This window comes from Bacillus sp. PK6-025 (assembly GCF_056530265.1).
Genome location: NZ_CP096509.1, coordinates 1,180,831 through 1,411,516 on the forward strand (window position 1 = coordinate 1,180,831; position 230,686 = coordinate 1,411,516).

At 47.5% G+C, this 230,686-nt stretch carries 233 protein-coding genes, 1 tRNA gene, 3 pseudogenes, 3 riboswitches and 1 other annotated feature (2 of these 241 running past the window's edge); of the genes and pseudogenes, 159 read left to right on the top strand and 78 right to left on the bottom strand.

Annotated features, from left to right (window positions below; genetic code table 11):
• The 6 genes from modA to sbcC all read left to right on the top strand — a co-directional run.
• Positions 1–537 carry the 3' portion of a molybdate ABC transporter substrate-binding protein gene (gene modA / locus M1D67_RS05980; protein ID WP_448155747.1) on the top strand. Its footprint begins 222 nt before the window's first position, so the window shows 537 of its 759 coding nt (coding positions 223–759); its start codon lies beyond the left edge, outside the window; its stop codon occupies positions 535–537.
• An 8-nt stretch (positions 538–545) separates the two neighbouring features.
• On the top strand, positions 546–1,202 hold the full coding sequence (gene modB / locus M1D67_RS05985; RefSeq protein WP_003180426.1) for a molybdate ABC transporter permease subunit: 657 nt from the start codon (positions 546–548) through the stop codon (positions 1,200–1,202).
• A 109-nt stretch (positions 1,203–1,311) separates the two neighbouring features.
• Positions 1,312–4,812, top strand: a complete 3,501-nt coding sequence (gene addB, locus M1D67_RS05990; protein WP_479831666.1) for a helicase-exonuclease AddAB subunit AddB — start codon at positions 1,312–1,314, stop codon at positions 4,810–4,812.
• Positions 4,799–8,491 carry a helicase-exonuclease AddAB subunit AddA gene (gene addA, locus M1D67_RS05995; RefSeq protein ID WP_145624381.1) on the top strand — a complete coding sequence of 1,231 codons (3,693 nt, stop codon included), beginning with the start codon at positions 4,799–4,801 and terminating at the stop codon, positions 8,489–8,491. The genes addB and addA overlap by 14 nt, the downstream gene beginning before the upstream one ends.
• Before the next feature lie 65 nt (positions 8,492–8,556).
• Positions 8,557–9,738 (top strand): exonuclease subunit SbcD, encoded by a 1,182-nt coding sequence (gene sbcD, locus M1D67_RS06000; protein WP_039072651.1) that lies wholly within the window; start codon positions 8,557–8,559, stop codon positions 9,736–9,738.
• On the top strand, positions 9,735–13,127 hold the full coding sequence (sbcC, locus tag M1D67_RS06005; RefSeq protein WP_145624383.1) for an exonuclease subunit SbcC: 3,393 nt from the start codon (positions 9,735–9,737) through the stop codon (positions 13,125–13,127). The genes sbcD and sbcC overlap by 4 nt, the downstream gene beginning before the upstream one ends.
• A 44-nt stretch (positions 13,128–13,171) precedes the next feature.
• Here sbcC and M1D67_RS06010 read toward each other — a convergent pair whose 3' ends face one another.
• The 6 genes from M1D67_RS06010 to M1D67_RS06035 are packed head-to-tail and all read right to left on the bottom strand — an operon-like array spanning position 13,172 to position 15,111.
• Positions 13,172–13,390 carry a spore germination protein gene (locus M1D67_RS06010; protein ID WP_016885923.1) on the bottom strand — a complete coding sequence of 73 codons (219 nt, stop codon included), beginning with the start codon at positions 13,388–13,390 and terminating at the stop codon, positions 13,172–13,174.
• Between the two features lie 55 nt (positions 13,391–13,445).
• Positions 13,446–13,829, bottom strand: a complete 384-nt coding sequence (locus M1D67_RS06015; protein ID WP_105979079.1) for a spore germination protein GerPE — start codon at positions 13,827–13,829, stop codon at positions 13,446–13,448.
• Entirely contained in the window at positions 13,826–14,008 is a 183-nt protein-coding gene (locus M1D67_RS06020) for a spore gernimation protein GerPD (protein ID WP_105979078.1), read from the bottom strand. The genes M1D67_RS06015 and M1D67_RS06020 overlap by 4 nt, the downstream gene beginning before the upstream one ends.
• Complete coding sequence (gerPC, locus tag M1D67_RS06025) at positions 14,005–14,610, bottom strand: spore germination protein GerPC (protein ID WP_039072655.1); 606 nt, start codon at positions 14,608–14,610, stop codon at positions 14,005–14,007. The genes M1D67_RS06020 and gerPC overlap by 4 nt, the downstream gene beginning before the upstream one ends.
• 21 nt (positions 14,611–14,631) lie before the next feature.
• Positions 14,632–14,877 carry a spore germination protein GerPB gene (locus tag M1D67_RS06030; RefSeq protein WP_039072656.1) on the bottom strand — a complete coding sequence of 82 codons (246 nt, stop codon included), beginning with the start codon at positions 14,875–14,877 and terminating at the stop codon, positions 14,632–14,634.
• A gap of 12 nt (positions 14,878–14,889) precedes the next feature.
• Positions 14,890–15,111: a spore germination protein gene (locus tag M1D67_RS06035; protein WP_458117875.1), complete on the bottom strand. Its 222-nt coding sequence runs from the start codon at positions 15,109–15,111 to the stop codon at positions 14,890–14,892.
• Between the two features lie 186 nt (positions 15,112–15,297).
• On the opposite strand from M1D67_RS06035, the gene M1D67_RS06040 reads away from it, so the two are divergent.
• Positions 15,298–15,591, top strand: a complete 294-nt coding sequence (locus M1D67_RS06040) for a DUF3784 domain-containing protein (RefSeq protein ID WP_105979077.1) — start codon at positions 15,298–15,300, stop codon at positions 15,589–15,591.
• 82 nt (positions 15,592–15,673) lie between these two features.
• Here M1D67_RS06040 and M1D67_RS06045 read toward each other — a convergent pair whose 3' ends face one another.
• Together M1D67_RS06045 and M1D67_RS06050 are read right to left on the bottom strand one after the other, a co-directional pair.
• Positions 15,674–15,856, bottom strand: a complete 183-nt coding sequence (locus M1D67_RS06045; RefSeq protein WP_020450876.1) for an aspartyl-phosphate phosphatase Spo0E family protein — start codon at positions 15,854–15,856, stop codon at positions 15,674–15,676.
• Between the two features lie 162 nt (positions 15,857–16,018).
• A complete protein-coding gene (locus M1D67_RS06050; RefSeq protein ID WP_025811689.1) occupies positions 16,019–17,104 on the bottom strand; it encodes a CotH kinase family protein in 1,086 nt (361 codons plus the stop codon).
• A 165-nt stretch (positions 17,105–17,269) separates the two neighbouring features.
• Between M1D67_RS06050 and M1D67_RS06055 the strand changes: the two genes are divergently transcribed.
• The 5 genes from M1D67_RS06055 to M1D67_RS06075 all read left to right on the top strand — a co-directional run bounded on the left by M1D67_RS06055 (position 17,270) and on the right by M1D67_RS06075 (position 21,219).
• Positions 17,270–17,827, top strand: coding sequence for a CotG/ExsB N-terminal domain-containing protein (locus M1D67_RS06055; RefSeq protein WP_224066916.1), 558 nt, complete (start codon positions 17,270–17,272; stop codon positions 17,825–17,827).
• A gap of 152 nt (positions 17,828–17,979) precedes the next feature.
• Positions 17,980–18,885, top strand: coding sequence for a fumarylacetoacetate hydrolase family protein (locus M1D67_RS06060; protein WP_020450879.1), 906 nt, complete (start codon positions 17,980–17,982; stop codon positions 18,883–18,885).
• A gap of 139 nt (positions 18,886–19,024) precedes the next feature.
• The gene (locus M1D67_RS06065) at positions 19,025–19,234 is read left to right on the top strand and encodes a hypothetical protein (RefSeq protein ID WP_023856615.1); all 210 of its coding nucleotides are present in this window, start codon (positions 19,025–19,027) and stop codon (positions 19,232–19,234) included.
• 441 nt (positions 19,235–19,675) lie between these two features.
• Positions 19,676–20,728, top strand: coding sequence for a ribosome small subunit-dependent GTPase A (gene rsgA, locus M1D67_RS06070; RefSeq protein WP_020450882.1), 1,053 nt, complete (start codon positions 19,676–19,678; stop codon positions 20,726–20,728).
• A gap of 134 nt (positions 20,729–20,862) precedes the next feature.
• Positions 20,863–21,219, top strand: coding sequence for a YisL family protein (locus M1D67_RS06075; protein ID WP_011197750.1), 357 nt, complete (start codon positions 20,863–20,865; stop codon positions 21,217–21,219).
• 38 nt (positions 21,220–21,257) lie between these two features.
• Here the strand turns inward: M1D67_RS06075 and M1D67_RS06080 are convergent, their stop codons facing one another.
• The gene (locus M1D67_RS06080) at positions 21,258–21,824 is read right to left on the bottom strand and encodes a DUF2777 domain-containing protein (protein ID WP_020450883.1); all 567 of its coding nucleotides are present in this window, start codon (positions 21,822–21,824) and stop codon (positions 21,258–21,260) included.
• Positions 21,825–21,988: 164 nt separating this feature from the next.
• On the opposite strand from M1D67_RS06080, the gene asnB reads away from it, so the two are divergent.
• Complete coding sequence (gene asnB / locus M1D67_RS06085; protein WP_479831667.1) at positions 21,989–23,830, top strand: asparagine synthase (glutamine-hydrolyzing); 1,842 nt, start codon at positions 21,989–21,991, stop codon at positions 23,828–23,830.
• Positions 23,831–23,940: 110 nt separating this feature from the next.
• On the opposite strand, the gene M1D67_RS06090 is transcribed toward asnB, so the two are convergent.
• The 3 genes from M1D67_RS06090 to M1D67_RS06100 all read right to left on the bottom strand — a co-directional run bounded on the left by M1D67_RS06090 (position 23,941) and on the right by M1D67_RS06100 (position 27,261).
• Positions 23,941–25,320: an ammonium transporter gene (locus M1D67_RS06090; RefSeq protein WP_145624391.1), complete on the bottom strand. Its 1,380-nt coding sequence runs from the start codon at positions 25,318–25,320 to the stop codon at positions 23,941–23,943.
• Positions 25,321–25,376: 56 nt separating this feature from the next.
• Positions 25,377–25,718 carry a P-II family nitrogen regulator gene (locus M1D67_RS06095; protein ID WP_020450886.1) on the bottom strand — a complete coding sequence of 114 codons (342 nt, stop codon included), beginning with the start codon at positions 25,716–25,718 and terminating at the stop codon, positions 25,377–25,379.
• Positions 25,719–25,920: 202 nt separating this feature from the next.
• The gene (locus tag M1D67_RS06100) at positions 25,921–27,261 is read right to left on the bottom strand and encodes an MATE family efflux transporter (protein WP_145608622.1); all 1,341 of its coding nucleotides are present in this window, start codon (positions 27,259–27,261) and stop codon (positions 25,921–25,923) included.
• A gap of 121 nt (positions 27,262–27,382) precedes the next feature.
• On the opposite strand from M1D67_RS06100, the gene M1D67_RS06105 reads away from it, so the two are divergent.
• The 4 genes from M1D67_RS06105 to iolX all read left to right on the top strand — a co-directional run bounded on the left by M1D67_RS06105 (position 27,383) and on the right by iolX (position 31,128).
• Entirely contained in the window at positions 27,383–28,246 is an 864-nt protein-coding gene (locus M1D67_RS06105; RefSeq protein ID WP_145624396.1) for a helix-turn-helix transcriptional regulator, read from the top strand.
• 28 nt (positions 28,247–28,274) lie between these two features.
• The gene (locus tag M1D67_RS06110; RefSeq protein ID WP_020450889.1) at positions 28,275–28,832 is read left to right on the top strand and encodes a GNAT family N-acetyltransferase; all 558 of its coding nucleotides are present in this window, start codon (positions 28,275–28,277) and stop codon (positions 28,830–28,832) included.
• 56 nt (positions 28,833–28,888) lie between these two features.
• Positions 28,889–29,932, top strand: coding sequence for a LacI family DNA-binding transcriptional regulator (locus tag M1D67_RS06115; protein WP_479831668.1), 1,044 nt, complete (start codon positions 28,889–28,891; stop codon positions 29,930–29,932).
• A 167-nt stretch (positions 29,933–30,099) separates the two neighbouring features.
• Positions 30,100–31,128 carry a scyllo-inositol 2-dehydrogenase gene (gene iolX, locus M1D67_RS06120; protein WP_023856622.1) on the top strand — a complete coding sequence of 343 codons (1,029 nt, stop codon included), beginning with the start codon at positions 30,100–30,102 and terminating at the stop codon, positions 31,126–31,128.
• Between the two features lie 150 nt (positions 31,129–31,278).
• Here iolX and M1D67_RS06125 read toward each other — a convergent pair whose 3' ends face one another.
• From M1D67_RS06125 to M1D67_RS06140, 4 genes are all read right to left on the bottom strand, one after another.
• Positions 31,279–32,367 carry a Ger(x)C family spore germination protein gene (locus M1D67_RS06125; RefSeq protein WP_144497767.1) on the bottom strand — a complete coding sequence of 363 codons (1,089 nt, stop codon included), beginning with the start codon at positions 32,365–32,367 and terminating at the stop codon, positions 31,279–31,281.
• Positions 32,364–33,482 carry a GerAB/ArcD/ProY family transporter gene (locus tag M1D67_RS06130; RefSeq protein ID WP_026579920.1) on the bottom strand — a complete coding sequence of 373 codons (1,119 nt, stop codon included), beginning with the start codon at positions 33,480–33,482 and terminating at the stop codon, positions 32,364–32,366. Before M1D67_RS06130 ends, M1D67_RS06125 begins: the two co-directional genes overlap by 4 nt.
• Before the next feature lie 6 nt (positions 33,483–33,488).
• Positions 33,489–34,958, bottom strand: coding sequence for a spore germination protein (locus M1D67_RS06135; protein ID WP_023856625.1), 1,470 nt, complete (start codon positions 34,956–34,958; stop codon positions 33,489–33,491).
• Between the two features lie 104 nt (positions 34,959–35,062).
• Positions 35,063–35,668, bottom strand: a complete 606-nt coding sequence (locus tag M1D67_RS06140; RefSeq protein WP_224066925.1) for a LysE/ArgO family amino acid transporter — start codon at positions 35,666–35,668, stop codon at positions 35,063–35,065.
• 98 nt (positions 35,669–35,766) lie between these two features.
• Here M1D67_RS06140 and M1D67_RS06145 point away from each other — a divergent pair, with 98 nt between their 5' ends.
• The 7 genes from M1D67_RS06145 (at position 35,767) to M1D67_RS06175 (ending at position 45,826) form a co-directional block, all read left to right on the top strand.
• Positions 35,767–37,239, top strand: coding sequence for an aminotransferase-like domain-containing protein (locus tag M1D67_RS06145; protein ID WP_101561220.1), 1,473 nt, complete (start codon positions 35,767–35,769; stop codon positions 37,237–37,239).
• Between the two features lie 285 nt (positions 37,240–37,524).
• On the top strand, positions 37,525–38,871 hold the full coding sequence (locus tag M1D67_RS06150; protein WP_035338991.1) for an aspartate aminotransferase family protein: 1,347 nt from the start codon (positions 37,525–37,527) through the stop codon (positions 38,869–38,871).
• On the top strand, positions 38,855–40,366 hold the full coding sequence (locus tag M1D67_RS06155) for a pyridoxal phosphate-dependent decarboxylase family protein (protein WP_479831669.1): 1,512 nt from the start codon (positions 38,855–38,857) through the stop codon (positions 40,364–40,366). The genes M1D67_RS06150 and M1D67_RS06155 overlap by 17 nt, the downstream gene beginning before the upstream one ends.
• Positions 40,363–42,126: an IucA/IucC family protein gene (locus M1D67_RS06160; RefSeq protein ID WP_144497770.1), complete on the top strand. Its 1,764-nt coding sequence runs from the start codon at positions 40,363–40,365 to the stop codon at positions 42,124–42,126. Before M1D67_RS06155 ends, M1D67_RS06160 begins: the two co-directional genes overlap by 4 nt.
• Positions 42,123–42,677: a GNAT family N-acetyltransferase gene (locus M1D67_RS06165; protein WP_144497771.1), complete on the top strand. Its 555-nt coding sequence runs from the start codon at positions 42,123–42,125 to the stop codon at positions 42,675–42,677. The genes M1D67_RS06160 and M1D67_RS06165 overlap by 4 nt, the downstream gene beginning before the upstream one ends.
• On the top strand, positions 42,652–43,995 hold the full coding sequence (locus M1D67_RS06170; RefSeq protein ID WP_020450901.1) for a lysine N(6)-hydroxylase/L-ornithine N(5)-oxygenase family protein: 1,344 nt from the start codon (positions 42,652–42,654) through the stop codon (positions 43,993–43,995). Before M1D67_RS06165 ends, M1D67_RS06170 begins: the two co-directional genes overlap by 26 nt.
• Positions 43,996–44,011: 16 nt before the next feature.
• Positions 44,012–45,826: an IucA/IucC family protein gene (locus M1D67_RS06175; RefSeq protein ID WP_479831670.1), complete on the top strand. Its 1,815-nt coding sequence runs from the start codon at positions 44,012–44,014 to the stop codon at positions 45,824–45,826.
• A gap of 41 nt (positions 45,827–45,867) precedes the next feature.
• Here the strand turns inward: M1D67_RS06175 and M1D67_RS06180 are convergent, their stop codons facing one another.
• Together M1D67_RS06180 and M1D67_RS06185 are read right to left on the bottom strand one after the other, a co-directional pair.
• The gene (locus M1D67_RS06180; RefSeq protein ID WP_479831671.1) at positions 45,868–46,308 is read right to left on the bottom strand and encodes a GNAT family N-acetyltransferase; all 441 of its coding nucleotides are present in this window, start codon (positions 46,306–46,308) and stop codon (positions 45,868–45,870) included.
• Between the two features lie 175 nt (positions 46,309–46,483).
• Positions 46,484–47,317, bottom strand: coding sequence for a dehydrogenase/reductase SDR family member 1 (locus M1D67_RS06185; protein ID WP_197407243.1), 834 nt, complete (start codon positions 47,315–47,317; stop codon positions 46,484–46,486).
• A 112-nt stretch (positions 47,318–47,429) separates the two neighbouring features.
• On the opposite strand from M1D67_RS06185, the gene M1D67_RS06190 reads away from it, so the two are divergent.
• A complete protein-coding gene (locus M1D67_RS06190) occupies positions 47,430–48,392 on the top strand; it encodes a helix-turn-helix transcriptional regulator (RefSeq protein ID WP_479831672.1) in 963 nt (320 codons plus the stop codon).
• 72 nt (positions 48,393–48,464) lie between these two features.
• Here the strand turns inward: M1D67_RS06190 and metH are convergent, their stop codons facing one another.
• The 3 genes from metH to M1D67_RS06205 form a co-directional block, all read right to left on the bottom strand.
• A complete protein-coding gene (gene metH / locus M1D67_RS06195) occupies positions 48,465–51,881 on the bottom strand; it encodes a methionine synthase (RefSeq protein WP_479831673.1) in 3,417 nt (1,138 codons plus the stop codon).
• Positions 51,874–53,703: a bifunctional homocysteine S-methyltransferase/methylenetetrahydrofolate reductase gene (locus M1D67_RS06200; protein WP_224145940.1), complete on the bottom strand. Its 1,830-nt coding sequence runs from the start codon at positions 53,701–53,703 to the stop codon at positions 51,874–51,876. Before M1D67_RS06200 ends, metH begins: the two co-directional genes overlap by 8 nt.
• A gap of 78 nt (positions 53,704–53,781) precedes the next feature.
• Positions 53,782–53,893: riboswitch (SAM riboswitch) on the bottom strand.
• Between the two features lie 77 nt (positions 53,894–53,970).
• Complete coding sequence (locus M1D67_RS06205) at positions 53,971–54,462, bottom strand: YajQ family cyclic di-GMP-binding protein (protein WP_003180528.1); 492 nt, start codon at positions 54,460–54,462, stop codon at positions 53,971–53,973.
• Between the two features lie 140 nt (positions 54,463–54,602).
• Here M1D67_RS06205 and M1D67_RS06210 point away from each other — a divergent pair.
• Positions 54,603–55,471 (top strand): annotated as a pseudogene (locus tag M1D67_RS06210) (CvfB family protein).
• A gap of 37 nt (positions 55,472–55,508) precedes the next feature.
• Here the strand turns inward: M1D67_RS06210 and M1D67_RS06215 are convergent.
• A complete protein-coding gene (locus tag M1D67_RS06215; RefSeq protein WP_023856637.1) occupies positions 55,509–55,631 on the bottom strand; it encodes a DUF3941 domain-containing protein in 123 nt (40 codons plus the stop codon).
• Positions 55,632–55,786: 155 nt separating this feature from the next.
• On the opposite strand from M1D67_RS06215, the gene M1D67_RS06220 reads away from it, so the two are divergent.
• Complete coding sequence (locus M1D67_RS06220; protein ID WP_020450910.1) at positions 55,787–55,993, top strand: spore germination protein; 207 nt, start codon at positions 55,787–55,789, stop codon at positions 55,991–55,993.
• A gap of 41 nt (positions 55,994–56,034) precedes the next feature.
• Here M1D67_RS06220 and M1D67_RS06225 read toward each other — a convergent pair whose 3' ends face one another.
• The gene (locus M1D67_RS06225; RefSeq protein WP_101560710.1) at positions 56,035–56,895 is read right to left on the bottom strand and encodes a DegV family protein; all 861 of its coding nucleotides are present in this window, start codon (positions 56,893–56,895) and stop codon (positions 56,035–56,037) included.
• A 163-nt stretch (positions 56,896–57,058) separates the two neighbouring features.
• Between M1D67_RS06225 and M1D67_RS06230 the strand changes: the two genes are divergently transcribed.
• The gene (locus M1D67_RS06230) at positions 57,059–57,901 is read left to right on the top strand and encodes a YitT family protein (RefSeq protein ID WP_020450912.1); all 843 of its coding nucleotides are present in this window, start codon (positions 57,059–57,061) and stop codon (positions 57,899–57,901) included.
• 15 nt (positions 57,902–57,916) lie between these two features.
• A complete protein-coding gene (locus tag M1D67_RS06235) occupies positions 57,917–58,369 on the top strand; it encodes a BsuPI-related putative proteinase inhibitor (RefSeq protein ID WP_479831674.1) in 453 nt (150 codons plus the stop codon).
• Positions 58,370–58,458: 89 nt separating this feature from the next.
• Here the strand turns inward: M1D67_RS06235 and guaC are convergent, their stop codons facing one another.
• From guaC to M1D67_RS06255, 4 genes are all read right to left on the bottom strand, one after another.
• Positions 58,459–59,439 (bottom strand): GMP reductase, encoded by a 981-nt coding sequence (gene guaC, locus M1D67_RS06240; RefSeq protein ID WP_479831675.1) that lies wholly within the window; start codon positions 59,437–59,439, stop codon positions 58,459–58,461.
• 176 nt (positions 59,440–59,615) lie between these two features.
• Entirely contained in the window at positions 59,616–59,804 is a 189-nt protein-coding gene (locus M1D67_RS06245; RefSeq protein WP_020450915.1) for a DUF3813 domain-containing protein, read from the bottom strand.
• 1 nt (position 59,805) lies between these two features.
• Positions 59,806–59,946 carry a hypothetical protein gene (locus M1D67_RS06250; protein WP_003180548.1) on the bottom strand — a complete coding sequence of 47 codons (141 nt, stop codon included), beginning with the start codon at positions 59,944–59,946 and terminating at the stop codon, positions 59,806–59,808.
• 98 nt (positions 59,947–60,044) lie between these two features.
• Positions 60,045–60,857, bottom strand: a complete 813-nt coding sequence (locus M1D67_RS06255) for a Cof-type HAD-IIB family hydrolase (RefSeq protein WP_020450916.1) — start codon at positions 60,855–60,857, stop codon at positions 60,045–60,047.
• Between the two features lie 122 nt (positions 60,858–60,979).
• Between M1D67_RS06255 and M1D67_RS06260 the strand changes: the two genes are divergently transcribed.
• The 9 genes from M1D67_RS06260 (at position 60,980) to argF (ending at position 71,848) form a co-directional block, all read left to right on the top strand.
• Positions 60,980–61,747 (top strand): prolyl oligopeptidase family serine peptidase, encoded by a 768-nt coding sequence (locus M1D67_RS06260; protein ID WP_003180551.1) that lies wholly within the window; start codon positions 60,980–60,982, stop codon positions 61,745–61,747.
• Between the two features lie 62 nt (positions 61,748–61,809).
• Entirely contained in the window at positions 61,810–62,118 is a 309-nt protein-coding gene (locus M1D67_RS06265; protein WP_003180552.1) for a metal-sulfur cluster assembly factor, read from the top strand.
• A gap of 355 nt (positions 62,119–62,473) precedes the next feature.
• The gene (gene argC, locus M1D67_RS06270) at positions 62,474–63,511 is read left to right on the top strand and encodes an N-acetyl-gamma-glutamyl-phosphate reductase (protein ID WP_479831676.1); all 1,038 of its coding nucleotides are present in this window, start codon (positions 62,474–62,476) and stop codon (positions 63,509–63,511) included.
• 19 nt (positions 63,512–63,530) lie between these two features.
• The gene (argJ, locus tag M1D67_RS06275; RefSeq protein WP_050820921.1) at positions 63,531–64,751 is read left to right on the top strand and encodes a bifunctional ornithine acetyltransferase/N-acetylglutamate synthase; all 1,221 of its coding nucleotides are present in this window, start codon (positions 63,531–63,533) and stop codon (positions 64,749–64,751) included.
• Between the two features lie 13 nt (positions 64,752–64,764).
• A complete protein-coding gene (gene argB / locus M1D67_RS06280) occupies positions 64,765–65,541 on the top strand; it encodes an acetylglutamate kinase (protein ID WP_020450920.1) in 777 nt (258 codons plus the stop codon).
• Positions 65,538–66,695 carry an acetylornithine transaminase gene (locus M1D67_RS06285; protein ID WP_020450921.1) on the top strand — a complete coding sequence of 386 codons (1,158 nt, stop codon included), beginning with the start codon at positions 65,538–65,540 and terminating at the stop codon, positions 66,693–66,695. Before argB ends, M1D67_RS06285 begins: the two co-directional genes overlap by 4 nt.
• Before the next feature lie 68 nt (positions 66,696–66,763).
• Positions 66,764–67,828: a carbamoyl phosphate synthase small subunit gene (locus M1D67_RS06290; RefSeq protein WP_283931634.1), complete on the top strand. Its 1,065-nt coding sequence runs from the start codon at positions 66,764–66,766 to the stop codon at positions 67,826–67,828.
• The gene (locus M1D67_RS06295; protein WP_479831677.1) at positions 67,821–70,910 is read left to right on the top strand and encodes a carbamoyl phosphate synthase large subunit; all 3,090 of its coding nucleotides are present in this window, start codon (positions 67,821–67,823) and stop codon (positions 70,908–70,910) included. Before M1D67_RS06290 ends, M1D67_RS06295 begins: the two co-directional genes overlap by 8 nt.
• Positions 70,898–71,848 (top strand): ornithine carbamoyltransferase, encoded by a 951-nt coding sequence (gene argF / locus M1D67_RS06300; protein ID WP_035338970.1) that lies wholly within the window; start codon positions 70,898–70,900, stop codon positions 71,846–71,848. Before M1D67_RS06295 ends, argF begins: the two co-directional genes overlap by 13 nt.
• A gap of 37 nt (positions 71,849–71,885) precedes the next feature.
• Here the strand turns inward: argF and M1D67_RS06305 are convergent, their stop codons facing one another.
• Positions 71,886–72,698: an undecaprenyl-diphosphate phosphatase gene (locus tag M1D67_RS06305; RefSeq protein WP_065643386.1), complete on the bottom strand. Its 813-nt coding sequence runs from the start codon at positions 72,696–72,698 to the stop codon at positions 71,886–71,888.
• Between the two features lie 181 nt (positions 72,699–72,879).
• Between M1D67_RS06305 and M1D67_RS06310 the strand changes: the two genes are divergently transcribed.
• Positions 72,880–73,059, top strand: a complete 180-nt coding sequence (locus M1D67_RS06310; protein ID WP_003180573.1) for a YjzC family protein — start codon at positions 72,880–72,882, stop codon at positions 73,057–73,059.
• Between the two features lie 63 nt (positions 73,060–73,122).
• Here M1D67_RS06310 and M1D67_RS06315 read toward each other — a convergent pair whose 3' ends face one another.
• Positions 73,123–73,317 carry a YjzD family protein gene (locus M1D67_RS06315; protein ID WP_009328851.1) on the bottom strand — a complete coding sequence of 65 codons (195 nt, stop codon included), beginning with the start codon at positions 73,315–73,317 and terminating at the stop codon, positions 73,123–73,125.
• A 231-nt stretch (positions 73,318–73,548) separates the two neighbouring features.
• Here M1D67_RS06315 and M1D67_RS06320 point away from each other — a divergent pair, with 231 nt between their 5' ends.
• The 4 genes from M1D67_RS06320 to M1D67_RS06335 all read left to right on the top strand — a co-directional run bounded on the left by M1D67_RS06320 (position 73,549) and on the right by M1D67_RS06335 (position 76,179).
• The gene (locus M1D67_RS06320; RefSeq protein ID WP_328031202.1) at positions 73,549–74,283 is read left to right on the top strand and encodes a hypothetical protein; all 735 of its coding nucleotides are present in this window, start codon (positions 73,549–73,551) and stop codon (positions 74,281–74,283) included.
• 85 nt (positions 74,284–74,368) lie between these two features.
• A complete protein-coding gene (locus tag M1D67_RS06325) occupies positions 74,369–74,944 on the top strand; it encodes a hypothetical protein (protein ID WP_003180580.1) in 576 nt (191 codons plus the stop codon).
• Between the two features lie 85 nt (positions 74,945–75,029).
• A complete protein-coding gene (locus M1D67_RS06330) occupies positions 75,030–75,983 on the top strand; it encodes a BMP family ABC transporter substrate-binding protein (RefSeq protein WP_020450927.1) in 954 nt (317 codons plus the stop codon).
• A gap of 10 nt (positions 75,984–75,993) precedes the next feature.
• Entirely contained in the window at positions 75,994–76,179 is a 186-nt protein-coding gene (locus M1D67_RS06335) for a ComZ family protein (RefSeq protein WP_219192765.1), read from the top strand.
• A gap of 52 nt (positions 76,180–76,231) precedes the next feature.
• Here M1D67_RS06335 and M1D67_RS06340 read toward each other — a convergent pair whose 3' ends face one another.
• Positions 76,232–76,474 (bottom strand): hypothetical protein, encoded by a 243-nt coding sequence (locus tag M1D67_RS06340; RefSeq protein WP_003180586.1) that lies wholly within the window; start codon positions 76,472–76,474, stop codon positions 76,232–76,234.
• Positions 76,475–76,642: 168 nt separating this feature from the next.
• On the opposite strand from M1D67_RS06340, the gene M1D67_RS06345 reads away from it, so the two are divergent.
• From M1D67_RS06345 to M1D67_RS06400, 12 genes are all read left to right on the top strand, one after another.
• Positions 76,643–77,581, top strand: a complete 939-nt coding sequence (locus M1D67_RS06345; RefSeq protein WP_003180588.1) for a beta-ketoacyl-ACP synthase III — start codon at positions 76,643–76,645, stop codon at positions 77,579–77,581.
• 21 nt (positions 77,582–77,602) lie between these two features.
• Positions 77,603–78,841: a beta-ketoacyl-ACP synthase II gene (gene fabF, locus M1D67_RS06350; RefSeq protein ID WP_003180590.1), complete on the top strand. Its 1,239-nt coding sequence runs from the start codon at positions 77,603–77,605 to the stop codon at positions 78,839–78,841.
• Positions 78,842–78,926: 85 nt separating this feature from the next.
• The gene (locus M1D67_RS06355) at positions 78,927–79,715 is read left to right on the top strand and encodes a DUF2268 domain-containing putative Zn-dependent protease (protein WP_219192763.1); all 789 of its coding nucleotides are present in this window, start codon (positions 78,927–78,929) and stop codon (positions 79,713–79,715) included.
• 191 nt (positions 79,716–79,906) lie between these two features.
• On the top strand, positions 79,907–80,881 hold the full coding sequence (locus M1D67_RS06360) for an ABC transporter ATP-binding protein (protein ID WP_003180594.1): 975 nt from the start codon (positions 79,907–79,909) through the stop codon (positions 80,879–80,881).
• Positions 80,882–80,923: 42 nt separating this feature from the next.
• On the top strand, positions 80,924–81,907 hold the full coding sequence (locus tag M1D67_RS06365) for an ABC transporter ATP-binding protein (protein WP_171866277.1): 984 nt from the start codon (positions 80,924–80,926) through the stop codon (positions 81,905–81,907).
• A gap of 112 nt (positions 81,908–82,019) precedes the next feature.
• Positions 82,020–83,651, top strand: coding sequence for a peptide-binding protein (locus M1D67_RS06370; RefSeq protein ID WP_023856647.1), 1,632 nt, complete (start codon positions 82,020–82,022; stop codon positions 83,649–83,651).
• A 75-nt stretch (positions 83,652–83,726) separates the two neighbouring features.
• Positions 83,727–84,677 carry an ABC transporter permease gene (locus M1D67_RS06375; protein WP_023856648.1) on the top strand — a complete coding sequence of 317 codons (951 nt, stop codon included), beginning with the start codon at positions 83,727–83,729 and terminating at the stop codon, positions 84,675–84,677.
• Between the two features lie 18 nt (positions 84,678–84,695).
• Positions 84,696–85,610 carry an oligopeptide ABC transporter permease gene (opp4C, locus tag M1D67_RS06380; protein ID WP_023856649.1) on the top strand — a complete coding sequence of 305 codons (915 nt, stop codon included), beginning with the start codon at positions 84,696–84,698 and terminating at the stop codon, positions 85,608–85,610.
• A 520-nt stretch (positions 85,611–86,130) separates the two neighbouring features.
• A complete protein-coding gene (locus tag M1D67_RS06385) occupies positions 86,131–87,441 on the top strand; it encodes a radical SAM/SPASM domain-containing protein (protein ID WP_327806931.1) in 1,311 nt (436 codons plus the stop codon).
• 35 nt (positions 87,442–87,476) lie between these two features.
• Positions 87,477–88,034, top strand: a complete 558-nt coding sequence (locus M1D67_RS06390) for a flavoprotein (RefSeq protein ID WP_009328837.1) — start codon at positions 87,477–87,479, stop codon at positions 88,032–88,034.
• 32 nt (positions 88,035–88,066) lie between these two features.
• Positions 88,067–89,332 (top strand): MFS transporter, encoded by a 1,266-nt coding sequence (locus M1D67_RS06395; protein WP_219192761.1) that lies wholly within the window; start codon positions 88,067–88,069, stop codon positions 89,330–89,332.
• 213 nt (positions 89,333–89,545) lie between these two features.
• Positions 89,546–90,298, top strand: a complete 753-nt coding sequence (locus M1D67_RS06400; protein ID WP_003180605.1) for a YjbA family protein — start codon at positions 89,546–89,548, stop codon at positions 90,296–90,298.
• 244 nt (positions 90,299–90,542) lie between these two features.
• On the opposite strand, the gene trpS is transcribed toward M1D67_RS06400, so the two are convergent.
• The gene (trpS, locus tag M1D67_RS06405; RefSeq protein ID WP_011197767.1) at positions 90,543–91,535 is read right to left on the bottom strand and encodes a tryptophan--tRNA ligase; all 993 of its coding nucleotides are present in this window, start codon (positions 91,533–91,535) and stop codon (positions 90,543–90,545) included.
• A gap of 52 nt (positions 91,536–91,587) precedes the next feature.
• Positions 91,588–91,809, bottom strand: a binding site (T-box leader).
• A 461-nt stretch (positions 91,810–92,270) separates the two neighbouring features.
• On the opposite strand from trpS, the gene M1D67_RS06410 reads away from it, so the two are divergent.
• From M1D67_RS06410 to spxA, 7 genes are all read left to right on the top strand, one after another.
• Positions 92,271–93,896, top strand: a complete 1,626-nt coding sequence (locus M1D67_RS06410; RefSeq protein WP_020450931.1) for a peptide ABC transporter substrate-binding protein — start codon at positions 92,271–92,273, stop codon at positions 93,894–93,896.
• Between the two features lie 95 nt (positions 93,897–93,991).
• Positions 93,992–94,927 carry an ABC transporter permease gene (locus M1D67_RS06415; RefSeq protein ID WP_020450932.1) on the top strand — a complete coding sequence of 312 codons (936 nt, stop codon included), beginning with the start codon at positions 93,992–93,994 and terminating at the stop codon, positions 94,925–94,927.
• A 4-nt stretch (positions 94,928–94,931) separates the two neighbouring features.
• Positions 94,932–95,849 (top strand): ABC transporter permease, encoded by a 918-nt coding sequence (locus M1D67_RS06420; RefSeq protein WP_023856653.1) that lies wholly within the window; start codon positions 94,932–94,934, stop codon positions 95,847–95,849.
• A gap of 13 nt (positions 95,850–95,862) precedes the next feature.
• Positions 95,863–96,930: an ABC transporter ATP-binding protein gene (locus M1D67_RS06425; protein WP_020450934.1), complete on the top strand. Its 1,068-nt coding sequence runs from the start codon at positions 95,863–95,865 to the stop codon at positions 96,928–96,930.
• Position 96,931: 1 nt separating this feature from the next.
• The gene (locus tag M1D67_RS06430; RefSeq protein WP_023856654.1) at positions 96,932–97,855 is read left to right on the top strand and encodes an ABC transporter ATP-binding protein; all 924 of its coding nucleotides are present in this window, start codon (positions 96,932–96,934) and stop codon (positions 97,853–97,855) included.
• A 230-nt stretch (positions 97,856–98,085) separates the two neighbouring features.
• Complete coding sequence (locus M1D67_RS06435) at positions 98,086–98,664, top strand: GNAT family N-acetyltransferase (RefSeq protein ID WP_003180619.1); 579 nt, start codon at positions 98,086–98,088, stop codon at positions 98,662–98,664.
• Positions 98,665–98,841: 177 nt separating this feature from the next.
• The gene (gene spxA, locus M1D67_RS06440) at positions 98,842–99,237 is read left to right on the top strand and encodes a transcriptional regulator SpxA (protein WP_003180621.1); all 396 of its coding nucleotides are present in this window, start codon (positions 98,842–98,844) and stop codon (positions 99,235–99,237) included.
• A 30-nt stretch (positions 99,238–99,267) separates the two neighbouring features.
• On the opposite strand, the gene M1D67_RS06445 is transcribed toward spxA, so the two are convergent.
• Complete coding sequence (locus tag M1D67_RS06445; protein ID WP_020450936.1) at positions 99,268–99,930, bottom strand: TerC family protein; 663 nt, start codon at positions 99,928–99,930, stop codon at positions 99,268–99,270.
• A gap of 178 nt (positions 99,931–100,108) precedes the next feature.
• Here M1D67_RS06445 and M1D67_RS06450 point away from each other — a divergent pair.
• From M1D67_RS06450 to M1D67_RS06475, 6 genes and pseudogenes are all read left to right on the top strand, one after another.
• Positions 100,109–100,234: pseudogene (locus M1D67_RS06450) on the top strand (hypothetical protein).
• Entirely contained in the window at positions 100,216–100,854 is a 639-nt protein-coding gene (gene mecA / locus M1D67_RS06455; RefSeq protein WP_003180627.1) for an adaptor protein MecA, read from the top strand. Before M1D67_RS06450 ends, mecA begins: the two are co-directional and overlap by 19 nt.
• A gap of 237 nt (positions 100,855–101,091) precedes the next feature.
• Positions 101,092–102,396 carry a family 8 glycosyl hydrolase gene (locus M1D67_RS06460; RefSeq protein ID WP_095290031.1) on the top strand — a complete coding sequence of 435 codons (1,305 nt, stop codon included), beginning with the start codon at positions 101,092–101,094 and terminating at the stop codon, positions 102,394–102,396.
• A 222-nt stretch (positions 102,397–102,618) separates the two neighbouring features.
• Entirely contained in the window at positions 102,619–103,635 is a 1,017-nt protein-coding gene (locus M1D67_RS06465; protein WP_023856657.1) for a tripartite tricarboxylate transporter substrate binding protein, read from the top strand.
• 100 nt (positions 103,636–103,735) lie between these two features.
• The gene (locus tag M1D67_RS06470; RefSeq protein ID WP_105979048.1) at positions 103,736–104,191 is read left to right on the top strand and encodes a tripartite tricarboxylate transporter TctB family protein; all 456 of its coding nucleotides are present in this window, start codon (positions 103,736–103,738) and stop codon (positions 104,189–104,191) included.
• A gap of 22 nt (positions 104,192–104,213) precedes the next feature.
• Positions 104,214–105,719, top strand: coding sequence for a tripartite tricarboxylate transporter permease (locus M1D67_RS06475; protein ID WP_003180636.1), 1,506 nt, complete (start codon positions 104,214–104,216; stop codon positions 105,717–105,719).
• A gap of 19 nt (positions 105,720–105,738) precedes the next feature.
• On the opposite strand, the gene M1D67_RS06480 is transcribed toward M1D67_RS06475, so the two are convergent.
• Together M1D67_RS06480 and M1D67_RS06485 are read right to left on the bottom strand one after the other, a co-directional pair.
• Positions 105,739–106,458, bottom strand: a complete 720-nt coding sequence (locus M1D67_RS06480; RefSeq protein ID WP_003180638.1) for a response regulator — start codon at positions 106,456–106,458, stop codon at positions 105,739–105,741.
• 22 nt (positions 106,459–106,480) lie between these two features.
• A complete protein-coding gene (locus tag M1D67_RS06485) occupies positions 106,481–108,025 on the bottom strand; it encodes an ATP-binding protein (protein ID WP_479831678.1) in 1,545 nt (514 codons plus the stop codon).
• Between the two features lie 170 nt (positions 108,026–108,195).
• On the opposite strand from M1D67_RS06485, the gene M1D67_RS06490 reads away from it, so the two are divergent.
• Both M1D67_RS06490 and pepF read left to right on the top strand, forming a co-directional pair.
• Positions 108,196–109,344 carry a competence protein CoiA family protein gene (locus tag M1D67_RS06490; protein WP_479831679.1) on the top strand — a complete coding sequence of 383 codons (1,149 nt, stop codon included), beginning with the start codon at positions 108,196–108,198 and terminating at the stop codon, positions 109,342–109,344.
• Between the two features lie 212 nt (positions 109,345–109,556).
• Entirely contained in the window at positions 109,557–111,386 is a 1,830-nt protein-coding gene (gene pepF, locus M1D67_RS06495) for an oligoendopeptidase F (RefSeq protein WP_023856662.1), read from the top strand.
• Positions 111,387–111,443: 57 nt separating this feature from the next.
• Here the strand turns inward: pepF and M1D67_RS06500 are convergent, their stop codons facing one another.
• From M1D67_RS06500 to M1D67_RS06520, 5 genes are all read right to left on the bottom strand, one after another.
• Entirely contained in the window at positions 111,444–111,611 is a 168-nt protein-coding gene (locus M1D67_RS06500; protein WP_023856663.1) for a hypothetical protein, read from the bottom strand.
• Positions 111,612–112,022: 411 nt separating this feature from the next.
• Positions 112,023–112,925: a protease adaptor protein SpxH gene (spxH, locus tag M1D67_RS06505; protein WP_003180650.1), complete on the bottom strand. Its 903-nt coding sequence runs from the start codon at positions 112,923–112,925 to the stop codon at positions 112,023–112,025.
• Positions 112,922–113,320 (bottom strand): globin domain-containing protein, encoded by a 399-nt coding sequence (locus tag M1D67_RS06510; protein WP_123032292.1) that lies wholly within the window; start codon positions 113,318–113,320, stop codon positions 112,922–112,924. Before M1D67_RS06510 ends, spxH begins: the two co-directional genes overlap by 4 nt.
• 283 nt (positions 113,321–113,603) lie before the next feature.
• Positions 113,604–114,257 carry a lytic transglycosylase domain-containing protein gene (locus M1D67_RS06515; protein ID WP_479831680.1) on the bottom strand — a complete coding sequence of 218 codons (654 nt, stop codon included), beginning with the start codon at positions 114,255–114,257 and terminating at the stop codon, positions 113,604–113,606.
• 12 nt (positions 114,258–114,269) lie between these two features.
• Positions 114,270–114,842 (bottom strand): CYTH domain-containing protein, encoded by a 573-nt coding sequence (locus M1D67_RS06520; RefSeq protein ID WP_479831681.1) that lies wholly within the window; start codon positions 114,840–114,842, stop codon positions 114,270–114,272.
• A 130-nt stretch (positions 114,843–114,972) separates the two neighbouring features.
• Between M1D67_RS06520 and M1D67_RS06525 the strand changes: the two genes are divergently transcribed.
• The 4 genes from M1D67_RS06525 to M1D67_RS06540 are packed head-to-tail and all read left to right on the top strand — an operon-like array spanning position 114,973 to position 117,726.
• Positions 114,973–115,338 (top strand): UPF0738 family protein, encoded by a 366-nt coding sequence (locus M1D67_RS06525; RefSeq protein WP_003180659.1) that lies wholly within the window; start codon positions 114,973–114,975, stop codon positions 115,336–115,338.
• Between the two features lie 31 nt (positions 115,339–115,369).
• Entirely contained in the window at positions 115,370–116,005 is a 636-nt protein-coding gene (gene yjbM / locus M1D67_RS06530; RefSeq protein ID WP_003180661.1) for a GTP diphosphokinase, read from the top strand.
• A gap of 18 nt (positions 116,006–116,023) precedes the next feature.
• The gene (locus M1D67_RS06535; protein ID WP_023856668.1) at positions 116,024–116,824 is read left to right on the top strand and encodes an NAD kinase; all 801 of its coding nucleotides are present in this window, start codon (positions 116,024–116,026) and stop codon (positions 116,822–116,824) included.
• Positions 116,825–116,835: 11 nt separating this feature from the next.
• Complete coding sequence (locus M1D67_RS06540; RefSeq protein WP_479831682.1) at positions 116,836–117,726, top strand: RluA family pseudouridine synthase; 891 nt, start codon at positions 116,836–116,838, stop codon at positions 117,724–117,726.
• Positions 117,727–117,742: 16 nt separating this feature from the next.
• Here the strand turns inward: M1D67_RS06540 and prpE are convergent, their stop codons facing one another.
• A complete protein-coding gene (gene prpE, locus M1D67_RS06545; protein ID WP_219192223.1) occupies positions 117,743–118,483 on the bottom strand; it encodes a bis(5'-nucleosyl)-tetraphosphatase PrpE in 741 nt (246 codons plus the stop codon).
• 264 nt (positions 118,484–118,747) lie between these two features.
• On the opposite strand from prpE, the gene M1D67_RS06550 reads away from it, so the two are divergent.
• The 10 genes from M1D67_RS06550 to M1D67_RS06595 all read left to right on the top strand — a co-directional run bounded on the left by M1D67_RS06550 (position 118,748) and on the right by M1D67_RS06595 (position 127,561).
• Positions 118,748–120,592 (top strand): monovalent cation:proton antiporter family protein, encoded by a 1,845-nt coding sequence (locus M1D67_RS06550; RefSeq protein WP_020450952.1) that lies wholly within the window; start codon positions 118,748–118,750, stop codon positions 120,590–120,592.
• A gap of 59 nt (positions 120,593–120,651) precedes the next feature.
• Positions 120,652–120,760: riboswitch (TPP riboswitch) on the top strand.
• Between the two features lie 83 nt (positions 120,761–120,843).
• A complete protein-coding gene (gene tenA / locus M1D67_RS06555; protein ID WP_020450953.1) occupies positions 120,844–121,545 on the top strand; it encodes a thiaminase II in 702 nt (233 codons plus the stop codon).
• Positions 121,520–122,131, top strand: coding sequence for a thiazole tautomerase TenI (tenI, locus tag M1D67_RS06560; RefSeq protein ID WP_479831683.1), 612 nt, complete (start codon positions 121,520–121,522; stop codon positions 122,129–122,131). The genes tenA and tenI overlap by 26 nt, the downstream gene beginning before the upstream one ends.
• The gene (thiO, locus tag M1D67_RS06565; RefSeq protein WP_020450955.1) at positions 122,115–123,224 is read left to right on the top strand and encodes a glycine oxidase ThiO; all 1,110 of its coding nucleotides are present in this window, start codon (positions 122,115–122,117) and stop codon (positions 123,222–123,224) included. Before tenI ends, thiO begins: the two co-directional genes overlap by 17 nt.
• On the top strand, positions 123,221–123,424 hold the full coding sequence (thiS, locus tag M1D67_RS06570) for a sulfur carrier protein ThiS (RefSeq protein WP_020450956.1): 204 nt from the start codon (positions 123,221–123,223) through the stop codon (positions 123,422–123,424). The genes thiO and thiS overlap by 4 nt, the downstream gene beginning before the upstream one ends.
• Positions 123,425–123,430: 6 nt before the next feature.
• Positions 123,431–124,198, top strand: a complete 768-nt coding sequence (locus tag M1D67_RS06575; protein ID WP_020450957.1) for a thiazole synthase — start codon at positions 123,431–123,433, stop codon at positions 124,196–124,198.
• Positions 124,195–125,205, top strand: a complete 1,011-nt coding sequence (locus M1D67_RS06580; RefSeq protein ID WP_268461411.1) for a thiazole biosynthesis adenylyltransferase ThiF — start codon at positions 124,195–124,197, stop codon at positions 125,203–125,205. The genes M1D67_RS06575 and M1D67_RS06580 overlap by 4 nt, the downstream gene beginning before the upstream one ends.
• Before the next feature lie 23 nt (positions 125,206–125,228).
• Positions 125,229–126,047, top strand: a complete 819-nt coding sequence (thiD, locus tag M1D67_RS06585; RefSeq protein WP_025811630.1) for a bifunctional hydroxymethylpyrimidine kinase/phosphomethylpyrimidine kinase — start codon at positions 125,229–125,231, stop codon at positions 126,045–126,047.
• A gap of 155 nt (positions 126,048–126,202) precedes the next feature.
• Positions 126,203–126,979 (top strand): enoyl-ACP reductase FabI, encoded by a 777-nt coding sequence (gene fabI, locus M1D67_RS06590; protein ID WP_003180687.1) that lies wholly within the window; start codon positions 126,203–126,205, stop codon positions 126,977–126,979.
• A gap of 102 nt (positions 126,980–127,081) precedes the next feature.
• The gene (locus tag M1D67_RS06595) at positions 127,082–127,561 is read left to right on the top strand and encodes a CotO family spore coat protein (protein WP_479831684.1); all 480 of its coding nucleotides are present in this window, start codon (positions 127,082–127,084) and stop codon (positions 127,559–127,561) included.
• Positions 127,562–127,597: 36 nt separating this feature from the next.
• Here M1D67_RS06595 and M1D67_RS06600 read toward each other — a convergent pair whose 3' ends face one another.
• From M1D67_RS06600 to M1D67_RS06620, 5 genes are all read right to left on the bottom strand, one after another.
• Complete coding sequence (locus M1D67_RS06600; protein ID WP_023856676.1) at positions 127,598–128,047, bottom strand: CotY/CotZ family spore coat protein; 450 nt, start codon at positions 128,045–128,047, stop codon at positions 127,598–127,600.
• Between the two features lie 150 nt (positions 128,048–128,197).
• Positions 128,198–128,680, bottom strand: a complete 483-nt coding sequence (locus M1D67_RS06605; RefSeq protein WP_003180694.1) for a CotY/CotZ family spore coat protein — start codon at positions 128,678–128,680, stop codon at positions 128,198–128,200.
• 132 nt (positions 128,681–128,812) lie between these two features.
• A complete protein-coding gene (locus M1D67_RS06610) occupies positions 128,813–129,319 on the bottom strand; it encodes a spore coat protein (protein ID WP_003180696.1) in 507 nt (168 codons plus the stop codon).
• A gap of 67 nt (positions 129,320–129,386) precedes the next feature.
• Positions 129,387–129,740: a hypothetical protein gene (locus tag M1D67_RS06615; protein WP_003180698.1), complete on the bottom strand. Its 354-nt coding sequence runs from the start codon at positions 129,738–129,740 to the stop codon at positions 129,387–129,389.
• Between the two features lie 48 nt (positions 129,741–129,788).
• Positions 129,789–130,175 (bottom strand): spore coat protein, encoded by a 387-nt coding sequence (locus M1D67_RS06620; protein ID WP_020450962.1) that lies wholly within the window; start codon positions 130,173–130,175, stop codon positions 129,789–129,791.
• Positions 130,176–130,322: 147 nt separating this feature from the next.
• On the opposite strand from M1D67_RS06620, the gene M1D67_RS06625 reads away from it, so the two are divergent.
• The 5 genes from M1D67_RS06625 to spoVIF all read left to right on the top strand — a co-directional run bounded on the left by M1D67_RS06625 (position 130,323) and on the right by spoVIF (position 131,770).
• Positions 130,323–130,679 (top strand): DUF1360 domain-containing protein, encoded by a 357-nt coding sequence (locus M1D67_RS06625; protein ID WP_003180704.1) that lies wholly within the window; start codon positions 130,323–130,325, stop codon positions 130,677–130,679.
• A gap of 77 nt (positions 130,680–130,756) precedes the next feature.
• Positions 130,757–130,882, top strand: a complete 126-nt coding sequence (locus tag M1D67_RS06630; protein WP_254926386.1) for a hypothetical protein — start codon at positions 130,757–130,759, stop codon at positions 130,880–130,882.
• 83 nt (positions 130,883–130,965) lie between these two features.
• The gene (locus tag M1D67_RS06635) at positions 130,966–131,175 is read left to right on the top strand and encodes a hypothetical protein (protein WP_020450964.1); all 210 of its coding nucleotides are present in this window, start codon (positions 130,966–130,968) and stop codon (positions 131,173–131,175) included.
• A gap of 79 nt (positions 131,176–131,254) precedes the next feature.
• Complete coding sequence (locus M1D67_RS06640) at positions 131,255–131,386, top strand: YjcZ family sporulation protein (protein ID WP_020450965.1); 132 nt, start codon at positions 131,255–131,257, stop codon at positions 131,384–131,386.
• Between the two features lie 126 nt (positions 131,387–131,512).
• Positions 131,513–131,770, top strand: coding sequence for a sporulation-specific transcription regulator SpoVIF (gene spoVIF, locus M1D67_RS06645; RefSeq protein WP_020450966.1), 258 nt, complete (start codon positions 131,513–131,515; stop codon positions 131,768–131,770).
• A 38-nt stretch (positions 131,771–131,808) separates the two neighbouring features.
• Here spoVIF and M1D67_RS06650 read toward each other — a convergent pair whose 3' ends face one another.
• A complete protein-coding gene (locus M1D67_RS06650; RefSeq protein WP_479831685.1) occupies positions 131,809–134,088 on the bottom strand; it encodes an ATP-dependent helicase in 2,280 nt (759 codons plus the stop codon).
• Positions 134,089–134,209: 121 nt separating this feature from the next.
• Between M1D67_RS06650 and M1D67_RS06655 the strand changes: the two genes are divergently transcribed.
• Positions 134,210–134,467 (top strand): hypothetical protein, encoded by a 258-nt coding sequence (locus M1D67_RS06655; RefSeq protein WP_003180714.1) that lies wholly within the window; start codon positions 134,210–134,212, stop codon positions 134,465–134,467.
• A gap of 39 nt (positions 134,468–134,506) precedes the next feature.
• On the opposite strand, the gene uptA is transcribed toward M1D67_RS06655, so the two are convergent.
• The 10 genes from uptA to M1D67_RS06705 form a co-directional block, all read right to left on the bottom strand.
• Positions 134,507–135,094 carry an undecaprenyl phosphate transporter UptA gene (gene uptA, locus M1D67_RS06660; RefSeq protein WP_020450968.1) on the bottom strand — a complete coding sequence of 196 codons (588 nt, stop codon included), beginning with the start codon at positions 135,092–135,094 and terminating at the stop codon, positions 134,507–134,509.
• Positions 135,095–135,189: 95 nt separating this feature from the next.
• Positions 135,190–136,176, bottom strand: coding sequence for a UDP-glucose 4-epimerase GalE (gene galE / locus M1D67_RS06665; protein WP_224145949.1), 987 nt, complete (start codon positions 136,174–136,176; stop codon positions 135,190–135,192).
• The gene (galU, locus tag M1D67_RS06670) at positions 136,173–137,069 is read right to left on the bottom strand and encodes a UTP--glucose-1-phosphate uridylyltransferase GalU (protein WP_165395377.1); all 897 of its coding nucleotides are present in this window, start codon (positions 137,067–137,069) and stop codon (positions 136,173–136,175) included. The genes galE and galU overlap by 4 nt, the downstream gene beginning before the upstream one ends.
• A 16-nt stretch (positions 137,070–137,085) precedes the next feature.
• On the bottom strand, positions 137,086–137,481 hold the full coding sequence (locus tag M1D67_RS06675) for a GtrA family protein (protein WP_020450971.1): 396 nt from the start codon (positions 137,479–137,481) through the stop codon (positions 137,086–137,088).
• A 165-nt stretch (positions 137,482–137,646) separates the two neighbouring features.
• Complete coding sequence (locus tag M1D67_RS06680) at positions 137,647–138,066, bottom strand: GNAT family N-acetyltransferase (protein ID WP_003180726.1); 420 nt, start codon at positions 138,064–138,066, stop codon at positions 137,647–137,649.
• A 9-nt stretch (positions 138,067–138,075) separates the two neighbouring features.
• Complete coding sequence (locus tag M1D67_RS06685) at positions 138,076–138,585, bottom strand: YjcG family protein (protein WP_003180728.1); 510 nt, start codon at positions 138,583–138,585, stop codon at positions 138,076–138,078.
• 64 nt (positions 138,586–138,649) lie between these two features.
• On the bottom strand, positions 138,650–139,372 hold the full coding sequence (locus M1D67_RS06690) for an esterase family protein (RefSeq protein WP_479831686.1): 723 nt from the start codon (positions 139,370–139,372) through the stop codon (positions 138,650–138,652).
• A 111-nt stretch (positions 139,373–139,483) separates the two neighbouring features.
• Positions 139,484–139,939, bottom strand: coding sequence for a helix-hairpin-helix domain-containing protein (locus M1D67_RS06695; RefSeq protein ID WP_003180732.1), 456 nt, complete (start codon positions 139,937–139,939; stop codon positions 139,484–139,486).
• Positions 139,940–139,950: 11 nt separating this feature from the next.
• On the bottom strand, positions 139,951–140,439 hold the full coding sequence (locus M1D67_RS06700; protein WP_003180734.1) for a DinB family protein: 489 nt from the start codon (positions 140,437–140,439) through the stop codon (positions 139,951–139,953).
• 80 nt (positions 140,440–140,519) lie between these two features.
• Positions 140,520–141,467, bottom strand: coding sequence for a helix-turn-helix transcriptional regulator (locus M1D67_RS06705; protein ID WP_105979035.1), 948 nt, complete (start codon positions 141,465–141,467; stop codon positions 140,520–140,522).
• Positions 141,468–141,594: 127 nt separating this feature from the next.
• A riboswitch (SAM riboswitch) is annotated at positions 141,595–141,711 on the top strand.
• Between the two features lie 65 nt (positions 141,712–141,776).
• Here M1D67_RS06705 and M1D67_RS06710 point away from each other — a divergent pair.
• Together M1D67_RS06710 and metC are read left to right on the top strand one after the other, a co-directional pair.
• Entirely contained in the window at positions 141,777–142,901 is a 1,125-nt protein-coding gene (locus tag M1D67_RS06710) for a methionine biosynthesis PLP-dependent protein (protein WP_003180736.1), read from the top strand.
• Positions 142,891–144,066, top strand: coding sequence for a cystathionine beta-lyase (gene metC, locus M1D67_RS06715; RefSeq protein WP_479831687.1), 1,176 nt, complete (start codon positions 142,891–142,893; stop codon positions 144,064–144,066). The genes M1D67_RS06710 and metC overlap by 11 nt, the downstream gene beginning before the upstream one ends.
• Positions 144,067–144,110: 44 nt before the next feature.
• Here metC and M1D67_RS06720 read toward each other — a convergent pair whose 3' ends face one another.
• Entirely contained in the window at positions 144,111–145,301 is a 1,191-nt protein-coding gene (locus M1D67_RS06720) for a DUF819 family protein (protein WP_035338952.1), read from the bottom strand.
• A 171-nt stretch (positions 145,302–145,472) separates the two neighbouring features.
• Here M1D67_RS06720 and M1D67_RS06725 point away from each other — a divergent pair, with 171 nt between their 5' ends.
• The 4 genes and pseudogenes from M1D67_RS06725 to M1D67_RS06740 all read left to right on the top strand — a co-directional run bounded on the left by M1D67_RS06725 (position 145,473) and on the right by M1D67_RS06740 (position 148,392).
• Entirely contained in the window at positions 145,473–146,042 is a 570-nt protein-coding gene (locus M1D67_RS06725) for a MarR family winged helix-turn-helix transcriptional regulator (RefSeq protein WP_328066513.1), read from the top strand.
• Positions 146,032–146,316, top strand: a complete 285-nt coding sequence (locus M1D67_RS06730) for a hypothetical protein (RefSeq protein WP_479831688.1) — start codon at positions 146,032–146,034, stop codon at positions 146,314–146,316. The genes M1D67_RS06725 and M1D67_RS06730 overlap by 11 nt, the downstream gene beginning before the upstream one ends.
• A gap of 177 nt (positions 146,317–146,493) precedes the next feature.
• Positions 146,494–147,867: a serine hydrolase gene (locus tag M1D67_RS06735; RefSeq protein WP_479831689.1), complete on the top strand. Its 1,374-nt coding sequence runs from the start codon at positions 146,494–146,496 to the stop codon at positions 147,865–147,867.
• A 94-nt stretch (positions 147,868–147,961) separates the two neighbouring features.
• Positions 147,962–148,392 (top strand): annotated as a pseudogene (locus M1D67_RS06740) (SMI1/KNR4 family protein).
• Between the two features lie 87 nt (positions 148,393–148,479).
• Here M1D67_RS06740 and abnA read toward each other — a convergent pair.
• The 3 genes from abnA to M1D67_RS06755 form a co-directional block, all read right to left on the bottom strand.
• Positions 148,480–149,430 carry an arabinan endo-1,5-alpha-L-arabinosidase AbnA gene (gene abnA / locus M1D67_RS06745; protein WP_065643371.1) on the bottom strand — a complete coding sequence of 317 codons (951 nt, stop codon included), beginning with the start codon at positions 149,428–149,430 and terminating at the stop codon, positions 148,480–148,482.
• Between the two features lie 618 nt (positions 149,431–150,048).
• Positions 150,049–150,132 (bottom strand): putative holin-like toxin, encoded by an 84-nt coding sequence (locus M1D67_RS06750; RefSeq protein WP_033155145.1) that lies wholly within the window; start codon positions 150,130–150,132, stop codon positions 150,049–150,051.
• Positions 150,133–150,341: 209 nt separating this feature from the next.
• Positions 150,342–150,414, bottom strand: a tRNA-Val gene (locus tag M1D67_RS06755).
• 173 nt (positions 150,415–150,587) lie between these two features.
• Here M1D67_RS06755 and M1D67_RS06760 point away from each other — a divergent pair.
• The gene (locus tag M1D67_RS06760) at positions 150,588–150,767 is read left to right on the top strand and encodes a hypothetical protein (RefSeq protein WP_011197793.1); all 180 of its coding nucleotides are present in this window, start codon (positions 150,588–150,590) and stop codon (positions 150,765–150,767) included.
• Positions 150,768–150,804: 37 nt separating this feature from the next.
• The gene (locus tag M1D67_RS06765; protein ID WP_479831690.1) at positions 150,805–151,383 is read left to right on the top strand and encodes a maltose acetyltransferase domain-containing protein; all 579 of its coding nucleotides are present in this window, start codon (positions 150,805–150,807) and stop codon (positions 151,381–151,383) included.
• Positions 151,384–151,465: 82 nt separating this feature from the next.
• On the opposite strand, the gene M1D67_RS06770 is transcribed toward M1D67_RS06765, so the two are convergent.
• Together M1D67_RS06770 and M1D67_RS06775 are read right to left on the bottom strand one after the other, a co-directional pair.
• Positions 151,466–151,825, bottom strand: a complete 360-nt coding sequence (locus M1D67_RS06770; RefSeq protein WP_023856697.1) for a hypothetical protein — start codon at positions 151,823–151,825, stop codon at positions 151,466–151,468.
• A gap of 136 nt (positions 151,826–151,961) precedes the next feature.
• Positions 151,962–152,852 carry a LysR family transcriptional regulator gene (locus M1D67_RS06775; RefSeq protein ID WP_020450991.1) on the bottom strand — a complete coding sequence of 297 codons (891 nt, stop codon included), beginning with the start codon at positions 152,850–152,852 and terminating at the stop codon, positions 151,962–151,964.
• 317 nt (positions 152,853–153,169) lie between these two features.
• Here M1D67_RS06775 and M1D67_RS06780 point away from each other — a divergent pair, with 317 nt between their 5' ends.
• Positions 153,170–154,999, top strand: a complete 1,830-nt coding sequence (locus M1D67_RS06780; RefSeq protein ID WP_023856698.1) for an assimilatory sulfite reductase (NADPH) flavoprotein subunit — start codon at positions 153,170–153,172, stop codon at positions 154,997–154,999.
• 27 nt (positions 155,000–155,026) lie between these two features.
• A complete protein-coding gene (cysI, locus tag M1D67_RS06785) occupies positions 155,027–156,745 on the top strand; it encodes an assimilatory sulfite reductase (NADPH) hemoprotein subunit (RefSeq protein WP_144498449.1) in 1,719 nt (572 codons plus the stop codon).
• 56 nt (positions 156,746–156,801) lie between these two features.
• Here the strand turns inward: cysI and M1D67_RS06790 are convergent, their stop codons facing one another.
• Positions 156,802–157,689: a LysR family transcriptional regulator gene (locus M1D67_RS06790; RefSeq protein WP_101560734.1), complete on the bottom strand. Its 888-nt coding sequence runs from the start codon at positions 157,687–157,689 to the stop codon at positions 156,802–156,804.
• 91 nt (positions 157,690–157,780) lie between these two features.
• On the opposite strand from M1D67_RS06790, the gene M1D67_RS06795 reads away from it, so the two are divergent.
• Together M1D67_RS06795 and M1D67_RS06800 are read left to right on the top strand one after the other, a co-directional pair.
• Positions 157,781–158,653, top strand: coding sequence for a DMT family transporter (locus M1D67_RS06795; protein WP_020450995.1), 873 nt, complete (start codon positions 157,781–157,783; stop codon positions 158,651–158,653).
• A gap of 48 nt (positions 158,654–158,701) precedes the next feature.
• Positions 158,702–159,079, top strand: a complete 378-nt coding sequence (locus M1D67_RS06800) for a VOC family protein (RefSeq protein WP_023856701.1) — start codon at positions 158,702–158,704, stop codon at positions 159,077–159,079.
• 44 nt (positions 159,080–159,123) lie between these two features.
• On the opposite strand, the gene M1D67_RS06805 is transcribed toward M1D67_RS06800, so the two are convergent.
• On the bottom strand, positions 159,124–159,672 hold the full coding sequence (locus M1D67_RS06805; protein WP_023856702.1) for an IseA DL-endopeptidase inhibitor family protein: 549 nt from the start codon (positions 159,670–159,672) through the stop codon (positions 159,124–159,126).
• A 450-nt stretch (positions 159,673–160,122) separates the two neighbouring features.
• On the opposite strand from M1D67_RS06805, the gene M1D67_RS06810 reads away from it, so the two are divergent.
• The gene (locus M1D67_RS06810) at positions 160,123–160,863 is read left to right on the top strand and encodes a 3D domain-containing protein (protein WP_025811608.1); all 741 of its coding nucleotides are present in this window, start codon (positions 160,123–160,125) and stop codon (positions 160,861–160,863) included.
• Positions 160,864–160,920: 57 nt separating this feature from the next.
• On the opposite strand, the gene M1D67_RS06815 is transcribed toward M1D67_RS06810, so the two are convergent.
• From M1D67_RS06815 to M1D67_RS06830, 4 genes are all read right to left on the bottom strand, one after another.
• On the bottom strand, positions 160,921–162,345 hold the full coding sequence (locus tag M1D67_RS06815) for a DHA2 family efflux MFS transporter permease subunit (RefSeq protein ID WP_026579875.1): 1,425 nt from the start codon (positions 162,343–162,345) through the stop codon (positions 160,921–160,923).
• A gap of 16 nt (positions 162,346–162,361) precedes the next feature.
• Positions 162,362–162,940 carry a TetR/AcrR family transcriptional regulator gene (locus M1D67_RS06820; RefSeq protein WP_026579874.1) on the bottom strand — a complete coding sequence of 193 codons (579 nt, stop codon included), beginning with the start codon at positions 162,938–162,940 and terminating at the stop codon, positions 162,362–162,364.
• A 110-nt stretch (positions 162,941–163,050) separates the two neighbouring features.
• Complete coding sequence (locus tag M1D67_RS06825) at positions 163,051–163,287, bottom strand: hypothetical protein (RefSeq protein WP_020451001.1); 237 nt, start codon at positions 163,285–163,287, stop codon at positions 163,051–163,053.
• A gap of 28 nt (positions 163,288–163,315) precedes the next feature.
• Positions 163,316–163,729, bottom strand: coding sequence for a regulatory YrvL family protein (locus tag M1D67_RS06830; RefSeq protein WP_023856707.1), 414 nt, complete (start codon positions 163,727–163,729; stop codon positions 163,316–163,318).
• A gap of 467 nt (positions 163,730–164,196) precedes the next feature.
• Here M1D67_RS06830 and M1D67_RS06835 point away from each other — a divergent pair, with 467 nt between their 5' ends.
• Complete coding sequence (locus tag M1D67_RS06835; protein ID WP_020451003.1) at positions 164,197–164,844, top strand: poly-gamma-glutamate hydrolase family protein; 648 nt, start codon at positions 164,197–164,199, stop codon at positions 164,842–164,844.
• Positions 164,845–164,856: 12 nt separating this feature from the next.
• Here M1D67_RS06835 and M1D67_RS06840 read toward each other — a convergent pair whose 3' ends face one another.
• Both M1D67_RS06840 and xre read right to left on the bottom strand, forming a co-directional pair.
• Positions 164,857–165,513: an ImmA/IrrE family metallo-endopeptidase gene (locus M1D67_RS06840; protein WP_020451004.1), complete on the bottom strand. Its 657-nt coding sequence runs from the start codon at positions 165,511–165,513 to the stop codon at positions 164,857–164,859.
• A gap of 188 nt (positions 165,514–165,701) precedes the next feature.
• Positions 165,702–166,055 carry an HTH-type transcriptional regulator Xre gene (gene xre, locus M1D67_RS06845; protein ID WP_020451005.1) on the bottom strand — a complete coding sequence of 118 codons (354 nt, stop codon included), beginning with the start codon at positions 166,053–166,055 and terminating at the stop codon, positions 165,702–165,704.
• Positions 166,056–166,227: 172 nt separating this feature from the next.
• Here xre and M1D67_RS06850 point away from each other — a divergent pair, with 172 nt between their 5' ends.
• The 18 genes from M1D67_RS06850 to M1D67_RS06935 all read left to right on the top strand — a co-directional run bounded on the left by M1D67_RS06850 (position 166,228) and on the right by M1D67_RS06935 (position 178,416).
• On the top strand, positions 166,228–166,488 hold the full coding sequence (locus M1D67_RS06850) for a helix-turn-helix transcriptional regulator (RefSeq protein ID WP_095323648.1): 261 nt from the start codon (positions 166,228–166,230) through the stop codon (positions 166,486–166,488).
• Entirely contained in the window at positions 166,478–166,774 is a 297-nt protein-coding gene (locus M1D67_RS06855) for a hypothetical protein (protein WP_033155144.1), read from the top strand. Before M1D67_RS06850 ends, M1D67_RS06855 begins: the two co-directional genes overlap by 11 nt.
• Positions 166,775–167,599, top strand: a complete 825-nt coding sequence (locus M1D67_RS06860; protein WP_095323647.1) for a helix-turn-helix domain-containing protein — start codon at positions 166,775–166,777, stop codon at positions 167,597–167,599.
• Positions 167,499–168,299 carry an ATP-binding protein gene (locus M1D67_RS06865; RefSeq protein ID WP_095323646.1) on the top strand — a complete coding sequence of 267 codons (801 nt, stop codon included), beginning with the start codon at positions 167,499–167,501 and terminating at the stop codon, positions 168,297–168,299. The genes M1D67_RS06860 and M1D67_RS06865 overlap by 101 nt, the downstream gene beginning before the upstream one ends.
• Entirely contained in the window at positions 168,299–168,469 is a 171-nt protein-coding gene (locus M1D67_RS06870; RefSeq protein ID WP_165768809.1) for a hypothetical protein, read from the top strand. The genes M1D67_RS06865 and M1D67_RS06870 overlap by 1 nt, the downstream gene beginning before the upstream one ends.
• A 99-nt stretch (positions 168,470–168,568) precedes the next feature.
• A complete protein-coding gene (locus M1D67_RS06875; protein ID WP_023856714.1) occupies positions 168,569–168,910 on the top strand; it encodes a hypothetical protein in 342 nt (113 codons plus the stop codon).
• The gene (locus M1D67_RS06880; protein ID WP_020451011.1) at positions 168,907–169,110 is read left to right on the top strand and encodes an XtrA/YqaO family protein; all 204 of its coding nucleotides are present in this window, start codon (positions 168,907–168,909) and stop codon (positions 169,108–169,110) included. Before M1D67_RS06875 ends, M1D67_RS06880 begins: the two co-directional genes overlap by 4 nt.
• A gap of 117 nt (positions 169,111–169,227) precedes the next feature.
• Positions 169,228–169,731, top strand: coding sequence for a sigma-70 family RNA polymerase sigma factor (locus M1D67_RS06885; protein WP_020451012.1), 504 nt, complete (start codon positions 169,228–169,230; stop codon positions 169,729–169,731).
• Between the two features lie 455 nt (positions 169,732–170,186).
• The gene (locus M1D67_RS06890) at positions 170,187–170,534 is read left to right on the top strand and encodes a hypothetical protein (protein ID WP_479831691.1); all 348 of its coding nucleotides are present in this window, start codon (positions 170,187–170,189) and stop codon (positions 170,532–170,534) included.
• A 100-nt stretch (positions 170,535–170,634) separates the two neighbouring features.
• Positions 170,635–170,904, top strand: a complete 270-nt coding sequence (locus tag M1D67_RS06895) for a hemolysin XhlA family protein (RefSeq protein WP_479831692.1) — start codon at positions 170,635–170,637, stop codon at positions 170,902–170,904.
• Between the two features lie 14 nt (positions 170,905–170,918).
• Positions 170,919–171,182, top strand: a complete 264-nt coding sequence (locus M1D67_RS06900; protein WP_026579849.1) for a phage holin — start codon at positions 170,919–170,921, stop codon at positions 171,180–171,182.
• A 52-nt stretch (positions 171,183–171,234) separates the two neighbouring features.
• Complete coding sequence (locus M1D67_RS06905; RefSeq protein WP_479831693.1) at positions 171,235–172,299, top strand: peptidoglycan recognition protein family protein; 1,065 nt, start codon at positions 171,235–171,237, stop codon at positions 172,297–172,299.
• 97 nt (positions 172,300–172,396) lie between these two features.
• Positions 172,397–173,083 carry a GntR family transcriptional regulator gene (locus tag M1D67_RS06910; protein ID WP_023856728.1) on the top strand — a complete coding sequence of 229 codons (687 nt, stop codon included), beginning with the start codon at positions 172,397–172,399 and terminating at the stop codon, positions 173,081–173,083.
• 12 nt (positions 173,084–173,095) lie between these two features.
• Entirely contained in the window at positions 173,096–174,112 is a 1,017-nt protein-coding gene (locus tag M1D67_RS06915; protein WP_479831694.1) for a zinc-binding alcohol dehydrogenase family protein, read from the top strand.
• Between the two features lie 20 nt (positions 174,113–174,132).
• Entirely contained in the window at positions 174,133–175,230 is a 1,098-nt protein-coding gene (gene uxuA, locus M1D67_RS06920) for a mannonate dehydratase (RefSeq protein WP_035338920.1), read from the top strand.
• On the top strand, positions 175,206–176,054 hold the full coding sequence (locus M1D67_RS06925; protein ID WP_195257763.1) for an SDR family oxidoreductase: 849 nt from the start codon (positions 175,206–175,208) through the stop codon (positions 176,052–176,054). Before uxuA ends, M1D67_RS06925 begins: the two co-directional genes overlap by 25 nt.
• A gap of 25 nt (positions 176,055–176,079) precedes the next feature.
• Entirely contained in the window at positions 176,080–177,093 is a 1,014-nt protein-coding gene (locus M1D67_RS06930; RefSeq protein WP_479831695.1) for a zinc-binding alcohol dehydrogenase family protein, read from the top strand.
• 51 nt (positions 177,094–177,144) lie between these two features.
• On the top strand, positions 177,145–178,416 hold the full coding sequence (locus M1D67_RS06935) for an MFS transporter (RefSeq protein WP_479831696.1): 1,272 nt from the start codon (positions 177,145–177,147) through the stop codon (positions 178,414–178,416).
• A gap of 66 nt (positions 178,417–178,482) precedes the next feature.
• Here M1D67_RS06935 and M1D67_RS06940 read toward each other — a convergent pair whose 3' ends face one another.
• From M1D67_RS06940 to M1D67_RS06960, 5 genes are all read right to left on the bottom strand, one after another.
• The gene (locus M1D67_RS06940) at positions 178,483–178,614 is read right to left on the bottom strand and encodes a hypothetical protein (protein WP_023856733.1); all 132 of its coding nucleotides are present in this window, start codon (positions 178,612–178,614) and stop codon (positions 178,483–178,485) included.
• A 93-nt stretch (positions 178,615–178,707) separates the two neighbouring features.
• Entirely contained in the window at positions 178,708–178,881 is a 174-nt protein-coding gene (locus tag M1D67_RS06945) for a type II toxin-antitoxin system SpoIISB family antitoxin (RefSeq protein ID WP_023856734.1), read from the bottom strand.
• Positions 178,881–179,627: a type II toxin-antitoxin system SpoIISA family toxin gene (locus tag M1D67_RS06950; RefSeq protein ID WP_023856735.1), complete on the bottom strand. Its 747-nt coding sequence runs from the start codon at positions 179,625–179,627 to the stop codon at positions 178,881–178,883. The genes M1D67_RS06945 and M1D67_RS06950 overlap by 1 nt, the downstream gene beginning before the upstream one ends.
• A gap of 109 nt (positions 179,628–179,736) precedes the next feature.
• On the bottom strand, positions 179,737–180,735 hold the full coding sequence (locus M1D67_RS06955) for an inorganic phosphate transporter (protein WP_075212749.1): 999 nt from the start codon (positions 180,733–180,735) through the stop codon (positions 179,737–179,739).
• A gap of 12 nt (positions 180,736–180,747) precedes the next feature.
• Positions 180,748–181,365, bottom strand: coding sequence for a DUF47 domain-containing protein (locus M1D67_RS06960; protein WP_023856737.1), 618 nt, complete (start codon positions 181,363–181,365; stop codon positions 180,748–180,750).
• A gap of 332 nt (positions 181,366–181,697) precedes the next feature.
• Between M1D67_RS06960 and ggt the strand changes: the two genes are divergently transcribed.
• From ggt to M1D67_RS07070, 22 genes are all read left to right on the top strand, one after another.
• A complete protein-coding gene (gene ggt, locus M1D67_RS06965; RefSeq protein ID WP_025811589.1) occupies positions 181,698–183,455 on the top strand; it encodes a gamma-glutamyltransferase in 1,758 nt (585 codons plus the stop codon).
• Between the two features lie 134 nt (positions 183,456–183,589).
• Positions 183,590–184,234: a YesL family protein gene (locus M1D67_RS06970; RefSeq protein ID WP_479831697.1), complete on the top strand. Its 645-nt coding sequence runs from the start codon at positions 183,590–183,592 to the stop codon at positions 184,232–184,234.
• A 13-nt stretch (positions 184,235–184,247) separates the two neighbouring features.
• A complete protein-coding gene (locus tag M1D67_RS06975) occupies positions 184,248–185,984 on the top strand; it encodes a sensor histidine kinase (RefSeq protein ID WP_479831698.1) in 1,737 nt (578 codons plus the stop codon).
• Between the two features lie 2 nt (positions 185,985–185,986).
• A complete protein-coding gene (locus M1D67_RS06980; protein ID WP_186439853.1) occupies positions 185,987–187,153 on the top strand; it encodes a response regulator transcription factor in 1,167 nt (388 codons plus the stop codon).
• Positions 187,154–187,298: 145 nt separating this feature from the next.
• A complete protein-coding gene (locus M1D67_RS06985) occupies positions 187,299–188,594 on the top strand; it encodes an ABC transporter substrate-binding protein (protein ID WP_026579841.1) in 1,296 nt (431 codons plus the stop codon).
• Positions 188,595–188,628: 34 nt separating this feature from the next.
• Positions 188,629–189,546 carry a carbohydrate ABC transporter permease gene (locus M1D67_RS06990; RefSeq protein WP_031305097.1) on the top strand — a complete coding sequence of 306 codons (918 nt, stop codon included), beginning with the start codon at positions 188,629–188,631 and terminating at the stop codon, positions 189,544–189,546.
• 87 nt (positions 189,547–189,633) lie between these two features.
• On the top strand, positions 189,634–190,443 hold the full coding sequence (locus tag M1D67_RS06995) for a carbohydrate ABC transporter permease (protein ID WP_243941130.1): 810 nt from the start codon (positions 189,634–189,636) through the stop codon (positions 190,441–190,443).
• A gap of 18 nt (positions 190,444–190,461) precedes the next feature.
• The gene (locus M1D67_RS07000) at positions 190,462–191,496 is read left to right on the top strand and encodes a glycoside hydrolase family 88/105 protein (protein WP_479831699.1); all 1,035 of its coding nucleotides are present in this window, start codon (positions 190,462–190,464) and stop codon (positions 191,494–191,496) included.
• Between the two features lie 45 nt (positions 191,497–191,541).
• Positions 191,542–193,827 (top strand): helix-turn-helix domain-containing protein, encoded by a 2,286-nt coding sequence (locus tag M1D67_RS07005; protein WP_149169410.1) that lies wholly within the window; start codon positions 191,542–191,544, stop codon positions 193,825–193,827.
• A gap of 13 nt (positions 193,828–193,840) precedes the next feature.
• On the top strand, positions 193,841–194,557 hold the full coding sequence (locus M1D67_RS07010; RefSeq protein WP_023856747.1) for a rhamnogalacturonan acetylesterase: 717 nt from the start codon (positions 193,841–193,843) through the stop codon (positions 194,555–194,557).
• The gene (locus tag M1D67_RS07015; RefSeq protein ID WP_023856748.1) at positions 194,544–195,236 is read left to right on the top strand and encodes a YesU family protein; all 693 of its coding nucleotides are present in this window, start codon (positions 194,544–194,546) and stop codon (positions 195,234–195,236) included. Before M1D67_RS07010 ends, M1D67_RS07015 begins: the two co-directional genes overlap by 14 nt.
• A gap of 14 nt (positions 195,237–195,250) precedes the next feature.
• A complete protein-coding gene (locus tag M1D67_RS07020; RefSeq protein WP_095290130.1) occupies positions 195,251–195,862 on the top strand; it encodes a YesL family protein in 612 nt (203 codons plus the stop codon).
• 181 nt (positions 195,863–196,043) lie between these two features.
• Positions 196,044–197,912: a rhamnogalacturonan lyase gene (locus M1D67_RS07025; protein WP_106070999.1), complete on the top strand. Its 1,869-nt coding sequence runs from the start codon at positions 196,044–196,046 to the stop codon at positions 197,910–197,912.
• A gap of 20 nt (positions 197,913–197,932) precedes the next feature.
• A complete protein-coding gene (locus M1D67_RS07030) occupies positions 197,933–199,564 on the top strand; it encodes a rhamnogalacturonan acetylesterase (RefSeq protein WP_223254841.1) in 1,632 nt (543 codons plus the stop codon).
• Between the two features lie 67 nt (positions 199,565–199,631).
• Positions 199,632–201,518, top strand: a complete 1,887-nt coding sequence (locus M1D67_RS07035) for a rhamnogalacturonan lyase (protein WP_479831700.1) — start codon at positions 199,632–199,634, stop codon at positions 201,516–201,518.
• Between the two features lie 122 nt (positions 201,519–201,640).
• Complete coding sequence (gene mgrA, locus M1D67_RS07040; protein WP_023856751.1) at positions 201,641–202,699, top strand: L-glyceraldehyde 3-phosphate reductase; 1,059 nt, start codon at positions 201,641–201,643, stop codon at positions 202,697–202,699.
• Positions 202,650–203,294, top strand: a complete 645-nt coding sequence (locus M1D67_RS07045; RefSeq protein WP_479831701.1) for a rhamnogalacturonan acetylesterase — start codon at positions 202,650–202,652, stop codon at positions 203,292–203,294. Before mgrA ends, M1D67_RS07045 begins: the two co-directional genes overlap by 50 nt.
• Complete coding sequence (locus tag M1D67_RS07050) at positions 203,291–205,288, top strand: beta-galactosidase (protein WP_479831702.1); 1,998 nt, start codon at positions 203,291–203,293, stop codon at positions 205,286–205,288. The genes M1D67_RS07045 and M1D67_RS07050 overlap by 4 nt, the downstream gene beginning before the upstream one ends.
• Before the next feature lie 177 nt (positions 205,289–205,465).
• On the top strand, positions 205,466–208,057 hold the full coding sequence (locus M1D67_RS07055; protein ID WP_479831703.1) for an exo-rhamnogalacturonan lyase family protein: 2,592 nt from the start codon (positions 205,466–205,468) through the stop codon (positions 208,055–208,057).
• An 86-nt stretch (positions 208,058–208,143) separates the two neighbouring features.
• On the top strand, positions 208,144–209,667 hold the full coding sequence (locus M1D67_RS07060; protein ID WP_020451070.1) for an extracellular solute-binding protein: 1,524 nt from the start codon (positions 208,144–208,146) through the stop codon (positions 209,665–209,667).
• 41 nt (positions 209,668–209,708) lie between these two features.
• The gene (locus M1D67_RS07065; RefSeq protein WP_020451071.1) at positions 209,709–210,662 is read left to right on the top strand and encodes an ABC transporter permease; all 954 of its coding nucleotides are present in this window, start codon (positions 209,709–209,711) and stop codon (positions 210,660–210,662) included.
• An 18-nt stretch (positions 210,663–210,680) separates the two neighbouring features.
• Positions 210,681–211,565, top strand: coding sequence for a carbohydrate ABC transporter permease (locus tag M1D67_RS07070; RefSeq protein WP_023856757.1), 885 nt, complete (start codon positions 210,681–210,683; stop codon positions 211,563–211,565).
• 36 nt (positions 211,566–211,601) lie between these two features.
• Here M1D67_RS07070 and M1D67_RS07075 read toward each other — a convergent pair whose 3' ends face one another.
• Positions 211,602–212,930, bottom strand: a complete 1,329-nt coding sequence (locus tag M1D67_RS07075) for an APC family permease (protein WP_095323651.1) — start codon at positions 212,928–212,930, stop codon at positions 211,602–211,604.
• Positions 212,931–213,248: 318 nt separating this feature from the next.
• Between M1D67_RS07075 and M1D67_RS07080 the strand changes: the two genes are divergently transcribed.
• Complete coding sequence (locus tag M1D67_RS07080; RefSeq protein WP_026579835.1) at positions 213,249–214,202, top strand: ring-cleaving dioxygenase; 954 nt, start codon at positions 213,249–213,251, stop codon at positions 214,200–214,202.
• A gap of 82 nt (positions 214,203–214,284) precedes the next feature.
• Here M1D67_RS07080 and M1D67_RS07085 read toward each other — a convergent pair whose 3' ends face one another.
• The gene (locus M1D67_RS07085; RefSeq protein WP_025812040.1) at positions 214,285–215,589 is read right to left on the bottom strand and encodes a S1C family serine protease; all 1,305 of its coding nucleotides are present in this window, start codon (positions 215,587–215,589) and stop codon (positions 214,285–214,287) included.
• Between the two features lie 158 nt (positions 215,590–215,747).
• Between M1D67_RS07085 and proG the strand changes: the two genes are divergently transcribed.
• From proG to M1D67_RS07135, 10 genes are all read left to right on the top strand, one after another.
• Positions 215,748–216,560: a pyrroline-5-carboxylate reductase ProG gene (proG, locus tag M1D67_RS07090; protein WP_026579834.1), complete on the top strand. Its 813-nt coding sequence runs from the start codon at positions 215,748–215,750 to the stop codon at positions 216,558–216,560.
• A 218-nt stretch (positions 216,561–216,778) separates the two neighbouring features.
• Positions 216,779–217,603, top strand: coding sequence for a M55 family metallopeptidase (locus M1D67_RS07095; protein ID WP_023856762.1), 825 nt, complete (start codon positions 216,779–216,781; stop codon positions 217,601–217,603).
• Between the two features lie 15 nt (positions 217,604–217,618).
• Positions 217,619–218,545 carry an ABC transporter permease gene (locus tag M1D67_RS07100; RefSeq protein WP_026579833.1) on the top strand — a complete coding sequence of 309 codons (927 nt, stop codon included), beginning with the start codon at positions 217,619–217,621 and terminating at the stop codon, positions 218,543–218,545.
• A 4-nt stretch (positions 218,546–218,549) separates the two neighbouring features.
• Positions 218,550–219,509, top strand: a complete 960-nt coding sequence (locus M1D67_RS07105) for an ABC transporter permease (RefSeq protein ID WP_479831704.1) — start codon at positions 218,550–218,552, stop codon at positions 219,507–219,509.
• Positions 219,510–219,516: 7 nt separating this feature from the next.
• Complete coding sequence (locus M1D67_RS07110) at positions 219,517–220,515, top strand: ABC transporter ATP-binding protein (protein ID WP_023856765.1); 999 nt, start codon at positions 219,517–219,519, stop codon at positions 220,513–220,515.
• Positions 220,516–220,546: 31 nt separating this feature from the next.
• A complete protein-coding gene (locus M1D67_RS07115; RefSeq protein WP_023856766.1) occupies positions 220,547–222,172 on the top strand; it encodes a peptide ABC transporter substrate-binding protein in 1,626 nt (541 codons plus the stop codon).
• Positions 222,173–222,245: 73 nt separating this feature from the next.
• The gene (locus M1D67_RS07120) at positions 222,246–223,178 is read left to right on the top strand and encodes a S66 peptidase family protein (RefSeq protein WP_224066966.1); all 933 of its coding nucleotides are present in this window, start codon (positions 222,246–222,248) and stop codon (positions 223,176–223,178) included.
• An 18-nt stretch (positions 223,179–223,196) separates the two neighbouring features.
• Positions 223,197–224,276 carry a mandelate racemase/muconate lactonizing enzyme family protein gene (locus M1D67_RS07125; protein WP_059231329.1) on the top strand — a complete coding sequence of 360 codons (1,080 nt, stop codon included), beginning with the start codon at positions 223,197–223,199 and terminating at the stop codon, positions 224,274–224,276.
• A gap of 14 nt (positions 224,277–224,290) precedes the next feature.
• A complete protein-coding gene (locus M1D67_RS07130) occupies positions 224,291–225,178 on the top strand; it encodes a C40 family peptidase (protein WP_059231328.1) in 888 nt (295 codons plus the stop codon).
• Positions 225,179–225,197: 19 nt separating this feature from the next.
• On the top strand, positions 225,198–226,211 hold the full coding sequence (locus M1D67_RS07135; RefSeq protein WP_105979000.1) for an ABC transporter ATP-binding protein: 1,014 nt from the start codon (positions 225,198–225,200) through the stop codon (positions 226,209–226,211).
• Positions 226,212–226,303: 92 nt separating this feature from the next.
• Here the strand turns inward: M1D67_RS07135 and M1D67_RS07140 are convergent, their stop codons facing one another.
• Positions 226,304–227,191 carry a dimethylarginine dimethylaminohydrolase family protein gene (locus tag M1D67_RS07140; RefSeq protein WP_224066968.1) on the bottom strand — a complete coding sequence of 296 codons (888 nt, stop codon included), beginning with the start codon at positions 227,189–227,191 and terminating at the stop codon, positions 226,304–226,306.
• Between the two features lie 190 nt (positions 227,192–227,381).
• Between M1D67_RS07140 and M1D67_RS07145 the strand changes: the two genes are divergently transcribed.
• The 4 genes from M1D67_RS07145 to M1D67_RS07160 form a co-directional block, all read left to right on the top strand.
• Positions 227,382–227,900, top strand: coding sequence for an acyl-CoA thioesterase (locus tag M1D67_RS07145; RefSeq protein ID WP_023856769.1), 519 nt, complete (start codon positions 227,382–227,384; stop codon positions 227,898–227,900).
• 118 nt (positions 227,901–228,018) lie between these two features.
• Positions 228,019–228,753 (top strand): DUF421 domain-containing protein, encoded by a 735-nt coding sequence (locus tag M1D67_RS07150; protein WP_224067355.1) that lies wholly within the window; start codon positions 228,019–228,021, stop codon positions 228,751–228,753.
• Positions 228,754–228,962: 209 nt separating this feature from the next.
• Positions 228,963–230,270: a pectate lyase family protein gene (locus M1D67_RS07155; protein WP_479831705.1), complete on the top strand. Its 1,308-nt coding sequence runs from the start codon at positions 228,963–228,965 to the stop codon at positions 230,268–230,270.
• A 115-nt stretch (positions 230,271–230,385) separates the two neighbouring features.
• A protein-coding gene (locus tag M1D67_RS07160; RefSeq protein ID WP_020451091.1) for a PadR family transcriptional regulator crosses the window boundary here: on the top strand, positions 230,386–230,686 show its 5' portion. Its footprint extends 32 nt past the window's final position; 301 of the gene's 333 nt are visible here — the first part of the coding sequence; its start codon is at positions 230,386–230,388; the stop codon falls past the right edge of the window.

The window sequence follows — 230,686 nt, forward strand, 5'->3', positions numbered from 1 at the left end:
GACTTGTTTTTTTCTGCCGCCGAGGACAAATTTAATAGAGTAGTTAATCAGGGGTTAATTGACAAAAAAGACTCTGTCAAGCTGGTCGAAAACAGTCTGGTGCTGATCGTTCCGAAAGGGAAAAATCAGCATGTCAACAGCTTCAAAGATTTGGCGGAGGGCAAAATCGAAAAACTTGCGGTCGGCAAACCCGAATCAGTGCCAGCCGGAAAATACGCAAAAGAAACGTTGACGAACCTTGACGTATGGTCTAAAGTGCAATCTAAAATCGTCTACTGCAAAGATGTAAGGCAGGTCCTTTCTTATATCGAAACAGGCAACGCGGATGCCGGAATCGTTTACCGGACGGACGCCCTTTCATCAGATCAGGTCGAGACTGTCGAGACGGCGAAAAGCGATCTGCATACACCGATTGTCTACCCGCTCGGAATTGTAAAAAATACAAAGCACAGGGAACAGTCTGAGGAATTTTATCAATTCCTGCAAAGCGACCAAGCCGTTAAGGCAATGGAAAAGTACGGATTTAAGAAGGGCTGACCGCCGTTATGCTTGAGGAATTCTTTTCCCCGATTGAAATTTCAATTCAAGTATCAGTCGCAGCGGGCATCATCGCAGTTTTGCTTGGAACTGCTGCGGCGAGGCTCCTGGCGAACAGAAACTTTAAAGGCAAGTCTGTTATCGAGACGGTGATGATGCTGCCGCTCGTTCTGCCGCCGACCGTTGTCGGATTCTTTTTAATCGTGATCTTCGGAAGGCAGAGCGTGATCGGACGCTTGATAGAAAACGTATTTCAAGCACCGGTTATTTTTACCTGGTGGGCAGCCGTGATCGCCGCTGCGGTTGTCGCGTTCCCGTTAATGTATCAGTCAGCAAAATCAGGATTTTCGGCTGTCGACCGCGATATCGAGGATGCCGCGAGGGTTGATGGAGCAAGCGAGTGGAGGGTGTTCCTCTTTGTCACCGTTCCCCTCGCATCAAATGGAATCATGACGGGGATTGTACTCAGCTTTGCGAGGGCGCTTGGCGAGTTTGGCGCAACGCTGATGTTTGCGGGTATCATCCCGGGGGTGACGCAGACGGTGCCGACGGCGATATACTTGGCGATCGATTCGGGAAATATGACGCTGGCATGGATGTGGGTCGCCTCTATCGCGATCATCTCGTTTTTGATGCTGTTTTTTGTGCAGTTCAAGCAAAAATAGCCGTATGGGGTGCAAGTGCTCATACGGTTTTTTCCCAGTTTTGGAGAATGGTTATTTTGCAGATGTTTCGATAGAATAAAGAGTAAGAAACAGAAAGGAGACGAGCTTAGTGGGAGCAGTATTTTTATCAGGCAGATCCGGGAGTGGGAAAACGACCTTTATCCTGAATGAAATCAGAGAAAAACTTCGCGATGAACCGCTCGGAAAACCGATCATTTTTCTAGTCCCGGATCAAATGACGTTTTTAATGGAATACGAGCTTAGCAAAACACCTGATTTGGGCGGAACTATCCGCGCCCAAGTGTACAGTTTTTCAAGGCTTGCCTGGCGAGTGCTCCAGCATACCGGAGGCATGAATCGGCCGTTTTTGACGGGGACGGGCATTCAGATGCTGCTGCGGAGACTGATTGAAGAGCATAAGGGCGAGTTTAAAGTCTATCAAAACGCAAGCGATAAAAGCGGATTTACGGAGCAGGTGGAACGGATGCTGACCGAATTTAAACGGCATTGTCTGCGGCCTGAAAGCATCCGGGACATGATAGAGGGGACGGGCAAATCGGAATACGAAGATGAACGGATCCTTTCCGATAAATTGCACGACTTATATATTTTATACAGCAAGCTTGAGGAAAATCTGGAGAATCAATATGTTCAATCTGAGGATTATTTGACGCTTTTGGCCGAGCAGATTCCGTATGCGGATGAGATTAGAAACGCTGCCGTTTACGTGGACGGATTTCACCAATTTACGCCACAGGAGATGAACGTGCTGGAACAGCTGATGGTACATGCGGAGGAGATCACTTTTTCGCTGACGGCGGATCAGCCGTTTACGGCCAACAGCCCGAATGAGCTCCATCTGTTCAGAATGACCGGGAAAGCGTACTATGACCTTTACCAGAAGGCGAAGGAACTTGGCCTTGATCCGTCAGAAGTGCGGCTGGAAGAAACGAAACGGCACCAGCAACATTCGGAGCTCCGGCACCTTGAACGCTATTTTGACGAGCGTCCTGCAAAACCGTATCGCGGACGGACGGAATCGCTCCGCATCATGCAGGCGTCGAACAGAAGAACTGAGATTGAAGGAATTGCGCGCGAGATTCATTCTTTAATTCGCCAGGGCCGCTTCAGGCTTAGGGATATCGCCGTTATTGCCCGCAATGTTGAAGATTATAAAGATACGATAAAAGAAGTTTTTAAAGACTGTGAACTTCCTTTTTTCATAGACGGCAAGGAATCGATGCAAAATCATCCGCTCATTGAGCTGATCCGTTCGACGCTTGATATCATTAAAGGAAACTGGCGGTATGAAGCGGTGTTCCGCTGTGTTAAAACGGAACTTTTATTCCCGGAAGGACAGCCGAAGGAACGGCTGCGCGAACAGATTGACCAGCTTGAAAACTACTGTATTGCGTATGGCATTAAAGGAGACAGATGGACAAGCAAAGATCCGTTTGTTTACAGAAGGTACGCTTCACTGGATGAGGATTTTGCCAAGACAGACAAAGAGATTGAAACGGAAAATATGCTCAATGAACTAAAGGGCTGGATCGTTCCACCGATCCACAGGCTGCAGAAGCGCTTGAAAAAAGCTGAAACCGTCAGGGAAATGGCCGAAGCCGTTTACCTTTATCTTGAAGAAGCCGATGTTCCGATGAAGCTTGAACAGGAAAGGCGGCTGGCCGAAGAAAGCGGTAGGATTGCAGAGTCGCGCCAGCATGAGCAAGTATGGGATGCCGTTATTCAACTGTTGGACGAGTTTGTTGAAATGATGGGCACAGAGCGGATATCGTTTGCTTTATTTCAGCAAATGATTGAAACCGGCTTGGAGTCTTTGAAATTCGCGCTGATTCCGCCCGCTCTTGATCAAGTGTTTATCGGCAATATGGACCTTTCAAGGATGTACGGCACGAAATGCACATTTCTCATCGGTGTAAACGACGGCATACTTCCGGCGAGGCCTGCGGACGACGGCGTGCTTTCAGACGATGACCGGGAGTGGCTGAAACGAAACGGCGCACAGCTGGCGGCGACGGGTCGAGAGCAGCTCTTGGATGAGAATTTTCTGATCTACATGACGCTTTCCAGCCCGTCTGAAAAGCTCTATGTCTCCTATCCGATCGCAGATTCGGAAGGGAAGACGCTGCTTCCTTCAACAGTAGTGAAACGGCTGAATGAGCTGTTCCCGGACGGCGAAGAGAAGATGCTGATTCATGAACCCGAGCAGCTGGACGACGAAGCCCAGCTTGAATTTCTCGTGAATAAAGGCGCCGCCTTGAGCCATTTGGCAGGACAGCTCGGCATTTGGACGAGGCAGTATGCGATCAGCGATGTATGGTGGAGTACATACAACTTTTTAATGAATGAGCCTGACCGCATCTTTTCTCAAAATATCCTGTCCAGCCTGTTTTTCAGAAACAAGGTCGAAAACTTGAACCGGCATGTGAGCCGCGATTTATATGGGGAGCACATTCAGGGAAGCGTGTCGCGGATGGAGACGTTCAAAGCCTGTCCGTTTTCCCATTTTGCTTCGCACGGTTTAAAGCTGAAGGAACGTCAATTTTTCAAGCTTGAAGCTCCGGATATCGGTCAGCTGTTCCACTCGGCGCTGAAGCTGATTTCAGATCGGCTTCACGAGCTTAAACTGGATTGGCGCGACTTAACGAAAGCCCAATGCGAGACTTTGTCAAGCGATGCAGTTGAACGGCTCGCGCCAAAGCTGCAAAAAGAGATTTTGCTCAGTTCGAACCGTCATCATTACGTGAAGCAGAAGCTGCAAAAAATCATTGCCAGGGTATCGGGCATTTTAAGCGAGCATGCAAAAGCAAGCGGGTTTGCCCCCGTCGGCATCGAGCTCGGATTCGGGGGGAAAGGTCCGCTTCCTCCAATGCGTTTTACCTTGAAGAACGGCTGCACAATGGAGCTTGTCGGCCGGATCGACAGAGTGGATAAAGCGGAGAGCTCAAAAGGGCTGCTGCTTAGGATTGTTGACTATAAATCAAGCGATAAAGGCCTCGATTTGGCCGAGGTGTATTACGGCCTCGCCCTGCAAATGCTGACATATCTCGATTTGTCGATCACGTATTCAACCGATTGGCTCGGCATGAAAGCATCTCCTGCAGGCGTGCTTTATTTTCATGTGCACGATCCGATGATCCAGGCTTCGGTGCCGCTCGGCCTTGATGAAATAGAAAAAGAGATTTTCAAAAAGTTCAAGATGAAAGGGCTGCTCTTGGGAGACCAGGAAGCGGTCAAGCTGATGGATACCACGCTGGAACAAGGCAGGTCGAACATGATCAGCGCAGGCTTAAAAAAAGACGGCTCGCTCCGTTCGGATTCTGACGTTATTGCAGAAGAGGATTTTCATGTATTAAGGCGCCATATCCGCCGGACATTTCAGAAGGCCGGTGAGGAGATCACAGACGGTAAAGTGTCGATCGAGCCTTACAAGCTAAAAGACCGGACACCGTGCACATATTGTTCGTACCGGTCATTCTGCCAGTTTGACGAATCGCTTGAGGAAAACGAATACCGGATATTAAAATCCGAAAAAGACAACGTGATTTTGGAGCGGCTGAAAAAGGAGGATGAGACAGATGGAGATTTCTAAACCGAAGGGCAGCAATTGGACTGATGACCAATGGAAGGCGATCGTCTCATCCGGCCGGGACATTTTAGTTGCGGCAGCGGCCGGCTCCGGAAAAACGGCCGTGCTGGTTGAGCGGATCATTCGGAAAATAACGGATCAGGAACATCCCGTAGATGTCGACAGGCTGCTTGTCGTCACCTTTACGAATGCATCTGCGGCTGAAATGAAGCACAGGATCGGCGAAGCACTCGAAAAAGAGCTTGCCGAAAATCCGGGATCGCTTCATTTGCGCAGACAGCTTGCTTTATTAAACAAAGCGAGCATATCAACATTGCACTCATTCTGTCTTCAAGTCATCCGCAAATACTATTATTTGATCGATGTTGATCCGGCTTTCCGGATCGCCGATCAGACGGAAGGCGAGCTGCTTGGCGATGAGGTGCTGGACGAGCTGTTTGAAGAAGAATACAAAAAGCAAGATCCGGCCTTTTTTGAACTTGTGGACAGATATACGACAGACCGTCATGACCTCGATTTGCAGCATCTCGTCAAGCGGGTCTACGAGTTTTCCCGTTCGCATCCCGATCCGGAAGGCTGGCTTCACACATTTGTTGATCTGTATGACGCGGCTTCAGATACGAAAGTTGAGGCTCTGCCGTTTTATTCTTACATTAAAGAAGACATCGCACTCGTTCTGGAGGGGATGCGGCAAAAGCTGACGCGTGCGCTTGATTTGACAAAGCAGCCAGGGGGGCCTGCGCCGCGCGCCGAAAATTTCCTCGATGATTTAGCGCAGATTGACAGGCTGATTCAGCAGCAGAATGATTTTTCGGCTCTGTACGAGCTTGTACCGGCCGTTTCGTTTCAAAGATTGAAGCCGTGCAAAGGAGATGCGTACGATCCTCGATTGGTTGATGAGGCCGCAGATCTCCGCAACAGCGCGAAAAAGCAACTTGAAAAGCTGAAAAGCGATTATTTTACGCGAACTCCCGAGCAGCACCTTGAGAGCTTGAGGGAAATGAAGCCGGTCATTCAGACGCTCGTCCAGCTCGTGTTGGAGTATGGCAAGCGGTTTGCGGACGCGAAAAAGGAAAAAGCGATCGTCGATTTCTCAGACCTTGAACACGACTGCCTTGCGATTTTATCCGGGAAAAACCAAGCCGGCGAAGCCGTGCCGAGCGAAGCGGCGAAGTTTTACCGCCATCAGTTCCATGAAGTGCTTGTTGATGAATATCAGGATACGAACTTGGTCCAGGAAGCGATTTTAAAGCTCGTCGCCAAAGAGGAGCATGAGGGGAACCTGTTTATGGTGGGCGATGTCAAGCAGTCGATTTACCGGTTCCGCCTGGCAGAACCGCTTTTGTTCCTTTCGAAATATAAACGCTTTACAGACGATGGCTCGGGTTCCGGTCAAAAAATCGATTTAAATAAAAACTTCAGAAGCCGTTCAGATATTTTGGACAGCACGAACTTTTTATTCAAGCAGCTCATGGGAGAAAAGGTCGGGGAAGTCGAATATGACGAACAAGCCGAATTGAAGCTTGGCGCGTCTTATCCGTCGAACGAAGCGACAAAAACGGAGCTTCTGCTCATCGAAAACCAGAGCGGCGCGCAGGATGAAGAGGCTGAAGAGCTTGAGGCGGTCCAGCTTGAAGCAAGAGCGATGGCCGGACAAATCCGCAGGCTGATAACAGAAAAATTTCAAGTATATGATGCCAAAGCGAAAGCGTCGCGGAACATCCAGTACCGTGATATCGTGGTGCTTTTGCGGTCGATGCCTTGGGCGCCGCAAATTATGGACGAGTTTAAACAGCAGGGGATTCCGGTATACGCGAACCTCTCAACGGGTTATTTTGAAGCGACAGAAGTATCGGTCACACTGTCTTTATTAAAAATCATCGATAATGCTTATCAGGACATCCCGCTTGCGTCCGTTCTCAGATCGCCTGTTGTAGGTCTTGACGAAAATGAGCTTTCCTTGATCAGAATCAAGGATAAAAAAGCGCCGTTTTACGAAGCGATGAAAGCATACCTTTCTGCAGCAGACGGCGATGAGAGGCTCAGCGAAAAGCTTCGCCGCTTTGACGCCCTGCTCAAAAAGTGGAGAGCGTATGCGAAAAACCACTCTGTGGCAGAGCTGATCTGGGAAATCTACCGGGATACGAAGTATTTGGATTATGTCGGCGGAATGCCGGGCGGAAAACAGCGACAGGCCAATTTGCGCGCGCTTTACGACAGGGCAAGATCCTATGAAGCGACATCGTTCCGCGGTTTGTTCCGCTTTTTAAGGTTTATTGAGCGGATGCAGGAGCGGGGTGATGATCTCGGAACGGCAAGAGCTCTGAGCGAACAGGAAGACGTTGTTCGGCTGATGACGATCCACTCAAGCAAAGGGCTTGAATTTCCTGTCGTATTTACCGCCGGTCTCGGACGGAATTTTAATATGATGGACTTGAACAAGTCTTATCTGCTGGATAAAGAACTCGGTTTCGGAACGAAGTTTATTCATCCGAAGTGGCGGATCAGCTATCCGACGCTGCCGCTGATCGCGATGAAGAAAAAGCTCCGCCGCGAGCTTTTATCAGAGGAGCTGCGCGTCTTGTATGTCGCTCTTACCCGGGCCAAGGAAAAGCTGTACCTGGTCGGGACGGCTAAGGATAAAGAAAAGCTGCTTGCCGACTGGCGGTCACAAGCGGCGGGGTCTGAGTGGCTGCTTCCGGATTATGAACGGTTTCAGGCGAAATCTTACCTGGATTTCATTGGACCTGCTTTGATGAGACACAGAGATATGGATGAATCCGGCGCGCCGCTGGTGATTGATGAGATCCGTGAACATCCGGCGCGCTTTCAGGTCAGCTGGCTGTCGGCCGCGGATCTTCAAGCAGAAGATATTGATCAGGCCGGTGAAGAAAGACACGGCCGGCTCTCCCAAATTCAAATGGGGCTTCCGCTCGATGGTTCGTTTGAGTATGAGCAACAAGTCAGAGAAAGGCTGACATGGTCATATCCATACAAAGACGCCGCCAAAGTCCGAACAAAACAGTCTGTCTCAGAAATGAAAAGGCAGAAGGAGTATGAGGATGAGTACGGCGACCGCTCGCTGATTCGCCCAACCAAGGATGCTCTCCTGTTTAAACGGCCGTCCTTTATGATGGCAAAAGGCCTGACCGCTTCCGAACGGGGAACGGCGATGCACACCGTCATGCAGCATATTCCGCTGACCCGTGCGCTTGAAATGAATGAGCTCAGCCGCCTCCTAGACAGGCTTGTTGAGAAAGAGCTATTAACAGAAGACCAGCGGGCAGCGATTGAGGAAGACGATATTCTCGCATTCTTTGATACGGAAATCGGACAAAAGCTTCTCGGCGCCCGCCGCGTCGAACGGGAAGTTCCCTTTAACATGACGCTGTCCGCCAAAGAGGTTTATCCTGATCTTGAGTCAGCCGACGAACCTGTATTGATACAGGGAATTATCGATTGTTTATTCGAGACGGAGGACGGTTTTTACCTTCTTGATTACAAAACCGACCGGATACACGGAAAGTACCGAAACGGATTCGAAGGGGCCGAACCGATTTTAAGGAAGCGTTACGAAACACAAATTCAGCTTTATGCACGAGCCGTTGAAACGATGATTAAAATGCCGCTCAAAGGGCGTGCACTGTACTTTTTTGACGGAGGACATGTGCTCTTATTTTAATATGAAACCGGCGTCCCCCTGACGATTTCGGGGGGAGCTTTAATGAAAAGAGAGGTGAGGCACACATGCGAATTTTACATACAGCGGACTGGCATTTGGGAAAAACGCTTGAAGGGAGAAGCCGCCTGAAAGAACAGGCGGACTTTCTTGAAGAGCTCACAAGGATCGTAAAAGATGAAAAGATCGACGCCGTTATCATGGCCGGAGACGCATTTGACACAGTGAATCCGCCTGCACTGGCTGAACAGCTTTTTTATGAAAGCCTCTCCGCCTTGTCTGACAAAGGAAACCGTCCGGTCGTCGTGATTGCCGGCAACCATGATAATCCGGACCGCCTTTCCGCGGCCTCTCCGTTAACGACAGACCATGGCATCCACTTGATCGGGTACCCGAAGACTGAGCCAGTTGATATAGAAGTCGCTTCTAGTGGGGAGATCCTGTCAGTCGCAGCGCTCGCCTATCCTTCCGAGTCCAGACTGAATGAAGTGCTGTCGGAAACATTTGACGAAAAACTGCTGCGCGACCAGTATGATGAGAAAATCAAACAGACCTTTCAGCGTATGTGCGGCAAGGCGAGAAAGGATGCGGTGCAGATTGCGGCAAGCCATATTTATGTGGCGGGCGGCAGCCAGACGGACTCTGAGCGGCCGATTGAAGTCGGAGGCGCATATACGGTGGCTGCGGAAAGCCTGCCGGAAAACGCCGCCTATGTGGCGCTCGGGCATCTTCATCGCCCGCAGACGATCAAACGGGCCCGCACGCTTGCCAGATATTCAGGTTCACCGCTTGCCTACAGCTTTTCTGAAGCGGGATACGCAAAATCGGTCACCATTGTCGAAGCCGCACCCGGTCAAACGGCATCATGGGAAGAGGTCCATTTGACGAGTGGAAAACCGCTCGTTAAATGGAAGGCGGAAAAAGGAATGTCCCAAGTATACAGCTGGCTGGAGGAAGAGCGGGACAAAAACGCGTGGATCGACCTTGAAATCCATCTGACAGACCAGCTGTCGATTGAAGAAATTCACCGTTTGAGAAAAGCGCATCAAGGTATCATCCATATTCGTCCGGTTTTTGAGGAAGCCGCCTCGGATGAAGAGAAGATCCGGTCCAGAAACGTTCCGATTGAAGAACGGTTTATAGCGTTTTATGAAAGACAAACCGGTGGAGCGGTTCCCGATGAGGAAACCGTCAAACTGTTTCTGGAGCTCGCCGCAGGATCGGAACAGGAAGAGGGTGATGAAACATGAAGCCGATTTCTCTGTCTATTAAGGGGCTGCACAGTTTCAGGCAGGAGCAGGTGATCGATTTTGAGCGCCTGTGCGATGCCGGTGTATTCGGCATCTTCGGGCCGACCGGAAGCGGCAAGTCGTCGATTCTTGACGCGATGACTCTCGCTTTGTATGGGAAGGTGGAGCGGGCCGCCAATAATACGCACGGTATTTTGAATCATGCCGAAGATGAGCTTGCTGTATCGTTTACGTTTAAGCTGCAGACAGGCCATGAGACGGCTTATAAAGTGGAACGGGTCTTTAAGCGGACAGATGCCGTCAAGGTCAAAACATCGATCTGCCGCTTCATTGAAATGAAAGAGGAACAAATCGTTCTGGCCGATAAAGCGAATGAAGTAAACCGGAAAATCGAAGAGCTGCTGGGCTTGACGATCGACGATTTTACAAGGGCAGTCGTCCTGCCGCAAGGTAAATTCGCCGAATTTCTTTCCTTAAAAGGAGCGGAGCGGCGGCAGATGCTTCAGCGCCTGTTCAACCTCGAACAATACGGGGACAGGCTCGTCAAAAAACTGAAGAAACAGGCGCAAACAGCGCAGGCTAGAAAAAATGAGATGCTTGCCGAGCAGGCTGGATTGGGCGATGCGGGGGAAGAGGCGCTGAAACAGGCGGAACAGCATCTCGAAGAAGCTGAAAGCCTTTTGCAAAGCAAGAAGCGCGAACGAGACGCAGAAGCGCAGCGTTTTGCGGAGTATCAGGAGATTTGGAACCTGCAGCAGGAAAAAGAAAGCTATCTAAAAAAAGAGGCGGAGCTTTTAAAGAAACAGGAACAGATTCGGGAAAAAGAAAGCCGCCTGCACCTCGCCGAAACGGCAAATACGCTCAAGCCTTATGCAGACGCCTTGCTGGCAGCGCGGGAAGATGCCGAACGCGCACACCGGGAAGAAAAACAAGCGCGGGAACAATTAGAACAATATGAAGAGCTTCATAAAAAAACAGAACGCGAGTACGAGGATTTCAGGCGTCTTAAAAATGAAAAGGAACCGGAGCTTCTCAAGCAAGAAGAACAGCTCACCGCTTTGAAGGAAATTGAAAACAAGCGGCTAGCCGCACAGGCCGAGGCCGAGAAGAAGCAGCGCGAACAGCGTTTGAAAGAAGAGGAAATCAAGCATGCGGCAGACGAGCTGGCCAAGGTGAAAAGTCTGCTTGAACGCGGGACAGCCAAGCAGAATCAGCTGAAAGCGGAGCTGAAATCTGTCCAGGTATCTAGCGAAGAGCGTAAAAACTGCCGAAATGCCAATCAGCTTGCTTTTCACATTCAACAGCTTAACAACGATGCCGCTTTAGAAAAGGAACGGCTTGGTCAGCAGGAGACGCTGATTAAAGAGCTCCAGCAAGAACAGCAAGCGGTGGATCAAAAGGTAAAAGCTGAAACCGAACGCATCGAGGCATTGTTTGCCGCTGTCGAACGAGCGTACGCGCTCGTTTGCGAAACAGACAGATCGCTCTCTGAGACCATCCGTGTGGCATCTCAAAAAAAAGAAGAGATTGCGGCAAAACGGGAACAGGCAAACCGTGATCAGCTGGCAATCGAACTGGCAAAGCAGCTCAAAGACGGAGAGCCTTGTCCGGTCTGCGGATCTGTACATCATGAAATGCCCGCCCGCGTCGGCATAGAAAGCCTGTCCTTTAAAGAGGCGGATTCCGAACTGGAGAAAACGGAAGCCATCATCGCTGAAGCCGGTGCGCTGGCTCAGGAGTTTTTCTCGGCCAAAGTGGCACTCGAACAGCAATCCGACCACCTGGTGAGCGAATGCCCGTTTTTAGTCAAGAGCAAACATGAACTGCCTGAAACCGCTGCATCGATAGAAGAAGGCACCATTCCCGAACGGTACAACCGCATCAGCTTTGAATGGAAAGGAATCAGACAGGATCTCGCAGAGACAAAAAGCAGGATGTCCAAGCTCCTTCACACATATAAAGAGCTCTGCAAGAAACGCGACCAAATCAGCGAGCGACTCAGCCATGAAGAAAAGGAGCGTAACAGGCTTCAAAACCGCGTCCGCGAATTAAATGACCAGTTAAATGAACGCGGAAAAAGCTTCGGCGAACAATTCGACGGCCTCTCTTATGAACAGGCTGAAAAATGGCAAAAAACGATTGAAGAAAAAGATCTGGCCGCAGAGGAATTCGAAAAGCGTATCGAAATGAGCGTCGGCTTTCTCACAAAACATGAACAGCAAAAAGAGAAGCTCACCGAGCGCTTGTTTGCGCTTGATAAAGAAAAGCTCGACCTCCGCTATGCAGTTGAAAGCCTTAATAAAGAAATAAACGATTATCAAAAAGAGCTGATGGGCTATCCCGATACAGCTGCGATCGACAAAAAGCTTCAAGACGTGAAAACGCAATTGGCCAAGCTGCATGAGCAGGAACAGACGCTTTACGGACGGCTCAAAGAGACCGAATCCGAAGTCAGCCGTTTAAGAGGACAGACAAAAGGGTGTGAGCTCGCTTTGCGTGAAGCGGAAGCAAGGCTTGCGAAAGCGTCGGACATCTGGCAGGAAAAATCCGGAGGTACACCGTTTGAAAAGGCCTCTGAAGTGAAAGCGAGCATTTTAGACCGCGATGATCTTGCCCGGCTGAAAGAAGACATTCAAATGCATTGGGATCAGACAAAACAGTGCGAGTCCAATATCAAGCGGATTACGGAAAAGCTTGATGGGAGATCGGTTTCTGAGGAGAGTTGGGAAAAAGCCGCCGTCACGAAGGACAAAGCTGAGGAGGCATTCAGCAAAGCCTTGGAAGAAAGGGGCGCGGCCGGCAAAGCTCTCGCCGTCATCCGCGAGAACCATAAAAGGTTTAAGGAACTTGAAGCATCATTGGCTGAATGGCAGACATACATCGACCGTCTTGATAAACTCCAAGCCGTCTTTAAAGGAAACAGCTTTGTTGAATACTTGGCAGAAGAGCAGCTTGAAAGCGTCACAAGAGACGCATCTGCAAGACTCGGCGAACTGACAAGACAGAGGTATGCGATTGAAGTCGACTCAGAAGGCGGTTTTGTGATGAGGGACGATGCCAACGGCGGAGTCAAGCGTCCTGTTACGAGTCTGTCAGGCGGGGAGACGTTTCTGACTTCACTGGCGCTTGCGCTTGCACTTTCGGCACAGATCCAGCTTCGCGGAGAGTATCCGCTCCAATTCTTCTTTTTGGACGAAGGGTTTGGCACGCTTGATCAGGATTTGCTGGATACGGTCGTGACCGCATTGGAGAAGCTTCAGTCTGACAATCTGTCGGTCGGTGTGATCAGCCACGTTCAGGAACTTCGGGCCAGGCTGCCGAAGAAGCTGATTGTCCATCCGGCTGAACCGAGCGGCAAAGGCACAGCTGTATCGCTTGAAATGATTTAACCTGATAACCAAAAAGCAGCCTTCTTCTAGTGGAAGAGGCTGCTTTATGCATTTCCGACAACATTCTGGTCGCTTACATCCGGGTCTATATAATTTGTCGCGTTTATACCATTGTTGACGATAAGGAAATCTCCAGTATTACCAGCACCAGAACCGAGTGCAGACTTTGAAGAGCTTTTTGGAGATAGATAAAAAGAATCGCCGAAATTCACTACTCCTCCTGAGATTTCATTGATTTTAATGGGTCCGACAATGGCTGGCATGATTGATCGACATCCTTTATAGAAGTCTCTGAACCAGTATATGTCGGCCGGGCGGTTATTGTGAGTTCCTTGCAGGAGGAAGCTTTCTGATATGTTTGACTCTCGCCTCGGAAATCATGCGGCGCGTCGAACCAACCTGAAAAACTGAAGAAGAAGATACCCCGGCAATTTTTACAGCTCTGACTCGAATGACGGGAACCTCATGGAAAAAAGCTGATGAGACGCCGGTTTCCGGTAATAAATGTGGTATCGGCTGCTGAAAGAGAGGGAAATCTTCCTGATTAAATGAGCCTTCATTTCCGAAAAAAAGTGAAAGGTAGCGCTGAACAGCGAGAATTTTCACTTTAGGAATAATCTCTTCGACATCCCCGATTTGCAGCGTGCTGGTGATCCCTACTGAATGAACTTTCAAAAACTTTACTTTTGACGTTCTGATCATCTTGATTCCGGCGCCAGCGGGACAAACGGCCCGACAATGAGAGATTCAGGCGGTGTATCAAAAATTGATGACAGGGAAATGCATTCTGTATCTCCGATTAAAAAAACAGATGAGCTTGAAACCCCGGTAATGTTAATATTACCTACATCCAAACAGCGGTTCACAACGGTAAAATTCATGTGTTTTCATTTCCTTTCATTTCGTCAGGAATCGATTTGAGAAAGTGTTCGATTGCCCGTGCGATATCACGTTTCACATAATCGGCCAGCCGTTCTGCATGCTCGCGGGGCTGGATGTTTTCGTCAGGCTGCACATGTTTGACGTAATAGCGGATGCGGCTGTCGATTTGCTTTCTGATGTCTTCGATGATATGGTGGCGGTTTGTATCGTCCAGTTTACTGTCATACCGGTCTTCCAGCTGTTCCAGCAAACGAGGGGTTTCTTCGTTTAAGTAGGCATCGACGAGCTGTCTCGTTTGCTGCATCAGCTGGCCGTCGAGTTCCTGCTGCAGCATTCCGATACCCGGCGGCTGCTGGCTGATTTCAAAGTTTTCCACCTGGTCAGGATCTGTCGGATTAAGCCCGATGTTGAGCGTTCCGTCCAAGCGTTCAATTTTTAATTGATCAAATTTGTATTCGATCCGGTCAATCCGGGTACCGGGATTTTCTTTCAGCTGGTTCAATTCCGACTGCAATGCGGCAATCTGCCTTTCGAGGCGCTGGATTTGCGCATCCTGCTGCTGCAAATACCCATACCAGTTCTGTGGATTGCTTTGTTTCATGAGATTACACCCCCGTGTATCCTATGGTACTGTAACAGAAGGAGCATGAAGAGGAACGAGAGTTGGTTGAGTCCCGTCTTCAAAAGCGTCGTCAAAAACTTCGCCGCCGGCGACAGGCGGGGCTGCTTCCGTGTAGCTCCCTGTATTATAAAGGTTGGAAAGTGTTTTAATGGAGCCCGCGCTCCCGATCTGCAAGACGGAAGAGTTGCTGATGCCTTCGACTCTTAAATAGTTGATTTGAATCGATTGGTTGATATAAAAATTCATGCCCCTACCTCCTTACAGGTTGCCTGCGAGCGGCTGATCAATCAAATCGTTGTCATATGTGTTGGTGATGCTGTTCTGGTTATATACGCTGAGTCCGTCTCCGGTATTGAAACTGCCGGCGCCTGCGAATGTTTTAACTTCTGCATAAGGAGAAATCGTGATGCAGTCTCCGACATGAACAACGCCGCTCGTACCGACGGCATTTACTTTAAAAGCTCCGACAATAGCTGGCATGATGGCACACCCTTTAAGTAATCACACGTTTTTTATGGGCTATACACCATATCCTATGTTGATTAGGCGCTTTTGTGATAAAAAAAGAGGTTTTGCCGTGAGTGCTGATCACATGCGGGTGAAACTTATCAGATTGGAAAACGTATGAATAAGAAAAACGGTGCGATAAGGGAAGGGGGAGGAGACATGTATTTTCAATTGAATACGGTGTCAATCGCTGCAGCCCTGCTGTTCTTTTCAGCAGCCTATGCAGTCGGAATAAAAAAACAAACTTGGATATTGCGGGGATTTCGCCGGGAAAGAGTAAGGGATCAGGATAAGCTGGCCAAAATCGCAGGGTATTTCTTTTTGAACAGCGGATTTTTGTTATTCTTGAACGGGTTTGTTTATATTCCGTATCAAGAGTCCTTTACACCTTCGGTCATTCTTGCCTACGGTGTGTGCACGGTGATTTATGTTCAAAAAACAATGGCCGAATAGCCAAAGCTGCGACCTGAAATCATTGGATGAGGAAACGGAGGAGAGGGAAGGCCGGGCATCAGGCGCAGCTTGCAGTCGGAGGTCATGACGTATGGCGGCCTTTTCTTTCTTCCGCATGTATCACGCAGTTCTCATCCTTTTGCATTCGTTGGTTCAGCAAGTTGTCCAATTCCTGACTGCATTGAATGGCCTCTTTGGAGTTGATGCCGAATTTTTCGGCAGCTTCAAATAAGGCCAGTCTTTTTGCTTCAATTTTATTGTTCATCATGGCAGTCTCCAACTTTCGATTTGTATTTTGAGTCGGTGATTTCAGGTATTCAGCAATGATGTTCCTTGATATTGCTAGTATACCTTATTTTGTGTTAAAGGGATTTTTTTCGCCAATATGACAAAAAATGTGACATTTTTTTTGAAGGAGAGCGCCCGTTTATAATCGGGAAAGCTCGAAAAGCAGAAACCGCTTCCTCTGTTCGATAAAATGGAAAATTTGTTTTTGCTCATCTTCGAGTCGGCTGTATGTGACGGTTGTATAAGGATCATATTCAAGAAAAGGCGCGATTGTCTCATGCCAGTCTACCGCAAACCGCGAAAGCCGGCTGATTGTAAATTGGCGGTGCAAGACGTTTTTCATTAAATTGAAGTATTGGGACTGAAAAGCCGGGATGTCGAGCAGTCTCGCAGACAGTGTATTATAGCCTTTCGCCGGAATCCTGTTATGTTCCATTTCTTCCCCGTGAATATTCCGTCCCCATGTCGCGTCATAATCCCATGGAATAATTTGAAACGTTTTTGTGCGATCGTTTAAATAAAGCGCATAGTTATGGACGAAGCCGTCGAAGTTTTGGGTGCAGACGGCGCCGATGAGCCATAGCAAATATTGTTTGACATCGAGATAGCGTTTGATTTCCTTTTCAAATATGTCGTCTTTTGCGGTATTAATAAAGTAGATAAATTCCTGGAGGTAATCATCGTGGCGGCTTGACCCCGTTTTTCTTTCATATCCCTGCATGAGATTTTGCTTAGCCTTTTTATCGAAGGAGCTCAGCAGAGAAAAATTAGCATCGTCATCAACGGCATAATAAATGGCCCCCCTTTCTAAATTTCTCCTCTTTAAGAAATGATCGTCAACAGATTCGATTTTTAAATAGATGCCTTCTTTTTTTTCGTTGAGATAAAGGAAAGCGTGCGATGCTGCCGGCGCAAGAACGCCGATTTGTTCAAAAAAATGAAAGGATAGCCTGTTTCTGATGAAAGACGGATCGTGATATTCGGCGTTCAAATGAAACGCAGCTTCTTCAGCCTTTTCTTTTCTGTCCGGATATTGAATGAAATAGGACTTCTTTGTCAGTTTGCGGGTATGGGCCCCTCTGTATGACACTGCGACAGGCGTCTTTGCTGAACCGGTCAAGAGCATGCCCGGAACGGCTTCATCACTCCAGACGTCTTTTTTCAACTCAAGCAGATGCTTCGGATGAATGTGCAGCCTGAAGGCCGGCAAGGCAGTGGCACTCATCATCATTTCCTCCTTTTTCAGCTGACATATCATATGTGAAAACAGCCAGTCCCGGAAGCGGACCGCCTAAGTTTGAACAAAAACAGTCATTTGCCTCAGTACACTTGTCTTTACGGTGCGTATGATAAATCAGGACATAAAAAAGGAAGAACAGGAGGTTACAAGATGAGTGGTGTCCATGATCATGACATTAAAGAGGCGGTAGATCAGCTGAAGAGCGAAGGCAGAGACCATTATTTAGACCGGGAACCCGAAGAATCCGCCGGCTCGGGAAAAGAGCGGCGTCCGCATAACATTTGGGATCTTTGGTGGGGGATCAAGCCGGACAGAAGCAAAAAACATCATAAAAGCAAGAAGCATGACGACCATGAAAAACCGGATAAAAGCAAGCACGACAAAAGCAAGAAACCCGACAAAAGCAAGAAACCTGATGACTGCAAGAAACCCGACAAAAGCAAGAAACCTGATGACTGCAAGAAACCCGACAAAAGCAAGAAACCTGATGACTGCAAAAAGCCTGACAAAAGCAAGAAACCTGACGACTGTAAAAAACCGGATAAAAGCAAAAAGCCTCACGATTGCAAAAAACGGGATAAATGCAGAAGTAAACGCCCCGATCATCATCGCTGCAAGAAGACTCACCATCATAAACGAGGCGGCTATGAAACCATTACAAAATGGTCTGACGGAAATCTGACCGAAGTCATCTACCGAAAAAAATAAGAGAAGCGGCTTACTGCATGGTGAGCCGCCATTTTCTTTTCCGGGAAGGAACGCCCGGGACTTTCGAAGCTGTTTGCAGAAAGCGAAAAGGAATTTTCGTTTTTTTAGAGAATATGTAGAATAGTTTTAAATCATACTGCGGGGGAATATTTATGAAGTTTGCGACAGCAAAGCTACACAGCCGTACATTTGTAGGGCTTGTCATGGATGAGAAGATAATGGATTTGCAAAAGGCGGAAAAAAAGCTGTTTGAGCTTGAAACGATACCTGAAACGCTTATCGAATGCGTAAGCGAGGGAGAGAAGTTTGTCCGCCATGTCGAACAGCTAGTGGAATGGTCAAAAAAGAAAAACAGCGAAGAGAGCGGTTCGTATATTTATCCGCTGTCAGACGTTGATTTGCTTGCGCCGATTCCCGAACCGCGGAAAAACGTGATCTGCATCGGAAAAAATTATCGGGATCATGCGATTGAAATGGGAAGTGAAGCAGATATTCCCGAACATATCATGGTGTTTACAAAAGCGCCGACTTCGGTTATCGGCCACATGGAAGGGATTGATGCCCACGAAGGCGTGACAGAGGCGCTCGATTATGAAGGCGAGCTCGCGGTTGTCATCGGCAAAACGGGAAAGAACATCCCGAAAGCTGAAGCCCTCGACTATGTGTTCGGCTATACGATCATCAATGATGTGACGGCGCGCGATCTGCAAAAGAGGCACAAGCAGTTTTTTATCGGCAAAAGCCTTGATACGACTTGCCCGATGGGGCCGTTTCTTGTACATAAATCAATGATTGAAGACGCAGGCGACTTGAGGGTGGAGACGAGAGTGAACGGCGAACTCCGCCAGTCGGGCAGCACAGAGGACATGATTTTTCCGATTGCGGACATGATCGAAACGCTGTCTAAAGGAATGACGCTTGAAGCGGGGGATATTATCGCAACCGGTACGCCGTCAGGAGTCGGCAAAGGCTTTAATCCGCCAAAGTTCCTCCGAAAAGGCGATCAAGTCGACATTACGATCGAACCGATCGGAACGCTTTCCAATCCAGTGAAATAAAAAACTTTTATAAAAATATGCGAGATTGCCAGGGGGCTATTTTTCGAATCAACGGCAAGTACACAGCCTGTTTTCGACATGTGTTATGGCTGCTCGCAGATTGTTTATCAATAATGATTGATGTTTGGGAGGAAAGAAATTGTTCTTTAGAAAAATGACGGAAAAGGAAAAGAAAAGTACTGAAAAAGCGACAAAAGTAGGATTTGTTTTTTATATGATTGCTTTATCGGTAAGTTCCGCATATTCATTTTTTATAGAATCAGGATTTAATATTTCATTTTTGATTTTAATGGTTGGTTTAATCGTATTTTTTACCAGTGATTTCATATTCAATAAAATCACTGGCTAAAATGAAAGGGAAGACAGACAATCCGCTCAGCCGATCTGTAAAATGATTGCAAAGGACGGCATGTTTGAGACACTGGGTGAAATGTTATCCCTGCCTGATTAAGGAGGATCTCGAAGGAAGGTTCAGGCAGAGTTTTGGCTGAAACGCTTTCCAATCCAGTGAAATAAAGGATTGTCAAAAGATTGGCTTTAGCATATAATGAAGCTGTCAAACTTTTTAGAAATGAGGGATGTGTGATGAGAATGGATATTGTCTTTTTTGCCCAACAAACGATCATTGCACAGCCCATGTAATATTTCGACTGGTATTCTTCAAATGGATCTGGTGATATTTCCATGGGCTGTCGAAGCGGCTCATGGAGTGTTTATATGTTGAGAGAGCCGTGTATTTGCGGCTCTTTTTTTGTTTGAAAAATCATCAGATCTTTAGGAGGAAACCACATTGAATTTATCTGCATTAGGCATCAAATATATCATGGAAGCTTTAAAGGACGAGGAAGGTCTGATTTTAGGGAGGATCGCCCTTGAGCATAAAAGGTTGTACCGGGTATGGACGGAAGAGGGAGAATGGCTGGCCGAAATCTCAGGCAGGCTGAGGTTTGAAGCGGAGAGCCGCGGAGACTACCCCGCTGTCGGCGATTGGGTGTATATGCGCCCACGCGGTGGCGAAAAGAAAGGGATGATCACGGAGGTCGTTCCCCGGTTCAGCAAATTTTCGCGCAAAGCGGCGGGGGAGCCGGCAGAGGAACAGATCACCGCAGCAAACGTCAACACGATCTTTCTCGTCAATGCGCTCGGTCTGGATTTTAATGTGAGAAGAATCGAACGCTATTTGCTGCTGGCTTGGGAAAGCGGAGCCAATCCCGTCATTGTCTTGAGCAAAGCCGACATCGCTGACCGGATTGAAGAAAAGGTGCGCCAGGCGGAATCCGTGGCATTCGGGGTGCCGATTCATGTCATCAGCGCTCATGAAGGCAATGGGATGGATGAGTTGAAAGCGTATGTGAAACAAGGAGAAACCGTCGCCCTTTTAGGGTCGTCAGGCGTTGGCAAATCAACGATCATCAACTTTTTTCTGAATGAAGACAGGCAGGTGGTCCAATCCGTCCGTGAAGATGACGACAAAGGGCGGCATACGACGACACACAGGGAAATGTTCTTGCTGCCTGAAGGCGGACTTTTAATCGATACGCCGGGGATGCGGGCATTGGAGCTTTGGGAATCGGAAGAAGGATTCAGACAGAGCTTCAGCGATATTGACCAGCTTGCAAAAAACTGCCGATTTTCAGACTGCATGCATCAAACAGAACCCGGCTGCTCCGTGCAGGAGGCGCTGGCTGACGGCAGACTCGATGCCGGCCGGTTCCAAAGCTACCTGAAATTAAAAAAAGAGCTCGAATACCTCGAAAGAAAAACGGATAAACGGGCGGCGCAGCAGGAAAAAAAGCGGTGGAAACAGATAACGAAAAGCATGAAAAAGAACAAACGCAAATAAATGAAAAAGGCGCTGATGAATGATCTCAGCGTCTTTTTTGCTGCGGAAATGACAGCGTTCACATTGTTTTGTTTAATGGACCGGTTCATGATAAGATAAGAACGATACCTGATTTGATAGGGGGAAAAATGAATATGACGCATATGCATATCACGTCTTGGGTGATCGCGCTCATTTTAGTGTTCGTTGCTTACGGACTTTACTCATCTGGAAACAGCAAAGGCGCAAAAATTACACATATGATTCTCCGCTTATTCTATATTATCGTTATCATTACCGGGGCGCAGCTCTTTTTAAAGTTCACGGCATGGAACGGAGAATACATAGCGAAGGCCTTGCTCGGCCTCATCACCATCGGATTCATGGAAATGCTTTTAATTCGCAGGAAAAACGGAAAAGCGGCCACCGGGATCTGGATCGGCTTTATTGTCGTTCTGCTCTTGACGGTTGTGCTTGGGCTCCGTCTTCCACTCGGCTTTAAAGTGTTTTAATTAAAAGACATCGGTTCTTTATGAGAACTGGTGTCTTTTTATGTCGGCGGCTTGAAGGTTGAAATCATCACGATTCGTTCCCCGTCTGAAGCGGTCCATTCGAATCTGTCCTTCCATTCCTCTTTTCGTTCGTAATGATGCTGCAGGGCGCATTGTTTCATATCATGAGAAAATTGATAAAACGAAACGCCCTTCACATCCTTTTTCCCGGGCCAAAAGCTCAAGCCGTTATAGGCGAAGACGCAGTCAAAGACGGAAAAGCCGAGGCTGTTCAGCTGATCCAAAAAAGAATAGAACTGTCCGTCTTCCAGATCGTTCAAAAATTCGAGAAATGCCTGTTTTACCGTTTTCAGATAACGGATCGATTCTCCGCCTGTCAGCTTCACGGTCTCCGGCTTTTCCGTGACGGCAAATTGATCAAACAGTTCGGCTTTTTGCCATTCTCCGTCTATGCTGATGAAAACTCCGGGACTGTTCAGGCTTTCAACCAAAAATAAATCTCCTTCTTCGTTTTCAATCAGGCAAATCCCGTCTTCCATTAAAATTTTGCCGTAAATCCATTTGCGCTTTTCGGCGTAAATTCGTTTTTGGCGTTCGGTGTCCATGGGCGGTCTCCTTTCTTATTTCGTTTTTTCCAAAACGGGCTTGTCTCATACAAGACTCTGTTGGACAATTCAACTATTATTTTAAGGTGCATAAAATAGGTAAAGTGACAAAGGAAGTGAAGCCTAAAGCAGAGGAAGAACATTAGAATTGGAGCTGATCGACAATGTGTGGAATAACGGGGTGGGTCGATTTTAAGAAGCCGCTTGTTCAGGAGCAGTCTGTCATGGAGAAAATGACTGATACGCTTTCGAACAGAGGACCTGATGATACGAATATTTGGGGAAAGCGCCATGTTTTATTCGGACATAAACGCTTGGCAGTTGTGGATCTGGGAGGCGGCAGACAGCCGATGACCCGCACACACCAAGGGTACGATTATACGATTTGCTATAACGGCGAACTCTATAATACGGAGGATTTGCGGAAAGAGCTTAGGCAGCGGGGGCATCAATTCAAGAGCCACTCAGATACAGAGGTTTTGCTTCATTCATACATGGAATGGAAAGAGGAATGCATCGACAGGCTGAACGGAATTTTTGCATTTACGGTATGGGATGAAAAGCGCGATCTTCTTTTTGCGGCACGCGACAGGCTCGGCGTTAAACCGTTCTTTTACACCGAACAGGGCTCATCATTTCTGTTCGGATCTGAAATCAAAGCGATTCTCGCTCACCCTGAAGTGAAAGCAAAGGTCGACCGTTCAGGGCTGGCCGAAATTTTCGGCCTCGGGCCGTCGCGATCGCCGGGGAGCGGTGTTTTTAAAGGAATAAAAGAGATCCGCCCGGGGCATGCGATGATTTTCTCAAAAGACGGTTTAACGGTTTGGCGCTACTGGAATGTGAAAAGCGAGAAGCATACCGACAGCTTTGACGAAACGGTGGAAAATGTGCGGTCGCTGTTTCAGGACGCCGTCACAAGGCAGCTTGTGTCTGATGTGCCGGTATGCACGTTTTTATCAGGTGGGGTTGATTCGAGCGCCATTACCGCAACGGCCGCCAAGCATTTTGAGGAAGAAGGGAAGGGGCCGCTTCATACGTTTTCGATCGATTATGAAGACAATGAGCAATATTTTACGTCAAGTTCATTTCAGCCAAACGCCGACGGCCCGTGGATTAAAAAAATGTCCGATGCATTCGCAACGGTTCACCACAACTGCGTGATTTCCCAGGAGGAGCTGGCCGCTTATTTGGAAGAAGCCGTACTGGTCCGTGATTTGCCGGGGATGGCTGATGTCGATTCTTCTTTGCTGTGGTTTTGCCGCGAGATTAAAAAGGACTTTGTCGTAAGTCTTTCCGGGGAATGCGCGGACGAAATTTTCGGCGGCTATCCTTGGTTCCATTCGGCAGAAGATGTGAAAGGTTTCCCATGGATGAGATCAATGGAAGAACGGATCGCACTTCTGCAGGACGGCTGGCAGAAAAAACTGAACCTCGGCGAATATGTGAAGGCGAAATACGAGGAAACGGTTAAAGAAACACCGCTGCTTGAAGGAGAAACGGGTGCGGAGAAACGAAGGAGAGAGCTGTTTTACTTAAATATGCTCTGGTTTATGACAACGCTCTTGGATCGAAAAGACAGAATGAGCATGGGGGCGAGCCTCGAAGTCAGGGTTCCGTTTGCGGACCACAGGCTTGTCGAGTATGTCTGGAATATTCCGTGGGATGTCAAAATGCATGGCAGCCGTGAAAAAGGCATCTTCCGCAAGGCTCTTGAAGGCATTTTGCCTGATGAAGTGTTATATCGCAAAAAAAGTCCATATCCGAAAACGCACCACCCCGCTTATACGAAAGCCGTCATTCGTTGGCTGGAGTCATTGTTGGAGCAAAAAGACTCGGCGCTTTATGTTTTCTTAGACAAGAAAAAACTGGAGCGGCTGATTGAGACGGAGGGCGCATCATTTCAAGTTCCCTGGTACGGACAATTGATGAAGGGACCGCAGTTGATCGCACACCTTGCCCAAATCCATACTTGGTTTGAGAATTATCGAATTGATATTGAGGAATAACATAAAACACCCGGCATAAGCCGGGTGTTCTGCGTTTTGGCAAAAGAAACGGCGGCGTTATTTGAACACCGCCGCTGATTTCAATGATCGGCAGACTGGATGGAAGAGAGTCAAACCTGTTCTGTTTTGGAAGACGGTCCCGGCTTTAAATTGTTGAGCCGTGAGACAAGATCGGTTCCGAAAGCGGAGCTGACGTCAACATCGCCCTGTTCGATGTAGCTTTCTTTATACTCGTACGCCGAAGAACCGTGTTCGGCATAATCGAGTCCGGATATTTCCTCTTCTTTTGATACCCGGATCGGAGTGAAAGCTTTCATTACTGCAGTGACAGCCGATGTAGCAGCGAGGGTCCAGGCTGCGATCGCCAAAATGCCGACGGCTTGAATGCCGAGCTGTGCGGCTCCTCCTCCGTAAAAGAGACCGCTCGATGTATTGAAAAGCCCGACTGCAAGCGTCCCCCAAACACCGCAAACACCGTGAACGGCAATGGCGCCGACGGGATCGTCAAGTTTCAGCACCTGATCGATAAACTGAACGCTGACAACTAAAATGACACCTGCGATGCATCCGATTAATATCGCGCCTGTAAATGAAACGCCGTCCGCGCCCGCGGTAATTCCGACAAGGCCGCCAAGCGCGCCGTTCAGCGTCAGGGAAGGGTCGATCCTGCCGTAGCGAAAATAAGTGAACAGCGCCGAGCTGACGACTCCGCCCGACGCGGCTAAAAGGGTTGTGGTGATGACATGCGGGACGGCGGCGGGATCAGCCGCAAGCGTGCTTCCGCCGTTGAACCCAAACCAGCCGAACCACAGGATAAAGACGCCGAGTGCGCCCAGCGGAATGCTGTGTCCTGGAATGGCATTGACCTTTCCGTTTGCATATTTTCCAATCCGCGGCCCGAGAAAGATGACAGCCGCAACCGCGCCCGCAGCACCTGTCATGTGAACGATCGCAGATCCGGCAAAATCAACAAATCCGAGGTCATACAGCCAGCCTTCCCCCCAAGTCCAATGGCCGACAACCGGGTAGATGAGACCGGTCATAAACAGCGTCAAAATCATATAGCTGCCAAGCTTCATCCGTTCAGCGACAGCGCCGGAAATAATGGTCGCGCACGTAGCGGCAAACACGGCCTGAAAGACGAAAAATCCGACATCCTGATCACCTGCTAAAGCAAAACCGCTTGTGCCGATGAACCCGCCAGCGCTGTCCCCGAACATCAATGCGTATCCGGCGAAGAAATAAAGGATGGAGCCGATAGAGACCGTCAGAAAGTTTTTCATTAAAATGTTTAACGTGTTTTTAGCTCTCGTAAAGCCAGATTCAACCATCGCGAAACCGGCGTGCATAAAAAAGACGAGCAGAGTGCCGATGGCCACCCATGTCATGTTGACCGAATCATTGACCGATTGCGCCGTCGGTTCGGCGGCCAGAGCTGATGCTGCGAGGAAAAAACTGAGGAACAGGACGAAAGATACCTTGGTTTTCATAAGAATCATCCTTTCTTAAAGTATCGGCAAAAAGAGGCGGGATGGAGCCGGTCGTTTTACACAATCGCTTCCTTTCCGGATTCCCCTGTCCGGATTCGAACCGCATTTTCAATCGGGAGCACAAAGATTTTTCCGTCGCCAACCGTATTTGTCGAACATGTGCTTTCGATGATTTGGATAATTTCATCAACGCTCTCCGATTCAATCACCATTTCGACTTTCACTTTAGGCAGCAGCTTGATTTCGTAGGAGGTGCCGCGAAACAAAGCCTGTTTCCCGCGCTGTTGCCCGCAGCCGGCAACCTCTGAGACCGTTAATCCGTTTATGCCAACCTCTTCAAGCTTTTTGCGGAGGCGGGGAAACTGTTCAGGGCGTATAATCGTTTCGATTTTTTTCACAATGTAAATCCTCCTTTTGGTGTAAGGTTTTATTACGTGTATTGTTATGTTTATTATCATACGTAATATCAAATTGAAAATCAATACGAATTTTCAAAAAAATTAATCTATTAGACCTATTATCAGAGAGGTCTGTATTCACAGAATGAAATCCTTGTGATGTTTTATGACATGAAAAAACCTGCTTTCAGTTGAAAGCAGGTTATGCCGCAAAGCCTTTTTGTAGCCACATTTTAGATCTCCATCTTCTGTACATCAAAATTCCCCTGACCCACTCGTCGGCGATGAAGGAAAACCATATTCCCGCCAGGCCGAATCCGAGCTGAATGCCGAAAATATAAGCGATCGGAAGGCCGATTCCCCACATTGAGACAATCGCCATATAAACCGGATATTTCGCGTCTCCAGCAGCTCTGAGAGAATTAATGATGACCACGTTAAACGAGCGGCCCGGCTCCAGGATAATCGTCAAAAGGATCAGTATACTGGCCGTTGCGATAATATCGGGATTGCTGCTGAAAATGCCGATCAGCTGTTTGGAAAACACAGCGAAGAGAACGGAAGTAAATGTTGTAATGGCCAGAGCCCACCAGAGGCTCTTCAGACAGCGGCTGTACGCTTCATCAAATTGTTTCGCGCCGATATGGCGTCCGATTAAGATTTGCGTTCCCTGGCTGATCGCTGTGCCGAAAAGCATGATGAACATCATCAAATTTTGGGTATAGACCTTTGTTGTCAGCGCCTGCGCGCCCATCAGCGTGATAAAATAGGTGACAATCATCTGTGACGCGTTATACGAAAGCTGCTCCCCTGCTGAAGGTATCCCGATTTTCAGCAGTTTTTTCAGATGGCTTTTCTTTAAGACAAACAGCCGTTTGGACAACAATGGCATGCCGACGCGCTTTTTGACGAGCAGAGCGATCGCGAACAGGCCGATGATGCGCGCGATGGAAGTGGACATTGCTACGCCGGCCACGCCTAAAACCGGAAAGCCGAACGGCCCGAATATGACAAGATAGTTGCCGGCGATGTTCAGGATATTCATGCCGATGGTTACAACCATTGTGTCCTTTGTATGCCCGTAGCTTTTCAAAATGGCGCTGAAGGTCATAATGAGCGCTTGAATAAAGGACAGTCCGCCGACGATCTGGAGAAAGATGCCGGCCTCGGCCAGCAGGTTGGCGGACAGGCCCATCATCAATAAAAGCGGTTTGGCAAATATATAAATCACTGCGCTGATGAATAGACTGATGATAAAATTGGCGCTGATGGAAACATAGCCGACTTCCATCGCTTCGGCTTTTTGCCGCGCTCCTAAAAATTGAGAAATAATAACGGTTGTTCCTGTGGCGATAAAACCGAACATCACAATGATCAAGTTCAGCATTTGGTTGCTGACGCCGACGGCTGCCACGCTGTCGTCGGAATATTGGCTGAGCATCAGGGTATCTGCGTTGCCCATTAACATATATAATGAAACCTCGATAAATATAGGCCAGGTCAATGCGAATAAAGAGAGGTTTTGAGGTGCTGTTTTTTTCATGGCGTTTGACCCCTTTCTTTTAAAAAATCCGTTTTATAGTGTAACGCCATTTTCTTATAATAAGAAGAGACGAAACCGATACTTCTTGGAGAAATACGACTTGATGAAAAGGGGAGAGAACATGGAACATATCATCTTTACAATTCCGCCGCTCCCTGTGTTGATTACCGGCGGAGAAGGACTGTTCAAAAAAGGGGAAAAGCATGTGAGGCGTGAATATTCCGTGTTTGATCTCTTATATGTAATACAGGGGGAACTATTTTTGACTGAGGACGGCGACTCCCATCAGATCCGGGAAGGGGAATATATCATCCTTGTACCGGGGCTTGAGCATTATGGACACCAAGGCTGTCAAGACGATACCCGCTATTTTTGGCTGCACTTTCAGGAGCCGTCTTATGGCTTTGCACAGCAGGGAGGTGAGAACTGGACCGAGCTCAAGCTGAAGAAGGGGACGTTTGAAACGCCGACATTATATCATTTAAAGATTCCGAGAAAGGGAAAGATCGACCAAAAAGCGTTTATTGAACAGCAGTTTAGACGTTTGATTGACGATTCCGCCCAAAATTCCGACCTGCCTCTTCGGAAGCAGCTCTTGTTCGAAGAGCTGCTGATTCACCTGCAGAAGGAGGCGTTCCACATTCCTTCGGCGAGTGAGCGTGTGGCATCCGAAGCGCAGCATTACATCGATCGCCACTATAAGGAGAAGCTCAGCATGGAGCAGCTTTCGGCTGCCCTTCACTATCACCAGGACTACATTACCCGCTGCATGCAAAAGGCGTTCGGCATCACACCGGGCCAATACGCCAATAAGGCGAAGGTTTTTGAAGCGAAGCGGCTCCTTTCTTCGACAAACGACAAAATGTCATCGATTGCCGAACAAGTCGGAATCGATGATCCGACTTATTTCTCAAAGCTGTTTAAACAAATAGAAGGGATTTCGCCTGTTGAATACAGAAAGATGATGAAGAGAAATATTGAGTGATATTTTCAAAGCATAGGAGGAGAAAAGTTTGGCATCCATCAATGGTGAAAAAGTAAAGCTGCGCACGATCACAATGGATGACCTGCCCGGATTATGGAGAATGATTTACGGAACCCGAAACCCTGAATGGAAAAAATGGGATGCCCCTTATTTTCCGCTTCAGCCCGAACCGTTTCAATATTTTCTCGACTCTTTTGTGCCGGCTTTAAAAGAAAAACCGCCGCGCTATTTGGCGATTGAGATCGAAGGAGAGCTGAAAGGAACCGTTTCTTACTATTGGGAGTGCCGGCCGACACGCTGGCTGGAATGCGGGATCGGCATCTATGATCCGCGGTTCTGGAACGGAGGTTACGGCACGGAAGCCGTAGAATTATGGGTCGGCTTCCTATTTGAAAACGTCGATGTGCCGAGAATCGGAATGACGACGTGGTCCGGCAACAGGCGGATGATGAGGTGCGCCGAAAAAGCGGGGTTTAAGATGGAAGGCCGGATTCGCAAAGTCAGATATTATGACGGAGTCTATTATGATTCAATCAGATACGGAATATTGCGGGAGGAGTGGGAGCTGATTTGCGGCGGTAGCTGACACGCTCTATAATGTAATATTAGATATCTTTCATCAGCGGACTAGAGGGGACCAAAATGAAAAAAACCATTTATGATGTAGCGGAAGCGGCAGGCGTTTCGATTTCCACGGTTTCCCGGGTGATCAACAATACCGGGAGAATCAGCAGGTCGACAAGGCAAAGAGTGCATGCCGTCATGAAAGAACTCGATTATCAGCCGAATGTTCACGCTTCTGCGCTTACCGGAAAGCGCACGAACATTATCGGCCTGTTGACGCCCGATATTGCAAACCCTTTTTTCGGAGAGCTTGCCAAAAGCGTTGAAGAGCGGGCGGGCGAGCTTGGATTCAGCATGATGATATGCAGTACCGACCGCGATCCGAAAAAGGAGGCAACGTATTTCTCGGTGCTCAAGCAAAAAAGCGTCGACGGCATCATTTTTGCGACCGGCATCGAAAATCAGGAGAGCATGGATGCGCTCGAGGATATTGCAAAAGAGGGCATACCGCTCGTGATGATTTCTCAGGACCGCGCCCTTGTTCCGCTGGATGTCGTGGTCATCGACGATTTTATGGGCGGATACTTAGCGACGCGGCATTTAATTTCGCTCGGCCATAAGACAATCGCCTGCATCGCCGGCGACGGATCGACAACCGGAGAAAAAGACAGGCTGAAAGGCTTCCAAAAAGCGATGGATGAAGCCGGCATCAAAGTGAATGAATCGCTCATCGCCGGTACCGGTTTTTCCCTGGAATGCGGCAAAAAAGCAGCCGCTCAGATTTTCGAAAGCAACATTCCGACCGCCGTTTTCGCCATGAATGATGTGCTTGCGTGCGGAGTCATTCAGACTGCAAGGGAATGGGGGCTCCAAGTTCCAACGGATTTATCTGTCATCGGCTTTGATAATACGTTTTTAGCCGAAATGACCGATCCGCCGCTTACGACAGTGTCGCAGCCGATTGAAGAAATGGGCTGCCGTGCGGCCGAGCTGCTGGCCGAAGAAATCAGCGGCGAGAAAAGTTCGAAAAACAAAATCATTCTCATGCCTGAACTTGTCGTCAGACAGTCGACGGCACCTCCATTTAAAAAAGATGCACATGCAGAAAAGAGCGGGTTTTGACAGAAAAAACGCTCTTTTTTTAAAAAATAAGAGCAAGCGCTTGCTCTCGTTAAATCCTAAAAAGCATTGCGGATAAAATAAATACAGGGTAAAATCAGAATTGAAATGAGCAAGCGCTTTCTCTGATTAATAAAGCGCTTTCAATATGTAAGAAGGGAGAGAAGAAAATGACAGAACGAGTGAGATGCGCCGTATTAGGGCTCGGAAGGCTCGGCTATTACCATGCGAAAAACCTCAAAACCGAGGTGCCCGGGGTCCTGCTAGCCGCTGTGGCCGATCCGGCAGAGGGGAGGGCGAGGGAGATTGCCGCCGAACTGGGTGTTGAAAAGTGGTTTGAAGATCCGTTTGAATGTCTCCACGATCCAGAAATTGATGCCGTCGTCATCGTTACACCGACATCTACCCATGCCGAAGTGATCAAACAGGCGGCCGAATGCGGCAAACAGATTTTCGTCGAGAAGCCGCTGACATTAAATCTTGAAGAATCGATTGAAGTCATTTCTAAAGTCAAAGAAACGGGCGTGATTTGCCAGGTGGGGTTTATGAGGCGGTTTGATCCTGCTTATGCGGATGCCAAAAGGAGGATCGATGCCGGAGAAATCGGCAAACCGATCTATTATAAAGGGTTCACGCGCGATTTTGGCTCTCCTCCGGCCGAATTCATTAAAAAAAGCGGCGGTATTTTCGTCGATTGTTCGATTCACGATTATGATATCGCGCGTTATTTAATGGGGGCTGAAATTACTTCGGTTTCCGGCCACGGAAGGGTTTTGAAGCACGCGTTCATGCCGGGATGCCATGATGTCGATCAAGCGCTCACCTATATGGAGTTTGATTCGGGGGCGGCGGGTGATGCGGAAGCAAGCCGCAATTCGTCTTACGGCCACGATATACGCGCCGAAATTATCGGGACGGACGGCAGCATCTTCATCGGGACGCTGCGGAACCCGGCGGTTACCGTGCGGACCGGGCAGGGGAGCAGCTATAATATCATTCCGGATTTCCAGGCGAGGTTCCATGAAGCGTACTGCTTAGAGATGCAGCACTTTGCCAAGTGTGTTCGCAACAAAACGAAACCGATTGTGACTGAAGTGGATGCGGCAGTCAATCTGGAAATCGCGCTTGCGGCCACAGAATCCTGGTCAACAGGCAAGACCGTCAAGATTCAGTATCAGACGAAACAGCTTACGGTATGAAACGGGGCTCATAAACGGGCTGTGATAAAGATAAAGTATGCCGGAGATCATCCTGCGGTCAATAGGATCAACAGAAAGAAGGGCGGAAGAAAGCATTTCTCCGCCCGATGCCGCCCTTTCTCTCAGCGTTTTCAATCAACTGCAAGCCCCTTATTGCACATTCAGATTCGGTCTCAGATTCACCTGATAGTCCACCTCGACATCCATCTTCTCCCAACGATGCAGCCACGCTTTGTCGCTCATCGGCTTCGTAAACGGAAACAGCGCTTCACCGCCGACTTCAAGCGGATCAACCCGAATGTTTTGCATGTCCTTTATCATGTCCGTTGTTTTCTTTTCCAATTCGGATTCCACATCATGAACAAGTGCGCTGAACTCGCTTTGATCCTGCAGGTTTTTGTCGCCTGTGTATTCTTCAATGCCCGCGTTTATGCTGACTTTCATTGATAAAGCTGTATTGTTTTGATTTAAGTCAAATGTGACGGTTGAGCGGGCTTGGCCGATTATGATTGACAAGTTGGGAATCGTGAGGAACTTCAGATACCTGTTATTGTTGAGCAGCTGAAAAATTTGATCGTCTATGCCGGTCAGTGTCTTCACGAATTTGTCGTTTCGGAAAAGTCCTGTTCCTTCATATGTGAACTGGTTACCATCGGTTCTGAAAACAGGCACGTAAGGATCTGAATAGTGGGTGTACAGCTGGTTTTTGAATTGATGCAGGTTAACGATGCTCATTTCACCCTGGTTGGCTCTTTCAAAATGCCTTAACGTCTGATAAAGATAAAAGTCAAAATTCTCGCTTTGCTTCAATTCGTTCAGTATATATTTGTCAAAATCGCCGTTGACGACGATGAGATAAAGGCGAGGGCCGATTTTCGGGTCTGACAGAAGCGTGTTGATAATCGGAAGTATGCCTTTGTCGGCGAGATTTTCTTCGATCATCACCATTCTCAGCTGCCCGTTTTTCAGCTCGTTGTAATAATTTAAATTAAATCGCTTGCCGACTTGTTTGATCATATTGACTTCGGTGCTGAATAGCCGCTTCTTTTCAAGGCCCACCGGAGGGACGGTGGTGCTCATTGAGATCTTTCCTTTTTTTCCTTCTTTGATATACCAAAAGGTAACCGGTGAGATTTCTTCAATCTCATTGTTTTCAACAAATGGAGAGCAGCCCTCAATCGTCATGAAAATCACAAGTGCGATACAGCCGTTTAATATGGGACGTTTCCCGTTGATCATTGCATGCGCCCCTTTCGTTTTCCGGCGATGACAAGAATAGCCGGAGTCAATGCGTAAGTGACGGCTCCGATGGATACTTCGATCAAAAACCACATATCTTGCTGCTTTCCGGATTGCCAAAACCAAGTGCTTAACACGAGCGAACATCCCATGAGCAATAGGAAGCTGAACAGAAATCCTCTTCGCGTCACAGGCTTGGCCATTCTTTTAAACAAAATGCGGAGGCCTCCGTAAAAGCAGAGTAAAAAAATCGCGATTACAAACGCAAAATGAAACATATGGGCAGACAGTAGAAACGTATCGATCCGCTCCAAAATCGGCGACTGCAAATAGCGGAGCATGTTTATCACCGGAAAAATGGTTTCCAGCAAATAAGAGGAGCCGTAGAAAAATAATGCACCGATAAACAAAAACAAATATTCGAAGAGTGAAATCGCATTACCGACCGATAAACATTTCAGCACATTAGCTTCCTTGCTGAACCATGGAGCCAGACAAATCAAATACTCGGGACTGGAAAAAGAAGACCACATGACGAGCAGCGCCTTCCAAGAATGTTCAGTCCAGTCAAAAGGAATCAACGGATATAAATCGGTCAAGGAAGCGATCGGGGGGATATAAAACCTGATAAAAATGAACACGATCCAAAATGATGACATAAAGGCAATGATGACAAATCGCATCGTATTTTCCATGCCGTGGGAGGCCGCATATCCGCTGATCACCAGAATCAAGATCACAAGCCAGTTGATATTGATGGCGGGAAAGATGAAGTGTCTCACCGTTTCGGCGTAGCTTGTGATCATGATCGCGATCTTTAACGCGAGCTGAATTAAGCCGATCAGGATAAAAAAGCGCAGCTTGCGTTCGCCGAAGAGAGCGGCAAAGCCTTCATAGCCTTTTGCGGCCGCTGGAGAAGACAGCCATTTGGACAACAGGTACAAGTTGAACTGTGACAGCATTCCGACAGCGAGCATAACGAACATCATGTAAGGGTGAACCAGATACATCGGCAGAACCAAGATGAAAAAAAGAACTTGCATACGGTTGGCGATGAGGGCGATGTAAATTCCGCCGAGAGGCCGTGTCTTGTGAAATAATTGAAAAGAACTCAAGCCGCTTCATCTCCTTTTAACGTACCGCCATTTTTGCAAGGTATGCAGATATTCGGGGCGCTTTTTCAGCCAGATCAAAGGACTTCGTATAAAAAGATCGAGCCAATCGCGCCAATATAACGGAGTAATCGGCGCAAAATAAGGCTGCTTGAGAGAAGTAAGCCCGTTCAAATGAACAAACAGTCCGATCATTCCGAAGATCAATCCGAAAAAACCGAGGCAGGCGGAGAACACGAGCATCGTAAAATGAATCAAAGTGTGCCCTTTAGCTACGATGTAGTTAGGCACCAAAAATGACGCGACCGTTGAGATGCCGACCAAAACGATTAGCACTTTGCTGACGAAGCCCGCCTGCACCGCTGCTTCTCCAATCACAATCCCCGAGATAACCCCCAATGTTGAACTTGATTTTGTCGGCATCCGCACGCTGGCTTCCTTAATAATTTCAATGACGAGCAGCATAAGAACCGCTTCCCAAAACGGGGTGAACGGCACTTTGCTCCTTGATTCGATCAGCACATAAAGGATCTGGAGCGGAAACATATGATAATGATGAGTCGACAAAGCCACATAAAAAGGGATGAGCAAAATAGACAGAAAAAAACTGGCGTAGCGCAGCATTCTAAAAAAGCTGGCAACCGGCCAGCGCGTCGTATAATCTTCAGCGGAGTGAAAAAGGTGAAAAAACGTGATCGGTGCATGTAATACAAACGGCGTCTGATCGACCAAAATGGCGACTTTGCCAATGCTTAAATTGTATGCGGAAATGTCGGGACGCTCGGTCTGCTGGAACTGCGGAAAAATCGAATGATGATGATCTTCAATCAATTCAGTGAGCTGTGCGGAATCGAAGATCATGTCAAAATCGGTTTCCGCGATTTTTTTTCTGGCTTCCTCAATCAATTCCGGATTGGTTAATCCGGCAATATAAACGATAACAACAGATGTTTTGCTGAGCGAACAGACCGTCAGCCTTTCCGCTTTTAAATTGGTTAAAGGCAGCCTGCGCCGCAGCAAAGAAAGATTGACGTCGAGCTGCTCGGTAAAACTGTCTTTCGGACCGTACATCACCGTTTCGGTTTGAGACGGTTCGATCTGCCGGCCGACCCGATTTTCAATGGGAATGGCAAACCACTGCTGCCTGTCCGGATCATGGATGATGATCGAACCGGACATCAGCCACTCCTTTGCGGTTTCTAAAGATACGATCGGTTCAACGTGCAAAACAAAGGTTTTTAAACAGCGATATATTGACTCTTCTTCGGCGCTCATGATCAGAGGCCTGATGATCGACTGTTGCAGCATGACCCGATCAATGATGGTATGTAAATAGTAAAATACTGCTTTTTGTCCGCCTTTTGTTTCATGCTCTTCGATCACCGCATCAGCCATACCGGCGGTGGCGTCAAGAAGGGCATCTTTCGTAATGGGAGCGCTCCGCAATCCGGCTCCCTTTCTTTTATATTTTCGAAACATGGACATCCCTCATCAGCGATTGATCATTGCCGGGTTACCGGATTGTCTTTATTGTGCTCGCTGCTTCTCAGGTTTATGCGGACAGAAGCCGCGTTCCCGCAGGATCAGGTAAACAGCGAGGCGCCGAGGTAGGCGGCAAGCCCCCACATGACAGCCGCAGATCCTTTATTGAACAAGGTCATGACGATCCCCTGTGAATCGAGCTGTTTGAGAAGTCTTCCCGTTGCGGCAAGTCCAAGGAACCATAGCCACGAAACGATCATACATGCACAGGTGAACAGCCAAAGATCCGCACCTTCATACGCTAAAGAGTTGGTGCCGATCACGCCGACGATATCGAGCAAGGCGTGCGGATTTAAGAGCGATACGGCCGCAGCAAAAGCGATTTGCTTTTTGGGCGGCATAGCTTCGGACGCGTTTCCTACCGCCGGTTTGCTCCTCCATGTGATCCATCCCATATAAATGAGAAACAAAAATCCTCCGGTCAAAAGGACAAATTTAACTTCAGGAAGGCCGGCGACAGCCGCGGAAATACCTGTGACTGCCAGTATAATCAGGAGGGAATCGCACAACGATGCGGAGATCACAAGCGGCAAGACACGCCAAATGCTCGATGATGCGGCCCCTTGCTGAAAAATCAGGACATTTTGCGCGCCGAGCGGCAAGATCAGTCCAAAAGCGAGAATCATTCCGTGAATAACTGCGTTCATGACTGTAAAAACCCCTTTCATTCAAAACATCCGTTTTATTGTAGAGTAAGAAGCGGGGAATGTCTCCGGCCATTTGGCTGGTCTAATTGCCCAGCCAAATGCTATCTTTTAAAAAAGGAGCTGAACATGAAGTGAACAGACAGCTGAACAGACATTCAGACATTCCGTTATACCAGCAAATCGAACAGATCATAAAAGAGAAGATTTTACAGGGCGAATGGCCGGCCGGGACGAAAATCCCTTCACAACGCAAGCTGGCATCTATCTTTCAAGTGAATAGAAGCACGGTTACCGCGGCTCTGGACGAGCTGACAGCCCAAGGATTTCTTGAAGGCAACCGGGGCGGAGGCACAAAGGTGGCCAATCAAACATGGTCACAATTGACGGCGGGGCCGCCGCTTGACTGGACGAGTTATGTACGTTCGGGAATTCACCGTCCCAATTCAATGACGGTTCAGGAAATCAACAGGCAGGAGTTTACAGAAGGGATCATCAGGCTCGGCACAGGTGAATTAGCGCCTGAACTGCTGCCCTATCAACAGATGGAAGAGATTCTTCGCCGCGCACCGTCTGATAGGCTGATGCTCGGGTATGAAGAAGCGAAAGGAAGCCGCTATACAAGAGAGGTGCTGGCGGAGCATCTGGGCCGGAAGGGTGTGCGTGTATCGGCCGACTCGATTCTGATTGTCTCCGGAGCGCTCCAAGCGCTGCAGCTCATATCGATCGGCCTTTTGAAGCGGAGAGCCGTCGTGTTGGCGGAAAAGCCGTCATACCTATACTCGCTGCACGTTTTTCAATCGATGGACATGCGGCTTTGCGGGCTTCCAATGGATGGCGGGGGATTAGACCCGTCCGTCATTCCGGCGGTAAAAAAACGGCATGGCGCCGATTTACTGTACACGATTCCGTCATTTCACAATCCGACGGGCAAACTGATGTCGGAAAACCGGAAGCGCGAGCTGATTCAAATGAGCAAACGGCTGTCGCTCCCGGTTATTGAAGATGACGCATACGGCGACTTGCGGCTTGACGGTCCGCCGTCATCGCCGCTGAAGGCCATGGACAGAGAAGGCAGCATTCTTTATGTCAGTACACTATCGAAAACAGTCAGCCCCGGCCTTCGCATCGGCTGGGTCGCAGGCCCGGAGCCCGTCATCGAGAGGCTGGCCGATATTAAAATGCAGACTGACTACGGCTCAAGTTCATTGTCGCAATGGGTGGCTGCAAAGTGGCTTTCAAGCGGACTTTATGATGAAAATCTCAGCTGGATCAAAGGTGAACTGAGACGAAGGCGGGATGAGGCGCTCCGGTGTCTTGAGACCTATTGCAGAGGAATCGCCCGCTGGGAAAAGCCTTCAGGCGGGTTTTACATTTGGGTCACATTTCTAAAGCCGCTCTCGCTCAGCGCTTTGTTCGAACAAGCATTACAGAAAAACATCCTCATCAATCCCGGCACTCTCTACGATAAAGAAGCTAAATACAGCATCAGATTGTCCTATTCGTACGCCTCTTTGCCAGAGCTTCGCTACGGCATTCAAACGATCGCAGAACTCGCCGGGAAGCTCATGTGAGTCCCGGCTGTACCGGCTGCTGAAAAATCGACGTTCAGCAGCCGCCCCTTTTTATTTCAGGCCTCGGGTTATTTAAAAACAGTCCAAAAAATCCCATTAACATATCATTCAAGGAACTATTGATTCATATTAGCAGCTGGATTTGCAGTAGAGGAAATCTTCATGTTTCCTCATTGTGAGAAACGCCCTATTTTTCTGAATCTTATTGACATGCCGGTGTCACAAAATATACACTTTTTTTGTCATTGAAAATGATAATCTTTATCAATTGGAGGAATGCTTTCTATGCCTGTACAAACGAGTTCTAAAAATCAAGTGTTTTTGGAGCAGCAAAATAGAAGAGAGTCTAATGCGCGTTCATATCCGAGAAGATTTCCGCTCGCCATGCAAACCGCGGAAGGTGTCTTGGTGACTGATGCGGATGGAAAGCAATATTATGACTGCCTGGCAGGAGCGGGGACGCTTGCGCTTGGTCATAATCATCCAGTTGTGATTGAAGCGATTCAAAAAATGCTTGATGAAAAACGCCCGCTGCACACGCTTGATATCACTTCGGAAATCAAAGAAGAGTTTGTCAGCGAAGTATTTGCAAGCCTTCCTGAGGCGTTTGCCAAACGGGCGAAGATTCAGTTTTGCGGTCCGACCGGCGGCGATGCGATCGAAGCCGCTCTCAAGCTTGTCAAAACGGCAACGGGGAGAAGAACCATCTTGTCGTTTCACGGTGCCTATCATGGTGCAACTCATGGAACGATGGCGCTGAGCGGTAATTTATCTCCAAAGGAAAATGTCCAGGGACTTATGCCTGATGTGCATTTCCTGCCATATCCGTATGAATACCGCTGCCCGTTTGGAAGAGGAGGAGAGGCGAGCCACAAGCTGTCGAGCGCATATATCGAAAATATGCTGGATGATCCGGAAAGCGGAATTTTACAGCCGGCCGGGATGATCTTTGAAGCCGTACAAGGAGAAGGAGGCTCAGTTCCGGCTCGGGCTGAATGGATAAAAGAAATGAGAAGGATCACAAAAGAACGCGGAATCCCTCTAATCATTGATGAAGTGCAGACCGGCATCGGCAGAACCGGAAAAATGTTTGCGTTCGAGCATGCCGGCATTATACCGGATGTCATCGTCCTTTCAAAAGCGATCGGCGGAAGCCTCCCTCTGTCTGTCGTCATCTATGATCAAGACCTTGATCAGTGGGGACCGGGGGCGCATATCGGCACATTCAGAGGGAACCAGATGGCGATGGCGGCTGGAAGTGCAACGTTAAAATATATAAAAGAGCACGATGTACTGTCACATGTAGAAAAAGTCGGCGCGAAGCTCATGCAGGAATTGCAAGACATTCAGGAACACGTTCCTGAAATCGGTGATGTCCGGGGACGGGGGCTGATGATCGGCGCCGAAATTGTCGCACCGCATAAAAAACAAAACGCAAACGGCAGCTATCCGGCTGATGCGGAGCTTGCAAGCGTGATTCAAAGAAAATGCTTTGAAAAAGGACTGATCGTTGAAACGGGAGGACGCCATGGAAGCGTGATCCGCTTCTTGCCGCCGCTCATCGTAACAGAGGCGCAAATCGACGATATCATCACGATCTTCAGAGAGGCCGTCTATGAAGCAGTCAAGTAAACAGAAAAACTTTGATTCCCTGTTTATGTACAACGGCGAACAGGGGATCAAAGCATACCGTGACGCGGCCGAGGCCGCTGTAGAGACGCTGTGGGCCGATTGGAAAAATAAAATGAAGCCCTACAGCGGGAAGATGCCGAATGAATTAAAGCACGAAATTAAAAACTTGTTTTCGTTTAAGGAAGCGGGAGAACCGCTTGCGGATGTTCTCGCTGATCTAAAAGAAGCCTATTTGCCGCACCGGATTCATGTTGAAGATCCAAAATGCGCCGCACACTTGCACTGTCCGCCGCTCATCCCGGCACTCGCTGCAGAGATGCTGATCAGTGTGCTGAATCAGTCGATGGATTCGTTTGATCAAAGCGGAGCGGCTTCATTGATCGAGGAAGAAATGGTGCAGTGGCTTTGCCGAAAGTTCGAGTACGGAAAGGATGCTGACGGAACATTTACGAGCGGAGGCACACAGTCTAATTACATGGGACTTCTGTTGGCCCGCGATGCTTTCTGTGAAAAGCAGTGGAACTGGAACGTACAGAAGGACGGACTGCCGCCGGAAGCGGACAGGCTGCGGATCCTCTGTTCAAAGGATGCTCATTTTACCGTGAAAAAGTCGGCTTCCCAGCTCGGACTTGGAGAGCGCGCCGTCGTACTCGTCGATACAGATGATGAAAAGCGGATGAGCCTTTACGATTTAAAGCGAAAAACAACGCTGCTTGAGGAATCGGGCTTACATCCATTTGCGATTGTTGCCACATGCGGTACGACGGACTTCGGAAGCATCGATCCGCTTTCCGAGCTTGCGGATGCCGCGCATGCCGGCGGGCTTTGGCTTCACGTTGATGCCGCGTATGGAGGGGCGTTGATTTTGAGCAGAACCCGCCGCTATAAATTGGCCGGTATCGACAGGGCCGACTCCATCAGCGTCGACTTCCACAAGCAGTTTTATCAGCCGGTCAGCTGCGGCGCTTTTCTTGTCAAAGACAGAAGGCATTTCCGCTTGATTGGTTATCATGCCGATTATTTAAATCCTGAAGAGGATGAAGCGGAGGGAATCGTTCATCTCGTCAATAAATCGATTCAGACGACGAGGCGCTTTGACGCTTTAAAGCTGTTTGTCTCGCTGCGTGTGCTTGGAGTAGATACATTCGCAGAGATGATTGACTGGACATTCGCATTGGCCGAAGCGACAGCGGAAAAAATCTCAGCAAGCGATCGGTTCGAACTGCTAAATCCGCACCCTGAACTGAACGCTGTCGTCTTCCGCTACCTCGCCTCAGAAGACGACGCAGAGAACGACCGTTTGAATAAATGTATCCACAGAGAATTGTTCAGAACGGGACAGGCGGTGATCGCCAAGACGGCAGCAGCCGGGAAAACGTATTTAAAATTCACGCTGCTGAATCCGCGGACGACGCTTTCGGATCTTGACGACATTCTCGGCAGGATTCAAGAGCTGGCAAGTCTTTATACGAATAGCAGGAGGGTAACAAGATGAGTTCATTTAAAGAAATAGCAGAAAACGCTACGATTCAAAGTTTTTTAAATTGCTATTTGCGTGAAACCGGCATCAAAACCCGTGAGATCGCGGACGGCTCTCAAAAAACGCTGATTGTTCCGCTAAAACGCCAGCAAATCGAGCTGATCGTTCCGATCAAGTACTGGTCGAAGACGGGAAGGCACCTTTTCTCATTTCCGCTTTACTATCAAACAACCCAAAACAAGCCGCTTCCGCTCGACTATGTCACGCTCGTCTCCCTCGCTTCAAAAGAATTGCTTCTTCAGCAAAACCGCGGGGGTGCCGAGGATGAATTCTTGCTCAGAGTCATTTTGAGCTGCCGCAATATCAGCCGTTATGTGGAAGAACGGGCCGGTGATCAAAATGAGCTTAGCCGCGCTGATTTTACGTTTATCGAAGCGGAGCAGTCGCTCTTGCTCGGTCATCTGATGCACCCGACGCCAAAAAGCAGGCAGGGCATGAAACCTGAAGAGGAAAACATTTTCTCACCTGAATTGAAAGGGGAGTTTCAGCTTCATTACTTTAAGGCGCATGCCTCGCTCGTTTTGCACGATTCAAGTACAGGAACAAAAGCGCCGCTAGTCATACAAGAGGAATTGAGAAACGACCCGATGATTGATAATGCGTGGCTAGACGAGCAAACGGCCGATCCGGATTTTGCGCTTCTTCCCGCACACCCGCTCCAGGCGAGAGCTTTGCTGGAGGAGCCGTATGTTCAAAAATTGATCGATCAAGGTCTCCTTACATATCTCGGTGCAAAGGGCAGGACGTTCACGGCGACATCCTCCGTCCGCACGGTTTACAGCAAGCACTCGCGCTATATGTACAAATTCTCAGTCCCGATCAAAATCACGAATTCGCTTCGTGTGAACAAGCAGAAAGAATTGGACAGAGGTGTTGAAATGGCCCGGCTGCTTCAGACAGAACTCGGTCAAAGGTTAAAACAGGAGTTTCCGGGCTTTCGCGTTATCACAGATCCTGCCTACATCTCGATTCGGGGGGAGAACGGGGAGTCCGGCTTTGAAGTCGTGATCAGGGAGAATCCGTTTTATGAAGACGACCGTTCTGCATGTCTGGTCGCCGGGCTTTGCCAAGATCACGCCTTCGGGAAAGAGTCACGGCTGTCCTCTGTGATCCGCGGGCTGGCGTTAAAAGAAGGGCGGACAACGGAAGAAGTGAGCATTGATTGGTTTGACAAATATTTATCCATTTCGCTAGAGCCTGTTTTATGGCTGTTTGAAACATACGGGCTGGCGATTGAAGCGCACCAGCAAAACGCCGTTATCCGCTTAAAAAACGGCTATCCGGAGACGTTTTACTACAGGGATAATCAAGGCTATTACTACAGCGAATCAAAAGCCGGGATTCTTTCCAAGCTGATCGAAGACTTGAGCGAAAGGAGCGAGACGATCTGCACGGACGGCGTGGCTGTTGAGAGACTGCGCTATTATTTCTTCTTCAACCATCTGTTTGGGCTGGTGAACGGGTTTGGCTGCGAAGGGCTGATCCGGGAAGAAACGCTCCTGTCCATGATCAGAGAGCGGCTTGAAAAAGCGGAACACATTTACGGCATCACTGAGTTGACGGACAGCCTGCTTCGGTTTTCGGAGCTTCCGTGCAAGGCCAATCTGCTGACGAGATTTTACGACATGGATGAGCTGACGGGCTCGCTTGAAACCCAGTCTCGCTATACGTCTGTCGGCAATCCGCTGTTAAAGGAGGCGGCGGCCGTCCAATGAATGACCGGATCACATTTCAAAAAGCGGACTATGCAAGAGACGTATCGCTCGTCTATCGCTGGATGCAGGAGGAGCACGTCATCCCGTTTTGGCATTTAAACATGCCGTTTGCAAAATTTGAAGACCATTTTCACAAGGCCATCACAGACCCCCACCAAACGCTGTACATCGGCTCTATCGACGGTGTGCCCATGAGCTACTGGGAGTCGTACTGGGTCAAGGGGGACGTCATTGAACACCACTTTGACAATGAACCTTTTGACCAGGGCATCCACCTGTTGATCGGAGAAAAAGAGTACTTGGGAAAAGGGCTGGCCCTTCCGCTTTTAAAAGCGATGGTCTGTATGCAATTTGCCGAGCCTAACACAAAAAAGGTCATCGCAGAGCCGGATATCCGCAACAAAAAAATGATTCATGTTTTTGAAAAATGCGGGTTTCGCCCGATTAAACCTGTGAATCTCCCTGATAAAACCGGATTATTGATGTTTTGCGAACGAGAACGTTTTTTTGAAAAGGGGAAAAAAGATGAACTCTACAAAGAGAGCCACTGATGTATATGATGTCATCGGCGTCGGCATCGGGCCGTTTAACCTCGGTCTTGCCGCATTAGCCGATTCCGTGCCTGAGATTAATGCGCTGTTTTTTGAACGAAATGAAAGCTTTAACTGGCATCCCGGCATGCTGATTGAAGGGACGACACTGCAGGTGCCGTTTTTGGCCGACTTGGTGAGCATGGCCGATGTGACAAGCGAATACAGCTTTTTAAACTATCTCCAGCAGCATAACCGTCTGTATTCTTTTTATTTTCTGGAAGACTTTCATATTCCGAGAAAGGAATACAACCACTACTGCCGCTGGGTGGCAGAACAGCTTGACTCGTGCCGCTTCGGGATGAATGTTGAAAGCATATCGCTCATTGAATCGAATCCGGAGGCGCTTTTTAAAGTGCGGGTCGTGAATCGGGAAAACGGCGGGGAAGCCGTTTATTACACGAGGCATGTTGCGCTTGGCATTGGGACGGGCCCGCACGTTCCCGAAACGCTCTCAGACGCTTTGGGAGGCTCGGTGTTCCATTCAGCTGAGTATTTAATGAGAAAGCCCGACGGATTTAAAGGGAAAAGGGTGGCCGTCGTCGGCTCCGGTCAAAGCGCAGCCGAGGTGTTTTATGACCTCGTCGGTGAAGATGAAGCGGAGCATGTCAGCTGGCTCACCCGCTCAAAAGGCTTCTTCCCGATGGAATATTCGAACCTCGGGCTCGAATATTTTTCGCCTGATTATATCGATTTTTTCTATCAGCTTCCACAGTGGAAAAAAGATGAATTGCTAACGCAGCAGGATCTCCTTTATAAAGGAATCAGCGCGAAGACGATCAGCGATATTTATCATCTTCTGTATGAGCGGACCTGCGGAGGGCGGGAAGCGGCTTTTGATCTTCAGTCCATGACAGAAGTCAAGCAGATCGAACAGCATGGAGAAACGCTGATTCTGCACTGCGCAAACCGGGTGAATGAAGAACGGTTTGAGCGGCAGGCAGATGTGGTCGTCCTGGCGACGGGCTATAAAGAGAGGCTGCCGGAGTGTCTGGCACCTGTTGACAGCCTGATTGAAAAGGACGCGGGCGGCCGCTATGTCATTACGCGCGACTATAGACTGGTGACAGCTGCAACATCAAAAAACCATATTTTCGTTCAAAACGGAGAGCTGCACACGCACGGCGTCGGAGCGCCTGACCTGGGACTCGGCGCTTACCGGAACTCGGTGATCATCAATCAGCTAGCCGGGAGAGAAGTATACAACGTCAGCCACAAAACGGTTTTCCAGACATTCGGAACAGGAATCACCGAAAAAACCGCGGTGCCAAACGGCTAATAAAGGAGGCATTTTCATGTTGTTTCAAGATGAATTAAAGAGGGTCCTCAATCCGGACAGGTGGACAGAAGTCAATCGGCGATTACTGGCGAAGATGCTTTCTGAGTATATGTATGAGGATATCATCAAGCCCGATTTCATTGAAACTGAAGACGGCATCAACCGGTATGAGCTGAGAACGGCGGAGGATAAGGTGTACCGGTTTACCGCCAAACCCCGCATGTTTGACAGTTTTGACGCGATGCCGGAGACGATTGAAGTCTTCAAGAGCGGACAATGGACAAAACAAGTGAGCGCGATTGAATTTCTCCTCGATATCCAGCCGCATATCCCGATGAGTCCGGAAACAGCGGGGCATTTGATCAAAGAGTTCAACCATACGATGCTGGCGGATGCTCATCTTTTGGCAAAGGATGCGCTTACGGCTGACGAGCTGACCGAAGCCGATTATGCCGTCATTGAAGGCGAGATGACAGGCCATCCGTGGATCGTCTACAACAAAGGAAGAATCGGTTTTGGCTATGATGACTACCTCCGGTTTGCACCGGAAAATCAGAGAGCCGAACGGCTGCTGTGGATCGCTGTACACAAAGAGACCGCGTCATTCCACTCAGTTGAAGGACTCGATTATGAAACGCTGATTCATAAAGAGCTTGATGAGCTGACTTTAAGGCAGTTCGCTAAAGTGATAGAAAAGCAGGACGCAGCCAGTGAAGACTATTATTATCTGCCCGTCCACAAATGGCAGTGGACAAATACGATCATTCAGCAGTTTCCGGAAGAAATTGCTTCAAAAGCGATCATTCCTTTAGGGGAAGGCGGAGACGAGTACCTGCCGCAGCAGTCGATCAGGACCTTTACAAACATCACAAACAAACACAAGCATCATATTAAACTGCCGATGAGCATTTTAAATACGCTTGTATATAGAGGACTGCCGTCGGAGCGGACGGTGATCGCGCCGAGAATTACTGAGCATATTAAAGGGATCGCCGAAAACGACGCATTTCTAAAAGATGAATGCAGGGTGATCCTGCCGGGCGAAAATGCCAGTCTGAACGTTGATCACCAATACTATCATGCTCTTGAAAAAGCCCCGTATCAATATTTGGAAATGCTCGGCGCTATTTTCAGAGAAAGCATTTATACGTATTTGGAAGATGGAGAGCAGCCTGTTACGCTCGCTTCTTTAACATACATTGATCAAGGCGGCGTACCGTTTATCAGGCGCCTGATCGAAAAGTCGGGGCTGTCAGCGGAGGAGTGGATCGGAAAGCTATTTAACACCGTGATGCCGCCGCTTCTGCATTTCATGTACCGCTACGGAACCGTATTTTCGCCGCACGGACAAAATACGATTCTCGTCTTAAAAGATCATCAGCCGCACAGGCTGGCGATTAAAGATTTTGTAGATGACGTCAATATCAGCGACCAGCCGCTTCCTGAACTGAGCGGTTTGAAAGAAGATTTAAAAGCCGTTCTCAGAAGCGAGCCGCCGGAAGGGCTTGTGCAGTTTATCTTTACAGGGCTTTTCATTTGCCATTTGCGCTATGTGGCTAACATTTTGGAAAATGACGGTCTGCTTCCTGAAAAGCGCCTGTGGAAAGCTTTGGCTGATGCGATTTTGGATTATCAGCAGAGATTCCCTGAACTGCATGAGCGCTTCGAATTGTTCGACTTATTCAAGCCGGAATTGACGAAGCTCTGCCTCAACAGAAACCGGATGGTCGACTACGGCTATAAGGACGGAGATGACCGCCCGCACGCCTCTGAATTCGGAAAAGTGACAAACGCGCTTGCGCAATTTAAAAAAGAGGCCGCAAAGCTGTAATGCTCATGCGGCCGAGAATGCCCCGCTTCCGGCGGGGTTTTTTATGTCAATTTCTTATACATCAAAATATGAGGTCCGATCGGCGGTATATCGTAGACCCCGCCTTGTTCGCTGAAGCCGAGCTTTTTATAGTACCCGCTCACTGATGTCCTGGCGTTGCACCATAAAAGGTCTGCGCCTTTTTTCCGAAGACGCTCTTCGGCATGGCGGATAAGCGTACTGCCCGCTTTTTGCTCGCGGTACCCTTCAAGTGTCGCCATCCCTCTCAGCTGAAACTGTTTTTGGCCTTCAAGCTCTGAATGTTCGGCTTGATGAAAGGAGGCGATGCTGATCAGCCTGTCCCGATAATATCCGCCGAGGTGAAACGTGCCTCCGAGCAAATCGGTTTCATACCTGCATGCTTCCAGCGGCTGATTCGGCCGGAGAATGCGGTGCCTGATCTCATACGTATCTTCCGCGTTTATAGGTTTGACTTCAATCATATGATTCCTCCTTCAGTTGCAGTTCAGATAAGGGCGAACGAAATTCCGCGTGCTGCTATAAATCATGACTGTCATTCCATTATATAACGCTGGCGGAAACGATCAAAGCAGGATAAACACCTTCACCTGATCTGCCTTTAAAGAATCATTTCCCCCGGGAGACGATCCCTAATCCCTATATCGTAAATGGCGGAATATACCGTCCGTCCACGTCTGTAAACTGATATTCTTTGGCTAAATCACCAACTCTTAACGCACGTCCGCTTTTCTCCATCACATCCGGATCTTTGGCCAATGCTGTGATTCCGCGTCCGACATAATAAGGCGTTTCGGTTTTCCTTAAATCTTCTGACTCCTGCCAATGCGCCTCATCTGATTCATGGTGCTTCAGCACAAGTTCGGTTCTCATAAATCCCGGCGAAACGGCAAGAACGGCAATGTTGTCCCGTTTTAATTCCAATGAAAGACCGTACGCCATCCGGACGATTGCGTTCTTGGCCAAATCGTAATAAAACTGTCCGGTGTATTTGTTCTCATCCCAAAAGGTCGTATGAATGATAAGAGCTTGTTTATTTTCGCGAAGGAGCGGCACGGCGAAGTGGTTCGTCGCCAGCTGGGCGCGCACCCCTGCGGTGAACATCGTATCCCAATTTTTTAATGACAATTCCCAAAAAGGCTTTGCCTCGACACCCAGATCGTGCGCACCCCATACATTGTTGATCAGGATATCCAGTTTTCCTTGTTCTTCGCGAATTTTAGCGATGACAGCCTCTGTTTCTGAATCGTTCGTATGATCACATCTTACAGCAATACCCTTTCCGCCGGAAGCTTCAATTTGTGACACGGTGTCATCAATTGTACCGGGCCATTGATTCGTGGAAGCCCCCCTGATGCTGCGGCCTGTCATATACACGGTTGCACCGGCTTTTCCAAGTTCGACAGCGATGGCGCGGCCGGCGCCTCTGCTGCCACCTGTTACGAGAGCGATTTTTCCTTTCAGCGGTTTCATTCATCCCATTCCTTTCATTATAAAAGATATGCTCATTATAAAAGCTGAATCTTGACAACCATTGTCATATTTTATTAAATAAGTTCATCCATTGATAAAAAAAGGTGGTCATATGAGAGGAGATCGACTGATATCTATTCTTTTAATGCTTCAGGCGCAGGGACAAATGACGGCGAAAGAATTAGCGGAAAGGCTGGAAGTCTCGGAGCGGACGATTTACAGAGATATGGAAGCGTTAAGCGGAGCTGGAATTCCCGTTGTGGCCGAGCGCGGGATTAACGGAGGCTGGTCATTGCTTGATGATTACCAAACCACTTTAACCGGTTTAAAAGAATCTGAAATACGCGCATTATTTGTCCCGCTTTCTGAACAATTGCTGGACGACCTCGGTTTAACCCGCATATCCGAAGAAGCCCGAAATAAACTGATAGCCTCGCTGCCTTCTGTACATCGTCAAAACGCAAAAGACGTATGGAACCGAATATATATTGATACCCGTGCATGGCGCCATAAGAAAGAAAAAGCAGCATCCTTTGAAGTGCTGAAAGATGCCATATGGAAAGATCAAAAATTAAAAATCGTTTATCAGCGGGCAGATGGACAAACAGCTGATCGAATCGTAGCACCGCTTGGACTGGTAGCTAAAGGGTCAAACTGGTATCTGATTGCATCTAAAGAAAATGGGGAGATTCGAAATTACAGGGCTTCACGCATTCAATCTGCCATTCCTGTCCGCGAAACATTTGAAAGGCCCGAAAACTTTGATATTGCTCACGTATGGCAGTCTTCAACAAAGGAATTTATCGAAAGGCTGCCGACGTATGAAGTACGGGTGAAGGCGGCGCAGGCCATCTTGCCGAGGCTGTCATTTACCAATTATTTTGTGCGGATCATCAAAACAAATGAGGTCGATCAGGAGGGGTGGATACCCGTTACATTATCTTTTGATACGGAAGAAGAAGCGAAAAGGTATATACTCGGATTCGCAGAGCACATAAGGATTATTGAACCTAAAGAACTGCACGGGAAGATACTCAACATGGCCGAATCTATTGTTGCTCATTATAAATCCTGAAATATTCGCGGCATATGTTACGAACATACAAGATGACCCTGCCGGCCGCAAACGGCAGGCAGGGTCTTTGGGTTAATGAACATTGAAATATCTGGCTTCCGGATGGGAGACAACGATCGCTGATACGGAAGCTTCGGGCTCCATCATAAAGCCTTCTGTTAAGTGCACGCCGATTCCTTCGGGCTGGATGAGTCTGAAGAGTTTTTCCTGATCTTCGAGATTCGGACAGGCCGGGTAGCCGAAGGAATAGCGCTGTCCCTGGTATTTCGCCTGAAAACGCTGTTCCATCGTGAAGTCTGGTGCATCAGGGAAGCCCCAGCGGTCGCGGATAACCTGGTGCGTCCGTTCGGCGAGTCCTTCGGCCAGCTCAAGAGCGAGCGCTTGTACCGCATGACTTTTCAAGTAGTCGCCTTCCTCCTTAAAGCGGTTGGCGGCTGCTCTTACATGTCTGCCCGCTGTCACGGCAAAGAACGAGACATAATCAAGCTCTCCTTTCGGTCGGACATAATCGGAAATACAGCGGTACGGAAGCTTTTCCTGCCTAGGAAAAACAAACGTTTCAAGGATGCTGTCTTTGTTCCCGGGGTCTAAAATATGGAGCGAATCCCCGTCGCTGTACGCGGGGAAAAATTGATATACGACCGCGGGGTCGAACCAGCCGTGCTCTTTCCCGTCTCTCAGCAACTCGTCAATCAGCTCTTTCAGCTCCAGTGCTTTCGGATGCTGTTCAGCCAGGAGTTTTTTGACTTTTCCTTTCAAGCCGAGGTGATGGCCGAGCAGCATTTGTTCATTGACATACGGCACGATATAGGAAAGGTCGATATTTTTCAAATAGTGCCGCTTCAAGTCTTCCGGCTGAAAGACCGGCGCCTGCGGAACGTGCGCCCGTTTTTCAAGCATTTCAATCACGGCTTTCGTCTGCTTTTTCTCCGCGACGGCGGCGGGTGCAGCAGCTTCTTTTTTCTCGAGAAACTGCGACGGGTCCGTCCGCAGCTGATTGGCGAGCGATAAGCCGTCCATGGCGTCCTTCGCGTATAAAACCGGCCCTTTATATTCAGGCGAAATTTTCATGTTTGTGAACTTTCTTGAAAGAGCGGCCCCGCCGACCATAATCGGGATGGAAATATCCGCTTTGTCGAGGTCCTGCGCTGTAACGACCATTTGCTGCGCCGATTTGACGAGCAGGCCGGACAGACCGATGATATCGGGATTCTCTTTGCGGACCGCTTCAATTAATTCCTGCGGTGTCACTTTAATCCCAAGATCGACAACCTTGTAGCCGTTGTTGCTTAAAATGATGTCGACTAAGTTTTTGCCGATATCATGGACATCGCCTTTAACGGTTGCCAAAACGATCTTTCCTTTGCCGCTGTCGTCTTTCTTTTCCATATACTGTTCGAGAAAGGAAACGGCAGCTTTCATGACTTCTGCCGACTGCAGCACTTCAGCGACAATCAGCTCATTGTTGTTAAACAGCCGTCCGACCTCCGCCATGCCATCCATAAGCGGACCGTTGATCACGTCGAGCGGGGCGGCAAATTTTTTCAACGCTTGTTCGAGATCGGGAATCAAGCCTTCTTTTGTACCCTCGATGACGTACTCAGCCAAGCGCTCTTCCAGGGAAAGAGATGTTTTCGGCTGTTTGTCCGTTTTTTTCTTTCCGCGGTAGAAGTCAGTGAAGGATGCGAGCGTTTTGTCATCAGTGTGAAACAGAAGTTTTTCAGCCATTTCGACTTCTTCTTTAGGAATGGAAGCGAACCGCTCAAGCTTTTCCGTATTGACGATCGCGTAATCAAGCCCGGCCTGTGTTGCGTGGTACAAGAATACAGCATTTAAGATTTCCCGGCCGACGGGCGGAAGACCGAATGAGACGTTGCTGACGCCGAGAATCGTTAAACATTCAGGGAGCCGCTCTTTGATGAGGCGGATGCCTTCGATCGTTTCTTTAGCTGAGCCGATGTATTGTTCATCACCTGTTCCGACAGGGAAGACGAGCGGATCGAAGATGATATCGCTGGCCGGTATTCCGTACTTTTCGGTGAGCAGCTGATGCGACCTGACGGCGACGGCCAGCTTCTTTTCCGCGGTGACCGCCATTCCCTCTTCATCGATCGTGCCGACGACGAGTGCCCCTCCGAACTGTTTGACGAGCGGGAGGATGTCAGCGAACCGTTCTTCGCCGTCTTCAAGGTTGATCGAATTGATGATCGCTTTTCCCTGTGAGTATTTCAGCGCCTTTTCAATCACCGTTTTGTCCGTCGAGTCGATGACAAACGGGGCTTTTACTTTTTTCATCGCTTCTTTTAAGAAGCCTTCCATATCTTCCGCTTCATCGCGGTCCGGGTCTGCAAGGCAGATGTCGATGACATGGGCGCCGTTTTTCACTTGGGCTCTCGCGATTTCGGATGCTTCCTCAAATTTCTGTTCAGCGATCAGCCGCTTGAATTTTCTCGATCCGATGACATTTGTCCGCTCCCCGACAAAAAGGGGACGCATCGTTTCTTCATAAATTAGTCCGTCGATCCCTGAGACGGTGTGCGGCTTTTTTTCCGAAGGGACCGTCCGCGGCGGCAGCGAGGCTACTTCATCGGCCAGCGCTTCAATATGGGCGGGCGTCGTTCCGCAGCAGCCGCCGACAATGTTCAGCCAGCCTTCTTCTGCAAACGCCTTGATTTTTTTCGCGAGCGATTGCGGTGATTCATGGTATTGTCCCTCCTCATCGGGGAGGCCGGCATTCGGATAGCAGCTGACGGCCGTCCTCGCAAGGGAAGAAAGGGTTCTGATGTGATCTGTCATAAATTCCGGGCCCGTCGCGCAATTTAAACCGACGCTGACCGGCTTCATATGCTCGAGTGAGATATAGAACGATTCGATATCCTGGCCGGCCAGTGTCGTGCCCATCGGTTCGATCGTGCCTGATACCATGAGGGGAAGGGTTTTGCCGGTTTTTTCGAAGGCTTGTCTGATACCGATAAAGCCCGCTTTAACGTTCAGCATATCCTGGCTCGTTTCGAGCAGCAAGAGGTCGGCTCCCCCTGTGATCAGCGCTCTTGCCTGTTCCTCGTAATTATCGATCAGCTCGTCAAAGGTCGTGCCGCCGGTGACGGAAAGGGTTTTTGTCGTCGGACCCATCGCGCCGGCGACAAACCTTGGCCATTCAGGTGTGGAAAACTTTTCGGCGGCCGCTTTGGCGAGTTTGACTGAAGCGAGGTTGACTTCATAGGCGCGCTGCCCGAGGTCGTACTCGTCCAGAACGAGCCGTGTGGCTCCGAATGTATTGGTTTCGATGATATCGGCTTTAGCGGCCAGATAGGCTTCGTGGATGCCCTGAATGATATGAGGTGCCGTGATGCTTAGAAATTCATTGCACCCTTCATAGGCCTCGCCGCCGAAGTCAGCGGCGGACAAACCGGCATTCTGGATCATCGTTCCCATCGCACCGTCAAGGACGAGGATTTTTTTCTTCAGCTGGTCATTGATGTTAAACATTTGTTTTCTCCTTTTCTTTCTGGTGGATATATGCCGTCAGTTCGGCGGTTAAATCAGACCGCAAAAACGGTGTGATCAGATAAATGCCGTTGAACAGGTCGCACGCCGCATCAAGCAGGGAGCGGGCGATCGCGAGCCCTTCCTCGGCCTGTTTTTGTTTGTCATTTCCCGCCAGCGCCATCTTTTCGCGGATTGAATCGGACAGTTTGATGCCGGGGATTTCGTTGTGGATGAATTCCGCGTTGCGGCTGCTGGTCAGCGGCATGACGCCGATATAGATCGGTGTTTCAAGATGCTTTGTTTCTTCGTGGATTTTGATGAGCTGCTCCTCTGAATAGACAGGCTGGGAAATGAAATAGTCTGCGCCGCAGGCGATTTTTTTCTCAAGCCGTTTCACCGCTTTGTCAATGTGTCTGACATTCGGATTGAAGGCGGCCGACACTGAGAAATTTGTTTTCTTGCCGAGCGGTTTACCTGAATATGACAAGCCTTCGTTGAACTGCTTGATCAGGCTGATCAAATCGAACGATGTCAGATCATAGACGGAAGTCGCTCCCGGAAAGTCGCCGATTTTCGACGGATCGCCGGTAATCGCCAGCACGTCTGACAGCCCCAGTGTATCGAGCCCCATTAGATGGGACTGCAGGCCGATCAGGTTGCGGTCTCTGCATGTAATATGGATCAGCGACCTCATATCGAGGCGCTGTTTTAAGAGCGCGCCGCAGGCGACATTGCTGATCCTCGGTGTGGCAAGCGAGTTGTCCGCCAATGTCAGTGCATCGATTCCGGCTGATTGAAGCTCTTTAGCGGCGTGCAAAAATTTCTCAAAGTTTAATTGTTTTGGAGGATCGAGTTCGACGATAATGGACCGTTTTTGCTTGGCCAGATCGTCGAGAACGGGCTCTGTCCTTTCGTTTTGAACAGCAAGCGCCGCTTTCTTTCTGATTTTCACGTGCTTTTCGGTGACTGGAGGAAGCCCTTTGACCGCCTCAGCCATCGCCCTGATGTGGTTCGGCGTGGTTCCGCAGCAGCCGCCAATGATCCGTGCGCCTTGATTGCGGAATTCCTCCGCGCTTTCCCTGAAATATTCATCATCTGTCTCATAAACAAGCCTGCCTTCGACAAGGGATGGGAGGCTGCTGTTCGGATAGACGGAAAGATAGGCGTCTTCTAAAAGCGGGACTTCTTCAAGCGCTCTGATCATATGATAAGGGCCGAGGCGGCAGTTGATGCCAACGACGTCTGCGCCGAGGGATGCCAGCTGCTTCAGGCCGTCCGCAAGCGGGGTTCCGTCCTGAAGAACGCCCTCTTCGTGCATTGAGACATTCAAAATGATCGGCAGCTCTGTTTCCTTTCTGGCAATCTTTAAAACTTCGCGCGCTTCTTCTAAATCATAATAGGTTTCGAGCAGAAGTCCGTCCGACTGCTCATTTAACAGAAGATAGAGCTGTTCGCGGAAGCTTCTTTTAATGTCCTCGAGAGAATACGAGTTTTTGTTGAACGTCCGGATTCCGCCGAGCGTACCGAGAACATAAGCAGAACCGGCGGCGGAGCGGGCGAGACGGACCGCTTTTTCGTTGATTTGTTTTGTTTCGTCTTCGAGCCCGTATCTGGACAGCTTAATGAAGTTTGCGCCGTACGTGTTCGTTTGAATAATATCGGCGCCGGCCTGTACATACGCTTCGTGGACGCGTCTCACTTCTTCGGGCTTGGAGATGTTCAGTTCCTCAAAACACCTGTCGATCCCGTAGGAATACAGAAGTGTGCCCATTGCGCCGTCCGCGATTAACGTTTTGCTTTTTATATCCTCCAAAAAACCCATCGTTTTCCCCCTTAAGCATTTTTGATAAACAAAAAAGTCTTCTGTGAAGCAGAAGACTTTTCATCGACATTGTCCGTCTTCTTATCTTCCAAGCAGACTGCTTGCTGGATTTAGCACCTTGGTCATGAATATTCATTCACCGGTTGCTGAGGCTTCATCGGGCCAGTCCCTCTGCCTCTCTTGATAAGAACAGCTATTTAGTTTCTATTGATTACTTTTACTCAATTTACCGAAAATCGGGAGAATAATCAACAGTAAATTAAGAATTTATCGAAAATTTATAAATTGGACATCAATCGGCAGGTCGGCTTCCCTCACCATCGCGATGATTTGCTGAAGGTCGTCTTTATTTTTTCCGGTTACGCGGACTTGATCATCCTGCACTTGCGATTTAACTTTCAGACCCGATTTTTTTATCAGGTTATTGATTTTTTTCGCGTTTTCTTTGTCGATGCCCTGAACTAGTTTTCCGCGCTGTCTGACCGTGCCGCCTGAAGCGTTCTCAAGCTTTGAGTATTCGATGTTTTTCGTCGGGACGTTCCGCTTGATCAGTTTGCCGACAAGCACGTCTTTCAGCTGGTTCATTTTAAATTCGTCGTCCGATACGAGAACGAGCTCGTCTCCTTCGAGTGTGATGCTGCTTTTTGACCCTTTGAAATCATAGCGTGTGCCGATTTCCTTGAGAGCGGTCTGAATTGCGTTTTGAACTTCAGGCAGTTCAACCTTTGAGACGATATCAAATGAGCTTTCTTTCGCCATGTGAAAACCTCCATCCATTTTACTTATGAGTCAATTATAGTAGAATAAGGTGAAACTTCCAATATCGAGCGGTTTGCCTGGCCGCGATCCGGCAATAATTTTAACATTGGAGGAATAATAAGAAAAAGAAAAACAGGCGGATAAGAAAGGAAGAAACAGTATGAAACCAGGACAGCAGCTAACATTGAAAATAGATCATAAAGCCGATTACGGTTACTTTTTGACGGACGGCGAAACGGCGGTCCTTCTGCATCAGAGCGAGATCACGGAGGATATTGAAGACAGAGAAGAGGTCGATGTCTTTTTATATGTCGATCATGAAGATCGCTTGGCGGCTACGATGAGAAAGCCGATGATCAGCGCTGAACAGTACGGCTGGGTGGAAGTCGTTGATGCCGTCAGCGGCATGGGGGTTTTCGTCGATGTCGGGCTCTCGAAGGACGCCCTCGTTGCGACAGAGCATCTCCCGCCGTATGAATCAGTATGGCCGCAAAAAGGGGACAGGCTGTACTGTATGCTGAAAATCACGGGGCACGGAAGGATGTTTGCCAAACCGGCGCCGGAGGATAAGATCAGCGAGCTGTTTAGTGAAGCTTCACCCGGTCTGATGAATAAAGAGCTCACCGGAACGATCTACCGCTTGATCGCATCAGGCTCTTTTATGATTTCCGAAACCGGCATCAGAGGCTTTATCCATTCTTCTGAGCGAAAGGAAGAGCCGAGGCTTGGGGAAAAGCTGACCGCAAGGGTGATCAAAGTAAAAGAAGACGGTTCTGTTAATCTGTCGCTTCTGCCAAGAAAGCAGGATGCCTTATCGGTTGATGCAGAACAAATTTTGACTTATATGAGAACGAGAAACGGCGCGATGCCGTTCTGGGATAAAAGCGACCCTGAGGATATCAAAGAGCGCTTCAACATGAGCAAAGCAGCATTTAAAAGGGCGCTCGGTCATCTGATGAAACAGGATAAAATCTATCAGGAAGAGGGCTGGACATACGAGAAAAAATAAATATGAGGCGGCGTCCGATGAGGACGCCGCCGGTTTTTTACAAGTGATCAGGCTTCTTTGATTCCTGGTGTTTACCGGCTTGTCTGTTCTTTTCAGCGAGCCGGTTTTTCTGCTGGTTGACGGCGTTGTTGTCAACTGGCTTTTTATCATCATCTTTCATGAGGAAGCACCTCCTGTCAAAATGTCGCTTTTAGCTTGCACACTGCCGGCGAAACTATGTACTCTCCCAACCGCGATGTTTTTTGCCGGGAAGTTTAAGCCTCCTTGTACCGCCAGCATACACATATCATAAGACCCAAAAAAAGGAGACTTGGTATGAAACATTGCTGCTCAGTTTACATTCAAAGTGTTTCGGCAGGAGGAGTCGTCAATTTTGGCGGTGCGTTCAAAATTTGTCCGATCACAATGGAAAAAGTGGTCGAGGGGTCTGGAGGTCCTGATGTCGCGACAGCGGCTGCCGGTTTTCTTGATGGAGCGCTTACACCGGCCGCCGCTGAAGGAACAGTCACCGAAGACAGCTGACGAAGAAAGCCTGCTTTTATCAAGCAGGCCTCTGTTTTACCTTATCTTTTGTCTTTCCCCGGAAAAAAGACCGCCAACGTTCCGGGGCCGGAATGGGCGCCGACCGCTGAACCGACCATGTTGACGACGATTTCCCCCGGCTGAAATTCGGCTTCGATCATCCGTTTGACCTCTTCGGCCGTCTCTTCGTCATCTCCGTGGCTGATGCCGACCGTCTGTCCGCTCAAATCGACGCTTCTTTCTTTCATCAAATCGATCATCCGTTTGAGCAGCTTCTTTTTGCCGCGGATTTTTTCCAAGGGGACAAGCTTGCCGTCTTCAACATGCAGGAGCGGTTTAATATTCAGCAAACCGCCGACAAATGCCGATGCTTTGCTGATTCTTCCGCCTCTTGCCAAATAAGTCAGGTCATCTACGGTAAAAATATGTTCAAGATGTTCGCAAAAGTCCTTTACAGACGATTCAATTTCTTGTATTGTATTGCCGTTAGTTGCGAGTTTAAGGGCGTGCTTAACCGCGAGCCCATAGCCTAATGAAGCGCATTTTGAGTCGATGATCCGCAGATCGAAATCAGGGAACTCTTCCTTGACTTCGTTTGCTGCCATCACAGCCGTCTGGTATGTTCCGGAAAGCTCTGAAGAAAAGGCGATATAGAGAGCGGGTTTGTTTTCGCCGGCCAGCTCGCTGAATGCATTCTTGAACCGCATCATGGACGGCTGGGACGTTTTCGGCGCTTTGCCTTCGCGCATCGCTTCATAAACGTCCAGAGGCTGAATCGTCAGAAGGTCATCGTACTCTTTTTCATCAAGCAGCACCTTTAACGGAATAAATGAGATGTGATGTTCATCATAAAAAGATTTCGGCAAATCTGCCGCACTGTCTGCTAAAAGGTGAACGTTCATTTGAACCCCTTCTTTCTAAAAAATGGTTGAAAAGGACGCCAAACTGTCCTTCGGTATATTTCGTTTTTTAGGTCAACTATATCATATATTTTCACATTGACGTTTTCAAAATATTGTTTTAAGGGTAAACCAAATATATACGAAAGTAGCGGAGGAACTAAATATGGTCATAGCTGAAGCAAAAAAATTGTTCATTGTCATCATCGGCGCCTTGTTAAATGCCATCGGATTGAATCTGTTTCTGATTCCCGCCGATGTTTACGCCAGCGGCTTTACGGGGGTAGCGCAGCTTTTATCGAGTGCGCTTGACCAGTACAGCCCGATTTACTTTTCAACGGGGACGCTATTGTTTATTTTAAACATTCCCGTCGGGATTCTGGGCTGGCTGAAGGTCGGGCGCTCATTTACGGTTTACAGCATTTTGAGCGTAGCCTTGACGACGGTCTTTTTAGGAATGCTCCCTGAGGCGAGCCTGTCAAACGATATTTTGCTGAACGCCGTGTTCGGCGGGGTGATCGCCGCGGTCGGAATCGGCCTGACCCTTAAATACGGGGCTTCAACGGGCGGTTTGGATATTATCGCGATGATCCTGGCGAAGTGGAAAGACAAACCGGTCGGCACCTATTTCTTTATTTTAAACGGTGCGATCATTTTAACAGCAGGATTATTGAACGGGTGGGAGAAAGCATTATATACGCTCGTTACACTATATGTGACAACCAGGGTGATCGATGCCATCCACACCCGTCACGCCAAGCTCACCGTTATGATTGTCACAAAGAAAGCGGAGGAGATCAAAGAAGCGATTTACGGAAAGATGGTCCGCGGCATTACAACCGTTCCGGCGAAAGGCGCCTTTACGAATGAACAGAAAGAAATGATGATCATTGTGATTACAAGATACGAATTATACGACTTGGAAAAAATCATTAATGAAGTGGATCCAAATGCTTTCACAAACGTCGTGCAGACAACGCAGGTTTTAGGGTTTTTCCGCAAAGATTAATGAAAGGGTGAATGAATGCGGCTGATTTCCATGATTGTAATGTTGCTGTTTGTCGGTGGATGCGGGCAAAACGGGGATCAAGTCCCCGATAAGGAGGTATCAGGGGAAGTGAATAACGGGAGTGTAACATTAACGGTTGAACCCGTTCAGAAGCAGGGAGAAATCGAATTTCGGATGTCGGTTGTCAACCATACGGATGATGTGGCAGAGTTTGAATTCAGTAGCGGACAGAAATTTGAACTGATCGTCAACGACAAAGAAGGGAATGAAAGGTACCGCTATTCGAAAGGAAAAATGTTTACGCAGGCGTTCCAGACGATGACGCTCAAACCGAAAGAGTCTTACGATTTTACTGATGTATGGAAAGAGGTGCCTGAACCCGGCACATATGAAGTAAACGTGACATTTTTGGGAAGATCGGAACAGTTTGCAACTTTGAGGACCGGCAAAACGTTTGAAGTGAAATAGCCGTCAAAAAAGGCATCCCGGGAAGGATGCCTTTTTGTATGCTGTCAGGCAGAAGGGAAGGCGGCTGCCTGAACACCACCCTGTGACCGTTAATATTGATCCCCGTTGAAAATAGAATTTTTAACGATAACGTAGTCTACGTTGCGGATCGCATCGAGCTTGTTTCCTCCCGCGTAAGAAATGGATGATTGCAGATCCTGTTCCATTTCTGTCAGCGTATCCATGATCGCGCCTTTATGCTCCACGTACATTTTTTTGCCTTCGACATTTTTCTTTTCACCTTTTTGGTACTCAGAAGCGGAACCAAAATATTCTTTGTAAAGCTTGCCGTCTTTTTCGATCGTTGCCCCCGGCGATTCTTCGTGTCCGGCAAACAGCGAACCGATCATGACCATTGTCGCCCCGAATCTGACCGATTTGGCGATGTCCCCGTGAGTGCGGATGCCGCCGTCTGCAATGATCGGCTTGCTCGCCGCTTTTGCACACCAGCGCAGCGCAGCCAGCTGCCAGCCGCCCGTTCCAAAACCGGTTTTAATTTTTGTAATGCAGACTTTTCCGGGACCGATGCCGACTTTTGTAGCGTCGGCGCCGGCGTTTTCAAGTTCTCTCACAGCTTCGGGCGTTCCGACATTTCCTGCGATCACGAAGCTGTCCGGAAGATGTTTTTTAATGTGCTGAATCATATTGATGACGGCGTTCGAGTGACCGTGAGCGATATCGATCGTGATGTAATCAGGCGTGAGATTCTCTTTCACCAGCTCTTCGATAAACGCGTATTCGTCATCTTTGACTCCGACGCTGATTGAAGAAAACAAACCGCGCGCCTTCATGTCTTTTACAAAATCGATCCGTGTTTCCGGCTCAAAGCGGTGCATCACATAAAAGTAACCGTTTTCCGCTAATGAAACAGCCAGCTTTTCATCTATAATGGTCTGCATATTGGCGGGCACCACAGGCAGTTTAAATGTTCTTCCGCCGAACTGCACGGACGGATCACATTCAGAGCGGCTCTTGACGATGCACATTGCAGGAATTAGTTGAATATCTTCATAATCAAACACGTTTTCCAATATAAAAACCCCCAAAAACGAATATTTATTTGCTTGTTATATAAAATGTTCGCCTTTTATAATGTACTTCCTTTTGCTTCCGATGTCAAATTTTTATGTTTTGAAATTTGAACATAAAAAAGGAGCCGTGCCGATGGCACAGACTCCTCTCCGGCTGTCAAAAAGCCGGCGTGTTGTTATGATCGTTGATCTAGCTGCTCCTGAAGATCGTGAAGCTGGCGCCGTTCGGCATCAGTTGAATTGGCGTATGCCGAGGAAAGGGCGTTTTTGGCTCTTGCAACGGCTTTCGCCTTTTCGCCTGAATCCGTCGAAGCTTCAGCTTCATGAACGGCTGCTTTGGCCATTTGAAACAGTTCGTTTCTCATGTTACAGCCCTCCGCATTCCGTCGGGCCGCTTTTTTGTTCAGCCTCTTCTAATGTGGAGCGGTAAGGGAACCTGGCGGCATGCTGTTTAAGCGAATCCTTGCCTTGCTGAATAAACCGTTTTGATTTGCTGCGTTTACCCATCTTGAAATTCCCCCTTAACACGAGTGACGGTCCGGTGCGGCCGTCTTCTCATAGTATTGCCGTTTTGAAAAGCCGTTTATGAATGGCAAATTATAATATTATAAAGCGAAGTAGTCCTTCAAAAAGACTGCGATTCCGTCTTCTTCGTTTGATTTTGTAACCTTGTTTGCAACGCTTTTTACCCCTTCGATGCCGTTGCCCATCGCCACGCCGCAGCCCGCGAACTCAAGCATTTCAAGGTCGTTGTCTTCATCGCCGAAGGCAATGACCCGCTCAGGCGGTATCCCGTAATAGTCCGTGATTTTCTCTAAGCCGACCGCTTTATTGATGCCGCTTTTAATCAGTTCGATCACATGCCACGGAGCCGCCCATCTTCTATGATCGACCATCTCCGCGTGAACGTCTGACAGGTAGGAGCGGATCGCCGGAACATCCTCTTCTTTTGCGTGGATCAGTACGCTTGTCACATCTTGGCCGAGGTTTGTCCTTAAATCTCCGACCGTAATATTCGGGCTGCCCATCGTAAAGACATCAATCAGTTTTTCGTCATGATAATGAAAATAAACATCATCGACAATTTCAGCAAGGATATTATGTACGTTGTATGTCTCGCTGACTTCAATGATCTGTTTGACCACCTCGAGATCAAGAGATGTATGGAAGCGTCCCCAGCTTTGATCTTTAGGATGATGGACAAACGCCCCGTTGAAATTGACGATCGGCGTATCGAGCTGGAGCTGATCATAATACACGGAGCTTGCTCGGAACGGTCTTCCCGTAGAAATGCACACGTAATGTCCATCTTCCCGCAGCTTGCGGATGACGTCGCTGGAGCTTTCCGAGATGGTCTTGTCGTCTTTTAATAATGTACCGTCTAAGTCCAATGCAATTAAATATGGTTTTGTCTCCATAAATGCTCCTTTGTTGTGAATTTGAAAGTTCTGACTTACCTATAGTGTATCTTTTTACCTTCTTTATTGTCTACATGTTAAACTTATGATGATGGACATCCTAAAAGGAGGAAGAAACAGTCGTGATCATAATCGAGAAGCAACATATTTCAAACATTCCTCTTTTGCATATTGTAAAAGAGGAGAAAAAAGAGAAAGCTCTTCCTCTTGTTTTCTTCATACATGGTTTTACAAGCGCAAAAGAGCATAACCTTCACTTCGCATATCTGCTTGCCGAAAAAGGAATGCGCGTGGTCCTGCCTGAGGCTCTTTATCACGGGGAGAGGGAAGAACAGCTCACTCAGGAAGAGCTCGCCCCGAGGTTTTGGGAGATCGTCACGAATGAAATCAAAGAGCTCGAAGTGCTGAAAAACCACTTTGAACAGGAAAACCTGATTGAAAAGGGCCGTATCGGCGCCGCCGGAACTTCGATGGGCGGTATTGTCACGCTTGGCGCTTTGACCCAATACGAATGGATTACAACTGCCGTCAGTTTAATGGGCAGTCCCGCCTATGTAGAATTTTTTGATCAACAGCTCGCTTTTATGCGTGAAAAGAAAATTGAACTTCCTTTCACAGAAGGACAAATCGAACAGCAGCGCGATAAACTGAAGCGTTTTGACTTGAGTCTGCAGCCGGACAAATTGAAGATGAGGCCGCTTTTATTTTGGCACGGCAAACAGGATGGCACCGTTCCGTTTGCTTTGGCGCGCCGCTTCTATGAATCGACGATTCCGCTGTATGAAACTCGGCCTGATTTGCTGCATTTTATCGAAGATGAGCGGGCCGGGCATAAAGTATCAAGGGAAGGCCTTTTGAAAACAGTCGAATGGTTTGATGCGCACCTTTAAGTGCTATCGGTTTAGAAAATGAAAGAAGTGCGTTATACTGATGAAAAAAGGAGTGAGGAAGAGTGGATGAAGCATTAAAAGAGAACATCATGGGCGCCCTTGAACAGGTCGTTGACCCTGAACTGGGCGTCGATATCGTCAATCTCGGCCTTGTATATGATGTGGATATGGATGAGAACGGCAAAACTGATGTGACAATGACTTTGACTTCAATGGGCTGTCCGCTGGCGCCGATCATTGTGGATGAAGTCAAAAAAGCGCTCGCAGATATTCCTGAAGTCAAGGAAGTTGACGTTCATATCGTCTGGAATCCGCCTTGGACACGGGACAAAATGTCGCGATATGCGAAAATCGCACTTGGCATACAATAACGTTTCCAGAGCCTGCTCAACCGTTGACAGGCTCTTTCTGTTTTGAAAAGGGAGCCGCCGTAATAGATAACGCGGGCGTATCCAGGCAGATCGCCACTCCCGTTATAAAAAGAACGCTTGTACAAGCGTTCTTTTTTTATTGCAAAAACGCCAGCTGGCACATTCTCCGGTTTGAAAAGCGGAAAATCCGGGAAGATGGGAACGGAGCACGACCAAGCCGCTGAAAAGGACCGCCGGCGGGAGGAAAGAACCAATATGAAAGATGAACAAAAAATATTAAATATACAATTGAATTAATTTTTATTCATGTTATAATGTTAAATAATTTCACAAAGACCAAGAAGGTGAACTTGTTTTGAAAATAGGTATTATAGGTGCTACTGGCTATGGAGGGGCAGAGATTATGAGGATTATGAAGTCGCACCCTTATGCAGGTGAATGCATATTGTATTCATCGAGCGATGAGGGAGCCCGCTATGATGCCGCATACCCGCACCTTATGAAACTGACAGATCAACACCTGCAACCGATCGAGGTAAAGAAGATTGCGAACGAAATCGATTTTTTGTTTATGGCTGCGCCTCCGGGGGTATCCAGCCGGCTGACACCACAGTTTGATGCATATGACATACCGATCATTGACCTGTCCGGCGATCTCAGGCTGCAGAACCCGAGCGTCTATGAAAAGTGGTATAAAAGGGAAGCCGCGCCTGAACACGTGCTTCAAAAAGCGGTATACGGACTGTCTGAGCTGAATCGGGAAGACATTAAAACGGCGCAATACATAGCCAATCCAGGTTGTTTCCCGACAGCGGTTCTTCTCGGCTTGGCGCCGCTCGTCAAAAGCGGCAGCATCAACGAATCTTTTGTCATCATCGATGCGAAAACAGGGGTATCGGGAGCAGGCAGAAAGGCGTCGATGGGCACTCACTTTTCAGAGATCAATGACAATTTCAAAATATACAAGGTAAACGAACACCAGCATACGCCTGAAATCGAGCAGATTGTTAAACAATGGGACTCCGCATTTAAACCGATCACATTCAGCACGCATTTAGTTCCGATGACAAGGGGCATTATGGCGACCATCTACACAGAACTGAAAGACAGCATGGATGCCGAACAGCTCCAACTTATTTTTTCAAAATTTTATAAAGATTCATACTTTGTCAGAGTGAGAGAACCCGGTTCGTTCCCTGCAACTAAAGAGGTGTACGGCAGCAATTTTTGCGATATCGGCGTTACCGTTGATGAACGGACGAACAGAGTGACAATTGTGTCAGTGATCGATAACTTGATGAAGGGAGCCGCGGGTCAGGCTGTTCAAAACTTCAACATTATGAATGGCTGGAGCGAAACCGCCGGGCTTGAATTTACGCCAATTTATCCATAAGACGGGAGAGAACAAACATATGATTCAGGTGAGTCAAGACAGCATAAAAAAAACAGACGGAAATGTCGCTTCGCCTAAAGGCTATTTGGCAAAAGGGGTTCACTGCGGCCTCCGCTATTCAAAAAAGGATCTTGGAATTATCATCAGCTCAAGACCGGCGGTGAGCGCCGCCGTTTATACGCAAAGCCACTTTCAGGCTGCGCCGATAAAGGTGACGCAGGAAAGTCTCAAAAAAAGCGCGCATCTGCAAGCCGTCATCGTCAACAGCGCAAATGCCAACGCATGTACGGGAGAGCAGGGCTTAAAAGATGCATATGAGATGCGCCGTCAAAGCGCTGATATGCTTGGGATCGAGCCGGAACTGGTGGCCGTGTCCTCAACCGGCGTCATCGGCGAATACCTCAATATGGAGAGCATTACAAAAGGCATCAGCCTTCTCGCCGAGACTGAGCCTGCCGAAGGCGATTTCGAAGAAGCGATCTTAACGACAGACACGGTGATCAAACAAACGTGCTATGAACTGACGATCGGCGGTCAAAGAGTGACGATTGGCGGAGCAGCCAAAGGGTCGGGGATGATCCACCCGAATATGGCGACGATGCTCGGCTTTGTCACAACAGATGCATGCATCGAAGAAAGCGCGCTGCAAAGGGCATTAAGGGAAATTACGGACGTTTCATTCAACCAGATCACAGTCGACGGCGACACATCGACTAACGATATGGTGCTCGTCATGGCGAACGGATGCGCCGGAAATGAGCGCCTCCATGAAGAACACGAAGATTGGCCGGTTTTCAAAAAAGGCCTGCAGCTTGCCTGCACAGACCTCGCCAAACAAATCGCGAGAGACGGGGAAGGGGCGACAAAGCTGATCGAGGTTGAAGTGAACGGTGCGAAAAGCAATCTTGAAGCGCAAATCATCGCCAAAAAAATCGTCGGCTCAAACCTTGTAAAAACCGCGGTTTACGGAACGGATGCGAACTGGGGCAGAATCATTGTCGCGATCGGAGACAGCATGGCTGCTGTGACACCGGAGAAGGTAGAAATCTACCTGGGCGGCCAATGCCTTTTTAAAAATAACGAACCGCAGCCGTTTTCAGAAGAGCTGGCCAAAACATATTTAGAAAACAGCGAAGTGAAAATCGAGGTTCGCTTGCAGGAAGGTGACGGAAAGGGTACGGCTTGGGGCTGCGATTTAACTTATGAATACGTCAAAATCAATGCGAGCTATCGGACGTAAAAAGGGGATCACAATGGATAAAACAATCGTTTTTAAATGCGGCGGAAGCGTCATCCGCGAACTATCGGACGAATTTTTTCAAAATCTGAAAGAGCTGACCGAAAGCGGCTGGAAAATCGCACTCGTCCACGGGGGCGGGCCTGATATTACAAAGATGCTGAAGAAACTCAATATTCGAAGCGAATTCGTCAACGGACAGCGTAAGACGACAAAAGCGGTTCTTGAAGTCGCTGAAATGGTCTTATCCGGTTCGATCAACAAATTTTTCGTTGCCGAGCTGACAAAGCACGGCCTTCCGGCTGTCGGAGTATCAGGAAAAGACGGGGGACTGCTCCTTGCCGACTATTTAAATGAAAAAGAATACGGTCAGGTCGGGCGCATTAAAAAAGTAAACGGCCGAATGGCCGAAGCGCTCATGGAAAAAGGCTTTATTCCGGTTATCGCCCCCCTCTCGATGACGGATGGCTGTGAGACTTTGAATGTGAACGCCGATTTGGCGGCGTCGGCTGTTGCGGCAGCCTTGCACGCTGACAAATTAATGTTTGTGACAGACGTTAAAGGGATTATGAAAAACGAAGAAATGCTGAAAGAGCTGACGCCGGCAGACATCGAAAGCCTGATTGCTGAAGGCGTGATCTCGGGAGGCATGATACCAAAAGTGCATTCTGCAAAAGAAGCCCTCACAGATGAAGTGGATGAAGTGATGATCGTGAGCGGAAAAGGATCTTTCCTCACGAAAGACGATTTCATCGGCACGAAAATCATTAAACAAAAGGAGGCCGTATCGTGAGTCATTTATTTCAGACGTACAGCCGCTGGAATATCAATATTAAAAAAGCGAAAGGCACGATCGTTCAGGATGAGAAGGGGAACGCTTATCTTGATTTCGTCCAGGGAATCGCGGTCTGCAATCTCGGGCATTGCCCCGATTCAGTGACAGCTGCTGTCAAAAAACAGCTTGATGATGTCTGGCATGTTTCCAATCTGTTTCAAAATGAGCTTCAAGAAAAGGTTGCACAGCTTCTTGCCAAAAACAGTGCAGGCGATCTCGTCTTCTTTTGCAACAGCGGGGCAGAAGCGAATGAAGGGGCGGTGAAGCTCGCACGAAAACATACGCAAAAAACAAAAATCATAACGTTTCAGCAATCGTTCCACGGACGCACGTATGCGGGAATGGCCGCAACCGGACAGGAAAAGATCAAGCTCGGATTCGGACCGATGCTTGAAGGATTCCACTACTTACCTTACAACGAGCCGAAAGCATTTGCCGAATTGCAGGATGAAAAAGATATCGCGGCAGTGATGCTCGAGCCGATTCAAGGCGAAGGCGGCGTCATCCCTGCGAGCAGGGAATTTCTGCAGAGCGTTCAAGATTTTTGCCGCGATAAGCAGGCTCTCCTTATCGTCGACGAAGTTCAAACAGGAATTGGACGCACCGGTAAAGCTTTCGGATATGAATACGAAGGGCTGTCACCTGATATCATCACCGTCGCGAAAGGACTGGGCAGCGGTTTTCCGGTCGGAGCCGTGATCGGGAAAAAAGAGCTTTCAGAAGCGTTCTCTCCGGGTTCCCACGGCTCGACATTCGGAGGGAACATGCTGGCGATGGCTGCGGCAAACGCCACGTTGGAGACCATTTTTGAAAGCAGCTTTCTTGAAGAAGTGAGCGCCAAAGGAGCATTTTTGCATCAACAGCTGAAAGAAAAGCTTCAATTTCCGCTTGTAAAAGATATCCGCGGGAAAGGGCTGATCGCCGGAATCGAGTGCAAGGAACCTGTACAGCCGCTGATCGAAGCGCTTCAAAAGGAAGGTTTGCTCGTTCTTCCCGCGGGTCCGAACGTCATCAGACTTCTGCCGCCATTAACGGTTGCGAAAAGTGAAATCAAAGCGGCCGTGGAAAAACTGAAAGCTGTCATGGCAGATCATTCAGCTGTAAAACAGTAATTTTTTTTCGATATGTAAGTATAAAAATTCATGAATATCATTATTTATTCATCAAAGGTGGGCATAAGATGGAAGGATATTTAGTTCTTGAAGATGGTACATCCTTCAGCGGTGAACTGGACGGTCTTGACGGCTGCACCGGTGAAGTCGTCTTTTTTACGGGCATGACCGGCTATCAGGAGGTTTTGACAGACCCTTCTTATAAAGGCCAGATTATTGTCTTTACGTACCCGCTGATTGGCAACTACGGAATAAACGAAAGCGATGATGAAAGCAAACGGCCTCAGGTGAAAGGGGTTGTCGTCTATGAAGCGTGCGACAGGTTTTCCCATCATCAGGCGACAGAAAGCCTTCGGGAATACTTGGCGAAGTGGGATGTTCCGCTTTTATCGCACGTGGACACAAGAGCGGTTGTTCAGCATATCAGGGCAAAGGGGACGCTGAATGCCAGACTGACGAAACAAAAGGACGGCATTCCGGCTCCGCGCCAGCTGGAAAACTATGCGGCACAGGTTGCCGGACAAAACGAAAACGGCGCCTTTAGGGAAGGCAATACGCATATTGCGGTGATCGATTTCGGCTATAAAAAGTCGATCGCTTCATCGCTTGCAAACCGGGGCTGCAAAGTAACGGTCGTTCCCTATCAAGAGATGGGCGGCATTTCAAAGCTGAATCCGGACGGGATCGTCCTTTCAAACGGGCCGGGCGATCCGAAAGCGATCCTTCCATATATGGATTCACTCCGGGATATCATCTCTTCCTATCCGACTCTCGGCATCTGTCTCGGGCACCAGCTGATCGCGCTCGCATTCGGAAGCGACACGTATAAGCTTCCGTTCGGCCACAGGGGAGCCAATCATCCGGTCATGGACAAAGAGACCGGACGCGTGTTCATGACAAGCCAAAACCACAGCTATGTCGTCGATCGGGACACCATCAGCGAAAATGAATTTTCCGTCAGGTTTTATCATGTCAACGACGGTTCAGTAGAAGGGCTGATGCATAAAACACTGCCTGTCATATCCGTTCAGTTTCATCCGGAAGCCCATCCGGGACCGGCTGAAAGCGAGTGGATATTCGGCGAATATTTGCAGAAATTGAACGAAGCAAGGAGAGAGATCGCCCATGCCTAAAGATCAAACCATCAAAAGCATTCTCGTTATCGGGTCGGGGCCGATTATCATCGGGCAGGCCGCTGAATTCGACTACTCCGGAACCCAGGGCTGCATGGCGCTGAAAAGCGAAGGCTACCGGGTGATTCTTGTCAACAGCAACCCGGCGACCATCATGACCGATGAATCTTTTGCAGATGAAATCTATTTTGAGCCCTTGACAGTGGAAAGCCTCACACAAATCATCAAGCGTGAAAAACCGGACGGACTGCTCGCCAATCTGGGCGGACAGACAGCGCTGAATTTGGCGGTTGAGCTCGAAAAGGCCGGCATTCTTAAAACATACGGGGTAAAGCTGCTTGGAACATCTGTTGATACGATCGAAAAGGGCGAAGACAGGGAAAAGTTCCGCGCCTTGATGAAGGAGCTGAACGAGCCTGTGCCGGATTCAGAAATTGTTGACAATCAAGATGATGCGCTTCGTTTTGCGCTCTCAATCGGTTTTCCGATTATCGTGCGGCCGGCCTATACATTGGGCGGAAAAGGAGGCGGCATCGCGGCGACGAAAGAGGAGTTCCTGCCTTTAATCGAAAGCGCCCTCCTCGCAAGCCCGATTCACCAATGTCTTGTCGAAAAAAGCATTGCCGGTTTTAAAGAAATCGAATACGAAGTCATGCGTGACAGAAACAATACATGCATTACCGTCTGCAATATGGAAAACATCGATCCGGTCGGCGTCCATACGGGGGATTCGATCGTTGTCGCCCCGTCGCAGACATTAACGGATGCGGATTATCAAATGCTTCGTTCTGCCAGCTTAAAGATCATTTCCGCGCTCGATGTCGTCGGCGGCTGCAACATTCAATTCGCCCTGGACCCGGAAAGCAAAAATTATTATGTCATCGAGGTGAATCCGAGAGTAAGCCGTTCATCGGCGCTCGCCTCAAAAGCGACCGGCTATCCGATCGCAAAAATGGCGGCTAAACTGGCTGTCGGCTACACGCTTGCCGAGCTGAAAAATCCGCTCACAGATTCGACATACGCCAGCTTCGAGCCTGCGCTTGACTATGTCGTCGTCAAATTTCCGCGCTGGCCGTTCGACAAATTCAAACAAGCCGACCGTAAGCTCGGCACGAAAATGAAAGCGACGGGAGAAGTCATGGCGATTGACCGCAATCTTGAAGCGGCCCTGCAAAAAGCGGTCGCATCCCTTGAGCTGAAAACGTCAGGAACCCATTTGCCCGAACTTGGCGGCGTATCTTCAGAAGTGTTGTGGAAGCTGCTTGAGTCTCCTGATGACCGCCGTTTCTTTGCGGTCATGGAGCTGCTGAGCAGGGGGGCTTCCATTAGCGAGATACACGAGAAAACGAAAATCGATAACTATTTCCTTCATGTGTTTTCTAACATCATTCAGCTGGAAAACATGTTGATGGAACAGGGAGACGCGCTGTCCGTCAGCCTTTTGAAAAAGGTAAAAGAAAAGGGATTTACCGACTTTACGATCGCTTCCCTCACCGGAAAGACGGAAGAAGAAGTGCGCGCGTTCCGCAAGAAAATGGGCATTGCCGCATCCTTTAAAATCGTCGATACATGCGCAGCTGAATTTGATGCGAAGACAAACTATTTTTACTCGACGTATTTTGGGAAAAGCGACGGAGACATCTCTCAAAAAACGAAAAAGCGCGCACTGATCATCGGTTCCGGCCCGATACGGATCGGCCAGGGAGTCGAGTTTGACTACAGTGCCGTGCACGGCGTCATGACGCTGAAAAACCTCGGGTTTGAAACGATCATGCTGAACAACAACCCGGAAACCGTCAGCACGGATTATGAAATGGCAGACCGCCTGTACTTTGAACCGATTACACCCGAGCATATTCTCAATGTCGCTGAAGCGGAAGATATCGATTTTGCGATTGTTCAATTCGGCGGCCAATCCGCCATCAATGTGGCTGAAGCGATTGAAAAAGCGGGCATCACCCTGCTTGGGACATCATCGGAAACCCTTGACATACTTGAAGACCGTGATCAATTTTATCAGCTTCTTGACGAGCTCGGCATTTCTCATGCTAAAGGAGAAACGGCTTCATCAAAAGCGGAAGCGGTGCAGAAAGCAAACGAAATCGGCTATCCTGTGCTGATCAGGCCGTCATATGTGATCGGCGGCATGGGCATGATGATCGTTCACTCCGAAGCGGAGCTCAGAGAGCTGCTGGGCGGAGCGTCGCAAATGCCTTACCCGATTCTGATCGATCAATACGTATCGGGAAAAGAGTTTGAAATCGACCTTGTCAGCGATGGCGACGATCTCTACATCCCGACTTATATCGAGCATATTGAAAAAGCGGGCGTGCATTCAGGTGACAGCTACGCGATTTTGCCGGGGCCTTCGGTCACTCCGGAGATGAAAAGCGCCGCGCGGGATGCTGCCGCAAAAATCGTCCGCAAGCTCGGATTTAAAGGTATTATGAACATTCAATTTATAGCGGACGCGGATGAACTGCTCATCCTTGAAGTCAATCCGAGGGCGAGCCGGACGGTTCCGGTTGTCAGCAAGGTGATGGGGGTTCCGATGATCCCGCTTGCGGCGCAGCTGTTGGCCGGTTCGTCACTCAAAGAGTTGAACCCTGCCGCCAAAAACTCACGCGGCGTTGCCGTGAAGTTTCCGGTCTTTTCATCGCACGCTATCCAGGATGTCGATTTGAAGCTTGGACCGGAAATGAAATCGACCGGAGAAGGCATGTATGTCGGCTTCAATCCGGAAAGCGCCCTGAAGAAAATCTTTGCGGGAATCTGGCAAACGAAAGGCTGCATTTACATGGAAGGGGCCGGCAAGCTTCGTTCTCTCGCAGAACAGGCGGGTTTCACCGTACAGTCGGACGATTTTCCAGGCTGGATCAAACGGAAAGACAAAGCGCTGCACATCCATTTAGCCGAATCAAAAGAGGCGAGCAAGCAGCGAATGGAAGCCGTCACCCACGGTGTGGCGGTGATGACAGAGGAAGAGACGGTGCGGGCATTTTTGACGAGCGGGCATGGAACGACTAAAGCCGTGTCGCTTAAAGATTTATATAAAAAGGAAGTGGAGACATGTCTACTGTAAACATCGGGGCGACCCGGGAAATCAATCTGACGGGTAAGGATTTTTTAAGCCTGAAAGACTTTTCAAAAGAAGAGATCGTTTATTTGCTGAAAGAGGCAGCAGCGATGAAGCAAAATAAAATTCAAGACATCTTTAAAGGAAAAACATTGGCGATGATCTTTGAAAAGTCGTCGACGAGAACGCGCGTATCGTTTGAAGCCGGAATGGCGCAGCTCGGCGGAAACGCCCTGTTTTTAAGCAGTAAAGACATGCAGTTGGGCAGAGGGGAAACGATCGCAGATACCGCGAAAGTGCTTTCGGGTTATGTCGACGCGATTATGATCCGCACATTCGAACACGAAAAAGTCGAAGAGCTTGCCAAGCACGCCGAGATTCCCGTGATCAACGGATTGACCGATCTTTTCCATCCGTGTCAGGCGCTTAGTGACCTCTTGACGATTCAAGAGACGAAAGGAACATTAAAAGGGCTGAAAGCCGTTTATGTTGGAGACGGAAACAATGTCGCGCATTCGCTGTTAATCGGCTGTGCGAAAGTGGGATGCGACATCACGGTCGCTTCGCCTGAAGGGTATGAGCCGAATCAGGAAGTGGTAAGACTGGCCGAGGGATTCGCCGAAGAGTCCGGAGCGGCCGTCACAATCTCAAATGACCCCGTGTCAGCCGTTCAACAAGCGGATGTCATCTATTCTGATGTGTTTACAAGCATGGGCCAAGAGAAAGAAGCCGAAGAACGGATGAATATCTTTGCTCCTTATCAGGTCAACAGAGCGCTTGTCTCCCATGCCAAACCGGATTACGTCTTTCTGCACTGCCTTCCTGCCCACAGGGAAGAAGAGGTCACCGCAGAGATCATCGACGGCCCGAATTCAGCGGTATTCCAGCAGGCTGAAAACCGCCTGCACGTCCAAAAAGCTTTATTAAAAGCACTGTTATCTTAAATAAAAAACAGCTGATCACAATTGATCAGCTGTTTTTTTAGGCGAATATCAAAACGGCGATGCCGATGACAAAGCAGTAAATCGAGAAATAAACCAAGTTTCCTTTCGCCATAATATTCATGAACCAGCGCAATGAAAAGTATGTAGCGATAATCGATGCGATGAACGCAAACAAATAAGGAAGGAAAAGCTCCCCTAAACGCGGATCATGAAAAATATCGGTAATACTTAAAATGGTCCCGCCAAGACTGACCGGTATGTACAGTAAAAATGAAAACCTGAGCGCGGTTTCAGATTTGAGGCCGAGCGCCATCGCAGGGACGATCGTCGCTCCCGAACGGCTGATGCCGGGAACAAGTGCAACCATTTGCGACAAGCCGATGATCACGGCGTCTCTCAGTCTGATTTCGCCGTCGTTTTTGCGGCCGCGCAAATTGCGAATGAGAAACAATGCCAGACCCGTGATCAGCAAAGTAACCGCGGTGATCCGGACGCCGTCTTTAAAGAAAGCCGAAATCTCATCATCAAATAAAACACCGATGACACCGGCAGGAATCGTGGCGATGATCAGATAGATGATAAACCTGAAGTCCGCTTTTCCTTTTTCATTTTTTGATGTGACATAAGACAGTCCGTTTACCGCCAGCCTGAAAATATCGTTTTTATAGACGAGCAATACGGCAATTAAAGAACCGGCATTCATCAAAAGCTCAAAACTGAAGCCTTCAATGTTCAAGCCTAAAAAGTGCTGTGCCAGCACCAAGTGGCCGCTTGAAGAAACAGGAATCGGCTCTGTGAATCCCTGAAGCAACCCTAAAAGGATATACTTGATCAACATTAAAAAATCCATGATACTCCTCCGTTTCCCACAAGTTGTGACGCCCTTTTAAAAGACGGAATGAACGGGCGGTTCGTTTTAATTTTCGGAACACTTTTCTCATTAAACTATACAAAGCAAACAGATGTAAAGATAAAATCGACATGTTTTTTGGGAGAGTGGGGCAATCTAATAATAAAAGGGAGTGAAGCAAATGGGACAGCAGCGTCAATTCCGGCCGGGCCAAAAAGCGCCCAATAATGGAGTGTATGTGGAGATCGGCGAAACGGGAAGCATGGTTCAGAACCCTCAACAAATCAAATTGAGCGCCGGCGAGTTCTTCCCTGAAACCTCCAACCATAACCGGCTCTGGACATATAAAAGAAAGCCTTAAAAAAACAGCCGTCGGACGGCTGTCTGTCTAAAGCAAAAAACCCCGCTTTCAAAAGCCGGGGTTTTAATGTTGACTTGCATCCTGTTTAACAGGCATAATTTCTCCAAGAACAATAACGGCTGCGGTGATGATAAAGCCCATAATGACACTGGTTTGAAGGTCATACCCAGCACCGTTCATGGCGCCGACAATATAGCAGGCCATCTGCGTCAAAAGAAATGTCCAGAAAAAAGCGACCACAAATCGCACGTTTCCCACCTCGTCCTTCTCATTCAATTCTAAAACTTATCATACCATATACATAGCCAGCTGGAAAAGACATTTTAGTGAACAAGACAGGGCTTTCAACTCTGTTTTCAGAAATATCAGAAAGGGTATTTCATTAAAGTTTACTTTTCATCATGAAGACTGGGACTTTTCCTTATTCGTTTGCTGCACGTACGACATAAAATAATGAGCAGATTACGGCAGGAAGGAGGCAGGCAAGTGATGAAAATAACCGAACGTTTTTTTCAAATGGATTCAGAATGGAACGTGGTTCATCTTCCGTACAAGCCGAACGGTTTTCTGGTGTTCATTTTCGGCGACCGGAACCATTTTGTCGGGGAAGATTCGAGCTTCTGGCTTCAGCATTACGGAAGAAATCAGCTTCTAACGAGCCTGAGAAACAAAGGCTATACCCTGGTAAACAGCAATTTGTTCGGCAGGCACTGGGGCTCCGAAAAAGCGGTTGCATACGCCAAACAGCTGATTCATTACGTGTTCAAACAAGAGATTTTAAATGAAAAAATTCATCTATTGGCGGAAGGCACAGGGGCCCTCATTGCAGATGAGCTCCTTCGCTCGATCCCGAACCAAATACGTTCTGCAGCGATGGTTAATCCTTGCCTCGATCTTCAGGCTCATCATAAACGAGAAAAAGAAAACAAGTTTTTCTACAAACAGTTTATTAAAGAAATTGCCGAAAGCTACGGAATTACGGAGCGGGAGGCAGCCGATTATCCGTTCAAAAGCATATCCCCTTATCACAATCTCGTACCCGTTCATATTTGGCAAAGACTGAACGGCTCACCGTATCCGTATATGATCCATGCCAAAACGTTTGAGGAGCGCCAGCTTAAAGGCCGTCACAGCGTAGGGCTTACCCTGCACCTGACCGAACATCCTCAGCGCATTCATTCAGCAATCGCGAACTTTTTCAAAACGCATGAAAAAGTCTTATAGAGAATAGAATAATAGCAGCCCGAAAATGATGAAAGGGCTGTTTTTTGCTTGGTTAAAAAAGCTGAAACGAAAGGTGGTCCATCGAATGAAGCCGGCACTTGTATATGGAGCAGATGAGTTCTTCGGCCTTTCATTTTGTGAACATCTACTTGAAGAGGGTGTTGACATAGATGTAAAGCTGGAACAGACAAGCGACGAAAAAAAGCTGATGTATCTCGAAGAGCGGCTGATGTGGCTGGGAAGAAACGAGCATTTCCGTCTCATCGAAAAAGAGCTTGAAGCCCCGTACGAACAAGTCTTCATCCAATACACAGGCTCAGTGCCGGAAGAAGCGCTGGCTGCAGGCGTTGAAAACAAGCCTGTTATTCTGTTTGTCTACCAGGAACAATTCGAAGAGGATTTACGCGCCGGCATGGAGGAAAAGGGTGTTGAACTGATCGTGCTTCCGGATCTGTTCGGTCCGTGGGACGTCAGGGCAGAGGATAAACAAAACAGGGACGGAGCGCTTTTTGTGAACGACGCGGCAGCACAAGCCGCTGCCTGTGCTGTTGAAAAAGATTTTTCAGATTTGCAGTTTGTACAGAAGACGCCATACGATAAAGCCGATGAGATCATTGAAGAATGGATCAGACAAATGTCTACATTTTTCGACAAAAAATAAGAAAGATCTTCCTAATTTACACTTGAAAGGATACAATAAAGATAGATTTGAATTGCTGTTTTTTCGAAAGGGAGTTGAACATGGCATGGTGTACAGGCTTGTCGCGATTTTTTTCATTCTCCTGGCGCTAAGCGGCTGCGGACAATCGCCGCTGAAAGGGAAAATTGAAAAAGTCGGTTTGCTTGTCCCTGATACGATAAATGACCAAGTATGGGGAACCAAAGGATATAAAGGATTATTAAGAATACAATCCGTCTACAATGTCGACGTCTATTATAAAGAGGGAATCGATAATGACGCTGCCATTAAAATGGCTGTAGAAGATTTTCACAAAAAAGGCGTCAACCTCATCTACGGGCACGGAAGCGAATATGAAAAAGCCTTTAATGAGATATGCAAAGATTATCCTGATATTCATTTTGTTTTAATGAACTCGAAAGCCGATCACCCAAATGTGACAAGCATATCGCTTGAAGGAGAAGCGATGGGGTTCTTCGGCGGAATGACGGCGGCCCATCAGTCAAAAACAAAGAAAATCGGCGTGCTCGCAACGTATAAATGGCAGCCTGAAGTAGAAGGATTTTCCGAAGGGGCTAAATACCTCGATCCGGACATTGAGGTGATGACAGAATATGTCGGCCAGTGGGACGACAGCGAAAATGCCGTCAAACTGTATGAAAAAATGAAGAAGGCAGGCGCGGATGTTGTGTATCCGGCCGGAGACGGGTATAATGTCCCTGTCATTGAACAAATCAAAAAGGACGGGCTGTACGCTATCGGATATGTAAGCGACCAGTCGGAATTGGGTGAGAATGTCGTTTTGACAAGCACCATACAGCATGTAGACGACGCTTATGAACTCACCGCCGACGAGTTTAATAAAGGAACGCTTAAAGGCGGCAAGCGCTCATTTGACATTCAAGACGGCGTCATCGAAATGGGAGAATTCAGCCCTGTTGTCGATCAGTCATTTCAAGAAAAGATGAATCGGCTGATTGACGAATACAAAAAAACAAACAAACTGCCAAACGAACATTGAGGTGATCAAGATGCACGAAAAATCAATGGAATTTTTGCAAATTGCCATGAAATACGTTCCGGAAGCGAAAGCAGAGATGGAGAAAGCGGGAATCGAATTTTCCCCGGAAATGCTTGAGCCATTCATGAACTTGTTTACGAAAGTGATGGCCGAGGCTTACGAGCTCGGTAAAGCGGAAGCCGGTTCAGACGCCTGACTGAAACGCCCGCAAACGCTTAAAAAGCCACTTTTCAGAAGAAGTGGCTTTTTTATATGGAAATCTTATTTTTCAAAGCGCTGACCATTGAGCCGATTTCTTTAAACACAGGCTTCAGCTCATCGAGCGAATCCATAATTTCTCCAACCTGATTCAACACGTGCATATAATCGGCTTCCTGGGATACTTCAGCGTCTTCGGCGGTTTCCGCTTCCGCATCCGTCTCCGTCTCTTCATGCCTGCCGGGTGCGTTTGCGCCAAACATCATTTTTGTGAAAAAATCGTCGTTCGCCACTCTTCAACCCTCCTTTTTCATATATATCACTACTATATGAATGTTTTGGTCTGCTAGATTAGACGAATATATTGCCAACTAAAAAAAAATAGGGTAGGATTAGTACCAGATACTAATAATAACTCATAACATTAGTTGGAAAAAATCATGAATAAAGGAGTCTTTCCTATGAAAGCTGGAATTATTGGAATCGGCCGGTACATCCCTGAAAAGGTGCTGACCAATTTCGACTTGGAAAAAATGGTTGAAACTTCTGACGAGTGGATTCGTACAAGAACAGGCATAGAAGAAAGAAGAATCGCAGCTGAAGATGAGAAAACATCCGACATGGCTGTGGCCGCCGCTAGAAGAGCGATGGAAGACGCAAACATCGAGGCGGAAGATCTTGATATGATTCTCGTCGCCACCGTTACTCCTGACCAGGCATTCCCGACAGTGTCCTGCATGATTCAAGAAAAGCTCGGTGCATTCAATGCCTGTGCAATGGATATCAGCGCAGCGTGCGCCGGTTTTATGTACGGTTTAGTCACTGGAAAACAGTTTATCGAAGCCGGAACGTATAAGCATGTGCTTGTCATCGGAGTTGAAAAGCTTTCAGGCATTACGGACTGGGATGACCGCAATACCGCTGTTCTGTTCGGAGACGGAGCGGGCGCCGCAGTTGTCGGGCCTGTCAGCGACGATAAAGGGATTTTGTCTTTTGAGCTCGGTGCAGACGGCAGAGGCGGAAAGCACTTGTACTTGGATGAAAAAGATCATACAATCATGAATGGCAGAGAAGTGTTCAAGTTTGCCGTCCGCCAAATGGGTGAATCCAGTGTGAATGTCATTGAAAAAGCCGGATTATCCAAAGAGGATGTCGACTTTTTGGTGCCGCATCAAGCCAACATCCGGATCATGGAAGCGGCGCGCGAACGTTTGGAGCTTCCAGTCGAAAAAATGTCTAAAACGGTTCATAAATACGGAAACACATCAGCTGCTTCTATTCCGATTTCTCTTGTGGAAGAGCTTGAAGCTGGTAAAATAAAAGACGGTGACGTCATTGTGATGGTCGGCTTCGGCGGAGGTTTGACATGGGGAGCCATCGCCATGCGCTGGGGCCGATAAAAGAAAGGTGAGGTGCAACTTATGAATAGTAAAAGAGTAGTCATTACCGGATTAGGAGCTTTATCACCTCTTGGTAATGACGTCAAAACGAGCTGGAACAACGCGGTTAACGGGGTTTCCGGAATCGGCCCGATTACAAGGGTGAACGCGGACGAGTATCCAGCTAAAGTAGCCGCGGAACTGAAAGATTTTAAGATAGAAGATTACATGGATAAAAAAGACGCGAGAAAAATGGACCGCTTCACACAATATGCCGTTGTGTCGGCGAAAATGGCCGTGGAAGACGCGGGGCTCGACATTAACGAGAGCAACGCAGACCGGGTCGGCGTCTGGGTCGGTTCTGGGATCGGCGGCCTTGAAACGCTTGAACAGCAGTTCGAAACATTTTTAACAAAAGGACCGCGGCGCGTCAGCCCGTTCTTTGTACCGATGATGATTCCTGACATGGCGACCGGCCAGATTTCGATTTCTCTCGGTGCAAAAGGGGTCAACTCTTGTACGGTGACGGCTTGCGCGACGGGTACGAACTCAATCGGCGACGCCTTTAAAGTCATTCAGCGCGGCGATGCAGATGTCATGATCTCCGGCGGAACGGAAGCCCCGCTTACAAGAATGTCGTTTGCCGGCTTTTCCGCCAATAAAGCGCTCTCCACTAATCCGGATCCGAAAACGGCAAGCCGCCCGTTTGACAAAAACCGCGACGGCTTCGTCATGGGAGAAGGAGCGGGAATCGTCGTTCTTGAGGAGCTTGAGCACGCGTTAAACCGCGGAGCGACAATCTACGCGGAAGTGGTCGGCTACGGATCAACGGGAGACGCCTATCATATCACGGCTCCTGCGCCAAATGGGGAAGGCGGCGTCAGAGCCATGAAAGAAGCGATCAAAGATGCGGGTCTGTCTCCTGATAGCATTGATTATATCAATGCGCACGGAACAAGCACGCCGTACAATGATAAATTTGAAACGATCGCCATTAAAGAAGTGTTCGGAGAGCATGCCTACAAGCTTGCCGTCAGCTCGACAAAATCGATGACAGGGCACTTGCTCGGGGCTGCCGGAGGCATCGAAGCGATTTTCTCCGTCCTTGCCATTAAGGAAGGCATCATTCCTCCGACAATCAATATCGAAACGCCTGATGAAGATTGCGATCTGGACTATGTACCGGATCAAGCCCGTCGCCAGGACGTAAATGTTGTGCTCAGCAACTCGCTCGGTTTCGGCGGACACAACGCAACGCTGATTTTCAAAAAATATGAATAACCGCAATATAAACGGCTGCCATTTTAGATGGTGGCCGTTTTTTTTAGCGTGCATACCATACAGATGAAAAAGGAGTGTGATCTAAATGAGTATAGCAAGCACGTATGAATGGCTTGAACAGGCTTCATCCGTGCGGGAATTGTCAAGCTTTCTCCTGCCGTATTTTAAAGGCGCTTCAAAAGCGGATGCGGCGGCGATTGTCAGCCACCTGCAGACCCACGGCATGTTCCGTTCGTGGACGGACGGCGAGCGTACGATGAAGCAGCTTAAGAAAAACAGCGTATTTCAGCATGTCAGACGGGAAGAACAGCTGCTCTGCAAAAGATGGAATGGGCCGGATGTTCCGATTTTCATCCTGCCGGTCGATGAAAGAAACCGCAAAATCCGCGTCGAATTCGGCTCGAAATCAGGCCTTGCGTTCAGCGACAAACTATTTTTGTTTTTATCGGCCGATCTTCCCCGGTCATCGATTTCTGCGATCATGACGCACGAATATAATCACGTTTGCCGGTTAGAAAATATGCCGAAAGAAGAAAAAAAGATGACGCTGCTTGATACAATCATTCTCGAAGGCATCGCGGAATATGCCGTTTTCGAACGGTTGGGGGAAGCCGAAACAGCTGTATGGACGTCATATTACTCCGAAAAACAGCTTCGTCATTTTCAGGACCGGTTCGTTAAGCCTCATTTCGAGCTGCGCCGACATGATAGCCGACTATTCTCCAATATTTTATTTGGAAAAGGGCATTACCCCGACATGGTCGGATATGCTGTCGGTTACAGTATTGTAAAAAAATATTTATCGGCTCGAAATTTGAAGGTTGCCGACGTTTTATCCTTCCCGTCAGAAGACTTTATAAAGCTATCGCTTTAAAATACTAAAATTATGGGATTAAATTAATATTATTACAAAAAATCAAAAAACTCCTTGCTTTTGTAATGATTATGTAATAATATACAACTATAAAATTTTAAGATAATTCAGTCATATTAAGAAAATTCTAAAAAAGTAATATATTAGTTTTTCGTAATATTTAACTTCTGGTCTATGGAAGGGGAATCTGGATGAGCGCATTGCTGGAAGTCAATGATTTAAAAACTTATTTTTTCAGAAAAAAACAGCCGATACCCGCAGTGGACGGCGTCGATTTTTCAATCAAAAAAGGAGAAACCGTGGCGCTGGTCGGTGAATCGGGATCCGGTAAAAGCATCACGTCTCTGTCAATCATGGGACTCGTCGAGGGCTCGGGCGGAAAGATCATGAACGGTTCCATCAAGCTCGAAGGACGGGATCTCGTTACATACAAAGAACAAGATTTATGCAAGATCCGCGGAAATGAAATCTCGATGATTTTTCAGGAGCCGATGACCTCGCTCAATCCGGTTTTGACGATCGGCGAACAAATCACAGAGGTGCTGATCTATCATAAAAAGCTATCGAAAAAAGAAGCTGCCAAAAAAGCGGTAGAATTATTAAAGCTTGTCGGATTTTCGAGGGCAGGCGAGCTGATGAAAGAATATCCGCACCGCCTGTCGGGCGGCATGAGGCAGAGGGTGATGATCGCCATTGCCTTAAGCTGCAATCCGAAGCTGCTCATCGCGGATGAACCGACTACAGCGCTTGACGTCACCATTCAAGCGCAAGTGCTGGAACTGATGAAAGACCTATGCGACAAATTCGATACCTCCATCCTTCTCATTACCCACGATCTCGGCGTTGTGTCCGAAATTGCGGACCGCGTGATCGTCATGTATTGCGGACAAGTTGTTGAAAATGCCACAGTAGATGAACTATTCGATGAACCCCTGCATCCCTACACAAAAGGACTGTTAAACTCCATCCCTGTTATTGAAGGCTCCATTGAAAAATTAACAGCCATTAAAGGAAATGTGCCGACGCCTGACAACCTTCCGGCCGGCTGCCGGTTTGCTCCGAGGTGTCCGAGTGCGGGCGACAAATGCTGGGGCGCGCAGCCGGACTTGAAGACGCGTCCGGACGGCCGGTCTGTCAGATGTTTTTTATATGAGGAGGGAGAATAAGGGATGACTTCATCAGCTGAACGATTACAGCCCGGACAGGAAATGAACCCGCAAGAATCCCTTCTGGAGCTGAAAGATGTCAAAAAGTACTTTCCGATCCGCTCAGGGATATTTCAGAAAAAAATCGGCGACGTCAAAGCGGTGGACGGCATCAGCTTTTCGCTTAAACGCGGCGAAACGCTCGGCATTGTCGGTGAATCGGGCTGCGGAAAGTCGACCGCCGGACGGACGATGATCCGCCTTTATAAACCGACGGCAGGACAGATCTTTTACAAAGGCCGCGACATTTCAAGTTTGTCGGAAGAAGCGTTGAGAAAGAGCGTCCGCAAAAACATCCAGATGGTTTTCCAAGATCCGTTTGCCTCACTGAACCCGAGAAAAACGCTGCGTTCCATCATCAAAGAACCCTTCAACACGCATCATATGTACAATTTCAAAGAGCGCAACGAAAAAGCCGAAGAGCTTTTGGCTAAGGTCGGGCTGCACCCGTCGTTTGCGAACCGCTATCCCCACGAATTTTCCGGAGGGCAGCGCCAGCGGATCGGAATCGCGCGGGCGCTGGCTTTAAATCCGGAGCTTATTATCGCCGATGAACCGGTATCCGCATTGGACGTGTCAATCCAGGCTCAAGTGATCAACCTGATGGAAGAGCTTCAGGAAGAATTCAATCTGACATATTTGTTCATTTCCCATGACTTGAGCGTCGTCCGCCATATCAGCGACAGGGTCGGCGTCATGTATCTCGGCAAAATGATGGAGCTGACAGACAAGCATGAGCTGTACGACAACCCGCTTCATCCATACACGCAGGCGCTTCTGTCCGCCGTTCCCGTCACTAGGAAGAAAGGCGGAACAAAGCGGGAGCGAATCGTTTTAAAAGGCGAGCTGCCGAGTCCCGCCAACCCTCCGAAAGGCTGTGTCTTTCATACGAGGTGTCCGGCCGCAAAAGCGATTTGCGCGGAAGCCGAACCTGCTTTCAAGGAAGTGAAAACAAACCATTTCGTGGCATGTCACCTTTACGAATAAAGGGGAAGGCCGTCACATATTAAATCCTTGAGAGGGGGAATGTCTTCTTTAAAAAACGGGGGTCAATCGGGTGGAAAGAAGGACAACAGTTTAATAAGGGGGAATTCATAAAATGAATAAACGCAAAACAGGATTTTCAATTTTAAGCTTGCTGCTGATCTTATCGATTTTTCTAACGGCCTGCAACAGCGGCGAAGTCGGAGGGGACGAAAAAGAAGGCAAATCTGACGGGAAGCCGCAAAAGGGCGGTGACTTGGTCATCGGTTCTACAGGGGAGCCTACGATGTTCAACGCTTTATATTCAACCGATGTGTCAAGCTCTGATATTGAAGGGTTTATTTTTGACGGACTTGTCGGCTCTGACACCGATTTAAATCCGACGATGAAGCTTGCTGAAAAAATAGATCAGTCGGAAGACGGCATAACGTATAACGTGACTTTGAAAAAAGGCGTAAAATGGCATGACGGCGAGGAGTTTACGGCCGATGACGTCGTGTTTACGTATAACATCCCATTAAGCAAAGACTATGCCGGTGAGCGCGGCTCCAATTTTGGAATGATTGATAAAGTGACGAAAAAAGGAGACTACGAGGTTGAATTCAAGCTCAAGCATCCGGACCCTTCATTTTTGCCTGTCTCTTTAAGCTACGGAATCCTCCCTGAGCATATTTTAGGGGACGTGCCGATTAAAGACCTTGGCGAACACGAATTTAACAGGAAAAAACCGATCGGAACGGGACCGTTTAAATTCGTAGAGTGGAAACAGGGGCAATACGTTAAAGTGGAAGCATTTGAGGATTACTACGGTGAAGGGCCATACCTTGACACGCTGACATACAAAGTGATTCCGGATGCCAATGCAGCGATCGCCCAGCTTCAGGCGGGAGACATTAATTATTTCGTCGTCCCGGGCACGGATGTGAAGACGGTCGAAAAATTCGATCATGTCAAGCTTGAGTCTGATCTAGGCCTGAACTATTCATACCTCGGCTGGAACGAAAAAAATGAGCTGTTTAAAGATAAAAAAGTCCGCCAGGCCTTAACCCATGCGATTGACCGCGAATCGATCGTTCAAAATGTGCTGGACGGCGATGGGGAAGTCGCGAATATTCCGGAAAGCCCTTTATCATGGAACTATCCGAAAGACATTGATATTCCGGTCTTTGAATACGATCCGGCAAAAGCGAAGAAAATGCTCAAAGAAGCGGGTTGGGAAGATACAGACGGTGACGGCATTTTAGACAAAGACGGTAAAAAGTTCTCCTTTACCATTAAAACGAACCAGGGAAATAAAGTACGCGAAGATGCCGCGGTTGTCATCCAGCAGCAGCTGAAAGAAGTCGGAATCGAAGCGAAGCCGCAAATCGTCGAGTTCAGCGCTTTAATTGAACAAACGAGCGCGCCAAACTGGAATTATGACGCACTCCTGCTCGGTTGGAGCTTGGCGACCTTCCCTGATCAATATGATATCTTCCACTCCAGCCAGTCGAAAGCGGGCTTAAATAACATATGGTACAAAAACGAAGAAGTCGATAAGCTTCTCGTCGACGCGAAAAAACTGAAGGATCGGAAAGAATATTCGAAAGCTTACGAGAAAATTTACAAAATGATTGCCGAAGATCAACCGTATACATTCCTGTTCTATTATAACTACCACCGGGCGATCCCTAAAAACCTGAAAGGCTTCGAATTTCATCCGAAAAACGATTTCTATGAAGTGAACAAATGGTGGCTGAAAAAATAATCTAATATTCTCTAAAGGGAGAGGGGATGTTCCTCTCCCTGGTTTTTAAAATCCATGATAAAAGGGGAATAGAAGATGGTTACATACATTATTCGGAGAACGCTGATGTCTATTCCGATCCTGTTTGGGATTACCATTCTTTCTTTCGCGATCATGAAAGCGGCTCCCGGTGATCCGGTGTCACTGATGGTCGATCCGTCCATCAAACAGGCTGACCGCGAGAAGTTCATCGAAAAATACGGACTGAATGAGCCCGAACATATTCAATATTTGAAATGGCTCGGCAATATGATGCAAGGGGACTTTGGCACTTCGATCGTCAGGAAAGGAACGCCTGTTATCGATTTGATTCTTGCCAGGCTTCCGAATACGCTTTTATTAATGCTTGTATCAACGATTCTGGCGCTTCTGATTTCGATCCCGCTCGGCGTGCTCTCGGCGAGGCGGCCCTATTCAAAGCTTGATTACGGTATTACGTTTACGTCTTTTATCGGACTTGCTGTTCCAAACTTTTGGTTCGGTTTAATTTTAATTATGGTGTTATCCGTGAATTTAGGCTGGTTTCCGACCGGGGGCGTTATGACGCTGAATTCGGGTTTTAGCTTGTGGGATCGGATTCATCATTTAATTTTGCCTGCTTTCGTACTCGCCACCGCAGATATGGCCGGGCTTACGAGATATACAAGGTCAAGCATGCTGGATGTGCTGCGCCAGGATTTTATCCGGACGGCAAGAGCGAAAGGCTTTAAAGAAAATCGGGTCGTGTACAAGCATGGACTGCGGAACGGGCTGCTCCCGGTTGTGACGATTTTCGGACTGATGATTCCTTCCTTTATCGGCGGTGCGGTGGTGACCGAACAGATCTTTAGCTGGCCTGGACTCGGGAAGCTGTTTATTGATTCCGCGTTTCAAAGAGACTATCCCGTGATTATGGCGATGACCGTCATATCCGCTGTACTGGTTGTCATCGGCAATCTAATAGCGGACATTCTGTATGCGATCATCGACCCGCGGATTGAGTATTAAGAAAGAGGGGAGTAAATCATGACACAGCCAAATCCACAAGTGCCTTCAGCGGAGATCGGGCTTCAAGAAAACGTTTCGCAAAAACCGGAAACGATGACAAAAATCTTTTTCGAGAAGTTTTTCAAAAACAAGCTCGCTGTCATCGGCGGAATTCTCTTGCTTATCATTGTACTGTCGGCCTTGTTTGCACCGCTGATTGCTCCATACCCGCCGGAACAGCAAAATCTGATGAACAAATTAAAAGCGCCGAGCGCGGAGCATTTGATGGGAACGGATAAATTCGGCCGGGATATTTTCAGCCGCCTGTTGTACGGCGCACAAATCTCGCTGCTCGTCGGTTTCGCGTCTGTCCTCGGTTCGATCACCATCGGAACCGTTGTCGGAGCGATCGCCGGCTATTTCGGCGGAATCATTGATGCCATTTTAATGAGAATTGTTGATATTATCTTATCCATACCCGACATCTTTCTGTTAATCACGCTGGTCACCATCTTCCAGCCGGGCATAGATAAACTGATTTTAATATTCGCCTTGACGAGATGGACGACGACGGCGCGCCTTGTCCGGAGCGAGTTTTTGTCCTTGAGGTCGAGGGAGTTCGTCTTGGCGGCGAAAACGATCGGCACAAGAAATTACAAAATCATTTTTTCTCACATTCTTCCGAATGCGATGGGCCCGATTATCGTTGCCGCGACCCTTTCCGTCGGTACCGTGATCCTTGCGGAATCGGCATTAAGCTATCTTGGATTCGGGGTTCAGCCGCCGATGGCAAGCTGGGGAAACATGCTTCAGGATGCACAGAACTTTACGATCATGATCCAGGCGTGGTGGTATCCGCTGTTCCCGGGCCTGATGATCCTGCTCACTGTGCTGTGCTTTAACTTCTTAGGCGACGGACTCCGCGATGCGCTTGATCCGAAGAATATTAAATGAATATAGAAAATTAGGAAGAGAAAACTAGATATTAACTTGAAAAAATTTGAAAAAAAGTTGACTATTGGAATTTTAGGGTGGTATATTTAAAGTGTAATACAAAAAAAATTTATCTATGTTCTTTAAGGAGGTGAATAAAAATGAAAAATAAAAAAGAAAATCTAGGTAACCGAAATAGTGGACATAGAATTAATGTTCTCTGTTAGTAGATGTATTTAGCCTTTAATGAATGAGGTACCAAAGATGAATAATCATCATAAGTCATAAGTCTTTGGTATCTCACTCTGAACAATTTTCTTAAATTACTTCTGAATAATTTCACCCCAGACCTCTAGGTATATTGATCAAGTTCAATGTACACAACATCCTCAATTTAATTTTTTTCTAAAAAGAATTTAATTGCACACTTAAACAAAAAACTTTGCTCACTTCCTTTAACACCCTTTTAGACAAATACATCAGAGATAGAATATAAAGTTGACTCTAGCAATTTTTTAAAAGCTATAAAGGGGGAATACTTTTGTTTAATAGAAACAAAAACCAAATTCATGTGTTGGAAAAGATTAAGTTAAAGCCATCAAGATTTAATATTATACTCAAAAAAAACAATGAAGAAATTAAGCTTTATAATTCTTATACTGGGGAAATTATCAAATTTTCAAATGGAACAAAAGAAAAAGTACTAAATATATTGCATAGAAGAGAAATAAAATTTGAAAAAGGTGATAAGTGGATTGATCTTTTATATAACAAAGGATTTATTGTAAGATATGACACAGATGAGTATAAAAAAGCAACTGCTCAAAAATTTAAGTTATTATCAGAAAATCGAACATTGCATTTAATCCTGTTGCCAAATGAAGACTGTAATTTTCGATGCATTTACTGCTACGAGGATTTTTTAAAAAAGGAAATGAAAACTCATGTAAAAAAGGGGATTTTGAATTTTCTTGAAAAAGAATTGGTGAGCTACAAAAATTTAAATATATCTTGGTTTGGAGGAGAGCCCTTAGAATCTTTTAATGTAATCCAAGAACTGTCTGAAGAAATTAAAGTGTTGTGTAATAAAAATAAGGTGGATTATTTTGCAGATATAACAACAAATGGATATAATTTAGATGAGGAAAAATTTAAGAAGTTAATAGAACTTAATGTTAGTAATTTTCAAATTACTTTGGATGGTAATAGTCAAACTCATGATAGACAAAGAATAAAAAAAGACGGGGGTCCAACATTTAATAAAATTATTGAAAATTTGGTCAATTTAAAAAACACAAGTTATGAATATTCTATACTTCTAAGATCAAATATCAGTAAAGATGTTTCTGAAGTGATGTATGATTATATAGATTTAATGAGAGATTTGTTTAAAGATGATCCTAGATTTTTAATGCATTTTATCCCTGTTCTCAATTTAAAAGGAGAACAATCTAGTAATATTCATTTATGTAATACCAAAGATTTATTTCCCTATTATGAATATGCACAAGAACAAGGATTTAATTTTAATTTTTATAAAGGATTTATGGAGCCTGGGGGTTCAGAATGTTATGCATCAAATCCAAATTCTTATGTTATTGGATCAGATGGGATGGTATACAAATGTACAGTTGCATTTAATAACCCGTTAAATCACGTTGGCGATATTAAAGAGAATGGAGAAATGGAATTATATGAAGAAAGGCTCTCACTTTGGCTTTCCGGAGGAGCTAATGAAGATCCGAATTGCACTAAATGCTATTTTAGACCTGCCTGTCAAGGAAATGCTTGCCCTTTAGAACGGATTGAAGCGGAAAAAAACTCCATGTCCGCCAATAAAACAAAACCTTAAGAGATATCTAAACCTTGTAGAGGAGGACTCCATTTATGGGTAAAAAAAAGATGTTGTTAGGGGTTACAGGTACAATTGGTGCAATCAACCTTCCTCAATTTATCTATACTTTACGCGACGAATATGACATTGATGTTATTTTGACAGAAAATGCTCAACGATTCCTATCTCCGCGAGCTATAAGGCCTTTTGTTCAAGGAGTTTATGAGAATGTTTTTTCTGATTGTTCTTCTAAAATCTTACACGTAGAACTAGTAAACGAAATAGATCGTTTCCTTATACTTCCTACTTCTGCGGCTACGCTTTCAAAAATAGCTAACGGAGCTGCCAATGACCTTTTAAGTTTAAGTGTACTTAATTATTCAGAGGCTATATATATTGCTCCAAACATGAACAATGAAATGTGGAATAATCCTGCTGTACAAAAAAATGTAAAAATTATAAAAGAGTTCGGGCATATTTTTGTTAATACTACCAGCTTGGGAATAAAAGCATCAAGTGGGGAAATTGTTCAAACTGAAGCGGGGCTTCCAGATCCTGATGAACTTTTGAAATTGCTAAGTGAAAAAGGAACCGTTTTATCAAAAAGCTAAACAGTCCTGTTAAATGAATAGAGGTTTTAACGATGTTAAGCGTATTGAAAAATAAAAACTTTTTATTCTTGATATTGGGGCGTTTGGTAACCAATATTGGGGACAGTATGTATACAGTTGCGGCAATGTGGCTTGTGTTTGATTTATCAAAAAGTACATTTTATTCCGGATTAGCTGGTTTTTTGACGATGTTCCCAACTGTTTTGCAATTTTTAACAGGTCCGATTGTTGATAAAGTCAGATTAAATAAAGTTTTGGTTTGGAGTCAACTCATCCAAGCTATTTTGGTGTTGATTATTCCGCTTTTTTATTTCATTGGATATTTGAACATTTGGATCATCATGATGATTATGCCTCTTATCGTATTCATTGAGCAATTTACTTATCCTGCGCAATCTGCCGCACTGCCTAAAATCATCAAAAGTCAAGATCTGGTTAAAGCAAACTCAATTATGTCATTTTCATATCAGGGTACAGATATTATATTTACTGGTATTGCAGGTATTGTGATTGCTTCGGCAGGAGCTATAAGCATATACTTAGTTGACTCTTTCACTTTTTTGTTAGCGGCGCTGTTTTTTAAGTGCGTAAAATTAGAACAAAAAAATGAGATAGAACATAAGCCCCGATTCCACTTCAAAAAAGTCATACACAATTATACAACGGATATAAAAGAGGGATTTACACTCATTCGTCATTCCCTCATTCCAAAAATCCTCTTGGGCTCGATGATTTCCAATTTCATGCTTAGTGCGACGATTGTGATTTTGCCAAGCTTCTCTTCGATTAGAGGAGGAGAAGAATACTATGGATATTATTTGGCTTCCATGTCATGCGGTTTACTGTTAGGTTCAATATTCGCAACAGTGTTTGGCCGATTCTCGATAGGATCACTTACGATATACGGATTTTTCATTTCAGGGGTTTTATGGAGTATTTCGGCGATCGCCACCTCTTCATACATATCGATTATTTTATTTGGTTTGTCTCAAATATCCATCGGCGTGACAAACGTCATTTTCATGTCCATTTTGCAAAGCATACTGCCGGAAGAGTTTATAGGGAGAGTTTTTTCTTTTATCGCAAGTTTGACAAGCATAGCAGCTCCTTTTGGATCTTTGCTGGGAGGGTTTACCGCGTCATTGATCGGCAGCGATAAGGTTTTCTTTATAGGAGGAATTGCCATGCTGTTTGTATCTGTTTATTGGGTGTTTCAGTCTTCTTTAAGATCAATTCCTTCATCAGAAAAAATAAACGCTAAAGAATACAGCTTTTTTACAAACGTGTTGAATAAATAATGTGTGAATTGCTTCATTCAGTCATCATGATTTTGCCCATTGTCTGGACTCCGCGATGCGCTTGATCCGAAGAATATTAAATAAAAAGCTGAGGGATGTAAGTCCTTGGCTTTTTTTGATGGCGATTGCCATAATCTCATCCGCTTGGAATAAATTCCTTCCCCCTTGCCTATACTGTGGACAACAGTTTTTATTAAAAGTGAGGGGTTAGAAATGTTGTTTCTTCATGATGTGTGGGTGAATTGGTTTGAGGGAGAAGAAAATGGCTACAACGTCTGCCACTTTCATGAATGGCGGAAGGAAGACAGTGTTGAATTGCTTGACCAGGTGCCTTTGTTAAGGGTGTCGTCCGTTTTGTTTCACTACATAGAAAATGATTTGTCAGAGCTTCCGGCCGAATTATTGAACGAGGTTCATCAAAAAGCGTATATTCGTAAAAATCATGAGCGGACACAGCTTGATCATTGTTTCGTCGTAACGGACGGCATTGGTATTCTCGCGGTCGATACGGCCGGTTACACAATACCGGTAAGAAAAAGCCGCCTCATTCCGAGACAGGAGCAGCTCGTTTATGAAATGGTGAAGGACGTTGAAGCGGAAACTTACGAGTTTGCACCAGAGAAGCTGCAATCTTCCAAAGAATACCACATTTTATCTTTATCACCGGAGCATGTCAGAGGATTAACGAGAAAAGAACGCCAGCTCAAACAGCTGCTGTTCATGGCGCTCGATCAGCTCAAAGGGCTCCAAAATCGGGCCGAGATCGCTTATTGGTACACCGAATGGAATCCGTATATGTATGAACAGATCAAGCGCATGACATTTGAAGAAATCTGGGACATGCTTTTCAATGAGACGATCGACGGATGGTCAGACAAACACAGGGACTTTTGTGAAAATTTGATTAAAGGACAGCCGTTTTTTGAAAAGCTTTGGGAAATTGAGAATGAGTCTAAAGTCAACTAAATTAAGAATCAAGACTGCCGGAAGTACGGCGGTCTTTTTATTTGTAAAAGCGAAAATTCTATATTGAAAAATAAAAAATATGAGCTGTCTTTCTGACAAAGCGGTCAATGAAGGACTGGAGACATGTGTTTTGAATCATTTATTATAGAAATATCGTGATCCGGAGGCAAGTGAATGCGGAGCTGCGGCTGTTCTCTATGAAAAACACCTTCCGATTATCGTACAATCGGAAGGTGTTTTTGGATCAGCGTCTTTTTCGGCCGAGTCCCATCGCGTTTTCCATTTTTTTCAGCATCTTGTTTGCTGTTTGATTTGCGCGTTCGGCGCCTTCGTCCAAAATCCGGTCCAGCTCTTCAGATTCGATCAATTCGTGGTAACGGTCTTGAATCGGTTTCAGCGCGCCGATGACGACTTCGGCAAGGTCTGATTTAAATTCGCCGTAGCCTTTGCCTTCGTATTTTGCTTCAAGCTCTTCGATTGAGGCTTGTCCGAGAATCGAATAGATCGTCAGAAGGTTGGATACACCGGGTTTGTTTTCTTTATCATATTTGACGATTCCGTCGGAATCCGTGACAGCGCTTTTGATTTTTTTCTCAAGCTGTTTTGGTTCGTCGAGCAGGGTGATGAACGCTTTTTGGTTCGGATCTGATTTGCTCATCTTTTTGAGCGGGTCGGCAAGTGACATAATGCGGGCGCCGACCTTCGGTATTTTAACCTCCGGAACCGTAAAAATGTCATTATATTTCTTATTGAAACGCTCCGCCAAGTTCCGGGTTAATTCAAGATGCTGCTTCTGATCTTCTCCGACAGGGACGACGTCTGTTCCATAAAGCAGAATGTCCGCCGCCATTAATGGAGGATATGTCAAAAGCCCGGAGACGACAGCTTCTTTTCCGGCTGATTTATCTTTGTACTGCGTCATGCGCTCAAGCTCGCCGATGTAGGCGACACACTGAAGCATCCATCCCGCCTGGGCGTGTGCAGGCACTTCCGATTGGATAAACAGCGTCGCTTTTTTCGGATCGAGGCCGATCGCCAAATACAGCGCGGCAAGGTTCCGAATGTTCTTTCTCAGCGCGAGCCGGTCCTGCGGGACTGTGATCGCGTGCTGATCGACGATGCAGAAGTAACAGTTGTAGTCATCCTGCAAGTCGACAAACTGCTTCATCGCTCCGATATAGTTGCCGAGGGTGACAGAGCCGCTCGGTTGGATACCGGAAAAAATCGTTTTTTTCATGTGAATCCCTCTTTCCATTTCAAAATAAAAAGGCCCATTCTTCCCTTAAAAGAAAAGGGACGAATGAACCGTGGTGCCACCCTGATTATTTCATTATGGTCAAAATGAAATCGCTCTAGACGTTTGTAACGGAGTCTTCTCCGGCTGAGCCTACTTATCCGTGTTCGGTCAGCTGCTCCGAAGCCCATTCCACATTCGCCATTATCCGCTCCCAGCACCGCGGACTCTCTTTAAATGGGAAGAAATGTGTACTCTTCTTCTTCATCGCATGTTATTCATAATTTTATTATATATAAATTTTAAATGAAAGTCGACAGCCTTGGGGAAAAGAAAACGAATACCGGGCTGAATAAAGTTGGCGCGGCGGCATCTGGTTCGATATAAAGAATGGTTAATGTTATACGTGTAAAACGTTTTAACCTGTAAAACATAAACTTTCCTTTTAATGTGGTTACGCTTTAAAACAGAGAAGTGTATTTGTACATTTGGCAGAAAACCTGACAATCATAAATAGTTTGAATAAAAAAATAATTGAAAATTAATATTGCAATAAATTATTCTATTAATTATAATGAATTTGTTCACCTCGGTGTTACAGGTTTCTTACATAACAAATATTCAGAAAAGACGAAACAGAGGAAAAAGTATGGCAAGTGGGCCTATTACTTTTTTATGATAAATCTGAATGTTCAGGAGTAAGGAACTAAAAAAACAAGAAATTGGGGGGGTTTCTCTTTGAAGAAGCGTTTGTCATTTATCAGTTTAATGCTCATTTTCACACTCGTCCTCAGCGCCTGCGGCTTCGGCTCAAGCTCCGGTGACGGCGGTAAAAAAGACAGCAAAGGGAAAGACACATTAAATGTCAACATTAAAACAGAACCGTTTTCACTACATCCGGGACTCGCAAACGATTCGGTGTCTGCAAACGTGCTTCGTCAGACTTTTGAAGGATTGACGACAATCGGTAAAGATGGAAAGCCGGTTGAAGCGGCAGCCGAAAAAATCGAAGTCAGCGACGACCAAAAAACATACACATTCACGCTCCGCGACGCGAAATGGTCAAATGGAGATCCTGTAACAGCAGAGGATTTTGAATACGCATGGAAATGGGCGCTCGACCCTAAAAACGAATCGCAATATGCGTATCAGCTTTACTACTTAAAAGGCGGAGAAGCAGCGAACACCGGCAAAGGGAAAATTGAAGATGTCGGCGTTAAAGCTGTTAATGATAAGACTTTAAAAGTCGAGCTTGAAAAACCGACACCGTATTTTACTGAACTGACAGCATTCTACACATATATGCCAGTCAATAAAAAGGTAGCAGAGAAGAATGCGAAATGGTACACAAACGCAGATGAGAACTACGTATCTAACGGACCTTTCAAAATGGCGAAATGGAAGCACAGCGGAAACATCGTACTAGAGAAAAACGACCAGTACTGGGATAAAGACGCTGTTAAGCTGAAGAAAATCAATATGGCGATGGTCAACGATCCGAACACTGGTCTGAACATGTACAAAAAAGGCGAGCTAGACTTTGTAGGACAGCCGCTTGACCAGATTTCAACGGATGCGATTCCAAGCCTGAAAAAAGAAGGCCTGAACATTGATCCGTTCGCATCGGTTTACCTGTACAAATTCAACACTGAAGCGGCTCCGCTGAACAATGTCAACATCCGTAAGGCGCTGACATACGCGATCAACCGCGAAGCGATCGTCAAAAACATCACGCAAGCGGAACAGCTGCCTGCGATGGGATTAGTGCCGCCGGCAGTCCACGGCTTTGAGTCCAATAAAGGCTATTTCAAAGACCATGATGTTGATAAGGCGAAAGAATACTTGGAAAAAGGTTTGAAAGAGCTCGGTTTGAAAAAAGCGTCAGACCTTCCGAAAATCACGCTTTCCTTCAACACGGATGAAGCACACCAAAAAATCGCTCAAGCCGTTCAGGAAATGTGGAACAAGGAACTGGGCTTAGATGTCGAATTAGGCAATGAAGAATGGAACGTATACATCGATAAGCTCCATGCAGGAAACTATCAAATCGGCCGTTTAGGCTGGACCGCCGACTTTAACGACGGAATGAACTTCCTTGAAACATACCGCGACAAAGAAGGCGGAAACAATGATACGAACTGGGAAAACGCAAAGTATAAAGAGCTGCTGAATAAAGCATCGAGAGAAACTGATTCAGCGAAACGCATCGAGCTGATGAAAGAAGCAGAAAGCATCATCATGGATGAGCTGCCGGTTGCACCGATCTACTTCTACACAATGCCGTATCTTCATGATGAAAGCTTAAAAGACTTTGTTCTAACTGGTACTGGTGAGATCTATTTCAAAACCGCGCATTTTGAATAAAATTGCATGAAAGTATATGGGGCTTAGACTTTCCCCCCATATACTTTTATTTATGAAAAGAAGTTAATAGACTGAATATTCGGAGGTGTGTAAAATTGATTAAATTTTTAGGCCGTCGTCTTGTTTATATGTTAATTTCTCTCTGGGTTATCGTCACAGCTACCTTCTTCCTGATGAGAGCGATACCGGGCGGACCCTTTTCAGGCGAGAGGAAACTTCCCCCTGCAATTGAAGCCAGTCTCAATTCCTACTATGGTTTAGACCAGCCTCTTTTTAAACAATATCTCGATTATTTAGTATCGGTAGCAAAGTGGGATTTCGGGCCGTCATTTAAATATAAGGGACAAACTGTGAACGACTTGATCAGCTCAGGTTTTCCGATTTCTTTTACACTTGGATTGGAAGCGATTTGCCTTGCGCTCGCTTTCGGCGTATTGTTCGGCGTGATCGCCGCGCTGAAGCGAAACAAGTGGCAGGACTACACAGCGATGATCATTGCGGTTGTCGGGATCTCTGTTCCGAACTTCATCATGGCTGCACTTCTTCAATACGTGCTGGCAATGAAGCTGGGCATGTTCCCTGTCGCACAATGGGAGTCATGGGGACATACTGTGCTTCCTGCCATCGCAGTCGCCTCGATGCCGATGGCGTTTATCGCCCGTTTGACGCGTTCGAGCATGCTTGAAGTGCTGAGCAGCGACTATATCCGCACGGCACGTGCAAAAGGTTTGAGCACACCGGCCGTTACGTTTAAGCATGCGATACGAAATGCCATCATGCCGGTTGTTACATATATGGGGCCAATGGCGGCGTCCATTTTGACAGGAACGTTTGTCGTCGAAAAAGTATTCGGTATACCGGGACTCGGCATGCACTTTGTCACCAGCATTACGAACCGAGACTACACGGTGATCATGGGTGTTACCGTCTTCTTCGGGGCAATCTTGCTGCTTTGCGTCTTGATTGTCGATCTTTTATACGGCTTAATTGATCCGCGCATTAAACTGTTTGGCGCTAAGAAAGGGGAGTAATAGGATGCAGCAAATACCAAAAGACATGTTTGAACCTGCAGCTGTTGACCATAGCGAAGCCGAAAAGATCTCAAAGAAAAACCTTTCATTTTGGACAGACGTATTCTTGAGATTTAAAGAAAACAAGCTGGCGCTGTTTGGACTGGTGGTTTTGATCCTGATCGCTCTGATGGCTATCTTCGCGCCGGTATTCTCAAGCTTTCAATATGAAGAAACGGATTTAACGAATGCGAACCAGCCGCCGAGCGGCGAGCACTGGTTTGGAACAGATGACCTTGGAAGGGACGTATTCGTCCGTACATGGGTCGGCGCACGCATCTCGCTGACAATCGGACTGGCTGCCGCGCTGATCGACGTTTTGATCGGTGTGATATGGGGTGCGATATCAGGCATCAGAGGCGGACGTACTGACGAAATTATGATGAGAATTGCAGATGTTTTATGGGCGATTCCTTCCTTATTAATGACGATCCTGCTGCTCGTAGTGATGGGAAAAGGCTTGGTCACGATGATCGTCGCGATGGTTATTACGGGATGGATCAACATGGCGAGAATCGTCCGTGGACAAGTACTCCAGCTCAAAAATCAGGAGTTTGTGCTCGCCTCAAGAACTTTGGGAGCGAAAAACTCGCGCATCATCAGAAAGCACTTGCTGCCCAACATCATGAGCCCGATCTTGGTCACCATGACATTAACCGTGCCTACGGCTATTTTCTATGAAGCGTTTTTAAGCTACCTCGGCCTCGGGGTTCCGCAGCCGCTTGCAAGCTGGGGAACGATGGCTACAGACGGTGTGCAGGGATTGGAATATTACCCATGGCGCCTGTTCTTCCCGGCTACTTTTATCTGTCTGACCATGTTTGCATTCAACGTTATCGGCGACGGACTGCGCGACGCTTTAGATCCGAAGCTGCGTAAATAAAGGAGTGAGAAAGATGAAACACTTACTTGAAGTGAAAGATTTAGCCATTTCTTTTAAAACATACGCCGGAGAAGTACAGGCGATCCGCGGAGTCAACTTTCATGTTGACAAAGGAGAGACGCTTGCGATCGTCGGAGAATCCGGATCAGGCAAAAGCGTCACTTCGCAGGCGATTATGAAACTGATTCCGATGCCGCCGGGCTATTTTAAAAACGGACAAATTTTATTTGACGGACAAGACCTGGTACCGAAAACGGAAAAACAAATGCAGTCAATCAGGGGAAAAGAGATCGGCATGATCTTTCAGGATCCGATGACTTCTTTGAACCCGACGATGAAAGTCGGCCGTCAAATCACAGAAGTGCTGTTTAAGCATGAAAAGATCTCAAAAGAAGAGGCCAATAAGCGGGCGGTAGAGCTTCTCAGCCTGGTCGGAATTCCGATGCCTGAACGCCGCGTCAACCAGTATCCGCACGAATTCAGCGGTGGGATGCGGCAGCGCGTCGTTATCGCGATGGCGCTTGCGGCCAATCCAAAGCTTTTAATCGCGGACGAACCGACGACAGCTCTTGATGTGACGATTCAGGCGCAGATTTTAGAGCTGATGAAAGAATTGCAGAAAAAGATCGAGACATCCATCATTTTTATTACGCACGATCTCGGCGTTGTCGCGAATGTCGCAGACAGAGTCGCCGTCATGTACGCGGGACAAATTGTGGAGATCGGTACGGTCGACGAGATTTTCTACAACCCGAAGCATCCGTATACATGGGGGTTGTTGGCATCAATGCCGAGCCTTGACAACGACGGTGATGAAGAATTAATGGCGATACCGGGCTCTCCGCCTGATTTGACCAATCCGCCAAAGGGCGATGCCTTTGCATTAAGAAGCCCTTACGCAATGAAAATCGATTTTGAACAAGAACCGCCGATGTTTAAAATATCTGATACACACTATGTGAAGTCATGGCTTTTGCACCCGGACGCTCCAAAAGTTGAGCCGCCGGCCGCTGTCAAAAGCAAGATGAAGGAGTTTAAAAATCAGTATGAAAAACCGGTTGAAGTGAAAGAAGGTGAATGATGTGGCAGAAAAACTGCTCGAAATCAAGAATTTAAAACAGCACTTTTCAACGCCGAAAGGGATTGTGAAAGCTGTTGACGGAATCTCTTTTGACATTTTCAAAGGAGAGACGCTCGGTCTTGTCGGTGAATCCGGCTGCGGAAAGTCGACGACTGGCCGTTCGATCATTCGTTTGTATCAAGCGACTTCCGGAGAAGTCTTGTTTAAGGGAAAGAATGTCCACGACAAAAAGTCTGCCAAGGACCTTCTCGAATTCAACCGGAAGATGCAGATGATTTTTCAGGACCCATATGCTTCCTTGAACCCACGGATGACGGTTGCCGACATCATCGCAGAAGGAATTGACATCCACGGTTTGGCCAAAACGAAAAAAGAGCGGCTTGAGCGCGTTCATGAACTCCTCAAACTCGTCGGCTTAAATAAAGAGCACGCGAACCGCTATCCGCACGAATTTTCCGGCGGACAGCGCCAGCGGATCGGAATCGCAAGGGCGCTTGCGGTCGAGCCGGAATTCATCATTGCCGATGAACCGATCTCCGCTCTGGACGTGTCCATTCAAGCGCAAGTCGTTAATTTAATGAAGGATTTACAAAAGGAAAGAGGGCTTACATACCTTTTCATCGCTCACGATCTGTCGATGGTCAAATATATCAGCGACAGGATCGGCGTCATGTATTTTGGGAAGCTTGTTGAATTGGCGCCGGCAGATGAACTGTATGAAAATCCGCTTCACCCGTATACACAATCATTGCTTTCCGCCATTCCGCTCCCTGATCCGGATTATGAGCGTACGCGCGTGCGGAAGACGTATGATCCAAGCGTCCACCAGCTGAAAGGCGACGAACAGATGGAGCTTCGTGAAGTAAAACCCGGCCATTTCGTCATGTGTACAGAGGAAGAATTTAAAGCCTATCAAACCAAATAAACGAAGCAGGAAGACAGCCGTCACAAGGCTGTCTTTTTTTTATGCCGAACAACCGCCGGCAATTTTTTTGAGAAAAAATTTGAAACCTTCGCGGGAGACAACCGTCTTAGTATATGTAGGTAACATGCTCAGCTTCACTGAAGCTCCTTTCTAAAAAGATTTTGTTTAAACTAAAAAGAAAGCGGGTATATCTAAAGTGTGAAATTAGAACATCCATAAGGAGCAAATCAATGAACTGGTATGAGAAGCTTAGCGAGTATTTCCCAATTGAAGAAATGAAATCAAAAGAGCACATGGAAGCATTGTTAAAGGAACAAAACGATATTTACCATAAAGAAGAAGGCCGTCATCATGTGTTGATGTACGCCGAATTCGACTCTTTTATTTTCATCGACTATTTATTCGTTTCTAAAGACGCGCGAGGACAGGGACTTGGTTCCAAGCTGATTGAGAAGCTGAAAAAGAAAAACAAACCGATCCTCCTCGAAGTCGAGCCCGTGGATGAAGATGATGCCGATACGGCGAAACGTCTTAAATTTTATCAAAAGGAAAACTTTAAACACGCTGAGTCGATTGGTTACCGTCGCCGGTCACTCGCAACCGGCAAAGTGAACAAAATGGAGATTTTGTATTGGTCTCCAAAATCAAACACAGAGAAAGAAGTGTTTGACGCGATGAAAGAAACGTACGAAAAAATCCATACATACAAAGATGAGAAGTGGTATGGAGAATCTTATGAAGATGTGGATGACGTCCTTACGATTGTTGACGATCATAAACAAAAAAACATTTTCGATGAATTGAGCTAAATGAGAATAACAGATGGCATAAAAAAGCAAAAGTCGCTGGATTGTCAAAAAATTTCTGTTACAGACTGTTCACACTTACTTTTTTATAGTATAATACTCAATAAAGATTACTTTTTTAGATTTATTTCAATTTAAGAATACGCTAATTTCATTCTACTTTTTAAGGAGTGAAGCAATATGGTTACATTATATACATCCCCAAGCTGCACGTCTTGCAGAAAGGCGCGCGCATGGTTAGAAGAACATGATATTCCGTATACGGAAAGAAATATTTTTTCAGAGCCTTTATCAATTGATGAAATAAAAGAGATTTTACGAATGACGGAGGACGGAACAGACGAAATTATTTCAACCCGTTCCAAAGTGTTCCAAAAATTGAACGTCAACCTTGAAACAATGCCGCTTCAAGAGTTGTACCAGCTCATCAATGAACATCCGGGCCTTTTGCGCCGTCCGATCATCATTGACGAAAAGCGCCTGCAGGTTGGATACAACGAAGACGAAATCCGCCGCTTCCTGCCGCGCAAAGTGCGCACATTCCAGCTTCGTGAAGCGCAGCGTCTCGCAAACTAAAAGAAGGCTGAATTTTTCAGCCTTCTTTTTTTAATGCTTTTCACTCGTCTGTTCATAATAAATACTGGCTAGAATCACAAAAATCACCGTCAGGACGGGCAGCAGCATTTCGAGGGTGCTATGCTGCGCCATAAAGGAAGACAACTCCTGCTCCCTGACGATCATTTCGCCGCCGGTATAAGCGAGCAGTCCGCTTCCCGCGTATATGAAGAGCGGAAACTTTGCAAGGGCCGCTTGAATCAGCCTGCTGCCCCAAATGATGACCGGGACGGAGACCATCAAGCCGACAACGACTAGCATCAGGCGTCCGTGCGAAGCTCCAGCGACCGCAATCACATTATCGAGCGACATGAACAAATCGGCAATCACGATGATACGGATCGCCTTAAATAAAGATGTCCCGCCTTTGACATGCTGGGCATCTTTTTTCTCAATCAAAAGCTGATATCCTAAGTACAACAGGAAGATTCCTCCGATAAATTGCAGATAAGGAACCGCGAGCAGGTACACTGCTGCCATTGTTAGCGCGATTCTCATCATGATGGCGATCAATGTGCCGATGATGATCGCTTTTTGTCTTTGCCGTGGAGGCAAATGACGGCTTGCCATTGCAATCACAACAGCGTTGTCGCCGCCAAGTATGAGATCGATTCCGATGATCACAAGGAACGACATCAGTACATCGTGTTCCATCAACTGGCACCTCGCTTTGCCTTTGCATCGGGACTTGCCTAAAAGGCACCCGCATCTACAGCTGCTGCTTGTACAACTAATATATGAAGCAGGCCGGAAAATATGTTAGCTTGGCTTTGGAGGCGTTTTTATTTCTTTTCCGCCTTTTTTATCATAAAATAGAAAATAAAGATTGATTATGGATAAGGTTAAGAAGTGGACGTAATGGGTAAAGTGTAGTAAAGTACAATTAATTGGGAGCTTAGTTATCCCTTCAACATCTTACAAAGAAGGGAAGGTTGGCAAATGGAAATCGAAAGAATAAACGAACATACGGTTAAGTTTTATATTTCCTACGGTGATATCGAAGACCGCGGGTTTGACAGAGAAGAAATTTGGTACAATCGAGAACGCAGTGAAGAGCTTTTTTGGGAAATGATGGACGAAGTGCACGAAGAAGAAGAGTTTGCCGTTGAAGGCCCCCTTTGGATTCAAGTGCAGGCCCTTGATAAGGGATTGGAAATCATTGTGACAAGAGCTCAGCTGTCCAAAGACGGACAAAAGCTGGAACTGCCGATTCCTGAAGATAAAAAACAGCATGTAGCAGAAGAAAGCCTTGATGCTTTGCTTGACGACTTTCAAAAAGAAGAGCAGGCAGAAGAGCAGAAACTGCAGTTTGTTTTAAAGTTTGACGATTTTGAGGATTTAATCTCACTGTCAAAAATGTCTATCAGCGGCTGCCAAACGACATTGTACTCTCACGAGAACCGCTACTATTTATTCGTGGATTTCAGTGAACTGCCTGATGAAGAGGTGGAAAACCAGCTGAGCATTCTGCTGGAGTATGCCTCAGAATCAAAGACGACGATTCATATGCTGAAAGAGTATGGAACACTGATTGCAGCGGATCATGCTCTTCATACAATAAAAAAGCACTTCGCATAAAAAAGCCGGTTTCTTTTGAAGCCGGCTTTAACTTTCTGGAACAAATATAACAAAGAGCTTCAATTCTCCACAACTTCCCTCCTCCCGCTCTACATCTTTCAAACGGCTCACCACTTTCAAAAGAAAACGATCATTTCGGACCAAACCAAATAGGGTCAATCTGATCTATACACTTCCAGTTTCATTGATTAAGATGGATTGGTGTTATGACAAATTTTGAAAGGTGAGATTGATTTGATGCGAAAAAGTTTAAAATGGATCATGGCTGTCTTTATTGGTTTAACATGTTTTTGTGCCGCTTATTCTCAAACAGCCATGGCAGCCGTACATTCCAAGACTCCGGATATTCTCGGAACAACGGGTAAAAACAATTTGAATCAGGCCTATAAAAAATACTTTGATACAAAAGGCGATGGTAAAGGCGGATCGCTGTTTCATTATATGAAGGACGGTTCAGCTTACATCGCTTCGACGACGGACGATAACCTGGGAAATGGCTACTACAGCGTCAAAACAGAGGGTATGAGTTATGGGATGATGATTACGCTGCAAATGAATGATGAGTATAAGTTCCAAAAGCTGTGGGATTTCGTCCGTAAATATATGCGCCATTCCGACAGAAGCGACAGTTTGTACGGCTACCATAGCTGGCATATGAAAACGAACGGCTCAGACGTGCAAACCATTGATCAGAATGTTGCATCTGACGGCGAGGTCTGGTTTGCGGCAGCGCTCATGATGGCATCTGGCCGCTGGGGAGATAAAAAATACCCGTACGATTACAAAGAGCGGGCTCAAGACATGCTTGACGCTTTGGCCGGTGATGGAGAATACGCCAACACCGGTAAGGAATCGCGAGTGTTTATTAAAAACAGCAAGGATCAGCGCTATGCGATGGTTCGATTCGGCCCTTATGTCAATTGGACGGACCCATCCTACCACGTTCCTGCTTTTTTCGAGTTGTTCGCTAAAAGCGCCAGAAGCAGCCAGCAGTATTTTTGGAAAGATGCAGCAAACAAATCTCGAACATACTTGTCAGAAACAACGTTTAAAAGCGTGTTAAATAACGGATCAACCGTCACCAATGCGGCCACAGGGCTGTTTCCCGACGAAGCCGGCTTTGACGGCGTAAGCGATGCGGCTCATTCCTCAACGGAAACAGACCGAAATTTCAGCTATGATGCTTGGCGGACGGTGTCTCATATCGCTATGGATCATACACTTTGGTCCTCGGCAGATAACGCATATCGCGCCAGCGAGCAAAAAGCGGTTAACAAGTTCTTGACGTTTATGAAACGGGAAAACTACGGGAGAACGGCCCATGAATATACGCTGAATGGGACGGCCGTCAAAAAAGGAAGCCCGGTTGGCCTGATCGCCGCCAATGCGGGCGGCGCGACTGCAGCAAGCGATGCATCATTAAGGACGGGATTTGCCAATGCGTTTAACAGCACATATATTCCAGAAGATTATTACGGATCATGTCTTTACATGCTGAACAGCCTTGTGGCAAACGGCAAATTTGCGATGTACCTTCCTTAAAAAATGTAATATCAAATTGAAAGACTGACCCTTCTCTGCGGAGAGGGGTTTTTAATTGGTCAGAAGTTGATCCCGTAATTATCCTTTAACAAAAATTACATCTCTATTTGAGGAAGACTTTTTGTGAACTTTATGAACAAAAAGAATATTATGCAGTTAAACTGTGCACGAAAAGTCGGGGAAGCTATAATGAAAGCGATTACAATGAAGGGGGAGCACAACATGACAAAGAGGGGTAGATGTTACGGCTTTACAATTTTGCTTGTGTTTGCGCTGATTTTGGGAGGATGCGGCGGAAACACGGCTTCAAATAAAGCCGCGAACGAAAAAGACTTTAAACCTTCGAAAGCAATTGAGGTCGTTGCGCCTGCCGGAGCCGGCGGGGGATGGGATACAACGGCCAGAACGATCTCGAAAATTATGGGTGAAGAAAAATTGATTGAAAAGATGGCTGTCGTCAATAAACCGGGCGGCGGGGGAGCGTCGGGATGGTCGTATGTCCACCGCAAAAAAGGTGATAACCATACGTTGTTTGTTACATCTCCGCCGATTTTGTTCGTGCCTTTAAACGGACAATCCCAGTACGGTCACAATGATTTTACGCCGATCGCAAGCGTGATTGCCGACTACGGAGCGTTTGTTGTTCATAAAGATTCGCCTTATCAGTCGATGACAGATCTTGTGGATGCGCTGAAAAAAGATCCGAAAAAAGCCTCTATTGTAGGGACGTCTTCTCCGGGAAGCATGGACCACATGCAATTTGTCAGCGCTGTTCAAAAGGCTGGCGTTGATGCGAAAGAGCTGAAATACATTACGGCGCAAGACGGCGCCGGGATGAGCATGCTGCTCGGTAAAAAAGCCGACGTCTACTCGACGGGTGTCGGTGAAGCGGCCGAACAGGCGCGAGCCGGAAAAGTCAGAGTGCTGGCCATCACCGCTCCAGAACGCATGAAAGGAGATACGGTCAAAGATTTTCCGACCTTAAAAGAGCAGGGAATCGATGATGAATTTACGGTCTGGAGAGGATTTATGGGACCTCCGGGGATGAGCGAGTCAGCCGTAAAATATTATGAAGAAAAAATCAAAGAGATGATGGAAAAAGACAGCTGGAAATCGATTCGGGACAGCTATGGATGGACGGATAAGTTTATGGGCCATCAAGAATTCAAAGACTATCTTGACGCTCAATATAAAGAAATGGAAGCGCTCCTTGATGATATCGGATTGGGTGGCAAATAAAATGGTCTCCGCGCGGTTGCCGGCACGGGAAAGCCTTAAAAGCTTTGCCTGGCACAGCCGGCGACCGGCAAGCTGAAATCGAGAAAGGCTGGTGTAAACCATGAGAATCACAAACCGGGCCGTTTCTGTCATCATTTTGGCTGTGGCAGCCATTTACCTGGCGCTCAGCTTTAATTTAGACAGCTATCCGTACGCGGTGATCGATGCGGACGTGCTGCCGAAAAGTTTAGGCATATTGCTTCTCATTTTGGGTGTATTTCTGTTTTTTGAAAAAGATCAAAAAGATACAACGGTGAAAAAGCTGTTTCAGCTGAAGAAAAAAGACGTCAAGGTCATGATGCTCTGTGTTGCTTCTCTGTTGATCTACATTTCGATTTTGGAATTCATCGGATTTTTGCTTTCTACGGTAATGCTGCTGATCGTTTTGCCCGCGGTGTTGGGATATCGGAATTGGACAACGGCTGCGATCGTTTCACTGATTTTCAGCGGCACAATTTATTTTTCATTCAACTATGTGCTCAACATCATGCTTCCGCAGGGGGTTATGCCTTTTTAATCGAACATAAGGAGGAAAGTGCATGTTAGATAGTATATTATACGGATTTCAGGTGGCGCTGACTCCGCAGAATATCATGTTCGCTTTTATCGGGGTGCTGATCGGGACGGTTATCGGGATGCTGCCCGGGCTTGGGCCGATCACCGCGATTGCCATTATGATCCCGTTAAGTTACGGAATGGACCCGGCCTCCGCGTTAATTTTGATGGCGGGTGTCTATTACGGAGCGGTCTTTGGCGGTTCGACGTCATCGATTCTGTTAAATGCCCCCGGAGTAGCGGGCACTGTCGCGACATCGTTTGACGGCTATCCGATGGCAAAGCAGGGGAAAGCGGGAAAAGCCCTTGCCATCGCTGCAATCTGCTCTTTCGCAGGCGGAACGATCACCGTAGTTGCGCTGATGCTCGTCGCACCGACAATGGCAAACATTGCGGTGACATTTGGGCCGACAGAATATTTTGCATTGATGATGCTCGGCTTGGTGGCAATTTCAAGCCTTTCCGAAGGATCGACAGTCAAGGCGCTGATTTCTGCGACATTGGGATTTATGACCGCTACCATCGGGATTGATCCGCAGACGGGGACCGAACGGTTTACATTCGGTGCGGCAAGCCTTCTGGAAGGCATCGATTTTCTGATCGTGGCTCTCGGTTTGTTTGCACTTGCTGAAGTTGCGTTCTTGATCAAGACGCGGAACAAGCCGATGACGGAAGGAGCGTCTCAGGTCGGCAGCCTGAAGGTGACGAAAAGCGAAATGAAAGAGATTTCGGGACCGATCGCAAGGCATTCGGTCATCGGATTTTTGCTCGGCATCCTGCCCGGTGCAGGGGCGACAATTGCATCATTTATTTCTTATATTACAGAGAAGAGAATCTCAAAACATCCTGAAACGTTTGGCAAGGGAAATATTAAAGGGGTCGCAGCACCTGAGACTTCGAACAATGCGGCAACGAGCGGCGCATTCGTACCCCTTCTGACACTCGGGATTCCCGGATCAGGAACAACAGCCGTCCTGCTCGGCGCCCTTTTGGTCGTCGGCGTTCAGCCGGGGCCGCTCATGCTGACGGATCATCCCGACGTGTTCTGGGGCGTCATCGCAAGCATGTATATCGGCAATTTATTTCTGCTGATTTTAAATTTGCCGTTAATTCCTTTCTTGTCAAAAATTCTTCTGATTCCGAAGCAGCTTTTAATTTCGCTCATATTTGTTTTCTGCCTGATCGGCGTCTATGCTGTGACATTTAATGTCGTACATCTTTATATTCTGGTGTTCTTCGGAATCCTCGGGTATTTTATGAGAGTGCTGTCTTTTCCGGCGGCTCCGTTTATTTTAGCTTTTATTCTCGGAAGTTTGATGGAAGAATCGTTTAGACAAGCGATGACGCTGTCATCAGGAAGCCTGTCCGTGTTTTTTGAAAGTCCCGTCACAATCGGTTTATTGATTACGGCTCTTTTGTCGCTCATCGTACCACCGATTTCCCGGGCAATGAAGAACAAAAATAAAAAGTCGATCGATTTGGAAGGCTGAGCTTTTGATGTCCGGAACGCTACGTTTCCGGACTTTCATTTTTCACAGGCTTGTAGCGGCGTTCGGGACGTCCGACGGTTCCATAGAAAAGTTCTGTTTTTACATGCTTTTCCGCAGCTAAAAATTCTAAATAGCGCCTTGCGGTCGTCCGGCTGACACCGATGGTGCGCCCGAGATTTTCAGCGGTGATGCCATCGCTGTTTTCGCTTTTGTTTAAAACGCCGGCTACTTTTTTCAGCGTCAGGCCGTCGATTCCTTTCGGATAATCGGCTTCAGCGGTTTGTTTTTCTTTCATGATGCTTCGCCTTTTTGCCATCAAGCTGTCAACGTCTGTCTGATCGATTGAAGACATTTCATTTACCTTGAGCCGGTAGGACCGATAGTTTAACAGCGTTTCTTTCAGCCTGGAAAACGTAATCGGCTTGATCAAATAATCGACGGCTCCCGCGCGAATCGCCTGTTCGACATACTCAACTTCTTTCGCCGCCGTAATCATCATGACGTCTGTATGTCTGAGCTTTTGTCTGATCAGCCAGAGAAGCTCCATGCCTGAGCCGTCCGGCAGAAAAATGTCGAGCAGGACAAGGTCGGGCTTCACGTCCGGAAGCAAATCCTTTGCATCTTGAAAATTTTCTGCGATTCCAATAACAGAAAATCCTTCAATTTTGCTGATCAGTTTTTGATGTATGTCAGCGTTCCTGATGTCATCCTCCACGATAAACACTTGTAATGCTTTCATAGGTCAGTCCCCCAGCGTTTCTCTATTTTGGTATCACGACAGTAAACAATGCTCCGCCAAGGTCGCTTTTATCCGCTTTGATTTGTCCGTTTAACGCATTGACGGCTTCTTTGACTAAAAAGAGGCCGAGACCGCGGTGATTAGCCGCTTTTGTCGAATAAAACTTTTGAAAGATCCGCTCCTGTTCCTCCTCGGGAATACCGTCTCCCGAGTCTTCGACTTCAATTAAGATGTGATCTCCCCCGTCTGACAAGAAGACAAGGATGCTGCGGTCTTTTTTGTGGGAAACGGCGTCAAAAGCATTCTCAATCAAATTTCCTAAAATCGTAATGAATTTGCCTTTGTCCATTTCGTCTGGCAAAGCGTCCAATTTTGAGCTTTCATCGATTTCCAGGTTGATGTGCAGCTCTTTTGCACGGTTGACCTTTCCCAGCAGCAACCCGGAAAGAAGCGGATCAGGAATCGAATGGATGAGAAATCGCAGCATTTCCTGATGGCTTTTGTTCTCTTTTTGGATCAATTCGAGCGCTTCAGAATAGCTTTCCAGCTGGATCAGTCCCGCGATTGTGTTCAGCTTGTTTGAATATTCGTGGGTCTGGGCTCTCAGACCTTCCGCGTATTGCGAAGTTTGCGCCAGCTTTTTGGAGAGTTCGTCAATGTCCGTCTTTCTCCTGAAGCTTGCAACGGCCCCGCGGATTTTTTCGTTTTCGAAAATCGGCACTCTGTTGACGATTAATTCTTCATTTCCGATCGTTAATTCCTGATCTTTTTGCGCCGTTTTCGTTTTCAGTACTTCGGGGAGCAGCGTATCTGGAAGAAGTTCGGAAATCGGTTTGCCGAGCCACTGATCTTCGCTTTCGACGCGAAGGAGCTCACACGCTTTTCTATTCAAGAGCGTGATTTCTTCATGTTTGTTGATGGCGATCAAGGCCTCGTGCACAGATTCTGTAATCGCCTGTTTTTCAGTATATAATTGATTAATTTCATAAGGTTCAAGACCGAAAATAGACTTTTTGACATTGCGGGAAATATAGACGGCTCCCAAAACCCCCATCAGCACGACAAATCCTAATAAAAATATTAATTTTGTCTGATATTGAGAGACGATATCCTGAATATTTTCTTTTAAAAAACCGACTGAGATGATTCCGACGATTTTGCCGTTTTCATTAAGGATCGGGGCTTTGCCCCTGATGGCCGGGCCAAGCGTGCCGACGGCTTCCGAAATATATGCTTCCCCTTTTTCAAGAGCGCGCTGATTGTCTCCGCCGACCATCGGTTTGCCGATTTTTCCCGGGTGCGGATGAGCATAGCGAATCGCATCCGCCGAGCCGATCACAATGTATTGCGCACCGGACTGTTTTCTCGCGTTTTCTGCAATTGGCTGAAGGATTCGGGACGGATCGTCCGTTTCAAAGGCTTCCTGGACGGAAGGCATCTGGGCGAGCGTTTTCGCCATATCGAGCGCTCTGGCTTGAATTTGTGTTTTTAACGAATTTTCTAAAATGATTAAATAGAGGCCGCTCATAACAGAAAGCAAGATGAATAGCAGGGTGAGAATCAGCAATGTAAGCTTGGTGGTCAGCTTCCGTTTGATGTCAAAAACTCCTTTTCTAAAAATTTCGAGTTCTATAATACTACTTTATATAAAATCAGCCTGAATTTGAAGCGTTTTCAAAAAAAGGAAAGCTTCCGCGCATGTTGAATACTTGATCAAACAGGAAGGAGAGAGACAATATGTTCAGTGCAATGATCGATCAAGAAGAGATCATCTGTCTTGCCGACGGATACAAAACCGAAGATCTCAAGCGGTTGAGAAAACGACATTTATTTTACTGTCCGGTTTGCCGGTGTGAACTCGACCTGAAAGTCGGTGCCGTCAAGCTCCCGCACTTCGCTCATAAGCCGGGTGCAGCATGTACGGTGCCCCATGAACCGGAGAGCCCCTATCACCTGAAAGGAAAACGGCTGTTATACGAATGGCTCGGCAGGCAAGGACTCAGTCCGGTGCTTGAACCGTATTTGCAAGAGATCAGACAAAGGCCCGATTTGCTTCTGGAATACGGAACCCGCCAGGTTGCGGTTGAATTTCAATGTGCGAATCTCAATGCGGCAGCGTACCGAAAAAGGACGGACGGCTTTCTCAAACTGGGAATCGAGCCGTTGTGGATTCTGGGGGGTAACCGGGTAAGACGCTTGACAAGGAGTTTTTTTCAGCTTTCAGTGTTTCACTGGCAGTTCGCTCAGAAAAGGGATAAGCCTCCTAAGCTCCTGTTTTTTTGCCCCGAACAAAAGGCTTTCATCATCCTCGAACACTTGATTCCCTTTCAAACAAACAAAACATCCGCATCCTTGCGTTTTCTCCCACTTGCTGAAGCAGGCTGGCATGATTTAACCGCATGGGAAAACTGTTCGCCTCTCCAGCTTAAAGGTTGGAAAGAAAACATCCGCAGCTTTCGAATGTCGACCGTACGTTTTTTATCAAAAGAAGCGAAGCAGATGGCCGCGCTCTTTTATGAAAAGTTCCGGCTCCCGCTCCCGTTTTTCCCCTCAGAAGTCTTTCTCCCAGTGCCGTCAGGCTATATTTTTGCCCACCCGGTTTATGTGTGGCAAGGGTACCTTTTCTTATTTATAACGAAGCATGATACGTTTCGCTTGCAGTCTGCGGTTCATTATATGGATTGGCTCGTCAAGGGCAAAAGGCTGAAGCTGAGATGGAGCGGGCAGCAAACGGCTGCTGATGCCGTTTGTGAATACATTTGTTTTTTGCATAAAAAAGGATTTTTGGAGAGGAAAGAGGAATTTTATTATTCCGCGGGTCCTGTTGCTCCGGAGCCGCGGCTGGAGGCGCTGTTAAAAAGGGACGAACATTATTTTTCCGAATGATTATCAAGCCTTTCGTTCAACCTAAAGAAAGGAAGGTGGTGTCCGGGCTGTTTCAGATCAAAAGATATGTATTTTATTTTTTAACGGCGGGATTTTGCGTCTTTTTTTTCGCATATGATTTGACAAAAGACGGTGAAAAAACAGAAGATAAACACAATACAAGTTTATTGGACAACAATGGACTTGGAGTAAAGAAAGCGAGGGGATTGACAGTGGCTGAAGAAAAAAAATCGAAGAAATTGCCTTCAAGAGAAGAGGTGAAGCAAGAAGACACGTGGAGACTTGAGGATATCTTCCCGTCAGATGATGCTTGGAGCGAGGAATTTCAAGCCGTTAAAGAACTGCTGCCCAAGCTTTCCGAATTCAAGGGCAGGCTCGGCCATTCCGCCGATGATCTATATGAAGCGCTGACTTATCAGGATAAGGTGATGGAGCGTCTCGGGAAGCTGTATACTTACGCTCACATGCGCTATGATCAGGATACTGGAAATTCTTTTTACCAAGGTCTCAATGATAAAGCGGCCAACCTCTATACCCAGGCAGCGAGCGCAACGGCCTACATGGTGCCGGAAATACTATCGATTCAGGAAGAAAAGCTTCAGCAGTTCCTGCTGGAAAAAGAGGAGTTAAAGCTTTACTCGCATGCTCTCGAAGAAATCAATAAAGAGCGTCCTCACGTACTGAGCGAGGAGGAGGAAGGAATTTTGGCCGAAGCGTCTGATGTTCTTTCATCTTCTTCCAACACGTTCGGCATGCTGAATAACGCTGATATGGAATTTCCGGAGATCACCGATGAAAATGGAGAAAAGGTACAGCTCACACACGGCAATTATGTCACCTTTTTGGAAAGCGAGAACCGCGATGTCCGCCGCGCGGCATTCAAGGCGGTTTACGAAACATACGGCCGCTTTAAAAACACGCTCGCTTCCACGCTCAGCGGAGCTGTGAAAAAAGACAACTTTTATGCGAAGGTTAAACATTATAAATCGGCGCGGGAAGCTGCTTTGTCGCGAAACAGCATTCCTGAAGAAGTCTATGACAATCTTGTCAGCACGATCAACAAGCATCTCCCGCTTCTTCACCGCTATGTTGAGCTTAGAAAAAAAGTGCTTGAGCTTGATGAAGTACACATGTATGACCTGTATACTCCGCTGGTAAAGGACTCTGGAATGAAAGTTACCTACGAGCAGGCCAAGGACTATATGCTAAAAGGTTTGACGCCTTTAGGGGAAGAATATTCATCCATCCTGAAAGAAGGATTGAACAACCGCTGGGTCGATGTGTATGAAAACAAAGGAAAACGCAGCGGCGCTTATTCTTCAGGAACTTACGGAACAAATCCGTATATTTTGATGAACTGGCAGGACAACGTCAATAATTTGTTTACGCTCGTCCATGAATTCGGCCATTCCGTGCACAGCTACTATACGAGAAAATATCAGCCTTACCCGTATGGAAACTACAGCATTTTCGTAGCCGAAGTAGCTTCTACGACGAATGAAGCACTTTTGGGAGAATACTTGCTGAATACAATCGACGATGAAAAACAGCGGCTCTACATTTTGAATCATATGCTTGAAGGCTTCAAAGGAACGGTTTTCAGACAAACGATGTTTGCCGAATTTGAACATGAGATCCATAGCAAAGCCCAGGAAGGGGAACCGCTGACACCTGAGCTGTTAACGAGCATCTACTATGATTTGAATAAGAAATATTTCGGTGACAATATTGAGATTGATAAGGAAATCGGTCTTGAGTGGTCAAGAATACCGCATTTCTATTACAATTATTATGTGTATCAGTATGCGACAGGCTTCAGTGCAGCTCAGGCACTCAGTCAGCAGATTTTAAAAGAAGGCAAATCGGCTGTTGACCGCTATATTGAGTTCTTGAAAGCGGGTAGCTCGGATTATCCGATTGAAGTGCTGAAAAAAGCCGGTGTTGATATGACATCTTCGGAGCCGATCGAAGCTGCGTGCAAAAAGTTTGAAGAGCAGCTGAACGAAATGGAAGAACTTTTGCAAAAAGTCAATCATTCATAATAGGCGAGTATATAGAAGAGGCTGCCGGTCATACCGGCAGCCTTGTTCGCGATGAGGTCAAAAACCTTTAAATGTTTTGCGGTGGTTGAGACGGCTGAGCGTAAAAAGGATTGATATAAATAAGAGAGGGGACGTAATATAAAGGGGAAACATATTCATCAAACCTAAAATATTCAAGACGAAAAAAAATAATATTGATGCAAGTCCTAAAATGATCTGAAGCATAAAAACCCTCCTAAGGACTGATAAAATTTCACAGGGGGAGACGAGGCGCAAAAAGGCAGCAAAACCGGGCGCCAGTTCGCATAAATCGCGGTATGGCAACGTGCGGCGGGCTCGTTTTCTTTGTTACTTTGATCATATGATGGACATCTATTTTTTATGTTTTTGTGACAAAAATGTGAAAACTAATGAAATCAGTTGTCAAAACTCGACATGATTTGATATTATAAAGATGTGAAATTGATCACAAACAAACATTTACCCCTTTGTTTGACCGTGAAAAATTTCTCCCATCCCCTTTGTTGTCGTTAAGACATAATTAGAAACCGCGCTTATCCCGGCGCGGTTTCTTACTGCTTCAAAAAGGAACGTGCGTTCGTTTTAGCGCGAAAAAAAACACGGGAGAAACCCGTGCTATTTTTCGCATTGATAAAGCGGTCCGGCATCATGATGTCCGTTTATATAGCGCCAGAACATGCCGTGTTTCGCTTCCACTCTTTCGACTTTGCGGGCGAACGCGAGCTTTTTCATTTCCCGTTCCACCTCTTCCAGCGTCCAGTCGTAAACGACGGCAATTTCTTTGTCGGCTACAAATTGAAAGTATTCGATAAAAAGTTCGAGCGGAGGTGTTTGTGAAGGCTTCGGCTCATCACCGAGCATCTCAAACAATACTTCTTCGTAAATCTCGTATGAATAATTTCCGGTTACTTTTAAGCCTTCTCCTTCGCGGAGACTGTTAAAAAACGTAAGAGTCGGGACAGATGCCACTTCCATTTCGGCAGCGATTTTCAAATCGCATTGCAGGGCTTTCACGGCGCTCTGCGAATGAAGATCCCTTTTAAATTCCTCCAGATCGAGCTGTGTATGCTCTGCGATCGCCAGCAGCACCTGTTCTTCGGTGATATCCTGCCGATTGAGAAACAGGCTTTCCTGCATGCATCTCAAAAACTGCAGCCCTGCTTTTCTGCCTTGCAGTTCCGCCGCTTTTAAAGCGAGTGAAGCGAGGTATGGTGCGGAGAGCGCTTTGTCATGCAGGAGCGTCCCGTCACAAGACATGCCTGATCTGCATGCGATCTTTTCCCATGCCTCTGCGAGGCGGTGCTTTTTACGTTTCTGAACGTTCAGCGCTGTGATGCTGCATGCGGCGATGATCCGTAGTGTGAAAAAACGGCCGTAGCGGATTTTCAACTTTTTGATCGCCGGCTCCAAAGCCCAGCATTCGGGAGACAAAGGGTCGACAAACATATAAATTTCCATCGGTTTTTGCGGATGTCCATGGCAATGGGAGAAAAATTGGTCACGCTGATTTAGTGTCAATGTGAACCATCCTCCATTTTAGGCTGATTTACCATATGTCTGGCTGTCAATGTCAGCCTTTCATAAAGAAATTCCCTTATTTCGCCCTTTAAACCGACATGATCCATTGCCTCTTTCATACACGAAAGCCATGCGTCCGCCCGTTCCGGTGTGATTGGAAACGGCAGGTGCCGCGCCCTCAGCATCGGGTGTCCGTGTTCTTCTGTATAAAGCGGCGGACCGCCTAAATATTGCGTTAAAAATTGCTTCTGCTTTCTTGCCGTTTCCGTTAAGTCGTCCGGAAAAATCGGGTAGAGCAGCGGATGCCGCTTTACACGCTCATAAAAAGTATCAACAAGTTGCGATAGAAGCTCTTCTCCAATCGCTTCATAAGGTGCGTTAAACGATTGTCCCATGTTGACTACTCCTTTTAATATGGCTAATAGGAAAATATACCGATTCCTATCGCAAAAAAATATTTATCTTGTGCATCATTTATTATTTCACGATTGTATATACTTATTTTAGCAACCTCGTTCCATTTCTACAAACAAACCGACTTCTGCCTGTGGGCGAAAATCGCTGATTTTGTTTCAAATATCATATCATATTCGCTTCTTAAATGTGTATTTTTAATACCGGGAGGATCAAAGAGGAAGTAAATGCGGACAAAAAAAGCCGGAAAGCATCCTTTCCGGCTTAAGCATAGTAATTTGAGGTGATTCTTTTTACATAATTTTGCGTTTCTTTAAAAGGGGGAATGCCTCCGTATTTTTGGACATTTCCCGGTCCGGCATTGTAGGCCGCTAATGCGAGGTTCACATTCCCGCTGTATTTATCGAGCATCTGCTTTAAGTATTTTGTTCCGCCTTCTATATTTTGTACGGGGTCAAAAGCGTTATTCACGCCGAGCGCTTTCGCCGTTGACGGCATCAGCTGCATCAGGCCCATGGCGCCGGCCGGGCTGACCGCTTTTTCCTGGTAGCGCGATTCCTGCTTGACGACGGCATGAATCAGCTTCTCATCGACTCCGTATTTTTCTGCGGCGTTTTTGATGATCTGGTCAATGCTCTGATTTTGGCCGCCGAAAGAGACGGGTTTCGCTGCGGCAGATGGGACGGCCGCAATTGCCGCAGGCTTTTCGGCTGTCAGCGGCGCCTGGTGCTGAGACGCTGTCGACACGGCCGGAACAACCGCGGGCTGTGAAGACTCCAAACCGCCGACATTGCTTAAATATTGGTTTAAAATCGAGCTGAAATCAAAACCAGCATCTTCGGAACCGCTGTCTGAAGCCGGATAAAACGACCGTATCGCCTGTAGTTCCAAAAGGGCGGCCAAATGGTTGACGTTCATTGTTTTCCCACCTTATTGATCTTTAAGTTTTTGTTCATAAAATCGGACGATTTTATTTTTGGTTTCACGCTCAGGGATGCCGAACGATTTCAGCAGTTCAGAGAAATCCCGTTTTCCGCGTTCATAGTCTGTCACTTCAAATTCAACTTCAAAGTCTTCTACCATTAAGTATCGGCTGTGATCCAAAACAATTAAGCCCTGCGGCAATTTTTTTTCTGCACGGCTTGTCGCAAGCGTTCCGAAAAGGATGAGCTCGTCCGGTTGAATGCCGAGGCGCTTCAGGCGATCATATACCGGTCCATGCGGAATTGTGAACGTTTCAAATTCGGGCTTCCCGGTCAGCTCCTGGTGGGTTTCCATCAGACCTACAGGTGCCGGCTCTTTTAATGTCAGTACATATTGCTGCTGTTTTTCGCGAATTCTTAAAGCCGCTCCTTTTTCTTTTAAAGAAAAGGAGGACGTATCGTAATAATGGTTTTTTTGTATAACAAATTGCTCGGAAGTAAATTGATAATATGATTTGATTTTCTCAAATTCTTTTTTTGTCAGCATATTTTTAAATTCGATTTCAAGTTCCTGGCTCATTCTTTAATTTTTTCATCCTCTCAGCTGGTAAAATTGCATTTTCCTTATTATCTCTTGAGAAGGAACGTTTATCAATATTGAAGCTGATATGATAAAATGAATCTGTACTTTTATTGTAAAGGAGAGCATTATGCAGAACAGAATTGAGATTACAGAAGCCAATCTGCGAAACGACCGGCTGGTGTTGACCAGCGAAATCAATGACGGAGCGGAGCGGAAACCGGCCGGACGCATGCTGACAGACTCCGATCATTTTGCATTTGTATACATACTTGAACAGGACGATTCCTTTGAATACGTCATTTTAAACGAAGGCATCTGGTCCGATCTTAAAGCGGCCCTCGACGCCAATCTTCCTGTGTTTTTACATATCGGAAACACGGAGCTGGAGCTTAACGGGTTCCATGATGAGCTCGGATATTTAATAGAGAATATTAAAGATAATGCAAATTATGGCGAAGAAATGGAAGAGAGAGTGAAACGGATATTCCTCTAGAAAAAAAGGCGATGAAATTGGGGGAAGGTTTATGGACGAAAAACAATGGGAGCAATTTTTAGCGCCGTACCGGCAGGCTGTTGAAGAGCTGAAAGTGAAGCTGAAAGGGATCCGGACCCTTTACGAATATGAGGAGGAACATTCGCCGATCGAATTCGTGACAGGGCGGGTGAAGCCTGTTCCGAGTATTCTTGAGAAGGCCAAGCGGAAAAACATTCCTCTGCACAACATTGAAAGCATGCAAGATATTGCCGGGCTCAGAATCATGTGCCAATTTTTTGAGGATATTCGCATTGTCGTCGATATGCTTCTGGCGAGAAAGGACTTCACGGTCGTGGATAAGCGCGACTATATCGCGGAACATAAAGAGAGCGGCTACCGCTCCTACCACCTCGTCGTGCTGTACCCTTTGCAGACAATCAACGGGGAAAAACAGATTTTGGTTGAAATTCAAATCCGGACGCTGGCGATGAATTTTTGGGCGACAATCGAACATTCTTTAAATTATAAATACAGCGGCAACATTCCGGAAAAAGTAAAATTAAGGCTTCAAAGAGCTTCTGAAGCAGCATCAAGGCTCGATATGGAAATGTCCGAGATCAGGGGCGAGATTCAGGAGGCTCACGTGGCATTTTCACGCAAGAAAAAGGATGAGGATGACGGTTAGGGGAAAGGAGATGGAATGATGAAGTTTGCGGTATCGTCCAAAGGAAATGATGTTTCCGATTCATTAAAAAGCAAAATTCAAACATATCTGCTCGACTTCGGTCTTGAATGCGATGAAGAAGAGCCGGATATCGTCATTTCCGTCGGCGGTGACGGAACGCTTTTATACGCATTTCACAAATACAGCGGCCGCCTCGACAAAACGGCTTTTGTCGGGGTTCATACAGGACATCTCGGCTTTTATGCCGACTGGGTGCCGACTGAGATTGAAAAACTCGTAATCGCGATTGCGAAAACGCCGTATCAAATTGTTGAATATCCGGTTTTGGAAGTTATCGTCCGCTACAATGACGGCAGCGATGAAGCGAGATATTTGGCGCTGAACGAATGTACGATCAAGAGCATCGAAGGGACGCTTGTGACAGATGTCGAAATTAAAGGGGAACTTTTCGAAACGTTCCGCGGCGACGGCCTTTGCTTATCGACCCCATCGGGAAGCACGGCATATAACAAGGCGCTCGGCGGTGCGATTATTCATCCGTCCATCAGAGCGGTCCAGCTGGCTGAAATGGCGTCGATCAACAACCGGGTGTTTCGGACGGTCGGATCGCCGCTCATTCTGCCTGAGCACCATACTTGTTTAATTAAACCGATTAATGATGTGACGTTTCAAGTCGCGATTGACCATTTGACATTGCTGCATAAAGACGTCAAGTCAATTCAATGCCGCGTCGCAAACGAAAATATCAGGTTTGCCCGCTTTCGGCCGTTTCCGTTTTGGAAAAGGGTCCAGGATTCCTTTATCGGAAAAGGAGAATAGGAAGGTTTGCTGTGAGCGATTTTTTGATGAAACAGATCATAACAGAAGAGGACAGCGGGGTTCTTTTGAAAGAATACGTCCAGCGGCTGGGCATTTCAAAAAGGATGCTGACGGACATCAAATTCGGCGGCGGGGATCTTTTGGTAAACGGCGGGCATGTAACGGTCAGATACGTTCTTCAAAAAGGGGACGAGCTCGTCATACAGTTCCCTCCGGAAAAAATGAGCGAATCTTTGCGCCCGGAAGAAATCCCGCTTGATATTTTGTTCGAAGATGACCATGTCCTCGTATTAAATAAACAGCCATGCCTGTCGTCGATTCCCTCGCGCGAGCATCCATCAGGCAGCTTGGCGAACGGTCTGATTCATTATTACCAGCGGACGGGCGTCCGCGCGACCGTTCACCTGGTGAGCAGGCTTGACCGCGACACATCGGGTGTCATGCTTGTAGCCAAGCACCGCTTTGCCCACTCGCTTTTATCGGGACTGCAAAAAAAGGGAGCCGTCAAACGGCAATATCGGGCGGTCGTCGACGGTTTGATCGCAGAAGAGCAGGGAACGATCGATGCGCCAATCGGCAGAAAATCATCGAGCATCATCGAGCGTGCGGTGATCCCCGACGGGCAAAAAGCGGTCACGCATTTTTGGGTGAACAGGCGCTTCAGCGGTATGACGGATGTCTCCATCCGTCTGAAAACCGGGAGAACCCATCAGATCCGAGTTCATATGAGTCATATCGGATATCCTTTGTGCGGTGATACGCTGTACGGAGGAACCCGCGGCTTCATCAATCGGCAGGCGCTCCACAGTGAGACGCTGACGTTTTTTCATCCCTTCACAATGGAAGAGCTGACGTTTCAAGCGCAGGTTCCGCATGATATGAGTCAGTTGATAGAGAGCTGAATTAAGCTCTCTTTTTTTATGGCTCCATACGGAACCTTGACTCATCATAAGGCAATGAAGAGGGGACAGATTCGGTTGTCAGTTCGGGGAATCTGAAAGCGGTCAGCCTGTTGCCGAATACACAACCGGTATCGATATTGATCGTATGATGAATCGTCCGCGGACGTTTGACAGGAGTGTGGCCGTACACTACCCACGGATCGCCTTTGTAATGAGCGGCCCAGTCCCGCCTGACCGGCCGTCCGTCAGGCAGCGTTTCTCCTGTAATATCTCCGTATAGCACAAACTGTTTTACTTTTCCGACAGGCTTTTTGCCGATGTCTTCCGCTTTAATGCCGGCATGTGCGACGACAAGTTCGCCGTTATGCAGGATCTCATAAAGAGGAGCTTTTTCATAAAGGCGCATGAAAAGGTCTCTGATACCCTTCTGTTTATGTTTCGGAAGGTTTCTGTATTCGGCCGCCGTCGTCTCCAGCCCGTGCTGCAGCTTCACCGGATTCCCTTTGAAAAAACGGTACAGCTTATTGCAGTGATTGCCGGGCACATATCGCACAGCTCCTTCTTCAACGGCCCGTCCTACAAATTCAACGACCTCCAGCGATTTTGGCCCTCTGTCTGTTAAATCCCCGAGAAAGACAAGTGTTCTGTTTTCCGGATGAACGGGAAACCCCGATGACAGCGAGTAACCGAGCTTTTCAATCAGCGCAATCATTTCGTCATAGCACCCGTGAATATCGCCAATTACATCATATTTCATGCGTTTTCTGCCTCCTGTCTGCGTATGTATATACATTGCCCAGTCCATATATAAATAAAGCTTCAGCGACTTTCGTCGGAGAAAATCAGGCAAATTACTTTTTTTTCTGAGCGAGCATTGTTAAAATCGATTTTTACACCTGTGAGAAAAGTGTTCAGACGGTTCTTTTCCCACATGAAAATGTCTAAAAAGATGTCCCTTTTATTTTTAAAAAAGGGAACGCTAATCATACCCGGAAACCGGTTTTAGAGGAGGTACCAGTTTATGGAGCACACATCTGTCTCATCTTTAGTTGTCGTACTGATTATCGCATTTTTAACGCCCATCCTGCTGCACCGTTTCAGGTTAAGCATACCGGTGGTTGTCGCTGAAATTATCATGGGTCTTATTATCGGAAAAAGCGGGTTCGATCTGGTCGCCCAGCACGATACATGGCTCGAAACTTTATCGATGCTCGGATTTATCTTTTTAATGTTTTTAAGCGGGCTTGAAATCGATTTTTCCGCATTTGAAAAAGGAAAGAAAAAGCAGCTGCTTCCAAGCGGAAAGGAAGCGCCGAATACATTTAAAACGGCTTCGGTCATCTTTATTGCCGTCTTTATTTTATCGCTCGGCCTTTCTTACAGCTTTGTCATGGCAGGATTTATTGACAACGCCTTTTTAATGACGCTGATCATTTCGACAATTTCGCTCGGGGTTGTCGTTCCGACGCTGAAAGAAGAGCGTCTCATGAAGACGAATATCGGCCAGATTATTTTGCTTGTCGCCGTCATTGCGGATCTTGTCACGATGATTCTGCTTGCAGTGTTCGCCTCAATCTACGGGGACGAAAACAGCAATATGTGGCTGCTGATGATCTTATTTGCCGCCGGCGTCGTTTTATACCTGTTCGGAAGGATATTTAAAAAGCGGCCTTTTGTCGAAGTGCTGTCAAAAGGAACGATCCAGATCGGCACAAGGGCGATATTTACGCTGATCATCGTACTTGTGGCGCTGTCCGAGTCGCTCGGTGCAGAAAACATACTTGGCGCGTTTTTGGCCGGGGTGCTTGTTTCGCTGCTTTCGCCGAACAAGGAGCTCGTTCAGCAGCTCGATTCATTCGGCTACGGATTCCTCATCCCGATCTTCTTTGTGATGACAGGCGTCAAATTGGACATTTGGTCGCTGTTTGGCAATCCGAAAATTTTAGTGATGATCCCGCTTCTGTTTGTGGCTCTGTTAATCAGCAAAGTCGTTCCGGTGCTGTTTTTGAAAAAGTGGTATGACATGAAAACCGTGCTGGCTTCCGGTTTTCTCCTGACTTCCACGCTTTCTTTGGTGATCGCGGCGACAACGATCGGCGAGCGCATCGGTGTCATTGACGCGCAGATGTCCGGCGCGCTGATTCTGGTCGCTGTCATTACATGCATCATCACACCGACCGGCTTTAAAAAATTAATGCCGAAAACGGAAAGCGAAAAAGAGAAAAAGACGATCACCTTTATCGGCGCAAATCAAATGACGCTGCCGGTCACGCTCGAACTTTCTCCGGAAGATTATCACGTCAGAATCCTGCATGTCCGGCAGGAAAAAAAGGAAGAAAATCTGGCGGACCCGGTGTTTGATGTTGAAGTTTTGCCTGATTATGAATACGAGACGCTTCAATCATTCGGCGTTTTCCAAACGGATATACTCGTCGTGGCCACTGGCAGCGAAGAGCGCAATACAGGGATCGCGCTTTTTGCGAAGGAGCAGAAAGTCGCGAGAATTATCGCCAGCGCAGATTCTCCAGACGCCGAATCCAGACTGAAAGATAACGGAATTGATACATTCTCCATTCTGCTTTCTACAAAAACGCTGCTGCGCGCGCTTATCGAGGCGCCTGGCGTTATGAAACTCCTGACGAACCAGGATGCGTCGCTGTATCAGATCAATATGAGCAATGAGCGATTTGACGGTGTTCTGTTAAGGGAGTTTCCGTTTACGGGAGATGTTATCTTCGTCCGAATTTTCCGCGGGGTGGACAGCATCGTGCCCCACGGGGATACAAGGCTGCAATTGGGTGACAGGCTGATCGCCACCGGTTCGCGCGAATATATTGCGGAATTGAGAAAAACGCTTGGAGACTGATGCTTGACCATTTTGCAATTCGTGATAAGATAAAAGTATAAACTGAATGAACAAGAAATGTTTTCCACTAGGGGAGTCCTTGATAAGGGCTGAGATAAAAGTGTGACTTTTAGACCCTCATAACCTGAACAGGTTCAAACCTGCGTAGGGAAGTGGCACGGTATTTGAGTATGTATTTATGCAAATTCCAAACCACTTTCCTTGCGGGAAAGTGGTTTTTTTATGTTCAGAATCGAAGGAGGAGCCTCGAAATGAAGTTTTCAGAAGAATGCCGAAACAGCGCTGCAAAATGGTGGGAAGGCAGTTTTGTCCATCCGTTTATTCAAGGGATTGGAGACGGCACACTTCCGGTTGATCGATTTAAATACTATGTCATGCAGGATTCCTACTATTTGACCCACTTTGCCAAAGTCCAATCCTTTGGTGCGGCATATGCTCGCGATTTATATACGACAAGCCGGATGGCTGAACACGCGAAAGGCACATATGAAGCCGAGATGTCGCTCCATAGGAAATTCACCGATCTATTGGGAATCACAAAGGAAGAATTGGAGTCGTTTCAGCCGTCGCCGACAGCGTATGCGTACACATCGCATATGTACCGTTCTGTCGTGAGCGGCAGTTTTGCGGAAATACTGGCCGCTTTGCTTCCTTGCTATTGGCTCTATTATGACGTCGGTGAGACGTTAAAAACGTGCAGGCCTGACAGCGCGATTTATCAGGAATGGATCGCGACATACGGAGGCGACTGGTTTAAAGAACTTGTGACAGAACAGATCAACCGCTTCGATGAGCTGGCTGAAAACGCCGATGAGAAAACGCGCGCGAAGATGAAGGAGAACTTCGTCATCTCCAGCTTCTACGAATACAGCTTCTGGGATATGGCCTACCAAAAAGAAAGCTGGTCAAAAAGCGGGGTGGATCAGCTTGCATCTGCACGCGATCACCGATGACAAGCACTCTGTGGAAGAGCTTGCTGCAAAAATCATCTCGATTCAAAATGCCGTTGACTTTATCCATATCAGGGAAAGATCAAAAAAAGTAAGTGAAATATCAAGTTTAATCGACTGCCTTGCCGAAGAAGGGGTTGATAAGCGGAAACTGATCATCAACGACAGGGTTGATATCGCTTTGTTTCATCACATTCACCGGGTTCAGCTGCCTTCACACGGCTTTTCCGTCAAAAGTGTGAGGAGCCGTTTTCCGCATTTGAAAATCGGAAAGTCCGTCCATTCGCCAGAAGAAGCGGTTCAGGCTGAAACTGAAGGTGCAGATTACGTGCTGTTCGGCCACATTTTTGAAACGGACTGTAAAAAGGGCCGGAAAGGAAGAGGAGCTCTCAGTCTGGCTGAAGTGAAGGCGGCTGTCCGCATTCCGGTCATTGCGATCGGGGGTATTACCGAACAACGACTGGCGGAAGTCAAAATGGCAGACGGCATCGCCGTGATGTCGGGGATCTTTTCTCATGACAGACCGGATGAGGCGGCCGCGCGGCTTGCCTGTCTCGCGAAGGGAGATTCATATGAGAAAGCGCTATGATACGATCGTGATCGGCGGAGGCATCATCGGGACATCCATCGCTTACCATCTTGCGAAAGCGGGGAAAAAAACGGCCGTGTTTGAAAGCGGAGAAGTCGGCAAAAAAGCGACGAGCGCGGCGGCGGGCATGCTCGGCGCCCATGCGGAATGCGATAAACCCGGTACCTTTTTCGAATTTGCCAGAGCCAGCCAAAAAGCCTATCAGCGGCTGACGGGCGAATTGAAAGACTTAAGCGGCATCGATATCAGAAAGCATGACGGAGGGATATTAAAGCTGGCATTTTCAGAAAGCGACCGCGAACACCTGATGCAAATGGCTGCACTGGATTCAGTGGAATGGCTTGAAGCCGCTGAAGTATATGAGCTGGAACCGCATGCCGGAAAAGGGATTCTCGGCGCTAATTTCATTCGGGACGACATCCATGTCGAACCGGCCGCAGTGTGCAGGGCATTTGCCAGGGGGGCCCGGATTCTCGGTGCCGAGGTCTTCGAGTTTACCCCCGTTTTATCGATCGAATCTGAAGCGGGGGCCGTCCGCGTCACTGCTGCTTCATGCACCGCGGAGGCGGAGCACGTTGTCATTGCAAGCGGTGTGTGGAGCGGTGCTTTCTTTAAACAGATCGGCATAGACAAAAGCTTTTATCCTGTCAAAGGGGAGTGCCTGTCTGTGTGGAATGACGGCATCCCTTTGACGAGGACGCTTTACCATGATCATTGCTACATCGTTCCGCGCCATAGCGGAAAGCTTGTCGTCGGCGCGACAATGAAGCCCGGGGATTGGAATGAACAGCCGGAACTTGGCGGAATCGAGGAGTTGATCCGAAAGGCCAAGTCGATGCTCCCTGACATTGAATCCATGAACATCGACCAATGCTGGGCCGGATTGCGCCCGGAAACAGGGGATGGCAATCCATATATCGGCAGACACCCTGAAAATGACCGGATATTGTTTGCTGCCGGACATTTCAGAAACGGCATCCTCCTGGCACCTGCAACCGGTGAGATGATAGCTGACATGATCCTCGGCAATCCGGTCAAAACAGAGTGGGCCGAGGCGTTTAAAGCGGAGCGAAAGGAGGCTGTGCACAGGTGAACATTCAGCTCAACGGCCGGAAAATAGAGTGGAGAGATGACGGCGGCACGATTTACGATTTGCTCGCATCCTACAGTTTGGAAAATCGTGTTGTCGTTGTTGAAAGAAACAGGCAGATTATCGGAAAAGACCAATATCAAACAGTCAAACTGGAAGAACACGATGTCATCGAAATCGTTCATTTTGTCGGAGGGGGATAAACCGTTATGTTAAAAATCGCAGATCGTCAATTCTCATCAAGATTATTGCTCGGCACAGGGAAGTATCCGTCATTTGAAATTCAAAAAGAGGCTGTCAGTGCATCTGAATCGGAGATCCTGACCTTTGCCGTCAGACGGATGAATATTTTTGAAGAATCTCAGCCTAATTTTTTGGAGCAGCTTGATTTAAGCCGTTATACGCTTTTGCCGAATACGGCCGGAGCAAAAACGGCTGAGGAAGCCGTCCGGATCGCCAAGCTTGCTAAAGCGAGCGGTCTTTGCGACATGATCAAAGTCGAAGTGATCGGATGTGACCGTTCGCTTCTGCCTGACCCGGTAGAAACGCTGAAGGCGTCAGAAGCCTTGCTTGAAGAAGGCTTCATTGTGCTGCCGTATACATCGGACGATGTCGTCCTTGCGAGAAAGCTTGAAGAGCTCGGCGTACACGCCATTATGCCCGGGGCCTCTCCAATCGGTTCGGGACAGGGAATCGTCAATCCGCTTAACCTGTCGTTCATCATTGAACAGGCTAAGGTTCCCGTAATCGTGGATGCCGGAATCGGTTCTCCGAAAGATGCGGCATACGCAATGGAACTCGGCGCTGACGGAGTGCTTTTGAACACGGCAGTGAGCGGGGCGAAAGATCCGGTTCAAATGGCGAAGGCTATGAAGCTCGCCGTTGAAGCGGGCAGACTCGGATACCTTGCCGGACGAATTCCGGAAAAGAACTACGGCATCGCCAGCAGTCCTGAAGAAGGGAAGTTGACGATTTGACCGGCAGGTATTCAAGACAGGAGCTTTTTCACCCGATCGGACCGGACGGCCAGGAAAAATTAAGTCGCGTCCGCGTCCTGGTAATCGGTGCGGGGGCATTGGGCGCGGCCAGCGCAGAAATGCTGGTGAGGGCCGGAGTCGGTTCGCTGACGATTGCCGACAGGGATTATGTGGAATGGAGCAATCTCCAGCGCCAGCAGCTCTATACGGAACAGGATGTGGTTGATCATATGCCAAAGGCAGCCGCTGCCGAAAAAAGGCTGCGCCTGATCAACAGCTCTGTTCAAGTAACCGGCATTGTAGCAGATGTTACCGCGGAAAAAGCGCTCGAGCTTGCGGAGAAAGCGTCCCTGATCGTCGATGCGACCGATAATTTTGAAACGCGGCTGATCATGAACGATGCGGCGGTCAAGTTAGGCATCCCTTTTCTGTACGGCGCGTGTGTCGCAAGCTATGGCATCACATATACCGTCATTCCGGGGAAAACGCCGTGCCTTCACTGTCTTTTGGGGCATTTGCCCGCGAATACCATGACGTGCGACACAGCAGGGGTGATCGGTCCGGTTGTTCAGCAGGTTGCCGCTTACCAGGTAACAGATGCCCTGAAGCTGCTGACCGGGCATGAACCGTCAGGAATGCTTCGCTCATTTGATATTTGGACAAATGAGCGCTCTGAAGTCCGGGCTGACGCGCTTAAACATGGCTCGTGTCCGACGTGCGGAAAAGGCGAGTTTCCGTTTCTTTCAGCTGAAAACGAAACAAAAGCAGCCGTTCTTTGCGGCAGACAAACGGTTCAGATCAGGCCGGCCGCGGAACAGCCGCCGGAGCTGGAGCCGCTTGCCGCCAGATTAAAAAAAGCCGGTTTGGATGTGACGGGAAATCCTTATTTATTATCTTGCCGTACGGAGGATTTTAAGTTCGTGATTTTTCGGGACGGACGCGCTTTGATTCACGGAACGAACGATATCAATCGCGCGAAAACGATATATCACAGGTGGATTGGCTAAAGGCCGAAGGGAGTGCAAACATCATGAGCATATACAAAGCATTAACAATCGCCGGGTCGGATTCAGGAGGCGGCGCCGGCATTCAAGCCGACATTAAAACATTTCAGGAGCTTGGCGTCTTCGGCATGACGGCTTTGACAGCGGTCACTGCGCAAAATACAACAGGGGTTCACGGCGTCTACCCGCTATCTCCGGAAGCACTCGGCACGCAGATTGATGCAGTGGCGGAAGATTTAAAACCTGACGCCGTGAAAACAGGGATGCTGTGGAGCGCGGAGATGATTGAGGTCATTGCTGAAAAAATTGCAACATACGAGCTTAAACGTGTGATTGTCGATCCTGTCATGATCGCCAAAGGCGGCGCTTCACTATTGAATGAGGAAGCAGTTGAAACATTGAAACGGCGCTTGCTTCCGCTTGCTTATGCGGTAACGCCGAACATACCCGAAGCCGAAGTGCTGACAGGGAGAAGCATTCAAACAATGGAAGACCGCAAAAAAGCGGCTCGTGAATTGCATGAAATGGGCGTCCGCAACATTATCATCAAGGGAGGGCATCAGCCCGAGGATGGCAAAGTAACCGATCTCCTCTTCGATGGAGAGGTGTTCACGGAAAAAACGAACACCTATATTAAGACGAAAAATACCCATGGAACAGGCTGCACATTTGCCGCCGCTCTTACCGCGCAAACAGCGAAAGGAAACGGCATTCAAGGAGCTTTCCGCATCGCTGAGGCTTTCGTCCACGAAGCGGTTGCACACAGCCTTGATTTCGGAGCCGGCCACGGACCGACCAACCATTTTGCATATCAAAAGATATCCAATGCAGGGTTGGAACTGTAGTCCCGCAATAAAAATGAATTAATATCGCGGCAGACATCAAAAACGGTCTCTGCCGCTTTTTATATTCTGAAATTGTCAGCCTGCTATTAATTGTGATACTATATATTATGATCAGGTACTAATAAAATGTTAATCATTAGGAGGATTTCATACATATGAATTTATCACTGGAAGGCCGGAATATCGTCGTCATGGGTGTAGCAAATAAACGAAGCATCGCTTGGGGAATCGCCCGCTCGCTTCACAATGCAGGCGCAAGACTGATTTTTACGTATGCGGGTGAGCGGCTTGAAAAATCGGTCAAGGAGCTGGCCGATTCTTTGGAGCGGAACGATTCAATCGTACTTCCTTGTGATGTCACAAATGACCAGGAAATTGAAGCGTGCTTCGCCGACATTAAAAAAGAAGTCGGGGTCATCCACGGCATTGCACACTGCATCGCTTTCGCAAACAAAGAAGACTTGGCTGGAGAATACTTAAATACCACCCGCGACGGTTTTCTGCTCGCACACAATATCAGCTCTTACTCACTGACAGCGGTCGCTAAAGCGGCGCGCGGCATTATGACTGAAGGCGGAAGCATCGTCACGCTGACATACCTTGGCGGCGAGCGCGTTGTATCCAACTACAATGTCATGGGTGTTGCGAAAGCATCGCTTGATGCCAGCGTCAAATACTTGGCGAGCGATCTCGGAAAAGACGGAATCCGCGTCAACAGCATTTCCGCAGGGCCGATCCGGACATTGTCCGCAAAAGGAATCAGCGACTTCAACTCGATTTTAAAAGAAATCGAAGAACGCGCACCGCTTCGCCGCACGACGACTCCGGAAGAAGTCGGCGACACGGCTGCTTTCCTGTTCAGCGACCTTTCCCGCGGCATGACCGGCGAAAACCTGCATGTTGATTCAGGCTATCATATCATCGCGCGATAACATAACGCTAAAAAGCAATCCGCTAAAGGATTGCTTTTTCTTTTCTTCTGATTTCTCCTTTTTTGCATATAGATATACCATGAACAGATCGGAGGGATCAAGATGTCTAGCAGAAAAAACGATGCGGAGCAAAAGCCGCTCATGTATATTGTGCAGCCGGATTATGATAAGGCAGAAGCGAACATGCAGGATATTCTGATTAAAAGAAAGAAGAAAGCAAAACCCGACGTTTCCGAACAAAAAGCCCGGCGAAAGGAACAGCAGGATGAAGCCGTCCGGCCAGACGAAAAAGACGACGCCGAATCGGTGCTTAGCGATGAGGCCAATCGGTCCGAAAAAGGAGTCAAACCGATTAAAAAGCCGCTCAGCAAGATGACCATTGCCGAGAAAATCGACTTTTTGGCAAGCCTTCCCGGCAATATGCCGAAAACTCTTTGCCTCATTGAAGCAGACGGGAAGACATACAGAGGAACGATCGCCGGAAAGAAAGGCGGTTCCGTATTTGTCAAAACGTCGAGCAAAGGGGCTCCGGCGGAACTGCCGATCGAGAGTATTACTTCCCTGCACCCGCTCGGCTTTTAAATTACACGATAAAAAAAGTCCCGATTCAGGGACTTTTTAATTTGAACGATTGATCAGTTGCGGATTTAAGCATTCGATCGCACAGAAGCATTCCAGATCCACTTCAATGCAGAAATTTGTTTTTTCCAAGCGGAACACATCGCAAATTTTGTCTTTATCTTCTGTGAAATCGAGAACGCGGCGATTTTCATCAAAGGCAATCAACAGTCTCAATGTAGCGCAGCAGTCGTCAATTTTTTCAACTCTGAAAAACACGGTGCTGAAGCAAGGGCCTGCCTGAAGCTCTCCGACATTTCCAAAGGCTACGAACGGCTTAGACTTTGAAGTGTATAAAATAAACGGAATGGTGTCGCCTAAGTGTCTCGAAGGGGAAAGCAGGTTGCTGAAACAGCTTGTCGGGCAGCCTTCTTCCTCAATGGCGTTTTGCAGATCGTGAATGTTTTCAACGGCTTCGCACACGCAGTTTTCGGCTGAACATTTCGTCATGTTATGATCCCTCCTAGTTCAGGATTTAAAAATTCATTTTTCGGCCTGGCTTTTCTATTGGTAAAAGGAGCTGCCGAAAGCCGGCAGCTTTCGTGAAAAGACTGGCATCAAGCCGATTATAACGGCCGGCTTGATGCAGTCCGACACCTTTTAACCGTGGTGCTGATTGTGTTTTTTGTCTGCTGCGCGATCAACTAGTTCAGGTGACAGACATTGAATCGCGCAGAAACAAGTCAAGTCAACCTCGATGCAAAAGTCCGTTTTCTCAAGCCCGAAAAAGTCAGGGTCACAAGGATGGCAGACGCTTAATGTGTCGCCGTTTATGTCCACAGGCCTCAGGATTGAAAGCGTTGCACAGCAATCTTTTAGACTTTCTGCCCGGAAGAAAATCGATTCGAAGCACTGCATATCATCTGAAAATCCGCCGACATTTCCAAATGTTGAAAATAAACCGCCTTTTTTGTCGTACAAAAGGAACGGAATGGTGTCTTTACCGGAAACCGTCGGACTCAGCAGATTGCCGAAGCAGCTCGTCGGACATGTTTCTTCAACTGCATCCTGTTCTTTTATAATTTGTTCTACTGCATCGCATACACAATTTTCATGCCGGCCATGATGTTTTCCGCAGCTCATGGATTTCAGCTCCTTTTTATAGGGATATTTGACTTTAGTCTTTAACAACATATGTACCCGTGCCCTTGTTGGTGTGGGTAATCGTCTATAAAAATGAAGAAAAGCAGAGCTTGATGGCTCTGCTTTTTTGTATTAAAGGAGTCCGACGATAAGTGTTGCGATAACAACGGTAAGCGTTTGGACAGCTGTAGAGACCAAGACGGCGACATCGGTATCTTCTGTTGTAACTGTGACATCGCGTGAATTGTCGATAATTAATTTTTGACGGTTTGTTTGCTTGTTTGCTGTTACCTGCAGCAAGTCTTGTGATACAAGCTCGGCAAGATCAGCATCGTCAATGATTGCCAGAACGATTGTAACAATTGCCGTCTGCACCGCAGTCATAACAGATGCGACAACTTGAGTATCCTCTGTAGAGACTCGGATATCGCAAGAATCCTTGATGATGATTGTCTCATCTGACAGCTGTTTGTTCAGGTTGAGCTGGTCGAGCTCCTGATTGATAAATGCATCGTGTTTACCGCACTTGCAGTTGTAATCGTCACAAACGTGTTTCTTAGGGTGTCTCGGATAATACTCAGTTCCCGGATGCTCGCATTCTGGATCTAGCGCAACCCAAGAATATGGTCTAGTTTCCATTTGTTTTCCTCCTTCCATTTACTATTATTAAATGTTTGAAGGCTCGAACTTGTATATGGCAGATACCCTACTCCAAATCCCCATTTTTTTCTTCGGTTTGGGCGGTGTTCTCCTGCTGCCTTCTTTGTCTCAGCTTTTCTCTTAATTTATTTTTACCTGAACGTTCTCTTCTTCGTCTCGGGCGTTCTTCGGATTGTGATGATGATTCATTGTTCGCTTCTTTCTTCTTTTCCTGCTGCCGCTGGATGAGAGCCTCGGACTGCGCCTTTAAATCTTCGAGTATTTTTAAGATGTTTTCTTTTTCTTCCTCAGACAGCGTTCGCACATTGTCTTTTGAAACGCCGTGTTTTCTAAGGATATTTTGCACAAGCGTATTTGTCAGCGGATTTACTTCCGCTTTAAGTTTTTCGCGATCTGCCAATTGTTTTTCACCTCAATTTCTCAAAAAATATTAGAAAGAAAGGAAGGCTTAAAGTATGTCAAGCTCTGTGATAAGCGCGATCAGCACTTCGGTTAAAACTTGGACGGAAAGCAGGATCTCCAGCGAGGAAAGCGTAATGGTGACATTGCGGCTGCCGATGACTTTGATGATGACTCTTCTCCTGCTTTGCAGCCTGTGTACGGCTAAAACATGTTCTGTTACGATGTCTGCTGTATCCTCGTCTTCGATCGCAAGCTGAGCCGATAAAATCGTCAAAGAGATCACAGTGGCTTGTAAAGAGAGAGCTGCTGTTATGTTTGCCGTGTTTACAGTGACATGTTCGGAATCAATCACTTCAATGAGCTGGTCATATTCCCGGTATAATTCGTCAAATGTTTTTGCGTACAGCGCTTCGGCTTTTTCATGAAACGACATAACTTTCACTCCTTTCTTATCCACACTTTATTAAATGCAGACCGGTAACTTAGCGGAATGAGGAAAACATACATTTCAGCACCCAAATTTGCTGTTTTAGGGAAGGCGGTTCCGGCATATATTTGGAAGCAGGAAAGGGGGAGCCCTGTGATACAAAGCTGGCTTTTATATATTCTATTTTCTATCGCGGTATTTCGGCTGACACGGCTGGTCGTGTTTGATACGATCATGGCGCCGTTTAGAAGCCTGTTTCACGAAGAGGTTGAAGAAAAAAACGAAAAAACGGGAGAGACCGAGACGTATCTTGTCATGAAAGGAAAAGGCGTGAGAGCGTGGATCGGCGAGCTGTTGAGCTGTTATTGGTGCACGGGTGTGTGGTGTACCGCGTTTTTGCTTGTTCTTTACGCCTTTGTTCCGACCATTGCCGAATGGCTGATTCTTCTGCTTGCCATAGCAGGCCTTGCTGGGGTACTGGAAACGATCGTGTCCAAATGGCTCGATTGAATGGGGATTTATCATTGGCAACTTATGAAAAGAAGACTCATATAATGGCGTATAAGCATGAGAAAGGAAGGAATGCAATGAGACAAGTGAAAAGAAGGCAGCAAGGCCGATTAACGAACGCTTCCAGCAATCATCAGTCCACTTTCTCAAAAAAAGTGAAGAAAAAAGGCTGCGGATGCGGCAAAAAGAAGAGAACCTATTAATATCAAAAAAAGCCGGATACAGTCCGGTTTTTTTGTTGCCAATTTTTCTTCTGATGCATACACCATCATAAGGGGGAAAAGCGATGAATGTATTTGAACAGCTGGTTGAATCAATATGCCGCAAGCACGATCAAACGCAAGCCGGCCATGACCGGGTGATCTTTGAGCAGCAGAAGGAACTGGAGACATTTGACCGTTCTGCCGAACAGTTCGGCAGGCAGGTCGAAGCGTTTGCAGAGAATGCTGAAAAATGGCTGGGAGAGGACGTGAGTCTGCCGGGCATCTATAAATAATCCACGGAAGCCCTATGCATCAATCCAAGCGAATCCTATCAACTGTCATATCGTGTAGGGAGAAAAGGAGGTGCTTTAGATGGGCTTTTGTGGCGGAGGCTACGGCGGCGGCTACAGCGGAGGCTATGGCGGCGGCTATGGTTCAACGTTTGTATTGATCGTTGTCTTGTTTATTCTTCTCATTATTGTCGGCGCTTCTTTTAAATATTAGTTTTTGAGTTGAAGCGAAGAGGGCGGCGGCATGTGTGCCGGGCCCTCTTCTTTTTGAACGGGAAAAGCACAAGGCTTTTCAAAGATGCATAAGATAGCGTATCACTCCCAAAAAGGAGGCATAGGTATGGACAATCAATTTTTCAAAAACATCGAAAAGAAAACGGGCGTCAGCATGAATGAGGTCATGCAGCTTGCGAATTCGCTGCAAAATGCCAACTTCAAGGATGAAAATACGGTCCGCAGTGTGATTAAGCGTGTCGCTAAATTGGCGAACAAACGGGTTCCGAAGGAAATGGAAGATAAGATTGTTGAATCCATTGTAAGCGGCAAGGAAAAAATGGATTTCAACACGATCGCGAAAATGATGAACAGCAAAAAATAAACACCGCGCCTTCCGATAAAAGGAGGGCACGGTGTCTTTTATTGCAGCTGGACCTGGGGATTCGGGCGTAAAACAGGCTGCAAAAACCTTGAGCGGTATGCCGTTCTGCCCCTTCTGACGGAAGGGACGCTGATATACAGACGATCCTCGGCCCGGGTCATGGCGACATACAGCAGCCTCCGCTCTTCTTCAAGAGCGGTTTCGTCGCCTTTTCTCGCTGTCTCAAGGGCAAAGTCATGCGGAATCGAGCCGTCCTGCACCCCCAGGATATAGACCGTTTTGAATTCAAGCCCTTTCGCACGGTGGATTGTTAAAAGCTGAACACCGTATCCGTCAGCTTTTTGCTTTTCCGCTGCTCTCATATGATCGACATGCTCAAGAAATTCGGGGATCGTTTTGAATTTTTTTGCCGCTGTTTTGAGATCCCGCAGATCGTCAGACCCTTTTTCGAGCTTGTTTCCTTCGTTACCGCGCTTTTTTAAGTAATCGGAAAATCCCATTTTTTCCTCTGCGAAAGAGATCGCTTCAACTGGTTTCATCGTTTTTAAGCCTGTGAAAAAAGGAACGATTTTCTTTATTTTATCAAGCTGAAACGGTTTGATGTTGGTTAGTTTTTCAAGCGCGTGAACCATCGTGCAATCTTCGGTAATCGAGAGCGCTTTAAGCGTATTTAATGCGGACTGCTTGAGAAAGAGGGCGGGTAAAATCTGTTTGACGGCTTCCGCGTCATCCTGATTTTGGCTTAAGTAGAGATAAGCCAGGATCTGCCGGACGATTCTCCTGCTGTAAAACGACCGGACGCCTTGTTCAGCCGTGTACGGAATAGCTGACTGGTGCAGACGTTCAAAGATTGCGCGCCCGCTGCTGTTTGTCCGGTATAGGATGGCGAAGTCATCAGGCTTAGCGCCCATTTCAATTTTTTCTTGGATATCAGAGACGATCATAATCGCTTCTTCCTCTTCATCATAAGGATAAAATATAAGCGGTTTTTGGCGGTCATCTCTCGCGGCACTTAATGTTTTCGGAAAACGCTTTTTATTTTTCCTCACGACCATATCAGCGCTTGCCACAATCGGATGGCTCGATCTGTAATTCGTCGTGAGGCGGACCGTTTTCGCCTTCGGATAATCTTTTTCAAAATCGAGTATAAAAGAAGGGCTGCTGCCTCTGAACGCGTAGATTGACTGGTCATCATCCCCGACACAGGTCAGGTTGTTTTCCGGGCTCGCCAACAGCTTGATGATGGCATACTGAACAGGGTTAATGTCCTGAAATTCGTCGATCAAAATCGCGTGAAAGCGCGTCTGATATCGTTTTAAAATGTCTGGCTGTTCTTGAAACAGCTGCCAGCATGCAGATGCCATATCGTCGAAATCGAATTGGCGCCGCGCAGCTTTTTGTTCTTCATATTGACGGTACAGCCGGTGAACCCGCTTTTCCCATTCGTCTTCCAGCGGAATCTGTTCGCCCGGAAGATAAGCGTTCTTCCAGTAGCCGATCTGCTGGATCGCCTGATCAACCGGAAAATCTTTTTCATCAAGCCCTTCTTCGGCAAGGGCCATTTTGATGTATTGTTCTTTTTGCCATCCCCATTTCAGCAGGTGCTCGCCATTCCATCTTGCCGGATCATGGTGATAAAGAATTTTGTAGAAAAAGCTGTGGAAGGTGCCTGTCACGAGGCGGTTCACAGTCTGCATCGGCAATCCGTATTGCGAGGCCATCCGCTCTTTCATTTCTTTCACGGCTTTTGTCGTGAATGTGACGAGCAAAATGGCGGAAGGCGGGATATCGAGCCGGGATATCATATAAGCCGCTCGCGCGGTTAATACCCGTGTTTTTCCGCTTCCCGCGCCGGCCAGAACGAGAAGGGGTTCTTCGGGGGCCGTCACGGCGGCAAGCTGTTTCTCATTCAGCGGCACATTCGGAAAGACCGGTTCCGGGGCCGTTTCTTCCGCTGGGGAGAAAGGAGAATGGATGGAAGCTTCGCGAGGCGGCGTCCAGAAGTCCGCATCCGTCTTCTTTTCCTCTCCGATCGCTTTGCCTTTCGGGAGACGGAACACGCCGCTTTCTGTATAGTCGTTCTGTCTGGTTTGCTCTGTCTTCTCGTTTAAGCAAGCTGCTTCACATTGAGAAAAATCCCCGTTTTCCCGGTGGAAAAAATGTGGTTCTTCATGAATCGACAATTTCAGTCTGAGAGGCAAGCCGCAATGTTTACACGTGATTCTGTCTTTTCTTGCTTCATCAAAGAGGAATTGCAGGTGTTCTCTCGAATATGTATGTATATGAATGTCTCGGTTATTGAATCGGGCGCATTTCAAAAAGAGGTCCTCCAATTAATGGGTAATCGTCTAGTGTTATGAGACAACGTCTATCATATCAAATGAAAACCGTTTAAAACAGTAGATTTTTGGGAATTAAAGCTGATGAGGAGGAGATCGAATGGGATATTTGCCGCCTGTCCATCATGATCAATATACACAGTACGCCAATCGCAGCATCAGCCAAAAATCGAACTATGCGCATATACAAAAAACCGCCAATATCCCAAGCGAGCGCGCCTACCGCGAAGTCGAAAAAAGAGAGGAAAACCAGACTGCGGCTTTTAGGCGGGTCTTGGAAAAGAAGCGAAAAAAAACGCTGAACCGCCGTGTTGCGGAAAAGGCGGAAAGCGGACGCTACGTTAACGAGTCCGTTTGAAAGATGAAACAAACCCCGGCTTTTATACCGGGGTTTTCGTTATTTTTTGCGCAGTTTTTTGAGTCCGAAATACAGAATAATCATAGCGGCCGCTCCGATCATAATCGGAGTCGTGTACGTTCTCGCCACATTTTCAACATGGTCCCACCGGCTGCCGAGCTGTATGCCGAGGTAGACGAATAATATCGACCACGGTATGATGGCCAGCACGGTCAGACCTGTGAATTTTAAAATCGGCATTTTCGCAATTCCTGCCGGAATGGAGATGGCGTGCCTGACCACGGGAATGAAGCGGGCGGAAAAGACAACGCCTCCGCCGTATTTCTCAAACCATTTTTCGGCCGTTTGAATGTGATGCTTTTGGATCAATAAGTACTTTCCGTATTTGTATAAAAACGGCCTTCCGCCGTAATAGCCGATCCAGTATAAAAACAATTGAGCAATCGTTCCCCCGATGACGCCGGCGATCACGGCCCCTGTCATCGTAATAGAGCCGCTTGACACCAAGTATCCGCCGTAGGCCAGTACGATTTCACTCGGGATGATTTCGATCATTAAACCGATTGCAATGCCGAAATAGCCAAGATCGGTCAGCCACATTAAAATATCATTCACTATGCTTCCCATTTTCGTTTTTTCTCCCTGCTTTTGATTTCATCAGCCGAACGTTGGAGCAGCCGCCGGGATGTTTCCCTGCCGCCCGCGCGGGAAACAAGCGAATCTCAAAAACCGTCCGGATGCGCCCTGTGCCATTGCCACGCGCTTTGAATGATGGTTTGTAAATCGCTGTATTGCGGCTTCCATCCGGTATCTTCCATCAGTGTCCGGCTGTCCGCCACAAGCACTGGCGGATCCCCCGCTCTGCGCTCGTCCGTTTTTGCTGCAATGCTTCGCTCTGTCATGTTTTCCGCGGTTTCAATGATTTCTTTTACGGAATGTCCGGCTCCTGTCCCTACATTATAAACATTTTGCTTCAGTCTGTCTTCATATAACCTGTCAAGAGCCGCCAGGTGGGCGGAAGCCAGATCGAGGACGTGAATATAATCCCTGATGCATGTTCCGTCCGGCGTCGGGTAATCATCTCCGAAAATGGACAGCTGCTTTCGCTGTCCCAAAGCCGTCTGCAGGACGAGGGGAATGAGATGGCTTTCAGGATCGTGATCCTCGCCGATCGCTCCGTTTAAAGCGGCGCCGGCCGCGTTGAAGTAGCGGAGGGCTGCCCATTTGACACCGTGCGTTTTCCCGACCCAGTGCAAGTATTTTTCGATCATCAGCTTCGATTCCCCGTAAGGATTGACAGGGGAGAGGGGGGCTATCTCTTTGATCGGGACGTTCTCCGGGATGCCATATACGGCGGCGGTCGACGAAAAGACGATGTTTTTGACGCCTTCCTTGATGACCGTTTCGAAGAATGCATAAGACTTGAGCGTGTTTTCCCTAAAGTAGAGCTCAGGCTTTTCGATCGATTCGGACACAAGGCTTTTGGCGGCGAAATGGATGACAGCATCGACATCATGATGTTTGATGATGGCTTTGACAAGTGCCGCATCACCGATGTCGCCTTCGTAAAAGCTGATCCCGCTGACGGCTTCCCTGTGTCCGGTAGATAAATTGTCAAGCACGACGACGGAGCGGTTTTGCTTTGTTAATTCGAGTACGGTGTGGCTGCCGATGTATCCGGCTCCTCCTGTAACGAGTACGGATGTCATTGCCATGCTCCTTTCTGCGCTTCTTTTTTTAGGACGCTTTCCAGGTAGGCGAGCAGTTTTGGCCGCATCTCGTCCCGCATAAGAGCGATTTCCGTACTCGCTTTAAAACTGCCCAGCTTGTCGCCGATATCAAAGCGGCTTCCTTCCAATTTGCGCGCATACATGCTTTGTTCCCGGCAGATTTCCCTTAGTGCGTCAGTCAGCTGAATTTCATTTCCCGCACCGCGCTTCGTTTGTTCGAGCACAGGGAAAATCGAAGGCCTCAGCACATAGCGGCCCATAACCGCGATATTTGAAGGGGCTTCTTTGACAGACGGCTTTTCCACAAGATCGTCAATTTGATATATTTTGTTCTTTTGCGCGGACGTCTGAATAATGCCGTATTTGCTCACGTCCGCCGGATCGACTGGCTGAACGCCGATTACTTCTGTCTGATATTCTTCAAATACTTCGAGCAGCTGCCGAAGCGCCGGCGTTTCTGACACCATGATGTCGTCGCCGAGAAGGACGGCAAACGGCTCATCACCGATGAAATGCTTGGCCGATAACACCGCATGTCCGAGACCGAGGGGCTCCTTTTGCCGGATATAATGAATATTCGCCATATCGGCGATGTCGCGTATCTCTTTTAACACATCATTTTTTCCTTTGGCGAACAGGTTTTGCTCCAGTTCAACAGAGCGGTCAAAATGGTCTTCAATCGAACGCTTATTTCTTCCTGTAATGATAAGGATGTCTTCTATTCCTGATTGAACAGCTTCTTCCACGATATATTGTATAGCCGGTTTATCGACAATCGGCAGCATTTCTTTCGGCTGCGCTTTTGTTGCCGGCAAAAACCTTGTACCCAAACCGGCTGCTGGGATGACTGCTTTTTTTACTTTCATGGTTATTCACTCCTGGTCTTTTTTATGAATCTGTTCCGGGTTTTTGAAACACCCAAAGCCTGTTTCCGATAAAGTTGATCGCCATTCCTGCGACTGTTGCGGACATTTTGCTGACAAAAAGGGAAAGGCCGGCTTTTTGAAAAATATACAGAAGGACAAATGTAGCGCCCGCTGCTGCAAGATTGATTATGATAAACCGGACGATTTCCGCGCCATGTGCTTTTTCCTTTACTTGAAACGTCCATGTCCGATTCCAGATATAGCTGTTTGCTACGCCTGCCGAATAGGAAAACAGCTGTGCGGCCAGATAGGGTACGCGGAGGGACGTAAGGATGAAAAACACGGCGAAATCAACGAGTGTGTTTCCGGCTCCGACTATCCCGAAACGGGCGAGTGTGGTGATGTTTTTTTTGTTCATAACGGCATTCGGCTGTTTACCTCCCGTCTATTTTGTGTAGGGCTTCGTAAAAGCTTAGAAACAACTTTAATAGACAATGTTGAATAAACGATAAACAAAAGATGAACAAACTATGAAATGTTTTCTGAGGAAAAGAAAAACCGTTCCGCTTAAAAAGCGGAACGGTTACTTTTTGACCATTTTGACATGGGGGATATTCGCATCTAAAAATTCTTCAGACACGACTTTATAGCCGTGTTTTTCGTAAAAGGGAACAGCCTGTGTCTGCGCGTTCAGCATGAATTGAACCGCGCCTTGCTTGGCGGCTTCCTCTTCAAGCGCCTGAATGATCAGGTTGCCGATGCCGAGGGAGCGGTGGCTTTTCAGTACACAGATTCGTTCAAGTTTGCCATAGCCGTCGACAAGCCGTAGCCGGCCAGCGCCGATCGGCTCTTTTCCGTCATAGATGACGAGATGTGAAGATTCCTGATCGAGATGATCCATTTCTTCTTCCGGTGATACGTGCTGCTCCTTGATAAAGACTTCCTTTCTAACAAAGAAGGCGTCTTCAAGCTGTTGTTGATTCTTCACAATGACGGCTTCCACTGGCTTTCTTCACGCTCCTAAAATAAAAGTTTCATAGACGGTCCAAGATCCGTTGTCCAATTGGTAAAGCAGGTGAAAGCGGTCGATGACTTCTTCGTGCGACGCGTCTCTCATTTTCAGCGTGCCGAGGACGTCGGAATGCTCATCATCTGACAGCTTTTGTGCGACTGTGACATGGGGAACAAACGCATATTCGGGTTTGTCTTCCAAAACGCCGCTGTACATTTTTTCATGAAGCTGCGTCAATTCTTCTGTCGGTTCGGCTTTCATATAGATGACATTATTGACAGGGGCAAAGGAACTGAATTTTGTAATCTTCAGCGTGACCGGTTTCAGCTCTTTTGAAAGTTCCCTCAGGTGTCCTACGACGCTCGCGATCTCGTCTTCGGACACTTCAAAAGGTGTTCTTAATGTAAGGTGGGGCGGAATTAAAGCGTAATTCGGGTCATAGCGTTTTCGGTAGGAATTTGCAATGTCCTGAAGTTTTTTTGATGGAAATAGCACAATACCGTATTTCATTTTGTTCCCTCCTTAAACAATTGATATGGTTTAGTATATCAAAGATGGGCCGATATACAGAGAGCTACAGCATTTTTTTAAAAGCGGGGGTGATGAGCGGCTGCCAGTATGTCCACTTGTGATCCCCGTCGAAAGCTTTGAAATCGTAGTTTGTCTGCTTTTCTTCAAGCAATTCTTTTAATTGCTCATTTGGACCGGTGAAATCCAAAATTTGATCATCAGTCGTTTTGACGGCGGTTTCTTTCTCTCCGATTTGGTGGCAAATTGAAATAAGCTGCAGGGAATCGGACTGTTTCACTTTATCGAGAACATGGCGGTCGACATAAGGTGACTGCATAATGACGTTTCCGAACATATTCGGATAGTCAAGCGCCGTCATGAGGGAAACCGTTCCTCCGAGCGAGTCTCCGATCAGCGTCCTGCCTGATCCGACTTGGTATGTCGGGTACTCACTGTCGGCGAAAGGGACGAGTTCATTTGCCAAAAAACGTTTATACGCTTCGAATTTTGACCCTTCCGGATGGTATGTAAGCCTTCTTTCCTGTACGTTTTTGTACGGAATGCCGATGATGATGCTTCTTTCGATTTCGCCGTTCGCCAGCAGTTCTTCCACCTGTCTGCTGATGCGCCCGAGGCGGAAATAGTCATGTCCATCCTGTGCGATGATCACATGATATTTGTAAAGCGGCGAGAAGGATGACGGCAAATAGACGAGAAGCTCCATTTCCTCGCCGAGCTCTTCCGAAAAAAGCTTCTTCTCCTGAATGACTCCTGTTTTCATAGCCAAGATGAATTCCTCCAGAAATAATGTTTGTGAACGTTTCCATTCATTTTAACACGAAATTCTCTTGTGAAAGAAGCGAAAAGGGCTGCCGAACTGTTCGGCAGCCGTGATTTTTTATGTCCGTTTTTTTTCGTACCAGGGCGTTGACGGTCTATCCGGAGGGTATCCGCAGCGTTCGCGGTACATTTTTCTTTCCTCTGTGAAATCCCACCAGCTTTTAGCGCTTTCGGGATCGTTGGCATAATGGACGATGCATCGCAGCGCATCTTCTGCACAAGGATCTTCCCAGTAGCCTTTCAGTTTTTCGAGGCGGATGATCAAATCCGCACCTGATTCATGCTTGATGTCGCCAAGGGAATAGTAGCCCAGGTCAACGGCGCACTGCGCCATTTTCGGCCCGATGGAAGGAGCGGTTTGAAACTGGGCGAGCGCCTTGATGTATGCGGCGCGCTCCAAAGACGAACCGAGCGTATGTGCAAGGACGGACAGATCCATATATGCCGTGTTTTTTATTTTTACCTTGGCTGTCCTTAAGTTTGACCGTTCTTTTTTTGTCAGAGGCAGCTTCATATGAACACCTTTTAAAGATACAGATCGAACATGTTGACGTCATAGCCGAGCTGTTTTAAATAATTAAACAGCTGGGCCCTGTGATGGAAGACGTGGGTGAGCGTTTCCGTCAGCCAGCGGCTTTGGGTCATCCCTTCATCAAGGTAAAACGGCTTTGTTTTTTTCGTCAAAAATTCCTCGTCGGAGAGGGAAGTCATATACGTTTGAAAAGCGGCGAATCCTTTCTGCATAGCTTCAGCCATTTGGTCAGCCGACTGCAATGCACTATACTTCTTTTCAATTCGGGAGATGGCGGCCTCTTCCTTTTCCTGCATGATAGCCATGTCGGCTTCTGGGATGGCCGTCAGATGGCTTGCCAGTTCTTTCAGGCTTCGCATGCGGTCGGCGGGCCGGTAAGACCAGTCAGATTCCTTCACTTTTTTCAGAAGATGACACGTGGAGCGGATGCCCGTCTCCATCTCGTGGAACAAATCGCTCCGCAGGGCTTGAACTTGCTTCATTTGCTTCATCCTTTCCATTTGGCTTTATTCTAAAAGTATCACCTAATCCTGACAGGCTTTGTCACGATTCTTAAAAAAAGTTAGTCGTACCTTGCTAAAATGTCAGCAGCTTTCCGTTTCAGCTGAAGCTTGATTTCTGCGGGTTCTTTGACAGTTGCCTCAGTGCCGAGGTTCCACAAAAGTTCCCCGAAATACTCAAGTTCTGGTCTGGGGAGGTTTGCATCGATCGCCCCCGTCCCGTCATCCCGCATGGTGAGGATCTTGAATAAGTCCACATCAGCCGCAGCCCGCCTGGCTCCTCTGCGTGTCAGTTCCGCTTGCAGCCGCACCGGTTCAGGGCACTCGCTCTCCGAATGTTTGATCCAGCTGAGAACCGATGGATAGGGAAGCTGGCGGGCCAGCGGGCTGGCCGCTTTTTCCGCCCGAAGGATGCGGTCGGCGCGGAACAGTCTGAACGCCTGCCTTTTAAAGCAATAGGCCGGACAGTACCAGAAGCCGTTCCAGCTGAACAAGCCGATGGGCTGGATGGATCTCTCCGCGCAATCGTCTGTTCCGTCATAAACGACCGTCAAAACGGATTGATTGATGGCTGCATCAAGAAGCGTTTCTAAATGTTCGGCGGCTTTTGGACGATGCGGATTCCAGAACACGATTCTGTCTTTCATCGCATCAATCCGCTCCTGTGTTTCCGCGGGAAGGTGGCGGTAGAACTTTTTTAAAACCATCCGCGTTTCCGCATCAAAGGGAAGCGATCCGAAAAACTGCAGAGATTGATACGCGAAAAACATAGCCGCCGCCTCTGATTGTGTAAAAAAGAGCGGCGGAAGCACAGGTTCATTCAGCAAATAATAGCCTCCGTTCGCGCCTGTTTCAGAATAGATCGGGACGCCGAGCGCGCTCAGCTCGTCCAGATCGCGGAGAATCGTGCGGTAGGAAACCCCGAATTCTGCTGCGAGCTCCCCGGCCGTAAATTTTCGTTTTGTATGAACGGTCATCATCAATTCGATTAATCGCTCTGTTTTTGGCATCTGATTCCTCCGGTTCCGTCGTTTGGTTTCATCATACCATGTTCAATATGAGGAAAGATTTAAAAATGACCCTTGAAAAATGTCTTGACTTAGGTTAAAGTAAAGAACAATCAGAAAATTGAAGAGATTCTTATCACGAGAGGTGGAGGGACTGGCCCTTTGAAACCTCAGCAACCGGTCTGCACTGACGATGTCAGTGTACCAAGGTGCTAAATCCAGCAAGCAGATGCTTGGAAGATAAGAAGAAGCGCATAATCCCCCTTCTTCTTATGAAGAAGGGGTTTTTTATTTTTAAAAGGATGGTGTCATATGACTGAACATGTACAAACAACGCTGGCGCAAATCGGCAACCGCAGTGATGAAATAACGGGAACTGTCAATCCTCCCGTTTATTTCTCTTCTGCGTACAGGCACAAAGGGATCGGGGAATCCACAGGGTTTGATTACATTCGCACAAAAAATCCGACAAGACAGCTTGTTGAAGATGCAATCGCGAAACTCGAAGGGGGAACGCGCGGCTTTGCGTTCAGTTCCGGTATGGCTGCCATTCAGACGATCATGGCTCTGTTTCAAAGCGGGGATGAGCTCATCGTTTCGTCCGATTTATATGGGGGAACGTACCGCCTTTTTGAAAACGAATGGAAGAAATACGGACTTCGCTTTTTCTACGACGATTTTTCAGACGAAGACTGTATCAAGTCGAAAATCACGAACAATACAAAGGCACTGTTTGTAGAAACGCCGACAAATCCGCTCATGCAGGAAGCTGATATTCAAAAAATCGCGCAAATCGCCAAAGAGCACGACTTGCTGCTCATTGTCGACAATACGTTCTATACACCGGTTCTGCAAAAGCCGATTGAGCTCGGCGCTGATCTTGTCATTCACAGCGCGACGAAGTATTTGGGCGGTCATAACGATCTTTTGGCGGGGCTTGTCGTTGCAAAAGGCGAAGAGCTGTCTGAGGAAATGTTCCAGCACCAAAACGCCATCGGCGCGGTTTTATCGCCGTTCGATTCATGGCTCTTAATGAGAGGGATGAAGACGCTCGCTCTCAGGATGAGACAGCATCAGGAAAACGCGCGGGAACTTGCGGCCTTTTTGGAAGAGCAGGAGGAAATTGCCGATGTTCTTTATCCGGGAAAAGGCGGCATGCTGTCATTCCGCGTTCAAAAGGAAGAATGGGTTAATCCGTTGCTGAAAAATCTCAAGACGATCTGTTTCGCCGAAAGCCTTGGCGGAGTCGAAAGCTTCATCACCTATCCGGCGACACAGACCCATATGGATATCCCGGAAGACATCCGAATTGCAAACGGCGTCTGCAACAGACTTCTGCGCTTTTCAGTCGGAATCGAACACGTCTCCGATTTAAAGCAGGATCTAAAAGCTGCGCTGGAAAAAGTAAAAGGGGAGGCGGTTCCGCATGAGTCATGAAAACTGGACGCTTGAAACAAGGCTTGTTCATAACCAAAATAAAACGGACGGAGCAACCGGAGCCGTCAGCGTGCCGATCCAGCACGCCTCAACCTTTCATCAAGGTTCTTTTGACAAATTCGGCGAATATGACTACAGCCGGTCAGGAACACCGACAAGAACGGCGCTTGAAGACACGATAGCCGAGCTTGAGGGAGGGACGAGGGGATTTGCTTTTTCATCCGGAATGGCCGCGATTTCCACCGCCTTTCTGCTTTTGTCAAAGGGCGATCACGTGCTTGTCACAAAAGATGTGTACGGCGGCACTTACCGGATGATTACGGAAGTGCTGAGCCGCTTCGGGATTGAACATACTTTCGTCGATATGACGGATTTAAATGAAATTGCTTTAAACATAAAGGAAAATACAAAAGTCATCTACCTTGAAACACCGTCAAATCCGACGCTCGGCATTACGGATATCAGAGGCGTCGTCAAGCTTGCCAAGGCGCACGGCTGTCTGACGTTTCTTGACAACACGTTTATGACCCCGGCGCTGCAGCGGCCGCTCGAGCTCGGCGTCGATGTTGTGCTACACAGCGCGACGAAGTTTTTAAGCGGACACAGCGACGTATTATCAGGACTTGCCGTTGTGAAAGACAAAAAACTCGGGGAAGAACTTTATAAGCTGCAAAATTCGTTCGGCGCTGTCCTCGGCGTCCAAGACTGCTGGCTTGTGCTGAGAGGGCTGAAAACACTGCAGGTCCGGCTTGAAAAAGCATCTCGAACAGCTCAGCAGCTCGCTGAATTTTTTGAAAAGCATCCGGCCGTCAAACAAGTGTATTATCCGGGGCTGTCTTCGCATCCGGGTGCGTCAGTTCACAGGCACCAGTCATATGGCGCCGGCGCCGTCCTTTCGTTCGAGCTGGAGAATGCAGAAGCCGTGAAAAAGATTGTGGAACGCATTTCTCTTCCGGTCTTTGCCGTCAGTCTCGGCGCTGTGGAGTCGATCCTTTCCTATCCGGCAAAAATGTCACACGCCGCTATGCCGAAAGAAGAGCGGGAAAAACGGGGGATTACCGACGGCCTTCTGCGGCTGAGCGTCGGTGTGGAACATGCCGATGATTTGCAGGCCGATTTTGCCCGTGCATTGGAAGCCGTATCCAGAGCGTTCGCCCGATCATAAAAGAAGCCGCAGACTCTTCAGGGAATCTGCGGCTTTTTTTGCGTTTAAACCAGGGTAGAAAACCATGTGCCCAAGAGGGTGCCGACATAATTGCCGATCAGATATCCGAACGTCCCGACCAGCATAACCGGAGCGACGAGGCTCTGCCAGCCTTTGGCGATCGCCATCGCCGCCGCTGTTGTCGGACCGCCGACAGATGCGTTGCAGGCCAAGAGAATTTCCTCGAGCCGAAAACGCAACAGCTTTCCTGCGGCAAGCGTTACGAGCAGGTTGGACATGGCAACCACAAACACAAATGCCAAAAGGAGCGGTGCGTTCATGAGAATGATCCGCAAGTCTGCCGGAATGCCGATCACCACAAAGAATAAGTAAATCAAATAAGTCCCGATTTCCTGTGTGCCGCGCAGCCGTTCAAAATAGCGGGGAAAGGCGATCGTCAGCAAAATTGTCAGCGTCGTCAGCAGCAGGAACTGGTCACCCAAGATAAAGGCAAGAAACTGAAACCCGCCGTCAGAAGAAAAACGCTCTTTGAAAAAGGCCGCTGTTTTTACAGACACAGCAACGATCGCGAAGGCTGTTCCGATGTTTAAAGCAATGTCCTGCAAGGACATCTCTTTTCTTTTCCAATAGGCTTCCGCCTGATTTTTGCTGCCGGCCGTCTCTTCAGGAACGCCAAAGCGCTTTTGAAACCATTTAAGCGCCGGTATCCCCATTAAAATGAAAAAAAGAAGAGCCATCATAAAATTATCCGCAACCACCGTCGATGATACATATTCACCGGGAGTTGAGAACTTCGCGGCCATCGCCGCAAAATTCACGCCTCCGCCGATATAAGAGGCACTGATCATCCCGCCGATTTGGTCAAGGTGCGGAATCTGCTGCTTAAACAGAAAAAAAGCAATCACGCTTCCGGCAGCAGTGCCCAGGGCGCTGATGCAAAAGATCATCAAAAGCCTGCCGCTTTCTTTCAGGATCTTCCGCACATTGATTTGAAAAAGCAGCAAAGGTATCGCAAGCGGAACAACATAGGACCACACCGCATCATAGACGGGCGACTCGGCCGGTAGAATCCCCGCATTTGTAAACAGCATCGATCCGCCCAGCGCCAGTACAGCCCCCGATACTGCCGCAGCCCAGCGATACCGCTGCTCCAAATAAATACTCACCGCCGCCCACACCGCAATAAACCCCCAAAGCATCCATGCATCATCCGCTGAAATGAGTGAAGAATTCATTATATTCCCCCTATTCTCATCCTATATTTTTAATTATCAGATAATTAAATAGTGTAAAACGGAATGTCCAATTGATCAATCACGAAAAAATAGTCACCATGTTGACAAAATTAACGAGAAATAGTATTGTATATTCGTCAGCATGTTGACTATATTCAAAGGAGAGAACAAATGGATACCAACAGCTTAATCAACGAATTACATTTGATGCAGCAAAGCTATGCGACATTGTTTTCAGTTGTCAATAAGGTGCAAACCCGAGGTGACGAATACATGGAAATAGTAACTTCAAGGCAACACATGGCACTCATCGCCATCGCGCATTTGCCGACTGAAACTGCCACGCTTACGAATATCTCCAAAAAGCTTGGCACAACCAAACAGACCGCCAACAAGCTGATGACAGGTCTGATCAAAAAAGGTTATGTTAAATCAGTGCCAAATCAAAAAGACAAACGCTCTATTAATATTGAAATGACCGCTGAAGGAAAGAAAGTGCTGGTGGATTGTTCCGAAAGGTCCGTCTATTTCTTGGCTGACTTGTTTCATCGGTTTACGGCCGATGAGGTTGCGACATTTTGGCGGCTGCTGCAAAAGCTTTACCGTTTTGACGGTGAAGAACAAGACGGTTTTGAGGAGAATGCAAACATTCAGCTTGGCGTAGGAAATTCATTAGATACAGAAAAGATTCTCGGAGAATTTGAGAAACGCCGCTACGGAGGAGAAAATGATGAAAAATAATCTTTATGTAAAAGCAACAACTTTTAAAATCAAAGGAAAGGAGAAGCTCTATCATGCAAAAGATAAATTCCTGCAGACAAAGGAAACCATTCGCCGCGGCACAAAATTAGACAGGACAGGACCCTTTTTCTCAAGCTGCATTGCTCTGATCATCATTGGATATTCCTGGGGGACAAAGGCGGAATGGCTCGTCTGGTTAGGGGTGGCAAGTCTTTTGAGCAACGTTTTATTGCTGTTTGCAACATTTTTTCGCCGAAATCAAAAATCGATTTGACATTCGTTTGTGCTGGGGCTAATGAGTCGCACCGTAGATCAATGAGTGACTTGCGAAAAGGATGTTGAAACTTATTAGAATTGTAGACTAGCGATTTAAAAGACAAAAAGCAGTCTTGTCTTTTTTTAGTTGAAACCTCTTATTTCCATATGCGTATAAAGAAAGGGAGGTGGAAAAGTGAAACAGAAAAAAAGAGAACAACTTGTTAACCTGTTTAGTGTGTTAAATGAAAAAAAGCAGATCAACGCGGCGGTATTAGTCGCTGAAGACGGATACATTCTTTTTCAAGACGCCTTCGGTTATGCAAACTTGGCAGATAAGCGTTTATTGCAGGAGGATTCCTTATTTGAATTAGCATCGCTATCCAAGCCGTTCACTGCTTTGGGCATCCTTCAATTAGCACAGCAAGGGGTATTAAATATTGAGGATCCCGTAGAACGGTGGATAACCGGATTTCCTTATCAGGGCATAACGATTCACGATTTGTTGACACATACGTCGGGTCTGCCCGATTATATGGAGTGGTTTTTACAACATTGGGATCATAACAAGATTGCTGTTAATCAAGATATCGTTGATATGCTGATGAATCATCAGCCGCAACGCTATTTTGCCCCGGGTGAAGGTTGGCTGTACAGCAATACGGGATATGTGCTGCTTGCGGTTATCATTGAAAAGGCATCCGGTCTGAGTTTTGCCGAATATATGAAAAAAAGTATTTTTGAACCGGTGGAAATGCGGAACTCAAGGGTGTATAACAGAAGGCTTCAACCTGAAACCATTGAGAACTATGCGTATGGATATGTGTATGACGTGCATACAGAACAGTACGTTCTGCCTGATGATGTTGAAGAAACAAAATATGTCTCCTATCTTGACGGGATTCAGGGGGACGGAACCGTAAACTCAACCATTCATGACTTATATTTGTTTGACCAGGCCTTATATACAGATTGTTTGATCAATCAAGTCTCAAAAGAGCTTGCTTTTACTCCCGCGTCTCTGAAAAACGGAGAGTCTGTAGATTACGGGTGTGGATGGGTGCTTCGGGACAGTCCTGAAACAGGGCGAATTGTCGGTCACAGCGGCGGCTGGCCAGGCTATTCAACCGTAATGATCCGATATATCGATCAACGAAAAACCTTCATTTATTTGAGCAATGTGGAACAGGATGATGAATATGAACAGGCCATCTTTGAAGCCGTTGAAAATATCCTGTTTGACAAGGCCTACAAAATCCCTGATCGCCCTGCCGATAAAAAGAAAAAAGAGATCGATCCGGCCATTTACAAAAGATATGTCGGAAGTTATTCACTTCAGGATGGCACCGCCGCTGATGTGACAGTTGATAAGAACCGGCTTTATATGCAAATCACCGGACAGATCCGTTTTGAATTATTTCCAGCTTCGGAAACGCGCTTTTTCCTCAGGTCATTGTCTGTTGAAGTGGAATTTATTTTGGAGGATGGTGTCGCAACCCGCTTGATTATTTATCAAAATGGCGCAGAGGAAGAAGCGGTGCGGATTGTGGAATCAAACAGCAAGGTATGAACGTTGTTTGTCAGGAAGAAAATTAATCGTTCGAGGTTGTGGGGATATCAGCCTGGCTGAATTTCTGAGGCCATCTATAAGGAGGTTCATGAGGCTGAACAAATTTAATTTTATAAAAAATAGTCATCATGAGTTTTATGAGTTAAAAGAAAACGATCTAATAAAAGCGGAAGATAGACTTGGTTTTCGATTTCCTAAAGAACTCAGAGAATTTTATTTAGAAATTGGGTACGGGTTTATAAGAGGGAATAAAAGTGCAATAAACAGATTTTTAGATCCCGCTACTATCGCAGATATCACTTTAAGGGAAGATATTTACGAATTTGACCCTGATTTAGATGGTATATATGAAGATGAAGACAAGCTTGTTTTTTATGAGGTAAATGAAGGTGTATATTTAACGCTTGATTTAAATGATTCCGATAAGTCATCGGTATTCTTTTTTAAAAAATAGCTGACTCTATAGAGGGATTTATCAAAAAAGTTGATCAAAATGATCGATACTTTGAAGATATGAAAGATTAAACATTTTTTTGGATGGAGTTCTTACAAAGCTGGACTGCTAAAACAACAGAAAAAACCGAGCAGAAAAATATCTGCTCGGTTTAAAAACTAATACCTCGGCCATCCTTTGGAATCCCAGTATAAATCATTAATCAGCAGCTTAGGCGCTCCATTGTCAAGCGCATCATAACCATGTCTGACGATGATGTTGCCGTTCACGATATCTGCGCCGCCCGGGCCCTTCCATTGGTTGTTTCCAGAGTCGAGGATGGTGCCTCCGCCTTCCGTCATTTTCTTGCCGCTTTTGTCATAGTAAGGTCCCGTAATTTTTGTTGAGCGGCCGTAAGCGATTTTATACGTGCTGTTCACACCTTGACAGCATTTATCGAACGAAACGAATAAATAATAGTAGCCGTTTTTATATGTGATAGACGGCGCTTCAACCGCTCCGCCATGGCTCGGCCTTGATGCGATCGAATAAACCTTCCCTGTAGGTTTCATCGTTTTTTTATCAAGCTTTGTCAGCTTGATGCCGCTCCAAAACGAGCCGAAGGACAGCCACGGATTTCCTTCTTTATCAATGACTAACTCAGGGTCGATCGCATTATAATTGTTCGAGGTCGTCGTCCGGGTGACAAGCCCGTCGTCGCGCCAATTTCCGGAAGAGATCCGGTCTGTTGAAGCCAGTCCGATCGCCGAAGTATTGGAGCCGAACGCGGATACCGCATAATAAAGCCAATAGCGACCATTGTAATAGCTGATATCAGGCGCCCATTGGTTTTTTTCATGGTTTGGCACGTACTTTTTCCACCATGATAATGGAGTTGTAAAAATACTTGGCGCTGGGCTCCACGTTTTTCCGTCTGTCGATTTGATGACGCGGATTCCATTGCCGATACCAGTACCGAATGTATACCATGTATTTCCTTCTTTAATCATGGAAGGATCATGAATAACGTTGTCTCCTTTTGTATCCCAAAAAGCCGCTGATGTTGGCTCAGCTCCCGAAAAAATAAGCAGAAAAAATAAAATAAAACCAGAAATAATCGTCTTAGCCACAGTTGTTCTCCTTTCAAATCTCGATGTCCTTTAACAATCGGTCCTCCTTTGAGAAATATTTCCCAACAACACGCACTTTATTTTAGCAGGGGTTCGGTCTCTCTCAATCAGACAAAGGACTTGTTTTGTAGTCCTGAAATAAAGCGAAAAACCCAGAAAATATCCATATTTAAAAAACAATCAAACAAAAGTCATTTTTTCGTCTGAATTGTAAAGAGTTGGAAGTGATTAATTCGACTTATTTTGGAGTATTTTGGATGTTGTGAATTATGAACAAATAATGTGGATGTTCAAAAGCGTTGGAAGAAGAAGCACGGTTTACGCTCGAATATTTTCATTTATCCCGAGAGGTGAATGACACTATTAGTTGATTTAGTGGGTTGAAATTGGTAATATGAATTTGAAGATAGACTGCCAAAATCATAAAAAGACCACAGGTGTGTCATCAACGTATCGCTCAAACGTTCAGGTGTATTTTTTAAAAAGAAATGCATAAAATAAAAAAGACCCGACTGCGCCAACAGTCGAGTCGAGTGTACAAAGCGGCCCAACAAGGGCTTGGCTCAGTCATTTTAAATATAGACTTCCCTTTGAACTTTACCAGGGCTCAAGGGAAGTCTATTTTTCTTTCTTCGACAACACGGCAATTAACATGCCGAAAGCAATCATTAACGAGATTGTTTCGTATGCTGTCATAAGCATCACCCCCTTTCATAGGGGATGAGCCAACTTCCCTTGAGTGAGCCCGAACTTTGTACAAAGAATATTTTACCATAACTCTTTCGATCAGCGACTGTTTTTTGTTGAATGAAGACATACAGAGTATGAGAGGTAAGAATGGAAAAAATCAAACGCAAAAACGGCAGGAACTCCGTTGAAAATCAACGTTTTCCTGCCGTTTCGATTCGGTATGATTCCGACTGGGCTCGAACCAGCGACCTCTACCCTGTCAAGGTAGCGCTCTCCCAGCTGAGCTACGGAATCATGATATGTAACACTGGGTATTTGTTTTGCTGACAAGTTCTATTATATGCAGATTAGATGGGTTCGTCAACAGTTTTTTGATTTTTTTTTGAGAACTGGGAAAGAGTCTTGCAGTACGCCGCGCATTATGAAAATATTGTCTTATATAGAAGTCAAAAGGGAGCAGGAATTGGATGGATCTGATACTTAAAAGTGTTGATAGTATTTTAATCGTATTTTTAGCAATCTTTTTTATGTGGAAATTCGTTTATGAAATTAAACATGAGAAGCGGAAGGCTGTTATCTTGCTTTTGCTGCTCATCAATGTCTACTTTATTGTAAAAGTGTTCAATCTCGTGTTGCAATTGATGTAGCCAATATCAAAATGCAGTTAAGGAGACTAAAAAACCAATGAAAACAGAAAAGCAAAAAATGCTGGACGGAGAGCTTTATCTTGCTTCTGATCCGGTGCTGTGCCATGACAGACTCAAGGCGCACAACATTACGAATGAATTCAACCATTCGAACGAAATCGACGACAATAAAAGGACCAAGCTGATCAAAGAGCTGTTTGGTTCAACAGGGGAAACGCTCCACATCGAACCGGTGTTTCGCTGTGATTACGGTTTTAATATACATGTCGGGGAAAATTTCTTCGCCAATTTTGACTGTGTTTTCCTCGATGTATGCGAAATCCGGATAGGCGATCATTGTATGCTCGGACCGGGCGTTCATATTTATACGGCGACCCATCCGCTTGATCCGTTCGAAAGGATAAGCGGTGCGGAGTACGGGATACCTGTCATCATCGGACGTAACGTCTGGATTGGCGGCAGAGCGGTCATCAATCCCGGCGTCAAGGTCGGCGACAATGCAGTGATAGCTTCCGGAGCCGTCGTGACAAAAGATGTCCCGGACAATGCCATCGTCGGCGGAAATCCGGCAAAGATCATCAAATACGTTGATAGCAAAAACACCAATTCTATGTGATTGGTGTTTTTATATAGACGCGGTGAATGTTGGAGCTGATCAAACATCCGCGGGAAGCAGATTTCTCCCGCGGATTTAAGTGTTATCGGGTGACCGTAATATTGTTGATGACCAGCTGTCCCAATGAATTGAGATACGAAAATGTCGCTTTGCCTGGGCTGACGGCTTTTACGTACACGCGGTCCGAGGTGACGCTGACGGTAATGGCGCTGCCGCTGTAGGACACGTTTGAAATGCCGACGTATTGATCTTCCTGTCCGACTTTCATCGGCCTGTTGATGACGATCGCCTGAGGGGCGAAGATTCCTTGTGCAGATGCGTGAGAAGAGAGACTTTCAGTTTTAGAGAGTTCCTGGGCTTGTACATGCATGGGACTTCCCGAAACAGCAAGCATACCTGCCAGTAATGATGAAGCAACTAAACTTTTACTTAACCACTTCATAACCATCATCTCTTTTCCTATGTGATAGTTCCAGGATATGGCATCTCCAGCCGGCAGTCAATCGTTTCCAGTGATGATTCACACATTGGACAAACGAAAACAAACATTTCGTGAAGCGGGCAGGAAGAACGGATCATCATTCCGAAGCTGTTCTTTGGTTTAAAGCGTTAATAAAGGTTTTTACATTTTTTTTGTCTTGCATGACGGGTGAATATATATATGAAAGCGTCCTGGTAAAGGTTTGATTTTTCAGCCGGATCACGGAAAGGTTTCCATGCTGCACGTCTCTTTCAATGACGCTTTCAGACAGGAGTGACAGGCCGATGCCTGTCATGAGCGTTTCTTTGATCCCCTGGTTGCTGCTGATCGTCAGAAACGACTTGACTTTCAAACCGTTTGAACGGATGACATGGTTTAAGTATTCGCGTGTACCTGAGCCGACTTCGCGTGTTACCCATGTTTGATTTTGCAGATCGGCCATTGTCACGTCCTGTTTGGCGGCAAGCGGGTGATTACTTGAAGCGGTGATAAACAATTCGTCCTGCATAAAGGCGTGGACAGAAAGCTCTTTTTCATTTGTCTGGCCTTCGATCAAGCCGATGTCCACTTTGTACAGGCGGACGGACTGCACGATTTCTTCCGTGTTTCCAATGACCGCCTTGAGTTCGAGCTCAGGATATTCTTTTTGAAGGTCGAACAAGAGCGATGGCAAAATGTATTCGCCGATTGTGAAGCTCGCACCGATTTTCAGCTCGCCTTTGATCGAGTTGTGGTGATCGAGAATGTCCTGCCGCGTTTGTTCATATATGGTGATCATTTGTTTGGCGCGGTCGTATAAAATTTCACCGGTCGGCGTGATTTTCAAATATTTCGGAGAGCGTTCAAATAATTTCGTCTGGAACTCTTTTTCAAGATTTTTAATGTGCATGCTCACGCTCGGCTGTGACATGAGAAGAAGCTCGGCCGTTTTTGTGAAATTTTTGACTTCTGCAAGGGTAACGAATGTCTTCAGCGCATCATAATGCACACGAATCTCTCCTTTATTAAAAATTTTAATAGCTGTGATAATTAATATATATTTTACTAATGTTGAGTATTCCAGTAAACTTTAAATTAGAATCTTTTTTAGGAATGTTTGGTTTGAAGCAGGCTGACGCCGAGCGGCAAAGGGGACGTGGTGAGTGAGCGCTTACAATATTTCTTTGCAGCAAAGCCGTGATCGACAGATGTTTTGCGTCAATAAAACCGATTTGATTTATAGGAATAGTGGATATATGATGAATGTAATCCTTTTCCGTTTCAAACAAGTCATAATTTTTTTATTCCTTAGTGAGGTGGATATCGTTGCAACTTCAGGTAATGAACAGTCCTTTTAACCAGGAGCAGGCAGAGCTCCTCAACCGCCTTCTGCCAACTTTGACGGCATCACAAAAAGCCTGGCTGAGCGGTTATCTGGCGGCTGTGCAAACCGCCGATGCCGCGGCGGCGCTTGAAACATTGCCGGCGGAAGCTCCGGCTGCAAGTCCGGCCCAGCCTGTTTCCAAAGAAGTGACCATTTTATTCGGGTCGCAGACAGGAAATGCACAGGGACTTGCTGAAAACGCGGCTAAGACGCTTACAGAACGGGGCTTTCAAGTCACCGTCTCTGCAATGAGCGATTTTAAGCCGAACCAATTGAAAAAATTAAAAAACCTTCTCATCGTCGTCAGCACGCACGGAGAAGGGGATCCGCCGGACAACGCGCTGTCATTCCATGAATTTCTCCATGGCAGACGGGCTCCGAAGCTCGATGATTTCCGTTATTCTGTGCTGGCTCTTGGCGACACGTCGTATGAATTTTTCTGCCAGACCGGAAAAGAGTTTGATCAGCGGCTTGGTGAGCTGGGGGGCACAAGGCTCCATCCGCGCGTCGATTGCGATCTCGATTATGATGAACCGGCTGCAGCATGGCTTGAGGGTGTCATCTCAAGCTTAAACGAAGGACAGGAACAGGGCGCAAGCTCAGCACCTGCTCAAACGGCAGCACCGCAAGCAGCAGGAGGAGAAACGGTATATTCGAGAAAAAATCCGTTCAGAGCGGAAGTGCTGGAAAATTTGAATTTAAACGGCCGCGGATCAAATAAAGAAACGCGCCACCTTGAATTATCGCTCGAAGGCTCAGGCCTGACTTACGAACCTGGCGATGCGCTCGGCATTTTTCCGGAAAATGACCCGGAACTCGTCGACATGCTGCTGGCCGAGCTGAAATGGGATCCGAATGCTACCGTCACGGTTGATCAAGGGGAAAACCTTTCCCTGAAAGAAGCGTTGACTTCTTACTATGAAATTACGGTGCTGACAAAAAAATTTATTCAGCAGGCGGCAGAACTCATTGCAAATGAAAAGCTGCGCGAGCTTGCCGCTCAGGAAAACGCGGATCAATTAAAAGCATATATCGCAGGCCGCGACCTGATTGATTTCGTTCAGGATTTCGGTCCGATCGCAGCAGCTCCGCAGGATTTTGTTTCGATTCTTCGAAAAATTCCGCCGCGTCTTTATTCGATCGCATCAAGCTTCGCTGCAAATCCGGATGAGGTGCATTTGACGATCGGCGCTGTCCGCTACAATACGCACGGCAGAGACCGAAAAGGGGTCTGCTCGGTTTTATGTGCTGAACGCCTTCAGCCTGGCGACACGCTGCCTGTTTTTATTCAGCCGAATAAAAACTTTAAGCTGCCGGAAAATCCGGAGGCTCCGATTATCATGGTCGGTCCGGGCACAGGTGTTGCGCCGTTTAGGTCATTTATGCAGGAGCGCGAAGAAACCGGAGCACCGGGGAAATCGTGGATGTTCTTCGGCGACCAGCACTTCGTCACCGATTTCTTATATCAGACAGAATGGCAAAAGTGGCTGAGTGACGGCGTGCTGACAAAAATGGATGTCGCGTTCTCGCGGGATACGGAAGAAAAAGTATATGTACAGCACCGCATGCTTGAGCACAGCAAAGAACTGTTTGAGTGGCTTGAAGAAGGAGCGGCTTTCTACGTTTGCGGCGACAAGAACAACATGGCCAAAGATGTTCAGAACGCATTGCTTGAAATTATCGAAAAAGAAGGCGGCAAAAGCCGCGAGGAAGCTGAAGCCTATCTGGCAGAAATGAAAAAGCAAAAACGTTATCAGCGCGATGTATACTGATTTTGATTGAAAGGGGACTTTTTCAACATGGGGAACGAAATATTAAAAGCGCCTGAAGGCCCGCCGAGTGATGTAGAACGCATTAAGAAAGAAAGCAACTATTTGCGCGGCACCCTGAAGGAATCGATGCTTGAGCCGCTTTCAGCCGGAATTTCCGATGACGACAACCGTCTGATGAAGCATCATGGCAGCTATTTGCAGGATGACCGCGATCTCCGCAATGAGCGTCAAAAGCAAAAGCTTGAGCCGGCGTATCAGTTCATGCTGCGCGTCCGGATGCCGGGCGGTGTCGCAACGCCTGAGCAGTGGCTTGTCATGGATGAGCTTGCCCGGAAATACGGAAATGGCACATTGAAGCTGACAACCCGGGAAACCTTCCAAATGCACGGCATTTTAAAATGGAACATGAAAAAAACGATTCAATCGATCCATTCAGCCATGCTGGATACGATTGCAGCATGCGGGGATGTTAACCGGAACGTCATGTGCGCTTCCAATCCGTATCAATCAGAAATCCACAGAGAAGTGTATGAATGGTCGAAAAAGCTGAGTGATGACCTCCTGCCGCGCACACGTGCGTATCATGAAATCTGGCTTGATGAAGAAAAAGTGGCCGGCACGCCTGATGCGGAAGAAGTCGAACCGATGTACGGACCGCTGTATCTGCCGCGGAAATTCAAAATCGGCATCGCCGTTCCGCCGTCAAATGATATCGACGTATTTTCCCAGGATCTTGGGTTTATCGCGATTGTGGAGGATGACAAACTCATCGGCTTCAACGTCGCGATCGGCGGCGGTATGGGCATGACCCATGGAGACAAAGCAACGTATCCGCAGCTTGCCAAAGTCATTGGCTTCTGTAAGCCTGATCAGTTATATGATGTCGCCGAAAAAACGATTACGATTCAGCGGGACTACGGAAACCGCTCGGTTCGCAAAAATGCCCGCTTCAAGTACACAATTGACCGCCTCGGCTTGGAAACGGTCAAAAACGAGCTGGAAAACCGCCTCGACTGGAGCCTCGCTGAAGCAAAGCCGTATCATTTCGAGCATAACGGCGACCGCTACGGCTGGGTAAAGGGTGTAAACGGAAGATGGCACTTTACAATGTTTGTTGAGGGCGGCCGCGTCACTGATTATGATGATTACAAGCTGATGACCGGCTTAAGGGAGATCGCCAAAGTTCATACCGGCGATATCCGCCTCACAGCCAATCAAAACTTGATCATTGCCAATGTCACAAGCCAAAAGAAGAAAAAGATCAGCGAACTGATCGAACAGTTTGGTTTGACTGACGGCAGGCATTATACAGCGCTCCGCCGCAGCTCGATCGCATGCGTCGCACTGCCGACGTGCGGATTGGCGATGGCCGAAGCGGAACGATATTTGCCAAAGCTGATTGACAAAATTGATGAAATCATTGAAGAAACCGGCTTGAAGAATGAAGAGATTACCATCCGCATGACGGGATGCCCGAACGGCTGCGCCCGCCATGCGCTCGGCGAAATCGGCTTCATCGGAAAAGCCCCTGGCAAGTACAACATGTACCTCGGCGCCGCTTTTGACGGCAGCCGTCTGAGCAAAATGTACCGGGAAAACATCGGTGAAGAAGAAATATTAAAAGAACTTCGCGACATTCTTCCGCGCTATGCGAAAGAACGCAATGAAGGAGAACATTTCGGAGATTTCGTCATCCGCGCCGGAATTGTTAAAGAAACGACGGACGGAACGAATTTCCATGATTGATGAGCATTTTTTAAAAAACGCCTCAGCCCTTTGATCGGTGCTGAGGCGTTTTCTGTTTACGAAAATGATCGAACCGTTTCCGACTCGATGATCATTTTCATAAACTCGGCAGCCGCCGGTGTTGCTTCTTCAAATGAGGGTGTAATCATGCCGACCTCGCGGATAATTTGAGGAGAGATGTCTTTTTTGATCAACCGATGGGATACGGAGGAAAGCGAAAAGTTAGAAATCAAGCCGATCCCCAAGTTGTTATTGACCATATTGACCAATGTTTCCGCGTTTTGCACAGTCAGATTTTCTTTTAATTCGAGGCGGTGTTTTTGAAAGATTTGAGATACCGCGACTTCGTGCCCGCCCTTGCAAAAGATCAATTCATTTTGATGTTTTTTCAGATCAATGAAAGGTGCGTCTTTTAAGTGATGATATTGCTCAGGGATGACGGCCGCCATCCGGTCTTGAAACAATACTTGACTTTCGAAACCGTCAAAGGGAGAGGCGACGATGCCTAAATCAACCAGGCGTGTTTCGACCCATTGCTTGATTTGGTCGGAGGTTCCTTCGACCAGCTCGATTTGTACGAGCGGATACTTTGACTTGAAGGAGGCGATAGCCTGCGGCAAAATATTCGCTGAGACGGCGGGGAACGAGCCAACTTTGACTTTCCCCCTGAGCAGATGATTTTCTTGATCGGCCACTTGGTATATTTTGTTTTCAATCACAATCATCTGTCTGGCCAGTACGGCGATTTCCTTTCCCGCGTCAGTAAGCTTTAACTTGTTCTGTTTATCCCGAATCAACAATTTGACCCCGAGCGACGTTTCCATGGTTTTTATGGCTTTGCTCACGGCCGGCTGTGAAATATACAGCTCGTTGGCGGCTTCTGTCATATTTAGTGTCTCCGCGACTTTCACAAAGATGTGAAGGCTGTTCATGTTCATAACCAAATGGTTATACCTCCGATAATAAAAATGTATTTCAGTTATCATCCAATATAGCATATGCTGTACATGAAACAAAGAAGAAAGGTGACGGTTTATGTTTAAAGTACTGTTGGGGATCATCTCTGTAACGCTTATTTGGGGGTATACCTGGGTGACGATGAAAATCGCAATCACTGACATTCCCCCTGTTTTATTTTCGGCACTGCGGCTGTTCATTGGAGCCGTTCCTTTGTTTGTAATTCTCTTGATCAAAGGAAGGAAGCGTTCAATAGGAAAGGAGAATATCAAGCATTATCTGGTGATGAGTTTATTGATGGGTTTAGGTTATATGGGGGTGTTAACTTACGGCATGCAGTTTGTCGATTCGGGAAAAACGTCTGTATTGGTGTATACCATGCCGATTTTTGTCACTGTCATCAGTCATTTTAAATTAAACGAGAAAATCAATGTGTATAAAATGCTCGGTTTATTTTCCGGGTTGATCGGTCTTTTGTTTATATTAGGAGGAGGGATTCTGCATGTTGATCAAAATGTCATATTTGGAGAGCTTTGTGTTTTAATCGCAGCGCTCAGCTGGGGCATCGCCAATGTATACAGCAAACTGAAATTTAAAGATACAGATATGATTCATATGAATGCATGGCAGCTTCTCACAGGGGCGGTGATGTTATTGATCTTCTCTTTTATACTGGAACCGGCCCGGCCGATTCACTGGTCAAATGAAGCGATCTTATCTCTTTTATTTAACGGTTTATTCTCTACGGCTTTGACGTTCGTCATTTGGTTTTGGATCCTGAATCAAATCGAAGCGTCAAAAGCATCGATGGCTTTAATGTTTGTTCCCGTATTAGGCCTTTTATTCGGCTGGCTGCAGCTGCATGAACCGGTCACAATCAGCATCCTGATCGGCGCCTTCATGATCTGCATCGGGATTTTTATGAATACTTATCAATTTAAAAAGGTGTAAAAAAAGGCAGAGGGTCTATATGGTATGATGAAATGGGAGGGAGATTTTATGAAAATCGAACACATCGCTATATGGACGAACAATTTAGAGGAAATGAAAGACTTTTATACCCGGTTTTTTCACGGAAAGGCGAATGAAAAATACGTCAATCCGAAAAAGCATTTCGAATCCTATTTCATTCAGTTTGAATCGGGAACACGGCTTGAGCTGATGAGACGTCCCGACCTTGCAAAAGGAGAGGAAAACGCTTCCGGCTATGCACATATGGCGTTTTCCTTAGGGTCGCGGCAAGAGGTTGACGAGATGACGAGCCGCTTTGAAAAGGAAGGATACCAGGTTGCCGGAAAGCCGCGCGTCACGGGTGACGGGTATTATGAAAGCGTCATCCTGGATCCTGACGGCAACATCGTTGAGCTGACCGTTTGACGGAAAAAAGCTAATGTCCGTTTTTAGACATTAGCTTTTTTCGTTTAGATGGCAGCATCGAGCTGATTGATTTTCCATTTGTTGTCTTCTTTCACAAACGTGATCTTTCTTTTCGCAGTCACTGATCCATCCAATGCCGGTACGGAAAATTCATAGGTGCGGGTATTGTTTTTTTGAGAAATCAGTTTGATTGTTGCTTTGTCCCATCCTAAGAGGTTGTCCCCATCGCCGACAGGAACGGCCATTTTTCCTTTATAAGACATAATGTTGTATTTTTCAAATCCTTTTTTAATGGCGTCTTTTGTGAAAACCGGTGCCAAGTAATCTGTTAACTTTGCTTTTGTGCTGAATTCACTGCACATATACGTATATGGAAGACCGCGGTATTCAAATGTTTTGGTTTGGCAAGTTGAGTTTTTCGCTTTTGGATTGTGGCCGCTCATCGTATTCCAAAAGTGCTCCCGTGCCTGCAAAGTCATTTGCATGACTTGTTTATTTGTTAAATTCCCTGATGTTTGGTTTTTCGCTGCGAGAGATGCTCCGGCAGGTAAGATGAGTAAAACAGCTAATAAACAAACGATTAACTTTTTCATGTTCCTCTCTCCTTAAATATATCTCTTATGTTACAAATGTTACAATAATTACAGATGGATTACAAGAGATTTGCGAGAAAAATTTTCCTCCGCTGTTTTCTAATATATGACGACATAAAAGCGACTGGGGTTATATGTTTAGGAAAATAATTTACGTCTATTGATTCGTTTTCCCGAATTTCTCTTCTCATAAACACAAAAGCTTCATGTTGAAAAAACATCTTATACTGAAAAAGAATTCCAGCTTGAACCAGCGTCAAGAGCAGGAAAGAGGACGTCTGAAACATAAAGGAATCATGTTGTTGAAAATCAGAATTTTACATAAAATCAAACTTTATCAGTAAAAAAACTGTAACGAAATTCGCATCAATCTGTCATAGCGGTGACATTTTGCTGTGTTACGATTTTCCCTGTTAGTTTCAAAAGGGCTAACAAGGGAGGATTTAACTTATGAAGAAGACAATCATGTCCTTGGCTGCAGCCGCAGCTATGTCGGCGACTGCATTCGGAGCGACTGCCTCAGCAAAAGAAATCGAAGTTCAAAAAGGAGACACGCTCTGGGGGATTTCTCAAAACTACGGAATGAACCTCAAGGACTTAAAAAAATGGAATCAGCTTTCATCAGACCTGATTTTACCGGGTCAAAAGCTGAACATTTCTTCTCAAGAAGAAAAATCTGAAGAAAAGCAGTACACCGTTCAGCTAGGGGACACGCTCTCAAAAATCGCAAAAGAGTTCGGTGTAACTGTAAGCGATCTTCAAAAACGGAACAATCTGAAGTCGGACCTGATTATTGCAGGGCAAACGATTGCGATAAATGGAGAAGCAGGAGAGGCTGCTGCTGCAGCGCCTGTGAAACAAGAGTCCGCGCAAAAACAAAACGATCAGCCTGTCAACGTGCAAAAGGAAATCACAGTGACAGCAACTGCGTATACGGCAAATGACGGGGGCATTTCAGGCATCACAAAAACGGGAGTCGACCTGAATGCGAACCGTGATGCAAAAGTCATCGCGGTTGATCCAAGCGTGATTCCGCTCGGTACGAAAGTATATGTGGAAGGCTACGGCGAAGCGACGGCTGAAGACACCGGAGGCGCCATTAAAGGCCATAAAATAGACGTATTTATTCCAGATAAAAAAGACGCTTTCAATTGGGGCGTCAAAACCGTAAAGGTCAAAATTTTAAACTAATATCAAAAAATGCAGGAGGCGCTTCATGCCTCCTGCATTTTTTTGATGGATCGATGTTTATGCTGGATGATGTTCCCCGCGACTGCTTTTCACAAAAACCGAAATCACAAGAGCAGCTGCTGCAAAGACGATGGCTACGAAATAAACCATATGAACGCCTTCTGTCATACCTTGCATGTGCAGCTCCTGACGGCTGGCTCCTGAAGAATGCGCGATAAAGCGATTCGAAACGGTCGTCAGAATTGTCGTGTACAATGCCGGACCGATGGCCCCTGACACTTGATTGACCGTATTCATAATCGCCGAGCCATGCGGGTACAGCGGTTTGGGCACCTGGTTTAAACCGAGCGTCATGATCGGAGCCATCGTTAACCCGACGCCGAGTGTGAAGCCGGCGTACAGCATCATTCCCGCCGCCATCGGCGTATCGCTTGAAATATTCGTAAACAGCGAAAGGACGGCAATCACAATGATCAACCCGGTGATCAACAGCGGTTTAAAGCCAAGCTTATCAAACAGGCGTCCTGCAACAAGAGATGTCATCGCCAGGACAAGGCCGCCCGGCAGCATAAGAATGCCTGTATAAAGCGGTGACAGCTCAAGCGCCATCTGGAAGTAAAGCGGCAAAATCAGCATCATCGAAAACTGTAGCATCATCACGATCCACATCAGGATAACCGAGACGGAAAATATTTTTGACTGAAACGGCCTCATATCAAGCATCGGCACTTTCAATTTGAGCTGGCGCATGACGAACAATATTAATCCGATGACACCGGCTGCCAGTCCGATGATCACTTTCGGACTGCTCCAGCCCGCAGCTTCCCCGGCGTTGCTGAAGCCGAAAACGATTCCGCCAAACCCGACAGTCGATAAAAGAATAGATAATATGTCAATTTTCGGATACGTCAGTTCGGTTACATTTTTCAGGCGGAACGCCGCATAAAAAATCATGAAAACCGATACTGGCAGCATCATGAAGAAAACAACGCGCCATGAATAATGCTCGACAATATAGCCTGAGATGACCGGACCGATCGCCGGGGCAAATAAAATAACGAGCGTTAGGATTCCGGTCATCGTTCCGCGTTTTTGCGGCGGAATCAAAGTCAATATCACATTCATCACAAGCGGCAGTATCAAACCTGTACCTGAGCCTTGGATGATCCGTCCGGCGAGAACGAGCGGGAAGACCGGAGCGATTCCGGCCAGAAAGGTTCCCGCCGTAAATAATGTCATCGCAGACAGAAACAACTGCCTTGTCGTAAAGCGCTGCATTAAAAACGCAGTAATCGGCACGGCGATGCCGATCATGAGCATATATCCGGTTGACAGCCACTGGGCCGTATTCGCTGAAATGCCGAAATCGTCGATGATCTTCGGCAAAGCCACATTCATGACCGTCTCATTAATCAGAGCGAGAAAATTTCCGACGATTAAAATGGCGATAATCATGAAGGAGCCTTTTTTAGCATGTTCCATTTGCATTTCCCACCCTTTATGATCGTTTTAGTAAAAAAGGAATTTGTTCGGCGGCTGCACTGAGGGGCCGACCGTTTTTTTTCGTCACTGAGAGCACATACGCACCCTCAATCATCGCCTGTATCGCGACGCTCAGCGTCTCGGCCGTTTCCGGCGCGTAGCCTGACTGGAGCAGTTTATCCTGATAGACAAGCTGCCAGTCTTGATAAACCTGTTCACAAGTTTGGCGGAGCCTTTCGCTGAACGACCACGTTTCTGCGGCGACGGATACGATTGGAATATCATCGTTTTCTTCCATGATGTATTCCTCGATTCCGTCAGCCATCATCTGGATATAAGATTGAAACGCCTTGACAGGATCAGCTTCTCGGCTGATCGCTGACAATATATACGCTTTGATTCTTTCCCCGGTTAATTGAATCGCCTCTTGCGCCAGTTCTTCTTTGCCGCCGGGAAAATAATAATAAAGCGATCCCCGCGGCGCTCCGCTTTCGGCTGTGATTTGGCTCAGACCTGTGGCATGGTAGCCTTGTTTGCGGAACAATCGTGAAGCCGCCCGCAATATTTTATCGCGGCTGCTCATTTTTTCTGCCATCCTATCATTCCCTTATGATTTTATACTGATCGGTCTATATAATTTTAACGAAAAAAAAGACCTTTTTTGAAGGCCTATTTTAGAAAAAGGACGATTTGTCCATATTCGGTTCACCGGGAATCCGCTGAAGGCTTCAGAAAGCCGGCAAGCAGCGGCGCCACAGCGATCACTGCCAAGATCGACAAAAGGCTGTCAGATATGAGGTGAACAAAAGTGGAATTGATGGTATAGAGTGCGAGCACCGTTAAATAAACGGCCAAAAAAACGTAGCCGAAGATTTTCTTGCGGAACGGTTTTTTGAGTTGAATAAAAAGAAACAATCCGGCCATTAAAATGATAAACGTCACAGTTCTATTCTCCCTTCGCGAATGTTTCTCAATCCTCGTATGTCCGGTTTCTTTCTTTGTTGTCTTCAAATGCCAGCTGAATGACGAATAAAAACAGACAGGCGATGATTTCCACATCCAGCGGGATGGTGATGCTGTCCATCAATTCATCAGCGAGATGGATGGCAAGCCACGTAAAAAAACATTCGATCATAAAGGTCACAGCTTTATGACCGATCATAAAGCTCAAAATCTTTTCCGGGATTTCAAACAGCGCGCCGAGGCCAAAGGATAAAAGGATATACCAGAAGAGCGACCAGGGCGATTCGTATGTCACGCCGAAAATCGCGAAAAAACCGGCGACGCCGAAATAATAAGACCCGAATAAGAGCGTAAACACAGTGAGGATCAAAAGAAAGATCAGAGTCACTGCGAGCATGGTACCGAGAGTTTTTTTAATCATTAAACATTCATTCCTAATCATGCAGTGTATATTCATGATATCAGAAAAATATCCGGTTGTGAGTTATTAATGAGATTTTGGGGTTAAAGTTTGTGTGGAAGGGGGGAGTGGAGAGAGCGTTCTGAAAAATTCCTTATGGGTTTTTCGAGACCTAATTAATTACCATATATCATATTTGGAGCGTTTTCATTAGGGCTGCAAAGAGGATAGGATCCCAAATGAAAAAGGCTGTCAGCCGGCAACCTTACTTTGTTAATCATATTTCGTATTTGCTTGTTCTAAAACCGACGTGTTTACTAGAAGAATTATTTTCGTGCCTTAGGTGATTTTCGATTTTGGTTCAATTGCTTTAATCTTTTAAATCTCATAAAGAGATTTTTATTTTCCTAGAGGGAACATATTTACAACCGCTGCGACTCCCGGTACACTACATAAAAACAGGACAGGCAGGTGCAAAAAATCAAGAGATGAAGCAGGCTTTAACTGACCAATACGGCAGCTTTACAGAGATGGCAGAAAATGAAATAGAAGGAACCGATTATTCGGTGGCTGCGCGGGATGCAGGGAGCGCACTGCTTGTGATGGCTCCCCACGGGGGCGGGATCGAACCGGGCATCAGTGAAATTGTCAGGGCTTTTGCAGCGGGTTCTTCGGTTTATTTATTGGAAGGATTGAAAAGGCGCGGCAATAAGAGTCTTCATGTGACAAGCGCCCATTTTGACTGCCCGCTTGCCGTGCGAATGGCTGCAGGACATCGATACATACTGGCGTTCCACGGATATGACGAGCCTTTCCGCCGGCATACGCTCATCGGGGGGACAGATCGAAGGCGCGCCTTGTTGTTTGCGGAGACATTGGAGAAGCACGGATTTTCTGCGGAGCTGGCGGCTGAAAGGGGATATCTTTCAGGTACAAACCCTGCAAGCATCAACAATCGCTGCCAAACAGGGTTAAGCGTGCAATTTGAAATCAGCACTGCCCAGCGGAAGGCGATGTTTGAGCAATTCACATTAAAGGGCAGGCGAACGTCTCAAAATGAGGTGTTTTCCCGCTATGTCAAAGCTTTGAAGGCAGGAGCCCGCATCGCATATGGGCCGAGTGCAGCCGGGAGCTGAGCCGGCTGTTTTTTATTTTCTCAGCATATACGCCGGCCGGCTTTCTGCCGCGACCATTTTGCCGACGCCGTTTGCCGTTGTGTACGGGCGGCGGGTTTCCCGGCGGTAGCGTGCAAGTTCGTCTTCTTCTTTAAGGCGAGCAGCATTCGCTGATTCGCTCTCTTGGGAAAGGCTCGCCATCCATGCCTCATGAAACTGGATCCCGGCTTGCCGTTTTTCAAAGAGCTCGATCCGTTTGACAGCGAACGATTCCGTGACTTTAAAGAGGTCGGCGATCATTTTAGCGGCTTGGCATCGCAGCTGGGGAAAATCCATTTTTAAAAGCATAAAAGTAGGGACGCAAAAATGGTACATAAATTGATTGGCCTGGAATTCCTGCAGCTCCCTGAACATCTGATTCATATAAAGCTGGTTTCCCGCGTGCTTTAATACGTGGCATAACTCATGGGCAAAATCCTCCCACTGCTTTTCCTTTGAAAGGCTGCTGTTGAGAATGATGCTGTACATGCCGTCATGCTTAATCATCATGCTGTTGACATTTTCATAGTGAATCCAAATGTTAAAATGAGCGGCTATGCGATTCATATCAATGTGGTGGGGTTCAAAAAAACCAAACTTTTGATACATATTTTTGACGTATTCTTCTAGGTGAGATAAGTAAAACTTCAATACGAGACACCCTTTCGAACAAATGTTCTGTTTTTAGCGGGAAAGAAAAGCCCGTCAAAGGGGCTGTCATGTTTTCATGCAGATCTATCATATACGATGAGCAGCCTCTTTAGCAAATCTTTCCCTTTTTTATCGTCTTAACTATTAAATCGGCGCTCACCAGGTAACGTTTAATAGAAATTCCTTTTTTATCCGTTTTGTTTATCTCCGGGCTTTCGTTTTTTCTCTTTTTCTTTTAAGTATTGAATGAACTCGATGGCCTGCTGTCTGCTTTCGGGGGAAAATTCCTGCATGTCTCGGTATGCAATTTGCAGATCCGGATCTGCGATTTCGTCTTCAATCGTTTTTTTCTTTTCCGTTCCTGTCAACAGATAGTCAATCGTCACTTTATAGTAATCGGCGAGTTTTTTTAATGTTTCATAGTCCGGCTCGCTTCTTCCGTTTTCGTAATGGGAGTAGCGGGCCCGCGATACACCGATCTGCTTTGCAACTTCTTCCTGTGTCCGTTTTCCTCTCAGGCTCTTCAGTCTGCCGCCTAACATAGAATGACCTCTCTTCCTCAATTCGGCATGTTTATCTCTATTATAGATACAAAATGTATCGAAATAAACATATGATAAAAAAAGTATCAAAAAAGTATTGATGATAAGAAGTGTATCATATATAATCAAATCATCAGATACGTATTGTATCAAAAACAGGGAGTGAGAACATGTGCGAAAACGGTTGATCGAAGAGCGTTGTAAGAGGGGATGGACCCAAAAGCAAGTGTCGGAAAGGCTTGGACTCTCCGAGGTTTATGTTCGCAAAATCGAAAGGGGAACACGCAATCCCGGCAGAGAAACGATGCTGAAATTCGAAACGCTTTACTCAGTTCCTGATCGATTGCTGTTTCCCGATCTTTTTCAGGTCTGTTTGGATACATATTGTATCAAAGGAACTCTGTATGAAAGAAGGCGATGTCATGAATCTTGAACATCCGATGGTCACACACATTCGAACGCACGGCTATCCAAAGGAAGCCGACAGAGAGCAAATGCGAAGACATGGCGGACCCGCCGGATATCCACAAGGAGGCAGAATGGGTAAAATTGTGATTTCCTACAGCTCAGACCGTTTTGATCAATGGCGGCTCGGCGAAGCCGGGGGATTCATCGCTTTTACGAAAGACGGAAAGCCTGTATTCCAATTCGATCGTAAAGGCCAATACGAACGGTATCTCAGACTGAACCGCAGAAGGCAGAAGGAAGGGGGAAGATGAATGTCCTGTCCTCTCGATCAAAGCTATCCCTTTTCCGTTTACTCAGGGCTTTTAACACCTGTGCACTACGAGAAAATAGGCAATGCCATTTGGCTGTTTTTATGGTGCATCAGTTCAACAACTAAGGAAATCGAACGCGATGGGATGACATGGGGCATCGTGCTCGGCAACAAACCGCTGAAAGCCGCAGAACTGGCTCTTCAATTCGGCGTCAACGAAAAAACGGTTAGAAGATGGCTCGCTCTTCTCGAACGAAACGGCTACATTGCAGTCACAAGAGCGCCTTACGGAATGATTTTGTCAGTCAGACATTCAAAGAAATTTGCCTATGCCAGCCATGTCCGGTCAGGCAGTTCTGTTCGGACAGAAGAGACTGGCCGTGCGGACATCCTTGTCCAATCCAATAAAGATATCACACAAATCAACACAAAACATAATATGACTTCCATAAAAACAATAGCAGACCGATTTGCCGCCCTTAGGTCTTTGCAGGAAGGAAAGCCTGTCCATCCCTCGTCAAAAGACTACCAGGCCATCGCCCGGATTGTCGCCCGCGGAGTGTCTCTTCCGCAAACAATCAAATGGCTTGAACAATGCTTTGAAGAGTATGAGGCGCGGCGCCGAAGCCGCAATGAAACGATCAAGGTCTTCAGCTACTGTGAAAAATATATTATCGGCCGGCTGGCTGAAGCGGAAGAGAAAACAACTGTCAGGAGGGAGAACAATGTCCAAAAGAACAATCGAAGAGATCATGGACGAACTGAGAAACAGGAGCTGTCTATCACAGGGGGACAAACCGGAAGAATCCGCCGCAAAACGGTATGACTGTCCGAAATGCAAAGATGAACTTGGATTTATCGAACGGCGCGAAACGATGGAAGTATGGGTATCATGCGCCTGCCGCGAATGGCGGAAAGCGCAAAAGCTGTTGAAATCGAGCGAAATCACCGAACAATTTAAAAACTTAAATTTTGCTCAGTTCAAGACGAAAGGAAAACACCAATCTGTAAAAGAGGCGTATGAATGCGCCGTTGAATATGTACAAGCTTACCGGGACATCCGGGAAAGCCGCAAAAACAGCATCGCGCTCTTGGGACGACCCGGTTCAGGGAAGACTCATTTGCTGACGGCCGCCGCCAATGAGCTGATGAGGAAGCATTTCGTACCCGTCCTTTATTTTCCTTTTGTCGAAGGATTCAACGATTTAAAACAGGATTTCTCATTGCTTGAGGATAAGCTGAACCGGATGAAGCGAGTCGAGGTGCTGTTTCTTGATGATCTGTTTAAGCCGGTGGGAGGCAGGCCGCGGGCGACGGAATGGCAGATCGAACAGACATATGCTGTCGTCAATTACAGGTATTTGAACCATAAGCCGATCATGCTGTCCAGCGAGCTAAGCGTTGAAGAAATTGTCAGCATAGACGAAGCGCTCGGAACGAGGCTGGTTGAAATGTGCCAGGACTTTCTCGTCGTCCTGAACGGGAGCTCTTTCGGCATCAATCATAGACTGGAGGGGATGGTTTGATGTGCCCGCTATGTAACGGGAGAAAATCAGTCCACCAGGACGCAAGGATCGGAACGATGTTCTGCGCTTGTCCAAACTGCCGCTCTGAAAGCGGCGATTTGACGGATGTGATCAAACATCTGGAAGCGCTGATTGCAAAAATGAAAACAAGGGTGAAACAAGGTGCTTAAATGTTTAAAAGCGATGATTCTCATCATCTGGACAGCGGCAAAAAGAGACGCACAAATGAAACGATGGCACGAAGAAGACGGAAAGTGAGGAAGACAAACGTGAAGAACGAAAGTGCGACGTACAGCCCGTCACCATGGCGCGTTGTCAGAACAAATAGCGACCTGTACATTTATTCAGCTTACAGTAAAGCCGAAAAGAAACGGTTTCCTTATTCCAGCGGGCGGGTGATTGCCAAAGTCGCCGACTACAGCGCATATTCCAAGGAAAAAAATGCCCGCTTAATCGCCGCGGCTCCCGAACTTTTGACCGCAGCGAAGCTCACGCTTGCCTATTTGAAGCGAAAACGGCCCGCTCGCTCTAATTCAGTTGAGAATCAATTGATAAATATTTTAGAAAAAGTCGTCACAAACGCGGAATTTGAAGAGGAGGAAAATAGATGAACCATCCGGCAAAGATACAAGATATTCACGATACGACGGTTGCAAGCCGCCTTAAAAAAGGAAAGGTGACAGTGATCGTTCTTGATGGAATGAACGGCACAGCTTGGCAGGCCGAGGCGCCTGAACACGGCAAAACCGTCATTGAAACGAGAAAGGGAGACCTCGCAAGGGTCGAATTTGAAATCGGCTATAAGCTATAGCTCTACAACTTGAATATTTGTCCAAGACGGAAAGCCTGCGGACGCTGATCAGATGCACATCTTACTGTGCGGCTGATTGGTGTCCTTTTTTATTTCAAAAAAACGGAGGTACAAAAAATGGAAGATTTGCTTTTCGAATATAAAAGAGCGCTGAAAAACACGAAAAAACTGTATCGGGCCTATCAGGATGAACAAGGGCTGACTGCTGAACAATTGAAAGATAAAAAACTGATCAGAAACATGATGACCGATTTGGAATATGTGATCGACTGGCTTGAAAACGGAAGGGAGCCGGGAATCAGAAGGGCGATTGACAGGCGAGACGCTTATAAACGGATGCTACTGAAAGATCCGCTGATCATCGACACGTTCTCAGAACAGATTGCATTTGAACCGGCTCAAGAAGTGTCAGCGTACGATAAAGCCCGGATTGAAACCGCGCTGTCTGCCCTTACGGCACGCGAAAAAGAAATCTTCATTTTACATAAGGTCGAACAGTTTTCCTATGAGCGGATTGCCGCCATGCTCGGCATCAAAAAGTCTACTGTTCAAACCAATGTGAAACGGGCACAGCTGAAAATCGCGAAACAAATCGAAAAGCCTCTCGATTGTATGGCATAACGATATATCTGTCTTTTGTCATACGTTTGCCACCTATAAGTGAAAAGAGGGACATGGACGTTTGTAATATTAGAAACATCTGATCAATGTAAGATCGCAAACTTTTGCCAGAATAAAAAGAACTGAAAGGAGGTGAACAATTTATGCGCAAGGGTGAGAAATACAATAATCAACTTCATTAGCTATGCTGATACACAACAAACAACGGGACACGCTATCATGGACAGGTACAAATAGTACATGGAGGTCAGCGCTGTATAAGGTGACTTTAATAAATTTTCAAGCCGGTCTTGGTGCTCAATCATCTGGCGCAAAAGAAGAGCGGGTCATCTCGTATAACGTACTGCAAGTGTTTGACCAAAAAGCGAAAACTATCACATTGAGAGCCAGTTCTCAAAAGATAAGAACGAAAGCAAATTGGTACATTCCATAAAACAATAAAGGAGAAATGTAATATGCCTTGTTCAACACTCTATGACATTTACCGTATAAGACTATGTACGGATGCAGATTCTTACTCGCCCAAAGCAACCTCTATTGATGTTGTTGCCAAGTATGGAGGTGGGAGTATAGCAAATTTTAAGTATACACTTTCTGCAGAGGTTTGGAATAAAGACTATTGGGAATCTCGTAAATTGCTGACAGGTTCTTTTAAAAATCAGACACCGACAAAAGTATTTAAAATTTCGCAGCTTAAATTAAAAAAGGGGAAAAATAGTGTTCGGATAAAAGGATATTTTCATGATACTGTGAATGGAAGTCATTTCCAAGAACAAACGCCTGCTTTTATTGTTAAGCGGTAAAGCCATCACCCCTTAAAAACTGGACCCTACTCTCGCCGAAGGCGAGAGTGTTTTTTAGATAGGAACATTTTGAGGAGGTGGAATAAAGGAGGTATGCAAAATGTCTCAAACACAGGAAATAGATGTCTTTCAAAACGAGATAAAAGCACTGAAAGCTGATCAAAAATCACTCGAACAGCGCGTCAGCACACTCGAACGAACATCAGACCGCCACGATCAGCAAATCATCTCGATTAACGAAAAGCTGAACAAAATCGAAGAGAATACAACTTGGATCAAGCGCAGCATCACAGGCGCGATCATTACAGCGGTCAGCACCGGCATCATCGGCGGAGCGATCGCTGTTTTTTATAATTTATTGCAGAGATAAGGGAGGACAAGATGATGAAACATATTGACAAAGGCACGGTCGTCAGAACGGTGCTTCTTTTTATTGCGCTGGTCAATCAGACGTTGATCATGTTTGGTAAGCCAGTTTTGCCGGTCGCCGAAGATCAGATTCATACATTGGCGGATGCCCTGTATTCGGCAGGGTCTGCGGCTTTTACGATCGTTGCATCACTGGTTGCCTGGTATAAGAACAACTATGTGACGAGCAAAGGGAAAATGCAACAAGAGGTTTTACAGAAAAAAGGTTTAACGAAATGAAGCCGTCTTTGAGGCGGCTTTCTGAATTGAATGTGAAAAGGAATGATGAAGTTTGGTCAAAGTCATCAAGAACTTTGTAAAAGTCAATCAATACACCCGTCCAGGGCTGAAGCTTACGGCAGTCAATGGAATTGTCATGCATTGGACGGCGACGCCCGGGGCCTCCGCTTTAAATGAGCGCAATTATTTCAATGGCACTTGCATTATTGACAAGCGTTATGCCTCGGCTCACTATTTTGTCGACCGCCATGAGGCACAGCATGTTATTCCCGATCAGGAAGTCGCTTATCATGCGCATGATCAAAACCGCTGCTATGTCAGCTTCCTGAAGCCGAATGCCAATACCGTGGCGCTCGGGGTCGAAATGTGCGTGGAAAAAGACGGTACCATCCATGAGGAGACGATTCGCAATGCGGCGGAGCTTGTAGCGGATTTGTGCAAGACATACGGTTTGTCCACAGATCGGATTGTCCGCCATTACGATGTCACCAACAAAAGCTGTCCAACCCCGTGGGTGAAAGATGCCGGCCAATTGTCAGCTTTCCGTAAAAGAGTAGACGCCCTTTTGGGAACGAAAACCGTATCCGTGTCGGCTGCCTCCACCAGCAAAACAAGCTCATCGTCGGGCATTATACTCAAAAAAGGAATGTCAGGCGCTCATGTGAAAAAGCTGCAAACGCGCTTGATCGCGGCCGGTTTTTCGCTGCCCAAATACGGGGCGGACGGAAGCTACGGAAACGAGACGGTGCAAGCGGTTGCTTCTTTACAAAAGAAAGCGGGAATTAAAGCCGATGGCATTTACGGCCCGGCAACTGAAAAAGCCCTCACAGCCGCTGAAGCGTCAGCGGGCGGTAAGAGCAAGACATGGACTCTTCCCGCCGGCATTTATAAGGTGAAAAGCCCGCTGATGAAAGGAACGGCCGTCACACAAATTCAGACAGCCCTTGCGGCTCTTTATTATTACCCTGATAAAGGGGCCAAAAACCACGGGATCGACGGATACTACGGAGTGAAGACGGCAAACGCGGTGAAACGTTTTCAGTTGATGTACGGTTTGGGGGCGGACGGAATATACGGACCGAAGACAAAAGCGAAAATCCTTGCTCTCTTGAAATAAAGGAACTTTTAAAGTTCCTTTATATTTTTAAAATTTTCAAAAATATATATTCACAACCATACTTGTATGGTAGTATGGCAGAGAGGAGGTGAGAGTCATGACAATGAAACAGTTAAACCCGCGGTCTGTCAGAGACCAAATCTATCAGATGCTGAAGGAAGAAATCATGAAGTTTCGGCTTGTGCCGGGTGAGCTGATATCGGAAAAAGAGATTTCAGAACGGTATGAAGTCAGCCGCACTCCGGTCAGAGAGGCTTTTTTGCAGCTGTCGAGAGAAGGGCTTCTCGAAGTCTATCCGCAGAAAGGAACCCGCGTATCGCTAATTGATCTTGATCTGGTGGAGGAAGCGAGGTTTATGCGGGAAAACCTGGAAAAGGCTGTAGCTGAACTGGCGTGTGAAGACTTTCCGGAGGAAGCTATGTTTAAGTTGGAGCAGAATGTGAAGATGCAGGAATTATCGATTGCACAGAAAAACTATGAAAGTTTGTTTGAATTGGATGAAGCTTTTCATCAGGCGATTTTTGAAGGCTGCGGAAAAGCGAATGTTTGGGCTGCGATTCAGCAGATGAACGTTCCCTTCCAAAGAATCCGTTTATTAAGGCTTGCCGCCGATTTTAACTGGAATACCATTCATCAGCAGCACGGGGCATTAACAGAAGCGATTCGAACAAAACAGAAGGCGAAAGCTAAGAAAATTGCCGAGGAGCATTTGCAGCTGGTCATCGTCGATAAACAGATGCTCATTAATGAGTTTCCCGGTTATTTCAAAAGTAAGCGCTTTTAAAGGAGTGGTGATGTGAAAGCTGCGGTGATGACGAAGCCATTTTCAATTGAATTTCGCGACGTTCCGCGTCCCGAACCGGCCAGCGGCGAAGTCCTTGTCAAGGTAAAGGCCGCCGGGATTTGCGGCAGTGATGTGCATTTTTACGACGGTTCAAATCCATATGCACAGTACCCTCAGATTTTTGGTCATGAGCTCGCAGGCATCATTGAAAAAACGGGGGCCGGGGTGAGGGAGCGATCCGCGGGCGAAAGGGTCGTAATTGAACCGGCTATTCCGTGCGGAGGCTGTTACCCTTGTCGGAAAGGGAGGACAAACGCCTGTGTGAACATCGATATGATCGGATCGGTTCGCAGAGGAGGCTTCGCTGATTTTATCATTGTCCCGGAAACGCATGTCCATCCGATTCCTGAGCAAATGGATTTTGCAGCCGCAGCGTTGTGCGAGCCGTTTTCCATCGGAGCGCAGGCGGTTCGGCGGGCAGCTATTCAAACAGGCGAAACGATTGTCATATTGGGAATGGGTCCGATCGGGTTAACGATTTTGGCACAGCTTAAAAAGCGCTTTGACTCCCGTGTAATCGCTGTCGATCCCGTACGGGAAAGGCTTGAGCTTGCCGAAGCATTCGGTGCGGATTCCGTTATACAGCCTGGTGAAGAGGATGCCGAGCAAATGATTCTGAAGCTGACAGACGGAGAAGGAGCGGGGATTGTGTTCGAAGCGGCCGGGATTCCCGCGACGATTGAGCAATCCGTCCATTTGGCAGCTGCCGCCGGGCGCATTGTCATTGTCGGCTTAACGGGGGAAAATGTGACGATTCCGGGTCTTCTTCTCACAAAGAAAGATATTGAAATTTACGGAACAAAACACAGTGTCAATCAATTTCCCGACGTCATTCAATTTTTGAATGAAAACCCCGAAATAGCCCGATCTTTTGTCACTGAGATCATGCCTTTTACAGAAATAGAAGAGGCGTTGAAAAAAGCGAAAAACTGTCCCCATCAGGTCACAAAGATCATTTTATCTTATTGAATCGGTGAGGAGGAAGTGTGATGAAAATGGTTTTCAGATGGTATGGAGAAGGAAACGACTCCGTCACCCTTGAGCAGATCAGGCAAATTCCCGGTGTAGAGGGGATCGTTTGGGCGCTTCATCATCAGCCGCCAGGTGAAGAGTGGCCATTGGAAGAAATGTTAGAAGTGAAGCGGCAGTGTGAACAGCACGGTTTTCACATTGAAGTTGTTGAAAGCGTTAACATTCATGAGGATATTAAGCTCGGGCTGCCGACGAGAGATCTGTATATTGAAAAATACAAGCGAACGATTGAAAATTTGGCCAAAGCCGGCGTAAAAGTGATCTGCTACAATTTTATGCCTGTATTTGACTGGCTGCGGACCGATTTATACAAAAAGGCTCCAGACGGTTCCACCGCTCTGTTTTATGAGCACGCAAAGGTGCACACAATCGATCCTTTTGCGCTTGTCGATCAAATCGCCAAGCATCCCGAATTCACGATGCCGGGCTGGGAACCGGAGCGGCTGGAGCATCTGACAAGGCTGTTTGAAGCCTATCAAAATGTGACGGAGGAGGATCTGTGGAGCCATCTTCACTATTTTCTTGAACACATCATTCCAACCGCCGCACGCTGCGGAATCACAATGGCGATCCATCCCGATGATCCGCCGTGGCCGGTTTTCGGACTCCCGCGCATCATGACCTCAGGAGAAAGCATCGGTCGGCTTCTCCAGCTTGTCGATCATCCGGCTAATGGTGTGACACTGTGCAGCGGTTCATTGGGCGCAAATCCCGAAAATGATCTTACCGCCATGATCCGTGCGTATGCCGACCGGATTCCCTTTGCCCATATCCGCAACGTCAAAGTCTACGAAAACGGCGATTTTATCGAAACATCGCACAGAACAAAAGATGGCACCGTTGACATTTGCGGGATTGTCAAAGCCTACCATGAAACAGGTTTTTCAGGCTATGTACGTCCGGATCACGGCCGCCACATCTGGGATGAAAAGTGCAGGCCCGGCTACGGACTGTATGACAGGGCGCTCGGTATCATGTATTTATGGGGCATATGGGATTCGCTTAATAGAGAAGAACAGGGGGCTTCACAATGCTTGAAATCCATGAAAATTTAGCGGGAAAAACTGCGGTCATCACAGGTGGCAGCGGGGTGCTTTGCGGCGCGATGGCGAGAGAGCTCGGCCGGCAGGGTATGAATGTTGCCATTCTTAATCGAACCGTTGAAAAAGGAGAACTCGTGGCCGAAGCTATTCGAAAAGCCGGCGGCGCAGCGATTGCCGTTGAGTGTGATGTCATCAATCAACGAAGCGTTGAACGGGCGAAGCGCATTGTGGCCGACCGATTCGGCGGCTGTGATCTATTGGTGAACGGGGCCGGCGGCAATCACCCCAATGGCACGACATCAGATGAAACATTCAACTCCGAGCACCTCTTCCAGGACAACATCAAGACATTATTTGATCTGAACTGCGATGATGTCGGTTCTGTTTTCAATTTAAACTTCCTCGGTTCTTTCATTCCAACACAGCAATTTGCAAAAATGATGCTGAACCAAAAAGGGGCATCCGTGATCAATATTTCTTCAATGAGCGCTCAAACTCCGATGACGAAAGTGCCTGCTTACAGCGCTGCGAAAGCGGGCATCGACAATTTCACGAAATGGCTGGCCGTCTATCTGGCCGAAACGGGGATTAGGGTCAACTCCATTGCCCCGGGATTTTTCCTAACCAATCAAAATGAACGGCTTCTTCTTGATCAAAACGGCGAATTTACCGACAGAGCAAAGAAGATCATCTCTCACACCCCGATGAAGCGTTTCGGCAGCCCGGAAGATTTGCTGGGGACGCTGCTTTGGCTGGCGGATGAGAATATGTCCGGATTTGTTACCGGTATAACAGTGCCGGTGGATGGCGGGTTTACGGCTTATGCCGGTGTCTAAACGATGCGATAAAGGAGGCCGATACATGAAGCAGATTGTGTGTGAAAAGCCTTATCATTTTAAAATGACGGATGTGAAAATACCGGAACTTAAGGATGGGGAAGCATTGGTCCGCATCAAACGGATCGGAATTTGCGGGACCGATTTTCACGCTTATTGCGGAAAACAGCCGTTTTTCTCTTATCCAAGGGTGCTCGGACACGAGCTGTCCGGTGAAATTGTCAGCATCGATGATACCGGCGGAACGCTTAAGCCTGGCGATCAAGTGTCAATTATTCCTTATTTGGAATGCGGAACATGCATCGCCTGCCGGCACGGCCGGCCCAACTGCTGCGTGAATCTGAACGTCCTCGGTGTTCATACAGACGGGGGCATGCGGGAATACATAAACATCCCGGCAGACCACCTGTTAAAAACAGAAGGATTGACGCTCAGCGAAGCTGCTGTCATTGAATGTTTGAGCATCGGCGTCCACGCTGCAGAAAGGGCAAATATCAAAAAAGGGGAAGCGGTGCTTGTCGTTGGAGCGGGTCCTATCGGGCTCAGCGTGATGAGATTCGCAAAATTGAAGGGGGCGAAAGTCATCGCGATGGATGTCAGGAATGAGCGCCTCACATTTAGCCGTGAATGGGCTGAAGCCGATGAAGTTGTATTAGCGGGAGAACATGCGGCGGATGAGATCAAACGGTTGACGAACGGCGACTATCCGGCGGCTGTCTTTGACGCGACAGGGCACCTTGGATCGATGAACAGCGCTTATCAGTACGCCGCACACGGGGGCCGGCTGATCTATGTTGGGCTGGTTCACGGCCATCTGGTCATGCCCGATCCTGAAATCCACAAGCGGGAGCTGACCATTTTATCCAGCCGCAACGCATTAAGAAGCGATTTTGAGACGGTGATAAAAGCCATCAGGGATGGCGGAGCGGATGCGAACCGGTTTGTTACCGGACAGATTGCGTTCCGCGATGTTGTTGACGGATTTCAATCAGCACTTGCTCCGGAAACCAATCCTGTGAAAGTGTTGATCCATCTGTAATACCACACAAAATGAAAGCGTTTTCTAAATTCCGGAAAGAGGGGGTTGCCCATGTTTTCAAACGGCCGCGGGTTTGTCATCGTGATGCTTTTTCTGGCGGGAGTGATTAATTATTTGGATCGTTCAGCATTGTCTGTCGCCGCTCCTTTTATTCAGGAAGATTTGAACATACGTCCGGCGCAGATGGGCATGTTGTTCAGCAGTTTTTTCATCGGATATGCCATCTTTAATTTTATCGGCGGCTGGGCATCAGATAAGTATGGAGCGAAACATACGCTGTCGGCTGCAATGGTCGTATGGTCGGTTTTCAGCGGGGCCATTGTACTGACATATAATTTCGTCTCACTGTTTATCATCCGCGTCATTTTCGGCATGGGGGAAGGTCCGCTGTCAGCTGCAACGAGCAAGTCGGTCAACAATTGGTTTCCGCAAAAAGAAAGAGCAAGGGCGCTTGGCATGACGATGTGCGGAACGCCGCTCGGCGGAGCCATTTCAGGACCGATCGTCGGATTGATCGCGATCCATTGGGGGTGGAAGGCTTCCTTTGTGTTGATCATGATCATCGGGCTTATCTGGACTTGGTTCTGGATGAAATTCATGAAAGATAAGCCGGACGACTCCCGCAGTTTGTCCCCTGAAAAAGAAGCGCGTCCGAAAAAGGATACCGGCATCCCGCTGTCTTTTTATTTGAAGCAGCCGACCGTGCTGTTTACGGCGTTCGCATTCTTTTCTTACAACTATATTTTATTCTTTTTCTTAACGTGGTTTCCGAGCTATTTAACGTCAGCCCGGGGGCTGAGCATACACGATATGAGCGTTGCAACGATGATACCGTGGGTTGTCGGATTTCTCGGTCTCGCGCTTGGGGGATTTATATCGGATTATCTGTTCAGGCTGACGGGCAAACAGATGTTTTCGAGAAAAGCCGTGCTTGTGTGCTGCCTTTTGGCTGCGGCGGTATGCATTGGATTTGCCGGGCTTGTCACGACTGCGTTTGGAGCTGTTGCCCTTGTCGCACTATCGGTTTTCTTTTTGTATTTGACCGGCATCACATACTGGGCGATTATACAGGATATCGTTCATCCGGACAGGGTCGGGGGCGTGAGCGGATTCATGCACTTTCTTGCCAATACGTCCGGTATTATCGGTCCGACCGTTACAGGGTACATCGTCGAGTATACCGGGGCTTTCACAAGCGCTTTTTTGCTTGCTGGAGGGCTGGCGGTGGCAGGTTCTATTTGCGTCGCTTTGTTTGTGAAACCGATACGTTCTGAGAAGCTGCCTCAATCTGTTGCAGAAGGCGGACAGGGGCATCCTTTATGATGCACATACTGCTGAAGGCATAAAAAACCCCCTTCTCAGCAGGGAAGGAGGTTGAAAGTTCAGGCTTCACGGTTTGTTTTTTCTTTTGTTCAGCGTTTTAATGATTTTCTCGCTTCTTCTTCTGAGAAGAGAGGTATAGTCTGACAGGCCAAATTTTGCGAAATCGACGTGTTTGACTTGTTTTTTCAGTTTTTTCACAGCATCACCTAATTCAGCGCTTTTAGTTGATTGGTTTATTGTATGTATGAAACGGGAAAACGGAATAAGGACGGGAGAATTTTCCCGTCCTCGTTAAGCTTTTTTTCTTTTATACTCGCCGATCAGCCGTTCGTTTTGCCGGAAAATCCGTTCGGTATGGGGGCTGACTTCGTATTTCGCGATATTGGTTTTGGATTGTTTTTTAAACATTTTAAAGGCGAGGCGCTTTTTTGCGCTTTCATGGTCTTGCTGAAAAGCAGGCTCCATCAGTCGTCACCGTCCTCTTCGTTTGGTAGCAGAAGATCATAGATGCTTGTTAAAGAAGTAAACAGGAGGTAGTCAAATTCTGTGACAAGGTCTTCTGAGGTTAACTTCATGACATAGTCAAAATCGTGGATGGAAAAAGGAATGAGGACCATTTTTCCGTTTTCTTCATAATAAACGTCTTTGCGCTCAAGCTTTTCTTGAACATCGAAGCGGTTTTCCATATGCTCAAGCAAATGATCCTTGCTTTCTTCTGAATTATATTCGCAAAGTGCAGCGGATATATTCATTTTTTCGGCAAACCGTTTGATGAGCTTTTCGATCCCTTCTGCATATGCTTCTATATTTCCATAATAGATGTGGATCGGTTCGTTTTTCAATAGGTATTGAAACGTTTTCAGCCTGTTTTGATATGTGTGGAGGAGGTCGTTGTTTTCTTCGAGAAGCATTCTTGTGTCTGTCGCGAGTTCGGAGCTGCCGAGCTTTTTAAAGTAAGCGTTTAAGAAAATAAAAGCGTCTGTCAGCGTGAAAAAAACGGCAACGATCAAGTAATGAAGCGGGTTTGTGAAAATCGACTGCGGATCGTGCGTCCAATAAATCACGGCGCCGATAACATAAAGCAGGTACCAAGTTTTTCGGATCGCGACCGTTTTTTCGGTGAGCTTTTTTTCAAAACGCCACACGGCAGCCACATACAGAGCCAGCGCCAATACAATGAGCCAAACAAGGAATTGATAAAATAGCAGCATAACTGGTTTCCCTCTTCCCGAGAAATAGTGCAGTTCCTATTCTATTGTTATGCCGGCTTTCTTTTAAACATGAAAACTCCCGTCCTGGATTCGGACGGGAGTGTGCTGATTAAAAGAATAAATCTAGTATGAAATAGGCAAATGCACCGATGGTTGCCGAAATGGGAAGGGTAATGACCCATGTGATCAACATCCGCTTTGCGGTGCCCCAGTTTACGCCTTTCACCCGGTGGGAAGCGCCTACGCCTAAAATGGATGAAGAAATGACGTGTGTCGTGCTGACAGGCAAATGGACGATCGTCGCACCAAAGATGATGAGGGCTCCCGTCAAATCTGCAGAGACACCGTTGACGGGACGGATCTTCATGATTTTTCCGCCGACGGTTTTGATGATTTTCCAGCCGCCGACAGATGTTCCGAGTCCCATGGCTGTGGCGCATGCAAGCTGCACCCAGAACGGGATGTCAGTTGTACTGTGCAAGTTACCCGCAATTAAAGCCATCGTAATGATACCCATCGCTTTCTGTGCATCGTTCGTGCCGTGTGTATAGGATTGTATGGCAGCTGTCGCGATTTGAACGCGACGGAACCGCTTATTCGTTTTGGCCAGATTGCTGTTCTTAAAAATGACTTTGACGATGCTGTAGATCAAATATCCTAAAACAAACGCCAAAATGGGCGATAATATAAGTGCTTCGATAATTTTAATAAATCCGTGGTATTTAATCGCGGCGAATCCTTCCGATGCGATGACAGCTCCGGCAATCGCTCCGATGATCGCGTGGGATGAGCTGCTGGGAATGCCGAAATACCAAGTCACCAGGTTCCATGTAATGCCTGCGATAAGAGCTGCAAGGATCACGACCGATCCGTTTTCCAGTTTGAAAGGGTCGGCGATGTCGCTCGTAATGGTTTTCGCTACGCCTGTGAACGTCATGGCGCCGGCGAAGTTCATAACTGCCGCCATTATAATGGCGTGCCTTGGTTTTAACGCTTTTGTCGATACCGAGGTGGCGATCGCATTTGCCGTATCATGAAAACCGTTGATAAAGTCAAATGCCAAAGCAAAGATGACAATCAGTATGGTTAATACAAATAAAAGATCCATTATAATCCCTCGTTACGCATTTTTCATTATGATGGTTTCTAAATTGTTTGCTACACTTTGGCATGAATCTGCGATTTCTTCTAGCGTCTCATAGATTTCCCTGTACTGGATCACTTTAATCGGATCGGTCTCTTTCCCGAAAAGATTCTTCAGCGATTTGCGGTGCAGGTTATCGCAGTTATGTTCGTATTCTTTAATTTTAATGGCGTGCGGCTGAATTTCTGTCAGGCGATTTTCCGCCAGCAATTCAATTGTCAACAGAATTTCTTTTGCGCATTCTCTGATATAGCCGCTGAATTTATCAATATGCTCATCTGAAGATGTGATCGAGAAGATTTCCATCATGGCTGAAAAGTGTTCGATACCGTCGAGTACATCATCGAGGCTGTTTGTAAGCTGAAGGATGTCTTCGCGTTCGATCGGCGTGATAAATGCTTTGTTCAGCTCCTTAATCATCGTATGTACATAATTATCTCCTTTTGTCTCATACTCTTTTAAGGTATCCGCGAATTCTTTAAGGGTTGTCTGATTCGTCACTTTATAGTTAACAAAATACTCAGCTGTTTCGTCTAAATTTTTTGCAATTTCCGTCAAAAGCACGGAAAACTTGTCTTTTTTTCTTTTCAACATTTGTAACCCTCCATTGTTTAAATGAGACAATGCACACATCAAAATATTATATAACTTTTTGTCGAAAAAAAACAGGTGCAGTCGAAAAAAACCATTTAATTTTTAGATATTCACATCTTTTAGGTGGGCGCAAGCACCAGCTGCCATCCGGGATTTTATGATGATAATAGGCGTTTTCTCCTTTCAGCTAATTGTGTCAAAAGAACGAATGACAGGATTTTTTTGAGGAATTTGGGAGTTTGGGTTCAAAAAAATAGAAAATTGGGAGTTTTCCTTATTTTCAGTTCGCTTTCCTGTTATAGTAGTAATAAACTGGAAAGGAAGGTGATCTGATGAGACGGTTAGCTTTCTTAGTTGTTGCGATGTGCTTGGCGGTTGGTTGCTTTTTCAGTCCGGTGTCAAAAGCAGAAGGGGTTATGAGCGGCGGAGATGGTGATAAAGTCGCCGTCGGGAAAGACGGTATGGTGGCTACGGCCCATCCGCTTGCATCAAAAATCGGAGCCGAGGTGTTGAAAAAGGGCGGGAATGCCATTGATGCAGCAATTGCGATTCAGTATGCTCTGAATGTAACGGAGCCGATGATGTCGGGAATCGGCGGCGGTGGATTCATGATGGTCTACGATGGCGAGACGAAGGAAACGTCGATCGTCAACAGCAGGGAGCGTGCTCCACAGGGTGCCGAACCTGACATGTTTTTGGATGAAGACGGAAAGGTGATTCCTTTTTCAGAAAGGTCGAGACACGGAAATGCGGTCGGTGTGCCGGGAACGCTGAAAGGGCTCGAAGCAGCGCATAAAAAGTGGGGAACGAAGAAAATGGAAGACTTGATATCGCCTTCCGTTAAGCTTGCAGAAGAAGGGTTCCCGATCGATTCGGTTTTGGCCGATGCGATAAAGGACCATCAGGACAAGCTCAGCAAAACGGCCGCAAAGGATATTTTCCTTCCCGACGGTGAACCTTTGAAAGAAGGTGATATCCTCGTACAAAAGGATTTGGCCAAGACGTTTAAATTAATACGGAAAGAAGGGTCAAAAGCCTTTTATGATGGAGAAATCGGCCGGGCGATAGCAGATGTCGTGCAGGATTTCGGGGGTTCGATGACACCTGATGACCTGTCCCGCTATGAGGTCACAACAGATAAGCCGATCTGGGGCGAGTACCACGGCTATGATATCGCAAGCATGCCTCCTCCAAGTTCAGGCGGAGTGTTCATGCTGCAGATGCTGAAATTGATTGATGATTTTCATTTATCCCAATACGATCCAAAATCATTTGAAAAATATCATCTGCTCGCGGAAACGATGCACCTCGCCTATGCGGACAGGGCGGCATATGCGGGCGATCCGGAATTTGTCGATGTTCCGCTCTCAGGGCTGCTCGATCCCGATTATATTAAGGAGCGGCAGCAGCTGATCAGCCTTGATTCGATGAACCGCGATGTGAAAGCAGGCGATCCATGGAAATACGAGGCGGGAGAGCCGAATTATGAGATCGTGCCTCAGCCTGAAGATAAGACGATCGGGGAGACGACGCATTTTACCGTCACGGACCAGTGGGGCAATGTTGTCTCTTATACGACTACGATTGAACAGCTTTTTGGAACGGGGATTTTAGTGCCCGGGTACGGACTGTTTTTAAACAATGAACTGACCGATTTTGATGCGGTTCCAGGCGGAGCGAACGAAGTTCAGCCGAATAAAAGGCCGCTTTCAAGCATGACGCCGACGATCGTTTTTAAAGACGAAAAACCGGTGCTGACTGTCGGTTCCCCGGGAGGAACGACGATCATTGCTTCCGTTTTCCAGACGATCTTGAATTATTTTGAGTACGGCATGAGCCTTCAGGATGCGATTGAAGAGCCGAGAATCTATACGAACAGCCTGACTTCTTACCGCTATGAATCGGGAATGCCGGAGGATGTCAGACTGAAGCTCAATGACTTCGGCCACAGATTCGGTGCGAATCCGGTTGATATCGGCAATGTCCAAAGTATTTTCATTGACCGGGAGAACAGAACGTTTATGGGGGTTGCCGATTCAAGCAGAAACGGGACGGCGGTCGGCGTCAACATTAAGACATCGGCTAAATAGCGGAAGCAAGGGCTTGGTCTAAGGCTTTTAGATCAAGCCTTCTTCCGTCTGTCAGCGGGGAAAAGAGGATTTTTTTCGAAAGAAGAGAAATATATTTTTTGTAAGCGTTTACTAAGTTGCGAAGGAGGGAGACCATGATTCACACGTTGGCAAATGGATTTTACCGCTTTTGCGAGTGGGTGATGCGGCTCGCCTATTTGAATCTGTTGTGGATCGGCTTCACGCTGGCGGGAGCGGTCATCTTCGGTTTAGCGCCGGCGACTGCCGCGATGTTCGCTGTGACAAGACAGTGGGCGCTGGGAAAGATGGATATCCCGGTGTTTCAGACGTTTTATCAGGCGTTTAAAAAGAAATGGGCCAAAGCAAGCGTTCTCGGTTTGATATTGGGTCTGGTCGGTTTATTGCTGATTGTTGATTTTCAAATTGCGGCCGTCTATTTTCACGATCAGCCGGTTGTCTTAAGTCTGTTCATCAGTTTGTTTATCATTTACGCCATCATCCTCTTTTACGCTTTTCCAATTGATGTCCACTACGATTTAAAACGGATTGCAGTGCTGAAATACAGCTTTATCATCGGCTTTTCCCGTCCGCTCACCTCGTTTTTCATGCTGATCAGCGCGTTTGGCATGATTCTGCTCGCTTTATTTCATGTCACATTTCTTCTATTCTTCAGCGGCAGCGCTTTAAGCTTCATTTTGACGAAGCTCTCGTTTCAGGCGTTCCGCGCAATAGACGGGCGCCAGACAGATAAACAGGCTGCCGTCACACGCTTGAAATGAAGGTGTTCGTTCGGTGAACCGGTATCAGCATTTAAAAATTAAAGATCAATTGTTTATCTTGATTTCATTGATCATGGCTGTTTCGCTCATCTTGATCTTGAGCGGCGTTCAATACGCGTTCCGTGTCTATGACCAGCAGATTTACAGGAAGTCGTCACAGGTGCTGATGTTATCATCAAAAAGCATTGAAGATGAATTGAAAAAGATTGAGGATGTGTCATATCAACTGACCACTGACGCCGCCATCCAAGCGAACCTTCTGAAAGCCGGCCGCGGCCAAAACAAATACGTGACCTACCGGATGAAAAGCAAAATCTGGGATAAGCTTGCCGAATATACCGGCTCTAAGCGGTACATTAAATCGATTCATTTGTTTGATGCTTCCGGCACCGAGTATTCCGCAGGTGCGAATTTAACCGAAGCATTGCGGGAGCAAAAGAATGCGCTGATCGAAAAAGCGTCGCGCCAAAAAGGCGGCAACACGTGGGAGCCTATGCCGGGTGAAACCGGCGAGCTGTTATCCGTCCGGGAAATTCGCTCCTATGAGCGTTTAAACCTTGACCATCTGGGAACAGTGGTGATTGTCGCCGATTTAAAACGGGTGATCGGCGACCTTCCGAAAGACTGGGGGGAAGGCGCGGGAAAGATTGCGATGTCGGACGGACGGGAGCTGTTTTTTTCTGAAATGCCTTTCAGCCAAACCGATGGACTACGTTTATCTTCTCACGCAGAAAACGGATATGACATTGTGGAGGAAAACGGCCAGCGCTTTTTCGTTTCATATGTCAAATCAGCGTATAAGAATTGGACGTATTGGAGCCTGATCCCTTTTGACGCGATGTTTTCGAAAATCTCTGCGATGAAGACGATCCTGATTTCCCTTTTTATTCTCTTCTTTCTGATTGCGGTTCTCTTTGGGAGGAAAATGGCCAGGGGCATTACGAGTCCGATTGAGAAGCTGGTGGCAGCCATGAAAAATGTCCAAACCGGCGATTTTAAACTGGCGCCGCTCACTCGTGCTCCTTCAGACCGGCAGGATGAAGTCAGCGTCTTAAACCGCAACTTTTTTACAATGGTTGAACGGATCAATGAACTGATTGCCGCGAACTACGAGAAGCAGCTGATGCTGAAAGAGACGGAATTCAGAGCGCTCCAAGCGCAAATCAACCCCCACTTTTTATACAACACGCTCGAGTCGATCAACTGGCTGGCAAAAACGAACCGTCAGCCGCAAATTTCAAAGATGACGGAATCCCTCGGGTTTTTGCTCAGGAATGCCATCAATATGAAAAACGACGTGGTGACGATCGAGGAAGAAGCTGAAATTGTGCTTCACTATTTTACCATTCAGCGTTTTCGCTTTGAGGAGCGGCTCGTTTTTGAACTCGACATTGAGCCGGCGGTGAAAAAATGCCGCGTGCCAAAGCTTGTCCTCCAGCCTTTGGCTGAAAATGCGATTACATACTGTCTCGAGCCCTTCATTGAACCTTGCCATATTCACATTAAAGCATATAAAAAAGGCGGGTTTGTATATTTAACGGTTACCGACAACGGACCGGGCATGGATGAAGACTTTTTGGAAAAAGCGAGAAAAGAGCTTGTCCGGACAAGAGGCAGAGGAATCGGACTGCAAAATATCGATGAGCGCATTCAGCTGATGTTTGGCAAAGGGTACGGCTTGACGATTTCAAGCGAAAAGAACAAGGGAACCGAAATGTTAATTAAAATACCATTTCAAAGCGGGGTGTGATGATGTATAAAGTGCTGTTGGCGGACGATGAACGGATTATTCTCGACGGCATCTCCAGCATGATCGAGTGGAGTTCGTTCGAAACGTCTTTGATCGGAGCCGCACAAAACGGGATTGACGCTTACCGCCTGATTATGGAAGAGCGGCCGGACATTGTGATCAGCGATATTAAAATGCCCGGGATGGGAGGACTCGAACTGATCGAGAAAGTGTCCCGCGACTACCCGTCAATCCGGTTTATTTTGCTGACGGGCTTCGGCCAGTTTGAATATGCAAAAAAAGCGATGTCATACGGAGTCAGACATTATTTGCTCAAACCCTGCAATGAAAACCACATTACAGATTCGCTTCAAAGCGTGATCGGCGAGCTGAAAAAAGAGGAATCGGCGCAAAAAGTAAAAAATGATCTGGAGATGATGAAGCCGCATCTTATGAAGCAAATGTTAAAAGAGCTGGTCACGGGCAGCCGCATCGAGGATGAAACGTGCCTGCGCTTTTTTTCAGAGCAAAAGGTCATCAGACTGATCCTGTTTTCCGTCCGGGACGGGGATGACAAAGACTATGCCCAAGGTGTTGAGTCCATTGCGGATGAGGTGCTGAACGGTTCTGTCATCGCTTCGGCCTGCGTTCAACAAGTGCTTGTTTGTGCAGTTGACGGAAAAGTCGCTCCTGCCGTACTTGAGGAAAAAATGAAAAGCGTCCAAGAACTTTCACGCCATCTGCTTCAATTTGAACCTGAAGCATCACTCAGCGAAAGCGGCAGTATCAGCGAAGCCTCCGCTATGTACGAAAAGGCATACGCACAGATCGTCCAACATGAAGGAGAGACATCGGTTTTAATCGGGAGGATGCTCGATCTCATCGAAAAGGAGGCCTCAAATCCGAAGCTTTCGCTGAAATGGGCAGCCCGCAACATGCTGTACATGAATCCGGATTATCTCGGCAAGCTGTTTAAACAGGAAACCGGTGAAAGGTTTTCAAGCTATGTTGCAAAGGTGCGCATCGAAAAAGCGATCGCGAAGATGAAGAAGTCTAAAAACACGGCCATCGGCGCACTGGCAGAGGAGCTGGGGTTTGGCCACAATCCGAAATACTTCAGCCTTGTTTTTAAAAAATACACAGGACTCACCCCGTCAGAATTTCGAAAAAAAGAAGAAAACACGTTTTAATGCCGCCGGTATATTCGGCGGTTTTTTGCGTATTGACGGAATCTCTGTTTTTTTAACATTCTTCTCTGTTTTTTGAGTTTCTGGGACAAAAAGTTGAATTTAAAATGAAATGTAAGCACTTACAAAATAAGGAGGGGAAATGTTGATGAGAAGATTTGTGTTTTTCTCATTTTGCGTTTTGCTGACGCTCGGCCTGTTCGGATGCAGTTCAAACACTGAAGAGGCGGCCGGTGCGGACGGCAAAAAGAAGGTTACCTTGAGGGTCGCGTGGTGGGGCGGACAGCCTCGGCATGATTATACATCAAAGATTATCGAGCTGTATGAAAAGGAACACCCGCATGTCAAAATCGAAGCGGAGTTTGCGAATTGGGACGATTATTGGAAAAAGCTTGCCCCGATGTCTGCGGCGGGTCAGCTGCCAGATGTGATTCAGATGGATATGGCGTATTTATCCCAATACGGAAAAAAAGGCCAGCTTGAAGACCTGACTCCGTATGTCAAGGACGGGACCATCAATACCGAATCGATTGATGAAAAGACGATCAAAGGCGGCAAAATCGGTGATCAGTTATACGGCTTCCCGCTCGGTGTGAATGTGCTGTCGGTGATTACAAATGATGACATGCTAAAAGAAGCGGGCGTTGAAATTGACGACGGCAGCTGGACGTGGACCGATTTTGAAAACCTAGCGCTAGAGGTCGAGGAGAAGACGGGGCAATACGGTTCAAACGGCATGCATCCGCCTGATGTCTTTTTCCCTTATTACTTGAGGACGAAGGGCGAGCGCTTTTATAAAGAGGACGGCACAGGCCTTGCTTATTCAGACGACAAGCTGTTTGTCGATTACTTCAAGCGTCAGGTGAAGCTCGTTGATGAAAAAGCATCGCCGACACCTGATGAAAGCGCGCAAGTGAAGGGAATGGAGGACGATTTTATCGTTAAAGGCCGAACGGCTGCAACATGGAATTATTCAAATCAGTTTTCGGCGTTCGCACAGCTGACCGATGCACCTCTGTCATTAAAACTGCCTCCTGAACAGGCGAAAGAAAAGGCGCTGTTTTTAAGGCCGAGCATGCTGTTTTCAATCCCGAAAAGCTCCGAGCAAAAAAAAGAAGCGGCTGCATTCATCGACTTCTTTATTAACAATGAAAAAGCCAATGCCCTGATCAAAGGAGAAAGAGGCGTACCGGTTTCCTCCAAAATTGCGGAAACGGTGAAGAAAGAACTGAGTGAAGAGGAGAAAAAGATTTTCGAATATGTCGAACGGGCTTCGGAGTCCGCGGGGGAAGCGGAACCGCCTGAACCGATCGGCAGCGCCGAAGTTATCAAACTGCTAAAAGACACATCAGACCAGATTTTGTTTAAAAAGATCACGCCTGAAGAAGGAGCCGCGAAGTTCAGAAAAGAAGCGGACGCGATACTGAAAAGAAATCAACAATGATAAGCGGGGCAAGTGGAGGAAGGCCGCTCATCAAATGCAGGAGGAAGTGAACGTGAAGCGAAAAAATAGAATTGACAATTTGGCGGGTTACGCCTTTATTTCCCCGTTTATTATCGGATTTTTATGCTTTACCGTCATTCCGATGGGAGCCTCGCTGTTTCTGTCTTTTACAAGCTACGATCTGTTCACCCCGCCCAAATGGGTCGGCCTTGACAACTATAAGGCGATGCTGACAGATGATGAAAAGTACTGGGGCTCGCTGAAAGTGACGTTTTATTACGTGCTCGCGGGTGTTCCGCTGCGCCTCGCGTTTGCGCTTTTCATTGCGGTGATTTTGAACAGAGCCGAAAAAGGTGTCGGCATTTACCGGACGCTCTTTTATCTCCCGTCCATTATCGGCGGCAGCGTGGCGGTCGCGATTATGTGGCGAAATGTATTCGGCAATGACGGTGTTATCAATGCGCTTTTGTTCTTCCTCGGATTTGACAAGAAGATTCTTTGGTATCAGGATCCGACCAGCGCATTGTGGACCTTGATTCTTTTGTCGGTGTGGCAGTTCGGCTCTTCCATGCTGATCTTTCTTGCCGGATTGAAAAATATCCCGCCGATGTATCAGGAAGCGGCAAGCGTCGACGGTGCAAACAGATTTCAGCGTTTTTTTCTCATTACGCTCCCGCTTCTCAGTCCGATCATCTTTTTTAACCTGGTGATGCAGACCATTTCAGCCTTCATGACCTTTACGCCGGCCTACATTATTTCAAAAGGGGAAGGCGGTCCGCTTGACGGGACGCTTCTATATTCTCTCTATTTGTTCCAGCGGGCCTTCAACTTTTTCCAAATGGGCTACGCATCGGCGATGGCATGGGTGATGCTCATCCTGATCGGCCTTGTCACATTCATATTGTTCAAAACTTCATCCTTATGGGTGCATTACGAATCGAAGGAGGGGTAGCTGGTGGAGCCGGTAAAAGACATTTCGGGGCGGGCGGCGCCTGCCCCGCTTCCCGCAGGAACGGGAAAGAAAAGAGCCGGGCAGCTCGTGTTCCATATCGCGACTGCCGGTCTTGCGATCATCCTTTTGTATCCCGTTATCTGGCTGATCGCAAGCTCGTTTAAAGAAAGTGCGAGCATATTCGCCACATCCCATTCGCTCATCCCGGATCCTTTGATCCTGTCCAATTACACGGAGGGCTGGAAAGGGATCGCCGGACAGCCGTTCATCACATTTATTAAAAATTCGCTTATCATCGTCGGCCTCTCGACGGTCGGTGCGGTTTTGTCCTCAGCGTTCATCGCTTACGGATTCGCACGGATTCCATTTAAAGGGAAGGCATTTTGGTTTAGCTGCATGATGGTGACGATGATGCTGCCGCACGAGGTGCTGATGATTCCGCAATACATCATTTTTGCAAAACTGGATTGGCTGAATTCATTCAAGCCGATCGTTGTTCCACAATTTTTCGGGCACGCGTTTTTTATCTTTTTGATGATTCAGTTCATCAGGACGATCCCGGTAGAACTCGATGAAGCGGCAAAAATTGATGGCTGCAGCCGTCTCGGCATCTTTTTCAGAATCATTTTGCCATTGATCGCACCGGCGCTCGCGACGTCCGCCATCTTCTCGTTTTACTGGAAGTGGGAGGAGCTGATTAATCCGCTTCTTTACTTGAACAAGCCGGAGCTTTACCCGGTTTCTCTGGCACTAAAGCTGTTTTTAGATACGGAAACGGCGTCTAACTGGGGGGCGATGTTTGCGATGTCAGTCGTCTCACTCGTCCCGGTGATCCTCGTGTTTTTCGTCTTTCAAAAATCGATCGTCCAAGGAATCAGCATGAGCGGATTAAAATAAAAAGGGAGAGAAGAGTGCATGACAAAGCTTGTTTTTGATGAAGAAAAACTGAATGAAGTGATCGACAGAATCGTCAAGCGGACATTTCAGATGGATTTCGAATGGGATTGGCCGGGCGGCGTCGCGTTTTACGGCGTCGCTGAGGCGTATGAAGCAACCGAAAATGACGAATACCTCGAACTTTTGAAAAACTGGACGGATGAAAAGCTTGAAGACGGCTTGCCTAAGCTGTCGATCAACGGAGTATCCATCGGCCATACCCTTCTGTCGCTCTACCAGACGACAGGAGATGACCGTTATCTTGACACCGCTCGGCAAATGGCGGACTATGTGCTCCGCGAAGCGCCCCGGTTCGCAGATGGGATTTTGCAGCACACCGTCAACTCAGAGAAACATGTATTCCCTGAACAGGCATGGGTCGATACGATGATGATGGCGGGCTTGTTCCTTCTCCGAATCGGCAAAACTGTCGGCAGCGAGGCATATTTTGAAGACGGGCTGCGCCAGTATCACGGCCATGAGGAATTTTTGCAGGACATGGAGACCAATCTCTATTATCACGGATGGGACCATGTGGCCAAAAACAATCTGTCAGGCATATTTTGGGGAAGGGGAAACGGATGGGCCGCTTTGACAATGGCTAAAGCGCTCCCTTTGATCGATGTTACGCATCCTTCATACATGATCATTGACGGTTCACTTCGAGACTTGTTGAGCGCGCTTGTCAGGCTTCAGCATCCTTCTGGTTTATGGCACACCGTACTGACGGATCCTGATTCATATCTTGAAGTGTCGGGATCTGCGGGGATTGCTTCCGGCCTGCTGTCCAGAGGCTCGCTATACCACAAATCCGTTCAGAAGGCGCTCACAGCCATAACAGATGCGGTCGCGCCTGACGGAAGGGTGGAACGCGTTTCAGCGGGCACAGCAGTGATGCGGGATGCACAGGGATACAAAGACGTTCCGTATAAACGGATTCAAGGCTGGGGACAGGGGCTTGCCCTGACGTTTTTGGCAGACGTCGTCCGCTCCAAGTCGCGCGCGTTCCAATAGAAATTGAAAAAGAAACATTCTTTTCATTGCAGTGGGGGGAGAGGGATGAAAAAGCTGCATCAAAGATATGTTTCACGGCGAAAAGGAAGTTTTTTTAAAAAAAGCTTTGTGCTGATTCTGCTGATTGCGTGTATTCCTGGCTTATTGACGGGTGCAGGAATCTATTTGTTTTCCGCTGCAAAAATTGAAAAAGAGCTCCAACAAATGCACGAGAACCAGGTGAAACGCCAAATCAGTCAAATCGATGACAAGCTGGAAGGGCTTGAGATCATGCTCTCCCAGCTTGCATATGATCCGCGCCTGATGAACGGTCTGGCCGATGCCGATCTGCAAACGGATTTTCAAACGACGTACAGGCTCTCAAAATCGCTGTTTGTGCTTCAGGATCAAAATCCGCTCATTCACAAGGTTGAACTGTTTATTCAAGGGAAAGAGCCGATTCTTTTAAATCCGGAATACAGCGGAATGACCGACCGGAACATCTTAAAGGCCTATCATTCGTTGCTTGAAGGCGGTCAAAACGTTTATTGGAAAGACATGAGCGCCGCTCCTTACGGAATGGCGCTTGTCCACAAAATTCCGGGAGGCATCTCAGAGCCGTTCGGCGCGCTGATTTTAACGCTTGACGAAAAAGAAATGGGGCATTTGCTGGAAAGCCTTTCACCGTATTCAAAGGGAACAGCGCTTCTTTTTCATCATAATCAAAAGCCTGTTTTTTCCGGGAGCAAACGCGGCAAAGCCAATTTTGAAAGCGTTTTAAAAGGGATGCTTGAGAAACAAAAAAATCAACAGGGCTCCTTTGTGATGGATTGGGGCGGAGGGGCGTATTCCGTTTCATACGGACGAATGGACAGATTAAACCAGGAATGGACCTATGTCTCGGCTTCACCGATGTCGGCGATTACGGCTCCGGTGTTGTTTTTATCGAAGCTCGTCGCGTCGGTCAGCATCGCCGGGATCGTTCTTGCTTTCATTCTGTCATGGTATGCGTCACACAAAATTTATTCACCTGTCGCAAGGCTGATCAAGCTCTGCTCAGGAGAGGGTAAGGCCGCTCATTTTCCGGATGAATTTCATTGGCTCGAGAAGCGCTGGGAAGACCTGACTGAGGAAAGCGGCAGACTGAAAAAGGAAATGCCCCAGGCTGCAAACGTTTTTTTTCAGCGCCTTCTCGGCGGATACTTTGCAGATGAATCAGAGAGGAATTTGAGAGATCGTCTGAAAAGGTGGGGCTGGGAAGCGAAAGACAATATGTTTACCATCATCGATATCCAGCTGACGGGACTTTACGAAGGGAACGGAGCTTTTACAAAAAAGGATGAAAGTCTGGCGGGTTTTTTGCTGGGCAACATTACGCGCGAACTGGCTGGTAGGACTTTCAAACATATTTATATGACCGATGTCCGTTCGTTATCGCTTGCTGTGCTGCTGATGAGCGGCAGGAAAACAGCCTTCAAGGAAGAAACCGCCCAATTTGTGCGTGAGCTGACGGATGTGATCTGCGGCATATCAAGACTACACGTCACAGTGACGGTATCAAAAACCGCTTACATGTTAAAAGACATTCCCGGCATGTATGAAGAGGTGAAAGAAGGCAGGCATTACAGACAGTTCGAAAACGCCAGCCAGGTGATCGATTTAAGCCGGAAGGAAGACATGCCTCCCGCAGAATCATACTATCCGTTCACCCTTGAAAAAGAGATCATCAGGGCGTTGCGGCTTGAAGAAAGGGATGAAGTCGAAAGGCGGATCAGGCTGTTCATCCGGGAACTGTCCGAAAAAGGAAAGACGGAAATCCGCATCCAGCCGGGCATGATGCAGCTGTTGGCAAAGATCCAGGAAGAGATCTTTCATTCCGGCCTTCACCCTTATGAATTGTTCAGCCGAAAAAATCTGCTGCAGGAGCTTTCAGAGCTGAGGGAGCCGGAAAGGGCCGTCGGCTGGATGATGGAGCGTGTCGTAAGCCCGTATCTTAAAGAAATGGAAGGCAGGAAAAACAGACAGCAAAAACGGCTTGTCGAACAGGTGCTTGAGATGATTCATCAGCATTATATGAACGATATCTCGCTTGAAAGCTGCGCTGATCAAGCCGGGACGAATTCGTATACGCTGAGCAAAGCTTTCAAACAAGTAACCGGCATCAATTTTATCGACTATGTTACCCGTCTCAGAATCGAAAAAGCGAAAGAGCTTCTTCTTGAAACGAATAAAAAAATCCATGACGTTTCTGAAGAAGTCGGCTACAGACACAGCTATTTCAACCGGATTTTCAAGAAGCAGGTCGGCATTCCGCCGAGCCGCTACAGGCAGATTCATCAGGAATCTTCGTGAAAGGGAGAGTGTTATGAAACGAACAGACGAAAAGCCAAAAGTGTCAGTATATTTGGCCGGGGATTCGACCGTCGCAGACTGTCCTCCGCATGAAGCGCCGATGGCCGGCTGGGGACAGATGCTTCCGCTGTTTTTCTCAGATGAGGCTGCGGTCGTGAATATGGCAAAAGGCGGGGCCAGTTCGAACAGCTTCATTGATGAAGGCCGGCTCGATGACATTACGGAGCGGCTTGGGCCTGGTGATTATGTGTTGATCCAGTTCGGCCACAACGATCAAAAACCGTACGGAACAGACCCGTATACAACCTATCAGGAGCATCTTGTCCGCTATGTTGAAGCGGTTCGCGAAAAACAGGCGACTCCGGTTTTGATCACTTCCGCAGAGCGCAGACGCTTTGATCAAAACGGAAAGCCTGCCGACACACTCGGAGATTTTCCGAAAGCGATGAAGGCGCTCGCTGACCGCTTCGAAGTTCCGCTCATCGATTTATGGTCCAAAACAAAAGCGCTCTATGAATCTCTCGGAACGGAAGGCTCAAAACGGCTGTTCGTCCACTTTCAGCCGCATGAACATCCTCATTATCCAAATGGAATTGAAGACAATACTCATTTTTCCGAGGCGGGGGCCCGTCAAGTCGCCTGGCTGGTAACAGAAGGAATCAGAGAGCTCGGCCTGCCTCTAGCGGCTTATCTTCATTGTGAAAGGAGCGACTTCCGTGCCGAAGTGTAATGCAAGAGAAGGAAGCCTGATTTATCAAAACCCTTTATCGTCTCCTGAAGATCTCCGCGGCTGGGTGATGGAAGGAAAAGGAATCGTTCGTTTTCCGAACGGCCGCCTGCATATGGAGAATGAACTCGATGCTGAGCAATATGGAGACGATGCCCATTTTGTTTACTGGTGTCCAGAGACATTCCCTGATGGAATAGTTGTGAAGTGGGATTTCTATCCTGTGCGGGAGCCCGGCTTATGCATGATATTTTTTGCAGCCACCGGGATCAATGGGGAAGATTTATTTGACGGGCGGCTGGCGGAGAGAACAGGGAAATATCCGCAATATCATTCAGGGGACATCAACACATTGCACCTGTCGTATTTCAGACATAAGCATGCTGATGAAAGAGCATTCCGAACATGCAACCTCAGGAAAAGCCGCGGTTTTCACCTCGTCTGTGAGGGAGCCGACCCGCTTCCGCCCGCTAATGACGCTTTGCCTCCCTACCGAATGAAGCTCATAAAAGACGGGGTATCCGTTCATTTTTCAATCAACGGGCTGCCCATTTTGGAATGGGAGGATGACGGCAGGCGTTTCGGCCCGGTTTACGGAGGAGGAAAAATCGGTTTCAGGCAAATGGCTCCGCTGAAAGCAGCCTACGCCAACTTTGAAGTGCGCAGGCTGCTTTGCGACTGAAAGGAGGATCGGACATGCGGGAAAAAGGCATGATGGCGATGATGTACGGCGCTTGTGAAGCGATCATGAAAATCGCCTGGCTGAACGCGCTCTGGGTTCTATTCACGCTGGGAGGAGGCGTTGTTTTCGGCTGGGCTCCGAGCACGGCCGCGATGTTCACGGTCGTGCGCAAGTGGCTGCTCGGCCGGACGGACGCACCGGTATTCAAAACGTTTTATCAAACGTATAAAAAAGAGTTTTTCAAAACAAACGGACTTGGCCTCATCCTCCTCGCCGCCGGCACAATTTTATTAGTAAACTATCAATTTTTCCGCGTCCGTGAGGATTTATTTTCAATCATCATCAGCTATGCCACACTGATGGCCGGACTCATGTATGTCGTAGTTTTCGTGTATATTTTTCCGCTTTACGTTCACGTTCAGCTGCCGTTTGCCCGCTATTTTTCACAGGCTGCACTGATCGGTCTCGTTCGTCCTTTGACGACGGCCGGAATGGCTGCTGCTGGAGGCTTTGTCGTTTATGTGCTGTTGACGGTTCCGGGACTGATTCCATTTTATGGTGTCAGTTTGTTTGCTCTTGTATTAATGTTCATCGCACATCGCTGTTTTTTGCGCCTGGAAGGCTAGCTGAACCGTGCAAAAATGAGAAAAGTGAGCAAAAAAGTATCAATTGAAAAAGGAGAACCGCTTTAAATCGGACTTGAACACATCTTTTCCCTTCGGCAAAAAAGTGCAATTGAATAAAAATGGAAGCCGTAATAGAATCCCTTTTAAGTAAGCGCTTACAAAAAGGCGAAGGGAGAAGATGATGAAAAAAGGAAAGAAAAGGTGGAAGAAACTGTTGGCCATGTCATCTCTATTATTCATTACGCTTGTGACCGGCTTCTCGGAACAAGCGGAAGCAGACGGGCGGACGGCTGTGCAGGCAAGGCAAATGGAGTCGCTGAACCGGGGGCTTGTCGCTGTTAAAACGGGGAACGGTGTCTTTGTGAGCTGGCGGCTGCTCGGAACCGAGCCCGCTTCTGTTTCATTTAATGTGTATCGAAACGGAAAGAAGCTGAACGGTTCCCCGATTACATCGAGTACAAATTATCAGGATGCAGGCGGGGATTCGAATGCCGTTTACCAGGTGCGCGCCGTTTTGAACGGCGTGGAGCAGGCTCCTTCTGAAACCGCCGGAGTTTGGAATAAACCATACAAATCTGTTCCGCTGCAAAAACCGGCCGGGGGAAAAACGCCTGATGGGGTGTCATTCACATACAGCGCCAATGATGCGAGCATCGGCGATCTTGATGGAGACGGCGAATATGAAATCATTCTCAAGTGGGATCCTTCCAATTCAAAGGATAATTCACAGGACGGATACACGGGAGACGTGCTGATTGACGCATACAAGCTTGACGGGACCATGATGTGGAGAATCAACCTTGGCAAAAACATTCGCGCCGGCGCCCATTATACACAGTTTCTCGTCTATGACTTTGACGGCGACGGAAAAGCGGAAATCGCCATGAAGACAGCCGACGGGACGAAAGACGGCAAGGGAAAGGTGATCGGAAATGCAAACGCCGATTATCGCAATGCCCAAGGCCGAATTTTGTCAGGGCCTGAGTATTTGACGGTTTTTAAAGGCGATACAGGCGCTGAGCTTACAACGGTCAACTACGAACCTGCCCGGGGAAATGTAGCCGATTGGGGAGACAGCTACGGCAACAGGGTTGACCGCTTTCTGGCCGGTGTCGCATACCTTGACGGGGAGCGGCCGAGTTTTGTCATGGCACGCGGTTATTACACGAGAACAGTGCTTGTCGCTTACAACTTTAGAGGCGGAAAGCTGACCAAACTGTGGACGTTCGATTCGGACGCTCCCGGAAATGGCGCCTATGCCGGTCAAGGTAACCACAGTTTGAGCGTCGCTGATGTTGACGGAGATGGAAAGGACGAAATCATATACGGAGCGATGGCTGTCGATCATGACGGTAAAGGCCTTTATTCAACCGGATGGGGACATGGGGATGCCATGCATACAGGAAACCTGGACCCCTCAAGACCGGGACTCGAAGTCTTTCAAGTGCATGAAAACAGCAATTCTCCCTATGGATTGTCTTTCCGGGACGCGAAAACGGGAAAGATCATCTGGGGAGTGCACGCAGGCAAGGATGTCGGACGCGGGATGGCTGCTGATATCGATCCGCGCTACGAAGGAGCGGAAGTATGGGCGAACGGCGGTCTTTATACGGCAAAAGGCGTAAAAATCGGGAGCACATTGCCTTCATCAACGAACTTCGGCATCTGGTGGGACGGCGATCTCCAAAGAGAGCTTCTGGACAGCAACAGAATTGATAAATGGGATTATCGAAATTCGCGAACCGTTAACTTGCTGACAGCATCTGGAGCTTCGGCAAATAACGGAACAAAAGCGACGCCGTCCCTGCAGGCTGACATTCTCGGAGACTGGCGCGAAGAAGTGATCTGGCGAGCAGATGACAGCAGCGAACTGCGCATCTACACGACGACAGATATGACGGAACACCGCTTGTATACGCTGATGCATGATGCCGTCTATCGCCTCGGAATCGCCTGGCAGAATGTCGGCTACAACCAGCCGCCGCACACCGGCTTTTATTTAGGCGAAGGCATGCAGACACCTGAGAAGCCGAACATTTATACACGCTGATGGAAAAGGGGAGCTGCATAATGAAGCGATATGTTCGTTGCGTATGGGCCATCCTTCTCCTTTTCTTCTTCAGCACGGGGATTGAGGGACCTGCGCAGCCGAAAGCCGCTGCCGCACATCACAGTCAGGATCTTTTTCTGTTCGATTTTGGAAAAGGTCCCGCTGAGAAGGATTATGTGAAAGTGAACGAGGCCTCCGCGTATCAAAATGGTAAAGGCTACGGGTTTTCACGGGCAGGGAACGCTGTGTGCAAAAAGACGCAAAAAAAAGAAGCGCTCAAGAAAGACTATTGTGTCGTGAACCGGACGGCTTTTCTGGCGGTTCTTTCTCCTGGCGAATACCGCGTAACCGTATTTGCCTCATCCCGCGGTGAATTGAAGCTTTATGCCGAAGGAGAGGAAATGGGAACGATCCCGGCCGGAGCAAAGGGAAGTTCAGCCGAAAAAGCGTTCACCGTTACGGTGGAAGACGGGCGTCTCGATTTGGAGTGGAAAGGACCTCAGCCAAAAGTGTATGCCGTCGAAATTTCGAAGGTGTATCGGTTTGATTTCGGTGACGGGCCTCTTGCTTCGGGCTTTATTCCGATAGACGCGCAATCGGCTTATACCCCTTTAAAAGGCTACGGATTTGACGACACAACAAAGGTGACTTGTACGGACCGCGGTATCGCCGATCCGCTTCGTTCAGACTTTTGCATACCGGATGGAACGGCGTTTACGGTCGATTTGCCTGACGGTCAATATCATGTCCGGCTGATAACCGGAGATGCCCGGGCAAAAACGAACATGGACGTACGGGCAAATGGCATGATTCAGCTCTATTCATTTGGAGCGGAAGCGGGCGGATACAACGAAAAAACGTTTCCGATTCATATTTCCGGTGGCCGCCTTTCCATTCAAGCCATAGCAGCGAGAACAGGGCCGCGCCTCAATGCGCTGGTCTTGACGAAGACGGCTTATCATGTAACGGATGACAAGACGACGGTTTTTCTGGCGGGAGATTCCACGGTTTCCGATTATGAACCAGGTTATGCGCCGATGGCAGGCTGGGGGCAATTTTTAGGCGGCTATTTCTCGGATGAAATCGTCATCGACAACCAGGCGAAACGCGCGAGAAGCGCGAAAAGTTTTGTGGATGAACGGTCGCTGGATACGATTTTAAACCGGATGAAACGGGGCGATTATTTGTTGATTCAGTTCGGCATCAATGACGCCGGGCAAGATCCGGCCCGTCATACAGATCCGTATACGACATTTCAGGAATACTTGAGAACCTACATTAACAAAGCCCGCGAAAAAGGAGGACGGCCTGTGCTCGTCACTTCTCAAAGTAAACGAACCTATGATGAAAAGGGCGTTTTTTACAACAGCATCGGAGAATATCCGAACGCAATGAGACAGCTCGGACGGGAAATGAACGTTCCGGTGCTCGATTTAAATAAAAAGAGCATTGATTATTACAACGAGATCGGCGTTGAAGCGACTAAAAACGTATTTATGTTTTTAGAGCCGGGAGAAAGCCCGAATTATCCAGACGGAATCCAGGACAGGGTGCATGTTCACGAGTTCGGCGCCAACCAATTGGCAAGGCTCGTGACAGAAGAAATCGCCGATATGAACATGTATCCGCTGAAACATTCGCTCAAGAAATAAGGTGTCGGGAGAGCCGGTCTCCGGTTCTCCCGTTCGCCATTCCAAACCGTAAAGGGGAGAGAGGACGATGGGAGAAAAAGACGTACATGCAGCAGCTGAACGCGTTCGGCCGGTGAAATCGACGGCAAAACCGAGGCAAATGGAACTCTTGAACCGCGGACTTGTGGCCGTAAAAACAAAAAAAGGGGTTTTTCTCAGCTGGCGGCTCTTAGGAACAGATCCGGAAGAAACGGCTTTCAACCTATATCGCAACGGTCACAGAATCAACTCAACACCCGTTTCATCATCGACCAACTTTCTTGATAAACACGGAAACGGAGAATCTGTTTATTATGTGACAAAGGTTCTCGGAGATCAGGAAGTCGAGCAGTCGCACAAAACAGCTGTCTGGCAGAAGCCGTACTTGGATGTTCCGTTAAACAAGCCTGACGGCGGGACAACTCCTGACGGCGTACAGTATACGTACAGCGCCAATGACGCGAGCATCGGAGATCTCGACGGCGACGGAGAATACGAAATTGTGCTCAAATGGGACCCGTCCAATTCGAAAGATAATGCACACAACGGCTATACCGGAGAAGTCATCATCGATGCATATAAGCTTGATGGGACATTCATGTGGAGGATTCATCTCGGGAAAAACATCCGCGCGGGCGCCCATTATACGCAATTGATGGTCTATGATCTTGACGGCGACGGGAAAGCGGAAATCGCCATGAAGACAGCTGACGGAACGGTTGACGGAACTGGTCGGGTGATTGGCGATCCTGCTGCCGATTACAGAAATGAAAATGGACGAATTTTGGACGGGCCTGAATATTTGTCGATTTTTCACGGGGAAACGGGAAGGGAATTGGCAACCATGGATTACGATCCGCCGCGGGGCAGGCTTGAGGATTGGGGAGACGGATACGGCAACCGCATGGATCGATTTTTGGCAGGCATCGCCTATTTGGACGGTGAAAGGCCGAGTCTTGTTATGGCGCGCGGCTATTACACAAGAACGGTGCTTGCCGCTTACAACTTCCGGGACGGCAAGCTGACCAAGCTATGGACATTTGACAGCGACAAGCCCGGAAACGAAGGCTATGCAGGGCAGGGAAACCATAGTCTGAGCGTCGCGGATGTCGACGATGACGGGAAAGATGAGATCGTCTACGGTGCGATGGCCGTGGATCATGATGGAACAGGGCTTTATACGACAGGGCTTGGGCACGGTGACGCCATGCATGTGAGCGATCTTGACCCGGATCGACCCGGGCTGGAAGTCTTTCAAGTGCATGAAGACCCGCGCCTTCCGTACGGTCTCTCATTTCGCGATGCGGGTACAGGGGAGATCCTCTGGGGAGTGCCGGCCGATACAGATGTTGGACGGGGAATGGCCGCGCATATCGATCCCCGCTATAAAGGCTCGCTTGTCTGGGCGATCGATCCCCCGGGTAATGAAGGGAAATCATACGGCCTCTATACGAGTAAGGGAGAAAAGCTCAGCGACGCCGCTCCGGCTTCGGCCAATTTTGGGATTTGGTGGGACGGCGATCTTCTCCGCGAGCTGCTTGACCACGATTGGAAAGAACCCGCCGGCATCCCGAAAATTGATAAATGGGACTATCACAGCGGCAGGCTGGTCAATCTGCTCACTGCTGACGGAACGCTGTCTAACAATTGGACGAAAGGGACGCCCGTGCTTCAGGCCAATCTATTCGGCGATTGGCGCGAAGATGTCGTATTCCGCACCGCGCGAAGCGATGCTCTGCGAATATACACAACGACCGAGCTGACTGAACATCGTTTCTATACGTTCATGCACGATCCCGTCTACCGCTTGGGGGTAGCCTGGCAAAATGTCGCTTACAATCAGCCGCCTCACCCCGGATTTTATTTGGGAACCGGAATGGACAAGCCGCCCCGGCCGAATATTTATACCGCTCCCTGTAAGAAACATGAAGAGTGACAGAGATCGCCGGTTCATTCAGGTTTATTCAATATACAAAAAAGTATGATTGTAATCTCACAGCCTGTTCCCATAAAATGAATGGTAAGCGATTTCATTTCAAAATGAAAAGAGGGATTCATATGGAGTATCAGGCGAGTGATACACGCTATGAAAATATGAAATACAACCGCTGCGGGCATTCAGGTTTAAAACTGCCTGCTTTGTCTTTAGGGCTTTGGCATCATTTCGGAGAAGCCAATTCGTTTCAAAATGCCAAAGCACTGTTAAGAAAAGCATTCGATCTGGGAATCACCCACTTTGACTTGGCGAATAATTACGGTCCGCCCCCCGGTTCTGCCGAAGAAACATTCGGAAAAGCGCTGAAAACCGATTTTGCCCGCTACCGTGATGAAATGGTCATCAGCACGAAAGCCGGCTATACGATGTGGCCCGGACCATACGGCGATTGGGGGTCAAAAAAGTACCTCGTCGCAAGCCTTGATCAAAGTTTAAAACGAATGGGCATAGATTATGTCGATATATTTTATTCGCACCGCCCTGATCCCCATACACCGCTGGAAGAGACGATGGGAGCGCTCGCCCATATCATCAGGCAAGGAAAAGCTTTATATGTCGGTCTGTCGAACTACAGCGCCGAACAGACCGAAAAAGCGGCCGATATTTTGCAAGAATACGGGGTTCCGCTCCTCATCCATCAGCCCAAATATTCAATGTTCCACAGAGAACCGGAAAACGGCCTGCTGCAAGTGCTGCAGAAAAAAGGAGCCGGGGCGATCGCGTTTACACCTCTTGCTCAAGGGCTTTTATCAACGAAATATTTGACTGGGATTCCCGCCGGGTCTAGAGCCGCAGATGTGAACAGTCCGTTTTTGCAGGCCGAGAGCATCACAGAAGACGTGCTCGGCAAAGTCCGCAAGCTGAATCAAGTGGCGGCCGAACGCGGCCAATCCCTGCCGCAAATGGCGATAGCCTGGCTTTTAAAAAATCCGTGCGTCACCTCGGTGCTGATCGGTGCAAGCAAAACCGAACAGATCGAAGAAAATGCCGCTGCTCTTAAGTCCGCTCGATTCTCAGCTGAAGAGCTCGACACAATTGATAAAATTCTTTCATATAAAAGGAGTGGTCGTGATGACAATCAGCATCTATCTGGCCGGCGATTCGACCGTGCAAAATTATAAGGCGGATTCGCCTCAAGGAGGCTGGGGCGAATTTCTCCAATCTTATGTATCCGGAAATGTACAAGTGATCAACCGGGCCATCGGGGGCCGAAGTTCAAAAACGTTCGTTGAAGAAGGAAGGCTTGCATCGATTTTGGATGTGATCAAACAGAACGATTGGCTGTTCGTTCAGATGGGGCACAATGACGCGTCGAAAGACAAACCAGAACGCTATACTGAGCCGTATACAACGTATAAACAATACTTGAAAATGTACGTCGACGGCGCGCGTCAAAAAGGAGCTTCGCCGCTTCTCATCACGCCTGTCGCAAGGCTCCATTACAAGGACGGCGTCTTTTTGAACGATTTCCCGGACTACTGCATCGCGATGAAGCAGGTCGCAAGTGAAGAAAACGTCCGCTTGATCGATTTAATGGACAAAAGCCTGCAGCATTTTGCGGAAAAAGGGTACAGCGATGTATTTAAATATTTTATGATCTCGGAAAATGTCAACGACTACACACATTTTACGAAAAAAGGGGCCCGGGAAATGGCGAAGCTTGTCTCTATCGGCATTCGAGAGCTCGGGCTGCCGTTTGTTAAAGAGACGGTATGAAGATGAACGGAAAACTGTACCACGGCGCTTGCTTTTATCCCGAATTATGGGATGAGGACGTGCTGGATGAAGATATCTGGATGATGAAGCGAGCCGGGATTAATGTCGTCAGAATCGGGGAGTTTGCCTGGTCAAGGATGGAGCCGGAAGAAGGAAGGATCGATGTCGGATTTTTTGCCGGCGTCATCCGAAAGCTCCACGACAACAAAATGGAAACGGTCATGTGCACACCGACTGCGACACCGCCGATCTGGCTGACCCACGGGCATCCGGAAAGAATGCATGTGAATGAAAAAGGAGAGACGATGGGACACGGTTCGAGGCAGCATGCCTGCACAAACCATCCGTATTTTAGAGAGCGGGCCCGCCTGATCATCAAACATATCGCCAAAGAGCTCGGAGAACTGCCGGGATTGATCGGATGGCAGCTTGACAATGAATTCAAATGCCATGTCGCAGAATGCATGTGTGAAACGTGCAACACATTATGGCACAAATGGCTGGAAGACCGCTATCAGACGATTGACCGTCTGAATGAGGCTTGGGGTACAGGCGTATGGAGCGAAACGTATCAGCGCTTCGAGCAAGTTCCGCAGCCTGGACCGACCCCGTTTTTGCGCAATTCTTCTTTAAGGACGATGTATCAGCTGTTTTCGATGGACAAGATTTCTGAATTTGCGCGTGAGCAGGCTGAGGTGATCAGAACATATTCCAACGCCCCGATCACCCATAACAGCAGCATCATGTTCGGCGTTGATCATGAAGATCTTTTCAAGAGCCTTGATTTCGCCTCGTTTGATACGTACGCCAGCCAGGAAAACAGTGCCGCCTTTTTGTTTAATTGTGATTTATGGAGAAACATTAAAAAAGGACGGCCGTTTTGGATAATGGAAACGAGCCCTTCCTACAGCGCTTCGCTTGAAAGCTATGCCGTGCCTCATCAAAACGGCTATTTGAAGGCTGAAGCGGTCTCTTCTTATGCTCTTGGCGGAGCCGCGTTCTGCTATTGGCTGTGGCGTCAGCAGAGAGCCGGATCTGAACAGCCGCATGGATCAGTGATCAGCGCATGGGGGGAGCCTGATGTGGGATATGATCATGTGCTCGAAGTCGAGCAGGCGAGACGGGAGGTTGAGCACATCATGCTGGCGACGGCCCCTTTGCAGGCTGAAACAGCCGTCGTCTATTCGGATCGTGCAAAGGTGTTTTTGAAAACGGAGCCACATCGGGGTCTTCACTACAGAACACTGATCACCGAGTTTTATGACCGATTGTTAAAGATGGGCATTCACAGAGATGTCATTCTTGAAGGGAGCCCGCTTGACGGCTATAAACTGCTGTTTACGCCGTTTATTCACTATCTTCCGCCTGCGTTTATCAAAAAAGCCGAAGCTTTTGCACAAAGTGGCGGCATTTGGATTGCGGGGCCGCTGACGGGCGGAAGAACAGAAAATCATACGGTTCACACTGATTGCGGATTAGGGGAATTGGAAAAATGTTCTGGAGTCAAAACGCTTTATACATTTCCGATGGATGAGCGGAACTCGAGCGGAACGGCGTTTGGCGTAAAGGCGCCGCTGAGTCTGTGGAGCGCTGTTTTTGAAACCGGCGGCACCGAGGCTGTCGGGATAATTGAAAAAGGCCCGGCGTCAGGCAAAGCGTTCATCACAGAGCATAAATGCGGAAAAGGAAAAATCGTCATGCTCGGGTCGATGCCGGCAGGCGAAGGGGGTGACATCATGATGAAAAAGCTGATCAGTCATTACGCAGAAGAAGCGGGTGTTACACAGAAAACCGATGCCACTCCCGGAACAGTCGTCGCGCCCCGGAAAGGAGCAGACGGTCTTGTCTGGGTCGTGATCAATATGGACGGCAAAGGAGGCGCAGTGACACTTGACGGAAACGGAACCGATTTATTGTCCGACAGGCCCGTATCCGGACGCGTGACACTCGGCCCGCACGAATACCGCGTGGTTTTGTTTTCAGAGAATAAATGAATCGCCGCAGGCGCTTGCCCGCGGCTTTTTTGTTTCGTTTTGCTAAAAAAGGGATGATGCCTGCAAAAAAGGAGCAGACACCTCTCCAATATAAGCAAAAAAGGAATATTGACGGTCAAAAGGCTAAACAGGAAAATATTCACTGACCAATCGGTTAAACAGAAAGGAGGAACACTTATGAAAGCACAGACTGAACTAAAATGGCTGAATAGGGCGCCTGCCGCGTTCGGCGGGGTGACCTGGGGAGTTCCTTGGGCAAAAGGAGTGCTGCAAAAAGGAGAGACGGTCGCCATTGCTTCGAAAAACGCCCCGTGTTTGCAAACATGGCCGCTCGCGTATTGGCCTGACGGCTCGCTTAAATGGACGGGGCATGCCGCAGTCTTCCCTAAAGAAAGCGGCAGCCGATTTACATTGAAAAAAGGGGGGGCCTGCGTCCCTAAAACCGTCATGAATGTCAGTGAGCAGAAAGATGAAATCACGGTGAATACGGGCGCGATAGTCTGCAGGCTTGGAAAATCGGGGACGGAACTCATCCGTGCGATTTCCATTTCCGGGGAAATGATGGCGAAAGAAGGGCGGCTCATCGCTTTAAAAGAAAAAAGAAGCGGCTCAGATTCACAATGCATGTATCATATTGAACGGTTTGAGAGCATGATCAAACGTACGGCAATCGAACAAAACGGTCCGGTTAAGACAGTCGTCAAGATTGAAGGCGTCCACCGCGGCGGAGGCATCGATGTTTGGCTCCCTTTTACCGTCAGGCTGTCTTTCTATGCCGGTGTCCCGTCCATCCGGATCGTGCACACGATCTTCATAGACTGTGAAGCAGAAACAGAATGGATCAAAGGACTCGGTTTCGAGATGAGCGCGGTTTTGAGCGGAGCGCCGAGAAACAGGCATATCCGCTATGCGGCCGACGGAGGGCTTTACGGAGAGGCTTCTCAGCTGCTTGTGACGAGAAGATTCAATGAAACAAACGGACTCTATGAACGACAGATTGCGGGACAGCCTGTACCGGAAAAGTCGGCAGTCGTGCGCGATGCCGAGAGAAACGCCGTCTGGAACGATTTCAAGCTCATCCAGGATTCCCCTGTTCACTGGCGCTTAAAAAAGCGAACCGGCAAAGGCTGCGCCTGGGTGGACGCGATTCATGGGGAGAGAGCGAAAGGGCTGATGTATGCAGGCGGGGAAAACGGCGGCATCGCACTCGGGCTCAGGAACTTCTTTGAAAAATATCCGTCATCGCTTGAAGCGAAAGGTCTTGCCGGCGGGGAAACGAAATTGGCGGTATGGTTTTGGCCTCCTGAAGCTGAAGCGATGGATTTCCGTCATTATTCAAAAGACACTCATGTTGAAAGCGCATATGAAGGGTTTGCCGAAATGAGGTCAACGGCCGTCGGCATTGCCAATACGAACGAAGTCAGCCTCGCCTGTTTTGCAAATCCGCCGAGCGATGAAGAGCTGAATAGAGCAGCGGACGAATGGCAAAATCCCCCGCTGCTTATTTGTGAGCCTGACTATTATTATCACACCCGCGCGCTGGGCGTTTGGAGCCTGAAAGATAAACGGCACCCGCTCTCGGCTGTGCTTGAAGATCAGCTTGACGAGGCTCTCAAGTTTTACATGAACGAAGTCGATCAGCGGAGCTGGTACGGCTATTGGCATTACGGTGATGTGATGCATACGTACGATGCCGTCCGGCATGTATGGCGGTACGACCTTGGCGGCTATGCATGGCAAAATACGGAACTCGTTCCGAACCTCTGGCTTTGGCAGTCTTTTTTCAGATCCGGTACGGAAGACATCTTCAGAATGGCGGAAGCGATGACCCGTCACACTAGCGAAGTCGACTGCTATCATTTCGGGGAGTATAAAGGCCTCGGTTCAAGGCACAATGTCCTCCATTGGGGCTGCGGGTGCAAGGAAGCGAGAATTAGCATGGCCGGCCTTCATAAGCCTTATTACTTTTTGACGGCGGACGAGAGAACGGGAGACGTGTTATCTGAAGTAAAAGATGCCGATCGAGCGCTTAAGACGCTTGATCCGATGAGAGCTTATTATCCGGAAAAAGAGTTTCCCGCCCACGCAAGAGTAGGCCCCGACTGGGCGGCGTTCTGTTCCAACTGGCTGACGGAATGGGAGCGGACAGGCGATGAAGCGTACCTTGATAAAATCAAACGGGGGATCGGCCGGCTTAAAGCGCTGCCGCTTCGTCTGTTGTCCGGACCGACTTTCGGATACGATCCTGAAGCTTCAGATCTGCTTCATATGGGAGACGGGAATCATGGCGGCTATCATATGGTCATCGCCTTCGGTGCCCCGCAAACATGGATGGAGCTTGCAGAACTGCTTGAGGATGTCGAATGGAAGGAGATGCTAGGGGAATTCGGCGAATTTTATTTGCTGACTGATGAAGAAAAGCGCAAAAGGAGCGGCGGGAAGCTTCACGATGATTTATTTCACTGGCCGATGTTCTCCGCTGCCATGGCCGCTTACGCTGCCCGGCTCCGCCAAGACCGGAAGCTCGCCGAACAAGTGTGGCGCCTGTTGCTCGATGAAAAACAAAGCCATACACCGCTGCCGATCACTCCAAAACAAATCCATGCCTGGAAAACGTTCACGGAAATTCCCTGGGTTACAACAAACTGCGTCTCACAATGGTGCCTAAACTTGATAGCCGTGCTCGAGCTGCTTAAAGATATGCCGCCTGATCTGGACATGCAAGAAAAGATCATCAAGGCAATGAAAGAACATCCCGCTCGCGCATGAAGGCAAAAAATGAAGGTTGCCGGAAAAATGTAAGCGCTTTAAATTTAAGTGGAACAATTGAGACGATCAAAAGGGGGAATTGTACAATGGCAAGACTGAAGCTGAAGGGAAACAAATGGCTCGCTGCACCCGCTGTTTTTTTGCTCTTGATGGGGTGCAGCGCAAATGAGACGGCCAATCAAGACGGGAAAGGAAAAGAAAAGGATGCCATTCATATTATGGCTCCGCTCCTGTCGCCGGAAAGTCCGGGAGAAAACAGCCCGTCTTTAAAAGCGCTCGAAACATACACGAAAAAACAAATCAAAGTGACATGGGTTCCGAACTCTTCCTATAATGATAAATTCAACATCGTCATGGCCTCGGGAGATTTGCCGCAAGCCATCGTCGTCACGGACAAGTCCCCGGGGTTTATCAAGTCTGTCAAATCAGGTGCGTTTTGGGAGCTTTCACCTTATTTAAAAGACTACCCGAACCTTGGAAAGGCCGATAAAAAAGTGATGAAGAACAGTTCCATCAACGGCGAGATTTACGGTATTTACAGGGCGAGGGACCTGATCCGCGCTTCGATCATCATCAGAACGGACTGGCTCGAAAATGTCGGTCTGGAGATGCCGAAAACAATCGACGAATTTTACGACGTGCTGAAAGCGTTTAAAGAAAAAGACCCCGATGGAAACGGGAAAGACGATACGTACGGCATGGTGGTGCCGAAATGGATGGGGCTTGGCAACGGGAGCCCGTGGGATATTATGCAGACGTGGTTCGGCGCACCAAACCGCTACGGAATAGACGAAAAAGGTGAACTCATTCCGGACTTCACGACAGAAGAGTACATGGAAGCGCTGCGGTTTTTCAAAAAGCTGTATGATGAGGGGCTGATCAATAAAGACTTCGCCGTCATGGATTCAGCGAAGTGGAACGATCCAATCGTCAAAGGAAAAGCGGGTGTCATCGTCGATACCGGTTCGCGGGCGTCACAAATTCAAAGCGCAATGGAAGAAGCAGATCCCGCTAACAAGGATGTGATCGACGTCACCGGAACGGTCAAAGGCCCGAAAGGAACGTATACATTCCCGACATCGGGATACGCCGGAATGATTGCCATTCCGAAAGCGAGCGTCAAAACGGAAAAAGAATTGAAAGAAGTGCTCAGCTTCCTGGATAAAATGAACGATGAAGAGGCACAAATTATTGCCAACAACGGTATAAAAGGGCGCAACTATAAGCTTGAGAACGGAACGTACACGTCCCTTGAAAAAAATAATAAAAAACTGCTTTATGAGCACGAAGGTCTTGCGCAGTTCAGCATGGGCATTCCCGAACAAAGATACCATGTGGAAAAACAAGAATCAAAGCTGTTCAAACACCGTGAACAGATTCTCAAAGAAGGGGAAAAAATCGCCGTATTCAATCCGGCTGAATCGCTCGTTTCAGATGTTTACACCCAAAAAGGGGCACAGCTTGACAACATCATTCTCGATGCCAAAACGCAGTTTATCATCGGTGACATCGATGAAAAAGGCTTTCAAGATGCCGTGCAGCTTTGGTATAAAAGCGGTGGTGAAGATTTGATGAAAGAACTGAACAAACGCTACAAGGAGACGAAATAGCTCAGATCTTCAACCAGCATACGAAAGGGGGGATGCAGCACGTGGAAATCACCGCTAAAACAGGGAAAACCGCTGTTGAGACAGAAAAGAAACCGACTGGGCTGCAAGCCGTAAAACGGGATAAATGGCTTTATCTTCTGCTTGTTCCCGGTGTTTTATATTTTCTCATATTTAAATATTGGCCGATGTGGGGCGTGTTCATTGCTTTTAAAGATTATTCGCCTTATCTCGGATTTTGGCAGAGCGAATGGGTCGGGTTCGAGTATTTTAAAGATTTCTTTATGAACCCTGACTTTTTCCGCCTGCTCCGTAACACGCTCATGCTCGCCGCTCTCGATTTGATTTTTGCATTTCCGGCTCCGCTGATTGTCGCACTCATGCTGAATGAACTGCGGCATGCCATCTATAAACGGTGCATTCAGACGTTTATATATGTTCCGCATTTCGTCTCATGGACGATCGTCGTCAGCATGACATTTGTCTTTTTTACAGTTGATACGGGCGTGATGAATAAAATGCTGCAAAGCATAACCGGCAAAGAGATTGCTTTTCTCTCGGATCCCGAATGGTTCAGGCCGATGATTGTGCTGCAAAGCATATGGAAGGAGACGGGCTGGGGAACGATCCTGTTTCTGGCAGCGCTCGCTTCGGTTGACCAGGAGCAGTATGAAGCGGCAGTGATGGACGGGGCAGGCAGATTAAGGAGAATGTGGCACATTACCCTTCCGGCCATCAGAAGCACGATCGTCGTGCTTCTCATCTTAAGAATCGGCAGTTTTTTAAACATCGGCTTTGAACAGATTTTTTTAATGACCAACTCTTTAAACCGGAGCGTGGCTGAAATTTTTGACACGTATGTCTATGTTGTCGGAATTACGCAAGGCGCATACAGCTACAGTACGGCAGTCGGGCTTTTCAAATCGGTTGTCGGAATCATTCTGATATTCGGCGCCAATTATATCGCGAAAAAGTTTGACCAGGACGGTCTGTTTTAATGAATGGAGGTGAAAAGGATGTCCGGTGCGGAAACGATCCATAACACAAAAGCGGGTCGGGTATTCGATTGGTTTAATGTGCTCTTTCTCGGCTGCTGCGGGCTGATAACCGTCTTGCCTTTTCTGTATATTATCGCGGGATCTTTTGCAACGGAGGCCGAGCTGGCGGAAAAGAGCTTCTTTATCTTTCCTGAGACATTCTCGCTTGACGCGTACCGCTATATTTTTTCAACGCCGACATTTATCAGGAGCATGGGGGTGTCTGTGTTCATTACGGTTGTGGGAACGATCGTCCAGCTCTTTTTTACATTTACGATGGCCTATCCTCTTGCGAAACGGCACATTAAGGGAAGAAACCTGCTTTTGAATCTCGTTATTTTTGCGATGCTTTTCAGCGGAGGAATGATTCCGACGTATATTGTCGTCAAATCACTGGGACTGCTCGATTCGTACTGGGCGCTAATATTGCCGATGGCGATTAATCCGTTCAATCTTATTATTATTAAAAACTTTTTTCAGCAGCTTCCGAAAGAACTTGAGGAGTCGGCAAAGATTGACGGCTGTTCAGAAATCGGCGTGTTCTTAAGGATCGCGCTGCCGCTGTCAAAGCCGATTATTGCAACTTTTGCGCTGTTTTATGCGGTCGGGATTTGGAACGACTTTTTCCATGCTTTGCTGTACATCAATGACAGCGCGAAATGGCCGCTGCAAATGGTGCTGCGCCAAGTGACGATTCTTTCGGATCTGACAGGGACGACGAATGATATGATGGAAGCGGTGCCGCCTGAACAATCGATTAAACTGGCCGTTATCGTCATTGCGACGCTGCCGATTTTAGCCGTGTACCCGTTTTTGCAGAAGCATTTTGCCAAAGGCATTCTGATCGGGTCTGTGAAGGGATAAAAAAACCGCCTGGCTCATGAGCCGGCGGCTTACGGCTCAGGCGGCTGAGCCGTTTTTATTTCTTTTTTTCATCCAAAAATAAACCGGGAGACCGACGAGGCCGATCAAAATCGACCACAGGCAGCTGTAAAAGTCAGTGATAAGCGTGCTGACAAGAACAAACAATGACCCGAGAATAGCCGCAACAGGCAGGTAAGGGTAGAGCGGCACGCTGTAAGCTCTCCCTTGGCCGTTCTTCCGTCTCCGCAAAATAAACACCGCGAAAAACGCCATGACATAGAAGATGTAAATCATAAAAATCGAAACCTCTGACAGCTTTTCCGGATTGCTGATGATCATTAAGATGACAGCGAACATCATCTGGACGATGACCGCGATCCAAGGCGTATGGAATGCCGGATGAACATGCGAGATCCAGCGGGAGAACGGAAGCTGTTTTTTCTCAGCCATCGCAAAGATCACGCGCGGAAAAGACAGAACTTTTCCGTTTAAGCAGCCGAAGATGCTGACGATAATTCCGATGGAGATCAGCTTACCGCCGATCGGCCCGAACAGCATTGTCGCGGCTGTGCTTGTCGCATTTTCGCCAAGCTTGACAATCTGATCGGCAGGAAGAATGTGAAGCAGCGCCAAGTTAATGAACAGGTAGCAGGCTGTGACGATCAGTATCCCGCCTGTCATCGCTTTCGGGAGCACTTTTTCCGGGTTCTTCATTTCTCCGCCGAGTGCCGCAAGAAGGATCCAGCCGTCATACGCGAAGAGCGTCGCCAATACCGCCGCTCCGAAGTTTTGGCTGGCGATGCTCTCCGTAACTGTACTGAAAATATGTTCATCGCCATGCCATAGACCGAACACAATGATACATACAATGGGAATCAGCTTTCCGATCGTTGTGACCGTCTGTACCGCTCCGCCGTATTTTGTTCCGACAATGTTGACGATGCATAAAAAGGCGACGGTGATAATGCCGATGAGTGCAGTCCATGATTTATCCCAGGAAAACAAGTTGGCCACTAGCGAGCCGAAATATAATCCGAGTGCGCCGATGATGGCCGGTCCGTAGATGATAATCTGCACCCAGCCGCATAAGAACCCCCAGAACTCGCCGTAAATTTCTTCAAGATATGTGTAAAGCCCGCCCGTTTTCGGAATTTGAGCGCCCAGTTCGGCGATTGTCAGCCCGCCTGCTAGCGTCAAGATTCCGCCAAGGATCCAGGCAAAAAGAGCAATTTGTGCGTTTCCGGAATAGGAAAGCACGCTGCCGGGCTTCATAAACACGCCGGAACCGATGATCGTTCCAATCACAAGAGATAGCGCAAATAACAAGCCTATCTCTTTTTTTAGTCCGTTTGCTTCTGCATTCATTGCGATGCCTCCCATTGATGTAATCTCTTTTATAGAAAACTATTTTTATATTGTAATACCTTTTTTAAAAAAGAAAAATTAAATAAATTTTCAGATTTTCGCATTTTTTGTGTATGTTAAACATTTTAAGGTTGTAAAACCCGAAGGGGACAGGAATAACCGAACCTTTTTAAGTCATTTCGGAGTTATTGTTAGTTTTTTAGGGGCAACAGGAAAGAAGGTTCTGTAAGACGGTTTGGTTGACTTTTCAAATCAAATCGCCTATTTTTGAGAAAGAAGAAATCTCGAATTCGAGATATTTAATGAGGAGATGATAGAATGAACGTAAATGGCATCCACCACGTATCCGCTTTAACTGCCAACGCTCAACATAATCTGGATTTCTATGTCAAAGGGCTTGGCATGAAACTGATAAAAAAATCGGTCAATCAGGATGAGCCGACGATGTATCATTTGTTTTACGGTGATGAAGTCGCGTCTCCGGGTTCAGATTTGACATTTTTCGAAATTCCGATGCTTGCCAGGAGACGGGAAGGGACGAACTGCATTTCGTCCGTATCACTTCGGGTTCCCGGCGAACAAGCACTCGAATTTTGGAAGAAGCGGCTTCATGAGCTCGGCGCAGAGACTTACGACATCGAGACGCGTGCGGGGCGGAGCGTTCTCCGCTTTTTAGACCATGAAGGACAGAACATGATGCTTGTGGCTGATGAAAAGGGAAAAGATCATGGAGTGCCTGTGAAAAACGGCGTCATTCCTGAGGAGGTCGCGATCAGGGGGCTCGGCCCGGTCGAATTGACTGTCAAGGACGCCGGTCCGACAGCTGCGGTGCTGACCGATATTCTCGGCTTTCATAAAATCGGTGAGGAACAGGCTGATGAAACCGGCCGTACGCTTCACATTTTTGAATCGGGTGAAGGAGGAGCAGGCGCGGAGGTGCATGTGAAAGAGTCAGATGACGGCAGAAGAGAGCGTCCCGGGAGAGGAAGCGTCCATCATGTCGCATTCCGTGTCAAAGATGAAGAAGAACTTAAACAGTGGCATGAGAAAATCAACGAGAACGGCTTTACGAATTCGGGGATTGTGGAGCGCTATTATTTTAAGGCGCTGTATTTCAGAGAACCGAACGGCATACTTTTTGAGCTGTCGACTGACGGGCCGGGCTTTGCCGTTGATGAATCTATCGATGAGCTCGGCCGAAGCCTTGCGCTGCCGCCGTACCTGGAACATCGGCGGAAAGAGATTGAAGCGCGGCTGAAACCGATTCAATAGAAAACGAGGTCCTGAAAAGGACCTCGTTTTTTTATATAAAAGGCATCCGGCGCAGCCGACAGCCTAAAAGGGGGGCATGCTGTTAAGATGATGCGGATTCTTTTTGGTCAAGCGTCATTTGTTTTGTCATTGTTTTGCCGTTTCGAATGAGGGTAACCTTTACCGTATCCCCGATTTTTGCATCGTTGTAAAGAAGGTTGCGCAGCGCGCTTCCCGTATCGGTTTCTTTTCCGTTAAAGCTGATGATGACATCGTTCTCTTTAAGGCCCGCTTTATCAGCAGGGGAGCCTGAAGCGACCTGGCGGATGTAGACGCCTTTGTTTAACTGGCTGCCGCTTAATCCGAGGGTGCCTGTTTGATAGTTTTCCGGCACCTGCTCAAGATCCATCATGCCGATTCCGATAAACGGACGCTCAATTTTTCCTTTAGACATCAGCTCTTCTGCAATCGGTTTGACATCATTGCTTGGAATCGCAAATCCGATGCCTTCCACTCCGCTTTCACTGATTTTCATACTGTTGATGCCGATCACTTCTCCCTTTGTATTCAAAAGGGCGCCTCCGCTGTTGCCGGGATTGATGGCCGCGTCTGTTTGAATGACGTTCATCTCGGTTTGGCCTGCGGACGTATCAACGGAAACGGTCCGATCAACACCGCTGATGATGCCTTGCGTCACCGTTCGGGACAGATCTTTGCCGAGCGGATTTCCGATTGCAATGACCGATTCACCCGCTTTCAAGCTTGAAGAATCGCCGAAAGATGCGACTTTTTCGACGTGTTCAGCGGAAATTTCAACAACGGCAAGGTCTGTCAAGGAATCGCTGCCTAGCAATTTTCCTTCCACTTCTTTGCCGTTTGACAGGGAAACCGTCAATTTAGATGCGCCTTCGACAACGTGGTTATTTGTAATAATGTATGCTTTGCCGTTTGCTTTTTTATAAATGACACCTGAGCCTGTGCCTGTTTCTTGTTCGCTTGAACTGCTGTTGTTGCTGTTGCTTTCAAACCCAAACATACCGCTCTCCGTTTGTTTTTGATAGTTTGAAATACCGACGATGGCGGGAGATACATTTTCCACCATTGTTGAAATGTCAGACGAATTGGTGCTGGACAATTTTTCGGTATTCGCTTTATTGGAAGAAGCCGATGAGTTCGCAGTCTCATTAGTTTGTGTTTGGACAGATGTATTGGCCGTTTCGTCTTTGCTATGCTGGTATGTCGTGACACCGAGAACGAGGCTTCCCCCGATGATGCCGCTGAGGATCGGCGTCATCCATGAGAGTCTCCGCTTTTGCTGTTCTGCTTTTTTTATCGCCTGGTCGGGCTTTTGATCGGAGACGATGAGTTCGTTTTTCGTTTCAAGCTGATCTTCTCTATTATATTCCATCATTTTCACGCTCCTATTGTTATCATATCCTTTGATGCCTCAATCATAATCAAAGACTGTGGGATAAACATGAAAACATTGTGGGAAATTGTCAAAGAAAAAGGATAGAATAAATAGGGTGCTATTTATAATATGACATGTCAGAGGTGTTCTAAACGTTGAAAAAGATTGGATTTATCGGATACGGAAGTATGGCACAGATGATTGCGGTGAAACTGCTTGATCAGGAGAAAATCAGCGATGACATGGTGGTCGTCAGCTCAAGGAATGATGGGAAAACAGGGGAGCTGAGAAAACTTTACCCGAATGTCGCCTGTCAATCAGCCGAAGAGCTCGCCAAACAGTGCGGCCTGATCTTCATCTGTGTACCGCCGATGGCGGTAAAGGAAACGCTTGAGAACATACAGCCGTTTCTTCAGGATGATGTCCACATTGTTTCGATTGCCGCGGGGGTCGAGCTTGACCGGCTTCACGACTGGACAAGCGGACAGGTGACGAGATACATTCCGACCCTCACATCTGAAGCCGGGATCGGTGTTTCGCTTGTTGTCCACGGCGAGCGGGTTGCTGAGGCGGACAAAAGCCGGCTGGAAGAATATCTTTCCGTTTTCAGCACAGTCAAACAGATACATGAGAGAGATATTGACGCTGCGAGTAATTTAACAAGCTCTTCACCAGGGTTCATCGCTTCGATCTTTGAAGAATTTGCTCAAGCTGCCGTCAGAAACAGCAGTCTTACGAAAGAAGACGCGTTTCAATTTCTGATTCATTCATTGCTGGGAACGGGCAAGCTGTTAATGGAAAAAGACATGACGTTTGCACAAACGCTTGATCGGGTGGCGACAAAAGGCGGCATAACCGGAGAAGGGGCGGAGGTCATTCAAAATGCCATGCCGGAAGTCTTTGACGAGCTGTTTGCCAGAACGATGAAGAAGTATGAAGACATTAAAGACGCTGTCCGCCGGCAGTGAGCTGCGGCATTTATCGACATATCCGGACATCCCAAAGCTGCCTGATCAGGCAGCTTTTTTATTTGCATTCGACAACATTCATCAAAATTCCAATTTTATATTAAATTTCTAAAATTACCAATGGTTATTGCATTTCTATTAAAATTCTAATATAATTTGTTAGAATATTCCCAAAATAATAAAAAATTTGAGACGTTTTTCATAAGGGGTGGTTTTTTGTGAAGCTGTATATGTCTGTTGATATGGAGGGGATTTCCGGACTTCCGGATGATACGTTCGTCGATTCAAGCAAGCTGAACTATGAGAGAGGCCGGAAGATCATGACGGACGAGGCCAATCATGTGATTGACGAAGCGTTCAAAAGCGGATGCAGAGAGGTGCTTGTCAATGACAGCCACTCTAAAATGAACAATCTGTTAATTGAGCGGCTCCATCCTGAAGCGCTGCTCATTTCGGGAGATGTCAAACCGTTTTCGATGGTCCAGGGACTTGACGATACATGCGATGGTGCCGTGTTCGTCGGCTACCATGCGAGAGCATCGATGAGAGGCGTGATGTCTCACAGCATGATTTTCGGCGTCAGACATTTTTACATAAACGATCAGGCGGTGGGCGAGCTGGGGTTCAACGCTTATGTTGCCGGTTATTACGGCGTCCCGGTTATCATGGTTGCCGGTGACAGCGAGGCGGCAGCTGAGGCGGAGGAACTGATTCCGAACGTAACGACAGCGGCCGTCAAGGAAACGATATCCCGTTCGGCGGTCAAATGCCTGACGCCGGAGAAAGCGGGGCAGCTATTAAGAGAGCGGACGGCATATGCGATTCAAAACCGCGATCAAGTCAAGCCGCTCACGCCTCCGGACAGGCCGGTGCTGCGGATTGAGTTTGCCAATTACGGGCAAGCCGAGTGGGCGAGTCTAATGCCGGGTGCTGAAATCGAACCGCAAACGACGACTGTCCGCTATCAAGCGAAAGACATTCTTGAAGCCTATCAAGCGATGCTTGTCATGACCGAGCTTGCGATGAGAACAACATTCTCCTAGGAAGGTGGGATGAAAATGGCGGGTTACATCATGAAGCGGCTTCTGTCGATGCTGGCGACCATTTTGGTGATCACGACATTGACCTTTGTGATGATGAAAGTGATTCCGGGCTCTCCCTTCAATGAAGAAAGAAACACGAATGAAGCGGTTCAGCGCAACCTTGAGGCTTACTATCAGCTTGATGAGCCTCTCTTTGTTCAATATTTGTATTATGTCAAGTCGATCGTTACCTTTGATTTCGGGCCATCGATCAAGCAGCCTTCACAAAGCGTGAACGATTTGCTGTCAAGAGGGTTCCCTGTTTCATTTGAGCTGGGGATGACGGCGCTGATTATGGCGGTCATTTCCGGGATCGCACTCGGAATCTTTGCCGCGCTGCGGCAAAACGGCGTCATCGATTATATAGCGATGACCGTTGCCGTTCTCGGCATTTCGGTTCCCAACTTTATTATGGCGACCTTGCTGATACAGCAATTCGCCGTCAATTGGAACATATTCCCTCCATCGACATGGACGAGCCCGCTTCATATGGTGCTTCCGACTGCGGCTTTGGCAATGGGGCCGCTGGCGATTATCGCCAGGCTGACCCGTTCCAGCATGATTGAAGTGCTGACACAGGATTATATCCGAACGGCCCGGGCTAAAGGGCTTTCCCCTTTTAAAATTGTCATGAAGCACGCCCTGAAAAACGCCCTTATGCCAGTCGTAACGATTCTCGGGACGCTTACTGCTGCGATTTTAACGGGAAGCTTCGTCATCGAAAAAATCTTTGCGATTCCGGGCATGGGAAAATATTTTGTTGAAAGCATCAACTCCCGCGATTACCCCGTGATTATGGGTACCACCGTTTTTTACAGCATCATCCTCATCATCATGTTGTTTCTTGTCGACATGGCCTACGGAATCCTGGATCCGCGTATTAAACTGCATAAGAAAGGGTGAGCATATGAGCCTTCCAGTCCGCACAGAAAACGAAGCGTCTTCAGGCAGTGATATCCCTGTTGAATGGTTTGCCCCGCTGAAACAAAAGCAGGATGAGCGTGAATCCGTTGCAAGGCCGAGCCTGTCATACTGGCAGAACGCCTGGCGGATTTTAAGGAAAAACAAGCTGGCGATGGCGGGATTGGGCGTGTTAATCTTCCTGTTCATCATGGCTGTACTCGGACCGGTTCTTTCTCCGCACAGCGTCATCCAGCAGACGCTTTCCGAGCAAAACCTGCCTCCGTCGATGGAGCATTGGTTCGGAACCGATGAGCTCGGCCGCGATGTGTTTACAAGAACGTGGTATGGAGCGAGGATTTCACTGTTTGTCGGCGTGATGGCGGCTTTAATCGATTTTGCAATCGGCGTCATCTATGGCGGTATCTCCGGCTATAAGGGCGGCAAAACAGACCATGTCATGATGCGGGTCATCGAAGTGCTGCATGGACTGCCTTATTTATTGGTCGTCATTCTTCTCATGGTCATGATGGGGCCTGGACTCGGGACGATCATCGTTGCGCTGACTGTCACCGGCTGGGTCGGCATGGCGCGGATCGTCAGGGGTCAGGTTTTGAAGGTGAAGCATGATGAGCATGTTCTCGCATCCAAAACCTTCGGAGCGAAAACGGTAAGGATCATCAGGCGGAATCTCCTTCCGAACATGATGGGAGCGATCATCGTCCAGATGACCTTGACGGTGCCGTCGGCCATTTTTGCCGAAGCGTTTCTCAGTTTCCTCGGTTTGGGCATTCAAGCCCCGTTTGCAAGCTGGGGTGTCATGGCGAATGACGGCCTTCCGGTGATCTTATCGGGACACTGGTGGCGGCTGTTTTTTCCTGCTTTCTTTATTTCATTAACAATGTTCGCTTTTAATGTCGTTGGAGACGGACTGCAGGATGCGTTAGATCCGAAGCTGAGGAGGTAATGTGTTTTTGCGGAAAAAAGTATTGGAAGTCGAGAATCTGCATGTTTCATTTACGACATACGGCGGCACGGTCAAAGCCGTCCGCGGCGTGAGCTTTGAGTTATATGAGGGGGAGACGTTTGCGATTGTCGGTGAGTCGGGATGCGGAAAAAGCGTGACATCGCAAAGCATCATGCAGCTTTTGCCGAAGTTTTCGGCAACGATCACAGACGGTGCGGTCCGCTTTAAGGGAAAAGACTTGCGCCATCTGTCCGAAAAAGAGATGAGAAAGATCAGAGGGGCCGAAATCTCAATGATCTTCCAGGATCCGATGACAGCCCTGAATCCGACCTTGACCGTCGGAGACCAGTTGACAGAAGCGCTTTTGGAACATCGGCCCGTGTCTAAAACAGACGCTCGAAAAGCGGTCATTTCGATGCTTGAGCTCGTCGGGATTCCGAATCCGAAAGAGCGTTTGAGGCAGTATCCGCATCAATTCAGCGGCGGGATGAGGCAACGGATCGTGATCGCCATGGCGCTCATCTGTGAACCGGAGATTCTGATTGCGGATGAACCGACGACCGCGCTCGATGTTACCATTCAGGCGCAAATTCTTGAGCTGTTTAAAGACATTCAGCGGAAAACCGGTGTATCCATCATTTTAATCACCCATGATTTAGGTGTAGTCGCACAGACGGCGGACAGAATCGCCGTGATGTACGCTGGGAAAATAGCGGAAACGGGAGCGAGGAGGGATATTTTTTACCGTCCGCAGCATCCGTATACAAAAGGCTTGCTGCATTCCGTTCCGAGGCTTGACCTTGAAGGTGGAGACCTCGTTCCGATTGACGGGACGCCGCCAGATTTGTTTTCTCCGCCTGAAGGGTGTCCGTTTACGGCGCGCTGTTCCTATGCAATGGAAGTATGCGGCAAGGTTTATCCTGCCGTTGCAGAAGTCTCGGCGGGGCATCGTGTGTGCTGCTGGCTTCAGGATGAAAGGGCGAAACGGGCTCTGCTGACAACATAATCATGAAATCGATTTTCAATGGGGGGATTTGATGAAAAGGCTAGCGAGCGTATTGGCTGCCGCAGTTGCGGTCATTCTGCTGTTCGGATGTACGGCAAATGAACAGGCTGGGCAGGAAACGAAGAAGAAAGCGAAAGAAACGGCTGGAGAACAAGTCCTGAGGCTGAACAATGAAAATGAACCGACATCTTTCGATCCGCCGATCGGCTTTAATAATGTCTCATGGCAGGCGCTGAACAATCTGATGGAAGGTTTGACTAGGCTTGGCGCAGACCATGAACCGGAAGCGGCGTCCGCCGAAAAGTGGAACATTTCCGACGATGGGAAGACATATACTTTTACAATCCGTGATGATGCCAAATGGTCGAACGGAGACCCTTTAACCGCTGGGGATTTTGAATATGCGTGGAAGCGTCTGCTCGATCCGAAAACGGGCTCTTCCGCCGCGTTTTTAGGCTACTTTATCGAAGGCGGCGAGGCCTTTAACAGCGGAAAAGGTGCGAAGGATGATGTCAAAGTCAAAGCGGAGGATGAAAAAACGCTTAAGGTGACACTCGAAAGTCCGCAGCAGTCGTTTTTAAGCATTGTAGCCAATCCGGCTTTTTTCCCGGTTCCTCAGAAAATCGCCGAAAAAAATCCGAAATGGCATGAAGAAGCTGCTACATTTGTCGGCAACGGTCCGTTTAAACTGACAGAATGGAAGCATGATGAAAGCTTTACGATGGTAAAGAGCGATACGTATTGGGACCGGGATACTGTGAAGCTTGATAAAGTGACATGGGCGATGGTCGATGACAGAAATACCGACTACCAAATGTTCGAGTCGAATGAGCTCGATACGGCTTATGTCCCGGCTGAAATGAGCGAGAAGCTGATAGGTTCTGACGAGGTGAAGGTGTTCGATCAGGCAGGTCTTTACTATTACAGATTCAATGTCAATAAAGAACCGTTCCAGAATGAAAAGATCAGAAAAGCGTTTGCGATGGCCGTCGATCAGCAGGAAATCGTCGATTATGTCACAAAAAATGGTGAAAAACCGGCCCGCGGGTTTGTGTCTTCGGGAATCAAAGGGCCGAACGGCAAGGATTTTCGCGAGGAAGGCGGCGATTTGCTCAAATATGACGCCGATGAAGCGAAACAGCTGCTCGAAAAAGGCATGAAGGAAGAAAACTACGAAAAGCTGCCCGCCGTTACGCTGACATACAGCACAAAACCGGAGCATAAAAAAATGGCGGAAGCGATTCAACAGAAGCTGAAAAGTACCCTCGGCGTCGATGTGAAGCTCGCCAATATGGAATGGAATACATTCCTTGAAGAACAGAAGGCGCTCAAATTTCAATTTTCCCAAAGCTCTTTTCTGGCTGATTATGCGGATCCGATCAACTTCCTGGAAAGCTTTCAAACGGGTAACGCAATGAACAGAACCGGCTGGAGCAATTCAGAGTATGACGAACTGATCAAGGCGGCGAAAAATGAAGCTGATGAAGAAAAACGCACAGAGCTGCTGCATCAGGCTGAAGAACTGCTGTTTGAAGGGATGCCGATCATACCGATCCACTTCTATAATCAAGTCCATTTGGAAAAGGAGAATGTGAAAGGCATCGTCCGTCATCCGGTCGGCTACATTGAACTGAAATGGGCCGAAAAAACGTCATGATCAAACTTGTCCGTCTGCCACTTTCTTTGTGCACGCCACCGCACAGAGGCGGGCGGACTTTTCATAAAGGGGGATGTCTCAGTTGAATATTGCGCCTCAAAGATTAATGCAGGGAGATACAGTCGGTGTGATTGCGCCGGCCAGTCCGCCCGTCCCCGAAAAGCTTGACCGCGCCGTCCGGTTTTTAAAAGAACTCGGGCTTGAAGTCAAAGTGGGACGTTCAGCCATTGAAAGACACGGCTATTTGGCGGGGAACGATGAAGAGCGCTTGGAGGATCTGCACGACATGTTTGAAGACCGTTCGGTCAAAGCTGTCATCTGTGCCTGCGGAGGTTACGGCACGGCGAGGATTGCCGAGAACATTGACTACCGACTCATCAAAAGCCGCCCGAAAATTTTTTGGGGCTATTCAGACATCACTTTTTTACATACAGCGATCAGGCAAAACACCGGACTTATTACATTTCACGGTCCGATGCTCAGTTCGGACATCGGCAAAGAAGACGTGCATCCGCTCACCCGGCGCTCCTTCCGGCAGCTGTTTCAAAAAATGACGCTCACCTATACAGAGGAGCTGTCGCCTTTGGAAACGCTCGGAAACGGTGCGGCGAAAGGGGAGCTCGTCGGCGGAAACCTCGCTCTTCTGGCGACGACGCTCGGTACGCCTTATGAAATTGATACGAAAGGAAAGCTTTTATTTATCGAGGATGTCGATGAAGAGCCTTACCGAATTGACCGGATGCTGAATCAATTGAAAATGGCCGGGAAATTATCGGACGCCGTCGGCATCCTGCTGTGCGATTTTCATAACTGCTCCCCGAAAAAACGCGGTGAGTCACTTACATTAAAAGAAGTTTTCCAAGATTATATCGCCGCTGCAGGAAAACCGGCGCTGTCAGGCTTTAACATCGGCCATTGTTCACCGAATATCGCCGTTCCGGTGGGGGCGCAAGCCGTCCTTGACGCCGACAAAAAACAGCTTACGATCGATCCGGGAATTTCTTGATGGAAAAAGGAGGCTGCTATGAAGATTGCCGAAATGACGACAAACCGTATCGCCGTGCCGCTGAAAAAACCGTTTAAAACAGCGCTTCGAACCGTCCGCACAGCGGAAGCCGTCATTGTCAAATTAACGGCTGAGAACGGGATGACAGGCTGGGGCGAAGCGCCTCCGACTGCCGTCATTACCGGTGAGACGCTTGACAGTATTGAGGGGGCAGTCAACACGATATTCGCACCGGCGCTCTCCGGGCGCAACTTGCGAATGGCGGAGGCGATATTTCATGACATCGACAAGCTGATTGTTGGAAATACAAGCGCAAAGGCCGCTGTAGAAACAGCCGTCTACGATTGCTTGGCGCAGCTTTGCGGTCTTCCCCTGTATCAATTGCTGGGCGGATACAGGCGGGAGATCGAGACGGATTTTACTGTCAGCGTCAATGACCCGGAAGAAATGGGGAAAGACGCGGCCCGTTATGTAAAAGATGGGTTTCGTACGCTCAAAATTAAAGTAGGAAAAAACGACATGGCAACAGACCTCGAACGGATCAGGGAAATCCGCAAACAAGCGGGGGCCGCTGTCCGGATCCGTGTGGACGCCAATCAAAGCTGGACGGCGAAACAGGCTGTCAAAGCCATTCGGAAAATGGAGGATGAGGGGCTTTCGATCGAGCTTGTCGAACAGCCGGTCCACCGGTGCGATCTCGAAGGCTTGAAACAGGTGACAGATGCTGTCGATACGCCGATTATGGCGGACGAAAGCGTGTTTACCCCAAGGGATGCTTTTCACGTGCTGAAAACGAGAAGCGCCGATCTCATCAATATTAAACTGATGAAAGCGGGCGGCATCAGCCAGGCGTTGAAAATCAACGCCATGGCAGAAGCGTGCGGAGTGGAATGCATGGCCGGAAGCATGATCGAAACAAGGGTCGGCATCACAGCAGCCGTCCACTTCGCAGCAAGCCAGAAAAATGTGACAAAATTCGATTTTGATGCGCCGCTCATGCTGAAGAAGGATATTGTTGAAGGCGGCATCCGTTATCATGGAGGAACGATCACGATACCGGATGCTCCCGGACTCGGTATCACGAAAGTCAACCATTGAGAGGGGGAAGACGAATGAGCCTTTATACGACAACCGTCTCGGTCGCCAACGTCTGGACCAGTCCGGAAGCACCGCGCCGCATTGACCGGTTGATGCTGGCAAATCCCGTACATGTAAGAAGCTGGCTTGACGCAATGTCCTTCGATGAGCGTCTTGAGCTGTGTACGGCAAACCTTGTTCAAACACAGGTGCTTTTCGGAGAAGATGTGCAGCTTATAAAAGAGCGGGAAGGCTGGGCTTTCGTCATCATTCCCGGGCAGCCGTCTGCAAAAGACGAACGCGGCTACCCGGGCTGGATACCAAAGGAATGCCTGGCCGAAAAAAGCCCGGCGAAGTCTGAGACAAGCGCCGTCATTCAAAAACCGACGGCTTTTCTATATGATGACAAGAAAATGAAAGTTCTTGAGCTGAGCTTTCTCACTAAGCTGCCCGTTTTGTCTTCGGACGGCATTTGGTTTGAGGTTGATACACCGCTCGGACGCAGATGGCTGAAAAAAGAAGATGCGGATATCGAAACACCTGTAAAAGGCAGTGGAGACGACATCGTTCAAACCGGTGAGGCGTTTTTGAACCTGCCCTATCTTTGGGGAGGAATGAGCGGTTTTGGCTACGATTGCTCAGGATTTGTCTTCAATATGCTGAAGGCGAACGGCTGCTCAGCGCCGCGCGATGCCGGCGATCAGGCGAACAGCGGAAAAGAGGTGTCCTTCAGCAGCCCGAAGCGGGGCGATCTACTGTTTTTCGCATATGAAGAAGGCAAAGGGCGGGTTCACCATGTCGGCATTTACTGCGGAAACGGAGAGATGCTGCACTCTCCAAAAACGGGAAAATCGATTGAGGTCATACCTCTTAAAGGCACAATTTATGAAAAAGAGCTGTGTGCCATCAGGCGCTATTTTTAATTAAAACGGGGGGATTGGCATGCAAACCGGCGCTTTATTGAAAGTAAGCCGTCTCAAAATGCACTTTGACGCCGGAAGGGGCAAAACGGTCAAAGCGGTCGACGGCATTTCATTTGATATTAAAGAAGGAGAGACGTTCGGACTCGTCGGAGAATCGGGCTGCGGCAAGTCGACTTCCGGAAGGGTGCTGATGCGCCTTTATCAGCCGACAGAGGGCGAGGTTACATATCGGGGAAAAAACATCCACAATTTGAGCGATGATGAATCATTCCAGTACAACCGCAAAATTCAAATGATTTTTCAAGACCCCTATGCTTCACTAAATCCGAGGCTAACGGTCAGGGAGATTATGACAGAGCCCATGGAAATCCACGGCCTGTACGGAGGGAAAAAGGCGCGTCTTGAAAAAGCGGACGAGCTTCTGGAAGCAGTCGGCCTGCACAAAAGCTTTGCCAATCGCTATCCCCATGAGTTCAGCGGCGGACAGAGGCAAAGAATCGGCATCGCCAGGGCGCTTGCGCTTGAGCCTGAATTTATCGTTGCTGATGAGCCGATATCCGCACTTGATGTCTCCGTCCAGGCGCAAGTCGTCAACCTTTTGAAAAAGCTGCAAAAGGAAAAAGGGCTCACGTTTTTATTTATCGCCCACGATCTTTCCATGGTGAAGCACATCAGCGACCGGATCGGCGTCATGTATCTCGGGCACATGGTCGAGATCACCGACAGCGGCCGGCTTTATCAAGAACCGCTGCATCCTTACACCCAGGCGCTTTTATCGGCTATCCCGATTCCCGATCCGGATGTGGAAGATAAGCGGAAACGAATCATACTGAAAGGCGAGCTGCCAAGTCCGATCGATCCGCCGAGCGGCTGCGTTTTCAGAACGAGATGTCCCGCCGCGACGGACATTTGCACCGCCAAAAAACCGCTCTTAAAAGAAGCCGATGACGGTCATTTTGTCGCCTGCCATCTGTATGACGGCGACGCGAGAAAAGAGGACGACGGCCTGAAGGTGACGCTGCAGGCGAGGTGAATATAGAAAGAAGGAGCCCTTGTTACAGGGCTCCTCAGTTTGCCGGCGACTTTTCAGAATCGCTCAGCCGCTCATGCCAAATGAAACAAGGATCAGGCGCCGCCTTGGTGACATCCGGTAGAAGTACGCTCAATCGGCAATGTACAGCATCTGAAAGACCCGCCGGATTTTATGATCTCGGATAAGTCGATTTCGATGACCGTATAGCCCCTTTTTCTGAGCTCCTGATTCACGTGGCGGTTAACAGGCAGGCTGATGACGGTTTTATTGCCGATGGACAGAACGTTTGTACCGAGTTGGAACTGTTCATCATCCGTAATTTCGATCATCTCATAGCGTTTTTTCAAGACGCCGTATTCTCTTTCTCCTAAGGCTTTTGGATAGACAAGCGCTTCTGTCGGCGAAAGAATGTTGAAGACGCAATCCAGATGAAGGAACGTTTCTTCAAACGGAACCGGTATGACTTCATAAGAGGGAAGCCTGCGCTTCAGCTCTTGGACGGCCGAGAACGTCGTTCTGTGGCTGATGCCGGCATATATGGTATTTTGGTCGACGAGGATGTCGCCGCCTTCGATTTGATAGCCTTCATTAAATGCGGCCCAGGAGATCTGTTCTTTTGCCAGCCATTCCTGCAGGACGTTTTCTTCGCCCTGGCGGATGTCGGCTGATAGCTGTGCGGAAAACACAGTGTCTCCGATCGTAAACCCGATATCGCGCGTGAAAACCTGTTCCGGAAATTGGCTTAAAGCAGGCAGAATCACGACTTCAATACCCCGGCTCTCCAATTCTTTTATCAATGTATGATGCTGGCGGACGGCCAGCGTTTTATCGATATTATCTTTTTGAAAATACTTTTGTGTTTCATTGATCACTTCTGCAATCTCCATATATTCCGGTCTGCATAACACCACTTTTTTTAAGATGTCGTATTCGCTTGTACAGCCCGCCCCGCGGTTTTTTTTCGATAATGCTGAGTCCATTTTGATTCCCCCGTCCTCTCTTTAGTCATTTCATTATTCCCTTCCCGCAGCGAGAAATAAACCTTTTAGCCAGAAAATCTGACAGTCAGCCGGATAAAAAAGTTTAGACAAATGAATTCTAATAGTGTTTAATATAGAAAAAATCCACTTTACAAACGCATCTTAGTAGACATCAAAGGAGTAATGGATGATGAATGGACCTGAAAAGAGATACTGCAAAGAATCAAAAGTTGTCAAAACAAGCAGGGTATTTCCGCTTGATACGAACAATCACAACACCTTGTTCGGCGGCAAGCTGATGAGCTATATCGACGATATCGCTTCGATTTCGGCAGCGAGACACTCGAGGTGTGAAACCGTGACAGCTTCCATGGATTCCGTCGATTTTCTCGAACCGATCCGCCAGGAGGATTCAGTCTGCCTTGAATCTTATGTGACATGGGTCGGCAGAACGTCAATGGAGGTATTCGTCAAAGTCATTAAAGAGCATTTGCTGACAGGCGAACGAAAGCTTGCGGCGACATCCTTTTTAACCTTCGTGGCGCTTGATCAGGACGGCAATCCTCAGGCCGTTCCCCAAGTTGTACCGCAGTCTGAAGAAGAAATCATGCTGCACCAGACCGCCCGGCAGCGCGCCGAAGAACGGAAAAACCATCGCAAACACAGCAAAGCGCTGGCCCAGGCGCTGGCTGTTGACAAACCTTGGTAAACATACGAACAAAACCCCGGCTCAGCATCAGTTTGCCGGGGTTTTGCTGTGCAATGAATACACAACCCAATATTTGTTCAAAATAAATGACAAAAAACGGAAAGAAGTTTTGGGTGAAATGCTTGAATTTGTATGGACTTTTTTAGCCAAGCCTGCTTTAGTGTTCTCTATAGCTTATATTCTTTTCCGAATCGCAGGGAAGAAAGCCGTTTCGCAAATGACGAACTTCGACCTTTTGCTGACATTTGCGATTGGAACGATCATCAGCGAACCGATTCTTACTTCTAAAATTTCAATGTCCATTTATTACGCACTTACCTTTCTGATCTTCTATTTGTTGATTGAAAAGCTGTCATTACACAATAAATGGCGCTGGTTTCTTGTCGTCAGTCCGACCGTGCTGATCCGAAACGGCAATATTGATGAAGGGGGATTAAAAAGAGAGCGGCTGACCGTCAATGAACTGCTCGGCAAATTGCGCGAAAAAGGCTATGCCGATCCGAAAGATATCGATATCGCCCTGATTGAAGAATCGGGCCAGATCAGCGTGATTCCCAAATCGGAAGCGAGGCCTGTACAGCCGCGAGACCTCAGCTTGGAGACGAAGCGGAATTTCGTGCCGATTCCGCTTATTTTAGACGGCGAAATTATCGAACACAATTTAAAATACTTGAAAAGAACGAAAGAATGGCTGTTTCAAAAATTAGAGGATAAAGGGATTGAGCAAGCGATGCTGCCAACCATTACGCTCGGCACCTTGAACGAAAAAAATGAAATTATGATTGATAGGGAAGATCCCGGCAGCCCGTTAACTGATGATCCATATCTTTATAAACCGGGGCAAGACCATTAATTTTCGCCGAATAGGCGATTTTTTTATTTTGTACTATTTCAGAAAAATATTAAGAGTCTGTTCTTTTCTTCATCCGTAAAATGAAACAGGGCATTTGTCACGAAAGTTGAAAATGGTGTCACAAAAAATAGGAGGAAAATATGTTGTTTTCTGTATTTTTATAGCATATATTAGTTTTTGTGAAAAAATTTTGATGGTAGGTGCAATTGATGAAAAGGTTTTTTAGTGTAATGATTTTGGGTGCCCTGCTGCTGCTCGGCACTTCTGTGCCAATCGAAGCGGCAGACTACGGACGCGACGTCCTCGGCTCAAAAGACGGCTGGGGCGCTTATGGAAAAGGAACGACCGGAGGCGCTGACGCTTCTTCTGATCAGGTATATACGGTCAAAAACCGCAAGCAGCTTGTTGAGGCATTAGGGGGAGACAATAAAAAGAACAGCGAAAATGATACGCCGAAGATCATCTATGTGAAGGGAACAATCAATCTTAGTGTTGATGATGACAACAATCCTTTAGGCTATGAAGATTATAAAGACCCTGAATATTCGATCGAAGCGTATCTCAAAGCTTATGATCCGAAGGAATGGGGGAAAAAGGAGCCGTCAGGAAAGCTTGAAGAGGCAAGGCTCCGCTCCAAAGACAATCAGAGGGAGCGTGTCTTGATCAGAGTCGGTTCAAACACGACGATAATCGGGCTCGGAGATGATGCGAAAATCGTCGGCGGAGGCCTTTATGTCAAAAACGCGGAAAACATCATTATCCGCAATATCGAATTCGAAAACGCGTACGATTTCTTCCCTGGCTGGGATCCGACGGATGGGAGCAGCGGAAACTGGAATTCAGAATATGACAACCTGCTGATTGAAATGTCCAAAAATATTTGGATCGACCACTGCTCATTCAATGACGGAGATCAGCCTGATGAGCTGAACGAAACGTATTTCGGGCGTGAATTCCAGCATCACGACGGACTGCTGGATATCAAAAAGCAGTCGGATTTTATTACGGTATCCTACAGCATATTTTCAGGACATTCTAAAAACACGATTATCGGATCAAGCGACAGCTACAAAGCAGACAACGGTCATTTAAGGGTGACATTCCACCACAATCTCTACGAAAATATAAAAGAGCGGGCACCGCGCGTCCGCTACGGAAAAGTGCACATTTACAACAACTATTTTAAAAGCACGAAAGACAGCTACAATTATTCATGGGGTGTAGGCTATTCTTCAAAAATTTATGCTGAGGACAACTACTTCGACCTGCCGGAAGGAACGAAGCCTCAAAAATTGATGAAGGTCTTTAAAGGTGACGCTTTATATGAAAAAGATACGGTCGTAAACAACCAAAAAAGCGTCGCAAAAATCGATGTTGTCAGCACATACAACAAAGCAAACCATGCGTCTGTCAAAAAATCGGCCGGCTGGAAGCCGACGCTGTTTGAAAAAATCGACGACGCAGAAGATGTGCCGACAATCGTTGAAGCGCAGGCAGGCGCAGGAAAACTGAAGTAATATACGCAAAGCGGACATGGTGTCCGCTTTTTTTGTTCGGGTATCTTGCAATACAAAATACCATATGTTATGATTCATCTATCTTGTATTGCAAGATACATAAAAGAGGTGGCTTATGAGTTCAACGCAAATGCTGAAAGGGATTTTAGAAGGATGTCTGCTTGCTGTCATATCCGAAGGGGAGATATACGGCTATGAAATGACAAAGGTGCTTGCGGGATATGGTTTTTCGGATATCAGCGAAGGAAGCATCTATCCGATTCTCCTGCGCATGCAAAAGGAAAAATGGGTGGAGACCGAACTAAAACGGTCGGCGAGCGGCCCGAAGAGAAAATATTACAGACTGACGCCCCTTGGCGAAGCGGAGCTTCGATCGTTCATCGGGCGTTGGAAGGCATTATCCGGGAACGTCAATG

What these genes read in the sequence shown, in the direction of transcription:
- modB (WP_003180426.1), top strand. Translation starts at nt 546, where the DNA reads ATGCTTGAGGAATTCTTTTCCCCGATTGAAATTTCAATTCAAGTATCA.
- addA (WP_145624381.1), top strand. Translation starts at nt 4,799, where the DNA reads ATGGAGATTTCTAAACCGAAGGGCAGCAATTGGACTGATGACCAATGG.
- sbcD (WP_039072651.1), top strand. Translation starts at nt 8,557, where the DNA reads ATGCGAATTTTACATACAGCGGACTGGCATTTGGGAAAAACGCTTGAA.
- sbcC (WP_145624383.1), top strand. Translation starts at nt 9,735, where the DNA reads ATGAAGCCGATTTCTCTGTCTATTAAGGGGCTGCACAGTTTCAGGCAG.
- M1D67_RS06010 (WP_016885923.1), bottom strand. Translation starts at nt 13,390, where the DNA reads ATGCCAGCCATTGTCGGACCCATTAAAATCAATGAAATCTCAGGAGGA.
- M1D67_RS06015 (WP_105979079.1), bottom strand. Translation starts at nt 13,829, where the DNA reads ATGATCAGAACGTCAAAAGTAAAGTTTTTGAAAGTTCATTCAGTAGGG.
- M1D67_RS06020 (WP_105979078.1), bottom strand. Translation starts at nt 14,008, where the DNA reads ATGAATTTTACCGTTGTGAACCGCTGTTTGGATGTAGGTAATATTAAC.
- gerPC (WP_039072655.1), bottom strand. Translation starts at nt 14,610, where the DNA reads ATGAAACAAAGCAATCCACAGAACTGGTATGGGTATTTGCAGCAGCAG.
- M1D67_RS06030 (WP_039072656.1), bottom strand. Translation starts at nt 14,877, where the DNA reads ATGAATTTTTATATCAACCAATCGATTCAAATCAACTATTTAAGAGTC.
- M1D67_RS06035 (WP_458117875.1), bottom strand. Translation starts at nt 15,111, where the DNA reads ATGCCAGCTATTGTCGGAGCTTTTAAAGTAAATGCCGTCGGTACGAGC.
- M1D67_RS06040 (WP_105979077.1), top strand. Translation starts at nt 15,298, where the DNA reads ATGTATTTTCAATTGAATACGGTGTCAATCGCTGCAGCCCTGCTGTTC.
- M1D67_RS06045 (WP_020450876.1), bottom strand. Translation starts at nt 15,856, where the DNA reads ATGAACAATAAAATTGAAGCAAAAAGACTGGCCTTATTTGAAGCTGCC.
- M1D67_RS06050 (WP_025811689.1), bottom strand. Translation starts at nt 17,104, where the DNA reads ATGAGTGCCACTGCCTTGCCGGCCTTCAGGCTGCACATTCATCCGAAG.
- M1D67_RS06055 (WP_224066916.1), top strand. Translation starts at nt 17,270, where the DNA reads ATGAGTGGTGTCCATGATCATGACATTAAAGAGGCGGTAGATCAGCTG.
- M1D67_RS06060 (WP_020450879.1), top strand. Translation starts at nt 17,980, where the DNA reads ATGAAGTTTGCGACAGCAAAGCTACACAGCCGTACATTTGTAGGGCTT.
- M1D67_RS06075 (WP_011197750.1), top strand. Translation starts at nt 20,863, where the DNA reads ATGACGCATATGCATATCACGTCTTGGGTGATCGCGCTCATTTTAGTG.
- M1D67_RS06080 (WP_020450883.1), bottom strand. Translation starts at nt 21,824, where the DNA reads ATGGACACCGAACGCCAAAAACGAATTTACGCCGAAAAGCGCAAATGG.
- asnB (WP_479831667.1), top strand. Translation starts at nt 21,989, where the DNA reads ATGTGTGGAATAACGGGGTGGGTCGATTTTAAGAAGCCGCTTGTTCAG.
- M1D67_RS06090 (WP_145624391.1), bottom strand. Translation starts at nt 25,320, where the DNA reads ATGAAAACCAAGGTATCTTTCGTCCTGTTCCTCAGTTTTTTCCTCGCA.
- M1D67_RS06100 (WP_145608622.1), bottom strand. Translation starts at nt 27,261, where the DNA reads ATGAAAAAAACAGCACCTCAAAACCTCTCTTTATTCGCATTGACCTGG.
- M1D67_RS06105 (WP_145624396.1), top strand. Translation starts at nt 27,383, where the DNA reads ATGGAACATATCATCTTTACAATTCCGCCGCTCCCTGTGTTGATTACC.
- M1D67_RS06115 (WP_479831668.1), top strand. Translation starts at nt 28,889, where the DNA reads ATGAAAAAAACCATTTATGATGTAGCGGAAGCGGCAGGCGTTTCGATT.
- iolX (WP_023856622.1), top strand. Translation starts at nt 30,100, where the DNA reads ATGACAGAACGAGTGAGATGCGCCGTATTAGGGCTCGGAAGGCTCGGC.
- M1D67_RS06125 (WP_144497767.1), bottom strand. Translation starts at nt 32,367, where the DNA reads ATGATCAACGGGAAACGTCCCATATTAAACGGCTGTATCGCACTTGTG.
- M1D67_RS06135 (WP_023856625.1), bottom strand. Translation starts at nt 34,958, where the DNA reads ATGTTTCGAAAATATAAAAGAAAGGGAGCCGGATTGCGGAGCGCTCCC.
- M1D67_RS06140 (WP_224066925.1), bottom strand. Translation starts at nt 35,668, where the DNA reads ATGAACGCAGTTATTCACGGAATGATTCTCGCTTTTGGACTGATCTTG.
- M1D67_RS06145 (WP_101561220.1), top strand. Translation starts at nt 35,767, where the DNA reads ATGCTATCTTTTAAAAAAGGAGCTGAACATGAAGTGAACAGACAGCTG.
- M1D67_RS06150 (WP_035338991.1), top strand. Translation starts at nt 37,525, where the DNA reads ATGCCTGTACAAACGAGTTCTAAAAATCAAGTGTTTTTGGAGCAGCAA.
- M1D67_RS06155 (WP_479831669.1), top strand. Translation starts at nt 38,855, where the DNA reads ATGAAGCAGTCAAGTAAACAGAAAAACTTTGATTCCCTGTTTATGTAC.
- M1D67_RS06160 (WP_144497770.1), top strand. Translation starts at nt 40,363, where the DNA reads ATGAGTTCATTTAAAGAAATAGCAGAAAACGCTACGATTCAAAGTTTT.
- M1D67_RS06165 (WP_144497771.1), top strand. Translation starts at nt 42,123, where the DNA reads ATGAATGACCGGATCACATTTCAAAAAGCGGACTATGCAAGAGACGTA.
- M1D67_RS06170 (WP_020450901.1), top strand. Translation starts at nt 42,652, where the DNA reads ATGAACTCTACAAAGAGAGCCACTGATGTATATGATGTCATCGGCGTC.
- M1D67_RS06175 (WP_479831670.1), top strand. Translation starts at nt 44,012, where the DNA reads ATGTTGTTTCAAGATGAATTAAAGAGGGTCCTCAATCCGGACAGGTGG.
- M1D67_RS06180 (WP_479831671.1), bottom strand. Translation starts at nt 46,308, where the DNA reads ATGATTGAAGTCAAACCTATAAACGCGGAAGATACGTATGAGATCAGG.
- M1D67_RS06185 (WP_197407243.1), bottom strand. Translation starts at nt 47,317, where the DNA reads ATGAAACCGCTGAAAGGAAAAATCGCTCTCGTAACAGGTGGCAGCAGA.
- M1D67_RS06190 (WP_479831672.1), top strand. Translation starts at nt 47,430, where the DNA reads ATGAGAGGAGATCGACTGATATCTATTCTTTTAATGCTTCAGGCGCAG.
- metH (WP_479831673.1), bottom strand. Translation starts at nt 51,881, where the DNA reads ATGTTTAACATCAATGACCAGCTGAAGAAAAAAATCCTCGTCCTTGAC.
- M1D67_RS06200 (WP_224145940.1), bottom strand. Translation starts at nt 53,703, where the DNA reads ATGGGTTTTTTGGAGGATATAAAAAGCAAAACGTTAATCGCGGACGGC.
- M1D67_RS06205 (WP_003180528.1), bottom strand. Translation starts at nt 54,462, where the DNA reads ATGGCGAAAGAAAGCTCATTTGATATCGTCTCAAAGGTTGAACTGCCT.
- M1D67_RS06215 (WP_023856637.1), bottom strand. Translation starts at nt 55,631, where the DNA reads ATGAAAGATGATGATAAAAAGCCAGTTGACAACAACGCCGTCAACCAG.
- M1D67_RS06220 (WP_020450910.1), top strand. Translation starts at nt 55,787, where the DNA reads ATGAAACATTGCTGCTCAGTTTACATTCAAAGTGTTTCGGCAGGAGGA.
- M1D67_RS06225 (WP_101560710.1), bottom strand. Translation starts at nt 56,895, where the DNA reads ATGAACGTTCACCTTTTAGCAGACAGTGCGGCAGATTTGCCGAAATCT.
- M1D67_RS06230 (WP_020450912.1), top strand. Translation starts at nt 57,059, where the DNA reads ATGGTCATAGCTGAAGCAAAAAAATTGTTCATTGTCATCATCGGCGCC.
- M1D67_RS06235 (WP_479831674.1), top strand. Translation starts at nt 57,917, where the DNA reads ATGCGGCTGATTTCCATGATTGTAATGTTGCTGTTTGTCGGTGGATGC.
- M1D67_RS06245 (WP_020450915.1), bottom strand. Translation starts at nt 59,804, where the DNA reads ATGAGAAACGAACTGTTTCAAATGGCCAAAGCAGCCGTTCATGAAGCT.
- M1D67_RS06250 (WP_003180548.1), bottom strand. Translation starts at nt 59,946, where the DNA reads ATGGGTAAACGCAGCAAATCAAAACGGTTTATTCAGCAAGGCAAGGAT.
- M1D67_RS06255 (WP_020450916.1), bottom strand. Translation starts at nt 60,857, where the DNA reads ATGGAGACAAAACCATATTTAATTGCATTGGACTTAGACGGTACATTA.
- argJ (WP_050820921.1), top strand. Translation starts at nt 63,531, where the DNA reads ATGATTCAGGTGAGTCAAGACAGCATAAAAAAAACAGACGGAAATGTC.
- argB (WP_020450920.1), top strand. Translation starts at nt 64,765, where the DNA reads ATGGATAAAACAATCGTTTTTAAATGCGGCGGAAGCGTCATCCGCGAA.
- M1D67_RS06290 (WP_283931634.1), top strand. Translation starts at nt 66,764, where the DNA reads ATGGAAGGATATTTAGTTCTTGAAGATGGTACATCCTTCAGCGGTGAA.
- M1D67_RS06295 (WP_479831677.1), top strand. Translation starts at nt 67,821, where the DNA reads ATGCCTAAAGATCAAACCATCAAAAGCATTCTCGTTATCGGGTCGGGG.
- argF (WP_035338970.1), top strand. Translation starts at nt 70,898, where the DNA reads ATGTCTACTGTAAACATCGGGGCGACCCGGGAAATCAATCTGACGGGT.
- M1D67_RS06305 (WP_065643386.1), bottom strand. Translation starts at nt 72,698, where the DNA reads ATGGATTTTTTAATGTTGATCAAGTATATCCTTTTAGGGTTGCTTCAG.
- M1D67_RS06310 (WP_003180573.1), top strand. Translation starts at nt 72,880, where the DNA reads ATGGGACAGCAGCGTCAATTCCGGCCGGGCCAAAAAGCGCCCAATAAT.
- M1D67_RS06320 (WP_328031202.1), top strand. Translation starts at nt 73,549, where the DNA reads ATGAAAATAACCGAACGTTTTTTTCAAATGGATTCAGAATGGAACGTG.
- M1D67_RS06325 (WP_003180580.1), top strand. Translation starts at nt 74,369, where the DNA reads ATGAAGCCGGCACTTGTATATGGAGCAGATGAGTTCTTCGGCCTTTCA.
- M1D67_RS06330 (WP_020450927.1), top strand. Translation starts at nt 75,030, where the DNA reads ATGGTGTACAGGCTTGTCGCGATTTTTTTCATTCTCCTGGCGCTAAGC.
- M1D67_RS06335 (WP_219192765.1), top strand. Translation starts at nt 75,994, where the DNA reads ATGCACGAAAAATCAATGGAATTTTTGCAAATTGCCATGAAATACGTT.
- M1D67_RS06345 (WP_003180588.1), top strand. Translation starts at nt 76,643, where the DNA reads ATGAAAGCTGGAATTATTGGAATCGGCCGGTACATCCCTGAAAAGGTG.
- fabF (WP_003180590.1), top strand. Translation starts at nt 77,603, where the DNA reads ATGAATAGTAAAAGAGTAGTCATTACCGGATTAGGAGCTTTATCACCT.
- M1D67_RS06355 (WP_219192763.1), top strand. Translation starts at nt 78,927, where the DNA reads ATGAGTATAGCAAGCACGTATGAATGGCTTGAACAGGCTTCATCCGTG.
- M1D67_RS06360 (WP_003180594.1), top strand. Translation starts at nt 79,907, where the DNA reads ATGAGCGCATTGCTGGAAGTCAATGATTTAAAAACTTATTTTTTCAGA.
- M1D67_RS06365 (WP_171866277.1), top strand. Translation starts at nt 80,924, where the DNA reads ATGAACCCGCAAGAATCCCTTCTGGAGCTGAAAGATGTCAAAAAGTAC.
- M1D67_RS06370 (WP_023856647.1), top strand. Translation starts at nt 82,020, where the DNA reads ATGAATAAACGCAAAACAGGATTTTCAATTTTAAGCTTGCTGCTGATC.
- M1D67_RS06375 (WP_023856648.1), top strand. Translation starts at nt 83,727, where the DNA reads ATGGTTACATACATTATTCGGAGAACGCTGATGTCTATTCCGATCCTG.
- opp4C (WP_023856649.1), top strand. Translation starts at nt 84,696, where the DNA reads ATGACACAGCCAAATCCACAAGTGCCTTCAGCGGAGATCGGGCTTCAA.
- M1D67_RS06390 (WP_009328837.1), top strand. Translation starts at nt 87,477, where the DNA reads ATGGGTAAAAAAAAGATGTTGTTAGGGGTTACAGGTACAATTGGTGCA.
- M1D67_RS06395 (WP_219192761.1), top strand. Translation starts at nt 88,067, where the DNA reads ATGTTAAGCGTATTGAAAAATAAAAACTTTTTATTCTTGATATTGGGG.
- M1D67_RS06400 (WP_003180605.1), top strand. Translation starts at nt 89,546, where the DNA reads ATGTTGTTTCTTCATGATGTGTGGGTGAATTGGTTTGAGGGAGAAGAA.
- trpS (WP_011197767.1), bottom strand. Translation starts at nt 91,535, where the DNA reads ATGAAAAAAACGATTTTTTCCGGTATCCAACCGAGCGGCTCTGTCACC.
- M1D67_RS06420 (WP_023856653.1), top strand. Translation starts at nt 94,932, where the DNA reads ATGCAGCAAATACCAAAAGACATGTTTGAACCTGCAGCTGTTGACCAT.
- M1D67_RS06425 (WP_020450934.1), top strand. Translation starts at nt 95,863, where the DNA reads ATGAAACACTTACTTGAAGTGAAAGATTTAGCCATTTCTTTTAAAACA.
- M1D67_RS06435 (WP_003180619.1), top strand. Translation starts at nt 98,086, where the DNA reads ATGAACTGGTATGAGAAGCTTAGCGAGTATTTCCCAATTGAAGAAATG.
- spxA (WP_003180621.1), top strand. Translation starts at nt 98,842, where the DNA reads ATGGTTACATTATATACATCCCCAAGCTGCACGTCTTGCAGAAAGGCG.
- M1D67_RS06445 (WP_020450936.1), bottom strand. Translation starts at nt 99,930, where the DNA reads ATGGAACACGATGTACTGATGTCGTTCCTTGTGATCATCGGAATCGAT.
- mecA (WP_003180627.1), top strand. Translation starts at nt 100,216, where the DNA reads ATGGAAATCGAAAGAATAAACGAACATACGGTTAAGTTTTATATTTCC.
- M1D67_RS06460 (WP_095290031.1), top strand. Translation starts at nt 101,092, where the DNA reads ATGCGAAAAAGTTTAAAATGGATCATGGCTGTCTTTATTGGTTTAACA.
- M1D67_RS06465 (WP_023856657.1), top strand. Translation starts at nt 102,619, where the DNA reads ATGACAAAGAGGGGTAGATGTTACGGCTTTACAATTTTGCTTGTGTTT.
- M1D67_RS06470 (WP_105979048.1), top strand. Translation starts at nt 103,736, where the DNA reads ATGAGAATCACAAACCGGGCCGTTTCTGTCATCATTTTGGCTGTGGCA.
- M1D67_RS06475 (WP_003180636.1), top strand. Translation starts at nt 104,214, where the DNA reads ATGTTAGATAGTATATTATACGGATTTCAGGTGGCGCTGACTCCGCAG.
- M1D67_RS06480 (WP_003180638.1), bottom strand. Translation starts at nt 106,458, where the DNA reads ATGAAAGCATTACAAGTGTTTATCGTGGAGGATGACATCAGGAACGCT.
- M1D67_RS06490 (WP_479831679.1), top strand. Translation starts at nt 108,196, where the DNA reads ATGTTCAGTGCAATGATCGATCAAGAAGAGATCATCTGTCTTGCCGAC.
- M1D67_RS06500 (WP_023856663.1), bottom strand. Translation starts at nt 111,611, where the DNA reads ATGCTTCAGATCATTTTAGGACTTGCATCAATATTATTTTTTTTCGTC.
- M1D67_RS06510 (WP_123032292.1), bottom strand. Translation starts at nt 113,320, where the DNA reads ATGGGACAATCGTTTAACGCACCTTATGAAGCGATTGGAGAAGAGCTT.
- M1D67_RS06515 (WP_479831680.1), bottom strand. Translation starts at nt 114,257, where the DNA reads ATGAACGTCAACCATTTGGCCGCCCTTTTGGAACTACAGGCGATACGG.
- M1D67_RS06520 (WP_479831681.1), bottom strand. Translation starts at nt 114,842, where the DNA reads ATGAGCCAGGAACTTGAAATCGAATTTAAAAATATGCTGACAAAAAAA.
- M1D67_RS06525 (WP_003180659.1), top strand. Translation starts at nt 114,973, where the DNA reads ATGCAGAACAGAATTGAGATTACAGAAGCCAATCTGCGAAACGACCGG.
- yjbM (WP_003180661.1), top strand. Translation starts at nt 115,370, where the DNA reads ATGGACGAAAAACAATGGGAGCAATTTTTAGCGCCGTACCGGCAGGCT.
- M1D67_RS06535 (WP_023856668.1), top strand. Translation starts at nt 116,024, where the DNA reads ATGAAGTTTGCGGTATCGTCCAAAGGAAATGATGTTTCCGATTCATTA.
- prpE (WP_219192223.1), bottom strand. Translation starts at nt 118,483, where the DNA reads ATGAAATATGATGTAATTGGCGATATTCACGGGTGCTATGACGAAATG.
- M1D67_RS06550 (WP_020450952.1), top strand. Translation starts at nt 118,748, where the DNA reads ATGGAGCACACATCTGTCTCATCTTTAGTTGTCGTACTGATTATCGCA.
- tenA (WP_020450953.1), top strand. Translation starts at nt 120,844, where the DNA reads ATGAAGTTTTCAGAAGAATGCCGAAACAGCGCTGCAAAATGGTGGGAA.
- thiO (WP_020450955.1), top strand. Translation starts at nt 122,115, where the DNA reads ATGAGAAAGCGCTATGATACGATCGTGATCGGCGGAGGCATCATCGGG.
- M1D67_RS06575 (WP_020450957.1), top strand. Translation starts at nt 123,431, where the DNA reads ATGTTAAAAATCGCAGATCGTCAATTCTCATCAAGATTATTGCTCGGC.
- thiD (WP_025811630.1), top strand. Translation starts at nt 125,229, where the DNA reads ATGAGCATATACAAAGCATTAACAATCGCCGGGTCGGATTCAGGAGGC.
- fabI (WP_003180687.1), top strand. Translation starts at nt 126,203, where the DNA reads ATGAATTTATCACTGGAAGGCCGGAATATCGTCGTCATGGGTGTAGCA.
- M1D67_RS06595 (WP_479831684.1), top strand. Translation starts at nt 127,082, where the DNA reads ATGTCTAGCAGAAAAAACGATGCGGAGCAAAAGCCGCTCATGTATATT.
- M1D67_RS06600 (WP_023856676.1), bottom strand. Translation starts at nt 128,047, where the DNA reads ATGACGAAATGTTCAGCCGAAAACTGCGTGTGCGAAGCCGTTGAAAAC.
- M1D67_RS06605 (WP_003180694.1), bottom strand. Translation starts at nt 128,680, where the DNA reads ATGAGCTGCGGAAAACATCATGGCCGGCATGAAAATTGTGTATGCGAT.
- M1D67_RS06610 (WP_003180696.1), bottom strand. Translation starts at nt 129,319, where the DNA reads ATGGAAACTAGACCATATTCTTGGGTTGCGCTAGATCCAGAATGCGAG.
- M1D67_RS06620 (WP_020450962.1), bottom strand. Translation starts at nt 130,175, where the DNA reads ATGTCGTTTCATGAAAAAGCCGAAGCGCTGTACGCAAAAACATTTGAC.
- M1D67_RS06630 (WP_254926386.1), top strand. Translation starts at nt 130,757, where the DNA reads ATGAGACAAGTGAAAAGAAGGCAGCAAGGCCGATTAACGAACGCTTCC.
- M1D67_RS06635 (WP_020450964.1), top strand. Translation starts at nt 130,966, where the DNA reads ATGAATGTATTTGAACAGCTGGTTGAATCAATATGCCGCAAGCACGAT.
- M1D67_RS06640 (WP_020450965.1), top strand. Translation starts at nt 131,255, where the DNA reads ATGGGCTTTTGTGGCGGAGGCTACGGCGGCGGCTACAGCGGAGGCTAT.
- spoVIF (WP_020450966.1), top strand. Translation starts at nt 131,513, where the DNA reads ATGGACAATCAATTTTTCAAAAACATCGAAAAGAAAACGGGCGTCAGC.
- M1D67_RS06655 (WP_003180714.1), top strand. Translation starts at nt 134,210, where the DNA reads ATGGGATATTTGCCGCCTGTCCATCATGATCAATATACACAGTACGCC.
- uptA (WP_020450968.1), bottom strand. Translation starts at nt 135,094, where the DNA reads ATGGGAAGCATAGTGAATGATATTTTAATGTGGCTGACCGATCTTGGC.
- galE (WP_224145949.1), bottom strand. Translation starts at nt 136,176, where the DNA reads ATGACATCCGTACTCGTTACAGGAGGAGCCGGATACATCGGCAGCCAC.
- M1D67_RS06675 (WP_020450971.1), bottom strand. Translation starts at nt 137,481, where the DNA reads ATGAACAAAAAAAACATCACCACACTCGCCCGTTTCGGGATAGTCGGA.
- M1D67_RS06685 (WP_003180728.1), bottom strand. Translation starts at nt 138,585, where the DNA reads ATGAAATACGGTATTGTGCTATTTCCATCAAAAAAACTTCAGGACATT.
- M1D67_RS06695 (WP_003180732.1), bottom strand. Translation starts at nt 139,939, where the DNA reads ATGAAGCTGCCTCTGACAAAAAAAGAACGGTCAAACTTAAGGACAGCC.
- M1D67_RS06700 (WP_003180734.1), bottom strand. Translation starts at nt 140,439, where the DNA reads ATGAAGCAAGTTCAAGCCCTGCGGAGCGATTTGTTCCACGAGATGGAG.
- M1D67_RS06705 (WP_105979035.1), bottom strand. Translation starts at nt 141,467, where the DNA reads ATGCCAAAAACAGAGCGATTAATCGAATTGATGATGACCGTTCATACA.
- M1D67_RS06710 (WP_003180736.1), top strand. Translation starts at nt 141,777, where the DNA reads ATGACTGAACATGTACAAACAACGCTGGCGCAAATCGGCAACCGCAGT.
- metC (WP_479831687.1), top strand. Translation starts at nt 142,891, where the DNA reads ATGAGTCATGAAAACTGGACGCTTGAAACAAGGCTTGTTCATAACCAA.
- M1D67_RS06720 (WP_035338952.1), bottom strand. Translation starts at nt 145,301, where the DNA reads ATGAATTCTTCACTCATTTCAGCGGATGATGCATGGATGCTTTGGGGG.
- M1D67_RS06725 (WP_328066513.1), top strand. Translation starts at nt 145,473, where the DNA reads ATGGATACCAACAGCTTAATCAACGAATTACATTTGATGCAGCAAAGC.
- M1D67_RS06730 (WP_479831688.1), top strand. Translation starts at nt 146,032, where the DNA reads ATGAAAAATAATCTTTATGTAAAAGCAACAACTTTTAAAATCAAAGGA.
- M1D67_RS06750 (WP_033155145.1), bottom strand. Translation starts at nt 150,132, where the DNA reads ATGCTTATGACAGCATACGAAACAATCTCGTTAATGATTGCTTTCGGC.
- M1D67_RS06760 (WP_011197793.1), top strand. Translation starts at nt 150,588, where the DNA reads ATGGATCTGATACTTAAAAGTGTTGATAGTATTTTAATCGTATTTTTA.
- M1D67_RS06765 (WP_479831690.1), top strand. Translation starts at nt 150,805, where the DNA reads ATGAAAACAGAAAAGCAAAAAATGCTGGACGGAGAGCTTTATCTTGCT.
- M1D67_RS06770 (WP_023856697.1), bottom strand. Translation starts at nt 151,825, where the DNA reads ATGAAGTGGTTAAGTAAAAGTTTAGTTGCTTCATCATTACTGGCAGGT.
- cysI (WP_144498449.1), top strand. Translation starts at nt 155,027, where the DNA reads ATGGGGAACGAAATATTAAAAGCGCCTGAAGGCCCGCCGAGTGATGTA.
- M1D67_RS06795 (WP_020450995.1), top strand. Translation starts at nt 157,781, where the DNA reads ATGTTTAAAGTACTGTTGGGGATCATCTCTGTAACGCTTATTTGGGGG.
- M1D67_RS06800 (WP_023856701.1), top strand. Translation starts at nt 158,702, where the DNA reads ATGAAAATCGAACACATCGCTATATGGACGAACAATTTAGAGGAAATG.
- M1D67_RS06805 (WP_023856702.1), bottom strand. Translation starts at nt 159,672, where the DNA reads ATGAAAAAGTTAATCGTTTGTTTATTAGCTGTTTTACTCATCTTACCT.
- M1D67_RS06810 (WP_025811608.1), top strand. Translation starts at nt 160,123, where the DNA reads ATGAAGAAGACAATCATGTCCTTGGCTGCAGCCGCAGCTATGTCGGCG.
- M1D67_RS06815 (WP_026579875.1), bottom strand. Translation starts at nt 162,345, where the DNA reads ATGGAACATGCTAAAAAAGGCTCCTTCATGATTATCGCCATTTTAATC.
- M1D67_RS06820 (WP_026579874.1), bottom strand. Translation starts at nt 162,940, where the DNA reads ATGGCAGAAAAAATGAGCAGCCGCGATAAAATATTGCGGGCGGCTTCA.
- M1D67_RS06830 (WP_023856707.1), bottom strand. Translation starts at nt 163,729, where the DNA reads ATGATTAAAAAAACTCTCGGTACCATGCTCGCAGTGACTCTGATCTTT.
- M1D67_RS06835 (WP_020451003.1), top strand. Translation starts at nt 164,197, where the DNA reads ATGAAGCAGGCTTTAACTGACCAATACGGCAGCTTTACAGAGATGGCA.
- xre (WP_020451005.1), bottom strand. Translation starts at nt 166,055, where the DNA reads ATGTTAGGCGGCAGACTGAAGAGCCTGAGAGGAAAACGGACACAGGAA.
- M1D67_RS06855 (WP_033155144.1), top strand. Translation starts at nt 166,478, where the DNA reads ATGAATCTTGAACATCCGATGGTCACACACATTCGAACGCACGGCTAT.
- M1D67_RS06860 (WP_095323647.1), top strand. Translation starts at nt 166,775, where the DNA reads ATGTCCTGTCCTCTCGATCAAAGCTATCCCTTTTCCGTTTACTCAGGG.
- M1D67_RS06865 (WP_095323646.1), top strand. Translation starts at nt 167,499, where the DNA reads ATGTCCAAAAGAACAATCGAAGAGATCATGGACGAACTGAGAAACAGG.
- M1D67_RS06870 (WP_165768809.1), top strand. Translation starts at nt 168,299, where the DNA reads ATGTGCCCGCTATGTAACGGGAGAAAATCAGTCCACCAGGACGCAAGG.
- M1D67_RS06880 (WP_020451011.1), top strand. Translation starts at nt 168,907, where the DNA reads ATGAACCATCCGGCAAAGATACAAGATATTCACGATACGACGGTTGCA.
- M1D67_RS06885 (WP_020451012.1), top strand. Translation starts at nt 169,228, where the DNA reads ATGGAAGATTTGCTTTTCGAATATAAAAGAGCGCTGAAAAACACGAAA.
- M1D67_RS06890 (WP_479831691.1), top strand. Translation starts at nt 170,187, where the DNA reads ATGCCTTGTTCAACACTCTATGACATTTACCGTATAAGACTATGTACG.
- M1D67_RS06895 (WP_479831692.1), top strand. Translation starts at nt 170,635, where the DNA reads ATGTCTCAAACACAGGAAATAGATGTCTTTCAAAACGAGATAAAAGCA.
- M1D67_RS06900 (WP_026579849.1), top strand. Translation starts at nt 170,919, where the DNA reads ATGAAACATATTGACAAAGGCACGGTCGTCAGAACGGTGCTTCTTTTT.
- M1D67_RS06910 (WP_023856728.1), top strand. Translation starts at nt 172,397, where the DNA reads ATGACAATGAAACAGTTAAACCCGCGGTCTGTCAGAGACCAAATCTAT.
- uxuA (WP_035338920.1), top strand. Translation starts at nt 174,133, where the DNA reads ATGAAAATGGTTTTCAGATGGTATGGAGAAGGAAACGACTCCGTCACC.
- M1D67_RS06925 (WP_195257763.1), top strand. Translation starts at nt 175,206, where the DNA reads ATGCTTGAAATCCATGAAAATTTAGCGGGAAAAACTGCGGTCATCACA.
- M1D67_RS06930 (WP_479831695.1), top strand. Translation starts at nt 176,080, where the DNA reads ATGAAGCAGATTGTGTGTGAAAAGCCTTATCATTTTAAAATGACGGAT.
- M1D67_RS06935 (WP_479831696.1), top strand. Translation starts at nt 177,145, where the DNA reads ATGTTTTCAAACGGCCGCGGGTTTGTCATCGTGATGCTTTTTCTGGCG.
- M1D67_RS06945 (WP_023856734.1), bottom strand. Translation starts at nt 178,881, where the DNA reads ATGGAGCCTGCTTTTCAGCAAGACCATGAAAGCGCAAAAAAGCGCCTC.
- M1D67_RS06950 (WP_023856735.1), bottom strand. Translation starts at nt 179,627, where the DNA reads ATGCTGCTATTTTATCAATTCCTTGTTTGGCTCATTGTATTGGCGCTG.
- M1D67_RS06955 (WP_075212749.1), bottom strand. Translation starts at nt 180,735, where the DNA reads ATGGATCTTTTATTTGTATTAACCATACTGATTGTCATCTTTGCTTTG.
- M1D67_RS06960 (WP_023856737.1), bottom strand. Translation starts at nt 181,365, where the DNA reads ATGTTGAAAAGAAAAAAAGACAAGTTTTCCGTGCTTTTGACGGAAATT.
- ggt (WP_025811589.1), top strand. Translation starts at nt 181,698, where the DNA reads ATGAGACGGTTAGCTTTCTTAGTTGTTGCGATGTGCTTGGCGGTTGGT.
- M1D67_RS06970 (WP_479831697.1), top strand. Translation starts at nt 183,590, where the DNA reads ATGATTCACACGTTGGCAAATGGATTTTACCGCTTTTGCGAGTGGGTG.
- M1D67_RS06980 (WP_186439853.1), top strand. Translation starts at nt 185,987, where the DNA reads ATGTATAAAGTGCTGTTGGCGGACGATGAACGGATTATTCTCGACGGC.
- M1D67_RS06985 (WP_026579841.1), top strand. Translation starts at nt 187,299, where the DNA reads ATGAGAAGATTTGTGTTTTTCTCATTTTGCGTTTTGCTGACGCTCGGC.
- M1D67_RS06990 (WP_031305097.1), top strand. Translation starts at nt 188,629, where the DNA reads ATGCAGGAGGAAGTGAACGTGAAGCGAAAAAATAGAATTGACAATTTG.
- M1D67_RS07000 (WP_479831699.1), top strand. Translation starts at nt 190,462, where the DNA reads ATGACAAAGCTTGTTTTTGATGAAGAAAAACTGAATGAAGTGATCGAC.
- M1D67_RS07005 (WP_149169410.1), top strand. Translation starts at nt 191,542, where the DNA reads ATGAAAAAGCTGCATCAAAGATATGTTTCACGGCGAAAAGGAAGTTTT.
- M1D67_RS07010 (WP_023856747.1), top strand. Translation starts at nt 193,841, where the DNA reads ATGAAACGAACAGACGAAAAGCCAAAAGTGTCAGTATATTTGGCCGGG.
- M1D67_RS07020 (WP_095290130.1), top strand. Translation starts at nt 195,251, where the DNA reads ATGCGGGAAAAAGGCATGATGGCGATGATGTACGGCGCTTGTGAAGCG.
- M1D67_RS07025 (WP_106070999.1), top strand. Translation starts at nt 196,044, where the DNA reads ATGAAAAAAGGAAAGAAAAGGTGGAAGAAACTGTTGGCCATGTCATCT.
- M1D67_RS07030 (WP_223254841.1), top strand. Translation starts at nt 197,933, where the DNA reads ATGAAGCGATATGTTCGTTGCGTATGGGCCATCCTTCTCCTTTTCTTC.
- M1D67_RS07035 (WP_479831700.1), top strand. Translation starts at nt 199,632, where the DNA reads ATGGGAGAAAAAGACGTACATGCAGCAGCTGAACGCGTTCGGCCGGTG.
- mgrA (WP_023856751.1), top strand. Translation starts at nt 201,641, where the DNA reads ATGGAGTATCAGGCGAGTGATACACGCTATGAAAATATGAAATACAAC.
- M1D67_RS07045 (WP_479831701.1), top strand. Translation starts at nt 202,650, where the DNA reads ATGACAATCAGCATCTATCTGGCCGGCGATTCGACCGTGCAAAATTAT.
- M1D67_RS07050 (WP_479831702.1), top strand. Translation starts at nt 203,291, where the DNA reads ATGAAGATGAACGGAAAACTGTACCACGGCGCTTGCTTTTATCCCGAA.
- M1D67_RS07055 (WP_479831703.1), top strand. Translation starts at nt 205,466, where the DNA reads ATGAAAGCACAGACTGAACTAAAATGGCTGAATAGGGCGCCTGCCGCG.
- M1D67_RS07060 (WP_020451070.1), top strand. Translation starts at nt 208,144, where the DNA reads ATGGCAAGACTGAAGCTGAAGGGAAACAAATGGCTCGCTGCACCCGCT.
- M1D67_RS07070 (WP_023856757.1), top strand. Translation starts at nt 210,681, where the DNA reads ATGTCCGGTGCGGAAACGATCCATAACACAAAAGCGGGTCGGGTATTC.
- M1D67_RS07075 (WP_095323651.1), bottom strand. Translation starts at nt 212,930, where the DNA reads ATGAATGCAGAAGCAAACGGACTAAAAAAAGAGATAGGCTTGTTATTT.
- M1D67_RS07080 (WP_026579835.1), top strand. Translation starts at nt 213,249, where the DNA reads ATGAACGTAAATGGCATCCACCACGTATCCGCTTTAACTGCCAACGCT.
- M1D67_RS07085 (WP_025812040.1), bottom strand. Translation starts at nt 215,589, where the DNA reads ATGGAATATAATAGAGAAGATCAGCTTGAAACGAAAAACGAACTCATC.
- M1D67_RS07100 (WP_026579833.1), top strand. Translation starts at nt 217,619, where the DNA reads ATGGCGGGTTACATCATGAAGCGGCTTCTGTCGATGCTGGCGACCATT.
- M1D67_RS07105 (WP_479831704.1), top strand. Translation starts at nt 218,550, where the DNA reads ATGAGCCTTCCAGTCCGCACAGAAAACGAAGCGTCTTCAGGCAGTGAT.
- M1D67_RS07115 (WP_023856766.1), top strand. Translation starts at nt 220,547, where the DNA reads ATGAAAAGGCTAGCGAGCGTATTGGCTGCCGCAGTTGCGGTCATTCTG.
- M1D67_RS07120 (WP_224066966.1), top strand. Translation starts at nt 222,246, where the DNA reads ATGTCTCAGTTGAATATTGCGCCTCAAAGATTAATGCAGGGAGATACA.
- M1D67_RS07125 (WP_059231329.1), top strand. Translation starts at nt 223,197, where the DNA reads ATGAAGATTGCCGAAATGACGACAAACCGTATCGCCGTGCCGCTGAAA.
- M1D67_RS07130 (WP_059231328.1), top strand. Translation starts at nt 224,291, where the DNA reads ATGAGCCTTTATACGACAACCGTCTCGGTCGCCAACGTCTGGACCAGT.
- M1D67_RS07135 (WP_105979000.1), top strand. Translation starts at nt 225,198, where the DNA reads ATGCAAACCGGCGCTTTATTGAAAGTAAGCCGTCTCAAAATGCACTTT.
- M1D67_RS07140 (WP_224066968.1), bottom strand. Translation starts at nt 227,191, where the DNA reads ATGGACTCAGCATTATCGAAAAAAAACCGCGGGGCGGGCTGTACAAGC.
- M1D67_RS07145 (WP_023856769.1), top strand. Translation starts at nt 227,382, where the DNA reads ATGAATGGACCTGAAAAGAGATACTGCAAAGAATCAAAAGTTGTCAAA.
- M1D67_RS07150 (WP_224067355.1), top strand. Translation starts at nt 228,019, where the DNA reads ATGCTTGAATTTGTATGGACTTTTTTAGCCAAGCCTGCTTTAGTGTTC.
- M1D67_RS07155 (WP_479831705.1), top strand. Translation starts at nt 228,963, where the DNA reads ATGAAAAGGTTTTTTAGTGTAATGATTTTGGGTGCCCTGCTGCTGCTC.